Origin of the sequence: Noviluteimonas lactosilytica, assembly GCF_020866925.1 — a bacterium.
In the GTDB taxonomy this organism is placed as follows: Bacteria; Pseudomonadota; Gammaproteobacteria; order Xanthomonadales; family Xanthomonadaceae; genus Noviluteimonas; species Noviluteimonas lactosilytica.
Map to the genome: position 1 here is coordinate 166,535 of NZ_JAJGAK010000001.1, position 230,686 is coordinate 397,220.

Annotated in this window: 203 protein-coding genes, 4 tRNA genes, 3 pseudogenes and 1 riboswitch (2 of these 211 cut by a window edge); of the genes and pseudogenes, 103 read left to right on the forward strand and 107 right to left on the reverse strand. The window is 67.0% G+C overall.

What is annotated here, in order from left to right; translation table 11 throughout:
• The 6 genes from aceE to LK996_RS00885 form a co-directional block, all read left to right on the forward strand.
• Positions 1–1,219, forward strand: the 3' end of a protein-coding gene (gene aceE / locus LK996_RS00860) for a pyruvate dehydrogenase (acetyl-transferring), homodimeric type (RefSeq protein WP_230525288.1). It extends 1,478 nt beyond the left edge of the window; only the last 1,219 of its 2,697 coding nucleotides appear in the window; its start codon lies off the left edge, out of view; its stop codon occupies positions 1,217–1,219.
• An 11-nt stretch (positions 1,220–1,230) separates the two neighbouring features.
• A complete protein-coding gene (nuoF, locus tag LK996_RS00865) occupies positions 1,231–2,553 on the forward strand; it encodes an NADH-quinone oxidoreductase subunit NuoF (RefSeq protein WP_230525289.1) in 1,323 nt (440 codons plus the stop codon).
• Positions 2,554–2,584: 31 nt separating this feature from the next.
• A complete protein-coding gene (locus tag LK996_RS00870) occupies positions 2,585–4,033 on the forward strand; it encodes an aldehyde dehydrogenase family protein (RefSeq protein ID WP_230525290.1) in 1,449 nt (482 codons plus the stop codon).
• Positions 4,030–5,475 carry a dihydrolipoyl dehydrogenase gene (locus tag LK996_RS00875; RefSeq protein WP_230525291.1) on the forward strand — a complete coding sequence of 482 codons (1,446 nt, stop codon included), beginning with the start codon at positions 4,030–4,032 and terminating at the stop codon, positions 5,473–5,475. The genes LK996_RS00870 and LK996_RS00875 overlap by 4 nt, the downstream gene beginning before the upstream one ends.
• Before the next feature lie 109 nt (positions 5,476–5,584).
• A complete protein-coding gene (locus LK996_RS00880; protein ID WP_230525292.1) occupies positions 5,585–6,025 on the forward strand; it encodes a carboxymuconolactone decarboxylase family protein in 441 nt (146 codons plus the stop codon).
• Positions 6,026–6,030: 5 nt separating this feature from the next.
• Complete coding sequence (locus LK996_RS00885) at positions 6,031–6,465, forward strand: cupin domain-containing protein (RefSeq protein ID WP_230525293.1); 435 nt, start codon at positions 6,031–6,033, stop codon at positions 6,463–6,465.
• Positions 6,466–6,467: 2 nt separating this feature from the next.
• On the opposite strand, the gene pdxR is transcribed toward LK996_RS00885, so the two are convergent.
• Both pdxR and LK996_RS00895 read right to left on the reverse strand, forming a co-directional pair.
• The gene (pdxR, locus tag LK996_RS00890; RefSeq protein WP_230525294.1) at positions 6,468–7,901 is read right to left on the reverse strand and encodes a MocR-like pyridoxine biosynthesis transcription factor PdxR; all 1,434 of its coding nucleotides are present in this window, start codon (positions 7,899–7,901) and stop codon (positions 6,468–6,470) included.
• Positions 7,902–7,946: 45 nt separating this feature from the next.
• Entirely contained in the window at positions 7,947–8,546 is a 600-nt protein-coding gene (locus LK996_RS00895) for a hypothetical protein (RefSeq protein ID WP_230525295.1), read from the reverse strand.
• A 171-nt stretch (positions 8,547–8,717) separates the two neighbouring features.
• Between LK996_RS00895 and LK996_RS00900 the strand changes: the two genes are divergently transcribed.
• The gene (locus LK996_RS00900) at positions 8,718–9,632 is read left to right on the forward strand and encodes a M14 family metallopeptidase (RefSeq protein ID WP_230525296.1); all 915 of its coding nucleotides are present in this window, start codon (positions 8,718–8,720) and stop codon (positions 9,630–9,632) included.
• Positions 9,633–9,672: 40 nt separating this feature from the next.
• Here LK996_RS00900 and msrA read toward each other — a convergent pair whose 3' ends face one another.
• Entirely contained in the window at positions 9,673–10,185 is a 513-nt protein-coding gene (gene msrA / locus LK996_RS00905) for a peptide-methionine (S)-S-oxide reductase MsrA (RefSeq protein ID WP_230525297.1), read from the reverse strand.
• Between the two features lie 50 nt (positions 10,186–10,235).
• The gene (locus LK996_RS00910) at positions 10,236–11,180 is read right to left on the reverse strand and encodes a GlxA family transcriptional regulator (protein WP_230525298.1); all 945 of its coding nucleotides are present in this window, start codon (positions 11,178–11,180) and stop codon (positions 10,236–10,238) included.
• Between the two features lie 112 nt (positions 11,181–11,292).
• Between LK996_RS00910 and LK996_RS00915 the strand changes: the two genes are divergently transcribed.
• The 3 genes from LK996_RS00915 to LK996_RS00925 are packed head-to-tail and all read left to right on the forward strand — an operon-like array spanning position 11,293 to position 14,729.
• Positions 11,293–12,099 (forward strand): SDR family NAD(P)-dependent oxidoreductase, encoded by an 807-nt coding sequence (locus LK996_RS00915; RefSeq protein WP_230525299.1) that lies wholly within the window; start codon positions 11,293–11,295, stop codon positions 12,097–12,099.
• Between the two features lie 21 nt (positions 12,100–12,120).
• Complete coding sequence (locus LK996_RS00920; protein ID WP_230525300.1) at positions 12,121–13,704, forward strand: MFS transporter; 1,584 nt, start codon at positions 12,121–12,123, stop codon at positions 13,702–13,704.
• A complete protein-coding gene (locus tag LK996_RS00925) occupies positions 13,701–14,729 on the forward strand; it encodes an HlyD family secretion protein (RefSeq protein ID WP_230525301.1) in 1,029 nt (342 codons plus the stop codon). Before LK996_RS00920 ends, LK996_RS00925 begins: the two co-directional genes overlap by 4 nt.
• Positions 14,730–14,820: 91 nt before the next feature.
• Here the strand turns inward: LK996_RS00925 and LK996_RS00930 are convergent, their stop codons facing one another.
• Positions 14,821–17,358: a TonB-dependent receptor plug domain-containing protein gene (locus LK996_RS00930; protein WP_230525302.1), complete on the reverse strand. Its 2,538-nt coding sequence runs from the start codon at positions 17,356–17,358 to the stop codon at positions 14,821–14,823.
• A gap of 269 nt (positions 17,359–17,627) precedes the next feature.
• Here LK996_RS00930 and LK996_RS00935 point away from each other — a divergent pair, with 269 nt between their 5' ends.
• The 4 genes from LK996_RS00935 (at position 17,628) to LK996_RS00950 (ending at position 19,590) form a co-directional block, all read left to right on the forward strand.
• The gene (locus tag LK996_RS00935) at positions 17,628–17,942 is read left to right on the forward strand and encodes a hypothetical protein (protein WP_230525303.1); all 315 of its coding nucleotides are present in this window, start codon (positions 17,628–17,630) and stop codon (positions 17,940–17,942) included.
• A gap of 11 nt (positions 17,943–17,953) precedes the next feature.
• Entirely contained in the window at positions 17,954–18,787 is an 834-nt protein-coding gene (locus LK996_RS00940; protein ID WP_230525304.1) for a helix-turn-helix transcriptional regulator, read from the forward strand.
• Between the two features lie 51 nt (positions 18,788–18,838).
• The gene (locus tag LK996_RS00945) at positions 18,839–19,354 is read left to right on the forward strand and encodes a DUF4760 domain-containing protein (RefSeq protein WP_230525305.1); all 516 of its coding nucleotides are present in this window, start codon (positions 18,839–18,841) and stop codon (positions 19,352–19,354) included.
• Between the two features lie 86 nt (positions 19,355–19,440).
• Positions 19,441–19,590: a hypothetical protein gene (locus LK996_RS00950; RefSeq protein WP_230525306.1), complete on the forward strand. Its 150-nt coding sequence runs from the start codon at positions 19,441–19,443 to the stop codon at positions 19,588–19,590.
• A 51-nt stretch (positions 19,591–19,641) separates the two neighbouring features.
• On the opposite strand, the gene LK996_RS16650 is transcribed toward LK996_RS00950, so the two are convergent.
• From LK996_RS16650 to LK996_RS00975, 5 genes are all read right to left on the reverse strand, one after another.
• Positions 19,642–22,680 (reverse strand): NHL domain-containing protein, encoded by a 3,039-nt coding sequence (locus LK996_RS16650; RefSeq protein ID WP_343225840.1) that lies wholly within the window; start codon positions 22,678–22,680, stop codon positions 19,642–19,644.
• Positions 22,593–25,493, reverse strand: coding sequence for an FG-GAP-like repeat-containing protein (locus tag LK996_RS00960; RefSeq protein ID WP_230525308.1), 2,901 nt, complete (start codon positions 25,491–25,493; stop codon positions 22,593–22,595). The genes LK996_RS16650 and LK996_RS00960 overlap by 88 nt, the downstream gene beginning before the upstream one ends.
• Complete coding sequence (locus tag LK996_RS00965; RefSeq protein ID WP_230525309.1) at positions 25,490–25,672, reverse strand: hypothetical protein; 183 nt, start codon at positions 25,670–25,672, stop codon at positions 25,490–25,492. Before LK996_RS00965 ends, LK996_RS00960 begins: the two co-directional genes overlap by 4 nt.
• 137 nt (positions 25,673–25,809) lie before the next feature.
• Positions 25,810–26,145, reverse strand: a complete 336-nt coding sequence (locus LK996_RS00970) for a zinc ribbon domain-containing protein YjdM (protein WP_230525310.1) — start codon at positions 26,143–26,145, stop codon at positions 25,810–25,812.
• A gap of 63 nt (positions 26,146–26,208) precedes the next feature.
• Complete coding sequence (locus LK996_RS00975) at positions 26,209–26,802, reverse strand: hypothetical protein (protein ID WP_230525311.1); 594 nt, start codon at positions 26,800–26,802, stop codon at positions 26,209–26,211.
• A 149-nt stretch (positions 26,803–26,951) separates the two neighbouring features.
• Here LK996_RS00975 and arsC point away from each other — a divergent pair, with 149 nt between their 5' ends.
• Genes arsC through LK996_RS00990 form a run of 3 tightly spaced genes read left to right on the forward strand, consistent with a single transcriptional unit; the run spans position 26,952 to position 28,752 of the window.
• The gene (arsC, locus tag LK996_RS00980) at positions 26,952–27,296 is read left to right on the forward strand and encodes an arsenate reductase (glutaredoxin) (protein WP_230525312.1); all 345 of its coding nucleotides are present in this window, start codon (positions 26,952–26,954) and stop codon (positions 27,294–27,296) included.
• Between the two features lie 21 nt (positions 27,297–27,317).
• Positions 27,318–28,073: a bestrophin-like domain gene (locus LK996_RS00985; RefSeq protein ID WP_230525313.1), complete on the forward strand. Its 756-nt coding sequence runs from the start codon at positions 27,318–27,320 to the stop codon at positions 28,071–28,073.
• A gap of 4 nt (positions 28,074–28,077) precedes the next feature.
• On the forward strand, positions 28,078–28,752 hold the full coding sequence (locus LK996_RS00990; protein ID WP_230525314.1) for a GNAT family N-acetyltransferase: 675 nt from the start codon (positions 28,078–28,080) through the stop codon (positions 28,750–28,752).
• A gap of 479 nt (positions 28,753–29,231) precedes the next feature.
• Here LK996_RS00990 and LK996_RS00995 read toward each other — a convergent pair whose 3' ends face one another.
• The 4 genes from LK996_RS00995 to LK996_RS01010 are packed head-to-tail and all read right to left on the reverse strand — an operon-like array spanning position 29,232 to position 33,124.
• On the reverse strand, positions 29,232–30,854 hold the full coding sequence (locus LK996_RS00995; protein WP_230525315.1) for an FMN-binding glutamate synthase family protein: 1,623 nt from the start codon (positions 30,852–30,854) through the stop codon (positions 29,232–29,234).
• A 36-nt stretch (positions 30,855–30,890) separates the two neighbouring features.
• Positions 30,891–32,171 (reverse strand): nucleotide sugar dehydrogenase, encoded by a 1,281-nt coding sequence (locus LK996_RS01000; RefSeq protein WP_230525316.1) that lies wholly within the window; start codon positions 32,169–32,171, stop codon positions 30,891–30,893.
• 44 nt (positions 32,172–32,215) lie between these two features.
• Complete coding sequence (locus tag LK996_RS01005) at positions 32,216–32,908, reverse strand: SOS response-associated peptidase (protein ID WP_230525317.1); 693 nt, start codon at positions 32,906–32,908, stop codon at positions 32,216–32,218.
• A gap of 33 nt (positions 32,909–32,941) precedes the next feature.
• Positions 32,942–33,124 carry a hypothetical protein gene (locus LK996_RS01010; protein ID WP_230525318.1) on the reverse strand — a complete coding sequence of 61 codons (183 nt, stop codon included), beginning with the start codon at positions 33,122–33,124 and terminating at the stop codon, positions 32,942–32,944.
• A 71-nt stretch (positions 33,125–33,195) separates the two neighbouring features.
• On the opposite strand from LK996_RS01010, the gene ligD reads away from it, so the two are divergent.
• The 6 genes from ligD (at position 33,196) to LK996_RS01040 (ending at position 41,790) form a co-directional block, all read left to right on the forward strand.
• Positions 33,196–35,811 (forward strand): DNA ligase D, encoded by a 2,616-nt coding sequence (gene ligD / locus LK996_RS01015; RefSeq protein ID WP_230525319.1) that lies wholly within the window; start codon positions 33,196–33,198, stop codon positions 35,809–35,811.
• A gap of 117 nt (positions 35,812–35,928) precedes the next feature.
• Positions 35,929–37,368, forward strand: coding sequence for a Calx-beta domain-containing protein (locus LK996_RS01020; protein ID WP_230525320.1), 1,440 nt, complete (start codon positions 35,929–35,931; stop codon positions 37,366–37,368).
• 309 nt (positions 37,369–37,677) lie between these two features.
• Positions 37,678–38,196, forward strand: coding sequence for a Csu type fimbrial protein (locus LK996_RS01025; RefSeq protein WP_230525321.1), 519 nt, complete (start codon positions 37,678–37,680; stop codon positions 38,194–38,196).
• Positions 38,197–38,246: 50 nt separating this feature from the next.
• Positions 38,247–39,002 (forward strand): fimbrial biogenesis chaperone, encoded by a 756-nt coding sequence (locus LK996_RS01030; protein ID WP_230525322.1) that lies wholly within the window; start codon positions 38,247–38,249, stop codon positions 39,000–39,002.
• The gene (locus tag LK996_RS01035; RefSeq protein ID WP_230525323.1) at positions 38,990–41,293 is read left to right on the forward strand and encodes a fimbria/pilus outer membrane usher protein; all 2,304 of its coding nucleotides are present in this window, start codon (positions 38,990–38,992) and stop codon (positions 41,291–41,293) included. The genes LK996_RS01030 and LK996_RS01035 overlap by 13 nt, the downstream gene beginning before the upstream one ends.
• Entirely contained in the window at positions 41,290–41,790 is a 501-nt protein-coding gene (locus tag LK996_RS01040; RefSeq protein ID WP_230525324.1) for a Csu type fimbrial protein, read from the forward strand. Before LK996_RS01035 ends, LK996_RS01040 begins: the two co-directional genes overlap by 4 nt.
• Positions 41,791–41,826: 36 nt before the next feature.
• On the opposite strand, the gene LK996_RS01045 is transcribed toward LK996_RS01040, so the two are convergent.
• The 4 genes from LK996_RS01045 to LK996_RS01060 form a co-directional block, all read right to left on the reverse strand.
• The gene (locus LK996_RS01045) at positions 41,827–42,954 is read right to left on the reverse strand and encodes a TolB family protein (RefSeq protein ID WP_230525325.1); all 1,128 of its coding nucleotides are present in this window, start codon (positions 42,952–42,954) and stop codon (positions 41,827–41,829) included.
• 126 nt (positions 42,955–43,080) lie between these two features.
• Entirely contained in the window at positions 43,081–43,335 is a 255-nt protein-coding gene (locus LK996_RS01050; protein WP_230525326.1) for a hypothetical protein, read from the reverse strand.
• A 113-nt stretch (positions 43,336–43,448) separates the two neighbouring features.
• On the reverse strand, positions 43,449–43,652 hold the full coding sequence (locus LK996_RS01055; RefSeq protein WP_230525327.1) for a hypothetical protein: 204 nt from the start codon (positions 43,650–43,652) through the stop codon (positions 43,449–43,451).
• Positions 43,653–43,796: 144 nt separating this feature from the next.
• Positions 43,797–43,883, reverse strand: a tRNA-Leu gene (locus tag LK996_RS01060).
• Positions 43,884–44,039: 156 nt separating this feature from the next.
• Here LK996_RS01060 and LK996_RS01065 point away from each other — a divergent pair.
• The 13 genes from LK996_RS01065 to LK996_RS01125 all read left to right on the forward strand — a co-directional run bounded on the left by LK996_RS01065 (position 44,040) and on the right by LK996_RS01125 (position 59,866).
• Positions 44,040–44,243, forward strand: a complete 204-nt coding sequence (locus tag LK996_RS01065) for a hypothetical protein (RefSeq protein WP_230525328.1) — start codon at positions 44,040–44,042, stop codon at positions 44,241–44,243.
• Between the two features lies 1 nt (position 44,244).
• Positions 44,245–44,433: riboswitch (yybP-ykoY riboswitch) on the forward strand.
• A 13-nt stretch (positions 44,434–44,446) separates the two neighbouring features.
• Positions 44,447–45,028, forward strand: a complete 582-nt coding sequence (locus LK996_RS01070) for a TMEM165/GDT1 family protein (protein WP_230525329.1) — start codon at positions 44,447–44,449, stop codon at positions 45,026–45,028.
• Positions 45,029–45,164: 136 nt separating this feature from the next.
• Positions 45,165–46,931 (forward strand): DUF3300 domain-containing protein, encoded by a 1,767-nt coding sequence (locus LK996_RS01075; protein WP_230525330.1) that lies wholly within the window; start codon positions 45,165–45,167, stop codon positions 46,929–46,931.
• Entirely contained in the window at positions 46,928–47,839 is a 912-nt protein-coding gene (locus tag LK996_RS01080; protein WP_230525331.1) for a DUF2950 domain-containing protein, read from the forward strand. The genes LK996_RS01075 and LK996_RS01080 overlap by 4 nt, the downstream gene beginning before the upstream one ends.
• A gap of 94 nt (positions 47,840–47,933) precedes the next feature.
• A complete protein-coding gene (locus LK996_RS01085) occupies positions 47,934–48,812 on the forward strand; it encodes an outer membrane protein OmpK (protein WP_230525332.1) in 879 nt (292 codons plus the stop codon).
• A gap of 13 nt (positions 48,813–48,825) precedes the next feature.
• A complete protein-coding gene (guaD, locus tag LK996_RS01090) occupies positions 48,826–50,160 on the forward strand; it encodes a guanine deaminase (RefSeq protein WP_230525333.1) in 1,335 nt (444 codons plus the stop codon).
• 14 nt (positions 50,161–50,174) lie between these two features.
• Positions 50,175–51,467 carry an MFS transporter gene (locus LK996_RS01095; protein WP_230525334.1) on the forward strand — a complete coding sequence of 431 codons (1,293 nt, stop codon included), beginning with the start codon at positions 50,175–50,177 and terminating at the stop codon, positions 51,465–51,467.
• A complete protein-coding gene (locus LK996_RS01100) occupies positions 51,464–52,735 on the forward strand; it encodes an MFS transporter (RefSeq protein ID WP_230525335.1) in 1,272 nt (423 codons plus the stop codon). Before LK996_RS01095 ends, LK996_RS01100 begins: the two co-directional genes overlap by 4 nt.
• A 94-nt stretch (positions 52,736–52,829) precedes the next feature.
• Positions 52,830–53,714, forward strand: coding sequence for an ABC transporter ATP-binding protein (locus LK996_RS01105; RefSeq protein WP_230525336.1), 885 nt, complete (start codon positions 52,830–52,832; stop codon positions 53,712–53,714).
• Complete coding sequence (locus LK996_RS01110; RefSeq protein WP_230525337.1) at positions 53,711–55,264, forward strand: hypothetical protein; 1,554 nt, start codon at positions 53,711–53,713, stop codon at positions 55,262–55,264. Before LK996_RS01105 ends, LK996_RS01110 begins: the two co-directional genes overlap by 4 nt.
• A gap of 79 nt (positions 55,265–55,343) precedes the next feature.
• Positions 55,344–55,922 carry a hypothetical protein gene (locus LK996_RS01115; RefSeq protein WP_230525338.1) on the forward strand — a complete coding sequence of 193 codons (579 nt, stop codon included), beginning with the start codon at positions 55,344–55,346 and terminating at the stop codon, positions 55,920–55,922.
• 83 nt (positions 55,923–56,005) lie between these two features.
• The gene (locus LK996_RS01120; protein ID WP_230525339.1) at positions 56,006–58,516 is read left to right on the forward strand and encodes an excinuclease ABC subunit UvrA; all 2,511 of its coding nucleotides are present in this window, start codon (positions 56,006–56,008) and stop codon (positions 58,514–58,516) included.
• 162 nt (positions 58,517–58,678) lie between these two features.
• Complete coding sequence (locus LK996_RS01125) at positions 58,679–59,866, forward strand: c-type cytochrome (RefSeq protein WP_230525340.1); 1,188 nt, start codon at positions 58,679–58,681, stop codon at positions 59,864–59,866.
• Between the two features lie 35 nt (positions 59,867–59,901).
• Here the strand turns inward: LK996_RS01125 and LK996_RS01130 are convergent, their stop codons facing one another.
• The 3 genes from LK996_RS01130 to LK996_RS01140 are packed head-to-tail and all read right to left on the reverse strand — an operon-like array spanning position 59,902 to position 61,172.
• Positions 59,902–60,300, reverse strand: a complete 399-nt coding sequence (locus LK996_RS01130; protein WP_230525341.1) for a DUF1801 domain-containing protein — start codon at positions 60,298–60,300, stop codon at positions 59,902–59,904.
• A 46-nt stretch (positions 60,301–60,346) separates the two neighbouring features.
• The gene (locus LK996_RS01135) at positions 60,347–60,757 is read right to left on the reverse strand and encodes a DUF1801 domain-containing protein (protein WP_230525342.1); all 411 of its coding nucleotides are present in this window, start codon (positions 60,755–60,757) and stop codon (positions 60,347–60,349) included.
• Between the two features lie 19 nt (positions 60,758–60,776).
• Entirely contained in the window at positions 60,777–61,172 is a 396-nt protein-coding gene (locus LK996_RS01140; RefSeq protein WP_230525343.1) for a VOC family protein, read from the reverse strand.
• A 208-nt stretch (positions 61,173–61,380) separates the two neighbouring features.
• On the opposite strand from LK996_RS01140, the gene LK996_RS01145 reads away from it, so the two are divergent.
• Positions 61,381–61,827 (forward strand): hypothetical protein, encoded by a 447-nt coding sequence (locus LK996_RS01145; protein WP_230525344.1) that lies wholly within the window; start codon positions 61,381–61,383, stop codon positions 61,825–61,827.
• Positions 61,828–61,853: 26 nt separating this feature from the next.
• On the opposite strand, the gene LK996_RS01150 is transcribed toward LK996_RS01145, so the two are convergent.
• The gene (locus LK996_RS01150; RefSeq protein WP_230525345.1) at positions 61,854–62,384 is read right to left on the reverse strand and encodes a hypothetical protein; all 531 of its coding nucleotides are present in this window, start codon (positions 62,382–62,384) and stop codon (positions 61,854–61,856) included.
• 128 nt (positions 62,385–62,512) lie between these two features.
• On the opposite strand from LK996_RS01150, the gene LK996_RS01155 reads away from it, so the two are divergent.
• Entirely contained in the window at positions 62,513–63,592 is a 1,080-nt protein-coding gene (locus tag LK996_RS01155; RefSeq protein ID WP_230525346.1) for an acyltransferase family protein, read from the forward strand.
• A gap of 41 nt (positions 63,593–63,633) precedes the next feature.
• Here the strand turns inward: LK996_RS01155 and LK996_RS01160 are convergent, their stop codons facing one another.
• The gene (locus tag LK996_RS01160) at positions 63,634–64,761 is read right to left on the reverse strand and encodes a TolB family protein (protein ID WP_230525347.1); all 1,128 of its coding nucleotides are present in this window, start codon (positions 64,759–64,761) and stop codon (positions 63,634–63,636) included.
• Positions 64,762–64,886: 125 nt separating this feature from the next.
• A complete protein-coding gene (locus tag LK996_RS01165) occupies positions 64,887–65,219 on the reverse strand; it encodes a hypothetical protein (protein ID WP_230525348.1) in 333 nt (110 codons plus the stop codon).
• A gap of 305 nt (positions 65,220–65,524) precedes the next feature.
• On the opposite strand from LK996_RS01165, the gene LK996_RS01170 reads away from it, so the two are divergent.
• The 8 genes from LK996_RS01170 (at position 65,525) to LK996_RS01200 (ending at position 71,239) form a co-directional block, all read left to right on the forward strand.
• Positions 65,525–66,868: a tyrosine-type recombinase/integrase gene (locus LK996_RS01170; RefSeq protein WP_230525349.1), complete on the forward strand. Its 1,344-nt coding sequence runs from the start codon at positions 65,525–65,527 to the stop codon at positions 66,866–66,868.
• A gap of 8 nt (positions 66,869–66,876) precedes the next feature.
• Positions 66,877–67,536, forward strand: coding sequence for a hypothetical protein (locus LK996_RS01175; protein WP_230525350.1), 660 nt, complete (start codon positions 66,877–66,879; stop codon positions 67,534–67,536).
• A 91-nt stretch (positions 67,537–67,627) separates the two neighbouring features.
• Positions 67,628–67,825, forward strand: a complete 198-nt coding sequence (locus LK996_RS16725) for a helix-turn-helix transcriptional regulator (protein WP_425493690.1) — start codon at positions 67,628–67,630, stop codon at positions 67,823–67,825.
• Entirely contained in the window at positions 67,822–68,037 is a 216-nt protein-coding gene (locus LK996_RS01180) for a hypothetical protein (protein ID WP_230525351.1), read from the forward strand. Before LK996_RS16725 ends, LK996_RS01180 begins: the two co-directional genes overlap by 4 nt.
• The gene (locus LK996_RS01185; RefSeq protein ID WP_230525352.1) at positions 68,024–68,971 is read left to right on the forward strand and encodes a hypothetical protein; all 948 of its coding nucleotides are present in this window, start codon (positions 68,024–68,026) and stop codon (positions 68,969–68,971) included. The genes LK996_RS01180 and LK996_RS01185 overlap by 14 nt, the downstream gene beginning before the upstream one ends.
• A gap of 370 nt (positions 68,972–69,341) precedes the next feature.
• A complete protein-coding gene (gene merC, locus LK996_RS01190; protein ID WP_230525353.1) occupies positions 69,342–69,731 on the forward strand; it encodes an organomercurial transporter MerC in 390 nt (129 codons plus the stop codon).
• Complete coding sequence (locus LK996_RS01195; protein ID WP_230525354.1) at positions 69,719–69,931, forward strand: phage terminase large subunit family protein; 213 nt, start codon at positions 69,719–69,721, stop codon at positions 69,929–69,931. Before merC ends, LK996_RS01195 begins: the two co-directional genes overlap by 13 nt.
• 108 nt (positions 69,932–70,039) lie before the next feature.
• Entirely contained in the window at positions 70,040–71,239 is a 1,200-nt protein-coding gene (locus LK996_RS01200) for a hypothetical protein (protein WP_230525355.1), read from the forward strand.
• 23 nt (positions 71,240–71,262) lie between these two features.
• Here the strand turns inward: LK996_RS01200 and LK996_RS01205 are convergent, their stop codons facing one another.
• The 6 genes from LK996_RS01205 to uvrC form a co-directional block, all read right to left on the reverse strand.
• Complete coding sequence (locus LK996_RS01205; protein ID WP_230525356.1) at positions 71,263–72,249, reverse strand: HNH endonuclease; 987 nt, start codon at positions 72,247–72,249, stop codon at positions 71,263–71,265.
• Between the two features lie 37 nt (positions 72,250–72,286).
• Entirely contained in the window at positions 72,287–72,991 is a 705-nt protein-coding gene (locus LK996_RS01210) for a hypothetical protein (RefSeq protein WP_230525357.1), read from the reverse strand.
• Positions 72,992–73,164: 173 nt separating this feature from the next.
• Positions 73,165–73,238 (reverse strand) — tRNA-Cys (locus LK996_RS01215).
• A 71-nt stretch (positions 73,239–73,309) separates the two neighbouring features.
• Positions 73,310–73,385: transfer RNA gene (locus LK996_RS01220), tRNA-Gly, on the reverse strand.
• Between the two features lie 26 nt (positions 73,386–73,411).
• Positions 73,412–73,993, reverse strand: coding sequence for a CDP-diacylglycerol--glycerol-3-phosphate 3-phosphatidyltransferase (gene pgsA, locus LK996_RS01225; protein ID WP_230525358.1), 582 nt, complete (start codon positions 73,991–73,993; stop codon positions 73,412–73,414).
• Entirely contained in the window at positions 73,990–75,855 is a 1,866-nt protein-coding gene (uvrC, locus tag LK996_RS01230) for an excinuclease ABC subunit UvrC (protein WP_230525359.1), read from the reverse strand. The genes pgsA and uvrC overlap by 4 nt, the downstream gene beginning before the upstream one ends.
• Positions 75,856–75,929: 74 nt before the next feature.
• Between uvrC and LK996_RS01235 the strand changes: the two genes are divergently transcribed.
• Positions 75,930–76,817, forward strand: a complete 888-nt coding sequence (locus LK996_RS01235; protein WP_230525360.1) for a transporter — start codon at positions 75,930–75,932, stop codon at positions 76,815–76,817.
• A gap of 63 nt (positions 76,818–76,880) precedes the next feature.
• Here the strand turns inward: LK996_RS01235 and LK996_RS01240 are convergent, their stop codons facing one another.
• The 8 genes from LK996_RS01240 to LK996_RS01275 all read right to left on the reverse strand — a co-directional run bounded on the left by LK996_RS01240 (position 76,881) and on the right by LK996_RS01275 (position 85,884).
• Entirely contained in the window at positions 76,881–78,293 is a 1,413-nt protein-coding gene (locus LK996_RS01240) for a hypothetical protein (protein ID WP_230525361.1), read from the reverse strand.
• Positions 78,294–78,370: 77 nt separating this feature from the next.
• Entirely contained in the window at positions 78,371–79,165 is a 795-nt protein-coding gene (kdsB, locus tag LK996_RS01245) for a 3-deoxy-manno-octulosonate cytidylyltransferase (protein ID WP_230525362.1), read from the reverse strand.
• Entirely contained in the window at positions 79,162–80,160 is a 999-nt protein-coding gene (gene lpxK / locus LK996_RS01250) for a tetraacyldisaccharide 4'-kinase (RefSeq protein WP_230525363.1), read from the reverse strand. The genes kdsB and lpxK overlap by 4 nt, the downstream gene beginning before the upstream one ends.
• On the reverse strand, positions 80,157–81,911 hold the full coding sequence (msbA, locus tag LK996_RS01255; RefSeq protein ID WP_230525364.1) for a lipid A export permease/ATP-binding protein MsbA: 1,755 nt from the start codon (positions 81,909–81,911) through the stop codon (positions 80,157–80,159). Before msbA ends, lpxK begins: the two co-directional genes overlap by 4 nt.
• A complete protein-coding gene (locus LK996_RS01260) occupies positions 81,908–82,351 on the reverse strand; it encodes an ExbD/TolR family protein (protein ID WP_230525365.1) in 444 nt (147 codons plus the stop codon). Before LK996_RS01260 ends, msbA begins: the two co-directional genes overlap by 4 nt.
• A 4-nt stretch (positions 82,352–82,355) precedes the next feature.
• Positions 82,356–83,036 carry a MotA/TolQ/ExbB proton channel family protein gene (locus tag LK996_RS01265; protein WP_230525366.1) on the reverse strand — a complete coding sequence of 227 codons (681 nt, stop codon included), beginning with the start codon at positions 83,034–83,036 and terminating at the stop codon, positions 82,356–82,358.
• Positions 83,037–83,039: 3 nt separating this feature from the next.
• Complete coding sequence (locus LK996_RS01270; protein WP_230525367.1) at positions 83,040–85,283, reverse strand: DNA internalization-related competence protein ComEC/Rec2; 2,244 nt, start codon at positions 85,281–85,283, stop codon at positions 83,040–83,042.
• A gap of 187 nt (positions 85,284–85,470) precedes the next feature.
• Complete coding sequence (locus LK996_RS01275; protein WP_230525368.1) at positions 85,471–85,884, reverse strand: hypothetical protein; 414 nt, start codon at positions 85,882–85,884, stop codon at positions 85,471–85,473.
• A 224-nt stretch (positions 85,885–86,108) separates the two neighbouring features.
• Between LK996_RS01275 and LK996_RS01280 the strand changes: the two genes are divergently transcribed.
• From LK996_RS01280 to lolD, 3 genes are read left to right on the forward strand one after another with little or no spacing between them, the layout of a single operon-like run.
• A complete protein-coding gene (locus LK996_RS01280; protein ID WP_230525369.1) occupies positions 86,109–86,576 on the forward strand; it encodes a protein YgfX in 468 nt (155 codons plus the stop codon).
• Between the two features lie 7 nt (positions 86,577–86,583).
• Positions 86,584–87,825: a lipoprotein-releasing ABC transporter permease subunit gene (locus LK996_RS01285; RefSeq protein ID WP_230525370.1), complete on the forward strand. Its 1,242-nt coding sequence runs from the start codon at positions 86,584–86,586 to the stop codon at positions 87,823–87,825.
• The gene (gene lolD / locus LK996_RS01290; RefSeq protein WP_230525371.1) at positions 87,818–88,510 is read left to right on the forward strand and encodes a lipoprotein-releasing ABC transporter ATP-binding protein LolD; all 693 of its coding nucleotides are present in this window, start codon (positions 87,818–87,820) and stop codon (positions 88,508–88,510) included. The genes LK996_RS01285 and lolD overlap by 8 nt, the downstream gene beginning before the upstream one ends.
• Positions 88,511–88,570: 60 nt before the next feature.
• Here the strand turns inward: lolD and pbpC are convergent, their stop codons facing one another.
• The 10 genes from pbpC to LK996_RS01340 all read right to left on the reverse strand — a co-directional run bounded on the left by pbpC (position 88,571) and on the right by LK996_RS01340 (position 109,477).
• Positions 88,571–90,961, reverse strand: a complete 2,391-nt coding sequence (gene pbpC, locus LK996_RS01295; protein WP_255656191.1) for a penicillin-binding protein 1C — start codon at positions 90,959–90,961, stop codon at positions 88,571–88,573.
• Positions 90,958–95,913 (reverse strand): alpha-2-macroglobulin family protein, encoded by a 4,956-nt coding sequence (locus LK996_RS01300; RefSeq protein WP_425493691.1) that lies wholly within the window; start codon positions 95,911–95,913, stop codon positions 90,958–90,960. Before LK996_RS01300 ends, pbpC begins: the two co-directional genes overlap by 4 nt.
• 169 nt (positions 95,914–96,082) lie before the next feature.
• Positions 96,083–98,704, reverse strand: coding sequence for a DNA gyrase subunit A (gyrA, locus tag LK996_RS01305; RefSeq protein WP_230525373.1), 2,622 nt, complete (start codon positions 98,702–98,704; stop codon positions 96,083–96,085).
• A gap of 259 nt (positions 98,705–98,963) precedes the next feature.
• Positions 98,964–100,016: an S-methyl-5-thioribose-1-phosphate isomerase gene (gene mtnA, locus LK996_RS01310; RefSeq protein ID WP_230525374.1), complete on the reverse strand. Its 1,053-nt coding sequence runs from the start codon at positions 100,014–100,016 to the stop codon at positions 98,964–98,966.
• 22 nt (positions 100,017–100,038) lie between these two features.
• The gene (locus LK996_RS01315; RefSeq protein ID WP_230525375.1) at positions 100,039–100,752 is read right to left on the reverse strand and encodes a DUF3011 domain-containing protein; all 714 of its coding nucleotides are present in this window, start codon (positions 100,750–100,752) and stop codon (positions 100,039–100,041) included.
• A 78-nt stretch (positions 100,753–100,830) separates the two neighbouring features.
• Positions 100,831–101,790: an EF-P lysine aminoacylase EpmA gene (gene epmA / locus LK996_RS01320; RefSeq protein ID WP_230525376.1), complete on the reverse strand. Its 960-nt coding sequence runs from the start codon at positions 101,788–101,790 to the stop codon at positions 100,831–100,833.
• A gap of 25 nt (positions 101,791–101,815) precedes the next feature.
• Positions 101,816–103,900 (reverse strand): NAD-dependent DNA ligase LigA, encoded by a 2,085-nt coding sequence (gene ligA, locus LK996_RS01325; RefSeq protein WP_230525377.1) that lies wholly within the window; start codon positions 103,898–103,900, stop codon positions 101,816–101,818.
• Positions 103,901–103,930: 30 nt separating this feature from the next.
• Positions 103,931–104,650 (reverse strand): cell division protein ZipA, encoded by a 720-nt coding sequence (zipA, locus tag LK996_RS01330; RefSeq protein WP_230525378.1) that lies wholly within the window; start codon positions 104,648–104,650, stop codon positions 103,931–103,933.
• A 17-nt stretch (positions 104,651–104,667) separates the two neighbouring features.
• Positions 104,668–108,171: a chromosome segregation protein SMC gene (smc, locus tag LK996_RS01335; protein ID WP_230525379.1), complete on the reverse strand. Its 3,504-nt coding sequence runs from the start codon at positions 108,169–108,171 to the stop codon at positions 104,668–104,670.
• A gap of 217 nt (positions 108,172–108,388) precedes the next feature.
• A complete protein-coding gene (locus tag LK996_RS01340; protein ID WP_230525380.1) occupies positions 108,389–109,477 on the reverse strand; it encodes an ABC transporter ATP-binding protein in 1,089 nt (362 codons plus the stop codon).
• Between the two features lie 79 nt (positions 109,478–109,556).
• Here LK996_RS01340 and LK996_RS01345 point away from each other — a divergent pair, with 79 nt between their 5' ends.
• On the forward strand, positions 109,557–110,930 hold the full coding sequence (locus tag LK996_RS01345) for a GH1 family beta-glucosidase (protein WP_230525381.1): 1,374 nt from the start codon (positions 109,557–109,559) through the stop codon (positions 110,928–110,930).
• A gap of 90 nt (positions 110,931–111,020) precedes the next feature.
• Here LK996_RS01345 and LK996_RS01350 read toward each other — a convergent pair whose 3' ends face one another.
• From LK996_RS01350 to LK996_RS01390, 9 genes are all read right to left on the reverse strand, one after another.
• On the reverse strand, positions 111,021–114,005 hold the full coding sequence (locus LK996_RS01350; RefSeq protein WP_230525382.1) for a discoidin domain-containing protein: 2,985 nt from the start codon (positions 114,003–114,005) through the stop codon (positions 111,021–111,023).
• On the reverse strand, positions 114,002–114,835 hold the full coding sequence (locus LK996_RS01355) for a carbohydrate ABC transporter permease (protein ID WP_230525383.1): 834 nt from the start codon (positions 114,833–114,835) through the stop codon (positions 114,002–114,004). Before LK996_RS01355 ends, LK996_RS01350 begins: the two co-directional genes overlap by 4 nt.
• Complete coding sequence (locus LK996_RS01360) at positions 114,832–115,713, reverse strand: carbohydrate ABC transporter permease (RefSeq protein ID WP_230525384.1); 882 nt, start codon at positions 115,711–115,713, stop codon at positions 114,832–114,834. Before LK996_RS01360 ends, LK996_RS01355 begins: the two co-directional genes overlap by 4 nt.
• Entirely contained in the window at positions 115,710–116,972 is a 1,263-nt protein-coding gene (locus tag LK996_RS01365) for a sugar ABC transporter substrate-binding protein (RefSeq protein ID WP_255656567.1), read from the reverse strand. Before LK996_RS01365 ends, LK996_RS01360 begins: the two co-directional genes overlap by 4 nt.
• 38 nt (positions 116,973–117,010) lie before the next feature.
• Positions 117,011–118,495 carry a glucoamylase family protein gene (locus tag LK996_RS01370; RefSeq protein ID WP_230525386.1) on the reverse strand — a complete coding sequence of 495 codons (1,485 nt, stop codon included), beginning with the start codon at positions 118,493–118,495 and terminating at the stop codon, positions 117,011–117,013.
• 24 nt (positions 118,496–118,519) lie between these two features.
• The gene (locus LK996_RS01375; RefSeq protein ID WP_230525387.1) at positions 118,520–121,495 is read right to left on the reverse strand and encodes a TonB-dependent receptor; all 2,976 of its coding nucleotides are present in this window, start codon (positions 121,493–121,495) and stop codon (positions 118,520–118,522) included.
• Positions 121,496–121,580: 85 nt separating this feature from the next.
• The gene (locus LK996_RS01380; RefSeq protein WP_230525388.1) at positions 121,581–122,615 is read right to left on the reverse strand and encodes a LacI family DNA-binding transcriptional regulator; all 1,035 of its coding nucleotides are present in this window, start codon (positions 122,613–122,615) and stop codon (positions 121,581–121,583) included.
• A 133-nt stretch (positions 122,616–122,748) separates the two neighbouring features.
• On the reverse strand, positions 122,749–123,027 hold the full coding sequence (locus LK996_RS01385; RefSeq protein WP_230525389.1) for a BolA family protein: 279 nt from the start codon (positions 123,025–123,027) through the stop codon (positions 122,749–122,751).
• Entirely contained in the window at positions 123,024–123,323 is a 300-nt protein-coding gene (locus LK996_RS01390) for a YciI family protein (protein WP_230525390.1), read from the reverse strand. Before LK996_RS01390 ends, LK996_RS01385 begins: the two co-directional genes overlap by 4 nt.
• Positions 123,324–123,568: 245 nt before the next feature.
• Here LK996_RS01390 and LK996_RS01395 point away from each other — a divergent pair, with 245 nt between their 5' ends.
• The 5 genes and pseudogenes from LK996_RS01395 to LK996_RS01415 all read left to right on the forward strand — a co-directional run bounded on the left by LK996_RS01395 (position 123,569) and on the right by LK996_RS01415 (position 129,790).
• On the forward strand, positions 123,569–124,543 hold the full coding sequence (locus LK996_RS01395) for a segregation and condensation protein A (RefSeq protein WP_425493692.1): 975 nt from the start codon (positions 123,569–123,571) through the stop codon (positions 124,541–124,543).
• 5 nt (positions 124,544–124,548) lie between these two features.
• Positions 124,549–125,098 (forward strand): annotated as a pseudogene (gene scpB / locus LK996_RS01400) (SMC-Scp complex subunit ScpB); the annotation flags it as partial.
• A 247-nt stretch (positions 125,099–125,345) separates the two neighbouring features.
• The gene (locus tag LK996_RS01405; RefSeq protein ID WP_230525391.1) at positions 125,346–127,079 is read left to right on the forward strand and encodes a pseudouridine synthase; all 1,734 of its coding nucleotides are present in this window, start codon (positions 125,346–125,348) and stop codon (positions 127,077–127,079) included.
• Positions 127,080–127,324: 245 nt separating this feature from the next.
• Entirely contained in the window at positions 127,325–128,392 is a 1,068-nt protein-coding gene (locus LK996_RS01410) for an NAD(P)/FAD-dependent oxidoreductase (RefSeq protein ID WP_230525392.1), read from the forward strand.
• 33 nt (positions 128,393–128,425) lie between these two features.
• A complete protein-coding gene (locus LK996_RS01415; RefSeq protein WP_230525393.1) occupies positions 128,426–129,790 on the forward strand; it encodes a sigma-54-dependent Fis family transcriptional regulator in 1,365 nt (454 codons plus the stop codon).
• An 86-nt stretch (positions 129,791–129,876) separates the two neighbouring features.
• Here the strand turns inward: LK996_RS01415 and LK996_RS01420 are convergent, their stop codons facing one another.
• Both LK996_RS01420 and LK996_RS01425 read right to left on the reverse strand, forming a co-directional pair.
• Positions 129,877–130,689, reverse strand: coding sequence for an amidohydrolase (locus tag LK996_RS01420; protein ID WP_230526801.1), 813 nt, complete (start codon positions 130,687–130,689; stop codon positions 129,877–129,879).
• 35 nt (positions 130,690–130,724) lie between these two features.
• Positions 130,725–131,873, reverse strand: a complete 1,149-nt coding sequence (locus LK996_RS01425; protein WP_230525394.1) for a pyridoxal phosphate-dependent aminotransferase — start codon at positions 131,871–131,873, stop codon at positions 130,725–130,727.
• Positions 131,874–131,953: 80 nt separating this feature from the next.
• On the opposite strand from LK996_RS01425, the gene LK996_RS01430 reads away from it, so the two are divergent.
• Positions 131,954–132,484, forward strand: a complete 531-nt coding sequence (locus LK996_RS01430) for a DUF3293 domain-containing protein (protein ID WP_230525395.1) — start codon at positions 131,954–131,956, stop codon at positions 132,482–132,484.
• A gap of 9 nt (positions 132,485–132,493) precedes the next feature.
• Here LK996_RS01430 and LK996_RS01435 read toward each other — a convergent pair whose 3' ends face one another.
• Positions 132,494–133,759 (reverse strand): DUF6056 family protein, encoded by a 1,266-nt coding sequence (locus LK996_RS01435; protein WP_230525396.1) that lies wholly within the window; start codon positions 133,757–133,759, stop codon positions 132,494–132,496.
• Between the two features lie 225 nt (positions 133,760–133,984).
• Here LK996_RS01435 and ccmA point away from each other — a divergent pair, with 225 nt between their 5' ends.
• The 13 genes from ccmA to LK996_RS01500 all read left to right on the forward strand — a co-directional run bounded on the left by ccmA (position 133,985) and on the right by LK996_RS01500 (position 143,089).
• On the forward strand, positions 133,985–134,617 hold the full coding sequence (gene ccmA / locus LK996_RS01440) for a heme ABC exporter ATP-binding protein CcmA (RefSeq protein ID WP_230525397.1): 633 nt from the start codon (positions 133,985–133,987) through the stop codon (positions 134,615–134,617).
• The gene (gene ccmB / locus LK996_RS01445; protein WP_230525398.1) at positions 134,614–135,285 is read left to right on the forward strand and encodes a heme exporter protein CcmB; all 672 of its coding nucleotides are present in this window, start codon (positions 134,614–134,616) and stop codon (positions 135,283–135,285) included. The genes ccmA and ccmB overlap by 4 nt, the downstream gene beginning before the upstream one ends.
• Before the next feature lie 21 nt (positions 135,286–135,306).
• Positions 135,307–136,059, forward strand: coding sequence for a heme ABC transporter permease CcmC (ccmC, locus tag LK996_RS01450; protein ID WP_230525399.1), 753 nt, complete (start codon positions 135,307–135,309; stop codon positions 136,057–136,059).
• Positions 136,056–136,238 (forward strand): heme exporter protein CcmD, encoded by a 183-nt coding sequence (gene ccmD / locus LK996_RS01455; RefSeq protein WP_230525400.1) that lies wholly within the window; start codon positions 136,056–136,058, stop codon positions 136,236–136,238. The genes ccmC and ccmD overlap by 4 nt, the downstream gene beginning before the upstream one ends.
• Positions 136,235–136,732 carry a cytochrome c maturation protein CcmE gene (ccmE, locus tag LK996_RS01460; protein WP_230525401.1) on the forward strand — a complete coding sequence of 166 codons (498 nt, stop codon included), beginning with the start codon at positions 136,235–136,237 and terminating at the stop codon, positions 136,730–136,732. Before ccmD ends, ccmE begins: the two co-directional genes overlap by 4 nt.
• 1 nt (position 136,733) lies before the next feature.
• A complete protein-coding gene (locus LK996_RS01465; RefSeq protein ID WP_230525402.1) occupies positions 136,734–138,653 on the forward strand; it encodes a heme lyase CcmF/NrfE family subunit in 1,920 nt (639 codons plus the stop codon).
• The gene (locus LK996_RS01470; protein WP_230525403.1) at positions 138,650–139,213 is read left to right on the forward strand and encodes a DsbE family thiol:disulfide interchange protein; all 564 of its coding nucleotides are present in this window, start codon (positions 138,650–138,652) and stop codon (positions 139,211–139,213) included. Before LK996_RS01465 ends, LK996_RS01470 begins: the two co-directional genes overlap by 4 nt.
• Entirely contained in the window at positions 139,210–139,656 is a 447-nt protein-coding gene (locus tag LK996_RS01475; RefSeq protein ID WP_230525404.1) for a cytochrome c-type biogenesis protein, read from the forward strand. Before LK996_RS01470 ends, LK996_RS01475 begins: the two co-directional genes overlap by 4 nt.
• Positions 139,656–140,702: a tetratricopeptide repeat protein gene (locus tag LK996_RS01480; protein ID WP_230525405.1), complete on the forward strand. Its 1,047-nt coding sequence runs from the start codon at positions 139,656–139,658 to the stop codon at positions 140,700–140,702. The genes LK996_RS01475 and LK996_RS01480 overlap by 1 nt, the downstream gene beginning before the upstream one ends.
• Positions 140,703–140,706: 4 nt before the next feature.
• The gene (gene metX, locus LK996_RS01485) at positions 140,707–141,825 is read left to right on the forward strand and encodes a homoserine O-acetyltransferase MetX (RefSeq protein WP_230525406.1); all 1,119 of its coding nucleotides are present in this window, start codon (positions 140,707–140,709) and stop codon (positions 141,823–141,825) included.
• A 44-nt stretch (positions 141,826–141,869) separates the two neighbouring features.
• The gene (locus LK996_RS01490; protein WP_230525407.1) at positions 141,870–142,511 is read left to right on the forward strand and encodes a cysteine dioxygenase family protein; all 642 of its coding nucleotides are present in this window, start codon (positions 141,870–141,872) and stop codon (positions 142,509–142,511) included.
• A 4-nt stretch (positions 142,512–142,515) separates the two neighbouring features.
• Positions 142,516–142,968, forward strand: a complete 453-nt coding sequence (locus LK996_RS01495; RefSeq protein ID WP_230525408.1) for a DUF2214 family protein — start codon at positions 142,516–142,518, stop codon at positions 142,966–142,968.
• A 34-nt stretch (positions 142,969–143,002) separates the two neighbouring features.
• Positions 143,003–143,089: transfer RNA gene (locus LK996_RS01500), tRNA-Leu, on the forward strand.
• A 43-nt stretch (positions 143,090–143,132) separates the two neighbouring features.
• Here the strand turns inward: LK996_RS01500 and LK996_RS01505 are convergent.
• Together LK996_RS01505 and LK996_RS01510 are read right to left on the reverse strand one after the other, a co-directional pair.
• A complete protein-coding gene (locus LK996_RS01505) occupies positions 143,133–144,161 on the reverse strand; it encodes an AI-2E family transporter (RefSeq protein ID WP_343225861.1) in 1,029 nt (342 codons plus the stop codon).
• A gap of 130 nt (positions 144,162–144,291) precedes the next feature.
• Entirely contained in the window at positions 144,292–145,557 is a 1,266-nt protein-coding gene (locus tag LK996_RS01510; RefSeq protein ID WP_230525410.1) for a hypothetical protein, read from the reverse strand.
• Positions 145,558–145,584: 27 nt separating this feature from the next.
• Between LK996_RS01510 and LK996_RS01515 the strand changes: the two genes are divergently transcribed.
• Positions 145,585–145,932, forward strand: a complete 348-nt coding sequence (locus tag LK996_RS01515; protein WP_230525411.1) for a GFA family protein — start codon at positions 145,585–145,587, stop codon at positions 145,930–145,932.
• A gap of 42 nt (positions 145,933–145,974) precedes the next feature.
• Here LK996_RS01515 and LK996_RS01520 read toward each other — a convergent pair whose 3' ends face one another.
• From LK996_RS01520 to LK996_RS16655, 8 genes and pseudogenes are all read right to left on the reverse strand, one after another.
• The gene (locus tag LK996_RS01520) at positions 145,975–146,364 is read right to left on the reverse strand and encodes a DUF1801 domain-containing protein (RefSeq protein WP_230525412.1); all 390 of its coding nucleotides are present in this window, start codon (positions 146,362–146,364) and stop codon (positions 145,975–145,977) included.
• A 4-nt stretch (positions 146,365–146,368) separates the two neighbouring features.
• Positions 146,369–146,608 (reverse strand): FAD assembly factor SdhE, encoded by a 240-nt coding sequence (locus LK996_RS01525; protein WP_230525413.1) that lies wholly within the window; start codon positions 146,606–146,608, stop codon positions 146,369–146,371.
• Positions 146,605–147,024, reverse strand: coding sequence for an MAPEG family protein (locus LK996_RS01530; RefSeq protein WP_230525414.1), 420 nt, complete (start codon positions 147,022–147,024; stop codon positions 146,605–146,607). Before LK996_RS01530 ends, LK996_RS01525 begins: the two co-directional genes overlap by 4 nt.
• Before the next feature lie 5 nt (positions 147,025–147,029).
• Positions 147,030–147,812 (reverse strand): succinate dehydrogenase iron-sulfur subunit, encoded by a 783-nt coding sequence (locus LK996_RS01535; protein WP_230525415.1) that lies wholly within the window; start codon positions 147,810–147,812, stop codon positions 147,030–147,032.
• A gap of 18 nt (positions 147,813–147,830) precedes the next feature.
• Positions 147,831–149,621: a succinate dehydrogenase flavoprotein subunit gene (sdhA, locus tag LK996_RS01540; RefSeq protein ID WP_230525416.1), complete on the reverse strand. Its 1,791-nt coding sequence runs from the start codon at positions 149,619–149,621 to the stop codon at positions 147,831–147,833.
• An 18-nt stretch (positions 149,622–149,639) separates the two neighbouring features.
• The gene (gene sdhD, locus LK996_RS01545) at positions 149,640–150,023 is read right to left on the reverse strand and encodes a succinate dehydrogenase, hydrophobic membrane anchor protein (RefSeq protein ID WP_230525417.1); all 384 of its coding nucleotides are present in this window, start codon (positions 150,021–150,023) and stop codon (positions 149,640–149,642) included.
• A complete protein-coding gene (sdhC, locus tag LK996_RS01550; protein WP_230525418.1) occupies positions 150,023–150,409 on the reverse strand; it encodes a succinate dehydrogenase, cytochrome b556 subunit in 387 nt (128 codons plus the stop codon). Before sdhC ends, sdhD begins: the two co-directional genes overlap by 1 nt.
• A 22-nt stretch (positions 150,410–150,431) precedes the next feature.
• Positions 150,432–150,509, reverse strand: a pseudogene (locus tag LK996_RS16655) (DUF1674 domain-containing protein); the annotation flags it as partial.
• A gap of 157 nt (positions 150,510–150,666) precedes the next feature.
• Between LK996_RS16655 and ygfZ the strand changes: the two are divergent.
• Positions 150,667–151,536: a CAF17-like 4Fe-4S cluster assembly/insertion protein YgfZ gene (gene ygfZ / locus LK996_RS01560; RefSeq protein ID WP_230525420.1), complete on the forward strand. Its 870-nt coding sequence runs from the start codon at positions 150,667–150,669 to the stop codon at positions 151,534–151,536.
• 49 nt (positions 151,537–151,585) lie between these two features.
• Here ygfZ and LK996_RS01565 read toward each other — a convergent pair whose 3' ends face one another.
• The 5 genes from LK996_RS01565 to LK996_RS01585 form a co-directional block, all read right to left on the reverse strand.
• Positions 151,586–153,913: a thiamine pyrophosphate-dependent enzyme gene (locus LK996_RS01565; RefSeq protein ID WP_230525421.1), complete on the reverse strand. Its 2,328-nt coding sequence runs from the start codon at positions 153,911–153,913 to the stop codon at positions 151,586–151,588.
• A gap of 20 nt (positions 153,914–153,933) precedes the next feature.
• Positions 153,934–154,584, reverse strand: a complete 651-nt coding sequence (locus LK996_RS01570; RefSeq protein ID WP_425493727.1) for a glutathione S-transferase family protein — start codon at positions 154,582–154,584, stop codon at positions 153,934–153,936.
• A gap of 11 nt (positions 154,585–154,595) precedes the next feature.
• Positions 154,596–155,144, reverse strand: coding sequence for a GNAT family N-acetyltransferase (locus LK996_RS01575; RefSeq protein ID WP_230525423.1), 549 nt, complete (start codon positions 155,142–155,144; stop codon positions 154,596–154,598).
• A gap of 14 nt (positions 155,145–155,158) precedes the next feature.
• Positions 155,159–156,322 (reverse strand): acyl-CoA dehydrogenase family protein, encoded by a 1,164-nt coding sequence (locus tag LK996_RS01580; RefSeq protein ID WP_230525424.1) that lies wholly within the window; start codon positions 156,320–156,322, stop codon positions 155,159–155,161.
• Positions 156,323–156,452: 130 nt separating this feature from the next.
• Entirely contained in the window at positions 156,453–157,274 is an 822-nt protein-coding gene (locus LK996_RS01585; protein ID WP_230525425.1) for a glycine zipper 2TM domain-containing protein, read from the reverse strand.
• A 194-nt stretch (positions 157,275–157,468) separates the two neighbouring features.
• On the opposite strand from LK996_RS01585, the gene LK996_RS01590 reads away from it, so the two are divergent.
• Entirely contained in the window at positions 157,469–157,684 is a 216-nt protein-coding gene (locus LK996_RS01590) for a DUF6116 family protein (protein WP_230525426.1), read from the forward strand.
• Positions 157,684–158,472, forward strand: coding sequence for a TatD family hydrolase (locus LK996_RS01595; RefSeq protein WP_230525427.1), 789 nt, complete (start codon positions 157,684–157,686; stop codon positions 158,470–158,472). The genes LK996_RS01590 and LK996_RS01595 overlap by 1 nt, the downstream gene beginning before the upstream one ends.
• On the opposite strand, the gene LK996_RS01600 is transcribed toward LK996_RS01595, so the two are convergent.
• Entirely contained in the window at positions 158,446–159,243 is a 798-nt protein-coding gene (locus LK996_RS01600; protein WP_230525428.1) for a tRNA threonylcarbamoyladenosine dehydratase, read from the reverse strand. The genes LK996_RS01595 and LK996_RS01600 overlap by 27 nt on opposite strands.
• A 57-nt stretch (positions 159,244–159,300) precedes the next feature.
• On the opposite strand from LK996_RS01600, the gene LK996_RS01605 reads away from it, so the two are divergent.
• The 3 genes from LK996_RS01605 to LK996_RS01615 all read left to right on the forward strand — a co-directional run bounded on the left by LK996_RS01605 (position 159,301) and on the right by LK996_RS01615 (position 161,619).
• The gene (locus tag LK996_RS01605) at positions 159,301–159,717 is read left to right on the forward strand and encodes a cytochrome c (protein ID WP_230525429.1); all 417 of its coding nucleotides are present in this window, start codon (positions 159,301–159,303) and stop codon (positions 159,715–159,717) included.
• Positions 159,718–159,855: 138 nt separating this feature from the next.
• A complete protein-coding gene (locus LK996_RS01610) occupies positions 159,856–160,329 on the forward strand; it encodes a glycine zipper 2TM domain-containing protein (protein WP_230525430.1) in 474 nt (157 codons plus the stop codon).
• Positions 160,330–160,548: 219 nt separating this feature from the next.
• Entirely contained in the window at positions 160,549–161,619 is a 1,071-nt protein-coding gene (locus LK996_RS01615; RefSeq protein WP_230525431.1) for a M35 family metalloendopeptidase, read from the forward strand.
• A 66-nt stretch (positions 161,620–161,685) separates the two neighbouring features.
• Here LK996_RS01615 and LK996_RS01620 read toward each other — a convergent pair whose 3' ends face one another.
• Positions 161,686–161,895, reverse strand: a complete 210-nt coding sequence (locus LK996_RS01620; RefSeq protein ID WP_230525432.1) for a cold-shock protein — start codon at positions 161,893–161,895, stop codon at positions 161,686–161,688.
• Positions 161,896–162,052: 157 nt separating this feature from the next.
• On the opposite strand from LK996_RS01620, the gene LK996_RS01625 reads away from it, so the two are divergent.
• From LK996_RS01625 to LK996_RS01635, 3 genes are all read left to right on the forward strand, one after another.
• Entirely contained in the window at positions 162,053–162,538 is a 486-nt protein-coding gene (locus LK996_RS01625) for a DUF456 domain-containing protein (RefSeq protein WP_230525433.1), read from the forward strand.
• Between the two features lie 86 nt (positions 162,539–162,624).
• Entirely contained in the window at positions 162,625–163,890 is a 1,266-nt protein-coding gene (locus LK996_RS01630) for a phospholipase D-like domain-containing protein (RefSeq protein WP_230526802.1), read from the forward strand.
• A gap of 10 nt (positions 163,891–163,900) precedes the next feature.
• On the forward strand, positions 163,901–165,202 hold the full coding sequence (locus LK996_RS01635) for a mechanosensitive ion channel family protein (RefSeq protein WP_230525434.1): 1,302 nt from the start codon (positions 163,901–163,903) through the stop codon (positions 165,200–165,202).
• Positions 165,203–165,744: 542 nt separating this feature from the next.
• Here LK996_RS01635 and LK996_RS01640 read toward each other — a convergent pair.
• Complete coding sequence (locus LK996_RS01640; protein WP_230525435.1) at positions 165,745–167,298, reverse strand: fumarate hydratase; 1,554 nt, start codon at positions 167,296–167,298, stop codon at positions 165,745–165,747.
• A 141-nt stretch (positions 167,299–167,439) separates the two neighbouring features.
• Here LK996_RS01640 and LK996_RS01645 point away from each other — a divergent pair, with 141 nt between their 5' ends.
• From LK996_RS01645 to LK996_RS01670, 6 genes are all read left to right on the forward strand, one after another.
• Entirely contained in the window at positions 167,440–168,051 is a 612-nt protein-coding gene (locus tag LK996_RS01645) for an RNA polymerase sigma factor (RefSeq protein WP_230525436.1), read from the forward strand.
• Positions 168,041–168,568 (forward strand): hypothetical protein, encoded by a 528-nt coding sequence (locus tag LK996_RS01650; protein ID WP_230525437.1) that lies wholly within the window; start codon positions 168,041–168,043, stop codon positions 168,566–168,568. The genes LK996_RS01645 and LK996_RS01650 overlap by 11 nt, the downstream gene beginning before the upstream one ends.
• 52 nt (positions 168,569–168,620) lie before the next feature.
• Positions 168,621–169,532 carry a DUF4097 family beta strand repeat-containing protein gene (locus LK996_RS01655; protein ID WP_230525438.1) on the forward strand — a complete coding sequence of 304 codons (912 nt, stop codon included), beginning with the start codon at positions 168,621–168,623 and terminating at the stop codon, positions 169,530–169,532.
• 131 nt (positions 169,533–169,663) lie between these two features.
• Positions 169,664–171,535, forward strand: coding sequence for an ABC transporter ATP-binding protein (locus LK996_RS01660; protein WP_230525439.1), 1,872 nt, complete (start codon positions 169,664–169,666; stop codon positions 171,533–171,535).
• Between the two features lie 47 nt (positions 171,536–171,582).
• Complete coding sequence (locus tag LK996_RS01665; RefSeq protein ID WP_230525440.1) at positions 171,583–172,773, forward strand: PQQ-dependent sugar dehydrogenase; 1,191 nt, start codon at positions 171,583–171,585, stop codon at positions 172,771–172,773.
• Positions 172,770–173,198, forward strand: a complete 429-nt coding sequence (locus LK996_RS01670; RefSeq protein WP_230525441.1) for a GFA family protein — start codon at positions 172,770–172,772, stop codon at positions 173,196–173,198. The genes LK996_RS01665 and LK996_RS01670 overlap by 4 nt, the downstream gene beginning before the upstream one ends.
• A 125-nt stretch (positions 173,199–173,323) precedes the next feature.
• Here the strand turns inward: LK996_RS01670 and LK996_RS01675 are convergent, their stop codons facing one another.
• A complete protein-coding gene (locus LK996_RS01675) occupies positions 173,324–174,388 on the reverse strand; it encodes a LysR family transcriptional regulator (RefSeq protein WP_230525442.1) in 1,065 nt (354 codons plus the stop codon).
• Between the two features lie 142 nt (positions 174,389–174,530).
• Here LK996_RS01675 and LK996_RS01680 point away from each other — a divergent pair, with 142 nt between their 5' ends.
• The 6 genes from LK996_RS01680 to LK996_RS01705 all read left to right on the forward strand — a co-directional run bounded on the left by LK996_RS01680 (position 174,531) and on the right by LK996_RS01705 (position 182,436).
• Positions 174,531–174,800: a hypothetical protein gene (locus LK996_RS01680; protein WP_230525443.1), complete on the forward strand. Its 270-nt coding sequence runs from the start codon at positions 174,531–174,533 to the stop codon at positions 174,798–174,800.
• A gap of 29 nt (positions 174,801–174,829) precedes the next feature.
• Entirely contained in the window at positions 174,830–175,684 is an 855-nt protein-coding gene (locus LK996_RS01685) for an SDR family NAD(P)-dependent oxidoreductase (RefSeq protein WP_230525444.1), read from the forward strand.
• On the forward strand, positions 175,681–176,874 hold the full coding sequence (locus LK996_RS01690) for an efflux RND transporter periplasmic adaptor subunit (protein WP_230525445.1): 1,194 nt from the start codon (positions 175,681–175,683) through the stop codon (positions 176,872–176,874). The genes LK996_RS01685 and LK996_RS01690 overlap by 4 nt, the downstream gene beginning before the upstream one ends.
• 170 nt (positions 176,875–177,044) lie before the next feature.
• On the forward strand, positions 177,045–180,212 hold the full coding sequence (locus LK996_RS01695) for an efflux RND transporter permease subunit (RefSeq protein ID WP_230525446.1): 3,168 nt from the start codon (positions 177,045–177,047) through the stop codon (positions 180,210–180,212).
• 32 nt (positions 180,213–180,244) lie between these two features.
• Positions 180,245–180,982: an SDR family oxidoreductase gene (locus LK996_RS01700; protein WP_230525447.1), complete on the forward strand. Its 738-nt coding sequence runs from the start codon at positions 180,245–180,247 to the stop codon at positions 180,980–180,982.
• On the forward strand, positions 180,976–182,436 hold the full coding sequence (locus LK996_RS01705) for an efflux transporter outer membrane subunit (protein WP_230525448.1): 1,461 nt from the start codon (positions 180,976–180,978) through the stop codon (positions 182,434–182,436). The genes LK996_RS01700 and LK996_RS01705 overlap by 7 nt, the downstream gene beginning before the upstream one ends.
• Before the next feature lie 199 nt (positions 182,437–182,635).
• On the opposite strand, the gene LK996_RS01710 is transcribed toward LK996_RS01705, so the two are convergent.
• From LK996_RS01710 to LK996_RS01750, 10 genes are all read right to left on the reverse strand, one after another.
• Positions 182,636–182,938: a hypothetical protein gene (locus LK996_RS01710; protein WP_230525449.1), complete on the reverse strand. Its 303-nt coding sequence runs from the start codon at positions 182,936–182,938 to the stop codon at positions 182,636–182,638.
• A 51-nt stretch (positions 182,939–182,989) separates the two neighbouring features.
• Positions 182,990–183,685, reverse strand: a complete 696-nt coding sequence (locus tag LK996_RS01715; RefSeq protein ID WP_230525450.1) for a hypothetical protein — start codon at positions 183,683–183,685, stop codon at positions 182,990–182,992.
• A 61-nt stretch (positions 183,686–183,746) separates the two neighbouring features.
• On the reverse strand, positions 183,747–184,268 hold the full coding sequence (locus LK996_RS01720) for a DUF2247 family protein (RefSeq protein WP_230525451.1): 522 nt from the start codon (positions 184,266–184,268) through the stop codon (positions 183,747–183,749).
• 51 nt (positions 184,269–184,319) lie between these two features.
• The gene (locus LK996_RS16550; RefSeq protein WP_343225862.1) at positions 184,320–184,427 is read right to left on the reverse strand and encodes an immunity protein Imm33 domain-containing protein; all 108 of its coding nucleotides are present in this window, start codon (positions 184,425–184,427) and stop codon (positions 184,320–184,322) included.
• A gap of 485 nt (positions 184,428–184,912) precedes the next feature.
• Positions 184,913–185,785, reverse strand: coding sequence for a hypothetical protein (locus LK996_RS01725; RefSeq protein WP_230525452.1), 873 nt, complete (start codon positions 185,783–185,785; stop codon positions 184,913–184,915).
• 136 nt (positions 185,786–185,921) lie between these two features.
• On the reverse strand, positions 185,922–186,236 hold the full coding sequence (locus LK996_RS01730; RefSeq protein ID WP_230525453.1) for a hypothetical protein: 315 nt from the start codon (positions 186,234–186,236) through the stop codon (positions 185,922–185,924).
• A complete protein-coding gene (locus LK996_RS01735; RefSeq protein ID WP_230525454.1) occupies positions 186,223–189,345 on the reverse strand; it encodes an RHS repeat-associated core domain-containing protein in 3,123 nt (1,040 codons plus the stop codon). Before LK996_RS01735 ends, LK996_RS01730 begins: the two co-directional genes overlap by 14 nt.
• Before the next feature lie 20 nt (positions 189,346–189,365).
• Positions 189,366–190,382, reverse strand: coding sequence for a hypothetical protein (locus LK996_RS01740; RefSeq protein ID WP_230525455.1), 1,017 nt, complete (start codon positions 190,380–190,382; stop codon positions 189,366–189,368).
• A complete protein-coding gene (locus LK996_RS01745; RefSeq protein ID WP_230525456.1) occupies positions 190,328–191,254 on the reverse strand; it encodes a hypothetical protein in 927 nt (308 codons plus the stop codon). Before LK996_RS01745 ends, LK996_RS01740 begins: the two co-directional genes overlap by 55 nt.
• A gap of 150 nt (positions 191,255–191,404) precedes the next feature.
• Complete coding sequence (locus LK996_RS01750; protein ID WP_230525457.1) at positions 191,405–191,941, reverse strand: DUF488 domain-containing protein; 537 nt, start codon at positions 191,939–191,941, stop codon at positions 191,405–191,407.
• Positions 191,942–192,015: 74 nt separating this feature from the next.
• On the opposite strand from LK996_RS01750, the gene LK996_RS01755 reads away from it, so the two are divergent.
• Both LK996_RS01755 and LK996_RS01760 read left to right on the forward strand, forming a co-directional pair.
• On the forward strand, positions 192,016–193,701 hold the full coding sequence (locus LK996_RS01755) for an ABC1 kinase family protein (RefSeq protein ID WP_230525458.1): 1,686 nt from the start codon (positions 192,016–192,018) through the stop codon (positions 193,699–193,701).
• Positions 193,702–193,923: 222 nt separating this feature from the next.
• A complete protein-coding gene (locus LK996_RS01760) occupies positions 193,924–194,733 on the forward strand; it encodes a ferredoxin--NADP reductase (RefSeq protein WP_230525459.1) in 810 nt (269 codons plus the stop codon).
• A 16-nt stretch (positions 194,734–194,749) separates the two neighbouring features.
• On the opposite strand, the gene LK996_RS01765 is transcribed toward LK996_RS01760, so the two are convergent.
• Positions 194,750–195,175, reverse strand: coding sequence for a hypothetical protein (locus tag LK996_RS01765; protein WP_230525460.1), 426 nt, complete (start codon positions 195,173–195,175; stop codon positions 194,750–194,752).
• A 220-nt stretch (positions 195,176–195,395) separates the two neighbouring features.
• On the opposite strand from LK996_RS01765, the gene LK996_RS01770 reads away from it, so the two are divergent.
• Complete coding sequence (locus LK996_RS01770; protein ID WP_230525461.1) at positions 195,396–196,463, forward strand: GGDEF domain-containing protein; 1,068 nt, start codon at positions 195,396–195,398, stop codon at positions 196,461–196,463.
• A 10-nt stretch (positions 196,464–196,473) separates the two neighbouring features.
• On the opposite strand, the gene LK996_RS01775 is transcribed toward LK996_RS01770, so the two are convergent.
• Positions 196,474–197,349: a LytTR family DNA-binding domain-containing protein gene (locus tag LK996_RS01775; RefSeq protein ID WP_230525462.1), complete on the reverse strand. Its 876-nt coding sequence runs from the start codon at positions 197,347–197,349 to the stop codon at positions 196,474–196,476.
• 155 nt (positions 197,350–197,504) lie between these two features.
• On the opposite strand from LK996_RS01775, the gene LK996_RS01780 reads away from it, so the two are divergent.
• Positions 197,505–198,698, forward strand: coding sequence for an acyltransferase family protein (locus LK996_RS01780; RefSeq protein ID WP_230525463.1), 1,194 nt, complete (start codon positions 197,505–197,507; stop codon positions 198,696–198,698).
• On the opposite strand, the gene LK996_RS01785 is transcribed toward LK996_RS01780, so the two are convergent.
• Together LK996_RS01785 and LK996_RS01790 are read right to left on the reverse strand one after the other, a co-directional pair.
• Positions 198,638–199,117, reverse strand: coding sequence for a glutathione peroxidase (locus LK996_RS01785; protein WP_230525464.1), 480 nt, complete (start codon positions 199,115–199,117; stop codon positions 198,638–198,640). The genes LK996_RS01780 and LK996_RS01785 overlap by 61 nt on opposite strands.
• 107 nt (positions 199,118–199,224) lie before the next feature.
• Positions 199,225–199,665: a CBS domain-containing protein gene (locus LK996_RS01790; protein ID WP_230525465.1), complete on the reverse strand. Its 441-nt coding sequence runs from the start codon at positions 199,663–199,665 to the stop codon at positions 199,225–199,227.
• A 160-nt stretch (positions 199,666–199,825) separates the two neighbouring features.
• Here LK996_RS01790 and LK996_RS01795 point away from each other — a divergent pair, with 160 nt between their 5' ends.
• On the forward strand, positions 199,826–202,072 hold the full coding sequence (locus LK996_RS01795; RefSeq protein ID WP_230525466.1) for a M3 family metallopeptidase: 2,247 nt from the start codon (positions 199,826–199,828) through the stop codon (positions 202,070–202,072).
• 79 nt (positions 202,073–202,151) lie between these two features.
• Here the strand turns inward: LK996_RS01795 and LK996_RS01800 are convergent, their stop codons facing one another.
• Complete coding sequence (locus tag LK996_RS01800; RefSeq protein WP_230525467.1) at positions 202,152–202,430, reverse strand: hypothetical protein; 279 nt, start codon at positions 202,428–202,430, stop codon at positions 202,152–202,154.
• Between the two features lie 166 nt (positions 202,431–202,596).
• On the opposite strand from LK996_RS01800, the gene LK996_RS01805 reads away from it, so the two are divergent.
• Positions 202,597–204,900 (forward strand): FdhF/YdeP family oxidoreductase, encoded by a 2,304-nt coding sequence (locus tag LK996_RS01805; RefSeq protein ID WP_230525468.1) that lies wholly within the window; start codon positions 202,597–202,599, stop codon positions 204,898–204,900.
• A gap of 13 nt (positions 204,901–204,913) precedes the next feature.
• Here the strand turns inward: LK996_RS01805 and LK996_RS01810 are convergent.
• The 4 genes and pseudogenes from LK996_RS01810 to LK996_RS01825 form a co-directional block, all read right to left on the reverse strand.
• Positions 204,914–205,543 (reverse strand): annotated as a pseudogene (locus tag LK996_RS01810) (UdgX family uracil-DNA binding protein); the annotation flags it as partial.
• Between the two features lie 15 nt (positions 205,544–205,558).
• Positions 205,559–209,950 (reverse strand): DEAD/DEAH box helicase, encoded by a 4,392-nt coding sequence (locus LK996_RS01815; protein WP_230525469.1) that lies wholly within the window; start codon positions 209,948–209,950, stop codon positions 205,559–205,561.
• 168 nt (positions 209,951–210,118) lie between these two features.
• Positions 210,119–211,270: a cyclopropane fatty acyl phospholipid synthase gene (gene cfa, locus LK996_RS01820; RefSeq protein ID WP_230525470.1), complete on the reverse strand. Its 1,152-nt coding sequence runs from the start codon at positions 211,268–211,270 to the stop codon at positions 210,119–210,121.
• A 24-nt stretch (positions 211,271–211,294) separates the two neighbouring features.
• Positions 211,295–212,110 carry a DUF3298 and DUF4163 domain-containing protein gene (locus tag LK996_RS01825; protein WP_230525471.1) on the reverse strand — a complete coding sequence of 272 codons (816 nt, stop codon included), beginning with the start codon at positions 212,108–212,110 and terminating at the stop codon, positions 211,295–211,297.
• 184 nt (positions 212,111–212,294) lie between these two features.
• Here LK996_RS01825 and LK996_RS16660 point away from each other — a divergent pair, with 184 nt between their 5' ends.
• The gene (locus tag LK996_RS16660) at positions 212,295–214,388 is read left to right on the forward strand and encodes a tetratricopeptide repeat protein (protein ID WP_230525472.1); all 2,094 of its coding nucleotides are present in this window, start codon (positions 212,295–212,297) and stop codon (positions 214,386–214,388) included.
• A 150-nt stretch (positions 214,389–214,538) separates the two neighbouring features.
• Here LK996_RS16660 and LK996_RS01835 read toward each other — a convergent pair whose 3' ends face one another.
• The 6 genes from LK996_RS01835 to LK996_RS01860 all read right to left on the reverse strand — a co-directional run bounded on the left by LK996_RS01835 (position 214,539) and on the right by LK996_RS01860 (position 217,992).
• Positions 214,539–214,748: a cold-shock protein gene (locus LK996_RS01835; protein ID WP_230525473.1), complete on the reverse strand. Its 210-nt coding sequence runs from the start codon at positions 214,746–214,748 to the stop codon at positions 214,539–214,541.
• Positions 214,749–214,957: 209 nt separating this feature from the next.
• Positions 214,958–215,671: a pseudouridine synthase gene (locus tag LK996_RS01840; protein WP_230525474.1), complete on the reverse strand. Its 714-nt coding sequence runs from the start codon at positions 215,669–215,671 to the stop codon at positions 214,958–214,960.
• Positions 215,672–215,680: 9 nt separating this feature from the next.
• Positions 215,681–215,983 carry a GNAT family N-acetyltransferase gene (locus LK996_RS01845; protein ID WP_230525475.1) on the reverse strand — a complete coding sequence of 101 codons (303 nt, stop codon included), beginning with the start codon at positions 215,981–215,983 and terminating at the stop codon, positions 215,681–215,683.
• 16 nt (positions 215,984–215,999) lie between these two features.
• Positions 216,000–216,647 carry a histone H1-like repetitive region-containing protein gene (locus LK996_RS01850; RefSeq protein WP_230525476.1) on the reverse strand — a complete coding sequence of 216 codons (648 nt, stop codon included), beginning with the start codon at positions 216,645–216,647 and terminating at the stop codon, positions 216,000–216,002.
• A 64-nt stretch (positions 216,648–216,711) separates the two neighbouring features.
• Positions 216,712–217,323, reverse strand: a complete 612-nt coding sequence (locus LK996_RS01855) for a rhomboid family intramembrane serine protease (protein WP_230525477.1) — start codon at positions 217,321–217,323, stop codon at positions 216,712–216,714.
• A 3-nt stretch (positions 217,324–217,326) separates the two neighbouring features.
• Positions 217,327–217,992 carry a glutathione S-transferase family protein gene (locus tag LK996_RS01860; protein WP_343225841.1) on the reverse strand — a complete coding sequence of 222 codons (666 nt, stop codon included), beginning with the start codon at positions 217,990–217,992 and terminating at the stop codon, positions 217,327–217,329.
• A 97-nt stretch (positions 217,993–218,089) separates the two neighbouring features.
• On the opposite strand from LK996_RS01860, the gene LK996_RS01865 reads away from it, so the two are divergent.
• The gene (locus tag LK996_RS01865; protein ID WP_230525478.1) at positions 218,090–219,862 is read left to right on the forward strand and encodes a M14 family metallopeptidase; all 1,773 of its coding nucleotides are present in this window, start codon (positions 218,090–218,092) and stop codon (positions 219,860–219,862) included.
• Between the two features lie 59 nt (positions 219,863–219,921).
• On the forward strand, positions 219,922–221,028 hold the full coding sequence (locus LK996_RS01870) for an MliC family protein (RefSeq protein WP_230525479.1): 1,107 nt from the start codon (positions 219,922–219,924) through the stop codon (positions 221,026–221,028).
• A gap of 38 nt (positions 221,029–221,066) precedes the next feature.
• Here the strand turns inward: LK996_RS01870 and LK996_RS01875 are convergent, their stop codons facing one another.
• From LK996_RS01875 to thpR, 3 genes are all read right to left on the reverse strand, one after another.
• On the reverse strand, positions 221,067–221,663 hold the full coding sequence (locus tag LK996_RS01875; RefSeq protein ID WP_230525480.1) for a YdeI/OmpD-associated family protein: 597 nt from the start codon (positions 221,661–221,663) through the stop codon (positions 221,067–221,069).
• Between the two features lie 306 nt (positions 221,664–221,969).
• Positions 221,970–229,142: a SpvB/TcaC N-terminal domain-containing protein gene (locus LK996_RS01880; protein WP_230525481.1), complete on the reverse strand. Its 7,173-nt coding sequence runs from the start codon at positions 229,140–229,142 to the stop codon at positions 221,970–221,972.
• Between the two features lie 223 nt (positions 229,143–229,365).
• Positions 229,366–229,890 carry an RNA 2',3'-cyclic phosphodiesterase gene (gene thpR / locus LK996_RS01885; protein WP_230525482.1) on the reverse strand — a complete coding sequence of 175 codons (525 nt, stop codon included), beginning with the start codon at positions 229,888–229,890 and terminating at the stop codon, positions 229,366–229,368.
• A gap of 87 nt (positions 229,891–229,977) precedes the next feature.
• On the opposite strand from thpR, the gene LK996_RS01890 reads away from it, so the two are divergent.
• Together LK996_RS01890 and LK996_RS01895 are read left to right on the forward strand one after the other, a co-directional pair.
• Positions 229,978–230,445: a guanyl-specific ribonuclease gene (locus LK996_RS01890; protein WP_230526804.1), complete on the forward strand. Its 468-nt coding sequence runs from the start codon at positions 229,978–229,980 to the stop codon at positions 230,443–230,445.
• On the forward strand, positions 230,442–230,686 hold the 5' portion of the coding sequence (locus LK996_RS01895; RefSeq protein ID WP_230525483.1) for a barstar family protein. 205 nt of this gene lie beyond the right edge of the window; 245 of the gene's 450 nt are visible here — the first part of the coding sequence; its start codon is at positions 230,442–230,444; its stop codon lies off the right edge, out of view. Before LK996_RS01890 ends, LK996_RS01895 begins: the two co-directional genes overlap by 4 nt.

Genomic DNA, 230,686 nt, shown 5'->3' on the forward strand with positions numbered 1-230,686 from the left:
GGCCAGCGGCGATCGCGAATTCAGCACGACCGCGGCGCTCGTGCGCAGCATCAACCTGTTGTTGCGCGACAAGGAGGTAGGCTCGCGCGTCGTCCCGATCATCGCGGACGAAGCGCGCACGTTCGGCATGGAAGGCCTGTTCCGCCAGGTCGGCATCTATGCACCGTTCGGGCAGCAGTACACGCCCAACGATTCGTCGCAACTCGTGTACTACCGCGAGAAGGAAGACGGCCAGGTGCTGCAGGAAGGCATCAGCGAAGCCGGCGGCATCAGCTCGTGGATCGCGGCCGGCACCAGCTACAGCGTCAGCGACGTGCCGATGCTGCCGTTCTTCCTCTACTACGCGATGTTCGGCTTCCAGCGCGTCGGCGACCTCGCGTGGGCGGCGGCGGACATGCGCGCACGCGGCTTCCTCATCGGCGGCACCGCGGGGCGCACCACCATCAACGGCGAAGGCCTGCAGCATGAAGATGCGCACTCGCACCTGATGTCGGGCGCGATTCCGAATGTCATGTCGTACGACCCCACGTTCGCATTCGAAGTCGCGGTCATCGTGCAGGAAGGCGTGCGTCGCATGATGCAGGAACAGGAGGACGTGTATTACTACCTCACCGTCATGAACGAACCGTACGCGCATCCGGCGATGCCTGAAGGCGCGGAGACCGGCATCCTGCGCGGCATGTACCTGCTGCAGCCCTCGGCGCTCGCCGCCGATGCGCCGCGCGTGCAACTGCTCGGCGCCGGCACGATCCTGCGCGAAGCGATTGCCGCGTCCGAAATGCTGCGTGATGACTTCGGCGTCGCCGCGGACGTGTGGTCGGCGCCGAGCTTCGCCGAGTTGCGTCGCGACGGCTTCCAGGTCGAACGCTGGAACCGCATGCATCCGGGTGAGCCGCAGCGCGTGCCGTATGTCGCGTCCCTGCTCGCCGACCACACGGGTCCGGTGATCGCCGCGACCGACTACGTGCGTGGCGTCGCCGACCAGATTCGCGCCTTCATGCCCGAAGGCCGCCGCTACACGGTGCTCGGCACCGACGGCTTCGGTCGCAGCGACACCCGCGCCAACCTGCGCGCGTACTTCGAAGTCGACCGTCGCTGGATCGCGCACGCCGCCATCGTCTCGCTCGTGCGCGACGGCGTGCTGCCCGCCGACGCGGCCGATCGCGCGAAGGCCCTCTACGAAATCGACGACGACAAGACCGAGCCCGCGCTGGGCTGAGACACACCGCCATGAACACGCAATCCCACTCCCGCATCGTGCAGCCGCACCAGGTCTCCTACACGACGCATGCCTTCGACGAGCCCTGGACGATGGAGAACTACGAATCCATCGGCGGCTGGCAGGCGTGGCGCGACATCATCGCGCGACGCCCCGATCCCGCGGAGCTGGTCGAAACGCTCAAGAAGAGCGCCCTGCGCGGCCGCGGCGGCGCGGGGTTCGCCACCGGCCTGAAGTTGTCGTTCATGCCGCGCGATGCCGAAGGCCAGAAGTACATCGTCTGCAACTCCGACGAAGCCGAACCCGGCACCTGCAAGGATCGCGAGCTGCTGCTCAACAACCCGCACGCGGTGCTCGAAGGCATCGCCATCGCCGCGTACTGCGCGGGCGCGACCGTCGGCTATCACTACATCCGCGGCGAGTTCCATGCCCCGTTCGAACGCGTCGAACAGGCGCTGCGCGAAGCGATGGACGCCGGGCTGCTTGGCGAAGGCGTGCTCGGCAGCGACATCGACATGCACATCCACAACACGCTCGGCGCCGGCGCCTACATCGCAGGCGAGGAAACGGGGCTGCTCGAGTCGCTGGAAGGCAAGAAAGCGATGCCACGCTACAAGCCGCCCTTCCCCGCGGTGTTCGGCCTGTACGGCCGGCCGACGACGGTCTGCAACACCGAAACCTTCGCGTCGATCCCCGCGATCATGCGCAACGGCGCGCAGTGGTTCCTCGACATCGGCATTCCCAACAACGGCGGGCCGAAGATCTTCTCCGTCAGCGGCCACGTCGCGCGGCCCGGCAACTACGAAGTGCCGCTGGGCACGCCGTTCCGCGACCTGCTCGCGCTCGCCGGCGGCATGCGCGAAGGCCGCACGCTGAAGGCCGTGATCCCCGGCGGCACGACCATGAAGGTCATCCCCGCCGATCGCATGATGCAGATCGACATGGACTTCGATTCGCTGCGCGAAGCGGGCTCTGGCCTGGGCTCCGGCGCGGTGATCGTGATGGACGACACCACGTGCATGGTGCGCGCCACGCATCGCATCTCGCGCTTCTACATGAAGGAATCGTGCGGGCAATGCACGCCGTGCCGCGAAGGCACGGGCTGGATGCATCGCGTGCTCGATCGCATCGTCCGCGGCGAAGGTACGCGTGAAGACCTGCACCGCCTCGAAGAAGTCTCGCGCCAGATCGAAGGCCACACCATCTGCGCATTCGGCGAAGCCGCTGCGTGGCCGGTGCAAGGCATGCTCGCGGCGTTCTTCCACGAGTTCGAATACTTCGTCGGACACGGCCACTCGATGGTCGACGGCGTTGCGCTGCCGCTCGCGGCGTAAACGCGCCCACCCCGACCTTTCAATGACACGCATGAACACGACAACCGCAATGCACTGGATCGACGGCGAGTGGATCGACTCGCCCATCACGAATCGTTCGATCGACCCCGCCACCTCCGAAGCGATCGGCGAGTACGCCGATGGCGGCGCCGACGAAGCCACACGCGCCGTCGACGCCGCACGTCGCGCCTTTCGCGAAACCGCTTGGGCCACCGACCGCGCGTTGCGCGCGAAAGTCCTGCATCAGCTGGCCGATGCGTTCGAACGCAACGCCGACGCGCTGGCCGCGACGTTGTCGCTCGAAGTCGGCAAGGTCGCACGCGACGCGCGCTTCGAAGTGTCGATGGTGCCGCCCAAGCTCCGCTACTACGCCGCGCTCGCACTGACCGAATCCGGCCGCGCCTCGGAGCCCCGCCCCGGCGCGCTGTCCGTGATGCTGCGCCAGCCCATCGGCGTCGCCGGCATCGTCGTGCCCTGGAACGCACCGATCATCCTGATGGTGCGATCGCTTGCGCCCGCGCTCGCGGCCGGCACGACCACCGTCATCAAGATGCCAGGACAGACCGCGCAGACCAATGCGTTGGTGGCGCGCGTGATGAGCGAAGCACCGTCGTTGCCGCGTGGGGTGATCAACCTGTTCACCGAATCCGGCGCCGAAGGCGCGAAGCACCTCGTCGCCTCACCCGACGTGCCGGTCATCAGCTTCACCGGCAGCACCGCCACCGGGCGCGCGATTTCCGCCGCCGGCGCGCCGCTGCTGAAGCGCTTCGGCCTGGAACTCGGCGGCAAGACGCCGATGGTCGTCTTCGACGACGCGGACCTCGTCGCCGCAGTTCCGAAGCTCGCGCAAGCGTTGACCGTGTTCGCCGGCCAGTTCTGCATGACGGGCTCGCGCGTGCTCGTGCAGCGCGGCGTCGCCGATGCCCTGCGTGCGCAGCTCGCCGAGCGCATCGCCGCCATTCGCGTCGGCCCTGCGAGCGATCCCGCGAGCGAGATGGGTCCGATGATCGACCAGGCGAACGTCGACCGCGTCGATCGCGCCGTGCAGGCAGCCATCGCGGCCGGCGCACGTGTCCTCGTGCGCGGCGGTCCGGCCGTCGAAGGCGCATTGGCGCGCGGTGCATTCCATCGACCGACGTTGCTCGAAGTCACCGACCCGTCGCTCGCCATCGTGCAACAGGAAACCTTCGGCCCCGTGCTGACGCTGCAGGTGTTCGACACCGAAGACGAAGCCATCGCGCTCGCCAACGACAGCGAGTACGGCCTGGCGGCGAGCGTGTGGACGCGCGACGCGGCGCGCTCGATGCGAGTGGCGCGCGCGATCGACGCGGGCACCGTGTGGATCAACGACTGGGCCGTCGTCTACGACGACTTCGAGGAAGGCGGCTTCAAGCAATCCGGCCGCGGCCGCCTCAACGGCACGGCCGCCATCGACGACTTCGTCGAATACAAGCACATCGCAGTGAAGACACAAGCATGAAGACCCTCAGGACAGACGTCGCGATCATCGGTGCGGGCACCGCGGGCATGACCGCGTACCGCGCCGCCGCCGCGCACACCGACAACCTCGTCGTCATCGAAGGCGGGCCTTACGGCACGACCTGCGCGCGCGTGGGCTGCATGCCCAGCAAGCTGCTGATCGCCGCGGCGGAAGCCGCGCACACGGCGCGGCATGCGCAGGCCTTCGGCGTGCACGCCGGTGAAGTGCGCATCGACGGGCGAGAAGTCATGGACCGCGTGCGCCGCGAACGCGATCGCTTCGTCGGTTTCGTCGTCGACTCGGTGCAAGCCTGGCCGCAGGCGCATCGCCTGCGCGGCTTCGCGCGCTTCGTTTCCCCGCACGAATTGCAGGTCGACGACGGCACGCGCGTGATCGCGGACCGCATCGTCATCGCGACGGGATCGAGTCCCAACGTGCCGCGTGGTTGGCGCGCCGCGCTGGGCGACAAGCTGCTCATCAACGACGACGTCTTCGCATGGCAGACATTGCCGCGCTCCGTCGCGGTGGTCGGCACCGGCATCATCGGCCTGGAACTCGCGCTGGCGCTGCATCGCCTCGGTGTGCGCGTGCGCGTCTACGGGCGCAGCACACGCCTGGGTCCGCTCACCGATCCGGTCTTGCAGGATGTCGCGCGCGCCACGATCGGCGCGGAACTGTCGATGACGCTCGACGTCGAGGCCATCACTCCCAGCCTCGATGCATCGGAACAAGTCCGCATCGTGAGCCGCACGCGCGATGGCCACCAAGACACCGACACGTTCGACTTCCTGCTCGCCGCCATCGGGCGGCATCCGAACCTCGACGGCCTCGACCTGGAGAATGCCGGCATCCCGCTGGATGCATCCGGTCTGCCGAGCGTCGATCGCAACACCGGCCGCATCGGCGACTCGCACATCTTTCTCGCGGGCGACGTGCAGGACGACCTCCAACTCCTGCACGAAGCCGCGGACGACGGCCGCATCGCCGGCGACAACGCCGGCCGCTTCCCGCGCGTGCGCGTGCGGCCGCGCCGTGCGCGCCTGTCGATCGTGTTCAGCGATCCGCAGATCGCGCTAGCCGGACTCACGCACGCGGAGTTGCTGGCGGCGGGCATGCGTTTCGAGACCGGCGAGGTGTCGTTCGACGACCAGGGCCGCAGTCGCGTGATGCTGAAGAACCAGGGCGCGCTTCGCGTGTATGGCGAATCAGGGAGCGGCCGCTTCCTCGGCGCGGAGATGGTCGGGCCTGCGGCCGAACACATCGGTCATCTGCTCGCATGGAGCGCGCAGCGCGGCGATACGGTGCAGGACATGCTCGACAGTCCGTTCTACCACCCCGTCGTCGAAGAAGGCCTGCGCACCGCATTGCGCCAGCTCCAGCGCCAGCTCGCGCTCGCAGCCCCGCCGCCGGAGTTGTGCCTGGACTGCGCGCCCGCGGCCTGACCTCGAAGCGTCTTCGATTGGCTCCCGCAAGCACTCGGAATTGGCCTCTTCCACCGTTCGCGCACTCCCTAGCATGACGTCCACCCCCCACACGCAGGACCGTATTTCCATGCAACCCCGCCTCGATTTCTACAAAGCGTCCCCCGCCGCCGCCAAGGCGATGATCGCGCTCGAAAGCGCCGTCTCCCTGCTCGGCATCGAACACAGCCTGCTCGACCTCGTGAAGTTGCGCGCCTCCCAGATCAACGGCTGCGCGTACTGCGTCGACATGCACAGCAGCGATGCGCGCAAGCGCGGCGAAACCGAGCGCCGGTTGTACTCGCTGCCGGTCTGGCGCGAATCGCCGTTCTACACCGAGCGCGAGCGCGCCGCCCTGGCATGGACCGAATCGCTGACGCTGATCTCGCACACCGGTGCGCCGGATTCGGATTACGAATGGGTCAGCAACGAGTTCGACGAAGACGAGCGCGTGAAGCTGACTGTCGCCATCAACGCGATCAACAGCTGGAATCGCATGGCGATCGGCTTCCGTTCGGTGCCTGCCAAGTGACTGCCATGAACAAGACCATCAAGCAGTTCCTCGTCCTCACGGCATTGGCTGCCGGGGTCGTGCCCGCGGTCTCGGCGCACGGCCCCGGCGATGGCGAAGAGAAGATCACCGTCCACCACGATCAGGCGTTGCGCGACGCGCCGGGCAAGAACGCGTTGTTCTTCACCGTCGAGTACGCGCCGGGCCAGAAGTCCATTCCGCACGTGCATGGCGGCTCGGTCGTCGCCTACGTACTCGAAGGCGCGGTCGTGTCGCAGCTCGGCGGCGAAAGCGAGAAGACCTATCGCGCCGGCGAATCCTGGTACGAAACGCCGGGCATCGACCATCTCGTCTCGCGCAACGCCAGCGCGACCCAGCCCGCCAAGCTGCTCGTCTGGATCCTCAACGACGCGAAGGCGCCGGTGCTCACGCCGCTGCAGACGAAGGGAGACGCGCCGTGAAATCAGACCGCGATCTGCTCCAGCACCTCCCGCACTCGATCGAGGGCTGGATCGATGTCCTCCGCTTCGATGGCGCCGAAGCCCATCAACAGGCCCGGACGCCCCGGCGTCCGATGGAACTCGTCGAGGGAGTAGAGGCCGACTTCGACGCGACGGGCGAGGTGGCAGAGGTGTTGTACGTCGACTGATCGTTTGAACAGCGCGGCGATGTGGAAGCCCGCGTTCGCCGGCAATGGCTCCAGCCACGGCGCGAGGTCGCCTTCCAGCCGCGCCAGCAATCGCGTGCGGCGTTCGCTGTACACCGCATGGCAACGCCGCACGTGCTTCAGCAGGTGGCCCTCCGCGATGAAACGCGCGAGGGCCCATTGCATCAGCAGCGGGTTGTGCCGGTCGCTCAGGTGCTTCGCGTTCAACAGCGCGAGCCGCAACGCGGGCGGCGCCACGACATAGCCGAGGCGAAGATCGGGCGACAGGACTTTCGAAAACGAATTGACGTAGGCCACCAGGCCCGCGCGATCCAGGCTCTTCAAGGACGCGAGTGCGTGGGTGTCGTAACGGAACTCGCTGTCGTAATCGTCTTCCACGATGATCGCGCCCAGTTCCTCCGCACGCACAAGCAGCGCCATGCGGCGCGCCAGGCTCATCGGCATGCCGAGCGGGAATTGATGCGCGGGCGTCGTGTAGATCAAACGCGTGCCCTCCGGGATCAGGTCTACCATCAACCCCTCCGCATCCACCGGGACCGACACGACATTCGCACCCTGCGCTTCGAGCAACATGCTCGCCAGCAGGTAACCGGGCTCTTCCACCACGACCGCGCAGCCGGGTTCGATCAGCACGCGCGCGACGAGATCGAGCGCCTGCTGCGCGCCGTTGGTGACGACGACATCCTCGAGCGTGCAATCCACGCCGCGACTGAACCCCACGTGCCGGCTGATGGCGTCGCGCAACGCCGGCAGGCCTTCGGCCTCCGCGTAGTAGCCGCGCGCGTCCGTGATGCGCCGCAATGCATGCAGGATGCATTGCCGCCACTCGACCTGCGGAAACAGACGCGCGCTCGTCGCACCGCCGACGAACTCGTAACGCGCGCGCGACTCCACCGACGGGTGCAGCATCGGCGTTTCCATGCCCTGCCACTGTTGTGCGATGGCACGACCGCCGAGCGCTTCGATGCCGACGAACTTCGCCTGCCGCGGCACGCGCGAGGCGACGAAGCTCCCCGCCCCCACCTGCGTGACGATCAATCGATCCAGCGCGAGCTTCTCGTACGCCGCCGACACGGTCTTGCGCGACACGCCAAGCTGTTCGGCGAGCAAGCGCGACGGCGGCAATTGCGTTCCACCCGCGAGGCGACCGCTCTGGATCGCCTCGCGCAATTGCCGGTGGATCTGCGCCGCCAGGTCGCGGGTGCCCTCGATGACCAGGTGCAGTTCCATCGCAGCAGAATACGAGCATGGCCGCCCCTGCGCGCACTCGAAACATCAGGGTTCGAGCACATCCCCCCATCGCGAGCGTGCTTTGTCTGGGTCACCCGACTTGCACCCGAGCGCCACCAATCCCTGGCACGTGGTGATGCGCCAGCGATATTGCGCCGGATGACCGTTGACGATCTGCAACTGGTTGACCCTGTCGACGTGCAACGAATTTGGACCGCTCTTGAGGCAATTGGCTTCGACGATGAAGCCGTCCGGGTTGTTCGGGAAGCTCCCCGGCGCATCCTTGAACCAGCACTTCTTCTCGGTGGGATGACAATAGCCATGGCCACCCGCGACGGGCGGCGGGCAGTCCGCGTCCGCTTGGCACGACTTGACGTTGCGTTTGTCCTGGTACACCAGGCACGCGCCGCCAGTGACGACGGGCTGTCCATTTTCGATCGAACTCGGCAGATCGCCGTCGGCCGACTCGATCAACTTGAAGGTGCCGCTGACATCGCCGGGCCGATGACCCGGCGGTCGTTCCCACGCGACATCGACCGGCTCGACCTTGTACTTCTTCTCCGGTGGATTGGCCTGCGACGTGCAACCGGCCTGGAACACACACGCCACGCTTATCGTCACGACGACCAACGCGAAGCTTTTCATGGTGCGCACTCCCATTCAGGGTCCACGAAAGTGGAACGCCCCACGGCTGCTTCCATCGGCCACGCCCCCGACGAATGGCGGGGAGACTTTCGCTCGCGGGTGCCCTTCCGGTATCCCCGTGCAGCGCCTTCTTCCAGTACCTTGGCGTTCCCCCGACACGAAGCGATGCGCATGGACCCCACGCCCTACCCGATCGGCAAGCCGCTCCAGCCCTGGGGCGACGTCGAGAAGCAGTCCTGGCTGTCGCGCCAGGTCCGCCACCGCAGTTACGCCGACGATGTCGTCGCGAAGATCGATCGACTGCGCGCGCGTTTCGACGTCGAGGAATACGGGCGCCTGGATTACGCCGACGGTGCGCTGCCGCTGCTCGCCATCCGCTCGCGCGACTGGAACGACGCGCTGCCGACGATCCTCGTCACCGGCGGCGTGCACGGTTACGAAACCAGCGGCGTGCACGGCGCGCTGCAGTTCGTCGAACAACATGGCGAAGACTACGCGGGCAAGGTCAACCTGCTCGTCGCGCCCTGCGTCAGCCCGTGGGCGTACGAACGCATCCATCGCTGGAACCCGAACGCGATCGACCCCAACCGTTCGTTCCGCGAAAACAGCCCGGCCGAAGAGTCCGCCGCGTTGTTGCGCCTGGTCGCACCGATCCGCGACAAGGCCCTCGTGCACATCGACCTGCACGAAACCACCGACACCGACGAAACCGAATTCCGCCCCGCCCTCGCCGCGCGCGACGGCAAGCCGTTCGAACCCGAAGGCGTCCCCGACGGCTTCTACCTCGTCGGCGATGCAGACGATCCGCAGCCCGGGTTCCAGCAGGCGATCATCGCCGCAGTCGAGAAGGTCACCCACATCGCGCCGCCGGATGCGAACAACGAGATCATCGCCACGCCCGTCGTCGCGCACGGCGTCATCAACTACCCGGTGCGCGGTCTCGGCCTGTGCGCGGGCATCACCAACGCGCGCTATCGCACGACCACCGAGGTGTATCCGGACAGCCCGCGCGCGACGCCGCAGCAATGCAACGACGCGCAGGTGGCGGCGGTGCGTGCGGCGATCGATTACGCGTTGGCACACTGAGGCACCAACAAGAAGGCCACCTCGCGGTGGCCTTCTGCTTTCAAGCGGTCTTGCGTCGCGGCAGCACCCAATCCTCGCGGATGAAGTGGCACGTGTAGCCGGTCGGATAATGCACGAGGTAATCCTGGTGCTCGGGCTCGGCTTCCCAGAACGGACCGACCGGCGTGACCTCGGTGACGACCTTGCCGGGCCACAGGCCCGAGGCGTCGACGTCGGCAATCGTGTCTTCCGCTTCGCGCTTCTGCGCTTCGTCGGCGTAGAAGATCGCGGAGCGATAGCTCGTGCCGCGGTCGTTGCCCTGGCGATTGACCGTGGTCGGGTCGTGGATCTGGAAGAAGAACTCCAGCATCTTGCGATAGCTCGTCACGTTCGGATCGAACACGATCTCGATCGCTTCGGCATGCGTGCCGTGGTTGCGGTACGTCGCGTTGGGCACGTCGCCGCCGCTGTAGCCCACGCGCGTCTTCAGCACGCCGGGCTGGCGGCGGATCAGGTCCTGCATGCCCCAGAAGCAGCCGCCGGCAAGGGTCGCGGTTTCGGTTTTTGTCGTCATCACGTGGCTCCGTTGTTGCTCGTTTCGAGATGGAGGCGCTCGACCGGGAATCAACCTGCCATCGCCACGCGCGCGTTGCGGCGCAGCGCCTGCGGCGGCTGTCCGTAGGCACGCAGGAACGCGCGGCGCATGCGCTCGGGATCGGCGAAGCCCGTCTGCGACGCGACTTCGTCGATCGTGTGGCGGCTCTGTTCGACCATCACGCGCGCCGCTTCCACGCGCAGGTGTTCCAGCGCCTTGGCCGGCGATTGCCCGGTCTCCGCACGGAACGCGCGGCTGAATTGGCGCGGGCTCAGGTGCGCGGCTTCCGCGAGCGATTCCACGGTCAACGGCGCATGCAGGTTCTGGCGCGCGAACGCCAGCGCGCCCTGGATGCGGTCGGTCTTCGCATCCATCTCCAGCAGCTTCGAATGCTGCGATTGCCCACCGGCGCGGCGATGGTGCACGACCAGATGCTGCGCGACGTCGCGCGCGAGGTCGGCGCCGAAGTCCTTTTCGATCATGCCGAGCGCGAGATCGACGCCGGCGCTCATGCCCGCCGACGTCCACACCGGGCCATCGATGATGTAGATGCGATCTTCTTCGACGCGCGCGAGCGGGAACTGCTTCTGCAAGTCGCGCGCGTGATGCCAGTGCGTGGTGACGCGGCGTTCGTCGAGCAGGCCGGCCTCGGCGAGGATGAAGGCGCCGGTGCAGACAGACGCGATGCGCCGCGTCGATGCCGCAGCCTTGCGGATCTGTCGCAGGAACGCCGGGCTCGACGGCACCGGATGCACGAGGCCGCCGACGATCAGCGTGTCCATCTTGTGCCGCGACAGCACGCGCGTGTCGATCGACACGCCGAACGAGTTGCGCAACGGCCCGCCGTGTTCGGACAACAGGCGGATCTCGTACAGCCGCTCCTTCGCCACGACGTTGGCCAACTCGAACGCCGACACGGGCGCCAGCGTCATGATCTGGAAGCCTTCCGGCAGTGCAAAACCAATGGTGGTCACGGGGATCCTCCGATGGCCGAAAAGGTGGGACCTTCGACATTTAGGCCTTCCGGTTGCGAGTCTACATTGCATCCCGCACCCGGCGACCCGCCGGCCATCGGAACCCTCACAGATGAATACCCACGTCCACCGCGGCACGGCGCTGATCACCGGCGCGTCCTCGGGCATCGGCGCCGTGTATGCGGATCGCCTCGCCCGTTCGGGTTTCGACCTGATCCTCGTCGCGCGTCGCGAAGACCGACTGCGCGCCCTCGCTACGCAGCTGACCGACCGCACCGGCCGTTCCGTCGAAATCCTCGCCGCCGACCTCACCGACGCGCAGGGCATCGCGCGCGTCGAACGAGTGCTGAAGACCGACGCGAGCATCACGATGTTCGTCAACAACGCGGGCATCGCGGCGACCGCGCCGCTGCTCGGGTCGGACATCGACCAGATGGACCGCATGATCGCGCTCAACGTCAACGTCCCCACGCGCCTTGCGTACGCGGTGGCGCCGGCGTTCGTCGCGCGCGGCACGGGCACGATCGTCAACATCGCTTCGATCGTCGCGCTCGCGCCGGAGCTGCTCAACGGCGTGTACGGCGGCAGCAAGGCCTACGTGCTCGCCTTCTCGCAGTCGCTGCAGCACGAACTCGCCGACAAGGGCGTGCGCGTGCAGGCGGTGCTGCCGGGCGCGACCGCGACCGACCTGTGGGAAAACGCGGGCACGTCGCTGTCGACGCTGCCGCAGGAAATCGTGATGTCGGCGGACGACATGGTCGACGCCGCGCTCGCCGGCCTCGAACAGGGCGAGCTGGTGACGATCCCGTCGCTGCCCGACATCTCCGACTGGAATGCGTTCGAACGTGCGCGCAAGGCGCTGGGTCCGAGCCTTTCCCGTTCGGTTCCCGCGCTGCGTTACGCGATCGCGCAAGACTGATCCAACACCAAGCCGCTTGCCATGAACATCGTCGGCACGACCGCTGCGCCCTCCACGTCCTCCCTCGCGTGGATGCCACCGGCCGTGCTGACGGCCCTGGCCGGTTCGTTCCTGTCGAATCTCACCGGCCAGTTCGTCGGCACCAATCTCGCGGACATCCAGGGCGGCATCGGTGCTTCCGCGGATGAGGCGTCGTGGATCTCGACGGTGTTCCAGGTCGCGAGCGCGGCCGGCATCGTGGTGTCGCCGCCGCTGATTCGGGCGCTCGGGTTGCGGCGCTATCTCACCTGGGCGACGGTCGTCTTCGCCGCCTGTGCGTGGGTGTGCGCGATTGCCGGTGCGTTGCCGACGATCCTGTTCGCGCGCGCGCTGCAAGGCTTCGCGGGCGGCGGGTTCGGGCCGATCGCGTTCACCGCGATCTTCATGCTCTGCAAGGGACCGCGGCTGCCGTTCGGGCTGGCGATGCTGGCGTTCGTGTTGATCGCATCGGTCAATGCCGGACCGGTGCTGTCGGCGCCGATCGAAGCGGTGTTCGGCTGGCGCGGGTTGTTCGTCGCGCAGTTCATGGCCTCCGTGCTGCTGCTCATGGCCGCGCTGCGCTGGATGCCGCCGTCTGCGCCGATCGATCGCGTGCCGTTGAAGACCGACTGGCTCCAGTTCGCGCTGCTGTCGATCGCGAGCGGGGCCGTGTTCCTCGCACTCGGCCAGGGCACGCGGCGCTTCTGGCTCGACAGCAGCGTGGTCGCGTGGGGTTTCAGCATCGCGATCGGTGCGTCGGTCGGGTTCGCCTTCGCGTGGCGGCACGCAAAGGCGCCGATCCTCAACATCCGCACGTTGACGAGCCGGCGGTTCGGCATTCCGATCGCGCTCAACCTCGTGTTCCGCGCGTCGTTCGCGACGTCTGCCTACCTGGTCCCGCTGCTGCTCGCGATGAACCTCGGGTACCGGCCGCTCGAAATCGCGCACGCATTGTGGTGGCTGCTCGTGCCGCAGGTGATCGGATTGCCGCTCGTGTGGCGCGCGATGCAGGTGCATGACAACCGCGTGCCGGCGATCTTCGGCCTGCTGCTGGTGGCGCTGGGGACGTCGATCGCGGCGTATTCGACCAGCGTGGTCGGCGCCGAACAACTGCGGTGGAGCCTCGCGCTGATCGGCATCGGGCAGGTGTTCTTCCTGGTGCCTGTGTTGCTGATCGGCGCCGGTTCGCTCACGCCGGAAGAAGGACCGACCGCTTCCATCGCGTTCAACCTCACCACCGTCATGGGCACGGTGGTCGGCACGGGCCTGGTGTCGCACTTTGTCACCGAGCGCGAGAAATACCACTCCAGCGTGCTCGTCGAACACATCACGTCGGGCGCCGCGCAGCAGAGCGACCGCCTGGCGTCGCTGATCAACGCATGGTCGATGCGCGTCGGCGACGACGCGCTCGCGACCGCACGCGCCGTCGCGCAGATCGGCGCCACCGTGCGACGCGAAGCCTGGCTGCTCGCGATCAACGAAGGATTCGCGCTCATCGCGCTCGTGCTGATCGTCGCCGCAGTCGGCGTCGCGATGATCGGCCGCTCCCCGCCCCTCCCCCGCGCAAGCGAAGGAACCCCGCCATGATACTCCGCAACGCTTCCCTCGTCGGCATCCTGATCGCCGGCACCGTCACCGCCGCGTTCGCCGCGGGCCTGCTGCCGGGCAGCATCGTGCAAGGCTGGGATCGGCATTACACCGACGATGCGTACGTGCGCGGCGACATCACGCAGATCAGTCCTAAGGTCTCGGGCCACATCGTCGCCGTCGCCGTGCGCGACAACCAGCCGGTGAAGGCCGGCGATGTGCTGTTCCGCATCGACGACCGCGATTATCGCGCGCGCCTGCAGCAAGCCGAGGCCGCGCTCGCGGCGCGTCGCGCGGCGATCGGCAACCTCGACGCGCAGGTGCGCCTGCAGGGCGCTGCGATTCGCCAGGCACGCGCCTCCGTCAACGAGGCACTCGCAGAATCCGGACGAACGCAGCGCGACGCCGCTCGCGGTCGCGAACTCGTCGGCGACCAACTCATCGCCGCTTCGCAGTTCGACCAACTCGAGTCCGCCGCGCAGGCCGCGTCGTCGCGCGCCGCGGAAATGGACGCCGCCCTCGCCTTCGCGCGCCAGCGCACCGGCGTGCTCGAAAGCCAGCGCCCGCAACTCGAAGCCGACATCCAGGCAGCGCAAGCGGCGGTGTCGCTTGCCGCGCTCGACGTCGAAAGCACCGTCGTGCGCGCGCCGGTCGATGGACGCGTGAGCGAGCGCCAGGCGCGCGTCGGCCAGTTCGTGCGCGCGGGGACGCAGCTCATCGCGCTCGTGCCGACGCACCTGTGGGTCGTTGCGAACTTCAAGGAAACGCAGCTCGAAGGGATGCGCGCGGGCGACAAGGTCGACATCGCGATCGACGCCGTGCCCGGCACGACGTTCCGCGGCGAGCTCGAAAGTCTTTCGCCGGCAAGCGGCGCGCAGTTCGCGTTGTTGCCGCCGGACAATGCGACCGGCAACTTCACGCGCATCGTGCAGCGCGTGCCGGTGCGGATTGCGTTGAAGGACGGCGCACCCGCGTTGGGAGCGCTGCGACCCGGCATGTCGGCGACGGTGCGCGTGCGCGATTGATGTGCGCGAAACAAGGAGGCCACCCTTGCGGTGGCCTCCTTGTCGAACGTTGCGTGCTCGCAATCAGCACATGTTGATCAGACCATGCCAATCAAAACCGGAAATCGAGCTTCGCGTAGTAATACCCGCCGTTGATGCCGAACGGCAGCGTTTCCCAGCCGTAGATGAAGCCCAGCGCCGGGAACGGGTTGTTGAGGCCCGGGTTGTTCGGATCGATGATGCCCGCGTCCCACTTGTCCGGGTACACGTCGAACACGTTGTTCGCACCAAGCGTGACGCGCCACTTTTCGTTGATGTTGTAGCCGACCGCGATGTCCGTCAGCCACTTGCCGCCCCAGGTTTCCTTGATGCCCGGGGTGAAGCCTTCGCCCGACACTTCGCCGAAGTAGTTCTCGCGCAGCGTGAACTCCCACTGGTTGAGCGTGTAGAACGCCTGCAGGATGTGCTTCTCGCCCGGCTGGCCTTCTTCCACCAGCGTGACCTGCGTGTCGTCGAACAGCACGCCCGGTGCGAGCACCGACGAATCGGAATGGCGCTTGTTGACCGTCGTCGTGTTCCAGTGCAGCAGCGCGGTCAGGTCGAGGTTGCCGCCCCAGGCTTCGGTGTTGTAGTCGGCGACGATGTCGACGCCTTCGGTCTTCGTGTCGATCGCGTTGGTGAAGAACAGCACCTGGCCGACGCCGATGGGATCGAGGATCGCGCGGATCGGGCAGCCGGCGTTCAACGGACCGCACGTCGCGGGATCTTCGGGCTGGATGTTGCTCGAGAAGATGATGCGGTCGTTGATGTCGATGTGGAAGATGTCGACCGTCAGCGCGAACTTCTCGTTCGGACGCCACGCCACGCCGAGGGTGAAGTTCACCGACTCTTCTTCCTTCAGCGGCTCGATGCCGAATGCGCGGGTGACGTCGCTGTCCTGGCGCGCGGTGAGCGTGTCGGTGAGGATGCCTTCGGCGTTGAGGTTGGTCGAACGCTGGCCGTAGAACAACTGCTGCACGCCCGGCGCGCGGAAGCCGGTGGAGATCGTGCTGCGGATCGCGAAGGTCGGGCTCATGTCCAGGCGCGCCGACAGCTTGCCGGTGACGGTTTCGCCGAAGTCCGAGTAGTCCTCGTAACGCACCGCGGCGCCGAGCAGGAAGTCGCTCGTCAGGTTCGCTTCGGTGTCGATGTAGGCCGCCCAGTTGTGGCGGCTTTCGTCGACCGCTTCGCGCGGCGAGAAACCGGGGAAGCCCTGGATGCCCGGCTGCGCGATGTCGCCGGCCTGGCCGAAGATCGGGATGTTGCGATCGTCGGTGCGGCCGTACATGTACGACACCGGGTCGCCCGCTTCGATCTTGTAGCCGTCTTCGCGCCACTCCAGGCCCGTGCCGAGCGACAGCGGACTGTTGCCGATGCCCCAGTCGATCGTGCCGCGCAAGTCTGCGTTCAACGTGGTCTGCGTGAACTCCAGCGTGCCGGTGTCGGCCGACGTCGGCGATTCGTTGAACTGCGCGCCGGTCGGATCCAGCGGATCGATCGGTTCGTACCACCAGCTGACGTTGACCGAATTCTTTTCCTCGAATCCGAACTGGCTGCGGCCGTGGTTGACCGACAGGTCGATGTCCCAGCTCTCGTTGAGGTTCATGCGCCAGCCGAGCGCGAGCGAGCCGTCTTCCACCGTCGTGATGATGTTGGGCAGGAAGCCGTCGGGATACAGCTCGGGCACGGTGCGGTTGTCGTCGCCGGTGCGGAAGAAGCCCGACGAATCGCCTTCGCGCTTCGACAGGCCGCCGAACCAGTACAACTCGCCGCCGCCGAGCGGCAACTCGCCGTTCATCCACAGGTACGCGTCTTTCGCATCGGCATCGCCGAGGCGCTGCGTCACGCGCGGCGGCGAGACGCGAAGCAGGTCGGGACCCGCGCGGTTGGTTTCGCCGCGATCGCGGTATTCGCCGGTGAGGTTGAGGAAGCCGCCGTCGCCGAGCTTGAAGCCGGTGTTGAGTCCGAGATGCGCGACTTCGCCGTCGCCTTCGTACGTCTGCCCGAGTTCCATGCTGCCGAGCGTTTCGTCGGTCTGCTGGCGCAGGATGATGTTGATGACGCCGGAGATCGCATCGGAGCCGTACTGCGCCGACGCACCGTCGCGCAGCACTTCGACGCGGTCGATCGCGGACACGGGAATCGCATTGATGTCGGTACCGGCCGAGCCGCGACCGATGGTCTGCTGCACGTTGACCAGCGCCTGCTGGTGTCGGCGCTTGCCGTTGACGAGCACGAGCACCTGGTCGGGACCGAGCGAGCGCAGCGTCGCCGGACGCAGGATGTCGGTACCGTCGCTCACGAACGTGCGCGAGAAGTTGAAGCTGGGTTCGAGCATCTGCAGGATCTGGCCGGTTTCGCGCACGCCGGCCTGGCGCAGTTGCTCGGCGGTGATCACATCGACGGGGGCCGCGGTTTCGGCCGCCGTACGGCCGCGTGCACGCGAGCCGACGACTTGCACACGATCGAGTTCGGTCGGCGTTTGCGCTGCCGGGGTCGAGGGTTGCTGTTGGTCGGCGGTTGCATCCTGCGCCTGCGAGGCCAAGGCGAACGACAGCCCGAATGCCAGCGCCGACAGCTTCAAGACGCTCTTGCGTGCTTCCTTCGTCATACGTGATCTCCTTCCCACGTCGTGACGGCGCCCCCCATTCGTGCGCCGGTGGCGCTCGATGCGCCACGCCGCCTATGTAACACTGCTGTAACGCTTTGCTAACAATTAATTCGACTTTGCGACGAGTGGCACGAAAAGAAGCGGAACTTCCGCAGTGCAGCAAGAAGATGTGCGCATTGCGGCGCGTTCGACGCTGATTGCGCATTGCAACAAAAGCCGCATGCGCAGCGTCGCGAGGCGCGCGACCCGAATGCCTACGATGCGCTCGCATGTCGTTCGCCTACGAACCTCCGACGCGCCCACTTCCCCCCGCATGCCGATGGCTCGTGCAGGCCGACACCGCGCACCTGTTGTGGAACGCCGGCTGCATCGCGATCGTCTATCGCGAACGCGACGGCGCGTGGGCGACGCAGATCAACTGGCAGAAGTCGACGCTGCGCGCGCGGTGCGGATCGATGGCGCAGGGGCGGCGGTGGATTGAGCGGTGGATGGAGAAGCAGCGCGGGTTGCCGGGAAGCGGCGCGCGTCACGTCGTGCGAAAGCCCGGATGGATGCAGGCCTTCGAAAACTTCGCAACCCGCTAAGCTTCGACCCGATGTCCCAATTCCATTCCCGCCTGCTCCTGCAAACGCCGACCGTCGCCGTGCGCGACGTCGTGTGCCCGGGCGAGCATCGCCACCTGGGCGACGAGGAACAGTCGACCGTCACCGAACTCGTGTTCCCGTATCGCGGCACGTACGTCGTGCATGTCGGCGAAGAAGAAGCGGTGGCCGACGCGAGCCAGGTGTTGTTCTTCAACCGGGGCGAGCGTTACCGCGTGCGTCATCCCAATGCGGGCGGCGATGCGAGTCTTGTCGTTTCGGTCGACGAACGTTTGCTGCAGGAGATCGCGCCCGCCAACCTGTTGCGCGAAGGCGAGTCCTTCGCCTTCCGCCAGCATCGACTGCGCATCGATGCGCGCGCGCAGGTGCTGGTCGCGCTGCTCCGCCACAGTCTGCGCGAAGGGATCGCGGAGCCGCTGGAAGGCGAGTCGCTCGCGCTGACGCTCGTGCAACGTGCGCTGGGCCCGCGCACGACGCACGCGGCGGGTGCGAGTGTCGCGCGGCAGCGCCTGGTCGATCGCGCGAAGATCGTGTTGGTGCGCGACCTCGCGCGGCGCTGGACGCTGGCCGATGTCGCGACGGAAGTCGGCGTGTCCGCGGTCTACCTGACGCAGAGCTTCCAGCAGGTCGAAGGGCTGCCGCTGTATCAATATCAACTGCGCCTGCGGCTCGCGCGCTCGCTCGACCTGATCGCCGAGTGCGAAGACCTCACGACGCTCGGGCTCGACCTCGGGTTCTCCAGCCACAGCCATTTCAGCGCGGCGTTCCAGCAGGCTTACGGACGCTCGCCCTCCGAATTCCGGCAGTCGGCGTTGCGGCGACGCTGACGGCTGAGCTTGCGTTTGCCGGTGGCGCGGGTCGCTGCCGTTGCTTTCGGAATGGACCTGCAGGACCTCGGCAATCTCGCACAGGCGATCGGCGCTGCGACCGTCGTGGCCGGGTCGATCTTCGCGCTCATCCAGTTCATCGAATACAAGCGGCAGCGCCAGGATGCGGTGGCCGCGGAAGTCATGCGCACCTTCATCGGCGCGGAGTTCTGTCGCGCGATGACACTGTTGCTGGCCCTGCCCGACAGCGTGTCGGGGCAACGGTTGCGCGAAGAAGGGGCCGAAGCGCAATACGCCGCGGTGCTGGTGTGCTGCACGGTCGAGACGCTCGGCATCCTCGTCTACAAACGCATCGCGCCGTTCCCGCTGGTGGTCGAACTCGCGGGCGGCATCATCGTGGTGATGTGGCGCAAGCTCGGCGCGTGGTGCATCCACATCCGCAACGAGCAGCGCCAGCCGTCGTGGGCCGAGTGGTTCGAGTGGCTCGCCAAGCAGTGCGCGAAACACAAGGACGAGACGTACCCGGCATACGTCAAGCACATCGATTGGACGCCAAGCCGGCGGTGACTCGCTAAAGATTTCGACAGCGCCGCCCCACCCCGCCGCGCTCCAATACACACACCCGATCACGGGTCGCTCATTGGAGATGCATCATGGCCCAGAAAACCTGTGCTGCCTGCGATTACCCGCTCGACGAGAACGCCATCCAGGTCACCATCGGCGGCCAGACCGTCGAGGTGTGTTGCGAAGAATGTGCGCAGAAGTTGAACGAAGCGCACCTGTCGGCGCAGCAGGAAGGCTGATCGCGCGCCGGCTGAACCCCTCTCCCGCGTGGGAGAGGGGCGCAACGCCGGTCAGGGCTGCGCTTCGACCGGCTGGATCTTCCAGGAAAGTCCCCACACCGCCATGGCGCGCTGGTTGCTCGCGACGGCGTTCTTCCACAGCGTGTTCGCACCGGTCGCCGAATTGCGCCACACGAGGTCGTCGATGCCGTCGTTGTCGTAGTCGCCCGCGGCCGCGATGAACGATGACGGGTTCGGCACGGTGGTCAGGTACATCTGCGTGTAGGCGTTGGCGGATTTCCAGATCTGGTTGGCGCCGGTGGCCGAGTCGCGCCACACGATGTCCGCAACGCCGTCGCCGTTGAAGTCGCCGACCGCCGCGACTTTCCATGTGAGCTTGGACAGGCTCGGGAGATACGTCGAGGCGCCCGAACTCGCGGCGGACCACATCAGGTTCCCGCCCGTCTGCGTGTGGCGCCACAGCACGTCCGACTTGCCGTCGCCATCGAAATCGCCGATGCCGGCCAGCACCCACTTCAGGTCGGTGATCGACGACGCGGCCTTCTTCGTCGCGCTGTTACCAGTCAGCCAGATTTCGTTGGCGCCGGTGAGCTTGTTGCGCCACAGCAGGTCCGACTTGCCGTCGCCGTTGAAGTCGCCGGCGCCGACGATGGTCCAGTTCTGATCCGCTTGCGTGGCGAGCACCATGATCGTGTTCGCGTTGCCTGCACGCCACACGATGTTGTTGCCGTTGATCGTGTTGCGCCACACCAGGTCGGCCTTGCCGTCGCCGTCGAAGTCGCCTTGCGCGACGAGCTTGTTCTCCGTCGCGATCGTGGCCGCGGCCATGACCGTCGTGGACTCGGCGCTCAGCCAGATCCTGTTGACGCCGGTGTTGCCGCGCCAGAAGAGGTCGGAGCGGTGGTCGCCATTGAAATCCGTCGGCACGACGCGCGGCAACTTCGCGCGGTAGATGCGACCGTTGCTGGTGGCGACGTACAGGACGCTCGTCTTGATCGCGACGCCTTTCGCGTAATACGGCAGGCTCGTGAGCGTTTCGATCTTCCCGTCCGGACGGATGCGGCGCACCTTGCCTTCCGAGGTGAAGTACACGCCGAGCGCGTGTGCGGCGAGGCTGGTGACGTTGCCCAGCTTTGCGCTGAGTGCAGGACCGCCCTCGCCCGAATAGAACGTTGGCGCGTTCGTGTCGGCGTTCGCCACGCCCCCGATCTTCGTGATCACGCCCCCGCGCGAGATCCTGCGGATCGTGCTCGGCAGTTCGTAGACGTAGACGTTGTCGGCGCCGTCGGTGGCAACCAGGCGCGGCGAGAACAGGGCCGCGTTCTTCGCAAGGCCACCGTCGCCGGTCTGTGCGCGCGTGCCGTTGCCGGCGTACGTCGTGATCTTGCCGGCGGTATCGACGCGATAGACCTTGTCGACCCCGGTGCTCGCGGCGGCGAGGTACATGTTGCCGACGCTGTCGAGGGCCATGCCGCGCACGGAGAGACTCGTATTGTTCGCCAGGCCGTTTTCGACCATGGGGCTGCCGCCGAGGCCGCCTGCGAATTGGGTGATCTTTCCATCGAGCGCCGCGCGTTGCACGCCGCTGGCGAGCACGTTGGACACGTACACGAGGCCGCCGCTCGCCGCCGCGGTCGCATACGGAATCATGTCCCAGGCGAAGGCGGACGAGCAGTCGTAATAGAAATCGTCGCAGCCATCCCAGGGCTCGAGGCCACTGCCGGCGACGGCCGAAATCTTGCCGCCCGCGATCCGGCGAATGCGATACGTCGGTGCACGCTCGTGGAAGGCGATCGAACCATCGTCGCCGACCGAGAGGTGTTCGATGTCCGCCAGGTTCGCACCCAGCGCCGTGGCGCCCTGGCCGGCGATCTGCACCGCGCCCGCGTGCGTGTACGCCTTGCCGTCGGCCGCAGCGATCTTCACCACGCGCGCGAAGGTCCAGTCGCCGAAGTAGACGTTGCCGGCGCTGTCGGTGGTGATGCCCTCGATGTAACCGAAGCGCGCGGTTCCGATCCCATTGGCGCCCTCGGCCGAACGCGTCCTGCAGTTGTCGTCGACGCCGCCGTAGACGACCTGCGTCGACCCGGACTGCTTGATCAGCGCGCAGTCGTAGTTGAAGTACACGCTGCCCGCCGCGTCCACGTGGATCTCGTACGTGGTAACGCCCGGCATGAACGTCGAGATGATGCCGTCGGTCGTGACCTTGCGGATCGCGCGGTTGCCCGCGTCGGTGATGTACAGGACGCCGGTTGCGTCGACATCGATGCCGTAGGGCCCCCAGAACTGCGCAGCGGTTGCAGGGCCGCCCTCGCCCGCGTTCGTGCCGCGCACGCCCGAGCCTGCGTACGTACTGATCACACCTTGCGGCGTGATCTTGCGCACGCGTTGCGCGTCGGTGTCGGAGACGAAGAGATTGCCGTTCTTGTCGATCGCCACGTCGTAAGGCGACATGAAACTCGCGCTCGTGGCCTGCCCGCCGTCGCCCGCGTGTGCGGCGATGCCGTTGCCCGCGACGGTGGTGATCGTGCCGTCGACCGCGATGCGCCGCACGCGGCGGTTGCCGCTGTCGACGAAGTACAGGTTGCCCGCGGCGTCGAACTTCAACCCGGCCGGCTTGTTGATGAAGGCCTTCGACACGGGACCGCCGTCGCCGCCGAAACCGCTGCTGCCGCCGACCAACGTGCTGATCACGCCTTGCGGCGTGATCTTGCGGATGCGATTGGCCGAGCTTTGCGATACGTACATGTTGCCGGCCTTGTCGATCGCGACATCGCCGACGCCGACGAGGTTCGCCGATTTCGCCGCGCCGCCGTCGCCGGTCCAGGTGCCGCCGGCGATCTGCGTCCATGTCAGTTGCTGCGCGTGCGTCGTCCCCACGACGCCGGCCGCCACGACCAGGAGCGCAGTCGCGGCCACTCGCCCGAGCACGCCCGGGCGATTCGTTTCGTTCCCCATCGTTCCTTCCCCCGAAGTCCGATCAGTGGTTCGTGTTTTACGTTTTACGGCTGCGCTTCGACCGGCTGGATCTTCCACGAAAGACCCCACACTGCCATGGCGCGCTGGTTGCTCCCGACCGCATTCCGCCACAACGTGTTCGCACCCGTGGCCGAGTTGCGCCACACCAGGTCGTCGATGCCGTCGTTGTCGTAATCGCCCGCGGCTGCGATGAACCACTGCGTGTTCGGCACGGTCGTCAGGTACATCTGCGTGTAGGCGTTGGCGGATTTCCAGATCTGGTTCGCGCCGGTGGCCGTGTCGCGCCACACGATGTCCGACACGCCGTCGCCGTTGAAGTCGCCGATCGCGGCGACCTTCCAAGTGAGCTTCGCAAGGCTCGGGAGATACTTCGAAGCACCCGCGTTGGCGCCGGACCACAGCAGGTTGCCGCCGGTCTGCGTGTGGCGCCAGAGCACGTCGGACTTGCCGTCGGCGTCGAAGTCGCCGATGCCCGCGAGCACCCACTTCAGGTCGGGGATCGTGGACGCGGCTTTCTTCGTCGCGCTGTTGGCGGTCAGCCAGATGTCGTTGGCGCCGGTGACCTTGTTGCGCCAGAACAGGTCCGACTTGCCGTCGCCGTTGAAGTCGCCCGCGCCGACGATCGTCCAGTTCTGGTCGGCTTGCGTCGCGAGCACCATGATCGTGTTCGCATTGCCCGCGCGCCACACGACGTTGTTGCCGTTGAGCGTGTTGCGCCACACGATGTCGGTCTTGCCGTCGCCGTCGAAGTCGCCCTGCGCGACGAGCTTGTTTTCCGTCGCGATCGTTGCCGGCGCCATGCCCGTCGTGGATTCGGCGCTGAACCACACGCGGTTGACGCCGGTGCTGCCACGCCAGAACACATCGCTGCGATGGTCGCCGTTGAAGTCGTTCACCGGGATGCGCGGCAGCTGCGCGCGCACCACGCGACCGTTCTGCGTCGTCACGTACAGGTAGCCGAACTTCGCCGCGAGGCCCATCGCGTAGTTCGGCGTGCCCTGCACGGTTTCGATCCTGCCGTCGGGGCGGATGCGGCGCACCTTGCCTTCGGACGCGAAGTACAGGCCGCTCGGATGCGCGGCCATGCCCGTCACCGAACCGGGCTGCGCATTGAGCGCGAGCCCGCCTTCGCCGCGGTAGAACCCGTCGATGGTCGGATCCTCGTTGAACGTCTTGCCCGCGACGCGGCGGATGATGCCGTCGAGGCCGATCTTGCGGATCAGCCCTTGTGCGAAGACGAAGACGTTCCCGGCGCCGTCGGCGGCGACATGCGTCGCATTGGCCAGCGACGCGCTGGTGGCCGGGCCGTTGTCGCCGATCGGTGCGCTCGGGTCGTCGCTGCCGGCGAACGTCGTCGCGATACCCGCGGGGTTCACCTTGACGATCCTGCCGCGATTGTCGGGAATGAAGAGGTTGCCCGCACCGTCGAGCGCGATGTTGCCCATCAGGGTGAAGTTCGTCTGCGTCGCCGGCACGTTGTCCAGCGGTTCGGAACCACCGCCGGCGAACAGCGTCGTCGTGCCGTTGCCGTTGACGCGCGTGACGGTATTCGTCGCGCGGTCGGCGATGTACGTCACGTTGCCGGGGCCGCTGGCCAGGCCGGTGACGCGCGCGAAGCTGCACGAGGTCGCCAGGGTGCCCGTGCATCCGACCGAGGCCAGGCCGGTGCCCGCGTACTCCCACACCTTCCCGGCGGAGATCTCGCGCACGCGATACGAGTACAGCCACTCGTTGAACATCACGCCGCCATCGTCGGCCACCGTCACCGCGTTGGTGTACGACGTCATCGCGGTCGCGCCGGCCTGGCCGTACGGCATGACGACCGGCGTGCCGGCGTACGTGTAGACCTTGCTGTCGGCGGCGGCGATCTTCACGATCCGCGCGTTGTTGGTGTCGGCGAAAAAGATGTTGCCGGCCGCGTCGACGGCGATGCCGTCGGGATAGCCGAATTGCGCGCTGGTCGCGAGCGTGCCATCGGGGCTCTTGCCGTCGCAGTACGACGCAAGCGAGCCGTAGATCGTCGTCACGTTGGCCGGCGTGCGCTTCGCGATCTGGCAGTCCGACTCCATGTAGACGTTGCCGGCCGCGTCCACTTCGACGTTCAGCGGAATGCTCAGGCCGCTCGCGTACGTGGTGATCGTGCCGTTGGTGGCGACGCGACGGACGCGGTTGTTCTTCGTGTCGGCGATGTAGAGATTGCCGGCGTCGTCGACGTCGATGCCTTCGGGGTCGTACAGGTAGGCCGAAGTCGCGGGGCCGTTGTCGCCGTAGTAACCGGCGAAGTCGAGCGTGCCCGCGTAAGTGCTGATGACGCCGGCCGACGTGACCTTGCGGACGATGTGGTGCCTGCGGTCGCCGATGAAGAGGTTGCCGTTCTTGTCGAAGGCAAGTCCGGTGGGATCGCCGATGCCGGCCGACTTCGCCTGGCCGCCGTTACCGCTCGCATGCCAGTCGCCGTTGCCCGCGACCGTCGTGATCGTGCCGTCCGGCGCGATGCGGCGCACGCGGCGATTGCCCGAGTCGGAGAAATACAGGTTGCCTGCTGCATCGAACACCATGCCGCTCGGGCGATCGATCAGCGCCTTCGACGCTTGCCCACCATCACCGCCGAAGCCGTTGGCGCCGCCGACGAGCGTGGTGATCACGCCGCCCGGGGTGATCTTGCGGATGCGGTTGGCCCACACCGAGGAGACGTAGAGGTTGCCCGCGCCGTCGATCACGACTTCGCTTGGGCCCTGCAGGTACGCCGCTTTCGCCTGGCCGCCGTCGCCGGTCCAGCCGCCCGCCAGGTTGGCGAAGTTCAGTTGCGTCTGCGCATGCGTCGCGCCGATGCCCCCCATCGCGAGGCACGCGGCCATCAACGACAGTGCGATGTTGCGCTTGCGTCCGGTGTTCGCCACGGTGCCCTCTCGATGCAGGTTCAAGGTTGGGATGGGGTATCGCGCACGGCTTCGCCAGCGATCACGCGGATCGCTTCGTCCAGATCGGGTTCGGCCTGGTCGGCGCCCACTGCACCGGCCACGCCTGCTGCGACAACCCACAACCCACCCACGACGAGGCGCCCGAACCATTTGCCCAGGCGCGCGACTTCCGTGCTTTGCACTGCCCCCCCAACGGGGCACCCCGGCCCCGCGAGCGACTATAGCCATTCCATGTTGCGTGGATAGACGTGACCGCGCGGCGCACCGCCACCGCCGGTCAACGATCGCCGCTGGCGCGCATCGCGGGTGAACAGGACGCTCAGGCCTTGCGCAGGAAGCACGTCTTGAGGACGAGACCCTTGATCTTGTCGGAGTTGCCTTCGATGTGTTCCGCGTCGTCGGACACCAGGCGGATGTGCTTGATCACGGTGCCCTGCTTCAACGGGATCGACGAGCCCTTGACCTTGAGGTCCTTGATCACGACGACGGTGTCGCCGTCGGCGAGCACGTTGCCGTTGCTGTCGCGCACGACGAGCGCGTCTTCGCTCGCTTCACCGGCTGCGAGCGGCCACTCGAAACCGCAATCGGCGCACACATGGTGGGCGCCGTCGACGTACGTGTTCTCGAGGGTGCACTGCGGGCAGGGGGTGGTCATCGCGGCGATCCGGCGGGGAAGCCGCCCATTATCGCGCGGCGCCCTGCCCGCCGCGCACTCGGGTCACTGTCGCTTCGCCTCGCTGAAGGCCTGCATGTCGCCGGCGAGGCTGCCCAGCGTCGTGCCGAAGGTCGCGTCGGCGTCGATGTCGCGCGCGCCGGCCAGGTATTCGCCGACGACCTTGTCGCAGGTCGCCGCGTCGCGCACTTCGTTCGGGAACCAGCCGCGCAGCGTGGCGACGGCGCCGGTCTTCGCATCGGCCATGACCGTGTCGCGGTACTTCGCCCCCGCGGCTTCGCCCTGCTTCACCTGCAGGATCGCGCGCTGCATGTGCACGTAGCCGTTGGCCGCGCGGACCATCGCGCCGTTGTGGCGCATCCAGCGGTTGCGGGCCTCGTTGGCCTTCACCGCCTCGAGCGGGCCGAGCGCGCTGCAGTGGTCGGCCATCGCGTTGACCCGGATCGCACCGGCGATGGCGAACACCGCCGCGGCGTCGCGCCGTTCGTTGACCGCGGGAATGAACCCACCCTCGGACGTGTATCGACTCTCGACGACGGCGACTCCGGTACCCGCGACATCGTTACCCGTGACATCGGCACCCATGGCGGCGCCGTGCGCTGCGAGCAGCGCGATCGCCAGAAGAATTCCCCGTTGCATCTTTCGTATCCCCATCGGCTTCCCCAAGCCACGGACCGAAAGTAGCGGCGCAGGTTCCGCTGCGCAATGCGGTATTTGTGCGTTGTGCGCATTCAGTGTGCAAGCGGCCGCGCCGCGGACGACGGGCGGTTGGGCCTACAATCCTTCGCATGGACACCTACTTCCACAATCCGCGTTGCACCAAGTCGCGCGGCGCGCTCGCACTGCTGGCCGAACATGGCGTCGAACCCGACGTCGTCGCCTATCTCGATACCCCGCCTTCCACCGACGATCTCCGCGGCCTGCTGCGCAAGCTCGGCCTTCCCGCGCGCGAGCTGATGCGTTCGGGCGAAGACGTGTACAAGCAGCTGGGCCTGGCCGATCCGTCGCTGTCGGAGGACGCGCTGATCGAGGCCATGCACCGGCATCCGATCCTCATCGAACGCCCGATCTTCGTGCGCGGCGACCGCGCGGTGATCGGCCGCCCCATCGAGAACGTCCTCCAGCTGCTCTGACCCCGGGTGTAACCTGCACGCATGTGGACCAGCCTCGCCATCGCCGTGGGCTTCGTGCTGGTCGCCTTCCTCGTGGCCACCGCGCCCGCGGGATGGATACGGCGGCGCCATGGCGCCGAACATGTCGGCGAGACGCGCGACCTCGCCCGCGACATCGCCACGCGGCTCGGCGTGCTGCACGGGCTCATCCTCGGCCTGGTCTTCGGCCACGTCGTCGCGCAGTCCGGCGACCTGCGCACGGGCCTGCGCGCAGAAGCCGCGGCCGTCGAACACATCTATTACCTCGCGCACGATTACCGCGCGCCGGCCGTGCAGGCCGCGGCGGCGCGTTACGTCGACGCGGTGATCGACCGCGACTGGCCGTCGCAGCGCGACGCCGGAGAAGTCAGCGACGCGGGCTGGATCGCGCTGCGCGCCGTGCAGGCCTCGCTGCTCGCACTGGAGCCCGGCAATCGCCGCGAACACGTGCTCGCCGATGCGATGCAGCAGGACATGTGGACGCTCGAACGCCAGCGCCAGCTGCGCGGCTATCAATCGGCGGAGCACGTTCCGTTCGAATTCTGGTTCGCGGCGGTCGTGGGCCTCGCGCTGATCGGCGCGCTGACGTTCGTGTATGCACCCACGCCCAAGCACCTGGCGATCGTCGGCGCCTACGCGGTGTACGCAGGCCTCGTGCTGTACATGATCTTCGACCTCTCGCGTCCGTTCGCCGGGCTCATCACCGTGGGCCCCGAGGCGTTCGAGAACGCGCGCGGGTCGTTCCGTTCCGGGTTGTAGGCACATGGAAGAACTCGACAATCCCATCCACGCGGCGCTGCGCACGATCCACCATTCGCTCGCGATGCAGTCGGGCGTGGCGCTGCGTTATCCGGCGGCGGTCGCGCCGTTCTACGCCGTGCCGGACGCGGAAAGCGACGTCGACGATTCGATCGATGCGCTGATCGCGCCGGTCGAAACGGTGTACCTGCTCGGCGTCGCGCCCGCGCGCGTGCTGGACGCGAAGCTGCATCCCTTCGGCCAACTCGCGCAACTGGTGTGCGACGCGCCGCTCGAAGGCATCGACGGCCCGCCGATCGTGCCGCTCGGCACGGAACATCGCGACGACGTGCTGGCGCTCACCGCGCTCGTGTATCCGCATTACTTCCGCCCGCACACGATGGACATGGGCCGCTACTTCGGCATCTACGAAGGAGGCCAGCTCGCGGCGATGATCGGCGAGCGGCTCGGGTCGACCACGACGCGCGAGATCAGCGCGGTGTGCACGGCCCCCGATTGCAACGGCCGCGGTTACGCGCGCCGCCTGATGGCGTTCCTGACCAACGACCTGCTCGCCTCGGGCCTGCAACCGTTCCTGCACGTCAGCCACGAGAACACGCGCGCGAAGGCGATGTACGAACGGATCGGCTTCCGCCTGCGCACCAACATCGGCTTCTGGTCCCTGCGGCACGAACGCTGAAGCGAAGAGCGCGGCTTCGGATGGGCGGGGCGACCCGTGCAGGTGTATGTACCCCGCCGGTCGAGGGTAGCGCCATCCATGGCGACCCACGCCCGTGCGCAAAACCCTCCATGGTTTTGCTCGGGGTACATACACCTGCACGTGCCGCCCCGCACCTCGGATTCACTCTCTCCACATCTTTCGGCGGAAGAGCGGAAAGCGAAGAGCAGAGCGCAGAAGACGCGCATGGGGTTGTAGGGGGCGTTTGCCCCCTACGACTTTGAACTCGAAGATGTGGATACAACGAATTGTTTGTGCGGAGGGGTGCGCATATGGATGTTCCCCTCAGAGCACGGCCAGGATGGCCGTGCGCCCGGTCTTTGGCTGGCCATGGATGGCGCTTGCCAGGACCGGCAGAGGGGAACATGCATATGCGCGGCCCTCCGCCCGACCGAAGCGACGCATCTGCGTCTACGCCCGTCCGAAGCGACGCATCTGCGTCAGATCGACTTGCCGATGCGCATCGCGCTGACCTTCTCCGGCGCATCGAACGAATCGCTGCGCGCGTCGGCCCAGAACTGCTTGAAGACGGCGTGCTCGGGGACTTTCGTCAGCAATTCGCCGCGCTCGAGGAAGCGGTAGATCGCGGCGAGCGAACGCACTTCGACGGGTGAGACGCGACGCAGGATGTGTTCCGGGCCGAGCTGGCTCGGATGCGTGAGGCCCGCCGCACACAGCAGGTCGCGCAGCGCGTGCACGGTGTTCTGGTGGAAGTTGTGGACGCGCGTGGCCTTGTCTTCGACGTCGAGCGACTTGAAGCGCTTCGGATCCTGCGTCGCCACGCCCGTCGGGCAGCGATCGGTGTGGCACGACAGCGACTGGATGCAGCCCAGCGCGAACATGAAACCGCGCCCGGCGTTGCACCAGTCCGCGCCCATCGCCATCGTCTTCGCCATGTCGAACGCGCCGACGATGCGGCCCGCGGCGCCGATGCGGATCTTGTCGCGCAGGTCCAGGCCCACCAGCGTGTTGTGCACCAGCATCAGCGCTTCGTGCATCGGCACGCCGACGTGGTCGATGAACTCCGCCGGCGCCGCGCCCGTGCCGCCTTCGGCGCCGTCGACGACGATGAAGTCCGGCAGCAATCCGGTTTCCTGCATCGCCTTGGCGATGCCGAACCATTCCCACGGATGGCCGATCGCGAGCTTGAACCCGGTGGGCTTGCCGCCGGAGAGCTCGCGCAGGCGCGCGACGAATTCGAGCAGGCCCACGGGCGTCGAGAATGCCGAGTGCTGCGCGGGCGAGATGCAGTCGACGCCCGGCGTCACGCCACGCACGCGCGCGACTTCTTCGGTGACTTTCGCGCCGGGCAGCACGCCGCCGTGGCCGGGCTTGGCACCCTGCGAGAGTTTCACTTCGATCATGCGCACCTGTTCGTGCGCGGCCGCGACGCGGAATTTCTCCGGATCGAACTTGCCCTCGGCGTCGCGACAACCGAAGTAGCCCGAGCCGATCTCCCACACGATGTCGCCGCCACGCTCCAGGTGATACGGCGACAGCGAGCCTTCGCCGGTGTCGTGGTAGAAGTTCCCCCGCTTCGCCCCTTCGTTGAGTGCGCGGATCGCGGCCGACGACAGCGAGCCCCAGCTCATCGCGGAGATGTTGAACACGCTCGCCGAATATGGCTTCGCGCAGCCGGCGCCGATGTCGATGCGGAAATCGTCGTTCTCGATGAACGCCGGCAACAGCGAATGGTTGATCCACTCGTAGTCGACGTCGTACACGTCCTGCAACGTGCCGAAGGGCCGCGTGTCGCGCACCGACTTCGAACGCTGGTACACGAGCGCGCGCTGCTGTCGCGAGAACGGCGTTTCCGCGGTGTCCGATTCGATGAAGTACTGCCGCATCTCCGGGCCGATCGACTCCAGGCCGTAGCGGAAATGCGCGAGCACCGGGTAATTGCGGCGCAGCGTGCTCTTGGTCTGCAGCAGGTCGGCGGTGCCGATGGCGGCGACGCCGGCGGCGATGGCCAGCGCCCAGCCCCAGGTCGGATCGCGCAGCGTGAGCCACGCGAACAACGCGGTGAGCACCACGCTTGCGATGTAGACGAAATAACGACTCACGCTCGCCTCTTCGGTTCCCGGCGCCGGGTTCCCGTTTTACAGCCTCGCGTCGACCGCATCCTTCGGGAACACGCCCTTGATGTCGTAATACACCGTGCGCGCATGCCCCAGTCGATGCAGGCCTTCGACGCCCAGCGCCTTGAACTCATCATGCGCAACGGCGATCACGACCGCGTCATAAGCGCCCGCCTGGGGTGTTTCGACGAGCGTGATCCCGTATTCCTGCAGCGCTTCGGCGCGGTCGGCCCACGGGTCGTGGATCTCGACGGTGGCCTTGTAGTCCTGCAGTTCCTGCGCGAGCTCGACCACGCGCGTGTTGCGCAGGTCGGGGCAGTTTTCCTTGAACGTCAGCCCCAGCAGCAGGATGCGCGCGCCGGCGACGGTGTTGCCGCGCTGGACCATCAGCTTCACCAGTTCGGCGGCGATGTGCTGGCCCATCGCATCGTTGATGCGGCGGCAGGCGAGCAGGATGTCGGGGTAGTAACCGTGCGCCTGCGCCTTCTGGATCAGGTAGTACGGGTCCACGCCGATGCAGTGGCCACCGACCAGGCCGGGGCGGAACGGCAGGAAGTTCCACTTCGTGCGCGCCGCTTCGAGCACTTCCGTCGTGTCGATGCCGAGGCGGTGGAAGATGAGCGCGAATTCGTTGACGAGCGCGATGTTGACGTCGCGCTGCGTGTTCTCGATCACCTTGGAGGCTTCGGCGACCTTGATGCTGGAGGCCTTGTGCGTGCCCGCGACGATGATGCGGCGATATAGCGCGTCGACGAAGTCCGCGGTTTCGGGTGTCGAACCGGACGTCACCTTCGGGATGTTCGGCAGGCGGCGTTGCGTGTCGCCCGGGTTGATGCGCTCGGGGCTGTAGCCGACGCTGAAGTCGTGGTTGAAGCGCAGGCCCGAGGCGCGTTCGAGTTCGGGGACGCAGATTTCCTCGGTCGCGCCGGGGTACACGGTCGATTCGTACACGACGACATCGCCGCGCTTGAGCACCGCGCCGATCGCGCGGCTCGCGGAAACCAGCGGGCTCAGGTCGGGCCGCTTGTGTTCGTCGATCGGCGTGGGAACGGTGACGATGAAGACGTCGCGGTCGCGCAATGCGTCCTTGTCGTCGGTCAGGCGCAGGCGCACCGATGCGGCGAGTTCGTCGGGCGTGACTTCTCGGTTGTGGTCGCCCTGCCCCGAATTGAGCGCGGCGACGCGCACGGCGTCGATGTCGAATCCGACCGTGTCGTGTTCGCGCCCGAAGGCCACGGCGAGCGGAAGTCCAACGTAACCCAGCCCGATGACGGCGATGCGCGCCGTGTTCGTATCCCGCATGTGCACCAACCCCTTGTGATCCCCACGCACGAATACGCGAAAGTCTACGGGAAAAGGCCATCCGCGGCGCACGGGATCGGCGCGATCAACTGGCGCCCCTGGTTGCGCACGTTGCCGACCGCGGTGTCGACCTCGTGGTACGCGAGCGCGGGTTCGGGCGCGGCATGCGCGATGGCCATCGCGTCGTCGGCATCGCCGTGCAACCAGTCGTGCAGCACGTCGGGCGGCAGGATCAGCGGCATGCGGTCATGCACCGGGGCGATCACGGGATCGGCCGCGCGCGTCACGATGCTGTAGGTCAGGAGCGCACCGCCCATGCCGTCGGGGCGCGACTCCCACACGCCGCCGAACATCAACACCGGGGAATCGGCCAGGTGGATCCAGTGCGGGCGCTTGCGGCCGTCGATGACCGGCCACTCGTAGTAACCCGATGCGGGGATGAGCGCGCGGCGCTGTTTCCACGCGTCGCGGAACGCGGGCTTCTCCGCCACCGATTCCAGTCGCGCGTTGATCGTGCTGTAAACGAGCTTCGTGTCCTTCGCGAAGGGCGGCAGCAGGCCCCATCGCATCTCGCGCACGAGGCCGCCGCCATCGTGCGCGACGATCACCGGGCCCGGGTCGGTGGGCGCGATGTTCCAGGCCGGCGCCGGGTCTTCGGCCGGCACGACCAGGTCCAGCATGTGCGAGAACTCGCGCACCTGCTGCCACGTGAAATCCCGGGTGAAGCGTCCGCACATGCGGCCGATGCTAGCGCACGTGCGCGGCGAGGTTCAGTGCTTGCGATCGCCGCGATCGCCCTGCCCCGGCTTGGCTTCGTTTTCGGCCTCGCGCTTCTGGTCCTGCGCGAGCGACCTTCCAAGGTCGTCCGATTCGGCGAAGCGTCCCTTCGAATCCCTGCGCTGCAACCGTTTGTCGCCTGCGTGCGGTTCGTTGAGTTCGCGTTTCTGCGCCATCACGGTCTCCTGCCGCTCCCTTGGATACGTTCAGTTGATACCCCCGCCCACCGTGCAGGGTTCGTGACGGAATGAGCCTCACAGAGTATCGGCGCAAGCGGCGGTTCGACACGACGCGGGAGCCTTCGCCGGACGTGCGTCCCGCGAAGCCGCGCAAGCGCACGCGCGCATCGGCCGCGCCCGAAGTGCATCGCCCGATCTTCGTCGTGCAACTGCACCACGCCTCGCGCCGTCATTACGACTTCCGCCTGCAGATCGGCGACGCGCTCAAGAGTTGGGCGGTGCCGAAGGGCCCGAGCTACGACCCGAAGATCAAGCGCATGGCGGTGGAAGTCGAAGACCACCCGCTGTCGTACGCGACGTTCGAAGGCAACATCCCGGAAGGCGAATACGGCGGCGGGCACGTCGCGTTGTTCGATGAAGGCGTGTGGACCACGCCGTGGGATCCGGAAGCGCAACTCGCGAAGGGCCACCTGCGCTTCGAGTTGTTCGGCGAGCGGCTGAAAGGCGAATGGCATTTGGTTCGCTCCGGCAAGCCGGCGCGGCAACCGCAGTGGCTGTTGTTCAAGGAAGCAGACGCGTATGCGGGGTCGATCGAAGCGGACGATTTGCTGGATGGGGTGACGCAGCCGCCGGCGGCGAAGAAGTCGGCGGCGAAGACGGCGACGAAGTCCGCGACGAAAGCGGCGAAGACAGCCACGAAGACCGCGACGAAGAAGGCCGCCGCAAAAACCGTCGTCCCGAAGCGCCGCAAGGTCGACTGGTCCGCGAAGGCCGCGAAACTCACGAACGCGAAGAAGGCCACGCTGCGCAACGAAGCCTTCGCCCCGCAACTCGCGAAACTCGGCGACGCCGCGCCAAGCGGCGACCAGTGGATCCACGAAGTGAAGTGGGACGGCTACCGCCTGGTGTCGACGATCGTCGACGGCAAGGTCCGCATCTGGTCGCGCAATGCGATCGAATGGACCGGCAAGGTGCCCGAGTTGCGCGCGGCACTCGAACAACTCGGCCTGCGCAGCGGCGCGTTCGACGGCGAACTCATCGCCGGCCGCGGCACGCAGGCCGACTTCAACCTGCTGCAGGCCACGCTGTCGGGCGAACAACAGGGCGCGCTCGCGTATGTGTTGTTCGACGTGCTGCACGTCGACGGCATCGACGTGCGCAAGGCGCCGCTGATCGAACGCAAGGCGCTGCTGGAAGCGATGCTCGAAACGCCGATCCCGCACATGGCCTACAGCACGCACGTGCCGGGCGGGGAAGGCGCGGCAGCATTCGCGCTCGCGTCGGAGCAACAGTTCGAGGGGATCATCTCCAAGCGCGCGGACCGGCCGTATGTCGCGGGGCGCGGCGACGATTGGCGCAAGACCAAGCGCCTGGATTCGGACGAATTCGCGGTCGTGGGGGTGACCAAGGGGCAAGGTTCGCGCACGGGGTTCGGTTCGCTGCTGCTCGCGCGGCCCGATGCGAAACACGGATGGGTGTACGCGGGTCGCGTGGGGACCGGATTTTCGACGACGCAACTGCGCGATCTGGCGAAACATATCGGCGAGATCGGATCGTCGACGCCGAGCGTGCACGTACCGATCCCGCTCGACGCCGAGCTCAAGCGCGCGAAGTGGTTCGATCCGTTGTTCGTCGTGGAGGTGTTCATTCGCGGGCTCGGCTCGTCGGGCATCCTGCGCCAGCCGTCGCTGAAGACGGTGCGCATGGACAAGGACGTCGCGGACCTGCGCGATTCGGATCGCGGCGCGACGTCGAAGCAGTCGGCGAAGAAGGCCACGAAGAAAACCGCGTCGAAATCCACCGCGCGCGAACGCGCCCCCGCGCCCGAAGTCCGCCTGAGCAGCCCGACCAAGATCATCTTCCCCGACCGCAACATCACCAAGCAGCAGGTCGCCGATTACTACAAGGGCGTCGCCCCGCACCTGCTGCGCGAGATCGCAGGTCGCCCGTTGTCGGTGATCCGCTGCCCGGACGGCGTCGGCAAGGCGTGCTTCTTCCAGAAACACCACACGGCGGGGCTGGAGATCGTGCGCTTCGTGCGCCTGAAGGAAGAAGCCGGCATCAACGCCAACTACCTCGTGGTCGACGACGTCGCGGGCCTGATGGAACTCGTGCAGTTCAACGCGCTCGAGTTCCATCCCTGGGGCGCGCATGCCGACGATCCCGATTGCGCGGACCGCGTGATCTTCGACCTCGACCCCGGCCCGGGCGTCGCCTTCGCCGAAGTGAAACGTTCGGCGGCGCACGTGCGCGACCTGCTGCAGCAACTCGGCCTGCAATCGTTCCTGCGCGCGACCGGCGGCAAGGGCCTGCACGTCGTCGTTCCGCTGAAGCCGGCCAACGACTGGAAGCTGGTGAAGAAGTTCGCGAAGGGCTTCGCCGAAGCGCTCGCGGCGTCCGACCCCGATCGCTGGCTCGCGACGGCGACGCTCAAGTTGCGCCCCGGCAAGATCTTCGTCGACTACCTGCGCAACGGTCGCGGCGCGACCGCCGTCGCGTCGTACTCGTTGCGCGCGCGAGCCGGTGCGCCGTGCGCGGTGCCGCTCGCATGGCGCGAACTCGCCGCCCTCAAGCGCGGCGATGCGTTCGACGTGGACGCCACGCTTGCGCGCATCAAGGGACGCCGCAAGGACCCGTGGGCCGACATCGACACGCTGCGCCAGGACCTCTCGGCCTGGGGCTGATTCCCGAACGAAAGCCAAACGATGGACTGTGACGCAACGTCCGGAGTTAATTTCCGGGCGTTGACGTCGTGCAGGATGGCGTCGACGCTCCGCGCGTTCACAAGGAAGCGAATCGCCATGGCCCGTGTCGTCCCACGTCTGTCCTTCGTCCTCGTTGCGCTGTGCCTTGCCGGCGCCGCGCACGCGCAGTCCTGCCCCGCCACGCTGCCCGCGCAGGGCGCGCCGATCGCGGCGCCGCTGCCCGTGTTCCCCGCCGACAACTGGTGGAACACCGACATCTCCACCGCGCCGGTGGACGCGCTGTCGCCGGCCTACATCGCGTGGATCGACCCGGCGCGCCAGGTGCATCCGGATTTCGGTGCAGGCCAGGGCGCGAACGCGGTGTACGGATTCCCGTACGCCGTGGTCAACGGCGCACAGCCGAAGTGGCCGGTGACGTTCGAATACTGGGACGAGAGCGACGGCGTGAACCTGTCGACCGGCCAAGGCGTTCCGTTCTATCCGCTTCCGCAAAACGTGCTGACCTCCGTCGGCTGGGTCGAAGGCGGCCCTCCGGCGACGGTGGACCTGCGCGGGAGCAACGATCGCCACATCCTGATCGTCGACTGCACCAACCGCACGCTGTACGAGTTGTACAACGTCTGGTTCTCCAGCCAGCAGAACCGCTGGTACGCAGGTTCCGGCGCGTTCTTCGACATGAAGACCAACAACCGTCGCCCGGAGGGCTGGACATCGGCCGACGCATCGGGTCTTGCGATCTTCCCGGGCCTGGTGCGTTTCGACGAAGCTGCGAATGCCGGCGTCGCGGAAATCCAGCACGCGTTCCGCGTCACCATGCGCAACACCAACGGCCACGTGTATCCCGCCTCGCACACCGCGGGCTCCACGAGCGGCGCGTTGCCGATGGGCGCGCGGTTGCGCCTGAAGAAGAACGTCAACGGCGTCGACCCGGTGACGCGCACCAACGATCCGGCCGCGCGCAAGATCTTCCGCGCGATGCAGAAGTACGGATTGATCGTCGCCGACAACGGCTCGGACATGTACATCTCCGGCACCTACGACGTGCGCTGGAACAACGACGTGCTCAACCCCGCGTTCCATTCGCTCCGCGCGAGCGACTTCGAAGTCGTGCAACTCGGGTGGAAGCCCAGCGCCGTTCCCACGATGACCATCGCCGATGTCGCGGTGGCCGAAGGCCAGTCGGGCACGAAGGCGATGACGTTCACCGTGCGACTGTCGGCGGCGTCCGCGCAAACCGTCACCGCGTCGTACGCGACGTCGAATGTCACCGCGGTCGCGGGCTCCGACTACGTGTCGGCGATCGGGTCGGTGAGCTTCGCGCCTGGCCAGACGTCGCGCACTATATCGGTGACGGTGAAAGGCGATCGCACGCGGGAGTCCGCCGAGACCTTCCGCGTCACGCTGACCAATCCCGTGAACACGACCCTCGCCGACGGCGTGGCGGCGGGCACGATCACCAACGACGACCTGATCCGCACCGGCGGCACGGGACAGAAAACCGTCCGGGCGCCAGCGGCGGTGCGGTTCGAAAAGTAGGCCAAGCAGCGTTGCTCGACCCGTGACCTTCGGTAGCGTCGCTACCGATGGTCTCGTCACGAGGTGACCCGCGGTAGCTGTGACACCGCACGTCAGCACCGGTGACGCGCGTTGACACCTTTTTCACGCGCCTGAATGCGGCCTGATCCTGAATATTTCACGCGACTTTTTGTGACTTAGATCACATTTTTGCGTGCCAAGTGCGAACGGGCACACGTTTCCGTTGCGACCGAATTCGTCCTTCCCTAGGTTTTCCCCGGCGGCGCCGCCTTGGCCCCGCACGATAAGAAAACACTCCTGGGGAAACCAATGCGTATCGCTCTGCTCGCCCTTGCCGTCACCGGCAGCATGTTCGCGGCTGCCTCCGCCAACGCCGCCAATGCCAACGGCAACCTGAACGTCACCGCCAACGTCGCTTCGTCGTGCATGGTCTCGAGCCCCGGCTCGCTGGCCTTCGGCGCCTACGATCCCGTCGACGTCAACAACACCGCCCCCCTCAACGGCGCCGGCACCATCAACGTGCGCTGCACGCGCGGCACGACGACGACCATCGCACTCGAGGAAGGCGCCAACCCGGCCACGGGTTCGAACTGCACCACCCCGCTGCGCCAGATGAGCAACGGCACCGAGCGCCTGCGCTACGCCCTCTTCAGCGACAGCACGCGCACGATCACCTGGGGCTGCACGCAGGGCACGAACACCACGTCGCACACCTCGACCAACTCGGCGACCGCCGCGGTGCTCGACGTGTGGGGTCGCATCCCCGCCGGCCAGGACGTCGCGCCGGGCAACTACAGCGACACCGTGCGCATCCTGCTCACGTTCTGATCCGATCCACCCGCCCCGCCGCAAGGCGGGGCTTTCGGTTGCACCCGCAAATGAACACGTTCCGCATGCGCGCCCGCGTGGCCGCGCTGGCGGCGCTGAGCACCCTCGCGTGCCTGGCGCCCGCCGTCGCCGCGCAATTCAGCGTCAGCATCACGCGCCTGCACCTGGGCGCGGGACATCCCATCGAAACCGTCGTCCTGTCGAACCAGGAAGCGCGCGACGTCGCGTTCGAAGTGCGTGCACTTCGCTGGACGCAGAAGGCCGACGGCACCTGGGACCTCGCGCCGACGCAGGACCTCGTGATCACGCCGCTGATCGTGAAGCTGCCCGCCGACGCCGACGCGCGCGTGCGCATCGCCACGCTCTCGCCGAACGTCGCGACCGAACAAGCCTATCGCCTGGAACTGCAGGAACTCCCCGACAGTCCCAACGCGCCCGCCGGCGCGCTGCGCATGCTGACGACCGTGAGCCTGCCCGTCTTCGTGCAACCGGCAAAGGCCGAAGCGCGCATGGAAATCGCCGTCGACACGATCGATGCGAAGAACGCGACGCTGATCCTGCACAACACCGGCACCGCGTATGCCCCGCCGGACAACGCGACCGTGCGCGTGCTCGACGCCGCCGGCCGCACGCTGCACGAAGGCAAGCTCGATACCAACTACGTGCTGGCCGGCGCGCGCCTGCCGCTGCAGGCGACGTTGCCCGCCCCCGCCTGCTCGCGCGCGGCCACCGTCGAACTCGCGATCGGCAAGGCCGCGCCGATCGCCGCGACGGTATCGCCCGCCCAGCGTCGATGCGCCCCCTGAATCACGCCCGCCGCGCCGTCCTCGCCATCGCGCTCGCGTGCGCGATCGCGCCCCCGGCGCTCGCGTTGCCGGGCGACGAGACGCTGCTGCTCGACATCTGCATCAACAACCGCTGCATCGGCATCGCGCCGGTGATCGCGCGCGGCGACGACGTGCTCGTCGATCTCGCCGCGTTGCGGGCCGCTGCGCTCGACACGCAGGGCGTGGTGCCGGAACAACTCGGCGAACGCCAGTTCGTCTCGCTGCGCCAGCTCAACCACGGCAGCACGTTCAAGATCGATCGCACGCTGCTGCGCCTGGACCTCAAGCTGCGCGCCGATCGTCTCCCGCGCCAGCGCGTGGCGATGACCACGCGCGAGCAGTCCGAAGCGGGCCTGCAAGCGTGGAGCGCGTTCGTGAACTACGGCGCGTCGATGAACGACGACGGCGACGGCACGTTGTTCCTCGATGGCGCGGTCGGTCGCGGCTACGGGGCGCTGCGCAGCACGGGCCAGTGGGATTCGGAATTCGGATGGCGGCGCGGCCTGACGCGCTTGGAGTACGACCAACCCGACGCCGTGCGTCGATGGACCATCGGCGACCAGTACGCCACGCCGCGCGATCCGCTCGGTGGCGGTCGCCTGCTCGGCGGCGTCGGCGTCGAGCGCGCGTTCGACACCGATCCGTATCTCGTCACGTTCCCGCGCCCCTATTTTTCCGGCGTGCTCGAAAGCCCCGGCACGGTCGAGGTGTATTCGAACGGCGCGCTGATCGGCCGCCGCGATCTCGCCGCGGGCCCGTTCACGCTCGAACAACTCGGGATCCAGCCGGGCCGCAACGACGTGCGCGTGATCGTGCGCGATCCGTTCGGCAATCGCAGCGAACTCGCGACGCAGTCCTACTACGGCGGCAGCGCGCGCCTGCTCGCGCGCGGGCTCGACGAATACGCCGTCCGCATCGGTGCACCGCGCGAAGGCGCCGGACTCGGCGGCGATTACGACGGCGACGTCGCGTACCAGGCGTGGTATCGCCGCGGCCTGTCCGACTGGCTGACGCTCGGCGGGCGCGTGGAAGGCGACGAACGCGTGCGCAATGCAGGCGTCGATACCGCGTTCAGCACGCCGATCGGCGAGTTCGCGCTCGCGCTCGCCGGCAGCGACGCCGACCGCATCGGTAACGGCCAGGCGCACGCGATCAACTACACGCTCGCGATGCGCACGTGGTCGGCCGGTCTCGGCACGCGTCGCGCGAACGCAGGCTATCGCAACATGTCGGATCCCGCGGCGCTGCTGCTCGGCCCGCTGCGCGTGGAAGACTACGCGTCGTTCGCGTTCACGCCCGACACCGGGTGGTCGCTGATGTTCAATGCCGGCCGCCAGCAACGCGACGGACAACCGCTCGTGCGCAGCTGGTCGGCGACGGGTTCCATGCGCCTGGGTTCGCGCACGCAGATGCTGGTGTCCGCGCAACGGCTGGACTCGGACCTGTTCCGCGACACGACGCTGCAGTTCAGCGTCAACATCGCGCTGGACCGCGACAACGTGAACATCGGTCTGCGCCAGCACGATGACGGCACCACGAAGCGCCACGGGTACGGTTTCGACGCGAACCGTTCGCGACCGGCCGACACCGGGTTCGGCTACACGATCAACGCGCAGCGCGACGAGGAACGCGATTCAGCGTTCGCGATGGTCGAATACCAAGGGACGCACGCGCGCTTCGCGCTCGATGCCAGCGACCACGACGGCGACACCAGCGGCAGCGTGTTCGCGAGCGGCGCCCTCGTCGGCATCGGCGGGCGCGTGTTCGCGACGCCGCCGGTGGAAAGCGGCTTCGCGCTCGTGCGCGTACCCGGCCTTGCGAACGTCCCGATCCTGCGCGAGAACCAGGTCGTCGGCCGCACCGATGCGAACGGCGACCTCCTCGTGCGCGACCTGCTGCCCTACCACGCGAACCGCGTCGGCCTCGACCAGGTGGCGGTGCCCGTCGGCCATGCGCTCGAAACGCCCGAGCGCAGCGTGCGCGTCGCGCGCAACACCGGCTCGCTGATCACGCTCGAAGCGCCGTCGGTGCAGGCGACGACGGGCCGCTTCCGCTACGCGAACGCGCACGCGGGCGACGAAGCGCGCATCGGCGACACCACCATGCCGCTGGGGACCGACGGCCTCTTCTACTTCGAACATCTCGGCGCCGGCCCGCACGTGGCGACCATCGCGCACGCGAACGGTCAGTCGCAATGCCGCTTCGACGTGCCCGCCGGCGGCGGCGACGTCACGAATGTCGGCGACATCGTTTGCGAGGAAACCCCATGACGCCGCGCGCCACGCCGCTGCTCTTCGCCCTGCTCGTCCTCGCGGCGCTGTTCGGATTCGCACCGCGCGCGCATGCGGCCAGCTGCTCGGTCGCCGCGACGGCGATGGCCTTCGGCACCTACGATCCGATTTCCGCCACGCCGCGCGACAGCTCGGCCGACGTGTCGGTCGACTGCAACGGCAACGGCAACCAGACGTCCGTGGGCATCACGTTCGACGCGGGGACCTACGGCTCGTTCGCGACGAGCCGCGCCATGGGCCAGGGCGCCAATCGCCTCTATTACAACCTGTACGTCGATGCGAGCCGGACGACCGTGTTCGGCAGCGGCGTCAGTGTTTCGTGCACCACCGGCGTCGACAGCCCGGGCTGCACCGGCAGCAATCCTTCGGGTGGCGCGCTGCGCGCGACGCGCACGATCTTCGGGCGCATGCCCACCGGGCAGGACGTCGCGAGCGGTCCCTACAGCGACGTCGTGCGGATCACGATCACCTTCTGATCGTGATCCGCGCGATCGTGATCCGCATGCGTCGGATCAGCGACCTTCGTACCAACCGCCGGCTTCCGCGAAGCCGGAAGGCAATGCCTTCAGCGCACGCGTATCGGCATTGATCAGGCGCATCGCGAACAGCGGACGCTCCAGCCCTTCGTCGGCCGCGGCATACGTGCGGCGATTCACGAGCAGATGGATGCCATCCTTCGACCACTGCGCCGCGGTGTACGCGTGGTTGGCGATGCGCGAATCGGTGATGCGGCGGATGCCGGTGCCCGACGGATTCATGACGTACATCGGTTCGTAGTAACGCACGTTGCCGGTCGTCACCTCGTACACCTCGCCGGTGAACGCGATGCGCTTGCCATCCGGCGACCACAGCGGCGAATGCCCCAGGCGCGCGACCACCGTCGTCGCGCCGTTGCGGAAATCGACGATCGTCATGTCGCTCGCGGCGATGTCGCTGTAGACGCCGCGCGTGCCGTCGGGCGAGAACGTGAGCGCGAGCGGATAGTCCATCACCAGGTCGCTGAGCAGCGTCGCCGAACCGGTGGCGACGTTGATGCGATACGCACGCGCGTGCCACGACTCACCGAGGCGCCCTTCCGGCACGCTGGCGGCGACGAACAGGCGCGAGCCGTCGCTCGACCACTTCGGCTGCTGGAATTCGGCGGACGCCGCGCAGAACAGATCGCGACGATTGCGACCCGTCGAATCGACGATCGACACGCACTGCCCCGTCGAGTTCGACGACACGAACGCGATGCGATTGCCGGGCCCCCACGCGGGCTGCGCGAACTGGCCCAGGCCATGCAGCAGCGCGTGCGGACGCTGCGCACCGCCGGTGGGCATCACCTGGAGACTCAGGCGCGTGCCCTGCTGCGCGCTCGTCGCGTTGCGACCGAACACGAGCTGCGTGCCATCGGGCGACCAGGTCGCGGTGGCGTCGAACACGCGATCGGTCGCCGTCGTGAGCGCGCGCACCTGCCCGCTCGGCACATCCAGCAACCACAAGCTTCGGTTTCGCGGCGCGTTGTCGGCGGTCATCTGCGATCGGGTGAAAACGATCTTGCCGGTCGGCGTGGCGGCCTGGGCGGACATCGCGGAAGCGGCGGAAGCGGAAGCGACCACTGCGGCGATCGCCGCGTGGCGGAGCGGATGCGACTTCATCTGGAACCCCCTACGTCAGACTTGCTGCGGAATGCAGCGCCAATCTCGGCAATGGGTTCTCTAGGGCGCGTGAAGATGCACGCGTTCAGCGAAAGCCACACGAACGCCGCACCAACGGCCGCGCATTCAGTGCGTGTGTTCGCGAATGGCTTGCATCTCGGACTGCATCAACTCGTGCCGTTCGGACAGGTTGAGCAACTCGAGCAGCACCTCGGCGCCGTTGGATTTCGCCTTGCGCAACTCGTCGCGCGCGAAGGCGACCTGCGCCTGCACTTCATCCATGTCGACGTGATCGAGCGAGACGAGCAACGTATCGAGCGTATCGATCGCGTCCGCGATGTGTTCCATCACGTCGAGAGCGGCGGGTGACGGTCGGGCCATGTCGGGCTTCCCTGTGCGACAAGGCACGACGCTGCGCCAACGACGATCAACATGAGGTCAAGCGGCGACGGCCGCTCGTTCGCGGTTCAAGCTTGCGACGAACGCGCGAACGCTCAGTGGTGCCAGGTGTCGCGCAGATGGTCGCGTACGCGGCGCCAGTTCGCCGAGTCGATGTCGTGCGCGAGGACTTCGAAGGCACGCGCGGCATCCGGCTCGACCTGCTCCCAGGGCTCGCCGTGGAAGACCTCGCGCACGACGGTTTCGAACGTCGTTTCGAAGGCTTCGTCGGAGCCTGGTTGAATTGCTTTCGCGATCATTGTCGGGTCCCCACGACACGTCGGACATCCGACGTTACTCCTTCGGCCGAGTTACGCAATGGGCCAAAGGTTCACCCGAACGGTGCACGCTGAATCGGTCAGTCTGGTGACGCGAAACGTGAGGTCGGAGCAGCGGCAGGAAGGTGGTGCCCGGAGTCGGACTCGAACCGACAGGACCTTGCGGTCGGCGGATTTTAAGTCCGCTGCGTTTACCGATTTCGCCATCCGGGCCGGCGCGCCGCACTGTACACCGCTACCGCCGCTTCGCGTGCGGGTCAGCAAGGTAAACGAACGGGCCAAGCAACCGCAGCGACAGCGGGGTATGGTCGCCTCGTGAAGCTCAACGCTTTCGCCTGCGCAGACGGGTACGTCCTGTCGAACGAATGCATGCTCGCGCCCAAGGCCGCGGAGGATGCGCACGGCGCGATGTCGGGCCTGCTCGGCATCGTCGACTGCACCGAACTGCCGCCGCCACTCTGCGAAGCCGTCGTCGAGTCGGTCTACAGCGACCATTACGCGTTCCTGTCCATCGCACAGGCGCTCGACGTGAACCTGAAGATCCACCCGGCCTCGCTCCCGCGCACCGGCTGAGCCTGTAGAATGCGCCCCGTCTCTGGGGAGTAGCCGCTCTTCGCCCCGAAGAGGTTCGCGTCAACACACTTGGCCCCACTCGGCCATGGCGCGATCGTCGCCCGCGAGGGCTCCTGGCAAGACCATGGACCACGACGCCTCCGAATGGCCGGGGATGCGGCGTGGTCTCGTGCGTCCAGTCCGGCCGGGAATACTGCAAAGCAATGGAATCCTTCCTCGTCTCCACCGGCGTCGTCGCGCTGGCGGAAATCGGCGACAAGACGCAGCTCCTCGCCTTCATGCTCGCCGCGCGCTTCCGCAAGCCGTGGCCGATCATCGCGGGCATCCTCGTCGCGACCCTGTTCAATCACGCCGCCGCGGGCGCCGCCGGTGCGTGGCTGATGCATGTCATCGGGCCGGACTGGCTGCGCTGGATCCTCGGCGTGTCGTTCCTCGCGATGGCCGCGTGGACGCTGATCCCCGATTCGATCGACGACGACGACCTCAAGAGTGCGAAGCGCAGCTGGGGTGTGTTTGGCACCACGCTGGTCGCGTTCTTCCTCGCCGAAATGGGCGACAAGACGCAGCTGGCGACGATCGCACTCGCCGCGAAGTACGCCGCGCCGGTCGAGGTCGTGCTCGGCACCACGCTCGGCATGATGATCGCGAACGTGCCCGCGGTGTTCCTCGGCGAACACCTGCTCAAGCGCGTGCCGATGAAGCTCGTGCACGGGGTGGCGGCGCTGATGTTCGCCGCGATCGGCGTGCTGACGCTGTTCGGCGCGGGGGCGAAGTTCGGGTTCTGACCGTTCGTCTGCCGCCTTCCCCGCGAAGGCGGTGACGGCTCAGTAGTTTTACTTGGCGCCCCGCGTTGTTTTTGCGGAGGCGCACCGCCGCCGGCGCGCGGAGACTGCGAACACGCCCGCTTCCGGGAGGTTCGCCATGCCCACGCGCCGGTTGCTCCTGCCTCACCTGGTGGTGCCGATCGTCCTCGCCTGCGCCGCATGCTCGAAGGAAGCGCCGCAGGCCCCCGCCGCGACGCCGCCCGCCGCAGCCACCGCGGCTGCGCCCGCGACCCCGCCCGCCGCCGCGTCGACGGCGGCGGCAGCGCCTGCCGCGGCGGCCGATCGCGTGTTCTCGCACGAAGAGCTCGCGCAGATGGTCGCGCCGATCGCGCTGTATCCCGATCCGTTGCTCGCGCAGGTCCTGATGGCGGCGACGTATCCCGGCGATGTCGCCGATGCGGCCACCTGGTCGAAGGCGAATCCGAAAGCGACCGGCGACGCGGCGGTGAAACAGGTCGCCGACCAGCCGTGGGATCCGAGCGTGCAGGCGCTCGCCGCGTTCCCGCAGGTGCTCGCCACGCTCGGCCAGGATCCTGGCTGGGTGCAACGCCTCGGCGATGCGTTCCTCTCGCAACCCGACGACGTGATGGATGCGGTGCAGGTGCTGCGCCACAAGGCGCAGGACGCGGGCAACCTCGCGAACAACGACTACCAGAAGATCAGCACGCAACCCGCGCCGGCGCGCGTCGCCGAAGCGCCTGCAGCGGAAGCGGCGCAGTACGACGACAGCGGTGCGGGCGCGTATTCGACGCCGACGCAGCAGGCCTACACCGACACCATCGTCATCGAATCCGCCGATCCGCAGGTCGTGTACGTGCCCTCGTACAACCCGACCACCGCGTACGGCGCGTGGTCGTATCCCTCGTATCCCCCGCCCTACTACCCGCCGCCGTCGGCGTACTACCCCGTCGGCACGGCACTCGCGCGCGGCCTCGCATGGGGCACCGGCGTTGCGATCGCCGATTCGCTGTGGGGCGACATGGACTGGAACAACAACGACGTCAACATCAACGTCAGCAACTACAACAGCATCAATTCCAACCGGCAGATCAGCAGCAACGCCAATCGCTGGGAACACAACAGCCTCAATCGCGACGGCGTGCCGTACCGCGACCAGCGCAGCCGCGATCAGTATTCCAACCGGCTCGCGGACAGTGGTTCGCGCGATCACTTGCGCGGCGACGATCCGGCACGCGCGCGGCAACGCGAACAGGCGCGCCAGTCGATGCAGGGCCGCGGCATGGAGGCGCCGGCGCGCACGAATCGCGAAGCGCAGGACCGCGCGAATCGCGCCCGGCAGGACATCGCGCAGGGCGGCGGGCGCGACGCACAGCGCGACCGCGCGCAAGCTGCGCAACGTGATCGCGCACAGACCGCGCAACGCGATCGCGCCGATGCGGCACGCGCTGGCGGCGGCCGCGACGCGCAACGCGAGCGTGCGCAGGCGGCATCGCAGGATCGCCAGCGCCAGGCCGGACAGCAACGCGACCACCAGCGTGCGCAGCAGCAGCAACGCGATCGCGCGAACCAGCAACGCTCCGCGCAGCAACGCCAGCAGGCCTCGCAACACCGCCAGCAAGGCGCGAACAACCATGCATCGCGTGACCATGCACGCCAGCAGCAACAACGCCAGCAACGGCCGCACAACGACGCGTTCGCCGGCGCGCAGCGACCGCAACAGTCGCGGCAACAGGCGCAACGCGGACACGCGAGCCAAGGCCACAGCCGTTCGCGCGCGCAATCCGGCGGCGGCCGCCAGCAGGCGAGCCACCAGGTGAATCGCCAGCCGCAGCGCAGCGGCGGCGGGCAACAACACGCACGCTCGGGCGGTGCACAGCGATCCGGAGGAGGGCATCGTCGATGAACACGTTGATCGGACATCGCATCCGCATCGCATGCCTGGCCACGGCGCTGTTCTCCGCAGCGTTGAGCGCCGCGCCTGCCTTCGCGCAACAGGCGTTCGCAACACCCGACGCCGCGGGCGACGCGCTCGTGCAGGCGCTCTCCGCGAACAAGCCCGACGAAGCCACGCTCGCCGCGGTGCTCGGGAAGAACTGGCGCGACTTCATCCCGGTCGGCAGCGTCGATCGCAGCGACGTCGACGCCTTCCTCGCGAAGTACCGCGAGCGCCATGCATGGAACGACATCGACGGCGGCCGCAAGCAACTCGCCGTCGGCTCGGACGCATTCACCCTGCCCGTCCCGTTGTCGAAGGACGACAAGGGCTGGCACTTCGACATGCTCGCAGGCGCCGACGAGATCCGCGCACGCCGCATCGGCCGCAACGAGATCGACGTGATCGAAGCGTTGCGCGCCTACCACGATGCGCAGAACGATTACGCCGAACTCGATCGCGACGGCGACGGCGTCCTCGAGTACGCGCGCAGGCTGGTCAGCACCGACGGTCGCCACGACGGCCTGTATTGGGCCGACGACGACAGCGGCGAGATCAGTCCGCTCGGCCCGTTGTTCGGCGACGCAACGCCGAAGTCGGACTGGCTCGGCTATCGCTATCGCATCCTCGAAGCGCAAGGCCCGTCCGCACCCGGCGGCAAGTACGCCTATACGCTCGGCGACAACATGAGCCGCGGATTCGCGCTCGTCGCGTGGCCGGCGAAATACGGCGACACCGGGATCATGACGTTCATGATCTCGCACGACGGTGGCGTGTTCGAACGCGACCTGGGCAAGGACGGCGAGCGGGCCGCGCGCAACATGAAGACGTTCGATCCCGACAGCGGTTGGACGGAGGTCGACAAGGCCACGCGCTGAGGCGGCGTGACCCCGGTCATTGGCCCGATGGCCAATGGATTCCGGGGCGGCGCGGTGGTGCGATAGGGACGATCCGGCCGCGGGAGGGTCCGCCATGGCGTCGCGTTCCGCGTTCCACGCGCTGTTCGCAAGCCTGCTGATGATCGCGGGAACGGCCACCGCACACGCCCAGGAAGTCGTCGGCGACGACACGCCGCCCGCCGAAGAACCGACGTTCTTCTTCTTCACCGACACGAGCGTCTCGCTCCTGCCCTACGGCATGGGCTTCGAAGTCGATCCCGACGAGCAGTCGACGATCACCTTCGAACATGCGCATGCGTCGAAGATCGGCGATCTCTTCATGTTCGTCGACTTCACGAAGTTGCACGGCACCCCGCCGGGCGCCGACGACACCACGTGGTACGGCGAGTTCGGCCCGCGCGTCAGCCTCGGCAAGATGCTCGGCAAGGACCTGAGCCACACGTTCTTCAAGCGCAGCCTGTTCGAGATCAAGGACGTGCTGATCGCCGCGCAGTACGAGCGCGGAGAAGATCCGGACGTCGCCGAAGCGGCATTGATCGGCGTGGGCTTCGACCTCGACGTGCGCGAAGCGGGCCTGCTCGGACGCCTGGGCAAGTTCAACTACGTGCAGCTGAATTTCTACGGCCGCAACGAACTGACCGAAGGCACGCGCAGCGGCTTCCACGACATGCAGGTCACGATGGTGGCGTCGTATCCGTTCGAGATCGGCGAGCAGCAATTCCTCGTCGACGGTTACTTCGATTGGGTGCTCGGCCTCGGCAGCGAAGAGGACTGGAGCTACCACCTCAATCCGCAGATCACCTGGGACATGGGCGCCGCGCGCGGAAAACCGGGCAAGGCGTACCTCGGCATCGAGGTCGACCTGTGGTGGAACAAGTACCAGATCCCGAACTCGCCCGGCTTCGACACGAACCAGGCGGCGGTGAGCCTGTTGTTCAAGTACCACTTCTGAGGAGAGCACGGCCATGACGGTGCAAGGCACGCCCACGCAGGCCATCCGCGGCCCGGTCGTCACGTTCAGGGGCGATCCGTTCAAGGACGGGCTCGACGCGACGATGGTGTACGAATCCGATGCGATCGTCGCGTTCGGCGATGGCAAGGTCACCCACTTCGGGCCCGCCGACAAGGTGAAGGCGCAATTGCCCGACAGCGTGCAGGTCCGCGACTACGGCAAGGATTCGCTGATCACCGCGGGGTTCCTCGACAGCCACGTGCATTTCCCGCAGACGCCGATGATTGCCGCGTTCGGCGAGCAACTGCTCGACTGGCTGAACAAGTACACGTTCCCCACCGAACGCAAGTACGCCGACAAGGCCTTCGCGTCGTCGGTCGCGAAGACCTTCCTCGCCGAGCAGCTGAAGAACGGCACGACGACCAGTTGCATCTACTGCACGGTGTTCCCGCAATCGGTCGATGCGTTGTTCGAGGAAGCCGAGCGCCTGAACATGCGCATCAGCGCCGGCAAGGTGCTGATGAACCGCAACGCGCCCGACTACCTGCTCGACACGACCAACAGCGGCTACGACGACAGCAAGGCGCTGATCCGCAAGTGGCACAACCGCGGGCGCCTGATGTACTGCATCACGCCGCGCTTCGCACCGACCAGCACGCCGGACCAGCTGCAGTCCGCAGGCGAGTTGTGGGACGAGTTCCCGGACTGCTTCATGCAGACGCACGTGTCGGAGAACGTCGACGAGGTCGAATGGGTCAAGAGCCTGTTCCCCGATCGCAAGGGCTATCTCGACGTCTACGACCACCACAAGCTGTGCCGCCCGCGCGCGGTGTTCGGCCACGGCATCCACCTCACCGAAGAAGAACTCGGCACGATGCACACGACGGGCTCGGCGATCTCGCACTGCCCGACGTCGAACTTCTTCCTCGGCAGCGGCTACCTGGACATCTATCGCGCGATGCGCGCGGATCGTCCGGTGCGCGTGGGACTCGGCACCGACCTCGGCGCCGGCACGTCGTTCTCGATCCTGCTCACACTCAACGAGGCGTACAAGGCCGCGCAGCTCAATCGGCAGAAACTCACCGGCGCGCAAGGCCTGTACCTGGCCACGCGCGGCACTGCGCACGCGATGTACATCGAGGACAAGGTCGGCAGCATCGCGCCGGGCATGGAAGCCGACATCGTCGTGCTCGACATGAAGTCGACCCCGATCATCGATTACCGCATGCAGTTCGTCGAAGACATCCACGAAGCGCTGTTCGTGCAGATGACGCTCGGCGACGACCGCGCGGTGCAGGCGACCTACGTCGCCGGCAAGTTGCAACACGAGCGTCCCTCCATCCACTGACAGGAGACACCACCATGTCCGCGAACCCTGCCGCGACCGGCGGCGTCGCTCCTTCCCGCACCCACGTCCTCGGCGGTCCGATGGCATGGTGGGTGTGGACGCTGTCCGTCATCTTCGTCGTCTATCTCTTCAGCTTCCAGACCGGCTATTCGATCGTGAATCCAAACGTGCAGAAGGACGTGGGGCTGAGCATCGGACAAGTCAGCACCATTGCCGCGGTGTACACGTGGGCGTTCGCGATCTGCCAGTTCTTCGGCGGCGCATTGCTCGACAAGCTCGGCGCACGCGCGGTGCTGCCGATTTCCATCGCGCTGGTGACGCTGGGCATCTTCGTGTTCGCCAACGCGAACAGCTACGGCATGTTGCTGTTGTCGCAGGTGATCATCGCGCTGGGCTCGTGCACGGGCTTCGTCGGCGCCGGCTACATCGGCGGGCAATGGTTCGGGATGGCGAAGTTCAGCTTCATGTTCGGCCTGGTGCAGGTGTTCGCCGCGCTGACTTCGGCGTTCTCGGTGGGCCTGATCTTCAAGGCGCTGGGCATGACCGACTGGCGCACGCTGTTCAACGGAACGGCGATCTTCGGCATCGTGTTGTTCGTGCTCGGGCTGATGTACATCAAGAACCCGACGCCCGTGCCGCGCATGCAGGAAAGCCTCGGTACGTTCTTCGGCAACGTGCTCAAGGGCATGGCCGAAGTCGCGAAGATCGGCCACGTGTGGGTGTCCGCGCTGCAGGGCGCGTTCTCCTTCGGTGCGATGCTCGCGCTCGGCGTCGTGTGGATGCCGAAGTTGCTGCAGGTGCACGGGATCGCCGAAGGCACGTCGAACCTCGGCGCCGCGTTGCTGTGGCTCGGCCTCGCGGCCGGCAGCGCCGTCATACCGTGGTGGTCGGATCACATCAAGCGTCGCAAGACGCCGATCATCCTCGGTGCGATCGTGCAACTGGCCGCGCTGCTGGCGCTCGTGTACATGACCAACCTCTCCGCGGGCGTCGCGCTGACGCTGTGCTTCCTCTTCGGGTACGCGAACGCCGCGCACATGCTGGCCTTCAGCACCGCGGCCGACGTCGTGCAGCCGCACCAGATCGGCACGTCCGCGGCGATCGTCAACGGCATCATGTTCATCCTCGGCGGCGTGCTGATCAGCCGTCCGGGCATGCGCATCGGCATGGGCCTGGAAGCCGGCCTCGAACCGAGGTCGCTCGAACTCGCGCAATACGCGAGCCTGCCGCTGCTCATCGCGTGCGGCCTGGCGCTGCTGATCGCGCTCTTCATGAAGGAGACCTACCCGCGCGGCAACGCGCCATGAGTGCGAACGCCGCGCCTGCGCAGCACGACGCCGCCCGGCCTGCGCTGGGTGGCGTGCGTGCGTGGCTCGCGTGGCTCGTCGCGGTCGCGTTCGTCGTCTACTACTTCAGCTTCCAGACCGGCTACGCGATCGTCAACGCGAGCGTGCAGAAGGAGTTGTCGCTGAGCGTCGCGCAGGTCGGGATGATCGCCGCGGCATACACGTGGGTGTTCGCCGTATTCCAGCTGCTGAGCGGACCGACGCTCGACCGGCTCGGCGCGCGTCGCGTGTTGTTGCCGGCGATCGTGCTGGTGACGGCGGGCATCGTCTTGTTCGCGAATGCGCGCAGCTTCGAGGCGTTGCTGCTGTCGCAGGCGCTGGTGGCGATCGGCGCGAGCACGGGGTTCGTCGGCGCGGGGTATGTCGGCGGGCAATGGTTCGGGATGGCGAAGTTCAGTTTCATGTTCGGCCTGGTGCAGTTCGCCGCGTCGATCTTTTCGGTCATCAACCAGAACCTGCTCGGCTGGGTGTTGTCGACGGCGAGCTGGCGCAGCGTGTTCTGGACCGACGGACTGCTGGGGTTGGTGTTGTTGTTCGCGGCGTACGCGATGTTGCGCGATCCGGTGCCGGTCGCGGGCGGTGGCGGATTCGGGCGCTTCTTCGCGGATGTCGGCGCTGCGTTGGGCGCGGTCGCGCGCGTGCCGCACGTGTGGATGGCCGCGGTGTTCGGTGCGTTGTGTTTCGGACCGATGCTCGCGCTCGGCGTGGTGTGGGGACCGAAGCTGCTCGCGGCGCACGGACTCGATACGCATGCGGCGAACGTGGGAACGTCGTTGTTGTGGCTCGGGCTGGCGGCGGGTTGCTTCGTGGCGCCGTGGATGTCGGATCGGTTGCGTCGGCGCAAGTGGCCGGTGCTCGTGGGCATCGTGCTGCAGTTGTTGGCGTTGGCTGCGCTGATTTACGTGGAATTGCCGGCCGCGGCGCTGCTCGCGTGCTGCTTCCTGTTCGGATTCGGCAACGCCGCGCACATGCTGGCCTTCAGCACCGCGGGCGACGTGGTCGAACCGCGCCACATCGGTACGTCGGCCGCGATCGTCAACGGGTTGATGTTCGTCGTCGGCGGCATCCTGATTTCGCGACCGGGCCTGCGCATCGGGCTCGGCATCGAGGAAGGCCTCGCGCCTGCCTCGCTCGAGATCGCGCAATACGCGGCGCGGCCGTTGATGATCAGCGTGATCGTCGCGCTGATCGTTGCGGCATCGATGCGCGAAACGTATCCGCAACGCTGACCCCTGCCGGGAGTCACGCTCCCGAACGTCACATGGTCGCAGGTGTGCCGGTTCCCTAGCATGGTGGCACGCAGGGATAACCGGGACGATCGGCATGGCGTGCGAACTCGCATTGGAAGGCGTGGGCTTTCGTTATCGCAACGGACACGACGCGGTGTCGGATGTCGGGTTGTCGCTCGGCCCCGGCATCGTCGGATTGCTCGGCCCCAACGGCGCGGGCAAGTCGACGCTCATGCGCGTGCTCGCGACGCTCGCGAAGGCGACGACCGGCCGCGTGACGTGGCGCGGCGAAGACATCGCGCGCAAGCCCGATGCGTTGCGCAACGAACTCGGTTACCTGCCGCAGGACTTCGGCGTGTACGAAGCCTTGTCGGCGCGCGAGTTCCTGCAGTTCCTCGCCGCGGTGAAGGGCCTGCCCGCGCGCGGCGTGGCCGATCGCGTGGATGCGTGCCTCGACATGGTCGGCCTGCACGATGCCGCGGACCGTCGCCTCGGCACGTTCTCCGGCGGCATGCGCCAGCGCGTCGGCATCGCGCAGGCGTTGCTCAACGATCCCGCGCTGCTGATCGTCGACGAACCCACCGTGGGCCTCGACCCCGAGGAGCGCGTGCGATTCCGTCATCTGCTCGCGGAACTGAGCGCGCAGCGCCTGGTGATCCTGTCGACGCACATCGTGTCGGACATCGAAGCGAGCGCGGGCGAACTCGCGGTGCTCACTGGAGGGCGCCTGCGTTTCCACGGCGCACCCGAAGCCCTGATCGCGCAGGCGGAAGGTCACGCGTGGAGTTGGAGAATCGCACCGTCGCAGCTCGCCGACGTGCGCGCGAAGCATCGCATCAGCCGCGCACAGCGACGCCCCGATGGCATGGAGGTCCGCGTGGTCGCCGACTCCTCGCCGTCGGCCGATGCCGTTCCCGTGTCGCCGGATCTCGAAGACGCCTACTTGTGGCTGCTGCAACGCAACGAGGCCGCGGCATGAGCGGACTGCCGCGCGCCATCGGCGCGATCCTGCAAGCCGACCTGCGCCAGCGCCTGCGTTCGCCGCGATTCTGGATCGTGCTCGTCGCACTCGGCGCGGCGATGTGGTGGTGTTTCCCCGCGGCGAATGCGGACTTCCTCACGATGTCGGTCGGCGACGGCATGCGCGGCCGCTATTCGAGCGCGTGGATCGGCATGGTCGTCGCGCTGATGTACAGCTCGTTGCTGTCGCTCGCGGGCTTCTATCTCGTGCGCGGCACCGTCGTGCGCGACCTGGAGACGCGCGCGTGGCAACTGCTGGTCGCCACGACGATGCGCCGAAGCGCGTATCTGCTGGCGAAGTGGCTGAGTCATCTCGCGGTGTTCGTCGCCCTCCTGGCGGTCGGGCTCGGCGTCGGACTCGTCGCGCAGCTGGTGCGCGCCGAGGACCTGCGCATCGACGTCATCGAACTCGCAAAGCCCGTCGTGTTCCTCACCCTGCCCTCGCTCGCCCTGACCGCGGCGCTCGCGGTGTGGTTCGACCTCGTGCCGTGGTTGCGGCGCAGCCTCGGCAACATCGCGTTCTTCGTGCTGTGGCTCGCGCTGCTCGGCGTCGGCGTGTCGCAGGCGGAACAGGCGCCGGGCGCAGCACTGCCCTGGCCCGGCGATCCGCACGGCCTGCTCGTCGCGGAGTACGACCTGTCGCGCGCATGGCCCTCGATCGATGCCGGCAAGGAACTCGGTCTGAGCGTCGGCAAGCAGATGCTCGAAGGCAAGGCGCCGGTCCTGCTCACGTGGAACGCCTGGCCGCTGACATGCGCCATGCTGCAAGCGCGCGCGACGTGGCTCCTGCTCGGCTTCGTCCTGGTGCTGTCGGCGACGCCGTTGCTCGATCGCTTCGCCGCGAACGCCGCGGTGCGCGCGGTCGCGGACAATGGCGGCGCGCGCCTGCGTTGGCTCGACGCGTTGCTAGCGCCGTTGCAACGCTCGGCGTTCGGCGCGTTGATCGCTGCCGAAGTCCGCCTCGTGCTGCGACCGCGACGCTGGTGGTGGTGGCTGGCGATGTTCGCCGCGTTCGCGACCCAGGTCTTCGCACCGGAGAAAGGGCTGGTCTTCGCGATGGTCGCCGCGTGGGTGCTGTCGATGGATGTCTACTCGCGACTCGCGTTCCGCGAACGCGACACCAACACCGCTGCGCTCGTGTTCACCGCAGCAGGCATGCGCGGTCGCCTGCTCGCGGCGCGCACAACCATCTGCGTGGGCCTCGCGTGGTGCGTGGTCGCCCCCGCGATCGTGCGGCTCCTCGCGACGCACCCCGCTGCGGGCATCGCGGCGATCGTGGCCGGCGCATCGGTCGCGCTGTGGGGACTGGGGTTCGGCGCGCTGTTCCGCAACGCGCGCCCTTACGAAATCGTGCTGCTCATGGCCGGCTACGTCAGCGTGCAGGGTGCGCTGGTGCTCGACGTGGTGTCCGCGCCGATGACGACGCTGGCGTGGCATGCGGCCCTGTTGCCAGCCGCGCTCGCGTTGCTCGTCGGGGCGTGGTGGCACACGGTCACCGCGCGCGCGTAGCGTGCGAGGATGACTAACGACCTTTGACCCCGGGGCCGCCGCCCCGCAGCCTTGCCCGACTTCACCGACAGGACCTGCCATGCGCCTCAAGCTCGCCGCGCTGTTCGTAGCCGCGCCCCTGCTCGCCCTCGCCGCCCCGACGTTCGCGCAATCGCATGACACGCCCGCACCGCCGTCGCACCCGGTCGTCACCACCGTGCCGCCGGCGAAGGACGCCGACGTGCAGTCGATCGACGGCATCATCGCCGCGATCTACGACGTGATCTCCGGCCCGCCCGGCCAGGCGCGCGACTTCAACCGCATGCGTTCGCTGTTCGTGCCCGGCGCGCGGATGATGCCGGTCGGCGGCAAGTCGAAGGACGCGATCGGCATCCGCCTGATGACGGTGAACGACTACGTCGCGTCGTCGGGTCCGCTGCTGCTCGAGAAGGGTTTCCACGAAAAGGAACTCGCGCGCAAGGTCGAGCAGTTCGGCAACATCGCGCACGTCTTCAGCACGTACGAGGCGACGATCGAGAAGGACAACGTCACCTTGCGTGGCATCAACACGCTGCAGTTGATGAACGATGGAAAGCGCTGGTGGATCGTGTCGCTGATGTGGCAGGCCGAGACGCCGGAGTTGCCGTTGCCTGCGCAATACCTGCCGGCCGCGAAGTAAACGCGCGGCGCTCCGCGGGGCTCTGAAGGGGGCAACGTCCCCCTTCACCCCAACGCAATCGCGCTCCCTGCCATCCTCCGCGAATGCCCGCCGCCGCCCGCACCCCCGATGACTTCGTCCGCGTCCGTGGCGCGCGCGAACACAACCTCAAGGACATCGACGTCGATATCCCGCGCGACGCGCTCGTCGTGTTCTCGGGCGTCTCGGGGTCGGGCAAGTCGTCGCTCGCGTTCGGCACGTTGTATGCGGAAGCGCAGCGGCGCTATTTCGAGTCGGTCAATCCGTATGCGCGGCGGCTGATCGACCAGGTCGGCATCCCGGATGTCGATGCGATCGAAGGGTTGCCGCCCGCGGTCGCGCTGCAGCAGCAGCGGGGAACGCCGAGCGTGCGCTCATCGGTCGGCAGCGTCACGACGCTGTCGAGCCTTGTGCGCATGCTGTATTCGCGTGCCGGCGAGTACCCGGCGAAACAGCCGATGCTCTACGCCGAGGACTTCTCGCCGAACACCGCGCAAGGTGCGTGTCCGCGTTGCCACGGCCTCGGCAACGTGTACGAATTGACGGAAGCATCGATGGTGTCCGATCCCTCGCTCACGATCCGCGAGAAGGCGATCGCCGCGTGGCCGCCCGCGTGGCATGGACAGAACCTGCGCGACATCCTCGTGACGCTCGGTTACGACGTCGACATTCCCTGGCGCGACCTGCCGAAGAAGGACCGCGACTGGATCCTCTTCACCGAGGAACAACCGGTCGCGCCGGTGTATCCCGGGTACACGCCGAAGGAAACGCGCGCCGCGGTGCGCCGCAAGGAAGAGCCCGCGTACATGGGCACCTTCATGGGCGCGCGCAAGTATGTGCTGCACACGTTCGCGACCACGCAGAGCGCGACGATGAAAAAGCGCGTGTCGCGCTACATGGTCGGCAGCATTTGTCCGGTGTGCGAGGGCAAGCGCCTGAAGCGCGAGGCGCTGTCGGTGAAGTTCGCGGGGTTCGACATCGCCGAACTCACCGCGTTGTCGCTCGATCGCATGGCGGAGGTCTTGCGGCCCGCCGCGAAGGCGAAGGCGCCCGGCCTTTCCGAGGAGAAGCGCGTCGCCGCGCAGCGCCTCGCGGAAGACCTCCTCGATCGCATCGCGACATTACAGGCACTCGGCCTCGGGTATCTCGCGATGGACCGCACGACGCCGACGCTGTCGCCCGGCGAACTGCAGCGGCTTCGCCTCGCCACGCAGATCCGTTCGCACTTGTTCGGCGTCGTGTACGTGCTCGACGAACCGTCGGCCGGCCTGCATCCAGCGGACAGCGAAGCGCTGCACAAGGCGCTCGACCAGTTGCGTGCGGCGGGCAACACGATCTTCGTCGTCGAGCACGATCTCGACATGATGCGGCGCGCCGATTGGATCGTGGATGTCGGCCCCGAGGCGGGCCAGCATGGCGGGCGGATCCTTTACAGCGGTCCGCCCGATGGATTGGCGAACGTCGATGCATCGCGCACGCGCCGTTACCTGTTCGACGAAGCCGCGCCCGTCCATCGCGAACGTCGCACGCCCGCGGGTTGGCTGGCGCTCGAACACGTGTCGCGCAACAACCTGCACCGCGTGGACGCGCGCTTCCCGCTCGGCGCATTCACCGCCGTCACCGGCGTGTCAGGCTCGGGCAAGTCGAGCCTCGTGAGCCAGGCGCTCGTCGACTTGATCTGCGCGCATCTCGGCACCGCGCCGGAAGCGGAGGAAGAAGAGCGCGATGCACCGACCGTCGTGCAACTGACGACAGGTCGCATCGCGTCCGGCGCCGAAGGCATCCGCCGCCTGGTCAACGTCGACCAGAAGCCCATCGGCCGCACGCCGCGCTCCAATCTCGCGACGTACACGGGCCTGTTCGATCACGTGCGCAAGCTGTTCGCCGCGACCAAGGCCGCAAAGGCGCGTCGATACGACGCGGGCCGCTTCTCCTTCAACGTCGCCAAGGGCCGATGCCCGACGTGCGAAGGCGAAGGCTTCGTCAGCGTCGAACTGTTGTTCATGCCCAGCGTGTTCACGCCCTGCCCCACCTGTCACGGCGCGCGCTACGACGCGAAGACGCTCGAGATCGAATGGAACGGGAAGAACATCGCCGACGTGCTGGCGATGACCGTCGACGAAGCGCTCGCATTCTTCGCGGACGAAGCGCCGTTGCAACGTCCGCTCGCGTTGCTGCACGACATCGGCCTGGGCTACCTGCGCCTGGGCCAGCCCGCGACAGAGCTCTCCGGCGGCGAAGCGCAACGCATCAAGCTCGCGACCGAACTGCAGCGCAGCCAGCGCGGCGACACGCTGTACGTCCTCGATGAGCCGACGACGGGCCTGCATCCGCACGATGTCGACAAACTGATGCGCCAGTTGCACGGCCTCGTCGACGCGGGCAACACCGTCATCGTCGTCGAGCACGAGATGCGCGTCGTCGCCGATGCGGATTGGGTGATCGACGTCGGCCCGGGCGCGGGCGAGAAAGGCGGACACATCGTCGTCGAAGGCACGCCCGAGACCGTGGCGAAGTCGAAACGCAGCCGCACGGCCGAGTATCTGCGCGACGTTTTGAACCAACGCGCCCGTTGATAGTAGTGGCACGCAAGCGTGCACGCACGTCACCACGCCACGCGCACGAACGGATCACCGCGCTGAACACTGCACTGCCGCGGGAACCTCGCGGTGCCATGCTCCATCCCTTGTTCAGAGGCCGCGTCACGCGGACGCGGTCGTGCCCCGGAGGGAGCCGCCATGCGTCAACTCGACAACATCGTGCTCGTCAGCCTGTCCGCCGCGCTGGTCGCGGCGCTTGCAGGATGCTCGGGCAGCGAAGGACAGGCGCAGGCCGCGACGCCTCCGCCCTCCACGCACGCACTGAACCCGCAACTCATCGCACAGGGCAAGGAGATCTTCCGCTTCGATACGTTCGGCGACGAACGCCAGTGGACCGATCAGTTGCGCATGCACGAAGTCGTGCAGAACCTGACGCCGGTCCAGGCGTTGGGCGTCGGCTTGAAGGTCGACGTCGATGCGGTGCCGCCCGAGGTGCTCGCGAGCGCGGACCTCAACAGCGCCGCGACCACGGTCGCGCTGCTGAAGCTCAACGCCGTCGTCGGCGTCAAGGCGACGGTGAACGATGAGAACGTCATCACCAGCCTCGGCGTCACCTGCGCACTCTGCCATTCCACCGTCGATGACTCCGCGCGCGACGGCATCGGTCACCGCCTCGATGGATGGCCGAACCGCGACCTCGACCCGGGCGCGATCATCGCCCTGTCGCCCGCGGTGCCGGACGCGGCGAAAGAGGTCTACAACAGTTGGGGCCCGGGCATGTACGACCCGCGCTTCAACATCGACGGCAAGAGCACGCCTCTGGTGTTGCCGCCCGCGTATGGCCTGCAGCACATCAAGAACGAAACCTACACCGGCGAAGCGCCGATCTCGTACTGGAACGCGTACGTCGCTATCACGCAGATGGGCGGCGTCGGCGTGTTCGTCGATCCGCGCCTGGGCATCAATATCCAGCGCACGCCGGACATCGTCACACCGAAGTTGCCTGCGTTGCGCGCGTACCAGTTGAGCCTGAACACGCCGCCGCCTCCGCCGAACAGCTACGACGTCGCCGCGGCGCAACGCGGCAAACCCTTGTTCGCGCAGAATTGCCAGGGCTGCCACGTCGGCGCCACCGGCACCGACAACAACGGCGGCAAGCTGCACGCGCCGGCCGAAACCGGCATGGATGGCGCGTACGCCGCGCGCACGACGACGAAGGCATATCGCACCACGCCGCTGCGCGGCCTGCAGCACCATCCGCCGTACTTCCACGACGGCAGCGCCGAATCGCTCGAGGACGTCGTGGCGCACTACAACGACGTGCGCCAGCTGGGCCTCACGCCAGCGCAGCGCGCGGACATCGTCGAGTACCTCAAGACGTTGTAATCCGCTCGTTGCAGCGTCGAGCCAGTCGCCGTTTCCTACGGCGACTGGTTGTGCGCCACCGCCTCGCGGATCAATGCCTTCAGTGCGTTCTCGTCGATCGTCTCGCCTTCGCGGATGTCGATCGCGCGGCGCACGTTGCCGTCCAGGCTCGAGTTGAACAGGTGCGCAGGATCCTTCAACGCCGCGCCGTGCGCGAACGTCAGCTTGATGTGGGCCTTGTACGCCTCGCCCGTGCACACGATGCCGTCATGCGACCACACCGGCACGCGCCACTTCCATTCCTCGACGATGTCGGGATCGGCCGCGTGGATGAGCTTGCGCATGCGCGCGAGCGCTTCGCCGCGCCAGTCGCCGAGCTCGGCGATGCGCTCGTCGATCAGCCGCGCGGGGCCGTCGCCCGTGTTGTCCTTCGTGCCGTTCGTCGACTTCTTCATAGGGTTCCCTGGTTGAGAGGACGCGAGGTCGATCCGCAATGATTCGTCACAGACGTTCGCCGGGCAATGCACTGGCCTGCCGCACCCAGTCGACGAACTGCGCTTCGTCGATCGCATCGCCTTCGTGGAGGTGCAGATAGCGCACGTGCGCCTGCTTCGATTCGACCGGCGGCACCGGCCGCAGCGATCCGCCGCGGAAGAACGCGACCTTGATATACCGGTCGAAGCAATGGAAGCTCAGGAACCAGTCGTCGCGTTCCACCGCGCCATACATCGGTGAGTTGTACTTCACGGCCTTGCGGACATCGGGCAGCGTGCGCGAGACGAGCGCATCGAGGCGACGGCCGACATCGGATTTCCAACCGGGCATCGCGGCGACGTACGCGTGCACGGGTGCGTCGCCGTATCCCTTGGGGATCTGCGGATTGCCGCCGGAGAGGAGCCGGGGTTTCTCCATCGGCGCCGAGTCTACCAACTCACCCGGTCGCGTCGTCATCCCAGGCGTTGGCGTTGTCCGGAAAGTCGGGCCGCTGCACGCGCACCACGCAGAAGCGCTGCCCCGTCGGCGCACGCATGACGACCCAGCGTTCGAGCCGCCGATCGATCACGGCGCCGAGTTTCTCCAGCCGCGCGACTTCCGCCTCGATGTCGTCGGACTCGATGTCGATGTGCACGCGGCTCTCGTGTTCGACGCGCTGCAGCTGCACGATCACTTCACCCGGCGGCGTTTCGAGCATCACGTAGTTGCCGCGCGTGCCGGCATGGTCGCGATCGATGTCGCGGCCGAGCGCAGCCGACCAGAAGCGCGCGGCGGCTTCGATGTCGTCGACGTTGCAATCGATCAGCAGGGCGCAGAGGCGGGATCGGTGCATGGTGGGGCGCTCTGAGTGTCAGGTGATCGGTGGGCTCGTCAGCTTCAACGCCGCCCGACGCGTTCATCGAACTGCATCCAGTTCACGGCGGCAGGCGACGGATTCTTGCACCACGCAGACTATAGCGCCTGGTGACCTGCGGTCACGTTGGCCTGTCGCACGCAGCGATGCCGTTTGTCGAACAACGGGAACATCCAGGGGACCACGCATGAAGATCGCCGCGCGCCTGAACGCAGCGCTGTTCGCGAGCCTGTTCGCCTTCGCGGGATGCACCGTCGCATCGCCCCCGGGGTGCGGCATGGAATCGGTGTACAGCACGACCGGACCGGACGGCAAAACGACCGAACTGCGCCTGGATTTCGATGCGCTTGCGCGCATGCCGGCCTGGACGCCGGGCAACAGCGATCCGCCTCTTTCGGTGGCGAAGGCGAGCCAGCTTGCGCTCGCTTGGGGCAAGCACCGCTATCGTCGCTACGACGATGTCAGGATCGCGGAGATCCTGCTGACGAGTGCCGGGTGCCGGCAAACGTCGCCGCGGTGGTACTACCGCGTGCAGTTCCGCCCGATGATGGAAGGCAATGGCGTGCTGGGTTACGACCAGTTCGTCGCCGTGTTGATGGACGGGACCATCGTAGAGCCGACGAGAAAACCGTAAGGCAACACGTGCATGTGCGACGTCGCCTACAACGTCGACGTCACCTCGCCCCCGCGCGAGCGCAGGAACTCCGCCGCCTGCGCGCGCTGCTCGGCCGAGAACGCATGCACGACGACCGTCGTCATGCCCTCTTCCATCGCATCGCGCGTGGCTTCCACATAGCGATCGTGATCCGGCCGCAGCGACACGAGGCCGCCGAGCATCAAGCCCGCGACACCACCGAAGAACACGAGCACGAGCAACGCCGCGATCGCGGAGTTGACGATGAACGGAATGCCCATCGCATACAGCACGCCGAACACGACGGCGCCCGCGATCATGCCTGCGATCCCGAGCTTCACGTGCGCCACCACGATCGTGTGCCAGATGCCGCGCGATTCGGGTTCCAGTTTGCGACCGGGGTGCGGCTCGCCGGGGCGGATCAGTTGCACCTGCGATCCGCCGAGCGACAGCGTCGATGCGACGGCCGCGGCGGCCTGCCGCGCGACGTTCGCATTCGGAAACACTGCGGCGACTTTGTGGTTCGAGACTTCAGCGGTGACGGAGACATCCGGCATGGCAGCGACTCCACGCGAAGAGCCAGAGCCTTGCAAATGCGTCGTCGCAAGCTCGTGATCGGCCCCGGGGCCGCCGATTGCCCCGGGATACGGTGGTTCGTTTGCCGCCCGGTCACTAGACTGCAGCGATGCGTTCCACCAGCGGCCAGCATTACATCGGACTGGATCACCTCCGGGCGCTCGCAGCGTTCCTCGTGGTCTGCTGGCACTTCATCCCGGTGTCCCAGCACGCGTCCGACGAGGCGCCCATCGGGCCCTTCGCGGTCCTGCACGAGGGGCATACCGGCGTCGCGCTGTTCATGGTGCTCTCCGGTTACCTGTTCGCGAAGCTGCTGGACGGCAAGCGCATGTTGTTCGCGCCGTTCCTGCTCAACCGCGCGTTGCGACTGCTGCCGCTGCTGTCGCTGGTCCTGTTGTGGAATGCCATGTCCTGGACCAGCCACGGCGGGAGCCTGGGCGACTACCTCACGCTGCTCGCACGAGGCCTGGTGCTGCCGACGTGGCCCAACGGGGGCTGGTCGATCGTGGTGGAGGCGCAGTTCTATCTCCTGCTTCCGCTGATCCTGTGGGCCGCCGCGAAATCGCCCAAGCACCTTGTCCGCATCATCGTCGTCGCGATGCTCGTGCGCGTGGGCGTCCATCTGCTGCGCGGCAACGTGCAGGATTTCGCGTACTGGACGCTCGGCGGGCGCATCGATCAATTCGTCGGCGGCATCCTCGCGTGGCATTGCCGCGATGTCGTCAGGGGGCGCGGGCGTTACGTCATCGCGTGGCTCGCCGCCTTCGCCGTCGGCTGGTGGGCGTTCGACGCGGTGGGCGGCTTCTACACGACGCGCGACAGCGTCGCATGGGTCTTCATCCCGACCGTGGAAGCGATGACGTGGGGCGGGCTGGTGGCGTGGTACGACAGCCTGCGCCTGGAGGACTCGCGCCTCTCGCGCGCGATCGCCTTCTATGGCGATGTCTCGTACTCGATCTACCTGTTGCACTTCTTCTGGGTGTTCAAGGTCGCGAGCGCGCTGGAACGCGCGGGCTATCCGATGACCAACACGTACGCGGCGCTCGCCGCCGCGTTCGTGTTCTTCCTCGCGATGGGCCTCCCCGGATGGCTCACGGGGAAGCTCATCGAGCGACCTGCGATGCGCTGGCGTCGACCGTATGCGGTAGCGGAAACCCGGATCGATCTGAACGCGAAGCCGGCGGTGTAACGCGGCTCGGCGGCGTCACACGCGCAAACGGTTCTGCCGTTTCAATGCCTGCGATGCCACGCCCCCCAGTCCGCCCGGCCAAAGCCGAGATTCGTGATTGCGCGGGTCTCGACTTCGATGACGCGCATCTCCAGCGTCGGCACGAAGACGCCAGGCGACCGCTGTTCGTAGCGCTGGCGATTGCACAGCACGCGCTTGCCGTCGGCGGACCAGTCGACCGGCGCGTAATACAGGCCGGTTAGGATCGTGGTGAGCAGCGGGCGCACATTCGTGCCGTCGACGTTCATGGTGAACGGTAGATGCGTATCGCGCTCGGTGCCCAGTCCCGACACCACGGGGCGCGCGAACGCGATGGACTTGCCGTCCGGCGACCAGACTGCCGAGTACCCATCGATGAAGGCGCCGGTGGTGTTGCTCGGGAAGTCCCAGATCAGCGCGCCGCCCCCGACACCGCCGAGGTTCTGCACGATCCCCTTCTTCCTGTCCGGAGAAAAGATCAGCGAGTACTGGTTGCCGTCCACCTGCATGGCCGGCGCGAGTGGGGTGCGTGCACCGCTGGCGACATCGATTCGCACCGGCTGCAGGAATCGGAATCCTTCGGGCAACGGATTGCTGCCGATGGCCGTGTACAAACGCTTGCTGTCCGACGACCACTCGGCCGCGCGGGCCTGCATCTCCCGGACGCCGCTCACGCAGGTCACGTTGCGGCGGTCGCTGCCGTTCGGCCGCACGATGGTGATGCACGACCCGGCGAGCGTCAGCGATCGATACGCGATCCACTTGCCGTCGGGACTCCACGAAGGCCAGTCGAACAAGCCGGTGCCGGTCGTGAGCTGGCGCGCATTCTGTCCGAACAGATCGACGATGCGGATCACCGCGGTATCGAAGTTCGAATCCCGGACTTGCGAGAAGACGACATACGTGCCGCTGGGCGACCATTGCGGTTGCCAGCGATAGAAGCCGACGATGCTGGGCATCAGCAGCCGGCGGTTCCTCGCATCGCTGTCGATGCGGTAGAGGTCGAAGTTGCTGATGCCGCCTTCGGGCGCTTCCACCCAGCGCGTGTAGGTGATGCGCTTGTGTGCGGTGTCGGCGAGTTGCGCGTTGGCGCTGCCTGCGACGAGCGCGAGGCAACAGGCGAGCGAAGCGAGAAAACGGGTGCGATGCATGGCAAGACTCCCCGATGCGGCCCGTGAGTCGACGAGTATCGAACCGGCGTCGTCAACGGCATCGTCATCAAGCTGAGTGCGCCTGAGTGCCAATGCACTGCCATGCACCGAGCGCGCCCCAACTGCTAAGCGCGCACCGCGCGGACGAACAGCTGCATGATCTTGTTCTGGAGCAAGAGCACCGCGCCAACGACGATCAATGTCCACCACGAGGGGATGAAGAACGTCGATGCAACCGACGCGAAGAAGGCACCCAAGGCGATCCAGGCTGCGCGCTGCTCACCGATCACGATGTAGTCATGCCGGCAGCGAGGACAGACCGTGTACATCCACTGCACCTGCCGGTTCGGGGTGCTCTTCTCGGGAATCGGGACGTAAGTGCGCGAGTCCTCGATGGCGATGCGATCGCCACAGTGTGGACATGACACCAATCTCTGGAAGAACGTCGACTTGGACATGACGCAATCAGAGCGCGCCGTCCTCCGAAACTCAACAAAAAAGGGCCACGCCTTCGCGTGACCCTTTGTCGTATCTGGAGGCCGAGGTCGGAATTGAACCGGCGTACGCGGATTTGCAGTCCGCGATGGGCCAGACCACAAGCCGCATACCCGCAGCGCATTCAGTTATGAGCGCCGCTAATATCCTGATTTGACTATGTTTTTACCCTTGCACAACCCCGCATAGCTGGTGCAAATTGCGCCGGACATGAGCCGGACACGGCCATGCGCCGGACACGCGCCGGACACGAATCAGGGGAAGGGACATGACCAAGCTGGTATTGACCGACAAGAGCGTGCGCGCGCTGGAGCCGCCCGCGTCTGGTAATCGCATCGACTACGACGTGCCGCGCAGCGCCAGCGACACCGCATTCGTGCGCGGGTTCGCGGTGCGGACGACAGCGGCCGGCTGGAAAGCCTTCTTGCTCGTGTACGTCACCGCGGAGGGACGCGAGCGTCGGCACGTAATCGGCGACTTCGGCCCGCATACCGTCACCAGCGCCCGCGAACAGGCGCGGAGGCTCCGACTGCTGGTGAACCAAGGGCGCGACCCGTTTGCGGAACGGCAAGAACAGCGCGCCGCTGAAGACGCTCGCCGCGTGCGGGCCAGCGCCACGTTCGGCGCCTTGCTGTCGGCCTACGTGGAAGCGTTGCGATTCGGCAAGAAGGCCAGCGCCGATGGCGTCGCTCGCGAGATCGCCGCCACCATCGAAAAGCCGCATCCGAAGACTTGGAGGAAGGCGGTCGACGAGGTGACGCTGGATGACCTCGTCGTGATCTTGAACGCGCTCACGAAGGCCGGCAAATGGCGCCAGGCGGAGAAGACCCGCAGCTACATCCGCGCCGCCTACACGATGGCGGCTGCTTCGCGGGGAAATGCCAAGACTGCCCATTTGTTTGCGCCCTTCGCGGCCTTGCCCAACATCGGGCGCGACCTCGCGACGATTGAGCGGCCGACGCGGCTTGCCGACGACGTCCATGAAGACGGTAAGCGCGCATTGACCCTCCCCGAGCTGGCCGCCTATTGGGGCCGCATCCGGAACATGCCGGGCGCCGCCGGTGCCCTTCTTCGCTTTCACCTTCTCACCGGCGCGCAACGGTGCGCGCAGCTCGCCCGGATCACCGCCCGCAATGTCGACGCAGAGGCGCACACGGTCACCATTCTCGATGGCAAGGGCCGCCGACGTAATGCACGCGAGCACGTCGTGCCCCTCCTGCCCCATGCGCTCGCAGCAATCGAATTGATGCGCGGCGGTGAGGGGCCGCACGTGTTTACGCTGGATGGCGGCGCGACCGGCGCCGGCTTCCACGCTGTGCGCCGCCACGTCGCTGCCGTCTCCGCTGCCATGGTCGATGCTGGCGAAGTCGGCGAACCCTTCACGCCGGGTGAGCTGCGCATTACCGTCGAAACGCGGTTGGCCGCAGCGGGCGTTTCCATGGAGACGCGTGCGCAACTTCAGTCGCACGGCCTTGGCGGCGTGCAAAACCGGCACTACGACAAGCATGACTATGCGCGCGAGAAGCGACGCGCGCTGGAAACGTTGCTGGACCTCATGGAATCCGGCCGTTCCAACGTTGTGGCCTTCGCTGCGCGCGTTGCGCTGGCCTGACCGACCGCATGCCCACCAAGAAGCCGCCACAGTTCAAGCGCGGGCTGCCCAAGCTGACCCGTCGCGAGCGACAGGCCGTTCCCTCCGGCAGCCTTGTCGAGCCTGTCGTGCTGCCGGAACCACAGTTGCAGGACATTTTGCGAGCGGGCGGCGCGGCCGTTGCTGACCCGGCGCCGATCTATGCCGCACTTGGCGAAATGGTGTCCTTGTGGCGCGACATGGAAGACGACGGAACGACCGTCCGACTCACCCATCAGGAAGAGGTCACGCAGGCGCATGTTCTCGCTGAATACTGCCGCGAGGGTGCAGAGCGCCTTCGGCACGTCGCGCCCAACGTATGGGCCGCTGCCGAAGCGGCGCAATGGGACGAACGACGGCGCCTGCTTGAACCCGCAGCCGAGCGCGCGATGCTCGCCCTGGAGGAGTTGGCGGCTGCGTTTGAGGGTGCCGCCGCGCGTGTAGAGGCTCAACCTTCACGAAGCGGCCCCACTGCGAACCCTGCGCGCGCCATGGCACTTCGCGTGGTGATCGACACACTGACGACGCACTCCAACCCGCCGATGACAGCCGCTCGTGCGCGGGCAGTCGCCGCGGAACTGCTCTCCGCCTGCGGCGTGCCCATGCCCAGCGCGCCGAACGAACTGCGGAACCTTGAGGACAGTAGGTAGTTGCCGCCGCTAATCGCCCGAACTACCTAGCGCCGCGCCGCGCGTGCGCTGAAATGATGCCCGCTCGTCCCCCAAACGCAGGGCATTTGCAGTGAACGAATTGAACACCCTCACGGCGCGCGAGCTTGCAAGTCGGCTCAACCGAAGCGCAGCGACCCTCGAACGTTGGCGGCGCCTCCGCGTCGGCCCGCCTTTCTATCGAATCCGCGGTCGCGTGGCGTACGACCCGGCTGACGTCGCGCGCTGGATCGAGCAGCAAAAGACGTCGACGGCGGAGGGCCGTCGATGAACGCGACGGAAGGCCACGAAAGGGACGAGTCGGCGGGTGATCTTCGCGATGTCATTCGCTTGGTCCACGGTGCTCGCGCCCATCTGGAGCAGTTGGCGTTGATCACGGATCGGCCTGAAGACGGTGTGGTTGAGGCTGCCGACCTCCTCGATGGCGCCATCGCGTGTCTGGCGCCGGCGATCAAGCGCGGTGCGTCCCGTGGCGCAGGGTGACTTCTTCGCCATCGGAAGGCCGCAGTGGGAAGCCGCCTGCAAGCAAGGCGTCCGGCACGCCGCCGTCATCTTGGTAATGGCGTGCGGAACGCAGCGCGACAACGTCACGACCAGTTGGAGCGCGGACGCGGCGTTTCGGTATGCGGGCGTCAATTGGCACAAGGCAAGAGACGCAATCGGTGACTTGATAAAGTTGGGCGTCGTTGAACGACTCAAGGACGGCAAGCGCCCGAGGTATGCAATCGGTCGGCCAGACGATGACGACGATCTCATCTGGTTGCCGAACACGCTGGTGACGGCCGCCGGCAAGGAAAAGGCGCCGATCAGACGGCTTCGCGAAGCGCAGGACGTCGACTTCATGCAGGCATTCGTGGAGTTGTACGGCCTGCACGACTTGCCCGGCGACGGCGGGCTGCCGCGCAGCTTGATTCGTTCGCCGTTCCTCAAGGCCGAGCATATCTGCGACCGAGGGTTGTACCGAATCTATGGGTTCATGGAAGCCGAGGAGCGCGTGTGCTCATACAGCGGTCCACTTGCGCGCTTTCGCGGGCAGCGCGGCGCGGAGCGCAACCGGGTCTGGGATTTCATATACGCGGTCGAGGAGATGGGATTGCTTGAACGGGTCGATTACCTCACCGAAAGCGACGCGGCGGACGCGGAGCTGATACACGCAGTTTCAGGAGACGATCACGGCAAGGCCGTCGCGATGGCGGCATCGTTCGCATTGGAGGCGCTGCCGGACGGACACCGACATGCCGCAGAGAAGTTCACGTACGCCCTCCCCGTTGAAAGGCATATGTGCAACGTTGCCGTCGTCGGTGTGTATCGACTCGTGTACCGGCCCCACACCGCGCGGACGACTGCCTGGTATTCGAACCATGCCGCGGCTTGCGAAGCCAAGGCAAACGAGTATTTGCGATTCGGCGGCGCCTGATGCCGCTACAGATATCAAGGTTAATCAAGGGTCATCAAAGGGGTTCAATGCATCGTAATTCTCAAGGCTCACGCTACACGCCATCGCGTCGATGAGCCTGCGCAGCTACAGATATCAAGGGGGATCAAGGCGCCGTAATCACTAGTCGCGTTTTGCAACGCGACCGATGGTCGAGCGGCCCAAGGGCGAGTGCGGCGGCCCGGGGGTGGGGGGAGGTCCAAAGTTGGCCGGCACGATGGCTGAGACCGCGCGTCCCGCCGTTTCCATACGGTCGCGAATTGATGTTTGGGGGGTAGGCGGTGAGCCGCCCAGCACGATGTGTTGTTGGGTATCGATTGACGGCTCAGGTGATCCTCGCGACCATTTGCCAATGCAAATTACAAAAGCCATCGACAAGGCCAGCAGCGCCGGCGCGCTGCTAAGCGCCCTTTCCTGCGCCGGCTGCTTCCCGGCCCTCGGCTCCCTCGGCGTCGCCCTCGGCCTTGGTTTCCTCGCGCCCTACGAAGGGTTGATGTTCCGCAAGCTCCTGCCCGCCTTCGCGGCGCTGGCGCTGGTGGCGAACGTCGTCGCCTGGTATCGCCACAAGAATGCCCTTCGGGGCAGCCTTTCACTCGTCGGTCCGGCGGCCGTCCTGCTGGCGCTGCTCGTGTTCTGGCATCGCGACTGGGGCATCTACGTGTTTTACGTCGGATTGGCGCTGATGGTTTGTGTTTCCCTGTTCGACCTGTTCAAGCCGGTGGCGCGCAAATGTCCGACGTGATCCTCGAATCGAAAATCACCTGCCCCCATTGCGGCCACGCGCAAGTGGACACAATGCCGACCGACGCATGCCAGTGGTTCTATGACTGCGCCGGCTGCGGCAAAGTCTTGGAGCCGCATGCCGGTGACTGCTGCGTCTACTGCTCCTACGGCACGGTGAAGTGCCCGCCCATGCAACAGGATCGCGCCTGCTGCTGTTAGGTTGCTTTTCATGCGGTCCACGGTTCACGTGTTTACGTCGGCCCATCGCGCGACCTCGCGCAGTAGCCCCTAAACCTGAAGCCGTGTACCGCCTGCGAAAGGAGATCGATGCGCACGCGCCGCCCGGTAACCGTCTATCTGGACAGCAGCGACTTCTCGCACCTGTCCGACCCTCGTGCGACTGCATCGCTACGGACAACGCGCGACCGCCTTCTCGCCTTGGCGAGGAACGAAAACGTGCGCTTCGTTTTTTCCGCTGCGCACATGAGCGAGATGGCGCCGGTCGAGGCACGTCACGCGCACTACGCTACCGAACGCACCGACCTTCTTGTCGCCCTTTGCCGGCGAAATTGCCTTGTAAGTTTTGACCGCCTCATGAAGGCAGAGGTGAGCCGCCTCACGACTCGGTCGACGGCCCCCGTTGAGGCCATCGTGGATGACGGGACATGGTTTCCGGACATTGCACAAATCGTCACCCCCGTTCAGGCTCTCGGCGCCGCCAACGCGGTTAAACGCGCCGGACAAGATCGCGGATTGAACCGCAAGCAGCGTCGAACCCTTCAAGGGTCCGCCCTGAAGGGCGGTCGGTTTCGGCCGCGCGCGATAGACGATGTCGCGGAATCGACGTTGGACGACATCCTTCGCGTGTACCCCATGCGACGGCAAGACGCCGACGTCCTGCTTCAGTTCATGGCGGGCCGCGCGAGTGCGGCGCAGGCGGAAGAGGCGTTTCTAGAAAGCCTTCGCGACCCAAGCTGGATGATGCGATGGTTCGCCGACCACCACGACCGGCTAGGCCAAATCGGCGAATGGGTTCGCGGCCCGGCCCGGAACCGTGCAGCACAAATGGCGAAGGCGGCCGAAGCCGTCACGCGCGCGATGGAAGCGGAAGAACGCAACGGAGGCCGCAGCTCGCTTGCAGTGCATTTCACGGCCGCCGGATGGGGACGAGAACAGGACACGTTGTTGTTGAGCGCCGTTAAACGGTTGATCGATCAAGAGGACGCCTTGCCGCTCAACTGGGCCGATGCCACTGACGTCGACACGTATTGCCCTGGAATCTCCACGGGTTTTCGCGTCATGCATTCTTCCCTTCGCAGCGCGTTCGGTGCGCGCGCACGAACGCCGGGGCCGAGCGACTTCGTCGATGCTGTCCATGCGATGTACGCGCCCTATGTCGACCTTTTCCGAAGTGATCGATATATGTCACCGATCACTGCAAGGCACGCGACGAAATACAACACCGAAGTGGTCGCGAAGATTGAAGACGTACCATCCCGTGTTGAGGCATTGCTGGCGCGAACATAGTGACGCGCCCCGCTCGACGTCCACTAGTCGAAGGCGTCGATTGGAATGTCACGAAACTGGCCATCATCGGTGACTAAGAAAGTGATCCGCTTGCCAGGCTCCGGGATCACCACCTCTCGCGGGAGGCGCGCGAAACGACAAAGAAACTCGCCCACCGCTTCCGGCAACATCTCGCCAAACATTGGCCGGGATGGTGATGTTGCAAACGGCAACACGTAGAAATCGATTCCTTGCGGCGTTTCAACGAACATGGTCTTCGGGTTGACCAGCAGCGTACGCGCCTTCGCAAACATGCTCGCCGCCAGTTCATCGAACTGGATGGGGTGAAGCGCGCGCCCATAGTATTCTGAGAAATAGTCCGCACCAACAAACGCCTGCGCACCGCTGTCAAAAGCAACGAGAATTCCAACCCGGCCAAGACGAAGACATAAGCAACCGTGTATGACATCGTCTTTGTAGTCGAATCTGAATGGCTCATGCTCCTTCAGTTCGAACACGAAGATGCTTGCCGGAATGTCATTGATAAACGCGTCGAACTTCGTCGGCACGCGCACCGACTGAAGCATGTAATGAAGCAACTGAAACTGCTCCATATCCTCGGCCGTAACGATTGTTCCAACGTGAGGCTTCGCGCGATCGGCAGGCAAGAACACTTCGCGATAGAGAAAGCCGAAGAAAATCTTCAGCAACCACTGCATCAACACGACGCGGTCCATTGCCCGCACTGCCTCCGCCCCGGCAAGCACGTTCGCCTGAACCACTTGTTCGACCTTCGCCAGGTGTTCGTTGTTGCACGGCTGACAGCACGGGATGACCAGATTGCGGTATTTGATCAGAGTGCCGTTGAGCAAATGGATTCGCACGTTCCAAAGATCGAACTCGTTTTGCACCCACTTCGGGATGACGTGCTCGACCGTGTCCTTGCCGGGCTGAATGTGCGCGCCACATAGAAAGCACGTGCTTTCCGAGAATTTGTGCTCAAGCACGCCGTCGAAAAACTTGCCGGTCACTTCCCCTCCCCTCTCGGGCGACGACCCCACGCCTTCACTACTTCTTCTTGAGCAAAAGGATCACGAGCAACACGATGATCACCGCTGCCCACGCCGGTATCGAATGCAGCCAGCCGGCGACGTAGAAAAGCAGCCATGCGGCGATGGCGATTCCGACAAGCAGAAAGGGTGTACCGACCGCCCATGCAAGGGCGGTTTCGAACGTTCTATTCGACTTGCTCAAGCTCCAATTGCGAACCGACGCGACCAGCGCGAGCGCACCAGCGCAGAAGAAGCCGATTCCGCCGAGTAGAAACAGCCAATACTTCCAGGTGCCGGCAGGCACTTCGCCGTTCATCAGCACCCATGCGTCAAGCGCGGCGAAAGCGATGAACATGACGCCGCTGGTCATGTTCTCCCGGCGCACCAGCGATTGCATGACGTAATAGGGTTGCCCGTCACCTAAACCCTTCTTCGTGATGGGATCGAAGCCGCCGTTCGATTTGCGCAACGTAAGGGCGTAGGGCAACGCACACTGCAACTGCTCATGCCAATCGCGTTCGGCAGACTGCCACGCTGCGTCGGCGCCGTACGCCGTTTTGAGCGCGCGCTCGTCAACTTCAAACACAAGGTCGAGCGAACCGTCGACGCGCAGCGGTCCACCGAACGAAACCACACGCCTGATCGCAGGCTGATCCGATGCCCATTTCGCGAGAACGGCTTGCACCTCGCCGTAACTTGGCCAGTACGGTTGATCGTCCACGACCGCCTCCCCCTTCGATGTCGCGAGTGTAGCGACCGCTCGCGCCCCGCCATCGCGAACTTTTCCTAGGCGCTGCCTTGAACGCCGGACATAGGCCGGACACGACTTTTTTTTGGCGCGCAAACAAAACGCCCCGCATGAAGAATTCTTCAAGCGGGGCGCGTATTTACATCTGGAGGCCGAGGTCGGAATTGAACCGGCGTACGCGGATTTGCAGTCCGCTGCATAACCACTCTGCCACCCGGCCGGATGACGTATCGGATTCAAACATATCCGACTTAAACAACGAAGCCCCGCGAACGGGGCTTCGTCTAAAACTGGAGCGGGAAACGAGACTCGAACTCGCGACCCCGACCTTGGCAAGGTCGTGCTCTACCAACTGAGCTATTCCCGCGTTGAGCCCGCCATTTTACGGGCGAATCATTGGGTGTCAACACCTGCGTGCGCCTGTTCTCGCAACGAGGGCCAGGCCGCACGCAGATATTCGAAACCGCTCCACAACGTGAGGAGTGCGGCGACGGCCAGCATCCACTCGCCGATCGTGAACACGGGGATGCCGATGATCGGCGCCTGGTACAGCAGCAGGGTCACCGCGACCATCTGCACGATCGTCTTGATCTTGCCGATCGAGGCGACCGCGACCTTCGCGCGCTGGCCGAGTTCGGCCATCCATTCGCGCAGCGCGGACACCGCGATCTCGCGGCCCACGATCACCGCGGCCCACAGCGCCATCCACTTGGTCGGGTGGCTCTGCACGATGAGGAACAGGGCGGTGGCGACCATCAGCTTGTCGGCGACCGGGTCGAGGAACGCGCCGAAGGCCGAGTACTGGTTCCAGCGGCGCGCGATCCAGCCGTCGAGCCAGTCGGTGGCCGAAGCGAAGGCGAACACGAACGCCGCGGCGAAGTTCGTCCACTTGTAAGGGAGATAGAAGACCAGCACCAGCACCGGGATCATCACGATCCGGGCGAGGGTCAGCATGGTCGGTACCGTCATCTTCATCCGTCGCGTCCTGCTTCAGTTCCCGCTGCCGGCACGGGCAGCCCGTGCAGCGTCGCATAGATTCGCTCCGCCAGCGCGGCGTTGATGCCTTCCACGCGCGCGATCTCCTCCGCGCCCGCCTGTTTCAGGCCGCCCAGGCCGCCGAAATGCTTGAGCAGGCTCGCGCGCCGGCGCGGGCCGATGCCGGGGATGTCCTCGAGCCGGCTGGTCGAACGCGCCTTCTGCCGCTTGCCGCGGTGGCCGGTGATCGCGAAGCGATGGGCTTCGTCGCGGACCTGCTGCACCAATTGCAGCGCGGGGGATTCGGCGCCGGGGCGCAGTTCGCGGCCGTCGGGGAGGATCAGCGTTTCGTGGCCGGCGCGGCGTTCCTCGCCCTTCGCCACGCCGACGACATACACGTTCGGCACGCCGAGATCCTTCAGCACGGCATTGGCCTGCGCGAGCTGGCCCTTGCCGCCGTCGATCAGCAACACGTCGGGCATCACGCCGCCCTCTTCGATCGCGCGGCGGAAGCGGCGCTCGAGCGCCTGGTGCATCGCCGCGTAATCGTCGCCGGGTTCGATGCCGGTGATGTTGTAGCGGCGGTATTGCGCGCGCACCGGACCGTTGGCGTCGAACACCACCTGCGAGGCCACCGTCGCTTCGCCCATCGTGTGGCTGATGTCGAAGCATTCGATGCGTTTTGGAACTTCGGCCAGGCCCAGCATTTCGCGCAGCGCTTCGGCGCGCGCGCTCTGCGCGGCGTGGCTCGCCAGTTCGGTCGCGAGCGTGAGCTCGGCATTGCGGCGCACCAGGTCGACGTACCCTGCCCGCTCGCCACGCACGTTGCACTTGAGCTGGATCTTGCGGCCCGCGGTTTCCCACAGCGCGACTTCGATGAGTTCGCGATCGGGCACGTCGCGGTCGAGCACGATCTCGCGCGGCGGCGGTTGTTCGCCGTAGTACTGCGAAATGAACGCGGACAGCACTTCTTCCGGCGGCGCGCCGTTGGTCTTCGGGAAAAACGCGCGCGTGCCGAGGTTGCGTCCGTCGCGGAACGCGAGCAACAGCACGCATGCGGACGCGCCCTGCATCGCGACACTCAACACGTCGAGGTCGGCGGCCTGGCCATCGACGTACTGGCGCGCCTGCAACTTGCGGATCGTCTGCACGAGGTCGCGCATGCGTGCGGCTTCCTCGAAGTCGAGGCGCTCGCTCGCCGCTTCCATCGCAGACGTGAGTTCGTTGCCGAGTTCTTCGCTGCGGCCGTCGAGGAACAACGATGCGCGACGCACCGCATCGGCGTAATCGCGCGCAGGCACGAGCCCGACGCACGGCGCGCTGCAGCGCCCGATCTGGTACTGCAGGCACGGCCGCGAACGATTGCGGAACACGCTGTCTTCGCAGCTGCGCAACTTGAACAGCTTGTGCATCGAGTTGAGCGTCTCGCGCACCGCGGCCGCGCTCGGATACGGACCGAAGTAACGACCGGGAATCCCGCGCGGGCCACGATGGAACGCCAGGCGCGGCCACGCTTCCTGCGTCAGCAACACGTACGGATAACTCTTGTCGTCGCGCAGCAGCACGTTGTAGCGCGGCGCGAGCGACTTGATCAGCTGGTTCTCGAGCAGCAGCGCTTCGGCGTCGGTGCGCACGACCGTGACTTCCATGCGCACGACCTGGGCGAGCATGGCCATCGTGCGCGCGGTCTTCGGCGTCGCGTTGAAGTAGCTGCCGACGCGGTTCTTCAGCACGCGCGCCTTGCCGACGTACAGGACGGCGTCGTCCTTGCCGTACATGCGGTACACGCCGGGCTGCGTGCCGAGGGCGCGGGCGAAGGCCTTGCCGTCGAAGGGAGGTTGCTGCGAAGCTTGGGTGGTCACAGGGGCATTATTGCGCAAGGGAGAGGGGCACCGACGTGCGATCCCCCGGACGTTCCGCCTTCCTTCACCGGGCCGTGATCGCCGCGCTGCTGTTCGCATCGCTGCCATTCGCATCCATGGGGGCGCGCGCGCAGGAAATCGAGCCCCGCGCCTATTCGAATGCGCCGGTCGGCGTGAACTTCTTCATCGCAGGTGCGGTGCGCACCGAGGGCGGCCTCTCGTTCGACGCCGTGCCCATCACCGATGCCCGCATCGAGACGACCAGTGCGGTCTTCGCCTACGCGCGCACGCTCGACCTGTGGGGGAAGTCGGGCAAGTTCGATGTCATCGTGCCCTACACCCATTTGCAGGGCACGGCGCTCTACCAGGGCGATCCGATCGAACGCGACGTGACCGGTTTCGGCCGCGGCGCCTTCCGCATGTCGATCAACCTGCATGGCGCGCCCGCGTTGTCGCTCGAGGAGTTCCGCGACTGGAAGCAGGACGTCATCGTCGGCGTGAGCCTGCAGGTTTCGCCGCCGTGGGCGCAGTACGACGAGGGCCGCGCGGTGAACATCGGCAGCAACCGGTGGTCGTTCAAGCCGGAGATCGGCGTGTCGAAGGCGATGGGCCCGTGGACGTTCGAAGCGCAGGCGGCGGTCGTGTTCTTCACCGACAACGACGAATTCTTCAACGGCAACACGCGCTCGCAGGATCCGCTGTACTCGCTGCAGGGACACGCGATCTACGGGTTTTCCAACGGCACGTGGCTCTCGGTCGACGGCACGTGGTTCGCCGGCGGGCGCTCGCAGGTGAACGGCGTGCTCAACAACGACCTGCAGCAGAACTGGCGCGTCGGGGCGACGATCGCGCTCCCCATCGATCGCGCGAACTCGATCAAGTTCAGCGCGAGCAGCGGCGTGTCGGCGCGCACCGGCAACAACTTCGATGCGATCGGCGTGGCCTGGCAGCATCGCTGGTAAGAGCAAAACAGGGGTCAGAGCACCATTTCGAGGCGAAATGGTGCTCTGACCCCTGTTTTTGTTTCACTCGCCGACGGGGACGTGCTGCACCGCGCCCGTCTTCGGATCGACGCGCAGGATCGCGTGCGCATCGGTGTCGGCGATCCACACCGAGCCTGCGCCCACGGCCAGGCCCGCGGGGCCGTGCAACGGTTGCGGCAACATGTGCGTCGCGAGATCGCCGCCGCCCAGGCGCAGGCTGCGCAGGCGATCGTTGCCGGCGTCGGCGATCCACAGCAGCGGCGCGTCGGGATCCAGCGCGATCGCCTGCGGTTCCTGCAGTTGCGCGATGTTGCGCGGCCCGTCGACGTGGCCGAACGTCCACGCGCCCTGCCCCAACAGCGTCTGCACCGCCTGGTCGCGCAGTTGCAGCGAACGGATCGCCGAACCCGCGGCATCGCACACGTAGAGCGTCTGCTGCACGGCCGCGAGCGCGACCGGCTGCGCGAACGCGGCCGTCTTCCCGACGCCGTCCTTCACGTTCAATGCACCCGACCCCGCGCGGAACGTCAGCTGCGCGTTGCCGAGTTCGTAAGTCCACACCGTGTTGTCGCCGGCGAGCGCGACGTGCAACTGGTCGTTCGCGACCGCGACCGCACGCGGCGTATCCAGCGACACCGCGAGCGTATCGCGCACCGGGCCTTCGGTCGGCGTGCCGCGGCGCCCGTTGCCGATCAGCGTGATGGTGTCGCCCGTGCGCAGGTTGATGCGGCGCACCGCGTGATTGCCGCTGTCGGCGACGTAGAGCATGTCGCGCTGCAACGTGAGCCCGCACGGCGAATGGAACGACGCATGCGCGGCGTCGCCGTCGTTGAGCGTCGCGGCGCCCGTCCCGAACGTGCGCAGGATGCGGCCCGCGTGGTTGCACTCCAGCACGCGGTGGTGGCCGGTGTCGGCGATGTAGAGATATTGCGACGTCACCGCCAGCCCGGTCGGGAACTGCAGCGGCATCTCCGGTTCGCGCCCGCGATGCACAACGATGCCGTCGTCTTCCATTTCCGGTTGATCGGCGAGCGCCTGCAGTCGCTTTTCGAACACGGCGATCGCATCGCCGCCTTCCAGGCGCGTCACGATTTCACCGGCGCCGTCGATCAGCACCATCGACGGCCAATGCCGCACACCCCACTGCTGCCACGCGACCCAATCGGAATCGAGCGCGATCGGGAAACGCACGCCGTGGCGATGCGCGCGCTTCATCACGCGGCGCGGATCGCGCTCGTGGTCGAAGCGCGGCACGTGGATGGCGAACACGCGGAACTTGCCGGGATAGCGCGCGCGCAGCGCCTGCAGGTCGTGCAACGCCTGCGTCGACCACGACGAACCGATGTTGACGAACGCGACGACCGTCAGCCAGCCGCGCAACGCGACCCCGCTCGGCGGCGTGGCGTTGAGCCAATCCAGTGACGAAGGAAATCCCGGTACCAGCGCGCGTCCCATCGAACCTGCTCCCCTGCAACCCCGTTCGCCAGTCTAGGCAAGGGTGCAATGCAGCATGCGTGACGACGTCCGAGGCTTCAATGCCCCGCGGTGGTCGCGGCCCAATGTCGTTGCGCGCGTTCGAGGTCTTCGGGCGTGTCGACGCCGGGTGGAAACGGTTCCGGCGACAACGCGACCGCGATGCGGAAGCCTGCTTCGAGGGCGCGCAGTTGTTCGAGGGACTCGATGCGCTCCAGGCGACCGGGCGCCAACGACGCGAAGCGTTTCAGGAATCCCGTGCGATAGGCGTACAAGCCGATGTGCCGCAACCAGTGTGCGCCCTGCGGCAACACGCTGCGGTCGTCGGCGAACGCGTCGCGCGGCCACGGGATCGGCGCGCGGCTGAAGTACAGCGCCGTGCCGTCGTCGGCGCGAACGAGCTTCACGGTGTTCGGGTCGAACAGCGCGGCGGCATCCTCGATCGGTGTCGCGAGCGTCGCCATCTCCGCGCCCGATTCGGCCAGCGCGCGCGCCGCGGCCTGCAAACCCGACGCAGGCGCGAACGGTTCGTCGCCCTGCAGGTTCACGACGATCGTGTCGTCGGACCAGCCGGCGATGCGCGCGCATTCGGCGAGGCGGTCCGTGCCCGATGCGTGATCGGGCGACGTCATCGCCACGCGCACGCCGCAACCTTCGAGCACGTTCGCGATGCGTTCGTCGTCGGCGGCGACCCACACATCGCGCGCACCGGCGGCGAGCGCGCGCAGCGCGACGTGCAGGACGAGCGGCCGGTTGCCGATCAGTTGCAGCGGCTTGTCCGGCAAACGCGAAGCGGCGTAGCGCGCGGGAATGGCGACGACGAAATCCGGCGTGGACATCAGGGGCGTGGTCATGCGGCGACTCCCCGCGGCGGCAGGCGATCGAGCAACGCGATCCAGAACGCTTCCGGCAATTCGGCGCGCACCGGTATGGAGAAGAACGCGGAATCCGAGAAACCCCGGCACTTCACCGCGTCCTTTTCCGTCATCAGCACCGGCAAGCGGCTGCCGAATTCGAAATCCGAAGCGACGTAAGCGTGATGATCGGCGAAGGCATGCGGCACGACCGCGATGCCCTGCGCGCGCAGCATCGAGAAGAAACGTTCCGGGTTGCCGATGCCGGCGACCGCATGCACGCGTTGGCCGGCGAACATCGACAGCGGCTTCGGGCGGCCGCCTTCCAGCGGATGCGCTTCGCCCGGCACCAGCCGCATCGCCCATTCGCCGAAGCCGGCGGCGATATCGTCGCCGCCGACGTTGACGATGCGGAAGTCGCATTCGGCCGCGCGTTCCACCGGTTCGCGCAACGGGCCGGCGGGCACCAGGCGCTGGTTGCCGTGACGTCGCGTGTCGACGACGTCGATCTCGATGTCGCGTGCGAGGCGGTAATGCTGCAGGCCGTCGTCGCAGACGACGATGTCGCAACCGGCTTCGGCGAGCGTGCGCGCGGCGGCGACGCGGTCGCGGTCGACGCGGACCTTCGCGCCGGTGCGCATCGCGATCAACACCGGCTCGTCGCCACCGTCGGCGGGCGCGGTGTCCTTGTCGACCCAGCGCGCGGTCGTGATGTCGTTGCGGCCGTAGCCGCGGCTGGCGACGCCGGGGTTCCAGCCCGCTTCGCGCAGGCGTTCGATCAGCGCGATGACCAGCGGCGTCTTGCCGGTGCCGCCGATCGCGATGTTGCCGACGATGACGACCGGCACCGGTACGCGTTGCGGTTCGAGGAACTTGCGGCGATACAGCGCGTGCCGCAGCGCGACGAGCCGTCCGTACACCGCGGCGAGCATGCGCGCGCCCAGCGGCACGGGCGCATCGGAATACCACCAGTCCGGCGGGCCGCCCTGCTTCATGCCTCGGCCGGCTCGCGGAACTGCATGCGATGCAGGTGCGCGTACACGCCGCCCTTCGCGATGAGTTCCGCGTGCGTGCCCTGCTCCACCAGGCGGCCTTCGTCGAGCACGAGCACCTGGTCGGCGTGCTCGATGGTCGAGAGGCGATGCGCGATGACGAGCGTGGTGCGGTCGGGCATCAGGTGTTCGAGGGCGTCCTGCACGAGGCGTTCGGATTCGTTGTCGAGCGCGGCGGTGGCCTCGTCGAGGATCAGCAGCGGCGCGTCCTTCAGCATCGCGCGCGCGATGGCCAGGCGCTGGCGCTGGCCGCCGGACAAGCGACCGCCGTGTTCGCCGATGCGCGTGTCCATGCCGCCGGGCAGGCGTTCGACGAACTCCATCGCATTCGCGCCGCGCACGGCGTCGGCGAGGCGTCCGGATTCGGCGCCCTGCATTTCGCCGTAGGCGACGTTGTCGGCGATCGACGCGTCGAACAGGATCACGCGCTGCGAGACCATCGCGACTTGGCGGCGCAGATCCTTCAGCGGGTATTCGTCGATCGGGTGGCCGTCGAGCAACACCTGGCCCGACTCGGGTTCGTAGAAGCGCGGAATCAGCTTGATCAGCGTGGTCTTGCCGCTGCCCGAACGCCCGACGATCGCGGTGACCGTGCCCGGCTTCGCGGTGAAACTGATGTCGTCGATCGCCGGTCGCGTCTGTCCGGGATAGCGCGCGCTGACGTTGCGGAATTCGAGCAGGCCCTTCGCGCGCGGCAACGGTTGCGTGCCGACGTCGCGCTCGTCCGGCGCATCGATCACCGAGAACACGCGCTCGGCGGAATTCACGCCGCGCTGGAGCATCGCCTGCACGTTGGTCAGCTGGCGCAGCGGCGGGATGATCGCGACCATCGAGGTCATCAGCACGGTGAAGCCGCCCGCCGTGAGCCGGCCCGCGGCGGCTTCGCGCGCGGCGAGGATCAGCAGCACGGCCATGCCGATCGCGCCGAGCACCTGCACGAACAGCGACAGCGACCCCCGCGTGACTTCCACCTTCAGCGCGAGCTGCATGTTCTGCTTCGTCTGGTCGGCGTAGCGGCCGATCTCCGCGTCCTGCGCGCCGTAGATCTTCACTTCCTGGTGGCCGTGCAGCGCCTGGTCGGCGGACTGCAGCATGTCGGCCGCGTTCTCCAGGATGCTGTGGTTGATGCGTCGATAGCGCCCGCCCACCTTGTTCATCGCCCACACCAGCACCGGCGCGAGCAGCAGCAGCGCGATCGTCACGCGCCAGCTCGTGTAGAGCATCGTGGCCATCATCGCGATGGTCATGAAGCTCGCGCTGATCATCACCTTCAGTGCGTCGACCGCGGCCTGCGCGACTTGCTCGGTGTCGCCGGCCAGGCGCGTCAGCATCGAGGCGACGGGTTCCGCGTCGAAGCGTTCGCCCGGCAAGCGGAAGTATTTGCGCATCAGCAGCAGGCGCAGGTCGCGCGCGACGCCGCGGCCCGCGCGCGCCATCGTGTAATCGCCGGCCAGGCCCAGGAAGCCGCGCGCGACGAACAGCAGCACGATCAGCACCGGCAGCCAGATCTTGAAGTCCGCCGGATCGGCGAGGCCGTCGATGATCGGCTTGAGCAGCAGCGAGATGCCGGAGCTGGCCGCCGCTTCGAGCAGCATCGCCAGCGCCGCGACCGCGAGCCACGCGCGATACGGCTTGGCGAACCCGAGCAGTCGGCGGTACGTCTGCGCCGGGGTCGGGGCTTTGCCCTCGGTCATGGGGCGGCCTTGGCCTGCGCGGACTGCACCGGCGGCGCGGTGGCGATCGACACCTTCGAGAAGCCGAGCTGGCCGAGCGCGTCGAGCGCGGTCACGACCGACTGGTGCGGCGTGCGGCCGTCGGCGCGCAGCAGCACCGGGCGTTCGCGATCGGTGCCGGCGATTTCGACGAGGGTCTGCTTCAGCGACTCGACGTCGGTGCGCAATGCTTCGCGATCGTCGATGAAGTAACGCCCTTCCGCGTTCACCAGCAGGCTGATGGCCTTGGTCTGCGATTCGGCCGGCTGGCCGTTGGCCTGCGGCAGTTGCAGCTTCAGCACCGAGCGCGCGTCGAACGTGGTGGTGACGACGAAGAAGATGATCAGGCAGAGGACGACGTCGATCAGCGGGATCAGGTTGATCTCCGGCGTGTCGTCTTCGCGATGGTCGCGGATGCGCATGCGGTCAGTCGACGCTCGCGGTCGCGCGCGCCGGCGCGGCATTCGGTGCGTTCGACGCGGCGGCGGCGCGCTGCGCGGCGGCGGCGCGCGGGTCGAGCGCATCCATCAGCTGGATCGCCTCGTGTTCCATGTCCACGATGTACGCGGCGATCTTGCCGCGGAAATAGCGGTGGAACGCGAGCGCGGGGATCGCGACGATCATGCCGGCCGCGGTGCACACGAGCGCCTTGCCGATGCCCCCCGCGAGCTGGTTCACGTCGCCGATGCCGTGGTCGAGGATGCCGAGGAACATCTGGATCATGCCGACCACGGTGCCGAACAGGCCGAGCAGCGGGCCGGCGGCGGCGATCGTGCCGAGCGTGTTGAGGAAGCGCTCCATGCGATGCACGAGGTGGCGGCCGACATCTTCGGTGCGTTCGCGGATTTCCTCGCGGGTGCGGTGGCGCACGTCGAGGACGGCGGCGAGCAGCGCACCGAGCGGCGAGTTGCGACGGAGCGAATCGATGTGGCCGGCTTCCATCCGGCCGCGGGCGGCCCAGGCCCGCACTTCCTCGCCGAGGCCCGGCGGGAGGACGGCCTTGCGCCGCAGGCTCCAGAAGCGTTCGACGATGATGGCCAGGGCGATCACCGACAACAGCAGCAGCGGGATCATCGGCCAACCGCCAGCGCGCACGAGTTCCAGCACGTCTCACTCCTCCGGGCCCGGCCCGTCATTCGGCCGATAGCATAGCCCAGCATTCCGGGCCGACCGGGGCACCGCGTCCCAAAGCCGCGCGTGGGTTGCGCGGCGCGAGGCCACGTTCACGCCCCGCGGGCCGGCGTCGATGCGCAGGGCGCCGCCGTCGGCGGTGCCCAGGACCCGGGCGCCGGACCGGCACCAGCGCGCGACGACTTCCTCGCGCGGATGGCCGAAACGGTTGCCCGCGCCGGTGGCGACCAACGCGAAGCGGGCGCCGGTCGCGGCGATGAACGCGGGATCGGACGAGCCCTCGCTGCCGTGGTGCGGGATCAGCACCACGTCGGCGCGCAGGTCTGCGCGTGCGTTCGTGCGCACCAGCGTGCGTTCGACCACCTCGCCGATGTCGCCGGTGAGCAACGCGGCGCCATGCGCGCCTTCGATGCGCAGCACGCAGCCTGCGTCGTTGCCGAGGTACGGGAAATGCGGGGTCGGGTGCAGGTAACGGAAGCGGACGCCGTCGCGCGTCCATTCGCGGCCGGCGAGGCAATGCGACGTCGATCCTGTCGGGCTGCCTTCGGGCGCATGGACCTCGCGGACCGGCACCGCGTCGCGCACCGATGGCCACCCTCCCGCGTGGTCGCTGTCGCCGTGGCTCACGATCGCGACATCGAGCGCGCGCACGCCGAGCGCACGCAACGCGGGAACGACGGCGCGCTCGCCCGCGTCGTATCCGTCGTGCGAGGCCGGGCCCATGTCGAACAACACCGCGTGCGACGTCGTGCGCACCAGGACCGACAGCCCCTGCCCGACGTCGAGCATGTCCATGCGGAACGCGCCGTGCGGCGGGAGGTCGCGCGACGGCCACAACAACGGCAGCCACAACAGGGCCGCGATCGGTTTGCCGGGCACGCCGCGCGGAAGCAACCACCAGAACGCAGCGAATGCCGCCATCGGCAAGGCGAACCAGCGGGCTTCGGGCAACCATGCGAATGCGAAGCGACTTTCGCCCAGCGCGACGAACGCGGGCCACGTGGCGTCGAATGCCGCGGCCGCGATGCGCCACGCCCAATCGCCCGCGCCCGCATGGAGCGCGTCGAGCCCCGTCCCGAGCAGCGCGAGCGGAACCACGACGAGACTCCACCACGGGATCGCGACGAGATTCGCGAGCGGGCCGGCGAGCGATGCCTGGCCGAACAACGCGACGGTCAACGGCAGCAAGCCGATCGTCGCGACCGCCTGCGCCGCCGCGAAGGTGCGCACGATGCCGCCGTCGACGCGCGGCAGGCACCACAACAGCCAAGCCACGCCGCACACGCTGAGCCAGAAGCCCGCGCCGAGGAGCGACAACGGATCGACGACCACCATCGCGATCACCGCGACGGCGAGCGCATCGAACGACGCATGCGCGCGGCGCGCACAACGGACCGCGGCGACGGCGGCGATCATCAGCGTCGTGCGCACCGTCGGGAGCGCGAAGCCGGCGACTGCGGTGTAGAGCGCGGCGCCGAGGACGGCAACGATGGCCATGGCGATCGGACGCGGCAGATGGCGGGGGATCGCGGGGACGACGCGCCATGCGAACGATGCGAGCAGCGCGAAGAAGCCCGCGACGAGCCCGACGTGGAAGCCCGAGATCGCGATGAGATGCGTCAGTCCGGTCGCGCGGAGCGTTGCCCAGTCCGCATCGTCGAGGCCGCGTGTGTCGCCGAGTGCGAGGGCGCGGACGAAGCGCGCGGCGGGGTCGGCGACGGCCACGTCGATTCGCTCCGCCATGTTCGCGCGCCATGCCTGCAGGCCGTGCGGCGGTGTGAGCGCATGCGCGGCCGACGGATTGCGCACGTAGCCCGTCGCGGCGAGCCGGTGCGCGAATGCGTGTCGCTCGGCGTCGAACCAGCCCGGATTGCGGAGGCCACGCGGCGCGCGCAGGCGGACGTCGAACTCCCATCGCGTCCCGGCATGCACGCGCGGAAGCGCGGGCGCGTCGTCGACCCGTCCGCCATACCAGGACAGGCGCAGCAGCCGGCCGCGCAGGTCGGCGTGTTGCGTCGCGTCGTCGTCGACGCGCAGGTGGAAGCGCGTGCGGCGCCCCTCTTCCACCGGCAAGTCGACGATGCGGCCACGGACGCGCATGTCCTCGCGTTCGAGCGTCGGCGGCAAGCGGAGCCCCATCGACGAGGATGCGTGCGCGGCGGCGAGCGCGAAGCCCAGCAACGCGATCGCGAGTGCCGTCGCGAGGCGGGCACGATGCTGCACCAGCGCCACCGCGCCACACCGATCCAGAGCGTCATGCCCGCCGCCGCGATGGCGACGGAGAGAGCGGACGGCAACGACCACGGGGCCAGCAACGCGACAACGGTGCCCAAAACGAGCGCCCTCGCACCGGGCACCAGGCCGATCCTCGCTGATCCTGCCTCGTCGCGGCGTCCCTGCCGCACCGGCATTACTCGTTGTGCTCGCCACGTTGGCCGACCGGCGCTGCAGCGGCTTGTCGCTCGTGCACGGGCGAGATCGCATGCGGGATGACATGGATGCTGGGTTGCATCGACTTGCCCGTGTCGAACGCGGCGAGCAGGTTGTCGACGGAGCTTGCCATGCTCTGGTGCAATGCCACGGCCGTCGTGATCCCGGTAGAAACGATCGCGACGAGAATCGTGACGAACATGACCATCGCGAGGCGCATGCTCTCGCGAAGCTCCTTGCGAAACTCCAGCACGCTCGAGCGGATTTCGTTGCGAAACTCACGGAAGTCCTGCCGCATCGACTGCAATCCCGACTCGATTTCCTTCATTCGCCCATCGATCCGCGCTTCCAGCGCTCCGATCTTCGCGTCGTGCTCTTCGCGTGGAATGCTCATCGCGCGTCTCCTTCGTTCGATGGAGACAGCATGGAACGGGCAAGAAGTTCTCGACAGACTGCAGCGTCGCGAGCTTCCGGGGGTCGCATCGCACGTCACGAACGAAGCTTGCCTAGCCGGAAACGAGAGCCTTCCCCTCGTCAGCAATCCCCTACACAAGCACGCGGCGAAATCCGACAGATGCGATCGGCGCGTTGCTGCATGCTTTTGCCGCACACTCCTTCATGGACGCAATCGTGATGTCGAACGCATCGCCCACGTTGCAGCTGACCTGGCGCCCTTCGCGATACGTCGTCGCCGCGTTGGCGCTCCTGGGATGCGCGGGTGCGTTCGCGTCGTTCGCTTCCGACCTGCCGCCGACCATCGGCCTGCCCCTGGCGATCGCCAGCGTCGGCTGGGGTCTCGCCTCCTCCTTCCGGGAACATCGACGCCCGCCGAGGGTCTTCGAGCGCTCGGCCGACGGAACCATGACCCTGGACACCATGCAGATCCAAAGCGCCCACCTGCTCTGGCGCGGTTCGCTGGCGTACCTGTCGGTGCGCGACGCAGGTGGCCGCACGCATTGGCTGTCCTTCTGGCCCGACACCCTCGGTCCGCGCGCCCGCCGGGCCCTGCGCCTCGCGCTCGATGTCCCGGAGCCAACTCGCCGGCGCGCCGCCTCTCGCCGTTCACGGCACGAGATGCGACGATAGGCCGCTTATGTTCAAACCCATCCCCGTCGCCATCGGCCTGCGCTACCTGCGCGCCAAGCGCCGCAACGGCTTCATCTCCTTCATTTCGCTCGCGTCGATCCTCGGGATCGCGCTCGGCGTGACGGCCCTCATCACGACCCTCGCGGTCATGAGCGGGTTCCAGCGCGAGATCCGCGACCGCATGTTGCAGATGGCCGCGCACGCCACCGTGAGCGGCTACGGCGAGCCGCTCGTGGACTGGCAGCACGCGGTGGACCTGGCCAATCGCGACCCGCGCATCGCCGGCGCCGCCCCCTTCATCGAGACGCAGGGCCTGCTGCGCAGCGCGCGCAACCAACCGGCGATCGTGCGCGGCATCGTGCCGGAACAGGAAGGCAAGGTGTCGGTGCTGGGCGAGAAGATGGTGTCCGGCCGCCTCGATGCGCTCACGCCGGGCAGCTTCAACATCGTGCTCGGCCGCGAGCTGGCGATGTGGCTCGGCGTCAACGTCGGCGACAGCGTCGTGCTCACGACCGACCTGCAGGCGACGCCGATGGGCGCGATGCCGCAGTTCAAGCGCTTCCGCGTCAGCGGCCTGTTCGAGGCCGGCTACAACGAATTCGACAAGGGCCTGGCCGTCGTCAACATGCAGGACGCGCAGCGCCTGATGCGCATGGGGAACGGCGTCACCGGCGTGCGCCTGCGCCTGCACGACATGGACCAGGCCTTCGACGTCGCGCGCGACCTCGCCCTCAAGCTGCCCGGCCCGTACAGCGTGAGCGACTGGACGCGCGAGAACGCGAACATGTTCCGCGCGCTGAAGATGGAAAAGACGGTGATGGCGATCCTGCTCTCGCTGCTGATCGCGATGGGCGCGTTCAACCTCGTGTCCTCGCAGGTGATGCTGGTGACCGACAAGCAGGCCGACATCGCGATCCTGCGCACGCTCGGCCTCACGCCGCGCGGCGTGATGCAGGTGTTCATGGTGCAGGGCAGCCTGATCGGCATCATCGGCACCGTGCTCGGCGTGGTTGGCGGCATCGCGTTGACGCTCAACCTCGACCACATCCTGCACGGCATCGAGCGCGTGCTCGGCGTGCAGCTTTTGCCGGAGGACGTCTACTACATCACCGGCCTGCCGACCGAATTGAACGCCGACGACGTCACGATCATCGCGCTCGTCGCCCTCGGCATGGCGTTCCTGGCGACCCTGTATCCCGCGTGGCGCGCCGCGCGCACGGCCCCGGCGGAGGCGCTGCGTTATGAATGAAGTCCTGCGCGCCGATGGCCTCGCCAAGACCTACGCGGAAGGATCGCTGCGCACGCACGTCTTCCACGACCTGCACCTGTCGGTGGCCGAAGGCGAGACCGTCGCGATCCTCGGCGCCTCGGGCGCCGGCAAGAGCACCCTGCTCCACCTGCTCGGCGGCCTCGACGTGCCGACCGCGGGCGAAGTGTGGGTCGCGGGCAAGCAGATGAGCACGCTGTCCGACGCCGAGCGCGGTCGCCTGCGCAATGGTGCACTCGGCTTCGTCTACCAGTTCCACCACCTGCTGCCCGAGTTCACCGCACTCGAGAACGTCATGCTGCCGGTGCTGCTCAACGGCACGCACATCCCCGATGCCCGGAAGCGCGCGAAGGACCTGCTCGAATCCGTCGGCCTCGGCCATCGCCTCGAACACAAGCCCGGCGAACTCTCCGGCGGCGAACGCCAGCGCGCGGCCGTCGCGCGCGCGCTCGTGAACAAGCCCGCCTGCGTCCTCGGCGACGAGCCCACCGGCAACCTGGACGAGAAGACCGCCGCGCACGTCTTCGCGCAGATGCTCGACCTCAACCACGCCCAGCGCACGAGCCTGGTGCTGGTGACGCACGACCGCAAACTCGCACGCAAGTTGGATCGCGTGCTCGAACTGCATGAAGGCAAGTTGCGGGAAGTGGCGCCGAGCGAGGTCTGACGCAGGACACGCCACCCAGTTCGAAGCACTTGTTCATCGTGCCAGGGCCGCTTGCATCCTTCAGGGCATCACGCGGAACGCCACCGCGGACCACGCGCCGGTTTCCGCCAGCGCCGTGAGGGTATGCGCGCCCTCTTCCGAGAAGTCGAACGCGAACGACGCCCCGCCGTTCGATTCGCCGATCATGCGCCCGTCGATCAGCCAGCGGATGCGCGCCTCGCTCCCAAGCGCACGCACGGAGAGTTTCAGTGGCGTCGTGCGGTTGGACGGACGCGCGAGCGTCGCGCGATCGACGAGGCCATCGATGCGCAACGCCTCGGTGGCATCGCGATTGTCCGGTGCACAATCGGCCGCGCGCGGCGGCAACGTCGCGGCGGTGCGCGCATCAGTCGACAGCCACGGCGATGCGAGCGCCGGCCACCGCGCCAACGAAGTCGCACGGCGCGCATGCGTCGCGCTGCAATCGGCCGTGAGGCGCCTCCCCGTGCGTGCATCGACGTCGTAGGACTCGACACCCGCATTCCACAACCGCGCATCGCGCTCTGCGAACGTCGGCGGCAGGTTCCCATCGAGCGTCCACGCCTCGCGCCGCTTGTGGCACAACTGCGGTTGCGCGGGATCCGGCGGCAAGCCCAGCGGCCAGCACACTTCGATCTGTTCGACGTTCGCCGGCGGCGGGCGCGGCGCGGCATCCGCAGGCGACGTCGGCAAGCTGTCGATCGTCTCGAACAGCAACGGCAGCGCGGTCATCGCGCCGTACTGCCCGGGCAGCGGCGTGCCGTCGGGCCGGCCGACCCACACGCCGACGGTGTAGCGTCGCGTGCTGCCCAGCGCCCACGCATCGCGATAGCCGTAGCTCGTGCCCGTCTTCCAGGCCACACGCATGCGCGAGCGCAGGTCGAAGGTGTCGGCGACGGTGCCGGGGCGCGGTGCGGATTCGAGGATGTCGCGCACGATCCACGCGGCGCCGGGCGACAGCAGGCGGCGTTCGATGCGCGGTGCGTCGGCGCGATAGCGCACGCGTCCGGCGATGCCGTCGCGATTGAGCGCCGAGTACGCGCCGACGAGATCTTCCAGCCGCGCCCCCGTGCCACCGAGGATCATCGCAAGGTTGGGCGCGCCGCCGCTCGGCCACTTCAGGTCGATGCCCGCGTTCGCGAGTTTCGCGGCGAAGCGCGTCGGCCCCACGCGATCGAGCAGGTCGACGGCGGGGACGTTCAACGACAGGCGCAACGCTTCCGACGCCGCGACGGGCCCGTTGAACGCCATGTCGAAGTTGCCCGGCCGGTAGTCGCCGAACGATTGCGGCGCGTCGACGAGCAGGCTTTCCGAATGAATCAGCCCATCGTCGAGCGCGAGGCCGTAAAGGAACGGCTTGAGCGTCGAGCCGGGCGAACGCCAGGCTTTCACCATGTCGACGTGGCCGAGGCGTTTGGCGTCGGCGAACGCGACGGAGCCGACGTACGCGCGCGCTTCGAGCGTCGCGTTGTCGATCACCAGCAGCGCGGCGGACGTGCGCGGCGGCAAGTCGGAGAAGTAGGCCGAGACGCGATCTTCGAGCGTGCGTTGCAGGTCGGCGTCGATCGTCGAGCGGATCGTCGACTGCCGCGGCGACGCGCTGCGCAACCGCTGTGCCAGCAACGCCGCATGACGCGGCGGCTCGAGCGCACGCGCGACGACAGGCTCGACCCGCGCCTCGTCCACATCCTCCGCCGACCACACGCCCACCGATCCCATCCGCGCGAGCACCTTGTCGCGCGCCTTGCGCGCACGCTCGGGTTCGCGATCCGGCCGCAGGCGACTCGGCGATTGCGGCAGCACGACGAGCAACGCCGCTTCGGCGTGCGACAAGCGCGCGGCAGGCTTGCCGAGATACGCCCAGCTCGCCGCTTCCACGCCCTGGATCGTCCCGCCGAACGGCGCGCGGTCGAGATACAGCGCGAGGATCTCGCGCTTCGACAGATGCACTTCGAGTTGCAGCGCGCGGAACATCTGCCGCAGCTTGTCGAACATCCCGCGCTTGCCGCGCGACGAGGGTTCGAGGATGCGCGCGACCTGCATCGTCAGCGTAGAACCGCCCGACACGACGCGTCCGTGCCGCACCCACTGCCCCGCCGCGCGGGCGAGCGCGACGGGATTGATGCCGGGATGGCGCCAGAACCAGCGATCTTCGTAGGCGATCAACGCTTCGAGATACAGCGGCGACACCGCTTCCGGCGCGACCGGCGAACGCCACACGCCTTCGCGATCGGCGAACGCGCGCAGCGGCGTTCCGTCGCGCGCGAGCACCACGCCGCCCTCCCCGCGCGTCGCGGGCAAGGGCAGCGGGAATGCGAGATCCAGCAGCATCGCGCCGACGGAAAGCACGAGCGCCGACAACAGCGCGAGTGCCTTCCATCGACGACGCACGACCGGGACCACGACCGCGAACACGCCCGCAAACACGTTCAACCTCCCGGTTGCTTCACCGTGATCGTCGCCGGCGCCGCGCGACCCGTGCCGCGCAGTTCCGGCCGATACATGTCTTCCACCAGCGACGGCGGCACCGCGTACGTCCCCGGCGTCACCGCGCGCACGAGGTAGAACAGGCGCGCGGTGTCGCCCGTCTCGAGCTTGAGCGCGGCGACGTAGCGATCGTCGCGGAACTCTTCGTGGCGCACTTCCGAGGCGCGGTCGCGGTTGGCGATCTCGATGCCGTCGATCACCACGCCCGCCCACTGCTTCGCATCGCCAAGGTTGAAGTTCTCGATCTCCAGGCCCGCGGGCAACAGGTCGGTGACCAGCGCATCGGGCATCGACTGCGAAGCCTTCACCGACAGTGCGACGATCAGCGTGTCGCCCTCTTCCAGCGTGCCGCCGGTCCATGGCTTGCCGTCCGGCAGGTACCAGGCGCGGCGGATGTCGGCGACGCTGGCGTCGGGTTCGGGCGCGTTGCGCGGGATGCCGGCGACTTCGAAGCTCACGTAGAGTGCTTGCTTGGAGCCGGGAGGCTTCGATGTCGGTTCAAAGCGCAGCGACCCCAACGCGTCGCTCTCGACCACGCGCGCAGTCAGCGGCACCTTCGCGACATCGGTCGCTTCACCGCCCGACACCCAGCGCCCGTCGACGACCTTGTCCTTGTCGGCCAGCAACGCCTTGCCCAACCGCGCGAGCGCGATCTGTTCCTGCGTGCTCAGCCAGAACCAGCGTTCCTTGCGGCGTTCGTCGAGCTCGCGACCGAGGCGGATGCTGCGCGCATCGTGCTCGGGCTTCGCGAGTTTGCGCTCGTGCACCAGTGCGATCATCAGCGCGTCGTCACGGATGCGCGTGCCGTAGTCGCCGAGCCAGGCCGGGCGATTCTGTTCCTCGTGCGCGAAGCCTTCGGCGATCGCCTTCGCGCCGCGGCGGCGATCGCCTTGCAGCGTCAGCGCGAGGCCGAGTCGCACCAGCGGCAAGCCGGTGAGGCTGACGCCGCGTTCGTTGTCGTACAACGCGCGCAGCGTGCCGAGCGGCGCGCGATTGACGCGCGCGAGCACGTAGCCCGCGTGGGCCTGGTAGGCCAGGCGCAGGTGCATGCGCTCGTTGCGACCGTAGAACTGCTGGCCACCCGAGAGCAGGTCTTCGTTGAGCGCCTTCAACGCATTCTGCAGCATCGCATCGGGGACGGCGAAACCAGCGTCGCGCGCATCGAGCAGGAACTCGACGACATACGGCGTGAGCGTCGGATCGACGTAGTCGTCACTGCCCCACATCGAGAAGTGCCCCGACGGCAACTGCATCGACGCCAGGCGCGCGAGCGAGGTGTCGATGCGCGTGCGCCGCTCCTTGTCGCCGAGCGGCTGGACGCCGAGCAACCGCGCGGTGTCGTCGTCTAGCACGAGCGTGGCGTACGCCTTGCTCGTCGTCTGTTCGACGCAGCCGTACGGATACTTCAGCACGTCTTCCAGCGCGGCCGCGAACGGGATCGGCGGCAGCGCGCCGACGACCATGCGCGCGCGCACCGACGACGGCACGAGGCCTTCGGCGAGCGCGGCGTCCAGTGCGATCGGCGATGCATCGTTGCGCACGACGCTCTTCGTGCGCATCACCTGCGGCCAGGCCGGACGCACCGGCAGGTCGTACCTGCGGTCGACGTCGTACGCGTTGCCCTTCACGCGCACGCGCACCTGCGCGACGCCGAAGCCCGTCTTCGCCTGCACCGGGAAGGTGAAGGTCTGCTTCGCGTCGGGTGCGAGCGTCGCGCGTTTCGCGCCGCCGGCGATGGACACCGGTCCGATGCCGTCGACCTTGATGTCGAACGTGCCCGCCTTGCCGGTGAAGTTCTGCACGTCGAGCGTCACGCTGCTGCGGTCGCCGGGCGCGAGCACGCGCGGCAGGCTCGCTTCGGCGAGCACGGGCGCGCGCACGAGCGTTTCGGTCGCCTTGCTGCCATAACTTCCGGCGGACCACACGAGCGCGGACACGCGCAGCGTGCCGTTGAAGTCGGGCACCGCGAGCGGCACGCGCGCGACGCCCTTCGCATCGAGCTTCACCGGTCCGCTGAACAGATCGACCGTCTGCACGCGCGACGTCGGACGCCGCGCCTGCGGCAGCGCGAGCGGCGCTATGTCGCCGCCGAAGCGGATGCGCGCGGTGCCGCCGTCGAAGCTTTCGATCACGCGGCCATACACGTCGTACGCATCCACGCCGAGCCGTCGCTGCGCGAAGAAATGCGCCGACGCATCGGGCACGGGGAAGCGCGTGATGTTGAGGATGCCGATGTCGACCGCGGAGATCGCGACGTGCGCGGTCTTCCCGGCGAGCGCCGGCGCACTGACGACCACGGCCATCGACTGCTGCGGCCGCATCGACTTCGGCGCGGCGATGCCGACCGCGACCGTGCGATCGCGACGATCCATCGCGACATGCGCGATGCCGACCGCGCGCGCCGGCGTCACCTTGCTCTGCGCACTGCCGCCGCGGAAGACGAGCGCGGTGACGTACACGTCGTGCCGTTCCCACTCCTTCGTCACCGGGATCTCGAACGTCGCGCCGGGTTTCGCCTCGATGTCCTGCACGTAGAGCATCTTGTCGCTCTCGACCATCAGCAGGCCTTCGCCTTCGTGCGGCGGAGTGACCGTCACCTTCAACGTGTCGCCGGCGCGGTAGTGCGTCTTGTCGAGCGCGAGCTTGACCTTGTCGGGGCGCGCGTCGAGGCCGCGGTTCTCGTCGCCCCAACTCCAGCCGGCCTTGAACGGATAGCGCGTGGTGAGTTTCGTCGTCGGGTCGAAGACTTCCAGGCGATATTCGCCCCACTCCACCGGGAACGACACCCGCACGGCGTCCGTCGCGAGGTCGACATTGCGCGTCTCGACCTGCTTCCAGCGACTGGTGTGCTGGTAATCCCAACCGCCGTCGTCGCCCCACGACCAGTGATAGTCGCGCTCTTCGCGCATGAGCGTGACGCGCGCGCCCTGCACCGCGCGCATCGCGCCGTCGGCGGAGAAGCGCGCCAGTTCGAAGCCCGCGTTCGATTCGCTGTCGGGACCCTCCTTGTCGTCGAACATCGGGCGCACGCCGACCAGCGTTTCCGCCGGCCACACCACGCGCTTGAGCGTGCGGTTGACGCTGCGGCCGCCGCTCTCGAACACGCTGCCGGTGACGATCGCCGCGATCGGCGACACGGGTTTGGCTTCGGCGGGTAGCGCGATCGACTGCGTCAACGTGCCATCCGCGCCGAGCGTCGCATCGACGACGTCCTTCGCTTCCTTCGGCAACTCGAGCGTGGGATCGCCGAAGAACCAGCCTTTGAGCGATTCGATGGGATGTTGCTCGACCGCGACGGCGAGCTTCGCGGTGAAGCGATTGCCCGCGGCCGGCGCGCCATAGAGGTAGGCACCGGTCGCCTTGAGTTGCAGCGGTTGGCGCGGCACGAGGCGCGCGGGCGCGTCGAGGTCGAGCTTCATGCGCTCGGGCAGGAATTCCTCGATGCGCAGCGCCATGCCCTGCACTGCGTCCTTGCTGGCAGGATCGGTGCGGAATTCGACGCGCCAGCGGCCCGTCGGCGCATCGAACGGGATTGCCTGCGCGTGCCGCACGTAACCCTGCGCATCGGGTTGCAGGCGGGTTTCCAGCAGCGGTTTGCCGTCGGGTTGCACGTAGCGCAGGAACACCGGCTGCAGCTTCTTGCCCTTCGTCGCGATCGGCTGGCCGTCCTGGTCGCGCAGCAGCGCGGACACGCGCACCGTTTCGCCGGGGCGATACAGGTCGCGGCCGGACCATGCGAAGACATCGAACCACGCCTGTTCGCGACCGGCGACGGCGAACTCGGAGAGATCGAGCGCCGGCTGGTTGAACGGCAGCAGCGACACGTCGTCGCCGTGCGTGGCGACCAGCACCTGCGTCGCGTCGAGCTTGTACGGCAGCAACGCGTTGCCATAGCGATCGGTGCTCGCCTTGAGGATCGCGTTGCCCTGCGCGTCGAGCACCTTCAGTTCGACCGACGACACCGCCTTGCCGGTCTGCAAGGATGCCGCGTGCACGAACAGGCGCTCCTTGTAGGCGCGCGCATGCAGGCCGAGGTCGCTGACGGTGAAGAACGCCGTGTCGTACGTGTCGGTGAGCGTGCCGCTGCGCTTCATCACCGCGAAGTAGAGGCCGGGCTTCTGCAGCTCGGTGATTTCCTGCAGCGGCAGGTAGGTGAGCACGCGTTCGTTGGTGCGGCCGCCGAGGACGAAGCGGTTCATGTAGACGGGTTCGGCGAGCTTGGTCAGCGGCGTGCGCGAGCGTTCGGCGCCGCTGTCGTCGTCCCACGAGTACTCGCGTTCCATGTCCCACGTGCCGCGGCGTCCGCCGCGCTGGAACTGGCTGAAGAAGCGCGGCAGTGCGTCGTCGCGCACGCGCATGAATTCGACGTCGACTTCGGCGACGTTGATCGACACCACCGGCAAGCCGCGACTTTCGCGCGCCGGCAGCACGCTGCCCTGCGAGGCGAAGCCGACCACCGGTTCGAGCGGCCCGGTGTGGATGGTGCGGCGGATGTCGTCGGGCAACGTGCGGCCGTCGGCGGCGGTGAGTTTCGCGGGGATCACGACCGTGTAGTCGCGGTCCGCTTCGACGTGCGGGAAGCGCAGCACGCGGCCTTCGTCTTCGCCGCGATCGTCGAGCACCCAGCTGCCCTTCACGACCGCGCCGTTCTTGTCGGTCACCGACAACAGCTGGTCGAAGTCCTGGGTGCCGACCAGCGGCCGGGTGAATTCGAGGGCGATGGCGAGCGTGTCGCCCGCCTGGTCGGGATAGGCCGCAGCCAGTGCGAAGCCCGCGGGCTTCGCCTTGTCGGCGGCGATCTTCTCGCCGCTGACTTCGGGCAACTGCCCGCCGGCGTTCGGCTTGCAGCCCGACAGCCCAATCAATGACAGGGCGACCACCGTCGTCGCCACCCACATCCGCCACGCACCCCCGACTCCATTCGGACGCGCACACCGTTGCATTGTCGTACCCCTGGTTGTTGGTCCCGCACGAACAGCTTCCGTCACATCCTCGCCGATCCGTGCGCCGGATACGACAACGCCGCCCGGAGGCGGCGTCGTCGGGTGCTCGGGCGCACTCGCGCGATCACTCCGGAGAACGGGTCTCCGTGGTGTCGACGGACACGTCGTTTACGTCCGTTGCCGCGCCTTCAGATTCGCCGCCGCCCGCTTCCTCGTCGAACGACGCGTCGACGCGTTCGACCGCCTGCAGCGTCTCGTCTTCGGCCAGGCGCATCAGCGTCACGCCCTGGGTGTTGCGGCCGACCTGCGAGATCTCCGCCGCGCGCGTACGCACGAGCGTGCCGCCGTCGGAAATCAGCAGGACTTCGTGGTGGTCGCTGAGCTGGATCGCGCCGACGAGCTTGCCGTTGCGCGCGGTCGTCTGGATCGCGATGACGCCCTGCGTGCCGCGACCCTTGCGCGGGTATTCCTCGACCGGGGTGCGCTTGCCGTAGCCGCGTTCGCTGGCGGTGAGGATGTCGCCGTCGCCTTCGACCACGATCAGGCTGCGGACTTCCTCGCCTTCGGCCAGGCGCATGCCGCGCACGCCGGTGGCGGTGCGGCCCATCGCACGGACTTCGTTCTCGGCGAAGCGCACGGCCTTGCCGTTGGACGCGAACAGCATGACATCGCTGTCGCCGCAGGTGAGCGCGACGCCGATCAGGGCATCGCCGTCGTCGAGGTTGATCGCGATCTTGCCGCGCTGCAGGCGGAAGGCGAACTCGGTCAGCGCGGTCTTCTTCACCGTGCCGTGCTTCGTCGCGAACAGCACGTAGCGGTCATCGCGGTACTCGCGCACCGGCAGGACGGCCTGCACCTGCTCGCCCGGTTCCAGCGGGATCCAGTTGACGATCGGACGGCCGCGCGCATTCGGGCCGGCGTCGGGCAACTGGTGGACCGGCAGCCAGAACACGCGACCGGCGCTGGTGAAGGTCAGCAGCGTGTCGTGCGTGTTGACCAGCCACAGCTGATCGATGAAATCCTCGTCCTTGGTCGCCGCCGCGTTGCGGCCGCGTCCACCGCGGCGCTGCGCACGGTACGCGCTGGCCGGCTGGCGCTTGGCGTAGCCGGAATGCGACAGCGTGACCACGACGTCTTCCGGCGCGATGAGGTCGAGGATGTCGAGGTCTTCTTCGCTCGCGCGGATTTCCGAACGACGCGCGTCGCCGAATTCCGCCTTGAGGTTGTGCAGCTCGGTGCGGATGACGTCGAGCAGCACTTCCGGGTTTTCCAGGATGCGGATGAGGCCCTGGATGGTTTCGAGCAGCTGCTTGTATTCCTCGGTGAGCTTTTCCTGCTCCAGGCCGGTGAGGCGGTGCAGGCGCATTTCGAGGATCTGCTGGGCCTGGACTTCCGTCAGCTGGTAGCCGTCGTCGAGCAGGCCGACGCCGGCCGGCAGGTCGTCCGGACGCGAGGCATCGGCGCCCGCGGCGGCGAGCAGCGAACCGACCAGGCCCGGCTGCCAGCGACGCTCGAGCATGCGCTCGCGCGCTTCGTTCGGGTTCGCCGACGTCTTGATCAGCTCGATCATCTCGTCGATGTTGGCGAGCGCGACCGTCAAACCTTCCAGCACGTGCGCACGCGAGCGGGCCTTGCGCAGTTCGAAGATCGTGCGGCGCGTGACCACTTCGCGGCGGTGGCGCACGAACGCTTCGAGGATCTGCTTGAGGTTCAGCAGCTGCGGGCGACCGTCGACGAGCGCGACCATGTTGATCGCGAACACCGACTCCATCTGCGTCTGCGCGTACAGGTTGTTGAGCACGACTTCCGCCGACTCGCCGCGCTTGATCTCGATGTAGATCCGCATGCCGTCCTTGTCGGACTCATCGCGCAGCTCGCTGATGCCTTCGAGCTTCTTTTCCTTCACCAGCTCGGCGATCTTCTCGATCAGCCGCGCCTTGTTGACCTGGTACGGGATCTCCGAGACCGCGATGGCTTCGCGGCCGTTGTCCTCGTTGACTTCGATCTCGGCGCGCGCGCGCATGCGCACGCGGCCGCGACCGGTGCGGTAGGCGAGCTGGATGCCGGCGGTGCCGTTGATGATGCCCGCGGTCGGGAAGTCGGGGCCCGGGATGTATTGCATCAGGCCGTCGACGTCGATCAGCGGGTCGTCGATCAGCGCGATGGTCGCGTCGACGACTTCATTGAGGTTGTGCGGCGGGATGTTCGTCGCCATGCCGACCGCGATGCCCGCCGAACCGTTGACCAGCAGGTTCGGTACCCGCGTCGGCATGACGGTGGGTTCGAGTTCCTTCTCGTCGTAGTTGGGCTGGAAGTCGACGGTTTCCTTGTCGATGTCCGCCATCAGTTCGTGCGACAGGCGCGACATGCGCGCCTCGGTGTATCGCATCGCCGCCGGCGAGTCGCCGTCGATCGAACCGAAGTTGCCCTGCCCGTCGACCAGCATGTAACGCAGCGAGAACGGCTGCGCCATGCGCACCAGCGTGTCGTACACCGCCGTGTCGCCGTGCGGGTGGTACTTACCGATGACGTCGCCGACGATACGCGCCGACTTGTAGTACGGCTTGTTGGCGTGCGCGCCGAGCTCGTTCATCGCGAACAGCACGCGGCGGTGCACCGGCTTGAGGCCATCCCGGACGTCGGGGAGCGCGCGCCCCACGATCACGCTCATGGCGTAATCGAGGTAGCTGCGGCGCATCTCGTCTTCGAGGTTGACCGGGATGATTTCCTTGGCGAGTTCTGCCATTCGGTGGGCTTTTTCTAAGGAATGCGCAAGGCCGGAATTCTAGCACGGCGCGGCCTTGTGAACGCGCTGGATTCCCGGCGAGATTCAGGGACTTAGGTGTGAAGCAGGCGCGGGAAACGGGAAACGGGAAACGGGAGGGGGAAGTCCGCCGCGAGCGCAGTTTCGACAAGCCGAAGGCCGGTCTTCGGCGCATCGAAAGCCACCGCCCCGACGTGCGCTTCCCTCCCGTTTCCCGTTTCCCGTTTCCCGCTTTTCGGCGTTAGCCGAACGCGGCCCGCATCGTCGCCTCGTCAGGCCGGCGAATGACGCCCCGCTCGGTAACGATCGCATCGATCAACGCGTGCGGGGTCACGTCGAACACCGGGTTCCAGGCGCCGATGCCTTCGGCCACCGTGCGGCTGCCGCCGACGGCGTGGAGTTCGGCCGGATCGCGTTCCTCGATTTCGATCATCTCGCCGCTCGGCGTGGCCATGTCGACCGTCGAGGACGGCGCGACGACCATGAAGCCGACGCCGTGGTGGCGTGCGGCGATCGCGAGCTGGTAGGTGCCGATCTTGTTGGCGGTATCGCCGTTGGCGCAGATGCGGTCGGCGCCGACCACCACCCATTGCACCTTCCCCGACTTCATCAGGTGCGAGGCGGCGGAGTCGGCGATCAGGGTGGCGTCGATGCCGTCCTGTTGCAGTTCCCACACCGTGAGGCGCGCGCCTTGCAGCCACGGGCGGGTCTCGCCGGCGAACACCTGGTCGATGCGGCCCTGCGCGACGCCCGCGCGGATCACGCCGAGCGCGGTGCCGAAGCCCGCCGTCGCGAGCGACCCGGTGTTGCAATGGGTCAGCACGCCGCTGCCCGGTTCGATCAGCGATGCGCCGAGCGAGCCCATGCGGCGATTGGCCGCGAGGTCTTCGGTGTCGATCGCCTGCGCTTCGCGTTCGAGCGCGGCGCGCCAGTCGTGGCCGGCGCGCGCGAGCGCGGCGCGCATGCGCGCCAGTGCCCACGCAAGGTTGACCGCGGTCGGACGCGCGGCGTTGAGGCGTTGCAGCGCGGGTTCGAGTTTCGTCGCGGCGTCGATGGCGTCGTTCGCCTCGATCGCGCGTTCGGCGAGCACCACGCCCCACGCCGCGGCGATGCCGATCGCGGGCGCGCCGCGCACCGCGAGTGCGTGGATCGCGGCGGCGACTTCGTCGCTCGTGGTGCAGGTCAGGTAGTCGGTCTCGAACGGCAGCTTGCGCTGGTCGAGCAGTTCGAGCGCTTCGCCGGTCCAGCGGATCGGGCGAACGTGGTCGTAACGCGCGTAGTCGAAGTCATCCATTGAGGGAGTTTAATCCCCTGCCTCACCACACCGTGAACTCGGCGCGGCAGCCGCGGCTGACCCACACACCGCGCTGGTCCCAGCCCCAGCTGTGGCCTTGCACGCACGGCGACTTCGAAAGTTGCCTGGTCAGCTCCGCGCCCTTCCACACGCCGATTTCGCAACGACGTTCGCGGCCGCGGTCGGACTCGCATCGCACCTGTTGCGGGCCGAGCTCCGCCGAGACGCTCGGTGCGTGGCCCGCGCCGATCTGGAATTCCGCGCGACACCCCTGCGACACCCACACGCTCTTGCGGTCGTAACCCCACGTGCTGTGCTGGATGCACTGGCTCTTGGACAACTGGCGGATCAACTGCACGCCGCCCAGTGTTTCCGTCGCGCAATGGCGGCGACCGCCGCTGCCGGATTCGCACTTGATGTAACGCGGACCGGGCGGGCCGCCTTCGCCGAGCGCGAAGTCCGCGCGACATCCGGCCTTGACCCAGATCTCGCCTTCGCGCACGCCCCAGGTTTCGCCTTCGACGCACGGACTGCGCGACAACTGGCGCGTCAGTCGCGCACCGCCGCGTACGTCGGCCGGGCAAGAGCGCTGGCGACCCTTGTCGGATTCGCAACGCAGGTGCGTCTTGTCGTTGGCCGGTGCAGGTTCCGCGGCGCGCTGCTGCTCATCGGCCGCCGTGGCAGGCGCCACGGCGACGAAGCCGGCGAGCAGGACGCTGGTGGCGCTGGAACGCATCGACGACTTCCTCTGATTCCTGTGCGCACTGTCCCGGTCGCTGAATGCGGGGTCAAGCCTACGTTGGACCCGGCGATGTCACGCCCGCGCGAAATCGAAGGCGAGCACGTCGCCGATCCGTTGCGTACCGACCATCGCCATCATGAGCCGATCCACGCCGAGCGCAACTCCCGCGCAGTCGGGAAGTCCGCGTTCCAGCGCCGCCAGCAGCGCGTCGTCGATCGGCGGCGCTGCGTGGCCGCGCGCAATGCGCACGGCACGGTCGCGTTCGAAGCGCGCACGCTGTTCGTGTGCATCGCGCAACTCGTGGTAGCCATTGGCGAGTTCGAGCGGACCGAGGAACACCTCGAAGCGTTCCGCGACCGGCGGGTCGCCCGGGCGGATGCGCGCGAGCGCGCATTGCGACGCCGGGTAGTCGTGGACGATGTGCACCGTGCCGGCGTCGAACGCCGGTTGCAGGCGATGCGTGATCACGAGATCCAGCCAGTCGTCGCGCACCAGGCCTTCCGGATCGATGACCACGTCGCCGAGCGCGTTGCGCAGGGTCTCCTCGCTCGCCTCGAACGGGTCGATGCCGAGCCGCGTGCGGAACAGATCGCGATACGACAGGTCGACGACGTCGACGTCGCGATTGACCAACGCGAGCGCCGCGCGAATCACTTCGACCGTTTCGCGCGCGAGCCAGTGGTGATCGCGACCGACGCGATACCACTCGAGCATCGTGAACTCGGGGTTGTGGCGACCGCCCGCCTCGCCGTCGCGGAACACGCGCCCGAGTTCGTAGCAATCGCCCAGGCCTTCGGCGAGCAGGCGCTTGAGCGGATATTCGGGCGAAGTGCGCAGCCAGCGCGTGCGCGGTGCGCCGTCGGTGCGACCGGAGAATTCGAGCGAGAACGAGGCGATGTTGGGGTCGGTGTTGCCCGCGCGCGAAAGCACGGGTGTTTCGACTTCCAGCACGTTGCGCTCAGCGAAGAACAACCGCAGGGTCGCGTACAGGCTCGCGCGCAGGCGCATGGCTTCAAAGCGCGGGTTGCTCATTGCGCGAGGTTCATTGGGCAACGTGTCATTGCGGGTCGGCGAGATACGACAGCAGGCGCGCTTCGTCCCAGATCTCGACGCCGAGTTCCTGCGCCTTCGCGAGCTTGCTGCCCGCGGCCTCGCCGGCGACGACGAAACTGGTCTTCTTCGACACGCTGCCGGAGACCTTCGCGCCCAGGGCTTCGAGCTTCGCGCCGGCTTCGTCGCGCGACATCGCGGCAAGGCCGCCGGTCAGAACGACCGTCCTGCCTGCGAGCGGACCCTCGGCCGCGCGTTGCGGCGCGCCTTCCGGCCAGTGCACGCCGTTGTTTCGCAGCGCCGCGATCACGTCGCGGTTGTGCGCTTCGGCGAAGAAATGCGCGATGCGCGCGGCGACGACGGGACCGATGTCGGGCACCTGGCGCAGCGTCTCTTCGTCCGCGGCGATCAGCGGATCGAGCGCGCCGAAGTGGCGCGCGAGCGTGCGCGCGGTGCTCTCGCCGACATCGCGGATGCCGAGCGCATACAGCACGCGCTCCAGCGTGGTGCTGCGGCTGGCGTCGATTGCGGCGACCAGGTTCTCCGCCCACTTCGTCGCGACCTTGCCGGCCTTGACCGTCTCGGGCACGGCGCCCGCGAGTTCGTCGGCGCGCTGCTTCATCGAAACGAAGTCGTCGACCGTCAACGCGTACAAGTCGGCGACGCTGCGCACCATGTCGAACTCGACCAGCGCGGTGATGAAGCGTTCGCCGAGGCCTTCGATGTCCATCGCGCGGCGCGAGGCGAAATGGAACAACGCCTGCACGCGCTGCGCCGGGCAGAACAGGCCGCCGGTGCAACGCGCGACGACCTCGCCCTCCTCGCGTTCGACCGCCGAGCCGCAGACCGGACATTCGGTCGGCAACACGTACGGCGGGAATGCCGGCTGGCCCTTCGCATCGAGCGGGCGCTTGTCTTCGACCACGCGCACGACTTCCGGGATCACGTCGCCGGCGCGGCGCACGATCACCGTGTCGCCGTTGCGCACGTCGAGCCGCGCGACCTGGTCGGCGTTGTGCAAGGTGGCGCGCGTGACCGTCACCCCGCCGACCTGCACGGGCTGCATCAGCACCCACGGCGTCACCGCACCGGTGCGGCCGACGTTCACCTCGATCGACTCGACGACCGTCGGCATCTCCTGCGCCGGATATTTGTGCGCGATGGCCCAGCGCGGCGCGCGCGAGACGAAGCCCATCGCGCGCTGCTGGTCGTAGCGATCGAGCTTGTAGACGACGCCATCGATGTCGTACGGCAACGCATCGCGCTTCTCGCCGATGCGACGGTAGTACGCGAGCACGCCCTCGGCGCCGGTGGCGACGTCGACCTCCTGGCTGACCGGCAGGCCGAGTTCGCGCAACCACGCGAGGGTCTGCGAATGCGTGGCAGGCAGCTTCGCGCCGTCGACCTCGCCGAGCGCGTACGCGTAGAACGCGAGCGGGCGCTGCGAGGTCACGCGCGGATCGAGCTGGCGCAGCGAACCCGCCGCACCGTTGCGCGGATTGGCCAGCGTCTTCTCGCCGTGCTCGCGCGCCCAGGCGTTGTACTGCTCGAACGCGGCCTTCGGCATGAACACTTCGCCGCGCACTTCGAGCACCGCCGGCGCCTTGCCGCGCAACTTCAGCGGCACGCTGCGCACGGTCCGCAGGTTCGCGGTGACGTCCTCGCCGGTCGCGCCGTCGCCGCGCGTCGCGCCGCGCACGAACACACCGTCCTCGTAGCGCAGGCTGATCGCGAGGCCGTCGAGTTTCGGTTCGACCGAGAAGTCGGGCGTCGCATCGCCCGTTTCCTTCGCGATGCGCGCGGCGAACTCGACGACTTCCTCGTCCTCGAACGCGTTGGCCAGCGACAGCATCGGCACCGCGTGCTTCACCTCGGCGAACTTGCCCGACGGCGCGGTGCCGACGCGCATGGTCGGCGAATTGGGATCGGCGAGGTCGGGATGCTCGCGCTCGAGCGCTTCGAGCTCGCGCAGGAGCTTGTCGTACTCGGCATCCGCGAGATCCGGATCGTCGAGGACGTAATAGCGATAGTTGGCGTCGTCCAGGAGACGACGCAGTTCTTCGACTCGGGCTGTCAGGGCGGCGGCTTTCATCACCGCGCAAGGATAACCGGAGGTCGGCTCTTACCAGCGTGCAGGCTTGGTAAGCGGCGGCGCTTCGTGCTGGCGATCGTACGCACGCAACTCGTCGCGGATATGCGCGATGCGCTGGCGACCCAATGCGTTACGCGACTCGTCGAGCACCATGCCGTCGAGCAGCTCGGCCATGCGCTGCGCGGTCGGCAGCATCTTTTCCCACGCCTCGAGCGCGGTCATCGGCGCGGGCAGCGTCAGGAAGAAGGCGATCGCGGGCGTTTCGAGTTCCTGGATCGTCGCCATGTCGAAGCTGCCGGGCTTCATGATGTTGGCCACGGAGAACACCGGGCCGCGCTCGGGGTGGCCTTCGACGAGGCGGTGGAAGATCTGCATGTGGCCGTACGCGAGGCCGGCCTTCTCGGCGGCGACGACGATGTCGGGGCCGAGCAGCTTTTCGCCCGATCGCGCGGCGACGTACAGCGTCACGATCTTCTCGAACGAAGCGTCGCCGCGGCGGCCGACGTCGTTGAGTTCGTTGCGTGCGCCGAGGTCGAGTTCGGACTGCTCCGTCGCTTCGCCGGCGAGCTCGCTCTCGAGCTGTGCGCCGAGCGTGGGTTCGATGCGTTCGCCTTCCGGCCGGCCGTGATCGGTACCGCCCGCGACCCGACGGCCCTGCCCCGGCTTGCGCGGGCGACCGAAGAAATAGATCGCGGCGATCAGCAGGACGCCCGCGATGCCGATTCCGATGCGAAGCAAAGTCGAATCCATCGCTCAGGCTCCCTTGGTCAGGCTGCGCCGGCCAGGCGCGCGGCTTCGGCGAGATCGACGGACACCAGGCGGCTCACGCCCGGCTCGCGCATGGTGACGCCGGACAACTGCTGCGCGGCTTCCATCGTCGCCTTGTTGTGGGTGACGAACAGGAACTGTACCGCTTCGCTCATCTCGCTGACCATCGCGGTGAAACGACCCACGTTGGCTTCGTCGAGCGGCGCGTCCACTTCGTCGAGCAAGCAGAACGGTGCCGGGTTGAGGCGGAAGATCGCGAACACCAGGGCCACCGCGGTCATCGCCTTCTCGCCGCCGGAGAGCAGCGAGATGTTCGACACGCGCTTGCCCGGCGGGCGCGCCATGATCGCAACGCCGGTGTCGAGCAGGTCTTCGCCGGTGAGTTCCAGGTACGCGTGGCCGCCGCCGAACAGGCGCGGATACAGTTCCTGCACGCCGGAGTTCACGCGGTCGAAGGTGTCCTTGAAACGGCCGCGGGTTTCGCGGTCGATCTTGCGGATCGCTTCTTCCAGCGTTTCGAGCGCGGTGGACAGGTCGGTGTTCTGCGCGTCGAGGTATTCCTTGCGGGTCGAGGCTTCGGCGTGTTCCTGGATCGCGGCGAGGTTGACCGGTTCGAGGCGGCGCAGCTTGCCGTCGAAATCGGTGACCGCCTTTTCCCACTGCGACACATCGGCATCGCTTGCCAGCGTGTCGATCACTTCCTGCAATACGAAACCGGCTTCGACCACCGCCGCCGACAACTGGTCGGCCTTGATGACGAGCGCCTGCTGGTCGAGCTTGCGCTGGCCGATCTTCTCGCGCTGCGCGATGGCTTGTTCGTCGCGCTGGTGGCGGGTCTGCTCGTAGCCGCGCAGGTCGGCGTCGATGCCTTCCAGGGCCGAGCGCGCTTCGCCCAGCGCCCTTTCGGCGCGCACGCGTTCTTCGAGCGCCGACTGGCGTTCGGCTTCGAGCGCGGTGACCGGCGCGTCGCCTTCCGACAACTGCGCGGCGAGTTCACCCAGGCGCGAATCGAGCTGGCCGCGCTGGCTGCCCATGCGTTCCAGCGATTGCGCGAGCGCGACGATCTGCGCGCGCTGCGACTCCACCGTCAACGCGAGTGCGTGCGCGGTGTCGCGCGATTCGCGCGCCTTCAGGCGCGCCTCGTCGCGCGCTTCGGAGAAGCGGCGGCGTTCGGCGTCGAGCTGCTGGCGCGTCTGTTCGAGTTCGGCCATGCGACCGACTGCGTCTTCCTGCTTCGATCGCGCTTCGCGGGCCTGGTCGCGGTTCGCATCCAGCGTCTGGATGAGTTGCGCGAGGTCGGCGTCGATGCGTTCGATGCGATTGCGCGCCGAATCGAGCTTGCCCTGCTGGCTCTGCAACTGGCCGGCGAGTTCGGACACGCCGCGGTGCGCGAGGTACAGCGCGCGCTGTGCGTCTTCGCGATGCTGCTCGGCGACGAGCGACTGGTCGCGCAGGCGGGTCAGCGTTTCGTTGAGCGTCTGTTCGCGCTTCTGGAGTTCTTCGATCTCCGCGCGCAGCGACTGGATTTCCTTCTCGCGCAGCAGCGCGCCCTGCTTCGCCGCGCCGGAGCGCACCACGCGCACCCAGCCGGCGCCGAGGCGTTCGCCCGCGCGCGTGATCACCGATTCGCCGTCGCCCAGGCCCGGCAAAAGCGCGCGCGCTTCGGCCAGCGTTTCGGCGCCGTGCAACTTCGACAGGATGCGGCGGATCGCGGCCGGACCCTGCACCTTCGCGGCAAGCGAAGTCGGCGCGACGGTGAAGTCTTCGGCTTGCGGATCGACGAGCGTCAGTCGGCCTTCGCCGAGTTCGCCCAGCGCATCGACGAGCGCTTCGGGCGCATCGACGAGCACGCCTTCGATCAACTGGCCGAGCGCGCCTTCGATGGCGTTTTCCCAGCCCGATTCGACGCGCAGCGTTTCGCCCACGCGCGCCGCGCTGTCGAGGCCACGCGCCTTGAGCCACGCGGTCGCCGCGCCCTGCTCCTGGCCGAGTGCTGCGTGCTGGAGCGTTTCGAGCGACGCGAGGCGACCGCGCGCGGCCTGCGCGTTCTTGCGCACGTCGGCGAGTTCGTTCTGCGCCGCGCGCTGCTGGTCCTGCATCGACGTGACGGCCGCCTTGCGCTCTTCGACCTGCGTCGTGAGCCCTTCGAGCGAAGCCTTCTGCGTGTCGTGCTGTTCGGTCAGCGCGGCGAACGCATCCGACAACGCGTCGAGGTCGAGGCCCTGGCGTTCGCTGGTGAGCTGTTCGCGGCGGCGGTCGGCATCGAGCGTCTGGCGATCGAGGTGTTCGATGCGCGTGCGTTCGACGTCGCCGGCGCGCGCGGCTTCGGACTGCGCGCGGGTGTGCGCATCCCAGCGCTGCTGCCAGTCGGCGAGCGCCAGTTCGGCGTCGCGCAACGCGTCCTGCCGCGCGGTGTCGTCGACGCGCAGGAATTCGAGTTGCGGTTCGGCCTCGGCGATCGCGTCGCGCAGGCTGGCCAGGCGCGACTCGTCGCCGCTGATGTGCGAGCCGAGTTCGTTGAGCTGCGTGGCCGCTTCGTCGCGGGCGCGCTGCAGGCGCTGCGCCATTTCGCGCTGGTGCGCGATCTGTTGTTCGATGCGGGCGAGCGTGCCGCCGACCTGGTAGACGTGGGCCTGCGCCTTGTTGAGCGATTCGCTCGCTTCCTCGCGGCGCACGCGGTCGGTTTCGATCTTGCTTTCGGCCTGGCGCTGTTCGGCGATCAACTGCTGCAGGCGCGTTTCTTCGTTGTCGAGCTTTTCCTTCAGCGCCTGCACGCGCGCGTCGAGGCCGCGATATTCGAGCGCCTTCCACTCGGCGTCCTTGATGCGGCGCTCCGCCTGGATCGCCTGGTACTGCTCGGCCTGGCGGGCCTGGCGACGCAGGTGTTCGAGCTGCTTGCCGACTTCTTCGCGCAGGTCGTTGAGGCGGTCGAGGTTTTCGCGCGTGTGGCGGATGCGCGTTTCGGTTTCCTTGCGGCGTTCCTTGTACTTGGAAATGCCGGCGGCTTCTTCCAGGTACACGCGCAGTTCTTCCGGGCGCGCCTCGATGATCTGGCTGATCATCCCCTGCTCGATGATCGAGTAGCTGCGCGGGCCGAGGCCCGTGCCGAGGAACAGGTCGGTGATGTCGCGGCGGCGGCACTTGGTGCCGTTGAGCGCGTACGTGCTCTGGCCGTCGCGGCTCACCGTGCGCTTGACCGAGATCTCGTTGAACGCGGCGTACTCGCCGGTGATCGTGTGGTCGCTGTTGTCGAAGATCAGCTCCACCGTCGCCTGCGACACCGGCTTGCGCGCGGTGCTGCCGGAGAAGATGACGTCGGTGAGCGAGTCGCCACGCAGGCGGCTGGCCGAGCTTTCGCCCATCACCCAGCGCACGGCGTCGATGATGTTCGACTTGCCGCAGCCGTTCGGCCCCACCACGCCGGTCATGTTGGTCGGCAGGTGCAGCGTGGTCGGATCGACGAAGGATTTGAAACCGGAGAGCTTGATCGTGGACAGGCGCATGCGGCGGTCGTTCGGCCCCTGCAGCACCGCGCATCGATGTGCGGGCGCCGCCGTATATGAGAATTTCGGCTCAGAAAAGCCGCCAAGTCATTGATTCGACCGGCGGATCACGGTGAAACCACCGCGATTACGCGCGAGTATAGCGAGGCCTTGCCGCCGTGGGCGGTCCTCGAGGTGCGAATCTTGGCGCGGGCGCGATGGCGCGCCGCCTCGTGCGCTATGCGGTCAGGCGTTCGCCGGTTCCGGCGTCGAAGGCGTGCCAGCGGCCGGGCACGATTTCGAGCGGCAGGGGCTCGCCGGGAGGCGGCAGTTCGCGCGGGGCCATGCGCGAGACCAGCGCCTGCGGGCCGATGCGCAGGTTCACCAGGGTTTCGTTGCCGAGGGCTTCGATCATTTCGATGGTGCCGTCGAAGGCGCCTGCCCCGCCGCCGGCCGGCTGCACGGACTCCGGGCGCACGCCGATCGCGATGTCGCGCTGCAACCAGGCTTCTGGCACCGCGCGCCCGTCGCCGAGCGGGACGCGATGCCCTTCGCCGAGATCCAGCGCGAGGCCGTCGGCGCGCACGAGGCGACCTTGCAGCACGTTCATCGCGGGGCTGCCGAGGAAGGTCGCGACGAACAGGTTCGCCGGCCGTTCGTACAACGCCATCGGGGTGTCGATCTGCTGCACGTGGCCATCCTTCAGCACGACGATGCGCTGGCCGAGCGTCATCGCTTCCACTTGATCATGCGTGACGTACACCATCGTCGCGCCGACCTGGCGGTGCAGGCGCGCGATTTCCACGCGCATGCCGGCGCGCAGCTTGGCGTCGAGGTTCGACAGCGGTTCGTCGAGCAGGAACACCTGCGGATGCCGCACGAGTGCGCGACCGAGCGCGACGCGCTGCCGCTGTCCGCCCGACAACGCGGCGGGCTTGCGATCGAGCAGCTTGCCGAGTTCGAGCACGCGCGCGGCCTCGTCGACGCGCTGCGCGATCTCGGTCTTCGACTTGCCGCGCAACTTCAGGCCGAACCCGAGGTTCTCCGCCACGCTCATGTGCGGATACAGCGCGTAGCTCTGGAACACCATCGCGATGTCGCGATCCTTCGGCGCGACGTCGTTGACGATGCGATCGCCGATGCGCAGCGTGCCGGAGCTGATGTCCTCCAGCCCGGCGATCATGCGCAACAGCGTCGACTTGCCGCAGCCCGAAGGCCCGACCAGCACAAGCAACTCGCCATCGGCGACATCGAATGTCGCGCCCTCCACGCCGACGAAACCGTTGGGGTAGACCTTGCGAACCTGATCGAGGCGAACCTGGGCCATCCGTGATTCCGTTGATTGAGGTGCATTGAAGGGTGCGTGGCGTTATCCTGCCATGTAACCGTTTACATAGGCACGAAGGATGGCCGTGACCACGACGCCCCGCCGCTTTCCCGAAGGATTCCTGTGGGGCGCCGCCACGGCCGCGCACCAGATCGAAGGCTCGCCGATGGCCGATGGCGCCGGCCCCAGCATCTGGACCCGCTTCGCGCACACCCCCGGCATGACCGTCAACGGCGACACCGGCGATGTGGCCTGCGACCACTACAACCGTTGGAAGGAAGACGTGGCGCTGATGGCCTCGCTCGGCCTGAAGGCGTATCGCTTCAGCGTCTCCTGGTCGCGCATCCTGCCCGAGGGCACGGGCCGCGTGAACCAGAAGGGCCTGGACTTCTATTCGCGCCTCGTCGACGAACTGCTGTCGAAGGGCATCGAACCCCTGCTCACCCTGTACCACTGGGACCTGCCGGCGGCGCTCGACGATCGCGGCGGCTGGCTCAATCGCGACATCGCCGATTGGTTCGCCGAATACGGCAGCGTGATGTACCGCGCGCTCGATGGCCGCGTGAAGAAGTGGGTGACGCTCAACGAACCGTGGGTCGTCACCGACGGCGGCTACCTGCATGGCGCGCTCGCGCCCGGCCACCGCAGCAAGTACGAAACCCCGATCGCCTCGCACAACCTGATGCGCGCCCACGGCGCCGCGGTGAAGGCGTACCGCGAGATCGGCAAGCACGAGATCGGCCTGGTGGTGAACATCGAGCCGAAGTACGCGGCGACAGAATCGGCCGCGGACCTCGCCGCGACCAAGCGCGCGCACGCGTACATGAACGAGCAGTACCTCGATCCCGCGATCCTCGGCCACTACCCGCCCGAGTTGAAGAACGAAATCTTCGGCGACGCGTGGCCCGAATGGGCCGACGAGGACTACGCGCTGATCAAGCAGAAGCTCGACTTCATCGGCATCAACTACTACACGCGCAGCGTCACCCAGGCGACCGACAGCTACCCGCTGAAGGCCGGCGCGGTGCGCCAGAAGCTCGGCACGTATACCGAGACCGGCTGGGAAGTGTTCCCGCAGGGGCTGACCGACCTGCTGGTGTGGGCCAAGGACCGCTACGGCAACATCCCGACCTACATCACCGAGAACGGCGCGGCGTTCTTCGATCCGGCGGTCGCCGAAGAAGGCCGCGTGCGCGATCCGCTGCGCATGGGGTACCTGAAGAAGCACCTCACCGCGATCCGCGACGCGATCGACCAGGGCTGCGACATCCGCGGCTACATGGTGTGGTCGCTGCTCGACAACCTCGAGTGGTCGCTCGGCTACTCCAAGCGCTTCGGCATCGTGCACGTGAACTACGGCACGCAGGAGCGCACGCCGAAGGACAGCGCGCGGTGGTATTCGAAGGCGATCGCGTCGCACGGGGCTTCGATCGACGAGCCGTTGCCTTACTGAGGCACGGGACTCGCGCTCGCGGCACGCGGCACGAATCACGAATCGCGAATCGCGAATCAAACAAGGGGGCTTCGGCCCCCTTCTTCTTTTTCAGCGTTCGATCTCGATCTTCGCGGGCACGCGCGTCACGCGCGTTTCCTTCCCCTTCCACGGGAACACCAAGCCGCCCCTCGGCAACGTGATACCGCCACGCACTTCGAGCACGAGGTGCTCGCCGTCATCGCGCAACGAATACGACAGCGGTCCACCCGGCGTGCGCAGACCTTCGATCGCGATGCCCTCGCCCGCCAGCCACGCTTCCGGGATGCCCGCGGCGAGCACGATCGATTCGTCTTCGGGCCGCTCGTACGCGAACAGGTCCAGCGCCGAGCGCACGTAATCGCTCGCGACCCAGGCGTGCGGCAGGTCGCCGACGAAGAACGGTTTGCGCGGCGTGCGCGAAACGACTTCGGCCCACTGGTTCCATTCGCGCGGCTGCTGGTCGTCGAAGAAGAACGCGAGCGCGGACTGCGCGCGGTCGCGCCAGCCCAGGCGCGCGAACGTGCCGACGGTGCGCAACTCGTACGGCGTGTAGTCCTTCCATTTCTTCGTGCCGGTGCGGCGTTGCTCGAACTCGCGCCAGTAACGCTCGAACGTGTATTCGAGCGCGCCTTCCGGAAGGATCGATTGCGCGGCGCCGGGTGCCAGCGCGATGGTGGTCGACGTCGCGTCGAAGTCGCCGAGTTCCGCGGAGCCCGGGATGAACGCGATCCCGCGTTGCGCCATCGCCGTCTCGATCGATGCCTGCAGGTCCGCGGAGAACTGATCTCGCGACGCGGCGAAGCGCTTCGCTTCCTCGTCGTGCCCCAACCACTTCGCGATCTCGACCGCGTCCTTGTACCCGCGCAGCGCCCAGAAGTCGTCCCAGTAAGAGTGCATCGGCTTGGCCGAATAGCCTTCGTGCGAGATCGATGCCGGCATCAGACCAAAGAACGCGGGGTTCTTCGCGCGGTTCTCTTCGGTGCGCTCGCTCGCACGCAACGCGTCCATGTACTTCACCGCGCCCTGCACGTGCGGCCACATCGTCTCCAGCAGTTCGCGATCGCGCGTATAGCGATACAACTCCGCGGCGGCGTAGATCAGTTCGCCGTGGCTGTCGTTCTCCGGCACCGGATCGCTGCCGCGATCGTCGACGCAGCACGGCACCTTGCCGCTGTCGAACTGGTACGGCGCGTACCAGCGCAGGAAGTCTTCCGCGATGTCTTCGCGACCGAGGCGCAGCAGGCCTTCGTTGATCATCGCGCCATCGCGGATCCACGCGCGCGAGTACGAACGCGTGCCGGGTTGCAGACGTGGGCCGACGCGGCTGATGGCCATGTGCGCGAGCGCGGTGCGCAACGTGTCGGCGATGTGCTGGCCTTCCTTCGGCAGCTTGAACTTCACGCGGTCGAGCTTGTCGCGCCACTGCGCGGCGACGCGCTCCTGCGCGGCCGCAGCCTCCGCGTTGGTGATGGGTGTCGGCGTTCCACCGTCGAGGGGCGCCGACAGGGCAAGCTCGAACGTTTCGCCGGCAGCGAGCTTCACCGGCCAGCGCAGTTCGCCGCTGGCGAGTCCGACCGGATCTTCGACGCGTGCATCCGGCGCATCCACGCTGTCGAACGCGCGCACATGGCGCGACGCGGCCGGCAGCGATAGCGCGACGCGCGGCGTACCGTCGACGACGATCGCCTGCGCATCCAGCTGCAACACTTTGATGTGGCTCACGCCGCCCACTGTGTTGAGGAACTGGCTCGGCGGATTGACCTGGAACGGCACGACGCGCAACTCGAAGACGTCGTTCGTCGCACCCTCGCGCGGTTGCACGCGATACCGCGCGATCAGGCGTGGATGTCCGGCGTTGTCGTCGGCGAACGCCGTCACTTCGACGGTGTGGTCGACGAACTGCAAGCGCACCGTCGGAATGGGCAAGTAGTCGTCCTGCAGCGACTGCGACGCCTCGGGCGGCGCGCGCAGGGGCATCAGGTCCACCGTCGGCCCGCGGTCGAATTCGATCACCGGCGCGATGCTGAAACCGCCCTTCGCGACTTCGATCCGGCCGTCCTCGGAAATCAGGCCCTGTTCCCGGCCACCGTCGATGCCGAGGATCGTCCAGTACTGCTGGACGTCGCGGAACCCCTCGGGCACGAAGAACTCGGCAGGGACATCCTTCGCGATCGCACGCATGAAGTCGTTCTGCGTCACGCCGAACGCCAGCGGCTGCGCCTCAATGCCCTGCAATTCCGCGCGTTCGCCGTCGCGCGAACGCGTCGCGGTGACGCGCAGGAAACGCGCCTCCGCTTCCGGCAACGCGATGTAATCGCGCGCGCCGTCGCTGTTGTCGTGCGCGAAGACGTCGCGCCAGGCCTGGCCGTCGTCGGAGAGCGCAAGCGCGTAATGGCGCGGCGCCACGGTCCATTGCAGGATCGCGCCGCCGATCTCGCGCGACTTGCCGAGATCGAGCGTCCACTCGCCGTTGCGCCCGCTGAACTTGCCCCTCAGCGGCGAGTCGTCCTGCGGCGGCAGCTGCGAGAACGTCAGCGCGTCGAAACACACCGAGCCCTTCCCGCCCTCGCCGCTCGCGAGCGTGAACTCGAGCTTCGCGCTGTTCGTCAGCGCCTTCTCTTCCGACGGGCCCCATGCCTTCGAGATGTGGCGCTGTTTGAAGCGCATCTGCGTCCACGCGTTCGGCAGCGCGAACTTCGGCTTCGTCGCCCACCAGACGTTGTCGCCGCTCGCATCGACGAGCTTGAACTGCAGGTCGTTCTTCGGACCCGTCCCGCGCATCCGGAACGAAAACGCGTAGTTCGCCGGATAGTCGATCGCGACGTCGCGCTGCAATCCGACGTAGCCGCTCACCCCATGGAAGTCGTAATCCAGGCACAACGCCTTGCCGTCGGGACCTTCGACGTTGCGCAACGAGCCCGTGACCTGGTCGGACTGGATGACCTTCCACGGCGATGCATCGTCGAAGTCGTCGATGCGTCGCGGCCCTTCGCCTTCAGCGGAATGACACGCGAACGACACCAGCAACACCGACAACGCGACCGCCTGCTTCATCCCTTCACACTCCCGACCAGCAATCCCTGCAGGTAGTACCGCTGCAGCACCAGGAACAACACCAGCACCGGGATCACGGTGACCACCGCGCCGGCCATCATCAGTTCGTTGTCCTGCACGTGTTCGCGCGAGAGCGTCGCGAGCGCGACCGGCAGGGTCTGCATCGATTGGTCGCCCAGCACGATCAGCGGCCACATGAAGTCGTTCCATGCGCCGAGGAAGGCGAAGATCGCCAGCGTCACGAGGATCGGCTTCAACGTCGGCAGCACGATCTGGAAGAAGATGCGCAGCTCGCCCGCGCCGTCGATGCGTGCGGCCTCGAGCAGTTCGTCGGGCAGCGAACGTGCGTACTGGCGCACGAGGAAGATGCCGAAAATGCTCGCCAGCCCCGTCGTCATCGCGCCGAAGTAGGTGTTCACCAGGCCCATCTGCTTGAGCAGCAGGAACAGCGGCATCATCGCGACCTGCGCGGGGATCACGAGTGCGGCGAGCAATGCGCGGAACGTGCGCTCGCGTCCCTTGAACTTCAACTTCGCGAACGCATAGCCCGCGAGCGTGTTGAGCAACACCGAAACCAGCGTCACGCCGGTGGCGATGATCAGGCTGTTGGCGAAGTAGCGGCCCATGCCCGCGCGCAGGAACAGTTCGCGGTAGTTGTGCAGCGTCGGTTGGTCGGGCCACCACGGCGGCGGGAAGTGGCTCGCCTCGCCCGGCTGCATGAACGACACGAGCACCATCCACACGATCGGCGCGAGCGCGATCGCCGCGATGACGATCAGCGCGCCGTTGACGAACACGGCCGACATGCGGCGCTGGCGCACGGCGCTCATTCGGCCCCCTTGCGGCGCGCGATCCACAGCAGGCCCGAGGTCGCGGCCGTCATCAGCAGGAACAACAGGAAGGCCACCGCCGACGCGTTGCCCAGGTTCCACCAGCGGAAACCTTCTTCGTACATCAGGTACAGCACGCTCACGGTGCTCTGCAGCGGGCCGCCGAGCGTCATCACGTAAGGCTCGGCGAACAACTGGAAGTAGCCCGCCATCGTCAGGATCGACACGAGCAGCATCACCGGCCCGAGCATCGGCAACGTGACGTGCACGAACTGCCGCCACCACGACGCACCGTCGATGCGGGCGGCTTCGTACAGGTCTTCCGGGATCGCCTGCAGGCCGGCGAGGAAGATGATCATGTTGTAGCCGAAGTTCTTCCACACGGCGAACAGGATGATGGTCGGCATCGCCCAGTCGGGATCGCCGAGCCAGTCGATCGGGTCGATGCCGACGTGCGAGAGCAACCAGTTCGCAACGCCATAGCGCGTGTGGAACAGGTAGCGCCAGATAACAGCGACCGCGACGACCGTCGTGACGACCGGCGCGAACAACGCGGTGCGGAAGAACGGCTTGACGCGCGCGAGCTTCGAATGCAGCAGGAGCGCAGCAGCCAGCGAGGCCACGATCGACAGCGGCACGCCCGCGACCACGAAATAGAGGGTATTGCCCAAAGCCTTCCAGAACAGCGGATTGGTCAGCAGGCCGATGTAGTTGTCGAGCCCGACGAAGCGCAGGTTGCGCAGGTCGGACAACGCGTAGATGTCGAAGTCGGTGACCGACAGCGCGAACGCGGCCAGCACCGGCAGCGCGAAGAACAGCAGGATCACCGACAACGCCGGCGCGGCGAACGCCCAGCCTGCGAGCGACGGCTTCATCATTGCGCACCGCCCGGCAGCGTGTGGCGGTCGAGCATCCAGCGGCGTTTTTCCAGGATGCGATCGGCGCGGCGATCCATTTCGGCGGCGGCCTCGTCGACGGTCAGGCGATCGTTGGCGACGAGTTCACCCACGAAGCGCATCTCCTGCGCGATGCGCTCCCACTCCGGCACCTTCGGTGTCGACACGGCGCGTTCGAGCTGGTCGCGGAAGGCCTGGATGTAGGGATCGTTCGCGAGCGCGGGCGCCGACCAAGGCGCACGTCGCGGCGGCGGGTTGCCGGTGATCGCGTGCAGGCGGATCTGCTGCTCGGGCATCGACAACCACGTGATGAGTTGCCACGCGGCTTCCTTGTGCTTCGACTGCTTGAACAACACGAAGCTCGTGCCGCCCGCGACCGACGCGCCCGGTCCGTCCGGCCCGGGCAACGGCATCGTGCCCCACTTGCCTTCCATCTCCGGCGGCAGGCGCTTGCGGAACTCGGCGATGTTCCAGGGACCGTTGACGTAGTAGCTGAAATAGCCGCGTCCGAGTTCCTGCCACACGTTGGAGATGCGCGTGTTGTCCACGCGCGGCGCGAGGTCTTCGTCGAACGTTTCCTTGTAGAACGCCAGCGTTCGCTTGAAGCCGTCGCTGCGGAAGTTGCCGTAGCGCCCGCCGTCGCGCAGCAGCGGATCGGGCTGCTGCACGGCGAGATTGAGCATCGGCTCGTACTCGTTGAGCGGAAGCAGGATCGCATAGCGATCCGGGCCGACGTGCTGTTTCACCGCGCGCATGGCGGCGCGCCATTCCGCCCAGCTGCGCGGCGTCTGCTGCACGCCCGCGGCCGCGACGATGTCCTTGCGATAGAACGGCACGCGCGTTTCGACATACCACGGCACCGCGAGCGTGGTGCCGTCGATCACGCCGGTGTCCCACGCGCCGGGGAAGTAATCGTCGACCACGATCGACGGCGTGCGCGCGAGCCACGGATCCAGCGGCTCCAGTGCGCCCAGCGCGGAGAACTCCGCGATCCACGTGTTGCCCAACGGCGAGACGTCCGGCATCGCATCGCCGGCGAATGCGGTGAGCAGCTTCTCGTGCGCCGCCGTCACCGGCAACTGCTGCAACTGCACCTTGATGCCCGGATGCGTGCGTTCGAAGTCGGGCAGCATCTGCGCGACCATGTCGCCTTCGTATCCCATGACCCAGAAGCGGATCGTGGTGACGCGCCGGTCTGTTTCCGGCGCACGCGCACAACCGCCGACGAGCGTCGCGATCATCGCGACGCCCGCCAGCAGGAACGCGCGCAACGAGCGGCTCACTTGCCCTCTTCAAGCCACCCGCCGGTGAAGCCGGCGCGTTCCAACCCCTTGCGGATGTACGGATTGCGGCGCATCACCGACCAGATGAAGTCGCTGCGGTGGTTTTCGATCATCAGCACGATCGGGCCCTGGTCGATGCCGATGTAATCGCCGTCGACCCAACCCACGCCGGGCACGACCTTGCCGTGCTGCAGCTTCACGTCGTAGTTGAAGCTCGGGTTGAACGCATCGATGAAGCCGTACTGCTGGTAGATCGCCTTGCCGTAGCGGTCGTGCATCGCCTGGATCGCGGCGATCGATTCCTCGGGCGTGAACGCGATCGACGCCGCGGCCGCCGTCGGCACGATGGTGCCGTCGTCGATCTGGTACTCCAGGCCGGCGCCGCGCGCGGTGTACGTGCGATACAGGCGCGGCTTGCCCTTGAAGTCGAACGTCGCGTCGATCGGGCCGTCCGACGCCGTCAGGCCCCACACGTCCTTGTCGTAGCCGGTCCAGCCTTCGGGATTGGCGATCGCGTACGCGCGTTGCGAGAGCGCGGCGCGACGGCTGTTCTCGAAGTAATCGATGCCGCGACGCTGCATGTAATCGTCGGCGATGCCGCGGAAGTCGACCCACACGTGCGAATACTGGTGGCCGAACAACGGCGGGAACGTGAGGTGTTCCTGGCCGTGGTAGGTGCCCCACGTCTTGTCGTACGTCGACGTCCACGCGTCGTAAGCATCCTTGCCGACCGGATGCGTCGGCGAACCGAGCGCGAGGAGGTAGACGAGGATGGCTTCGTTGTAGCCCTTCCAGTCGTAGGCGATGAAGCCGTTTTCCGGCGTCCAGCCCATCGAGATCCACGGCTTGCGCGTTTGCGCGAACGGCCATTCGACCGCGCGGTACAGGTCGTCGGCGAGCTGGCGGATCTCCGCCTCGCGCGGATCGTCCTTGTCGAAATACGACTGCGCGAACAACACGCCGCCCATCAGCAGCGTCGTGTCCACCGTCGACAACTCGTTCGTCTTGAAGCGCGCGCCCGAGTCCATGTCGAGGAAGTGGTAGTAGAAGCCCTTGTAGCCGGACGTGCCGGCGGCCTCGGGCCCCTGCTTCGCGTTCTTGAAGAAACGCAGCGTCGTGAGCGTGCGCTCGACGGCCTGGTCGCGCGTGATCCACCCGCGTTCGACGCCGACACCGTACGCAGTGAGGCCGAACCCGACCGCGGCGATGCTCGAGAACGACGGCGTCGGCCATCGATCCGGCACCAGGCCGGTCTTCGGGTTCGTGCGTTCCCAGAAGTAATCGAACGTCCGCCGCTGCAGATCCTCGACGATCGGCGGGACCGGCCGGTCGATCGATCCGACGCGCGCGACCGTCGACGGCGTTGCGGGGGTTGCGGGAGTTGCCGGTTCATTCGTCGCCGTCGTTGCGTGGCGCTGGCACGAAGCCAGCGCCACGACGGCGAACGAAGCCAGGACGAAACTCGAAATCGCTCGCTGCATTTCCACCTCTACTCGAATGCAAAATCAGAAATCGAAGCCCAGCGACAGCTTGAACGTACGCGGAATCTGCTGCGCAAAGCCCAGGCCGTTGACTTCGCCGAACGTCGGATTCGGCACGCCGACGAAACCGCGCCAGGTGTCGTAATCCGTCCAGCTGTGCCAGTCGAACGCATTGAGCAGGTCGCCGCGAACCCACAGCTGCAGGCCGGAACCGGTGTCCCACGACTTGCGCACGGCCATGTCGAACTGCTTGTAGCCGAACGTGACGTCGGGTTCGAACACGGCGAAGCGGCAGTTGTTCCCCGACGGCGCGTTGAAGCAGTCGACCGTGTCGTTCTTCGGATAGCTGCTGGCGAGGGTCAGCTTGCCGGAGACCTGGAAGCCCCACGGAACGTCGGCGAAGCCGCTGACGACCAGGCGATGCTCCGGCACGCCGGCCGACATCAGGAAGGGCTGGCCTTCGAGGTTCGGATAATCGAACAGGTAGTGCTCGTCCGAGTTCGCGGCGTTGGAGCGGTTTTCTTCGGCGTCGCTGTAGGTGTAGGCGATCGACAGCGACCACGGCGAATCGGAGGAGTAGTTCTTGTCGAGGCCGAGCAGGAACTGGTTGAGGTTCGTCTCGATCGCGTTGTCGGCCTTGATCAGCGTGCCGAATCCCGGGATACCGAAGCCCCAGGGCTGGTTGCCCCATGTCGCGCCCGGCACGGCCGGATCGCGGAAGCTGCCATCCGGCCAGCGATTGCCGAGCGAGAACAGGATGCCCTCGCGGCTTTCGATGCGAACGACGGTCGTGGTGAGGTTCCATTCCTGGCCCCACACGTCGAACGCATTGCGCATGCCGAGGCTGAACTGGTCGGAGTACGGCGTCTCCAGATCGTTGTTGATCAGGTTCACTTCCGAACCGAGGTTCGGGTTGTTCGCAACGAGCGCGGCGAGATTCGCCGGATCGTAGAACGAGGGATCCCACACGAGGCAGCGAGGATCGGCGACTTCATCGCAATCGAAGCCCGGCACGCCCGGCTGGTCGAACAGGAACGAGTAGCGCGGGAACGTGTGCTTGGACTGTTCGAGCTGCAGGTAGTCCCACAGATTGCGGTCGTACGTGCGACCCGCGCCGCCGAAGATCACGTGGCGTTCGTCGTTGTTGAGGTCGTACGAGAAGCCCAGGCGCGGCGCCCAGTTGTTCTTGTCGGCGTCGCGGTTGTTGCCGTTGCTGATGTAGTTCTCGATGTTGTAGTCGACGTTGGGCCCGTGGATGTTGGGCCACGCGCGCAGCGCATCGACGATGTTCTGCGGGGTGACGTAGTCCTCCCAGCCCGGGTTCTCTTCGTAATCCCAGCGCAGGCCGAGGTTGAGCATCAGCTTCTCGGTGACCTGCCAGTCGTCCTGCAGGTAGATGCCGAACTGCTTGGCGTCGGTGGTGATGTTGCGCGAGACCGCGCCGGGCACGAGCTGGCCGAACTGCACTTCGTACGGCACGTACTCGTTGATGTTGTCGTTGCCGACGAGCAGGTTGAACGGCAGGTTGATGAAGTACTGCGGGTTGTAGGGCTGCTGTTCGAAGGCGTTGATCTCCACCGCCTTGTACTTGAAGCCGGCCTTCATCGTGTGGTCTTCGAGACCGAACCAGCTGAAGTCATTCTGCAGCGCCCAGCCCTTCTGGCCCTTCTCCTGGAAGTCCTGGCCGGCGCCGACGTTGAGCACTTCGGCGCGCGCATCGCTCGGCGTGCCGACGAAGCGCAGGCCGAAGCCAGTGTTGATGGCGTGCGGGCTCCATTCTTCGTCTTCGTACGTCAGGTGCGCATCATTCAGCCAGTTCTCGGCGTTGTACTGCCAGCGCAGGTCGCCGCGCAGCGAGTCGTTCGACTTCTCGGTGCCGTAGGAATACGTGTTGCGATCGCCGACGCCGGTGATTTCATCTTCCTTGCGCGACTTGAGCGAAAGCTCGACGAGGTTGTTGCCGTCGGGCTGGAAGGTCAGTTTGCCGAACCACAGGTCTTCCTTGAACGGAGACGTGGTGGGCCCGGTCAGCAACGCCAGATCGCTCGGCAGGGGGATGCCGAAGGCCATCGGCTGCGCGCTGATGTCTTTCGGGCTGTTGATGTCCTTGCCTTCGTACGTCACGAAGTAGAACAGGCGGTCCTGCAGGATCGGGCCGCCGAGCGACATGCCGTACTGCGTCGTCGAGCTGTTGGCCTTCTCGCCGGAGCGTTCTTCGGACGGTCTGGGCGAGCGCCAGGTTTCGTTCGTCAGGTCGACGAACACCGAGCCCTGCAGGTCGTTGGTGCCCGACTTGGTCACCGCGGTGATCGCGGCGCTGCTGATCTGGTCGTACTCGGCCTTGTAGTTCGAGGTGATGACCTTGTACTCGCCGATCGCCAGCTGCGGGAACGGATTGCCGCGCGAGGAATCCTGGCCACTGACGCCGCCCTTGAGCACGTAGTTCTTCTGGCCGACACCGTCGATGAAGACGTTCACGCCGTTGGAGTTCTGCGCGCCCGAGCGCACCTTCGTCGACTCATCGCCGGCGGTCTCGAAGATCACGCCCGGCACGGTGTCGGCGAACGACAGGAAGTTGCGGCTGTTCTGCGGCAGCGCTTCGATCTTCTGCGTCGACACGTTGGTTGCCACTTCGGACGTACGCACTTCCTGCGCCGCGCCGACGACTTCGACGGCCTGCATTTCGGCGGGCGCGATGTTGAGGTACGCGGTCTGCGCGACGGCGACCGTGATCGTGCGCGATGCGCCGCCCTGCGACTGCACGCGATACGTGCCCGGCGGCAGGCCCGCGAGCACGTACTTGCCTTCGGCATCGGCGGTGACGGTGCGCGTCAGGCCCGTCGCGGTGTTGGTCGCGGTCACGACCTGCGAGGGCGTGGCGACGCCGCGGACGGTCGCACCGGTGCTCTGGGCATACACGGCCGGCGCGCCGACCGCGAGGGCGGTGAGCAGCGCACAGGTGAGCAGCCGCTTGGTGGGGCGGTGGTGGTTGCGTTTCATGTTTTTGTCTCTCTCCCGAGCGGGCGGCGTTCGTTTGGTTTTATGGAAATGGAAACAGGGGCGACGCGTGGGGGGAGCGCAGGTGTCATGAACTGTCGCGGCGTTGCGCGGGGCCGCGGCGTTTGGAGGATTCGCGCGCGACGAGGTGCGGCGCGATGAGCGAAGTGGTGGCCTGGGTTTCGGTCGCGGGTTGTTCGCGACCTGCGAGCAGCATGCGCAGCGCGCGGCCGCCGAGTTCGGCGATGTCGACCGCGATCGTCGTCAGCGAGGGATGCACGTAGCGCGCGAGCGGAATGTCGTCGAAGCCCGCGACCGCGATGTCGTCGGGCACGCGCAGGCCCGCCTGGTGCAATGCGAACAGCACGCCGAGCGCGGTCATGTCGTTGGCGGCGAACACCGCATCGGGGCGCGGGTCCATCGCGAGCAGTTCGTGGCCCGCCGCGTGGCCGGAGCATTCGTCGAATGCGCCTTGCAGGACGATGGGCTTCGCATCGGGCAAGCGTTCGGCGAGCGCTTCGGTGTAACCGCGCAGGCGCTCGTCGGCTTCGAAGTTGTCGCGCGGGCCGGAAACGAACGCGATGCGCTGGAATCCCTGCGCGACGAGATGGTCGACCATCGCGCGCGCACCGCCGTAGTTGTCGATGCGCAACGTGCCGAGGCCGACGCCGCTCAGGCCGGAGTTGATCAATACCGCGGGCTGCGCCTCGCCGATTTCGTTGGCGAGCGCGTCGCTGTCCAGGAACGGCGACATCACCAGCAGGCCGTCGACGCGGCCGCGCATCGCGCGCAACGCGACGCCCTGTTCGTCGGGCGCGCCGTGGTAGCTGGAGACGAGCAGGTGCAGGTCGTGCTCGCGGGCGACGACGTCGATGCCGCGCATCAACTCGGAGAAGAACTCGCCGTGCAGGTCGGGCAGCACGACCCCGATGGTCCGGGTCTTGCGGCTGCTCAGGCTGCGGGCGGCGTGGTGCGGGACGTACTTGAGTTCACGTGCGGCGTCGAGGACGCGCTCGCGCACGCCGCGCGCCACGTTCTGCTGGCCGTTCAATGCGCGCGAGACGGTGGCCACCGACACCTGGGCCAGCCGTGCTACGTCGCGGATCGTGACAACGTCTCCCATCGCCGCCCCGCTTGTTCGTCCGTGGGTGGAATGTAAACGTTTTCACAATGGACTGTAAACGTCCTGTAAAGGTCGAGTTTTCTGCTGCGGCGCAGCATGAAACGCGCTTCCCGCGTGCGCGGGAACGACGGCCTCAGCCGCGGGCTTCCTCCGGCGTCCTCGCCTTGATCGAGAGCGCGTGGATGTCGGTCTGCATCATCTCGCCCAGCGCCGCGTAGACCTTGCGGTGGCGCGCCAGCGGCATCAGTCCCGCGAACGCGTCGCTGACGATGTCGACGTCGAAGTGCCCTCGCCCGTCGCGCGCGCCTACATGGCCCGCGTGGCGCGCGCTGTCGTCGACGACCTGGAGCGATTGCGGCGCGAACGCGGCCTGCAGCGCGTCGCGGATACGATCGACGCGACTCGCGGTCACGGGAGCACCGGCTTGAACGGGCGAACGTCGACCCGCTGGTACACGCCGGCTTCGATGTAGGGGTCGGCGTCGGCCCAGGCGCGTGCGGCCTCGAGCGATTCGAATTCGGCGATCACGATGCTGCCGCTGAAGCCCGCCGGGCCGGGATCTTCGGCGTCGATCGCCGGGCACGGACCCGCGAGCAACAGGCGGCCTTCGTCGCGCAGGGCGGTGAGCCGGGCCAGGTGCGCGGTGCGCGCACCGAGGCGGCGTTCGAGAACTCCCGGACCGTCGTGTCCTTCGATGGCGTACCACATGCGCGTTTCCTCCCGGTTCGAACGTGCGATTGGCTAAACGGACGATTGTAAGTGGTGGACAGCCCGGGCCCGCCCCCGTACCCTTGCCTTCAATGATTCGGAGTCGCGCGCGTCGCGGCCCGTCGCGACCCGGCAGGGTCCCCCCGCAAGCGACTTTCCCGATCCGCGGCCGCGCCCGGCTCCGCCGTTCGCCCGCATTTGCTCTACCCAGCTAGACCCAGTGGCCCGGAGGGGGCCGCGAACGCATGTCCGACGAACCGAGCGTGCCCGCGCCTGACGCGACCCAATCGCAAAACGGCGCACACCCGCAATCGCACAATCCGACCCAACCGCAGCAGCAGGAAATGCCGCTGGCGGTCGTGCTCGGCCAGCCGGTGCTGCAGATCCCGCAGGACCTGTACATCCCGCCGGATGCGCTCGAGGTCATCCTCGACGCGTTCGAAGGACCGCTGGACCTGTTGCTGTACCTGATCCGCCGCCAGAACCTGGACATCCTCGACATCCCGGTCGCCGAGATCACGCGCCAGTACGTCGATTACATCCAGGCGATGCACGAGATGCGCTTCGAGCTCGCCGCCGAGTACCTGGTGATGGCCGCGATCCTGGCCGAGATCAAGTCGCGCATGCTCCTGCCGCGACCGCCCAGCGAGGAAGGCCTGGAGGACGACCCGCGCGCCGACCTCGTGCGCCGCCTGCAGGAATACGAACGCTTCAAGCAGGCCGCCGAAGACCTCGACGCCCTGCCCCGACAGGACCGCGACACCAGCCCGGTCACGGCCTTCGTGCCCGACCGCGCCGAGGTCCGGTTGCCGCCGCCGGTGGATCTCAAGGAGATGCTGCTGGCGCTGGCCGACGTGCTCAAGCGCGCCGAGTTGTTCACCCAGCATGCGATCAAGCGCGACGCGCTCAGTGTCCGCCAGCGCATGGGCGAGCTGCTCGAACGCCTCGGCGATGGCACGTTCCAGCGCTTCGAGTCGTTGTTCACCGTGCAGGAAGGCAAGCTCGGCGTGGTGGTGACGTTCCTGGCGCTGCTCACGCTGGCGAAGGAACAACTCATCGAGATCGTGCAGGAACCGCCGAGCGATGCGCACGGCGAAGCCCGCACCCTCGCCCCGATCTACGTGAAATCCCTCGCCGTCGGCGAGGGCGCCCCCGAAGCCCTGCAACTGTCGAGCGAGTTCGACGACGAACCCGCCGCCGCGAACGATTCCAACGCATGAGCCCCATGGACCAAAGCCTGATCATCCGCATCGTCGAAGCCGCACTGATGGCGGCGAACCAGCCGCTGACGCTCGCGCAGCTGCATGGTTTGTTCTCGCTGGACGAACCCGCGCCCGACGGCTCGGTCGAACAGGCGCTCGAGACCCTGCGCGAACAATGCGAAGACCGCGGCGTCGAACTGGTCGAACTCGCCTCCGGCTTCCGTTACCAGGTCAAGGCCGACGTGCATCCGTGGGTCGCGCGCCTGTGGACCGAACGCCAGACCAAGTACACGCGCGCCACGCTCGAGACGCTCGCGCTGATCGCCTATCGCCAGCCGATCACCCGCGGCGAGATCGAACAGGTCCGCGGCGTCGCCGTGAGCAGCAACATCATCAAGGCGCTCGAAGAGCGCGAGTGGATCCGCGTCGTCGGTCACCGCGACGTGCCCGGCAAGCCGGCGCTGTTCGGCACGACGAAGGGCTTCCTCGATTACTTCGGCCTCAAGCGCCTCGACGAACTCCCGCCGCTGTCCGAACTCAAGGACATCGGCGAACTCGAACCGCAGTTGCAGTTCGAACCCGAAGCCCCGGCCTCGCTGCCGGTCGGCAACCTGCCGGTCGACGACGCCGGCGACGAAGAACAAGAGACCGCGAACGAAGCGGCCCATGAAACCGTCGACATCGAAGAGACGTTCGACGAAGCGCCTCATGACGAGGTCCCCCACGATTTCGCGGCTTCCGACAGCATTGCTGAAGAAGAAGACACCGCGGACATCACCGAAGATGACGACGCCGAGACGGCCTCGTCGGAGCATATGCAATGAGCGAACAAGAACGCCGCAAGCTGTCCCTGAAGCGCGGCGCCCCCACCGAACAACCCGCCGACGCGCCGCGCATCGAGGAACGCCTGCACAAGGTCCTCGCGCAGGCCGGCCTCGGCTCCCGTCGCGCACTCGAACAGCGCATCGCCGATGGCCTCGTCAAGGTCAACGGCAACGTCGCGCAGGTCGGCATGAGCATCACCGGCGGCGACAAGATCGAGATCGACGGTCGCACGTTCGTCGCGACCGCACTCACTGAACCGGCGCGCGTGCTGATCTACAACAAGCCGGAAAGCGAAGTCACCACGCGCGAAGACCCCGAAGGCCGCCCGACCATCTTCGAATCCCTGCCGTCGCTGAAGGGCGCGCGCTGGATCGCGATCGGCCGCCTCGACATCAACACCACCGGCCTGCTGCTGCTCACCACCGACGGCGAGCTGGCCAACGCGATGATGCATCCCTCCTACGAGATCGAACGCGAGTACGTGTGCCGCGTGCGTCCGCCGGAAGGGGAAGAAGAAGTCTCCGAGAAGCTCGTCGATCGACTGCGTCGCGGCGTCGCGCTCGAAGACGGCCCAGCGAAGTTCGACGAAATCGAAAAGCTCGCCGGCGGCGAAGACCAGTCGCACGACTGGTATCGCGTGCTGCTCAAGGAAGGCCGCAATCGCGAAGTGCGTCGCCTGTGGGAATCGCAGGGCTGCCAGGTTTCGCGCCTGAAGCGCATCCGTTACGGCGACGTGTCGCTGCCGCAGCCGTTGCTGCGCGGCCAATCGCAGGAACTCGCGGCCGACAAGGTCGCGACGTTGCGCGGCAAGCTCGGCCTCGAAGACGGCGCACCCTCCTCGCTCACGCTGATGCCGGTGATCGGCCAGCGCAAGGCGGCGAAGTCGACGCTGCATTTCGGCGGCGCGCGCACGCAGGGGTACGTCGGCGGCCACAACACGGCGGACGAAGGGCGCGAACTGCGCCGCTTCGATCACGTGCGCGAAGATCGTCGCGGCGGTCGCGGCGGCAAGAAACCGCACGGCGGCCTGACGGTCAGCGGCGAAGCCGCGGCGAAGGCCGGCAACAAGGCGTTCAAGCCGAAGGGTCCGCGCCAGCAGGGCCAGCGCATGCGTCCGGGCGAACAGCGCGACGGCGGCGGCAACCCCGCTGCGTTCAAGACCTGGTACGTGCCGGAAGGCGTCGACACCGGCCCGACCGGCCATCGCAATCCGGATGCGAACCGCGGGCGCAAGCCGTTCGGCGGCAAGCCCGGTGGCGGCGGCGGTCCGCGTCCCGGCGGCGGTGGTCCGCGCCCGGGTGGCGGCGGTCCGCGTCCGTTCGGCGATCGTGACGGCAACCGTCCGAATCGCGGCGGCGGCCAGGGCCAACCGCGCCCGTTCGGCGATCGCGACGGCAACCGCGACGGCAATCGCCCGAATCGCGGCGGTGGTGGCGGCCCGCGTCCTTACGGACATCCGGGCAACGCCCCGTCGTTCCCGAGCGACCACGCGAATCCGGGCGGCTTCAACCCGTACGGCGACAAGCCGCGCGCGCCGCGTCCGGGCGGTCCTCGCCCCGGCGGCCCGCGTCCGGGCGGTCCGCGCCCCGGCGGCGCACGCCCCGGCGGCGCGCCCGGCGGCCCGCGTCCGGGTGGCCGCGGTCCCGGCGGCCCGCGCCCCGGTGGCCCGCGTCCGGGTGGCCCGCGTGGTGGAGGTCGTCCCGGTGGCGGTCGGCACAGCGGCGGCTGAGTTGTAACAGCGGGAAACGGGAAACAAAAAAGCGGGAAACGGGAGGTTGGGCGTCACTTCGGCCGATAGGCATTCGGCCGAAGCGAAGGCCGATTTCCCGTTTCCCGTTTCCCGTTTCCCGTTTCCCGTTTCCCGTTTCCCGTTTCCCGTTTCCCGCTTCCCGTTTCCCGTTTCCCGTTTCCCGCTTCTTCTTCGCTTCACACCCCCACCATCACCGCTTCTCCGCGCGCACCCACATTGCGCGCATGGACTACGACCTCATCGTCGTCGGCGCGAGTTTCGCCGGCGCATCGTGCGCGCTCGCTGCGGCGCAATCGGGGCTGCGCGTGTGCGTGCTCGAACGCAAGCGCGATCCCGGCGACAAGCTGCACACCACCGGCATCATCGTGAAGGAAGCCGCCGAGCGCACGTTGCTCGGCGAGTTGCCATCGCACTTCACCCGGCGCGTCGAACGCGTGCAGCTCTATGCGCCGAACCTCAAACAGGTCGCGCTCGCCGCGCCCGGCAGCTACTTCCTGACCACCGACACGCCCGGCGTGATGCGCTGGCTCGCCGACCAATTGCGCGCGCATGGCGTCGACCTGCGACTGGGCACGGCCTTCGTCTCCGCGGAACGGCGCGACAAACATTGGCACGTCGAAGGCGTCGGTCGTGCGCGGTATCTCGTCGGCGCCGACGGCGCGCGTTCGCGCGTCGCCGCGCAATGCGGGCTCGGTCGCGTGCGCGGTTTCCTCTATGGCATCGAGTACGAGTTCCCGCACGCGCAACTCGCCGATCCCGACGCACTGCATTGCTTCATCAGCAAGCGCTACGCGCCGGGTTACATCGGCTGGATCGCGCAGAATCCTTCCGGCGTGCAGGCGGGACTCGCGCTGCGCCACGATCCTGCGAACGTGCGCGTGCCGGATGTCGATGCGTTCCTGTTACGCGTGGGCCGCGCCGGGGGATTGCCGTTGCGATTGACGCCGGGGCCGACGCGCGCGGGGCTCATTCCCTGCAGCGGACCGGTGTCTCCACTCGCCGGCGAAGGCGTGATCCTCACCGGCGACGCGGCCGGCATCGTGTCGCCGGTGACCGCGGGCGGCATTCGCTCGGCATGGGAACACGCATGGATCGTCGGCCGCGCGATCGCGGCGCATCTTCGCCACGACGGCCCCGCGCCGGAATCCGTTGCGCTCGACGCCGCGCCGCGTTTCCGCACCAAGCGCGCATTGCGCTGGGCCTACGACCGCCTGCCCTTCGACTGGCCGTTCGACCTGTTGCTGTCCGCGCCGCCCGTCCGATGGGCGGCCGAACGCGTGTATTTCGGCTGAAAGGCGCGCGGACCCCGGGCGTATGATCGCGCCATGTCCGATCAGGCGCCCGCGTTGCAGGCCGCGCTCGCCGGCATCGCGCGCGCGATCGCCGACTCGCTCGAAGTGCGCGCAGTGTGGGATCGCGTCGCCGACGCGTGCCGCACGCTGGTGCCGTTCGATGCGATGGGCATCGTGAAGCTGGAGCGCGACGGCACCGTGCGCGCCGTCGCCGCCGCGGGCGAAGACAGTCTCAAGGCGCTCGAAGGCGCGGTGTTCGCGCGCAACGATTACTCGCCCGCGTACTGGCCCGACGCCGATCGTTTCCTGGTCGTGATCCGCGATGCCGGCGTCGAACTCGACCCCGCGTATCCGCTCGATCGACTGACGCTCGAGAAAGGCTACCGCGCGTTGTTGCGCGTGCCGTTGCAACATCGCGATCGTCGCCTGGGCTCGGTGCTGCTCGTCTCGCGCACGCCGGGTCGTTTCACCCGCGAACACGGTGAAGCGTTGCTCGTCATCGCCGAACTCGCAACGCTCGCGCTCGCGCATGAGGGCTTGGCGCACACGCTCGCCGACGAAACCCGCCGCAGCGCCGCCGCGCGCGAGCATGCCGGCGAACTCGAACGCCGCGTGCAGGCGCTGTCGGACGAACTGGAAGCGCGCAGCGCGCACCGCACGCTCGGCCGCTCGCGACGCTGGCGCGAAGTGCTGGAGCTCGCGACGAAGATCGCGCCCACCGACACGACGGTCCTGCTCTCCGGCGAATCGGGCACCGGCAAGGAAGTCGTCGCACGTTTCATCCATCGCGCGTCGCCGCGTCGCGACGGACCGTTCGTCGCGCTCAATTGCGCGGCACTGCCGGAACGCGTGCTGGAAGCCGAACTGTTCGGCCTCGAGCGCGGCGCCTCCAGCGGCGCGCAATCGGCGCATCCGGGCAGGATCGAACTCGCATCGGGCGGCGTGTTGTTCCTCGACGAGGTCGCTGAGATGAGCCCGGAGGTGCAGGTCAAACTCCTGCGCGTGTTGCAGGAAGGCGACTACCAGCGCGTCGGCGGCACGCGCACGCTGCGCGCGGACGTGCGCGTGCTGGCCGCCACGCATCGCGAACTCGCCACGGCGACGCGCGACGGCAGCTTCCGCGAGGACCTGTTCAACCGGCTCGCGGTCTTCGACATCGCCCTGCCGCCACTGCGCGAACGCCGCGACGACATTCCCCTGCTCGTCGAAGCCTTCCTGCACGAAGTCGGCCAGAGCATCGGCCGTCCCGCGGCGGGCGTGTCGGACGATGCGATCGCCGCGCTCACCGCGCACGCCTGGCCCGGCAACGTGCGCGAACTGCGCAACGCGATCGAACGCGCGGTGATCCTCAGCGAGGGCGGCATGGTGACGGCCGCGCACCTGCCGATCGGGCGTTGAAGGCGGAAAGCAAAAACAAAAACGGGGGTCAGAGCACAATTATCCGCTTGTGATAATTGTGCTCTGACCCCTGTTTTTGCTTTTCTTCACGTCAGCGAGAACGCGTCGGCGTCCAGCATCGCCGGGAAGTGCGCGCGATGCGCCAGCAATTCCTTCGCGTCCAGGTAGGTCGTCGTGACCAACTCTTCGCCGGCCGCCTCGCTCAACGGCCGCCCCATGAAATCGATCACCGCGCTTTCGCCGTCGTACTTCAGGCCGTTGCCGTCGGTGCCCACGCGATTGAGGCCGGCGACGAAGCACAGGTTCTCGATCGCGCGCGCGCGCAGCAGCGTGTTCCAGGCCATGCGTCGCGCGGCCGGCCAGTTGGCGACGTAGACCAGCAGGTCGTAGTCCAGGCCTTGCGGGCGTTCGACGTCGAAGCGATTGCGCGAGAACACCGGGAAGCGCAGGTCGTAGCAGACCAGCGGGCAGATGCGCCAGCCGCGCCATTCGATGGTGATGCGATCGCGACCGGCGGCGTAGCGTTCGTGTTCCTTCGCGTAGCGGAACAGGTGGCGCTTGTCGTAGGTCGACAGCGCGCCGTCGGGCGTGACGAAGCACAGGCGGTTGTAGACGCCGTCGCCATCACCGCCCGCGTCGACGCGGATCTGCACGCTCCCGCAGATCGCCGCGTCGAGTTTCGCCGACTGTTCGCGCAACCACGCGATCGTCGGGCCGTCCATCGTTTCGGCCTGGTCGATGGCGTCGTTGCTGAAGCCGCTGGTGAACGTTTCGGGCAGCAGCACGAGGTCGGTCATGCCGTGCAGCGGCGCGATCAGGTGCGCGTAGTACGCGCGGTTCGCCGCGGGGTCGTGCCAGCGGGTGTCGCCCTGCACCAGCGAAACGCGGAGGTCCTTCATGTCGGTCACTCTATCGCTCCTGCGCGAAGGCGGCGTTACAGGGTGCGCAGGCGCGCGAGCGCCGCGTCGAGCGTCGCGTCGTTCTTCGCGAAGCACAGGCGCGCGAGGCGCTGGCCGGCCGGCGGGCTTTCGTAGAACGGCGACAGCGGGATCGCGGCGACGCCATGTTCGGTGGTGAGCCAGCGACAGAACGCGAGGTCGTCGAGGTCGCTCACCGCGCTGTAGTCGACGAGCTGGAAGTAACCGCCCGGCACCGGCAACGGCGCCAGGCGCGTTTCGCGCAGCTGCGCGGCGAAGCGATCGCGCTTGGCCTGGTAGAACGCGCCGAGTTCCTCGTAGTGCTCGGGCGCACGTTCGATCATCGCGGCGAACGCGTGCTGCGCGGGCGCGAACGTGCAGAACACGTTGTACTGGTGGACCTTGCGGAACTCCGCCGACAACGCCGGCGGCGCGATGCAGTAGCCGACCTTCCAGCCGGTGCAGTGGTAGGTCTTGCCGAAGCTCGAAATGATGAAGGCGCGCTCGCGCAGTTCCGGGTAACGCAGCGCCGATTCGTGGCGCGCGCCGTCGAACACGATGTGCTCGTAGACCTCGTCGGAGAGCAGGAAGATGTTCGTGCCGTGCAGGATCGCCGCGACTTCCTGCATGTCGGCGGCCGAGAGCATCGCGCCCGAGGGGTTGTGCGGACTGTTGATCATCAACATGCGCGTGCGCGGGGTGATCGCGTCGCGCACGCGCTGCCAGTCGGGTGCGAAGGTGACGGGGTCGAGCGGCACGTGCACGGCGCGTGCGCCGGCGAGTTCGATCGCCGGTTCGTAGCAGTCGTAGCACGGGTCGAGCACGATCACTTCTTCGCCCGCGTGCACGACGGCGTGGATCGCGTCGAAGATCGCCTCGGTCGCGCCCGAAGTGACGGTGACTTCGGTATCGGCGTTCGGGCGCCAGCCGTAGACGCGCTCGGTCTTGTGCGCGATCGCGTTACGCAGCGCGGGGATGCCCGTCATCGGCGCGTACTGGTTGTGGCCGTCGCGCATCGCGCGGTCGAGCGCTTCCACCAGCAGGTCGGGCACGGGGAAATCGGGGAAGCCCTGGCCGAGGTTGACGGCCTTGTGCTCCATCGCGAGCTGCGACATCACGGTGAAGATGGTCGTGCCGACCTTCGGCAACTTGGTCTCGACGTGCATGGGCCTTCCGTGCGGGAAATGTGGGGGTCCGGGCCCCGGAGTTTACGAAAGGTGCATGGGTGGCGTTAAATCACGCCCTCATGTCCCTCCAAAACGACCTCCGCATCGCCACCCTGCTCGACGCCTACTACGCGGCCGAATACCGCTGGGAGCTCGATGGGGAATGGCGCACGCTGCGCATCGGCCACCCTGCGCCGGAGCTGGAGGCGTTCTTCCCGCTGAGCCAGCGTTTCGGCCTGCTGTCGGCGTGGGATCCGCAGTCGATCCCGCGCGAGGAAGCCGTCAACCGGCGCGCCGACGAAGCGCTGCACACCGCCCTGCTTTCGAGCGGCCTGGCGTTCCGTCCGGGGTTCAGCTCGGCTCCGAACCGCAGCTGGCGCGAGCCGAGCTGGGTCGTGATGGACATGCCCGATGCCGAGTTCGATCGCCTCGCCCTGCGCCATGGGCAACTCGGCACCCTGGTGTGGTCGCGCGGCGAGCCGGTGCGGCTGCGCATGTACGCCAACCAGCCGTTGATGGCCAAGCACCGCGACCACGTCGAGTGGGCGCCGCTGAACCTCAAGACCCGCGGCGCCCGCCTGGGCACGCCGCGCGACGTGCCGCACGACTGACCGGCGGCTTCAGGCCGCCTTCGCGACCTCTTCGAACACGCGCAACAGCGCGACCACGCACGCGGCGCCCATCGTCCACGCGAACGCGCGCTGGCCGAATCGCGCACGCACCTCCACCAGCAGCCGGCACGTCGCGATGAGCAGCGCGATGCACGCAACGAACGACGTGCGCGACCCCGAGCCATGCACGGTCGGCGACATCGCCATCGCGGCGAGCGTGCCGAAGCCGACGGCCAACGTCCACGCGCGCCACACCGCTTCGCGTCGATCGTCCTCCTGCACCACCAGCCCGATACCGGCGACCAGGCCGACGAGCGCGCACGCCACGAGCACGGGCGGCAACAGCTTCGGCGCGATCACCGCGACGACCAGCAACGCGCAGGCCGCCAGCACGCCGATCCGCGCGCCGCGCGGCATCGTGGCGCGCAGCGACAGCGCGACCAACGCCCCGCACGACAACACCAGCAGCACGTTGCTCGAACGTGCGAGCTTCGCCAGCACCTCGAGTCCCAGCACGCCCTTGTCCCACAACGTCAGCTGGTCGAACGTCGGATAGAAGTTCCCGATTTCCACGACATAACGATGCTGGATGCCGGGCGCGCCGAAGTTGATCGCGGCGTTGACCAGGATCGACACCATCAGGACGACTTCGCCGCGCCCCAGGCGTTTCGTGCGCCACAACCACGCCACGCGCGGAAGGCCGATGCCCAGCATCGCGAGCGCCACCTGCTCGTGGTACGCCGCGAAGCCGCCCGCGAGGACGATGCCGGCCCAGGCCCACGGTCCGCGCGTGCGCCGATCGAACAACGGCACCATCGCCGCGAGCCCGGCCGCGGTCGGCCACAGGTAGTTGAACGAACCCGACACCCACCACGCGGCGTCGCGCAACACGGGCGACGGCATGCACCACAGCAGCGCGAACGCGCATCCCGTGCCCGCGAACGGCCCGAGCCGGCGGCCGAACCCGAGCCGCGCCGCACTCGCGCACAACCACACGACCATCGCGACATTGACGATGCGCCAGATCCACAGGTGGTCGAGCAACAGCGCCGCGAAGGCGTCGATCGGCAGTCGACCGGACCAGCGCATGTAGCGTTCGAGCAGGAAAGCGCCGAGCGTCTGATGATCGAGCGCCGCGGCGAAATACGCATCGTCGTAATCGGGCTTGCGGTCGAACACCGCGACATGCAGCACGCACAAGGTGACGAGCATGGCCGCGCAGGCGGCGAGCGCGGTGGGGCGTTCGCCGCCGCGCTGGGGAGTGGGGAATCGCATGGAAATGGGGCCGGTGTTGCGGAGGCCCCATCGAACGGCGCACGCCCCTCCCCGGGCATCGGCACTTCGGGCAAACGCGCGTGCGGAAAAACCGCACGAGCACGTCCATCGTCCAGCCGCGCGCGCAGGAGGCCAGGGCGGCCGATCGGAGGGCAAATTGGCACCGTCGCGGTCCCGGCCCTCCGGGGGCTAAAATGCCGCAACTCGCACGGCCCTGATCCCGACGTGTCCAACGCCCCGCCGCTGCTCGCTGCACGCGGCCTGCGCTTCGCGCGCAACGAACAACCCGTGTTCGGCCCCCTTGCGTTCTCGGTCGACGCGGGGGAGGCGTTGCTGGTGCAGGGCGACAATGGCTCGGGCAAGACGACGTTGTTGCGCGTCCTGGCCGGGTTGCTGCGCGCCGACGAGGGCGAGATCGACATCGACGGCCGCCCCGCCGCCGTCGCGCTGCGTGCCCGCGCGATCGCCTACCTCGGTCACCTGCCCGCACTGAAGGCCGACCTCACCGCGCTCGAGAACCTGCGCTTCCTGTGCGGCCTGCATGGTCGTCGCCGCGGCCAGTTGCCCGAAAACGCGATGTCGATCGTCGGCCTCTCCGGCTACGAAGACACCCTCGCCCGCCAACTCTCGGCCGGGCAGAAGAAGCGCCTGTCGCTCGCGCGCCTGTGGCTCTCGCCCGCGCCGCTGTGGTTGCTCGACGAGCCGTACGCGAACCTCGACCTGGAAGGCATCAACCTGGTCAATCGCATGGTGCAGGCGCACCTGCGCGAAGGCGGCGCCGCGTTGCTCACCACGCACGGCGCGTATGCCGCGCCCCCGGTGCGCACGCGCATGCTCGAACTGGTGCGCGCCGCATGATGCTATCCGCCGCCCGCGCGCTCCTCGCCCGCGATGCGCGCCTGTTGTGGCGTCGTCGCGGCGATGCGTTGCAGCCGGCGTTGTTCGCGCTGCTCGTCGTCGTGTTGTTCGCGCTTGCGCTCGGCGGGCAAGCGCGGGAGCTCGAACGCGTCGCGGCTCCGGTGTTGTGGCTCGCGGTGCTGCTCGCCGGCCTGCTCGCGCTCGACACGCTGTTCCGCAGCGATGCCGAGGACGGATCGCTCGAACAGTGGATGCTCGCGCCCGTGCCGCTGGCGTGGCTGGTGCTGGTCCGCACGTTCATGCACTGGGCCTCGACCGCGCTGCCGCTGCTCATCGCGACCCCGCTGCTCGGCGAACTCCTCCACCTGCCGCGCGGCCAGCTTCCGGTGCTGATGGCCTCGCTCGCGCTGGGCACGCCGCTGCTCAGCCTGCTGGGCGCCGTGGTGGCGGCATTAACCGTCGGGATGCGCCGCTCCGGTATCCTTGTCGCGTTGCTCGCGCTGCCGCTGTACGTGCCGGTGCTCGTCTTCGGCGCGGGCGCCGTCGCGGTCGCGGCGCAAGGCCTGGACGCCACCGCGCCCCTGTTGCTGCTCGGCGCCGGCCTCGTGATGGCGCTGGTGCTCGCCCCAATCGCCGCCGCCGCCGCGATCCGGATCGCGCTCAGTTGAATCGCCCTTGAGTTGACCCGCATGCATCCGCTCGTCCGCTGGTTCCACCAACTCGGTTCCCCGCCCTACTTCGATCGCTTCGCCGCGCGCTGGGCGCCCTGGGCGTACGCGCTCGGGCTCGCAGTGATGGCGTACGGCCTGTGGGCCGCGCTGTTCCAGGTGCCCGCCGATTACCAGCAGGGCGACAGCTTCCGCATCCTCTACATCCACGTGCCGTCGGCGTGGATGAGCATGTTCGTGTTCGGGCTGATGGCCTTCTATTCGGCGATCGCGCTGGTGTGGCGCATCAAGCTTTGCGAAATCCTCGCGATGGCCTGCGCGCCGATCGGCGCGGCATTCACCGTGATCACGCTCGCCACCGGTTCGATCTGGGGCAAGCCGATGTGGGGCACGTGGTGGGACTGGGATCCGCGGCTGACCACCGAGTTGATCCTGCTGTTCCTGTACCTCGGCATCATCGGGCTGTACCACGCGATCGACGACCGCCGCCAGGGCGCACGCGCCGCGGGCCTGCTCGCGCTCGTGGGCGTCGCGTTGCTGCCGGTGATCCGCTACTCCGTGGTGTGGTGGAACTCGCTGCACCAGGGCCAGACCATCAGCGTGTTCGGCCAGTCGCAGATGGACGCCAGCATGTTGCCGCCGTTGTTCGCGATGATCGTCGCGACCAAGTTGTGGTTCGTCGGTTCGCTGCTCGCCCGCGCGCGCGCCGACAACCTGCGCCGCGAAGCGGGCAAGGACTGGGTCGTGCGCATGGCGCAGGAGCGTGCGCGATGAGTTACTTCGGTTACGTCGTCGCCGCCTACGCCGTGTTCTTCGTCGTGCTGCTGTGGGATTTCGTCGCCCCGCGCATCGACATCGCGCGCCAGCTGCGCGCCGCGAAGCTGCGCGCCGCGCGCACCACCACCAGGCGCCCGGCCCCCGACGCCACCTTGAGCAGGACCGAATCCGAATGAACCCCACCCGCAAGCGTCGCCTGTGGTACGTCCTTGCGCTCGTCGTCGCCGCGGGCATCGCGGTGGCGCTCGTCGCGATGGCGCTGCAGCGCAACGTCGCCTATCTCTACACGCCCGCCGAAATCCTCGACGGTCGCGCCGGCGAAGCGGTGACCTCGGGCCAGGCGCGCTTCCGCCTCGGCGGCATGGTCGCGGGCGGTTCGTTCGCGCGCGCGCCGGGTTCGATGGAAGCGCACTTCAAGGTCGACGACGGCGACGCGATGTTGCCGGTCGTCTACACCGGGATCCTGCCGGACCTGTTCCGCGAGAAGCAGGCCGTCGTCGCGACCGGCCGCATGCGCGGCAACGTGTTCGTCGCCGAGGAAGTGCTGGCCAAGCACGACGAGGCGTACATGCCGAAGGAAGTCGCCGACAAGATGGGCAAGGCGCACAAGAAGCACGACGTCGACACAGTGCCGAACGACGCCTCCATGCCGACCGAGGGTGCGCAGTAACGTGCTTCCCGAACTCGGACAACTCGCCCTCATCCTCGCGCTGCTCGTCTCCGCCGTGCAGGCGGTGTTGCCGCTCGCCGGCGCGCATCGCGGACGCATTTCGTGGATGGCGGTCGCGCGCCCGGCGGCGTACCTGCAACTCGGGCTCGTCGCGCTCGCCTTCGGCCTGCTGACGCACGCGTTCGTGATGCAGGACTTCTCGCTGCGCTACGTCGCGCAGAACAGCAACTCGCTGCTGCCGACCGTGTATCGCTTCACCGCGGTGTGGGGCGCGCACGAAGGCTCGTTGCTGCTGTGGGCGCTGATCCTCGCGTTGTGGACCGGTGCGGTGGCGATGTTCTCCAGGCGCCTGCCCGCCGAGGTCATCGCGCGCGTGCTCGGCGTGATGGGCCTGGTGTCGGTGGGCTTCCTCGCGTTCCTGATCTTCACCAGCAATCCATTCGAACGCCTGCTGCCCGCGGCGATGGAAGGCCGCGACCTCAATCCGCTGCTGCAGGATCCGGGGATGATCATCCATCCGCCGATGCTGTACCTCGGCTACGTGGGCTTCTCGGTGCCGTTCGCGTTCGCGATCGCCGCGTTGCTCGGCGGCAAGGTCGACACGCGCTGGCTGCGCTGGACGCGCCCGTGGACCAACATCGCGTGGGGCTTCCTCACCGCCGGCATCGCGCTCGGTTCGTGGTGGGCGTACTACGAACTCGGCTGGGGCGGCTGGTGGTTCTGGGATCCGGTGGAGAACGCGAGCTTCATGCCGTGGCTCGCCGGCGCGGCGCTGCTGCATTCGCAGGCGGTGACCGAAAAGCGCGGCAGCTTCCGCGGCTGGACGCTGCTGCTCGCGATCGCCACGTTCTCCCTCTCGCTGCTCGGCACTTTCCTTGTGCGCTCCGGCGTGCTGACGAGCGTGCACGCGTTCGCCGCGGATCCGACGCGCGGCTTGTTCATCCTGATGTTCCTCGGCACGGTCGTCGGCGGTTCGCTGCTCCTGTATGCACTGCGTGCACCGAGCGAGAACGACGGCGCGCCGTTCGCCGCAAGCTCGCGCGAGACGTTGCTGCTCGCCAACAACCTGCTGCTGTCGACCGCGTGCGCGATGGTGCTGATCGGCACGCTGTATCCGCTGCTCGCCGATGCGTTGTCGCTCGGCAAGATCTCGGTCGGGCCGCCGTACTTCGCGTTGCTGTTCACGCTGTTGATGACGCCGCTGGTGATGCTGCTGCCGTTCGGTCCGCTGACGCGCTGGCAGCGCGAACAGCCCTCGCGCCCGATCGCGATGCTGGTGCCGTGGGCGGGCCTGGCGGTCGGCGTCGGCATCGGCGCGTACTTCCTCGCGCCGCAGGGTGCGTGGAAAGTCGCCGCGGGCATCGCGGGCGCGACGTGGGTCGCCGCCGGCACCGTACGCTTCCTGTGGACGCGCTTCACGTCGAAGGGCTCGCGCTTCACCGCCGAGATGCTCGGCATGACGTTCGCGCACGCGGGCATCGCGATCTTCCTCGTCGGCGCGTTGCTCGTCGAAGGCCTCGCGCAGCAGCGCGAACTCGCGCTCGCGCCGGGCCAGTCGGTCGCGGTCGAAGGGCGCACGTTCGTCTTCGACGGCGTCGAACACAAGGAAGGCCCCAACTACATCGCCGACAAGGGCACCGTGCGCGTGTTCGACGGCGACACCGAGATGGCGACGCTCCATCCGGAAAAGCGCCGTTACGCCAGCGGCGGCCAGGTGATGACCGAAGCCGCGATCGCGCCGGGCGTCCGCGGCGACCTGTACGTCGCGCTCGGCGAACCGCTCGGCGACGACGCCTGGGCCGTGCGCGTGCACGCCAAGCCGTTCGTGCGCTGGATCTGGTTCGGCGCCGCGTTGATGGCGTTGGGTGGCTTCGTCACGGCGACCGATCGCCGCTTCCGCCGCAGCGAGGTGTCCGCATGACGAGCCGCGCATCGCGCTTCATTCCGCTCGCGATCTTCTTCGCGCTCGCGGTGCTGCTCGCCGCCGGCGTGTGGCTGAGCCGCAACCCGGATCGCGAAGCGCTGCCTTCGCCGCTGATCGACAAGCCCGCGCCGCAGTTCTCGCTGCCGGTGCTGCACGAACCCGATCGCACGATCACGCTCGCCGATCTCAAGGGCGCGCCGTTCCTGCTCAACGTCTGGGGCAGCTGGTGCCCGTCGTGTCGCGATGAACATCCGGTGCTCACGCGCTTCGCCGAAACCAAGCGCGTGCGCCTGGTCGGCTTCAACTGGAAGGACGAGCGCGAAGACGCGCTGCGCTGGCTCGACCAGTTCGGCAATCCGTACTGGCTCGTCATCGCCGACCTCGAAGGCAAGGCCGCGATCGACTGGGGCATCTACGGTGCGCCGGAAACCTTCCTCGTCGACGCCAACGGCACGATTCGCTGGAAGCATGTCGGTCCGCTCACCGATGCGCTCATCGAAGGCGAACTGATTCCCGCGCTCGACGCGATCGATCCGCAAGGCAAGGCGACGCCATGAGGCTGTTGTTCGCGCTGTTGTTCGCCGTGTCGTCGCTGTTCGCGACGTTGCCCGCGCAGGCGCAGGTCGGCACCGACGTCGCGCCGCTGCAGTTCCAGGACAAGGCCGAGGAAGCGCGCTTCCACGCGCTCGTCGCCGAACTGCGCTGCGTGATGTGCCAGAACCAGTCGCTCGCCGATTCCAACGCACAGATCGCCTACGACCTGCGCCGCGAAGTGCTCGACCTCATGCGCGAAGGCCGCAGCGACGCGGAGATCAAGGAGTTCCTCGTCGCGCGCTACGGCGAGTTCGTGCTGTATCGCCCGCGCATGGAAGCCACGACCTGGCTGCTGTGGCTCGGCCCCGCATTGTTGCTGCTCGCCGGCGGCTTCGTCATCGCACGCATCGTGCGCAAGCGCGCGACGACCACGCCGGTCGCCGAAGAACCCGACCAGGAGTGGTGATGTCGCCCGCCTTGAGTTTCGCCATCGCAGGCGCCTTGCTCGTCCTCGTCGTGGCCGTCGTGTTGCTGCGACCCTTGCTGCGCGAATCGCCGAAGGTCGTCATCGGCATCGCGGTGTGCTTCAGCCTCGCCGCGGTCGCGTTGTATCGCGTCGTCGGCACGCCGGCCGCGCTCGAAGTGCAGGCGAACGCGGCGATGCCGCAGACGCTCGACGATGCGATCAAGCAACTGCAGGCCGAACTCGCGAAGAACCCCGACCAGCCCGAAGGCTGGCGCCTGCTCGGCCAGGCGCTCGGCAACAGCCAGCGCTTCGCCGAATCGCGCGATGCGTACGCGCACGCCGCGAAGCTCACGCCGAAGGAGCCCGACGTGCTGGTCGAGGCCGCGCAGGCGCGCGCGCTCGCGGCACCCGAACGCCGCTTCGACGCGCAGGCGGTGACGATGCTGCAGCAGGCGCTCGAAGTGCAGCCGCAACACCAGCGCGCGCGTTGGTTCCTCGGCATCGCGCAGCGCCAGGCCGGCGACGACGCGGAAGCCGTGCGTACGTGGGAACCGTTGCTCGCGATGGTCGACGGCGCGACCGCCAACTCGTTGCGCGGCCAGATCAACGACGCGCGCAAGGCGGCGGGCATGGCGCCGCTCGCCGCACCCGTGCAGCCGGCGACGCCGACCGCGAGCGCTGCGACCGCCACCGCCAACGCCCTGCACGTACGCGTGCAACTCGACCCCGACCTCGCCGCGCGCGCACGCCTGCGCGGCGACGCGACGGTGTTCGTCATCGCGCGCGCAGCCGGCGGCCCGCCGATGCCGGTCGCGGTCGAACGCCACGCGTTGTCGGACCTGCCGCTCGACGTGACGCTCGACGACGGCGACAGCCCGATGCCGACCGCGAAGCTCTCCGCGTTGAAGGACGTCGAAGTGCTCGCCCGCATTTCCGCCAGCGGCGACGCGATCCCGCAGGCCGGCGACCTCGAATCCGCGCCCGCGCGCGTGACGCTGCCCGCGACGACCCCGGTCGATCTGACCATCGGTTCGATGCGACAGTAGCGGCATGACCGAATTCATCCCACCCGCCACGCGCTGGCACACCCTCCCCTCGCCCTTCGCGATGAAGCGCGGCGGCGAACTGCGCGATGCGCGCATGGCCTACGAAACCTGGGGCACGCTCAACGCCGCGCGCGACAACGCGGTGCTGATCGTCACCGGCCTCTCGCCCGACGCGCACGCCGCGTCGAACGAAGGCAACCCGGAACCGGGTTGGTGGGACGCGATGGTCGGTCCCGGCAAACCGATCGACACCGATCGCTGGTTCGTGATTTGCGTGAACTCGCTCGGCAGCTGCAAGGGCTCGACCGGTCCTGCATCGGTGAACCCCGCGACGGGCACGCGGTATGGACTCGCATTCCCCGAGTTGTCCGTCGAGGACGGCGCGAACGCCGCATTCGAAGTGGTGAAGTCGCTTGGCGTCGACACGCTCGCGTGCCTGGTCGGCAATTCGATGGGCGGCATGGTCGCGCTCGCTTACCTGTTGTTGCACCCGGACTCGGCGCGCGCGCACATCAACATTTCCGGCAGCGCGCGTGCGTTGCCGTTCTCCATCGCGATCCGTTCGTTGCAGCGCGAAGCGATCCGCCTGGATCCGAACTGGAACCACGGCGACTACGACGACGACACGCAGTACCCCGAAGCGGGGATGCGCATGGCGCGCAAGCTCGGCGTGATCACGTATCGCTCGGCGCTGGAGTGGGATGGGCGCTTCGGACGCGTGCGCCTGGACTCTGACCGGCGCGAGGACGAGGAGCCGTTCGGACTGGAGTTCGAGGTGGAAAGTTACCTCGAAGGCCACGCACGTCGTTTCGTGCGTCACTTCGATCCCAATTGCTACCTGTACCTCAGCCGTTCCATGGATTGGTTCGATCTCGCCGAATACGGAGACGGGGATGTCGAGGCCGGCCTGCGCCGGATCCGCGTCGACCGCGCGCTCGCGATCGGCGTGAAGACGGACATCCTGTTCCCGCTGCAGCAACAGGAAGAAGTGGCCGACGGCCTGCGCGCCGCGGGCGCCGACACCGAGTTCCTGCCCCTGCCCTCGCCGCAGGGCCATGACGCGTTCCTCGTCGACATCGCGCGATTTGGCCCTGCAGTTCGCAATTTCCTGTCATCCCTCTGAGTACAATCCGGGACGACGTCACCCAACGCCCCGTGGACATCGCCATGAACGCGTCGCCCGCCGCCCCTGGTTCCGACAACGCCTCCGACTGTTGCCCCGACGTCGATTTCCCGGGTCGCGACAAGCTCGTCGCCGCGATCGACGCCGCCGTCGCGCACGATGACGAACACCAGGTCACCGCCGCATTGCGCGATGCGCTGTGCCGCATGATCCGCGACCGCGACGTGCAGTTGCCCGCGTGCGTGCACGAGCCGATCGTCGACCACTACGCGCGTCGCGAGTTGTATCGCAGCCCGACGCACGGCTACAGCGTCGTGTGCATGACGTGGGGCCCGGGCCAGGGCACGCCGCTGCACGATCACTCGGGCCTGTGGTGCGTGGAAGGCGTATGGGACGGCCAGCTCGAGATCGTGCAGTACGAATTGCTCGGCCGCGACGGCGAACGTTTCCGCTTCCGCGCCGCGGGCGGCATGCACGCAGGCCCCGGCAGCGCCGGCAGCCTGATCCCGCCCCACGAGTACCACACGATCCACAACGCCAGCACCGACGACATCGCGATCTCGCTGCACATCTACAAGGCGCCGATGGAGTGCTGCTCCAAGTTCGTGAAGGCGCCGAGGCAGAACGAGAACGGCGAGTGGTTCGTGCGCGAAAGCGCGGTGATGGCTACGGACGAGGCGGCCTGATCGCATGGCGACCGACCTCGGACTCGCCGCGCTCCATCACCTGCTCGTATTCGGCCTCGCGGCGATGCTCGTCGCCGAAGCCGTGCTGCTCCGCGGCCCGCTCACCAGCGACGCGATCCCGCGCCTGGCGAAACTCGACGGCGGCTACGGCATGTGCGCCGGCCTGCTGCTCGTCGTCGGCCTGGCGCGCGTCTTCCTCGGCGTGAAGGGCGAAGACTTCTACCTGCACAACCCGTACTTCCACGCCAAGGTCGGCGCGTTCGTGCTGGTCGGCCTGCTCTCGATCCTGCCGACCATGCGCTTCCTGCGCTGGCGCAAGGCGCAGCGCGCGCAGCCTTCCTTCGTGCCCGAGGCTGCCGAACTCGCCAAGCTGCGCACGATCCTGCGCATCGAACTGGTCCTGCTCGCCGCGATCTTCGTCCTCGCCGCGGCGATGGCCCGCTACGGCGGCTTCTGAGCGACCACGCACCCGGGCTATACTGCGCGTCCGCGCCGGAATGGCGGAATCGGTAGACGCAGCGGACTCAAAATCCGCCGCCCTTAAAAGCGTGTGGGTTCGAGTCCCACTTCCGGCACCAAAACAAAAGCCCTCGCGAAAGCGGGGTTTTTTTGTTTGTCGCGTTACTCCGCTTGCGTCTTCTCCACCGCCTCGTCCCCCGCCAGCAACACCGCCCACGAACGCATCGCCGGGTGATGCTCGGCGAACGTGATCAACGCGATCAACACCGGCACGCCGATGAACGCGCCGGCGATGCCCCAGAGCATGCTCCCGAGGAACACCGCGAACAGCACCAGGAACGGCGACACCGACAGTCGATGGCCCGCGATGCGCGGTTCCAGGTAGCTGCCGATCAGGAACTGCACGACGTTCAACCCGGCGAAGATCACCAAGGGCACCATTCCGAATCCGAACTGCGCGATCGCGAACAGCGTGGGCAACACCGTCGCGAACAACGGACCGAGGAAGGGAATGAAGTTCAACGCGAAGGCGATCACGCCCCACTCCACCGCCAGGTCCACGCCGAGTGCATACGACAGCGCCCACACGCCGAGACCGGTCGCAGCGCTCATCGCACTGCGGATGACCATGTAGCGCTGGAACTTCGATGCGGTCGCGCGGCACGCGTCGACGATGTCCGCCCTGCCCGCCTGCACCAGCTTCACGCGCATCGCATCCACTTCCAGCAGCCCCAGCACGACGAACACCAGCGCGATGACCACGAAGCTCGCGATCTGCTGGAGCCCCACGCCCACCATCTGCATCACGCCGATCAGCCAGCGCGGATCGAAGTTGTGGATGAACTCGCTCGCCAGGTACAGGCCGTGCCCTTCGAGCCATGCGTCCATGCGCTGGTAGTAGGCCTGGAAGCTGGCGGCGTTCGCGATCGCCCACTGTGTCGCGCGACTGAGTCCCCACAGCACCACGCTCGCCATCGCCGCCACGACGGCGGCGGTCGCGATGAGCGTGGCGACCATGGCGAGCACGCGGGGCATTCGTCGCTGCAACGTGCGTTGCAGCGGCCATGCGACGGCCACGATGAAGAGGGCGATGGCCACCGGCGCGAACAGCGATCGCCCGAGGTAGAGCGCCGCCAGCACCAGGAGGGCCGCGATGATTTCCAGCGGCGCGATCGGCCTCAGGGTGTTCAGAAGAGCGACCGCTTCATGACGGCATCGTCCACGCGCGAGTTCGCGAAATCTCGGCCACGCAACGTTGGCGTCACGTGAACTGCGCGCGCCCGGCGCCCGTCAGCGCAAGCTCAGCAGTCCGACGCTTCGCTCATCGCCCTCGCTGCGTGCGCAACATCAACGCGCACCACAACGGCAGCAACAGGAACATCCCCAGGAAATACCGCCCCTGGATTTCGAACACCAGGTGCACGCCCCAGAACGCGAGCATCCACAGCACACCGAACAACGCGACGAGCGGTTCGCCGCGGCGCCACAGATGCACCGCGACGATGATCGTCGCGAGCAGGATCGCCCACGCGATCAGTGCGTAGACCCTGTACTCCACGAAGGCCACGCGCCGGTATTGAAGTTCGATGTTCGCGCGCGCGGGATGCGCTTCGCGTTCGGCGCGCACGTTGGGGCTTTCCATCAGCCAATACAGCGCGTACGAGGGCGGGCTCACGATCTGCGGCAGTTTGCATTCCATGATCGAGAGCCAGTGGGTCGCCGGCTTGTCGCGCAAACGGTCGACGACGGCTTCGTGCAGCGGCCGGCCGAGGTCGGAGATCGCGGCCTCCGTCGCTTCCGGCTTCCAGTAGCCGCACCCCTTGCCATCGGACGAAACGAGCAGACCGCCATACAACGTGACGGCCGAACTCGTGCGGATGCTCTCGGTGCGTCCGCTGAAGCTGCGCATGCCGAGGTCGACGGCGAACCCCGCGACCGAACCGGCGAACAGCACGGCCATGAGCAACAGGGCGGACGGGTTGCTGCGTCTGCGCAACAGCAGCCACGCGATCGCGAACAGCCCTGTCATACCCCACGCGATCAGCGCGTACTGCGGTTTCGTCGAAACGCCCATGGCGAACAACGCGATCGCGACGCCGAGGCTCGCCGCGCGCGGCCACGATTTCGGCGGCGACACGACCATCCATGCGCCCAACGCCAGTTGCGCGGCCGCGATCATGTCGAGTTGCACGATGCCGATGAAGGGCGCGATCAGGAACAGGTAGGCCGCGACGAGCCACGTGAGCAGATGCCCCTTCGTCGTGTCGCTGGCGTGCATGACCAGCAGCAGCACCGCAACCGCCACCGCGTTGAGCACCGACGCCGCGACCCAGGGCGACATCCCCGTGGCCTTGAGCGCGGCGAGCAGCCAGAGGCTGAGCCCGCCGCGCTGGTACCACTCCGGTTTGCCCGCGGCGTCCCAGTAGTAGCCCCAATCGCTGTGCGGTTGCGGCTGCAACCACAGCGCCAGCGCGGCGCCGAGCGCGACGATCGCCACGCCGGCCGCGGCCAGCAGCCACCGGCTCTCGAGCAAGGCCGCGATCCTTGCGGAAGCGGTCCTGTTGCCCTCGCCGAAAAGGTGGATCATGTCGCTCTCGTCCCCGGAGTCACAGCCATGCACTACAAAGGGAGTTGCCACTGCGGTCAAGTCGCCTTCGAGGCCGAAGGCGAGATCCAGGGCGGCCTGACCTGCAATTGTTCGATGTGTTCGCGGCGCGCCTCGATGCTGTGGTTCGTCCCGCGCGACAAGTTCGTGCTGACCACGCCTGAATCGGCCGCGTCGTCGTACACCTTCAACAAGCACGCGATCGAACACCACTTCTGCGCGAACTGCGGCATCCACGTGTGGGGCGAAGCCAACGACCCGCAGGGCAACCGCATCGCCGCGGTGAACCTGCGCACGATCGAGGGCATCGATCTGTCGAAGATCCCGGTGCAGGAGTTCGACGGACGCGCGCTGTAGCGCGTCGCGTCGCGCGCGTCGTCTCGCGTCGCGCCGCGCGCGTTACGACAGGCGCGTCGGATCGCCGAGTTCGACGTTCAGTGCGATCGCGGCCTTCGCGAGTTTCTTCGCCTGCGCGGCGGTGATCTCGTCGCCTTCGCGCAGGTCGATCGTCGCCATCTCGTACTTGCCGCCCGCCTTCATGCGTTCGTCGAGGTCGCGCAGGCGCTTGCCGCGCCAGAAACCGAACAACACGCGCGCGTCTTCCGCGCGGATCAGCAACACCGGGCCTTCGTGGAAGTACACGAGGTGGCCCCACTTGATGCGCTCCTCCACCTTGCCCGCGGCGAGCACCGACTTGCGCAGCGTGTCGACGAGCGTCCTGCGCCAACCGGCGATCGCCTGCACGTAGGCGTCGGGGGATTCGGCGGGGACGGTCTTCTTCATCGCCATGTCGCTAGCTCCGGATGCGTTCGACCAGGGCCTGCAGTTCGGGATCGGGCGCGGGCTCATGGCCGAGGAACCACTTCCACAAGCGGTCGTCCTCGCTGTCGAGCAGGCGCAGGAAGGTGGCGCGGTCGGTTGCATTCGACTGACGCCATTGCGTGTCGAGCCAGCGTTCGAGCAACTGGTCGAGTTCGCGCATGCCGCGGCGGCAGCGCCATTTGAGTTTGCGGATTTCGATGTCGTCGTTCATCGCAGGACCTGCCACGCGAGCCAGCCCCACAGCGCGAACAAGACGAATGCGCCCGCGACGTACAACAGGAAGCGATGGATCACTCGGTTGTACGTGCAGTGCACCAGGCTGTGCAGCACGCGCAGCACGACGAAGGTCCACGCGAGACCGAGCGACACCGGCGTGACCAGGCCCGTGATCGCCGCCACGCACAGCGCGGCGTAGAACAACACCGGCAGCTCGAACAGGTTGCGGAAGTTGTCTGACGCACGCGTATCCGTCAGCAGGCGCGCGGATTCCTGCGATGTCGCAACCGCCTGCGCAGCGATGCCCCCGCGATGCAGCTCCGCGAGGCGCAACCAGTACATGCGGACGAAGACGATGAACGTCAGTCCGGCCATGGCGAACGCGGGCTTGAAGATCTCCGCGTCGATCATGTCGATCAGCCGCGCCGCGCCAGCATCAGTTTCTTGATCTCGCCGATCGCACGCGCCGGGTTCAACCCCTTCGGACACGTGCGCGCGCAGTTCATGATCGTGTGGCAGCGATAGAGCTTGAACGGATCTTCGAGGTCGTCCAGGCGCGCGCCGGTGTCTTCGTCGCGCGAGTCGATGATCCAGCGGTACGCCTGCAGCAGGATCGCCGGGCCGAGGTAGCGGTCGCCGTTCCACCAGTAGCTCGGGCAGCTCGTCGAGCAGCAGGCGCACAGGATGCATTCGTACAGGCCGTCGAGCAGCGCGCGATCTTCCTTCGACTGCAGGCGTTCGCGCGTCGGCGCGGCGGTCTGCGTGCGCAGCCACGGACGGATCGACGCGTACTGCGCGTAGAAGTGCGTCAGGTCCGGCACGAGGTCCTTCACCACCGCCATGTGCGGCAGCGGATAGATCGGAACTTCGTTCTTGGTGCAGTCGCTGATCGCGCGCGTGCAGGCGAGCGTGTTGGTGCCGTCGATGTTCATCGCGCACGAACCGCAGATGCCTTCTCGGCACGAACGACGGAACGTCAGCGTCGGGTCGATCTCGTTCTTGATCTTGATCAGCGCGTCCAGGACCATCGGGCCGCAGGTCGCGAGATCGACGTCGTAGGTGTCGACGCGCGGGTTCTGCCCGTCGTCCGGGTTCCAGCGGTACACCTTGAAGGTGCGCACGTTCTTGGAACCGGCGGGCGCCGGGAAGTGCTTGCCCTTGCCGATCTTCGAGTTCTTCGGGAGCGTGAATTCAGCCATGGTCTCTCGTTCCCCCGATCAGTAGACGCGCGGCTTCGGCGGCACGACTTCGACGTCGTCGCTGAGCGTGTACATGTGCACCGGGCGATAGTCGATGCGGGTTTCGCCCGCGTCGTCGACCCAGCACACGGTGTGCTTGTGCCAGTTCTCGTCGTCGCGTTCCGGGAAGTCTTCCCGCGCATGCGCGCCGCGCGATTCCTTGCGGTTCTCCGCCGACACGATCGTGGTCAGCGCCTGGCCGAGCAGGTTCTGCAGCTCGAGCGTTTCGACTAGGTCGGAGTTCCACACCAGCGAACGGTCGCTGACGCGCACGTCGGCGAACGACGCATTGATCTCGCGGACCTTCGCCACGCCTTCGGCCAGCGTCTCGCCGGTGCGGAACACCGCGGCGTCGGCCTGCATCGCGCGCTGCATGTTGTTGCGGATCTCCGCCGTCGGCAGCGAGCCGTTGGCATGGCGCAGGCGGTCGAAGTTGGCGAGCGACTTGTCGCAGGCGTCCTTCGGCAGGTCCTTGTGCGGGCCGTTCGGGGTGATCGTTTCGGCGCAACGATTGGCGACCGCGCGACCGAACACGACGAGGTCGAGCAGCGAGTTCGAGCCGAGGCGATTCGCACCGTGCACCGACACGCACGCCGCTTCGCCGATCGCGTACAGGCCCGGCACCACGGCGTCGGGGTTGCCGTTCTTCAACTGCACGACTTCGCCGTGGTAGTTGGTCGGCACGCCGCCCATGTTGTAGTGCACTGTCGGGATGACCGGGATCGGTTCCTTCTCGACGTCCACGCCCGCGAAGATCTTCGCGCTCTCGGCGATGCCGGGGAGCTTTTCGTGGATGTCCTTCGGATCCAGGTGCGTCAGGTCGAGGAAGATGTGGTCCTTCTGCGGGCCCACGCCGCGGCCTTCGCGGATCTCGATGGTCATCGAACGCGACACGACGTCGCGCGAGGCGAGGTCCTTCGCGTTCGGCGCGTAACGCTCCATGAAGCGCTCGCCATTGCTGTTGCGCAGGATGCCGCCTTCGCCGCGCACGCCTTCGGTGATCAGGCAGCCCGCGCCGTAGATGCCGGTCGGGTGGAACTGCACGAACTCCATGTCCTGCATCGCGAGGCCGGCGCGCAGCGCCATGCCGCCGCCGTCGCCCGTGCAGGTGTGCGCCGAGGTCGCGGAGAAGTACGCGCGGCCGTAGCCGCCAGTCGCCAGCACCACGCCCTGCGCGCGGAACAGGTGCAACGTGCCTTCGGCCATGTCGAGCGCCAGCACGCCGCGGCAGGCGCCCTCCTCGTCCATGATCAGGTCGAGGGCGAAGTATTCGATGAAGAACTGCGCCTTGTGCGCGAGCGACTGCTGGTAGAGCGTGTGCAGGATCGCGTGGCCGGTGCGGTCGGCCGCGGCGCACGTGCGCTGCGCGATGCCCTTGCCGTAGTGCGTGGTCATGCCGCCGAACGGACGCTGGTAGATGCGGCCGTCTTCGGTACGCGAGAACGGCACGCCCTGGTGTTCGAGTTCGATGATCGCGGGGATCGCCTCGCGGCACATGTACTCGATCGCGTCCTGGTCGCCCAGCCAGTCCGACCCCTTGATGGTGTCGTAGAAGTGGAAGCGCCAGTCGTCTTCGCCCATGTTGCCGAGCGCGGCGGAGATGCCGCCCTGCGCCGCGACGGTGTGCGAACGCGTCGGGAACACCTTGGTGAGGCAAGCCGTCGACAGGCCCTTCTGCGCGAGCCCGAAGGTCGCGCGGAGGCCGGCGCCGCCGGCGCCGACGACGATCATGTCGTACTTGTGTTCCTGGATCTTGTAGGCAGTGGTCATGTCAGGCGCGTCTTTTCGTCAGGCCGTCAGCGCGATGCGGACGAGCGCGTACACCGACGCGATCGCGCCGAGCGAACAGAGGAAGGTGTTGAGCAGGTGCAGCGTCACTTCGACCGCGCGCGTGTGCACGTAGTCTTCGATCACGACCTGGATGCCGAGCTTGGCGTGCCAGAACATCGCGAGCACGAACCCGGCGAGCAGGATGCCGTTGGCCGGTTCGCGGAGCATCGCGATCGCGTGCGCCGCATCGTGGCCCACCATCGACAGCAGCAACCACAGCAGCCACGGCACCAGCAGCGCGAGCGCGACCGCGGTGACGCGCTGGACCCAGAAGTGTTCGGTGCCGGTCTTGCCGGACCCCAGGCCGCGTGCGCGGGCGAGCGGCGTGCGCAGGTCGTTCATCACACGCCTCCCATGGCGAGGAACCAGAGCGCTGCGGTCAGCACGAAGGTCAGCACGAACACGGTCCAGCCGGTCTTGTAGACCGAGGGGATGTCGTAGCCGCGGCCCGTATCCCACAGCAAATGGCGGATGCCGTTGAGCAGGTGGTACATCAGGCTCAGCGAGAACCCTGCGGTGAGCAGCAAGCCGAGCGGCGAGCCGACGCAGCGCATCGCGGTGTCGGCGGATTCGCCGCCGCGCGAGAGCATCACCAGCCACCATGCGAAGCCGAAGGCGCCGGCGACGAGCGCGATGCCCGTGGCGCGGTGCAGGATCGACATGGTCATCGTGATCTGCCAGCGATACACCTGCAGGTGCGGTGACAGGGGGCGTTCGCGGGTCGCCATGGGGGGCTCGTCCTTCAATTCGTCAGAAATCGATGCAGCGACCGTTCTTTTCCCAATCGCCGTAGCGCGTGGGGTCGGGGCCCTTGCGCCCGCCGATCTCGATCGGCGGCTGCGCGGGTACGTCGTCCGGTGGGACGTCCGAGGTGCCTTCGCGCGGCGAGGCTGCACCATCGGGCAGCGCTCCGGCGTCGGAGGAACGTTCGGATTGACCTATGATTCGCGGCGTCACAACCCGTGAAGTTTAAGTCCCGCCACGGATGTCTCACAACCCGCAGCCCGAAAGCCCCTGGTTCGCCCTGCCCGGCCATCGCGTGATCGCGCTGGAAGGCCGCGACGCCATCGCCTTCCTCCAATCGCAGTGCATGAACGACGTGGAGGCCGCGCCCCCGGGTCGCTGGCAATGGAACGGGTGGCTCACCCCGAAGGGGCGCGTGATCGCGCTGTTCGCGCTGGCGCGCATCTCGGCCGAAGCCGCATGGCTCATCGTCCCCGACGCCGACGCCGATGCGCTTGCCGCACAGTTGCAGCGCTTCGTGCTGCGCCGCCAGCTCGTGATGAAGGTGCTCGACGAGATTCACGTCGCGGGCCGCTTCGAAGCGCCGGAGAAGGCCGCGGGCGCGAGTTTCGCCGGCACGCCGGAGGACGGGATCGAGTTCGACCTCACCGGTTTCGGCCTGCGTCGCACGTTGCGCATCGCGGCGGGCCATTCGGCGCCCGTGGATGAAGAAGCGGAAATGCGCTGGCGCGCGTCCGACCTGCGCCTCGGCTTCCCGCGCCTGCCCGCTTCGCAGCAGGAACAGTGGACGCCGCAGATGTTGTCGCTCGATCGCCTGCACGCCTTCAGCGTGAAGAAGGGCTGCTATCCGGGCCAGGAGATCGTCGCGCGCACGCATTTCCTCGGGCAGGTGAAGCGCGGGCTGACGATGTTCGAATGCCCGAACGAACCGGAAGTCGGCGCGAACGTCGACGTCGGCGCCGCACCGCTCGGCCAGGTGGTCAGCAGCGCGCGCAACGGTGAAGGCTGGATCGCGCTCGCGGTGTTGCCCGTCGAGCGCCCCGAAGCGGTGGTCGCCACGAAGGGCATGGCGTTGCGAGAGCGCGCGCTGCTCGCGGGCCTCGCGCGCTGAGCTCGCGGTCCTCGCGCGCTGACACGCATCGCGCGTGGCGCCGTAGCGCTTATTTCTTTTTCTTCGACGCAGGCTTCGACGGCGCCGGCGGTGCACCACCGGCGAGTTCACCGGCCGCCGCGACGATGTCCTCGTCCTTCGGAATCACCAGGAACGCAGCGCCCGCGAGCGGCGTGAACGTATCGGCGCCCACGACGCGCTTGAACGGCCGCGCCGCATAACCGCCTTCGACGATCGCGGTGATGATCCCCTCGCCCACGCCCGCGCTGCGGCGGCCTTCGTCGACGATGAGGATGCGCTTCGCGTTCGCGGCCTGCGCGCGGATGAAGGCGTCGTTGAGCGGCACCAGCCAGCGCAGGTCGACCACGCGCGTCTTCCAGCCGTGTTTGGCTTCGATCTGCTTCGCTGCGCGCAACGACATCGGCACGCCGTTGCCGAAGGTGAAGATCACCAGGTCGTCGCCGTCGCCGTAGACGCGGCCTTCGCCGAGTTCCATCGCCTCGTCGGGCTTCGGATACTCGGTGAGCCAGCCGCCGTCGCCGGCTTCGTGCAAATCCTTCGTCATGTACAGCGCGATCGGTTCGAGGAGCGCGCACACGCGTCCGTCGACCTTCGCCAGCGCCGCGAGCGTGCGCAGCATCGTCGCCGCGTCGTCGCCGCGCGACGGGCAACCCACCACCAGGCCCGGGATGTCGCGCAGCGCGGTGATCGAGTTGTCGTTGTGGAAGTGCCCGCCGAACCCGCGCTGGTAACCGAGCGAGGCGATGCGCATCACCATCGGGTTGCGGTACTGGCCGTTGCTGAAGAATTGCAGGCTCGCCGCTTCGCCGCGGATCTGGTCACACGCGTTGTGGAAGTACGCGAGGTACTGGATCTCGGGGAACGGCAGCATCCCCATGTTCGCGTAGCCCTGCGCGAGGCCGAGGATGATCGTCTCGTCGAGCAGCGTGTTGAACACGCGCTTGCCGGAGAACGCCTTCTGCAGCCCCTTGGTCACCGTGTACACGCCGCCCTTCAGCGCGACGTCCTCGCCGAACAGCAGCGCCTCGGGATACTTGGCGAACAGATCGTGCAGCGCGTTGTTGATCTGGATCGCGAGGTGGCGCGCGGGTTGTTTCTCCGGCAGCTTCGCTTCGCCGCCGAACACCTGCTCGCGACGCGCGTCGTCCGCGCAACGCGCGGCTTCCTTGCGCACCGCATCCGGCGTGTACGGCGCGAGCGGCGCCATCACGTCTTCGAGCTTCGTCAGGCGCGGGCGGCTGTCCGCGTCTTCCGCCGCGGCGAAACACTTCCTGCGCGTGTCTTCGTACAGCGCGTTGAGTTCGTCCTTCGACATCAAACCCGACTGCAACGCGATCGCCGCCGAACGCAACAGCGGATCGGTCGCTTCCACCGCGCACAACTCTTCGATCGAACGCCATTCGATTTCGAAGTCGGTGCCCGCATGGCCCATGATGCGCGTCGTGCGCAGATGCAGGAACGTCGGGCGACGCGTGCGGCGGCAATGTTCGACCGCGGCCTGCACCTGGCCGTAGCCTTCGGCGAGATCGAGGCCGTCGGCGTAGAAGTAATCGAGGTCCTTGCGGTCGCGGAAGTTCTGCGCGACCCAGCCGGTCGGCGTCTTCACCGAGATGCCGATGCCGTTGTCTTCGCACACGAACAGCACGGGCGCCGGCAGCTTCTGGTACGAGGTCCACGCGGCGGCGTTGAACGCGGTCTGCGCGGTCGCATGGTTGCTCGACGCATCGCCGAACGAGCACACGACGATGCTGTCGTCGGGAATCGGAAGTTCGTGGCCGATGCGCGGCCCCTGCTCGATCGCGAGCGCGGTGCCCAGCGCCTTCGGCAGGTGCGAGGCGATCGTCGAGGTCTGCGGCAACACCCACAATGGCTTGCTGCCCCACACCTTGTGGCGGCCGCCGCTCGCCGGATCCTCGGCGCTCGCCGCGAACGAGAGCGCCGAATCCATGATCGGATCAAGCTTTTTGCCATCAGTGCCCGGCAACTTGCGGAAACGCTCGGCCATGAAGCCGCCCGAACGGTAATGCAGGAACGCAGGATCGGTGTGGCGCGTCAGGCGCGCGACCATCGCGTTACCTTCGTGGCCGCTGGAACCGATCGTGTAGAAGACCTTGTTCTGCACGCGCAACACGCGCGCCATCAGATCGAGATGGCGCGAGATCAGCTGCGACTCGAACAACTCGCGGAAGCCCTGCGCATCGAGCGCGCTGCCGTCGAGGATCGCATCGCCCGGCGCGGGCTTCGCATCGACGGCGCCGTCCCAGTCGCGCACGAACTCCTGGAAGTTGACGTCGCAGATCTCGGCGCGGTTGAGGCCCTTCATGCGGGCGGGGATGGGCTTGGCGGACACGTTCATGGGGGGAAGCTCCGGGTGGCTCAAACGCTCGCGGCGATGCGCGCGCGCACTTCGTTGTCGTTGTCGGGCAGCGCGACGAACTTCGGCGTCGCACGCACGCGTTCGATCCACGCGTTGATCGCGGGATACGAAGCGAGCGACACACCGCCCTCGTCGGCGACCGCGGTGTAGGCGAACAGCGCGATGTCGGCGACGCCGTAATGCGCGCCGGTGAACCAGTCGTGCGATGCGAGATGACGTTCCATCACCGCGAGCGCGGCGTGCGCGCGTTCGCGCAGGCGCGGCAGTTCGGCGCGACGCGGCGAATCGATCGGCGTCCAGCCGCTGATGAAGCGCGCGACCGCGACGTAGGGTTCGTGGCTGTATTGCTCGAAGAACATCCACGACAGCGCCTGCGCGCGTTGCCAAGCATCGCTCGGCACGAACGATGTGCCGTCGGCGAGCCAGCACAGCATCGCGTTGGATTCGGTCAGCACCGCGCCGTCCTCGCGCACGAGCGCGGGGACCTTGGCGTTCGGGTTGATCGCGAGGAATTCGGGCGAATGCGTCGCGCCGATGTCGCTGCGCACTTCCACCCAGGTGTACGGGCGACCGAGCTGCTCGAGCAGCAGGCGCACCTTGTGGCAATTGCCCGACGGCGAGAAGCCGTGGACGGTCACGTTGTCCTTCATCCCGGGCGCGCTCATTTCGGTTGCTTCCTTGCGAACCATTCCTCGCGCGACTGGCCCCAGATGTCGATCGGCACTTCCTCGAACGGCGCGGGCAACTTGCCCGGCCCGAGGTTGCGCGAACCGAGGCGGCGCGCGAGTTCCTGCGAGGCGAGGTTCTCCGGATCGATCGAATGGATCACGTTGCTCCAGCCGAGGGTGTCGAAAGCCCAGTCCATCGCCGCGCTCGCCGCTTCGACGCCGTACCCCTTGCCCCACGCGGCGCGACGCAATGCCCAGCCGATTTCGGTGCCCGGCCAGCCTTCGGGCTGCCACGGGCCGATGTTGCCGATCCATTCGCCGCTCGATTTTTCGATCACGGCGAACATGCCGAAGCCCTGCAGCACCCACGCGCCGGGCATCTGCAGGAACTTGCGCCACGCGGCCGCGCGCGGCGACGTGCCGCCGATGTAGCGGCACGCCTCTTCGTCCGCCTGCAACTCGGCGAAGTACGGGAAGTCTTCCTCGCGCTGCACGCGCAGCAGCAGGCGCGGGGTTTCGATGCGGGTGTCGAGCCTGGACACGCGACCCCCGGTCGTCAGAACGCGTTGATGCCCGTGAGCTCGCGGCCGATCACCAGCTGGTGCACGGTTTCCGTGCCTTCGTAGGTGATGACCGATTCGAGGTTGAGCGCGTGACGGATGGCGCCATGCTCGGTGGTGATGCCGGCGCCGCCGAGCAGGTCGCGGCATTCGCGCGCGATGTCGATGGCCATGCGGCAGTTGTTCCACTTGGCGAGCGACACCTGCGCGGGCTGCATCGTGCCGGCGTCCTTCAAGCGACCGAGCTGCACGACGAGCAACTGCGCGAGCGTGATGCGGCGCGCCATCTCGGCCATCTTGATCTGCGCGCTCTGCGTCGCCGCCACCGGGCGGTCGAACAGGATGCGTTCCTTGGTGTAGTGCAGCACTTCGTCGAGGCACGCGATGGCCGCGCCGATCGGGCCCCACGTGATGCCGTAGCGCGCCTGCGTCAGGCAGCCGAGCGGACCCTTGAGGCCCTTCACGTTCGGCAGGCGGTTGGCTTCCGGCACGCGCACGTTGTCGAAGAACAGCGCGCTGGTCACCGACGCGCGCAGCGACATCTTGTGCTTGATCTCCTGCGCGGCGAAACCGGCCATGCCCTTTTCGACCACGAAGCCCTGGATGCCGTCCTCGGTCTGCGCCCACACGATCGCGATGTCGGCGAGGTTGCCGTTGGTGATCCACATCTTCGAGCCGTTGAGGACCCAGTCGTCCCCGTCGCGCCTGGCGTTGGTCTTCATGTTGGCCGGATCGGAACCGCCGTGCGCTTCGGTCAGGCCGAAGCAGCCGATCACCTTGCCCGCGGCCATGTCGGGCAGCCAGCGCATGCGCTGCTCTTCGGTGCCGTAGGCGTAGATCGGATACATGCACAGCGACGACTGCACGCTGACGAAGCTGCGGATGCCGCTGTCGCCGCGTTCGAGTTCCTGGCAGATCAGGCCGTAGCTGACGGCGTTGAGGCCGGCGCAACCGTATTTCTCGGGCAGCGACGAACCGAGCAAGCCGAGTTCGGCGATCTCGCCCACGAGTTCGCGCGGGAAGCGGCCCTGGTCGAAGGCGTCGCCGATGATCGGGATCACGCGCTCGTCGGTGAAACGGGCCACCGTGTCCTGCACGGCGCGCTCCTCGTCGGTGAGCAAGGAACGGACGTCGTACAGATCGTAGGGATGCAGGGCCATGCGGGCTTCGTCGACGAGGGGGCGGAGCCGCGCATTGTAGGTAAAAAAACGGGGCCGGATCGCTCCGGCCCCGCTGGGAATGTTGATGCTTTGGCTTCTGGAACAGTGGCTCGGGGGTTTCCCCTCGCGGTTAACCGTTTTCGTTGCTGCCCGACGCCGAGGCGACCTGGGTGACGACCTGGCCGTCGATGACCGGCAGGCGCGCGCCCGGCTTGTCGTCCATGCGCACGGTGCGCTGCTGGCCGTCATAGCTGTAGGTCACGTCGTAACCGACCGTACGGTCCTCGGTGCCCAGCGAGATGCGGCTGCCCGGCTTGTCGCCCGTGCGCATCGTGCCGGTGGTGCCGTCCGGATTGCGGTAGGTGACGTTCCAGGCGACCGTCTTCGACGACGACGAGGTCGAGGTCTCGGTGTGGCACTGGCGATCGGTGCGCTGCGTCACCTTGCCGCCGACGTGGCGCTTGTCGATCTCGCGACCGGCGAAGCCACCCGCCACCGCACCGGCCACGGTCGCGGCCTTCTTGCCGTCGCCGCTGCCGACCTGGTTGCCGAGCAGGCCGCCGACGATCGCACCGGCGACCGTGCCGCCGACGTTGCCGTCGCGCTCCGGTGCGCGCTCCTCCACCACGACGTCCTGGCAGACCTCGCGCGGCGTGGACGTGGTGCTGGTTTCCTTGATCGGCTCGGTGCCGATGACCTGCGCGTACAGCTTTTCCTGCTTGGTGATCGGCTTGACGTCGACCACGTCCGCGTACTCGACGCGGCCGCTGGCCGGCACGCCGGTCTCGTCGAGCGCGGCGTCGTCCGCCGCGGTCGCGGTCGTGAGCGAGGCCGGCGGCGCGACGTCGGTGGCGACGTCCGACTTGTCGCGATTGTTCATGAAAGCCGCGGTGGCGACGCCGCCCACGAGAAGCGCGGCGAGGGCAACGGCGAGGGTGTTGTTCTTCAACATGAGCGGGCCTCCTTGGGCCTTTGTTGCGGCTTGCCGGCGCATCCACCGCCGGCTTCGGGATGAATTCCAGCACGGCTTCCCTGAACGAAGCCATGCGAAATTGACGGGTTTTTAACCGAATCGTGAAGCGCGGCACGCTAGCTGCATGCTCGTGCTAGCGTTTGCGTGAAGACGTGGCGCCAGGAGCGCACACCATGCCCAACCCATTGGTCGCACCGGTTATCGGATTCCTCTCGAAGTTGAGTTTCCCGCGTCTGTTCGCCGTGACCGCGGCGTTGTTCGCGTTCACCACCCTCTTCCCCGATCCGATTCCCTTCGTCGACGAAATCCTCCTCGGCCTCGGCACGTTGTTGTTCGCGAGCCTGCGCAAGCGCAAGGAACCGGACGTCATCGACGCGCCGAAGCGCTGATGCAGACCGACGTGCACGCGCTCGTCGACACGCACTGCCACCTCGACGTCCCCGAGTTCGACGCCGACCGCGACGATGTCGTCGCGCGCGCACGGGCCGCCGGCGTGACGCGGCAGATCGTGCCGGCGATCGAAGCCGCAACGTGGCCAGGCCTGCGCGATGCGTGTGCGCGGGACGACGGCCTGTTCCCCGCCTACGGCCTGCATCCGCTGCTGATCGCCTCGCATCGCGACGAACACCTGCGCGCATTGCGCGACTGGATCGAACGCGAACGTCCGGTCGCCATCGGCGAATGCGGCCTCGACTACTGGGTCGAAGACCTCGATCGCGACGTGCAGGCGAAATACTTCGACGGCCAGCTGCAACTCGCGCGCGAATACGACCTGCCGGTCGTCGTGCATGCGCGGCGCGCGGTCGATGCGGTGATGGCCGCGATCAAGCGCGTCGGCCAGCTGCGCGGCGTCATCCACAGTTACGCCGGCAGCGAAGAACAGGCGCGGCAACTGGCCGACCTCGGCTTCCTCGTCGGCATCGGCGGGCCGGTGACCTACGATCGCGCCAACCGCGTGCGTCGTGTCGCCGCCAGCATTCCGCTCGACACGCTGCTGCTGGAAACCGACGCGCCCGACCAGCCGAACAGCGACCGTCGCGGGCAGCGCAACGAACCGGCGTGCATCACGCGCGTGCTCGAAGTGATCGCGGAGCTGCGCAACGAAGACCCGGCGGTGATCGCACACGCGACCACGCAGAACGCAGAGCGCCTATTCGGTCTTCCGCGGCTTCAGTAACAGTTCCATCGCACGCCCCACCGCGGCGAACGCGAACGCGCCGGTGACGTGCGTCGCCGCACCGAGCCCCGCGCCGCAATCGAGTTTCAACGCCGCGTCGGCATCGAGTTGCGGGCGCACGCCGCACACGCTGCCGTCGGCCTGCGGATAGCGCACGTTCTCCAGCGAGTACACCGCCGACACGCCGAAGTAGCGGTCCTTGCTGCGCGGGAAGTTGAACTCGCCGCGCAGCTTCTTGCGGATCAGCGAGAGCATCGCGTCGTGTTCGGTGCGCGACAGATCGCGCACGCGCACCTGCGTCGGATCGGTGCGACCGCCCGCGGAGCCGACGGTCACCATCGGCAACTTGCGGCGCCGGCACCACGCGATCGAGGTGACCTTCGTGCGGAAGCTGTCGCACGCATCGAGCACGAGGTCGAAGTTGCGGTCGAGCATCGTGTCGAGGTTCGACTGGGTCAGGAAGTGCGCGACCGGATCCACGTCGATCCGTGGATGGATCGCGCGCACGCGTTCGGCCATCACCTCGGCCTTGTTGCGGCCGTAGTTGCCGTCGAGCGCGGGCAACTGGCGATTGGTGTTGGACACGCACAGGTCGTCGGCATCGACGAGGGTGAGATGCCCCACGCCGCTGCGCGCGAGCGCTTCGGCCGCCCACGCGCCGACGCCACCGAGGCCGATGACGGCCACGCGGCGGGAGTCGAGGCGTTCGACCGCCCCCTTGCCATAGAGCCGGTCGATGCCGGCGAATCGTTCGCGGAGATCGTGTCGCATGGGGACGCATTCTACGTTCTGCTACCCTCGCGCCCACATCCACGCAGGAGCACGGACATGGCAGGCACCGGGGCGCGTTACTTCTTCCTCTTCCTGGTCGGGCTGGTGATCGGCGCGGTCGCCTCCGTGATGGGCATGCGCGCGCTGCAGGCGCGGCAGGATCCGTTCCCCGATGCGCTCATGCACGTGCAGCAGTGGCACCTCGGCCAGTTGAAGACGAACCTCGAAGCCAATCGCTGCAACGCGACCGACACGCTCCCGCACTTCGCCGCGCTGCGCTCCACCGCCGACGACATCGAAGCCGCGTTCCCCGAGAACCGCGACGACGCGCGCTTCACCAAGGCCGCGGGCGGCCTGCGCGCCGCGCTCGACGATGCGCGCGCCAATCCGCCGCTCAACTGCCCGTCGCTCGGCAAGACGATGGAAACCATCGGCGGCGCGTGCAAGGCATGTCATCAAGACTTCCGTGGATGACATCAGCGGTCGAGTCGACGCTGCTGAATCGCGATTAAGCCGAACCTGCATCGACGCGCGAAAACCCCGCGCGTTTGATGCGGTGTTCATCGTGCGGCCCACAGCATCGGTGGCGGACAACACCGACAGGAGAGTCGCATGAACAAGCACGTTCTCTTCGCAGCCGCGATCGCCACGCTCACGCTGGCAGGTTGCGCATCGACGTCGCCCTCGTACGGCACGTCGGATCCGTACAACAACAACTATCCGCCGCCGGCCAACGCGACGTGCTACGACTGCGGCACGGTCACGCGCATCGACGCGGTCGGCGGACAGCCGCGCAGCGGCGCCACGGGCGCGGTGCTGGGCGGCGTGGTCGGCGGTGTCGCGGGTCGCGAACTCGCCGACGACTCGAGCAAGGGCCGCCAGAACACCGCTACCGTCGCGGGCGCCGTCGCCGGCGCGGTCGCCGGTGCAGCGATCGAGAAGAACATGGCGGACAAGGGGGCGAGCTACAACGTCTACGTCCGCATGGACAACGGCAACACCGTGACCTTGAACCAGGTCGATGTCGGCGGCATTCGCGAAGGCTCGTACGTGCGCGTCTACAACGGTCGCGCCTGGTCGCGCTGAGCCCAGGGCCTCGCGCCTTCACAAACCTTCATCCTTCATCGGGCCGCCCCGCGCGGCCCGTTTTTTTGCGCGGTCGTCACGCCCGCCCGATGCATATGGCCGAGGCAGCCATGCTGCGGCGCAGGATGCGGGGAGCCCCGCGCAGGCCTAAGGTCGGCCGTCCGCGCCCCCGCGCGGACTTGCGTTTCTCCCTTTCCACTTTCCGGGGGTTCCACTCGCATGAAACTGTCCCTGAGCACCACCGTGGCCGCGACCGCGGTCCTCGCAGGCGCCGTCGCCGCAGTCACCGCCGCACCGAAGTCGGCCGGCGTGAATCCATTGCAGGTCAGCATGGTTGCCGTGGGTGTCGACAGCGTCGATATCCGGATCACCAACACCAGTCGCCACGCGGTGCGCCTGCCGAAGTGGCAGCTGCCCTCGGACGTGACCGAAGCGAAGCTGTTCCAGGTCAGCCGCGACGGCAAGCCGGTCGCGTACGAAGGACCGATGATCAAGCGGGGTTTGCCGACCTCGGCGGACTTCAAGGTGCTGCGTCCCGGCGAAACGTATCGGGCCGTCGTGAACCTCGCGGGTGCCTATGACCTGGCGCAGACCGGGCAGTACACCGTGGCGTTCGCATCGCCGCTGCAACATGCCTCGCTGTCGAGCGGCGAAATGCTGCGCGAACGCACCGGCATCCCGATGATCGCCAAGTCCGCGCCGCTGCGCTTGTGGGTCGAAGGCAAGGGCCCGGTCAAGAACGGGAAGAAGCCCGGCACCGGCGGCACCGTCGTGAACGGCGTGAGCTATGTCGGTTGTTCGTCGACGCAGATCAACACCGCGGGCAACGCGGTCGTCAGCGCGCGCAACTACACCGAGAACGCGAAGGGCTACCTCAACGCCGGCACCGTCGGCGCGCGTTACACGACGTGGTTCGGCGGGTACACCTCGAGCCGCTACAACACGGTGCAGCAGCACTTCGTTTCGATCGACGCGGCGATGGACCAGAACGCCGGCCAGGTGAAGATCAACTGCGGCTGCAACCAGAACTACTACGCGTACGTGTATCCGGCGCGCCCGTACGAGATCTTCGTGTGCCGCGCGTTCTGGAGCGCGCCGCTCACCGGCACCGACTCGAAGGCCGGCACGCTCGTGCACGAGATGAGCCACTTCAACAACGTCGCGGGCACCGACGACCACGTGTACGGCCAGACGGGCGCCAAGCAACTGGCGATCTCCGATCCCGCCGCGGCGGTCGACAACGCCGACAGCCACGAGTACTTCGCGGAAAACACGCCGTCGCAGAACTGACGGACGGCGCAAACAAAAAACCCGGCCGCGAGGCCGGGTTTTTTCATGCACGCATCGCTGCGTCGGTTACATCGGCTGGACCTGGTCCGCCTGCAGGCCCTTCTGGCCCTGCACGACGACGAAGGAAACCTGCTGGCCTTCCTTCAGGCTCTTGAACCCCTGGCTCTGGATCGCGCGGAAATGCACGAACACATCGTCACCATTTTCGCGGCTGATGAAACCGAAGCCCTTGGCATCGTTGAACCATTTCACGGTCCCGTTTTCGCGGTTCGACATCGGTGGTGCTCCCTCGGCGGTTGGTGGCTCGCCGGGGTCCGGCGAAACTCAGCGGCCGCAACGTACGCCCGGCCCCGTGAAAATGCAACGGGCGTGAATAGGCCGTAGAACGGCCAGAATCTACCGTCCGGCGGATACCGCCCCAACGAGGATCACGATGACCACGCACGCCCTGCTTTACGCCCTCGCCGCCCTGCTCGTCCTCGTCGGCCTGGCCGGTGTGGTGCTGCCTGCGCTGCCCGGTTTGCCCCTCGTGTTCGCGGGCATGTTCCTCGCGGCGTGGGCCGGCGGGTTCCAGGAGATCGGGCCGATCCCTCTGGTGGTGCTCGGCTTGCTGACGCTGGTGTCGTTCGTGGTGGATTTCTGGGCGACGGCGCATGGGGCCAGGCGCGTCGGCGCGAGTCGCAAGGCCTTGGTCGGCGCGGTGCTCGGCACGTTCGCGGGGTTGTTCTTCGCGCCCATCGGCTTGTTCGTCGGACCGTTCGTTGGCGCGTTGATCGGGGAGTTGTGGCACGGCCGCGAATTCCGCCGCGCGGCGAAAGTCGGCTTCGGCACGTGGCTCGGCATCGTGATCGCGATCGTGCTCAAGCTCGGCCTCGCCTTCACGATGATCGGGGTGTTCGCGCTCGCCTGGTTCTTCTAGCGCATTCACGCTTCGCGCGCAGCCGCTTGATTACGGTCGTCGCTCCCTCGTCCACGGTGCGCGCGATGCGCTGGAGCTGGAAACGCATGCTGACCGTCATCGTCGTCACCGCCGTGGTGACTGGCCTGCTCGTCATCATCGGGCTCAACTTCGCCACGCCGGAAAAACAGCTCGAACGCAAGGTCGACCACCATTACGCGGTGTCCGACCCGCAGTTCCGTCGCGAGATGGGCGTGCTGTTGGGGCCCGCGATCCTGCCGGGCAACACGATCAAGGATCTGCAGAACGGCGACGAGATCTTCCCCGCGATGCTGGAAGCGATCCGCGGCGCTCGGAAGACGATCAGCTTCGAGACCTACATCTATTGGGAAGGCGACGTCGGCAAGCAGTTCGCCGATGCATTGTCCGAGCGCGCGAAGGCCGGCGTGCAGGTGCACGTCACCATCGACTGGGCCGGCAGCTTCAGCATGGAAGAAGACCAGCTGAAGGAAATGGAAGACGCGGGCGTGCAGGTGCAACGCTATCGCCCGCTGCACTGGTACAACCTCGCGCGCCTCAACAACCGCACCCATCGCAAGCTGCTGATCGTCGACGGGCGCACCGCGTTCACCGGCGGCGTTGGCATCGGCGATCCGTGGCGCGGCAACGCCGAGGATCCGGATCACTGGCGCGACATGCATTTCCGCGTCGAAGGGCCGGTCGTCGCGCAGTTCCAGGCGGCGTTCAACGACAACTGGATCAAGACCACCGGCCGCGTGCTCAACGGCACCGACAACTTCCCCGCGCTGACGCCGGTGAACGGCATGGACGCGCACATGTTCATCAGCTCGCCCAACGGCGGCAGCGAGAGCATGCACCTGATGTACCTGATGGCCATCGCCGCGGCCGAGCAAAGCATCGACCTCGAAGCGGCGTACTTCATCCCCGACCAGCTGATCACGACCGCGCTGCTCGAAGCGCGCAAGCGCAACGTGCGCATCCGCGTGATCGTGCCCGGCGAGAACACCGACTCCGACGCGGCGCGCCATGCCTCCAGGCGCGACTGGGGCCCGATGCTGAAGGCCGGCATCGAGATCAGCGAATACGCGCCGACCATGTTCCATAACAAGATGCTGATCGTGGACAAGGAAGTCGTGTCGGTCGGCTCGACCAACTTCGACCTGCGCAGCTTCCGGCTCAACGACGAAGCGAGCCTCAACGTCTACGACAAGGCCTTCGCCGAGCGCATGACCGAGATCTTCGAACAGGACCTGGGCAAGTCGAAGCGCTACACCTACGAAACGTGGGAGAAGCGCCCCCTGAAGGAGAAGTTCATGGAGACCTTCGTCCTGCCGATCAAATCGCAGTTGTAGACTGTCGGGCATGACCCGATCGCTCTTCGCGCGACTCGCGCTCGCTTTCACCCTCGCCTTAGCCTTCCAGGCGGCTTCCGCCGCCGTCACGGCGCCCGCCCCGTCCGCTTCGCTGCGACCGGCCATCGATGCGCAGGACCAGCTGCTGGGCAGGCGCCTGGAAGCACGCCTCGCGTCGCAACCGACGCTGCACGACGTCGAAGCGAGCGTGGTGAACCGCACCGCATTGCTGCACGGCGCGGTGGTGACGAAGGAAGACATCGAACTCGCCGGCGCGATCGCGGCGCAGACGCAGGGCATCGAGAAGGTCGAGAACCGCGTGGAGCTCAGCACGCGGCTGTCGGACCGCTTCGAAGTCGCGATGCAGGCGGTCACCGAGAAACTCGTGCGCCTGGTCGCGGCGACGCCGTTGCTGCTGATCGCGCTCGCACTCGTGCTGCTGTTCTCGTGGATCGGCAGCATGCTGTCGCGGCGCATGCGCTGGATGGCGCGCGTGCACAGCAACAACCCGTACATGGAAGGCCTGCTGCGGCGGATCGTGCAGTGGGCGATCACGCTGATCGGCATCCTGATCGCGCTCGACCTGCTCGGCGCCTCGTCGCTGGTCGGCGCGGTGCTCGGCTCGGCGGGCGTGATCGGCCTCGTGCTCGGCTTCGCGTTCAAGGACATCGCCGAGAACTACATCGCCGGCATCCTGCTCAGCCTGCGCAGGCCGTTCTCGCCGGGCGACCACGTGGTGGTCGATCGCGTGCACGAAGGCCGCGTGGTCGCGCTCACCTCGCGCACGACGCTGCTCATGACGATGGACGGCAACCAGGTTGCGCTGCCCAACGCGCTGGTGTTCCGTTCTGTGGTGCTCAATTACACCGAGAACCCGAAGCGCCGCTTCGATTTCGTCGTGCCGCTGGATCCCAACGCATCGGTCGGCGACGCGCAGCGCCTGGGCCTGGAAGCACTGCGCGGCATCGAAGGCGTGCTCCCCGATCCGAAAGCCTCGACGCTGATCTCCGAATACCTGCACGACCAGATGAAAGTGCAGTACATGGGCTGGGTCGACCAGCACAAGAACAGCGTGCAGCGCGTGCGCAGCGAAGCGATGCGCGCGGTGAAGGCCGCACTCGACCGCAACGGCGTGCGCCGCGCAGGCACCGCGCCGCCGCCCGCAATCCTGCCGACGCCCGCACCGCAGGAACACCCGATGCACGTCGACACCTCCGCCGACAAGGAAATCGACAAGCAGCTCGCCGAAGCGCAGCGCAAGTCCGAAGACCAGAACCTGCTCGACGACAAGAATCCTTCGACGCCGAGCTGAGTACGTCGAGGGGAATGGGGGCGCGGAGTGATTGAACGACGGCACGACGCGTGCACGCCTATGTACCCCCGCCGGTCCTGGCAAGCGCCATCCATGGCCAGCCAAAGACCGTGCGCAAAACCCTCCTGGTTTTGCTCGGGGGTCCATAGGCATGCACGCGTCGTGCCTCACCTCCCCTCCCGCGCCCCCATTCCTCCCACCGTTCGAAGCGAACAGCAACGGCGAAGAGCGAAAAGCGAAAAGCGAAAAGCAAAACAGGGGTCAGAGCACTATTCCTGTGGAAATAGTGCTCTGACCCCTGTTTTGCCCTTCGGCTGGTGTTGCGCTTTTGACTTGGGAAGGTTGGAGAAGCGCAGGCATTGATGCGGGAGTGCGGAGGGGTGTGCATGCGCATATCCCCCGCAGAGCACGGCCATGGATGGCCGTGCGCCCGGGCTTTGGCTGGCCATGGATGGCGCGGCCAGGCCCGGCGGCGGGGGATATGCGCATGCACACCCCTCCGCCCTTCTACCCCGCGCGATGCCCGCGCTTTACCGACGTACTCAAGCGACGACGACGGGAATCTTGCCGATGCGCGCCTGCCATTCGCGCGGCCCGGTCTGGTGCACCGACGTACCGGAAGAATCGACGGCGACGGTGACAGGCATGTCCTGCACGGTGAACTCGTAGATCGCTTCCATGCCGAGGTCGGCGAAAGCGACGACCTTCGAAGCCTTGATCGCCTTCGACACGAGATACGCCGCGCCGCCGACCGCCATCAGGTACGCGGAGCCGTGTTTGCGGATCGCCTCGATCGCCGCCGGGCCGCGTTCGGCCTTGCCGACCATGCCGAGCAGGCCGGTCTGCGCGAGGACCTGTTCGGTGAACTTGTCCATGCGCGTGGCGGTGGTCGGGCCCGCGGGGCCGACGACTTCGTCGCGCACCGGATCGACCGGGCCGACGTAGTAGATGAAGCGACCCTTCAGGTCGACCGGAAGCTGTTCGCCCTTGTTCAACATCTCGACCATGCGCTTGTGCGCGGCATCGCGACCGGTCAGCAGGTTGCCGCTGAGCAGCAGCACTTCGCCCGGCTGCCACGACGCGACGTCTTCCTTCGTCAGCGTGTCGAGGTCGACGCGACGGCCCTTCGACGCGTCGTAGGTGAGCTTCGGCCAGTCCTCGAGCGACGGTGGGTCGAGCATCACCGGGCCGCTGCCGTCGAGCACGAAGTGCGCGTGGCGGGTGGCGGCGCAGTTGGGGATCATCGCGACCGGCAGGTTCGCCGCGTGCGTCGGGTAATCCTTCACCTTGATGTCGAGCACGGTGGTCAGGCCACCGAGGCCCTGCGCGCCGATGCCGAGCGCGTTGACCTTCTCGTACAACTCCAGGCGCAGTTCCTCGGCGCGATTGGACGCGCCGCGCTGCTGCAGTTCGACGATGTCGATCGGCTCCATCAGCGATTCCTTCGCCAGCAGCATCGCCTTTTCGGCGGTGCCGCCGATGCCGATGCCGAGCATGCCCGGCGGGCACCAGCCGGCGCCCATCGTCGGCACGGTCTTGAGGACCCAGTCGACGATCGAATCGGACGGGTTGAGCATCGCGAACTTCGACTTGGCCTCCGACCCGCCGCCCTTCGCGGCGACGATCACTTCGACCGTGTTGCCCGGCACGACCTTCACGTTGACCACGCCGGGCGTGTTGTCCTTCGTGTTGGTGCGCTTGCCTGCGGGGTCGGCGAGGACCGAGGCGCGCAGCTTGTTGTCGGGATGGTTGTACGCGCGGCGCACGCCTTCGTGGACCATGTCCTCCACGCCCATGGTCGCATCACTCCAGCGCACGTCCATGCCGATGGTGAGGAACACCGTGACGATGCCGGTGTCCTGGCAGATTGGCCGGTGGCCTTCGGCGCACATGCGCGAATTGATCAGGATCTGCGCGATCGCGTCCTTCGCGGCCGGGCTTTCCTCGCGCTCGTACGCGGCGGCGAGGTTCCGGATGTAATCGACGGGGTGGTAGTACGAGATGTACTGGAGGCCGTCGGCGATCGACGTAATGAGGTCTTCCTGGCGGATGGAGACCGGGCCGGCAGGACGGGAAGCATTGGAAGCGTGGGTCACGGGCGTGGGGCGGCAGTACGAAAGACCGCCGATTCTACAAGGCACGGCTCTGCGGGCGCCGTTCCGATGGGCCATGTCTCCCGCACGAGTCCCTTCCGGGGCGCATTAAACCTTGCGGCCGGTCGTTGCATCGGAGTGAGTATGCTGACCTCCGCCGTGACCGAATGGACACCACACGCCACCCCAGCGCCCGTCCAGGCCGCCCCCGCGGAGGATGTCGATGGCGCGTTGGTGCGCGCGGCGGGACGCGGCGACGCGACCGCCTTCGAGGCGCTCTATCGCCGCCATAGCAGTCGGGTCCACGGCGTGATCCTGCGCCTGGTGGGCGGGCACGCCGGTCGCGCCGAAGACCTCACGCAGGAAGCCTTCGTCCGCGCCTGGCAGGCCCTGCCCGGTTACCGCTTCGAAAGTGCGTTCACCACGTGGCTGCATCGCCTCGCCGTGAACACCGCGCTGATGGAACTGCGCGCGCGCCGCAGCCGGCCCCAGGCCAGCGACGACGAGGACGCGCTCGACCAGCTCGGCACCACCGACTCGGCCGGCCACATGACGGCCCTGACGATGGACCTGGAACGCGCGGTGGCCACCCTGCCCCCGCGGGCCCGCGCGGTGCTGGTGTTGCACGACGTGGAAGGTTGGAAACACGAAGAGATCGCCGCCGAACTCGGCATGGCGGTCGGCAGTTCGAAAGCCCAGTTGCATCGCGCGCGCGGCCTGTTGCGCACGCGTCTTGGAGGTCACCATGAACACTGATCCGCGCAACGACGAACAGCTCGACGACGCGCTGCGCTTCCAGTTGCGCGCGCTGCGGCAGGACGTCGCACCCGCGACCGACCTGTGGCCGTCGATCGCCTCGCGCATCGCCGCGACCCCGCAGGTCGCGCCGGCGCCGATGCGTCGATCGTGGCGCCCGCTCGCGCCGCTCGCCGCGGCCGCGTCGCTCGCGCTCGCGGTCGGCATCGCGTGGCAGGTGCGTCCGCCGACGTCGCCGATCGCCCAGTCCGTGCCCGTGCAGACGCGCATCATCGCCCGCGAAGCCGAAGCGATGACGCTCGAATACCAGGCCGCGCTGAAGGAACTCGACTTGCTCGCGCCGCCCGCGGCGAAGGCCGCGCCGGAACTGCAGGTGCTCGACCAGAGCGCCGCGCAGATCCGCACCGCGCTGGCCCGCGATCCGAACGCGCGCTTCCTGCTCGACCGATTGCAAAGCACCTACACGCGACGCCTGGAACTCACCCAGCGCATCGCACGCACTTCGTTCGCCACCTGACATGAACAAGACGATGGCGACCGTTCGCAACGCTTTTACCGGAGACACCCCGATGACCCGCAAGCTGCTCACCCTCTCCCTCCTGGCCGCGTGCATGGCCGCATCCACGGCGTGGGCCGCCACGCCGATCAACGAAACTCGTCCCCTCGGTTCGCGCGGCACCGTGCAGATCGAAAACCTCAAGGGAAGCATCCAGGTGCGGACCTGGGACAAGAAGGAAGTCCATGTCGGCGGCACGCTCGGCAAGGGCGTGGAAAAGCTCATCGTCGAAGGCGACGAGAGCGACCTGCTGATCAAGGTCGAATATCCGCGTGGCCGCAGCGGCTGGCACGGCAACAACGACAACACCGAGCCGACCGACCTGATCATCAACGTGCCCGTGCTCGCCGAACTGGAGATCGAATCGGTCTCCGCGACGGTCGACGTGGTCGGCACCGCCGGCGTGTCGTTGTCGATCGACAGCGTCAGCGGCGACGTGGTCGTCGCCGGTGCGCCGCGCGAAGCCGACATCGAAAGCGTCAGCGGCGATCTCACGCTCACGCTGAACTCGCGCGACGTCAGCGCTTCGTCTGTCAGCGGCGACGTGCGCCTGCGCGGCAAGCTCGACGGCGAACTCGACGTCGAAACCGTCTCGGGCAACATCGACGCCGACAGCAACGGCCTGAAGCTGCGCCGCATCGACGCCTCCACCGTGTCGGGCGACGTGCGCGTCCGCGCGGGCCTGCAGGACGGCGGTGAAGTGAAGGCCGAATCGGTCAGCGGCGACCTGCACCTGGTCATGCCGAAGAACCTCTCGGCCAACGTCTCCGCCGAAACCTTCAGCGGCGACCTCGACGCCCCCGGCGCGAAGGTCGAGCGGCCGAAATACGGCCCGGGCGCCAGCTTCGAGCACCGTTATGGAAGCGGCAGTGGCCTGATCCGCATCGAAACCTTCTCGGGCGACGGGGAACTTGTCCTCGAATGAGGGGTCACACCCCTCGCACCTGATCAGGGTGTACGCATGAGCCGGGGCACCCCCCACCCGGCATCGGGGCGCGGAGAGCAACCGCGCCCCTTTTTTTTGCCTTCATCACCTGCCGGCCGTGACACTGGGGAATGGCCGAGCTTCCGCCGTCCCCGAACCCGCGTACCGGCAACCCGAGCCTGCGCGAACGCGTCGGCGCGTTGCGCAACCTGCCACCGTTCCTGCGCGAGATCTGGGCGACCAGCAAGGCGCTGACGATCACCAGCCTCGGCCTGCGCCTGGTTCGCGCGCTGCTGCCGATCGCGATGCTCTGGATCGGCAAGCTGATCATCGACGAAGCGGTGCGCCTGGTCGGGCAAGGCCTCGGTTTCGAATCGTTCATCGACGCGTGGCATTCCGGCGCACTCGATCACCTCGTGTTCCTGCTGCTGGTGGAGTTCGCGTTCGCGATCGCCTCCGACCTGCTCGGCCGCATGGTCAGCTACGCCGACGCGGTGCTGACCGAGATGTTCACCAACGCGACGAGCGTGCGCTTGATGGAGCACGCGGCGACGCTCGACCTCGAGGACTTCGAGGATCCGGAACTGCAGGACCGCCTCGATCGCGCGCGCCGGCAGACGATGGGTCGCATGAACCTGCTCAGCCAGTTGTTCGGGCAGGCGCAGGACATGGTGACGGTGATCAGTTTCGCCGCGGGCCTGCTGATCTACGCACCTTGGCTCATCGCGCTACTCGCGATCGCGCTCATCCCCGCGTTCGTCGGCGAGTCGCACTTCAATGCGTTGAACTACTCGTTGAACTTCCAGTGGACGCCGGAACGCCGGCAACTCGAATACCTGCGCCAGATGGGCGCGAGCGTCGAGACCGCGAAGGAAGTGAAGATCTTCAACCTGCACCGCTACTTCATCGCGCGTTATCGCACGCTGGCGGCGCAGTTCCTCAAGGCCAACCGCAGCCTCGCGCGACGTCGCGCGATGTGGGGCACGGTGCTCGCCGCCTTCGGCACGCTCGGCTATTACCTGGCGTACGCGTACATCGCATGGCGCACGGTGAAGGGCGACTTCAGCATCGGCGATCTCACCTTCCTCGCGGGCAGCTTCCGACGCTTGCGACAGTTGCTCGAAGGGTTGCTCGTCGGGTTTTCGCAGGTCGCGGGCCAGGCGTTGTATCTCGACGATCTGTACTCGTTCTTCGAGATCCAGCCGGAAATCCGTTCGAAGGCCGACGCAGTATCGATCCCGCGACCGATCGCGCGCGGCTTCGTGTTCGAAGGCGTCGGCTTCCGTTATCCGGAAGCCGAACGCTGGGCGCTGCGCGGCCTCGACTTCGAACTGCGCGCGGATGAAGTCCTCGCGCTCGTCGGCGAAAACGGCGCGGGCAAGACCACGCTCGTCAAGTTGCTCGCGCGCCTGTACGACCCGGACGAAGGCCGCATCCTGCTCGACGGCCGCGACCTGCGCGACTACGACCTCGACGACCTGCGCGCCAACATCGGCGTGATCTTCCAGGACTTCGTGCGCTATCACCTCACCGCGGCGGAGAACATCGGCGTCGGGCAGATCGAAGCGATGGAAGATCGCGTGCGCATCGAAGACGCCGCGCGTCGCGCCTACGCCGATGAAGTCGTCGCGACGTTGCCGCACGGCTACGACCAGGTGATCGGCCGCCGCTTCCGCACCGGCGTGGATCTGTCCGGCGGACAGTGGCAGAAGATCGCGATCGCGCGTGCCTACATGCGCGATGCGCAGGTGATGATCCTCGACGAACCCACCGCTGCGCTCGATGCGCGCAGCGAGTTCGAAGTCTTCCAGCGCTTCAAGGAACTCTCGCACGGACGCACGGCGGTGCTGATCTCGCATCGCTTCTCCAGCGTGCGCATGGCCGATCGCATCCTCGTGCTGGCCGAAGGCCGGCTCGAAGCGAGCGGCACGCACGAGCAACTGCTCGCCCAGGGCGGGCGGTACGCGGAACTGTTCGAACTGCAGGCGGCGGGGTACCGTTAGGGGCCGGGATTCGGGATTCGGGATTCGGAAAAGCACGGGAGACGGCGATGTCACGCAAGATTTCGGTTCTGATGATGGCCTTGGCGGTGTCGGCGTGCAGTTCCCAACAGTCGTCGGCGACTGCAACGGCGAGCGCGAGTGGTGGCGATGCCTCCGCGACGGCGACCGCGAGCACGACGGCGGGCGTCTCCGCGGCGATGCGCGTGGAGACGCTTGCGCAAGGGCTCGAGCATCCGTGGTCGGTTGCGTTGCTGCCCGATGGGAGCTTCCTCGTGACCGAAAGGCCGGGGCGACTGCGCCACGTGTCCGCCGACGGCAAGTTGTCGCCGGCGATCACCGGCGTGCCTGCCGTCTTCGCGCAAGGCCAGGGCGGGTTGCTCGACGTCGTACTCGCGCCCGACTACGCCACGTCCAAGCGCATCTGGCTGAGCTACGCCGAACCCGGCGACGACGACACGGCCGGCACCGCGGTCGCGACCGCGACGTTGAACGACAACGCGTTGAGCGACGTGCGCGTCGTGTATCGCCAGGCACCCAAGCTCACCGGCGGCAACCATTTCGGTTCGCGCATCGTGTTCGACGGCAACGGCCACGTCTTCATCAGCCAGGGCGAACGCAATGACCGCCCGACCGCGCAGAAGCTCGACATGCTGCAGGGCAAGCTCGTGCGCCTGAACCTCGACGGCAGCGTGCCGAAGGACAATCCCTTCGTCGGCCGCAAGGACGCGCGCCCGGAGATCTACAGTTACGGGCATCGCAACATGCAGGGCATGGCGCTGGATCCGCGCACCGGCACGCTGTGGGAAAACGAACACGGTCCCCGCGGCGGCGACGAAATCAACCTGCCGCAAGCGGGCAAGAACTACGGTTGGCCGATCATCACCAACGGTATCGACTACTCGGGGCTGAAGATCAGCGAATCGGTCGGCACGTCGGCGCCGGGCATGGAACAACCGCACCACTTCTGGGCGAAGTCGCCGGGCCTGTCGGGCATGGCGTTCTACACCGGTCGCCCGGGCTCGGCCTGGAACGACAGCCTCTTCATCGGTTCGCTCGCCGAATCCAACCTGATCCGCCTGTCGCTGAAAGGCAACGCCATCGCCGGCGAGGAACGCCTGCTCACCGATCTCGGCGCGCGCATCCGCGATGTGCGCGTGGGCAACGACGGCAACGTCTACGTGCTCACCGACGAAGACGACGGCAAGTTGCTGCGCCTGAAGCCACCGGGTGCGAAGTGATCGGCGGCGGCTGCCACTGCGGCAACGTGCGCTTCGCGCTCGCGTGGCCGGAAGACGCGGAGCGCATTCCCGCGCGCACCTGCGGTTGCACGTTCTGTTCGAAGCATGGCGCGACGTGGACGTCGCATCCCGACGCATCGCTCGTCGTGCAGGTCGCCGATCCGGCGCTCGTGGAGCGCTACCGCTTCGGCACCGAAACCGCGGACTTCCACGTGTGTCGCGGCTGCGGCGTGCCGGTGGTGGCAACCAGCCGCATCGACGATCGCGAATACGCAGTGGTGAACGTCAACACGTTCGACGGCGTGGACGCGGCGCGCTTCGATCGCAGCAACGCCGACTTCGACGGCGAGTCGTTCGCCGATCGCCTGTCACGCCGGCAATCGCGCTGGATCGCCGACGTGCGGTTCGTCGTGCTGCCGGTTTAAGGGGAAACGGGAAACCCGGGAAACGGGAGGTCAGGGGCACTTCGGCCGACGGGACTGCAAGCCGAAGCGAGCGTCGAACTCCCGTTTCCCGAGTTTCCCGTTTCCCGCTTCCCGTTTCCCGACAGTCACGCCGACACCGCGTCCTCTTCATCCTTCGACAACGGCGCCGACGCAGGCGCCCCTTCATCCGACACCTTGCGCAGCGCGAGGCGATACGCGTTGGCCACTTTCTCCGGCAACTTGCCGACTTCGCTGCAGCTCGATCCGGGGCACACGCCCTGCATCGCGCCTGCGTCGAAGTCGAGGCGTTCGACCAGGAAATCGACGAACGCGCGCACCTTCGGCGATTGCACGCGACCGCGCGGGAACACCGCGTTCATTTCGTATTCCGGGCCATTCCATGCGGGCAACACGCGACGCAGGTAACCGGCTTCGGCGTACGGCTTGACCATGATGTCGTTGGCGAGCATCAGGCCTTCGCCGCATAGCAACGCACCGCGCAACCCGGCGGGATCGTTGGCGACGAACACCGGATCGATGCGGAACTCCGTGCTGCGCGTGCCGTCGTGCAACGGCCATGAGAAGCCGAAGCCGTTCTTGCGCTGCTTCACCATCGCGAGCGTGCGGTGGTGCTGCAGGTCGTCGGGATGCAGCGGTTCGCCGTGGCGTTCGATGTAACGCTGGCTCGCGTACACCTGCGTGCGCAACACCGCCAGGCGGCGTGCGACGAGATTGGAATCCGGCAAATTACCGATGCGCAGCGCGACGTCGATTTCCTTGTCGATGATGTCGAGCGGCTCGTTGTTGAGGACCATCTCCACGCGCACTTCCGGATGGCGCTGGTGGAACTCGCTCAACAGCGGCGCGATCCATTCGATGCCCATCGAATAAGGCGCGGTGACGCGCAACCAACCGCGCGGTCCGCCCTGCAATTGGCCGACGGCGCTTTCGGCTTCGTCGAGCTCGCGTGCAATGCGCTGGCAATGTTCGTAGTACACGTTGCCCGCTTCGGTCAGTCCGAGCTTGCGTGTCGTGCGATGCAACAGCTGCGCGCCGAGGCGCGTTTCCAGGTCCTGCACCTTGCGGCTGACGGTGGTCTTCGGCAGCCGCAATGCGCGCGCCGCGGAAATGAAACTGCCGTGCTCGACCACCTTGACGAAGATCAGGGTGTCGTTGAGATCGCGGGCCATTGGGGCCTCCTGTGGTGCGCCCGGATACCTTGGGGGAAGGCATTGGACCGGGCCCGGGACAATTATTCCCCGATTTCCCGGCTAATCAAGTGCCGGCCCGGGGCGTACGGTGTGCGCCATTCCCGCCGATCCCCCCACGGCCATGTCTACCGAACAACGCACCCGCCTCGCTTTGCTGCCGCTTCTGCCGATCGCGCTGATCGTGCTGGCGACGCTGGGTTTCTTTGCGATCTACGAATCCGTGGCGCACGGCGCCGGTCCTGCCTGGCTGATGGTCGCGGTGGTGGCCTTCCTCGTCGGCATGCCCCTGCTGGTCCTCGGCCTGGCCGTGGCCGGCGCCGTGCAGCGCCACGACCTCGTCCGTAGCTTCATCCCGTATTCGGGAGAAAAAATCCCGAGGGCGGGACAATGAAGTCCCAGATTCGATCGAATGGCGGGCCGATGCCCGCCCTCCTGGTTCTCGGCGCGACCGGCGCCATCGGGCGCGGCGTGGTCCGCGCCGCGCTCGACGCCGGCCGGCCCGTCATCGCCGTTTCCCCCGACGCGGACGGGTTGCGCGACCTGCAAGGATCGCGAGCGCACGCCGACTTTGTTTCCATCGCGTTGCCGCTCGACGCGCGCAACGCACCCGCACTCGTGGATGAGCTGCGCAAGCTCGACCGTCCGGTCGACGGCGTCATCGCCGCGCTGTGCAACGAACGCGAACGCGGCCGCTTGCTCGACGCGCCCGCCACCGAGATGCGCGATGCGCTCGACGCGAGCGTGATCGCCCATCTCGCCTTCGCGCGCGAACTGCTGCCGCTGCTCGCCGAAGGCGGCCGCGCGGGCGGTTATGTCCTCATCGATGGCCCCGGCGGCGAAAACCCCTGGGCCGGCTACGGCCATCGTTCGGTCGGCGGCGCCGCGTTGCGCATGCTCGCGCGCGTGCTGCACGACGAAGCGCGTCCGATGGGCGTGCGCGTGCAGCTGCTCGCCCTCGAATTCCCCGTGCGTACCGACGCCAACGCGAAACACGCGTGCGACCTGTGGCCGCATGCCGACGGCATCGGCCGCCGCGTCGTCGCGATGCTCGAACGCAAGGATCGCGTCGCACCCGAACCGATCGTGCATTGCCGCGGCCCGTGTTCCGACGAGAAGCGCGCATCCGGATCGCAAACATCGGATGGCGAAGACCCCTCGTTGTCCGCACGCTGTTTCGACGACGCACGCAAATTGCTGGGCGCACTGACGAAGAAGCAGACGCCCGCCCCTTCCCCGAATCCCTCCCCCATTCAATCCAAGGAAGACGCCCCATGAACCGCCCCGCCGATAACCGCCTTCCGTTCCTCAATCGCGTCTTGCTGGGCACGCTCGGCCTCGCCGCGCTGCTGCCGTTCGCGTTCTCCGGCTGCACCAGCGAAGCCGCGCCGACCGGCGCACCGCCGCCGCCGGAAGTGAGCGTCGCGACCGTGGTCAGCAAGGACGTCGCGCGCTGGGACGAGTTCACCGGTCGCGTCGCCGCCGTCGAAACCGTCGAGCTGCGTCCGCGCGTCAGCGGTTACGTGCAGCAGGTCGCCTACAAGGAAGGCGACGACGTCAGAAAGGGCGACCTGCTCTTCGTCGTCGACCCGCGCCCGTACAAGGCCGCGCTCGACCAGGCGCTCGCCAACCTCGAACGCGCGAAGGCCGAACAGTCGCTCGCGCAGACGCAGGACCGCCGTGCACAAACGCTGATCGACGCCAAGGCGATCTCGCGCGAAGAATTCGAGATCCGCAAGGCCGCCTCGTCGCAGGGCAACGCCGGCGTGCGCGCCGCCGAAGCCGCGGTCGCCGCCGCACGCCTCGACCTGCAGTTCACCGAAGTTCGCTCGCCGATCGACGGCAAGGCCGGCCGCGCGCTCGTCACCGAAGGCAACCTCGCCCAGGCCGACGCCACGCTGCTGACCACCGTCGTCTCGCAGGATCCGATGTACATCTACTTCGAATCCGATGAGCAGGCGTTCCTGCGTTACGCGGCGCTCGCGCGCAAGGGCGAACGCGAAAACGGCGACAACCCGGTGCGCATCGGCCTCGCCAATGAAGACGGCTACCCGCACGCGGGCACGGTCGACTTCATCGACAACCAGGTCGACGCCGCGACCGGCACGATCCGCGCGCGCGCCGTCGTGCGCAATCCCGAGCGCGTGTTCACGCCGGGCCTGTTCGCCCGCGTGCAGTTGCAGGGCAGCGGCAAGTTCAAGGCGATGCTGATCGACGACAAGGCCGTGCTCACCGACCAGGACCGCAAGTTCGTCTACGTGCTCGGCGCGCAGGACACCGCGGTGCGCAAGGACATCGTGCCGGGCCCGATGATCGACGGCCTGCGCGTTGTCTCCCAGGGTCTCGCACCCACCGACAAGGTGATCGTGCACGGCGTGCAGAAGGTCTTCATGCCCGGCATGCCGGTCGCGCCGAAGGTGATCGCGATGGGTGCGCCGCCGGCGGGTGAGAAGGTTGCGATGAAGTAACTACATAAGGCGGGAAACGGGAAACGAAGAGCGGGAAACGGGAGTCAACCCGCACCGCCACCGATTTTCCGATTAGCCGAAGGACGTTCTTCGACTCGTCGTCGCGCTCCGCCGCGACGACGCCGCCCTCCCTTTTCCCGCTTCTTGTTTCCCGTTTCCCCGGAGCCCCCATGGACTTCTCCAAATTCTTCATCGACCGGCCGATCTTCGCCGCCGTGCTGTCGATCGTGATCTTCGCGGCGGGGCTGATCGCCATCCCGCAGTTGCCGATCAGCGAGTATCCCGAAGTCGTGCCGCCGTCGGTCGTCGTGCGCACGGTGTACCCGGGTGCGAACCCGAAGGTGATCGCCGAAACCGTGGCCACGCCACTGGAAGAAGCGATCAACGGCGTCGAGGACATGATGTATTTCAAGTCCGTCGCCGGTTCCGACGGCGTGCTGCAGATGACGGTCACCTTCAAGCCCGGCACGGATCCCGACGACGCCGCGGTCAAGGTGCAGAACCGCGTCGCGCAGGCGCTCGCGCGCTTGCCGGAAGACGTGCGCCGCCAGGGCGTGTCGACGCAGAAGCAGTCGCCGACGTTCCTGATGGTCGTGCACCTGGTCTCGAAGGACGGCAAGTACGACACGCTCTACCTGCGCAACTACATGCGCCTGCACGTCAAGGATGAAATCGCGAAGATCCCCGGCGTCGGCGAAGCGCACCAGTTCGGCGGCGGCGACTACGCGATGCGCCTCTGGCTCGACCCGGACCGCATCGCCGCACGCGGTATGACCGCGGGCGACGTGTTGCGCGCCGTGCGCGAGCAGAACATCCAGGTCTCCGCCGGCCAGCTCGGCGCCGAACCGATGCCCAACGGCAGCGACTTCCTCACGCCGATCAACGCGCAGGGTCGCCTGCGTTCGGTCGACGAGTTCAAGGCGGTCGTGCTGAAGTCGGGCGAAGACGGCGAGGTCGTGCGCCTCGGCGACGTGGCGCGCGTCGAACTCGCTTCCGGCGACTACACGCTGCGCGCGCGACTGGACGGCCAGAACGCCGCGGCGATGGGCGTCTTCCAGGCGCCGGGCGCGAACGCTCTGGCGATCCGCGACCAGGTGGTCGCGAAGATGGACGAGCTGCAGAAGCGCTTCCCGCCGGGCGTCGAATACCACACGGTGTACGACACCACGATCTTCGTCCGCGATTCGATCAAGGCCGTCGTGAGCACGCTGCTCGAAGCGACGCTGCTGGTCGTGCTCGTCGTGATCCTGTTCCTGCAGACCTGGCGCGCATCGATCATCCCGCTGATCGCGGTGCCGGTGTCGGTCGTCGGTACGTTCGCCGCGCTGCACCTGCTCGGCTTCTCGATCAATACGCTGACGTTGTTCGGCCTGGTGCTCGCGATCGGCATCGTGGTCGACGACGCGATCGTGGTCGTGGAAAACGTCGAACGCCACATCGAGGAAGGCGCGACGCCGCTGAAGGCCGCGCATCTTGCGATGAAGGAAGTCTCTGGTCCGATCATCGCGATCGCGCTCGTGCTGTGTGCGGTGTTCGTGCCGATGGCGTTCCTCACGGGCGTCACGGGCCAGTTCTACAAGCAGTTCGCGGTGACCATCGCCATCTCGACGGTGATCTCGGCGATCAACTCGCTCACGCTGTCGCCGGCGCTGGCCGCCCGCCTGCTGCGTCCGCACGACGCGCCGAAGGACGCGTTGTCGCGTGGCATGGATCGCGCGTTCGGCTGGATCTTCCGTCCGTTCAACCGCTTCTTCCACCGCAGCTCCGAGGGCTACCAGCGCAACGTCGGTCGCCTGCTCGGTCGACGCGGTCGCGTGTTCGGCGTGTACGCGGTGCTGCTGGTCGCAACGGCGTTCGTGTTCCAGTGGGTGCCGGCCGGCTTCATTCCGACGCAGGACAAGCTGTACCTGATCGCGGGCGTGAAGATGCCGGAAGGCTCGTCGATCGAACGCACCGACGCTGCGCTGAAGAAGGTCGCCGAAGCCGCGCGCAGCATCGAGGGCGTGGGCCACGAGGTCGCGTTCCCGGGCCTGAACCCGCTGCAGTTCACCAACACCCCGAACAGCGGCGTCGTGTTCTTCCCGCTCAAGCCGTTCGACGAGCGCAAGCTGTCGGCGAAGGAAATCAACGACCAGCTCAACGCCAAGCTCGCCGGGATCCAGGAAGGCTTCGCGTTCGCGCTGATGCCGCCGCCGATCCTCGGCCTCGGCAACGGCCAGGGCTACTCGCTGTTCGTCGAAGACCGCGCCAACCTCGGTTACGGCGCGCTGCAGAACGCCGTGCAGGCCGTGCAGGGCACCGCCGCGCAGACGCCGGGCCTCGGCTATCCGATCACGAGCTACCAGGCCAACGTGCCGCAGCTCGACGCGGAAGTCGATCGCGTGAAGGCCAAGGCGCAGGGCGTGCCGCTCACCGAACTGTTCGACACGCTGCAGACGTACCTCGGTTCGTCTTACGTCAACGACTTCAACATGTTCGGTCGGACGTGGCAGGTGATCGCGCAGGCCGACGGCCCGTACCGCGACAACGTCGAAGACATCGCCAAGCTGCGCACGCGCAACATCCACGGCGAGATGGTGCCGATCGGTTCGATGGTCACGATCAAGCAGACCTACGGCCCCGACCCGGTGCTGCGCTTCAACGGGTATCCGGCGGCCGACCTTCTCGGCGGCTACGACCCGCGCACGATGTCCTCGGGCGAAGCCATGGAGAAGGTCACCGAAATCGCCGGCCAGGTGTTGCCGAACGGCATGGGCTTCGACTGGAGCGACCTGAGCTACCAGCAGGCGACGCAGGGCAAGGCCGCGCTGATCGTGTTCCCGCTCGCCGTGTTGCTCGCCTTCCTCGTGCTCGCCGCGCTGTATGAAAGCTGGACGCTGCCGCTGGCCGTGATCCTGATCGTGCCGATGACGCTGCTGTCCGCGCTGGTCGGCGTGAAGCTCACCGGCGGCGACAACAACGTGTTCGTGCAGGTCGGCCTGGTCGTGCTGATGGGCCTGGCGTGCAAGAACGCGATCCTGATCGTCGAGTTCGCCCGCGAGTTGGAGTTGCAGGGCAAGAGCATCGTCGAAGCCGCGCTCGAAGCGTGCCGCCTGCGACTGCGCCCGATCGTCATGACCTCGATCGCCTTCATCGCCGGCACGATCCCGCTGGTCCTCTCGCACGGCGCGGGCGCGGAAGTGCGCTCGGTCACCGGCATCACGGTGTTCGCGGGGATGCTCGGCGTCACGCTGTTCGGCCTGTTCCTCACGCCGGTGTTCTACGTCGCGCTGCGCAAGCTCGTGACGCGCAAGCACCCCGGCGCCGCTCCCGCGCATTTCGTCGAAGCGGAAGCCTGATCCCTCATTCGTGACTCATTAGGAGAACGCACATGTCTGCCAACACCCGCGACAAGGTCGCCCTCGTCACCGGCGCGACCCGCGGCATCGGCCTGGAAACCGCGCGCCAGCTTGCGAATGCAGGCGTGCACGTCCTGCTCGGCGGTCGCGACCGCGACAAGGCGGTCGCCGCCGCGCTGCAACTGCAGGCCGAAGGCCTGTCGGTCGAAGCGATCGCGATCGACGTCGCCAACGACGACAGCATCGCCAACGCGGCGAAGGAAGTCGCGAGCAAGCACGGGCGCCTCGACATCCTCGTCAACAACGCCGGCGTGTTCCTCGACGACGCGCAGCGCAAGCCGTCGGAGCAGTCGCTCGCGATGTGGCGCCAGACGTTCGACACCAACGTGTTCGGCGTCGTCGCGACCACGCAGGCGTTCCTGCCGCTGCTGAAGCGGGCGCCGGCCGCGCGCATCGTCAACGTTTCGAGCCTGCTCGGTTCGATCGCGGCGAACAACGACCCGGCCTCGGGCGTATACGACATCAAGCTGCCCGCCTACAACGTATCGAAGAGCGCGGTGAACGCGTGGACCGTGCAGCTCGCGCACGAACTGCGCGACACCAACGTCAAGGTCAACGCCGTGCATCCGGGTTCGGTGAAGACCGACATGAACGCCGGCGGCGAACTCGCCGTGCAGGACGGCGCGCGCACCAGCGTGCGCATGGCGCTGATCGACGAGACCGGCCCGAACGGCGGCTTCGTTTACTTCGAGGAGAAGCTCCCGTGGTGATCCCTGCCCGTCTTGCACTCACCGCATTGAGCGTGGCGCTGCTCGCAGCGTGCACCGTCGGCCCGGATTACGTGCGGCCGACGCCGCAGGAACCGGCGGCGTTTGCGCGCGCTCCCACCGCGGCCGAACTGGCATCGCTGCCCGAAGCCGCCCCCGCGGGCGATGCGTTCTGGGAACGCTTCGGCGACGCGCAACTCACCGCGCTCGTCGAAGAAGCCCTCAATGCGAACCACGACCTGCGCATCGCGCTCTCGCGCTACGACCGCGCGAACGCGTTGCTGCGCGGCGCACGCTTCGACCAGATCCCGACGATCACCGCGCAGGCGAACGCCAGCGAAGCGAACCTCAGCGCCGACCAGGCGCCGGGCCTGTCGAGCGACGCACGCGACGGCATCAAGTCGTACGACGCCGGCGTCGTCGCCGCGTGGGAACTCGACCTGTGGGGCCGCGTGCGCCGCAACGTCGAATCCAACCGCGCCAACGTCGAAGCCAACGCGCACGAACTCGCCGCGTTGCAGGTCGCGATCGTGGGCGACGTCGCACGCAGCTACTTCGAACTGCGCGGCCTGCAGGAACGCCTGCGCGTGGCCCGCAACAACGCCGAGAACCAACGCGAAACCCTGCGCCTGGTGAAGGTGCGTTACGACGCCGGCCGCGGCACCGAGTTCGACACCTCGCGCGCCAACGCGCAACTCGAAGCGACGCTCGCCAACGTGCCCGCACTCGAAGCGCAAGTCGCGTTCGCACAACATCGCATCGCGGTACTCACCGGACAGACGCCGGATGCGCTGATCGCCGAACTCGACCCGCCCGTTCCCCTCCCCGCCCTGCCCGAACGCATCGACGCCGGCACACCGGGCGACCTGCTGCGCCGCCGCCCCGACGTCGCCGCTGCCGAACAGCGCCTGCACTCGGCGACCGCGCGCATCGGCGTCGTCACCGCCGACCTGTTCCCGCGCTTCACCCTCGGCGGCCTGCTCGGCACGCAGGCGGGCGATGCGGGCGCATTGTTCGAAGGCGGCAGCGCCACCGGCCTCGTCGCGCTCGGCATCGACTGGTCGTTCCTCGACGCCGGCCGCGTGCGCGCACGCATCGCCGCCGCCGACGCGGACGCCGAAGGCGAACTGGCCCGCTACCGCCAAATCGTCCTCCTCGCCCTGGAAGACACCGAGAACGCGCTGATCCGCCAGGCCCGCGCGCGCACCGAAGACCAGCATCGCGAACAGGCGGCGATCGACAGCACCAACGCCGCGCGCATCGCACGCGTGCGCTATGAAGCCGGCGCGGTGGATCTGTTCGAAGTGCTCGATGCGGAGCGGCAGCAACTGGAAGCGCAGGATGCGTTCGCGGCTGCGCGGACGCGGAGTGCGGTCAGTGTGGTGGCGCTCTATCGCGCGCTGGCCGGTGGATGGCCGGGGAAGATGCCGTTGCGTGAGAAGATTGCGAATAACTGATGGATCGGGAGGCCTGCAGCGATGCGGGCCTTCTGCTTGAGGGCGGCGCTTCTGTCGTTAGTCCACCGCGTGTTTGCGCGTGGCATCGGTGCCGTCGCGTTAGACCCCACCTTTTAGCCGCTCCATGAACTCTCTGTTTCCGTAAACAACCGTTCGAAGTTCAGTGTTCTGGGTGGCGAGGAGTTCGCGCGTTGTTCCATTAGACCGAATCAGACTCGAACAGCCCTGAGATCGCATCTACGAGGTTATCGAAGTCAGCGACAATATTCATCGCGCAGACCCGAAGGTTTATGAGTTCCGCAATCAGGCTTTCGTCATCCTCCGAGTCCATTGCTTGTTGCGCGCGATGCAATGCTGCTTCGAACGCAACGTGAGCCGCTTCGAAGCCTGCACGTCTACCTGCCTCTTCAGCCAATTCGGCCAACTGACTAGCCGAGTACTTCCCTCCGCGCTGCGCGAGCGTTAGCACAAACTGATACGCCTTTGGGATATCGGCAGTCATTGGTTCTCGAGCCTCCTTCCTTCCCTGATCGCCGCTTGGGTTTCCAATTCATTAATCCGCGAGGAAGGCTGTGATCAGTGAATTGAACTTGGACCTTTCAAAAATCAGGTCGACTGACATCTCTTGATCGTCAAAGGCTCCGCTGCAGCGCACCAAGATACGGTCACCACGGCATATGCAATTTGCAGCGCGAGACCAATCAATTGACGCACCGTCAGGAGCAAACGATGAAGAATACGTGCTTCGAACGAACTCGCTGTCGGTCGTTGGAGCCTCTTCGGACAGAAACAGAAATCCAGATTGTGTCTTGCGGACCCACTCGGAGGCTGCTCGAACATGCGCGCGATCCAGTCTCGCAACAACTGCATATCGAATGCCGCGCTCCGAGACTACCTCTATCTCTTCTGACTGCACGCCAATCGATCCCAGGTCCAGTGACTCGTTCTTCCAGAAGCGCTTGTGCCTCACCGCCGCACTGTTTTGTCGCCACCCGCTAGTTGCTCCAAAGAACGTCCATTGAAGCCTGCCAAGCACCGGGCTTACGAACTGCCTCCTGATCAAGTAGTCCACGACATTCGCCGTGAGCTCACTCCATTGCTGGGCATCGCTTCGCGCAACAACAAGAGATACGCCAGCAAGCTCGCGGTCATTCGGACGTTCGCGCTGCAGTGCAACGATGTCGTTCGCCACCCGGAGATCAGGCGCGAAATGGACTGCAATGCCGCTGCTAATTCTTTGGATAGTCATGATGTCGGCCGGCTTCGTCGCTGAAGTGCGGGACCTCGACGCCCCCCGAAGCCATTACTCTTTAATCGCTTGCATCGACACCGGTATCGAATCCGTGTGCTTGCAGGTACTGGACCCAAAGCCGGTGCGAGCGCTGCAAATTTTCCTGATGGGAGTGCGTCAATGGTTCGTATCCATCAGAAGGGGGCATGAAGCGCACGAATCCTTCAATCTCTTCCGGATAGCCGAAGTCCGCGTAAATGACCTCGATATCAGCGAACGCATCTTCGACTTCGTTCCGTCGCAAGTACAAATCGGCCAACACCAAGAAAAGCCAAACCTGCTGATCCCGGCCCACCTCGGTGGGCATTTCCTGATCCGCCAGCTGTTTAGCCAATCCTTCCGACTCATGAGCTTCAACGGCCGACAGCCCTGCCAACTCGATCTCGTAGGCCTTCTCGGATCCCTGCACCAACTTGTCGCCAGCGAGGTCCTTTAACGCCTCCCAGCGAATCAAGCCGTGTTGATATCCCCAATAGGCCTCTCGCCACGTCAGGGAAACGAGTGAGCGCACAAACTCATAATCTAATGCCCTGTTAGTCATTGGAAACGGTCTCGCTCCTCTGGAGCGGGAGGACGGCCAAGCTGAGGCCGTCTACGACCCTGCAAAAAAGCGCCATCCACTGTCCACCGAATCCTCAGGATCTTCTCGATAGCAGTATCCAACCTTTGCATCGTCGACGGTAATCCTGTCCGACGCGATGCAACTCCCCTAGCCAACAGCCACAGGTCGAATTTGGTCGCCCACAAGTCGAAACTCTTTCATGGTTGTCGCAGCCTACTTGTCCAGCATTCTCTTCGTTGCGCCAGATCGCGTTGCGTAAATTGCGACGCGCGGCCGTTGGCGCCAAAACACTGGCCGACTAGTCAATTGGAGCCAAATTTAGAACATGCCCACGTCAGGGTCGTCGACTTGTTCATAACCCAAGGGGAACCAAACTCCCCTGGTAGTGACCAGCCCCATATTCGGAATCACGTGCCCCGCATCCAACTGTAAAACATCGACATCCTCGATTACCTCATCGACGACCAATGGAGCGGGACGTCCAGCAAAAACGAGTCTGTGCAGAATTTCGATGGCATCCGTACGGTCGAATGCAGTTACACCGCACCCCAATGCCAACGGTGAATACTGGGGACGTGGCGAAAAAGTGAACCAAAAGCGCCGAAGGGTTTTCATTCGATTCCTCACCTCTTGGGCTCAAACCGAATCACCGGACCGATGTTCGGATTTCCGACCCCGGGGACGATGCCGGTTGCGGGATCTATGCCGGGCAGCCTCTGCTGCAGATCATCGAAATAGTTTGCGCTAGAAGGCGGGGCCAAGTAGTCGATGTCGCTGCGTGTTTCGTTTCCTTTCCCAATCGGCAAATCTGTGCCCACACCGCGGCGGGTCCCGCCACCGGCGTGCCCAGCGCATCGGTGTGCTGATACTCGACCGTCGGGACGCTGCCTCCCGACGGCGTCCTCGCGATCGCGACCAGGCTCCCGTTCAAATAGATCGGCCGACCCATTGGCATCGGACGTATGGGCCAACTGCCCCGCCTGCGTGTACAGGCTGTACTTGCTGGAAGTCACGTAGTCGCGCGCACGGCGCCCGAGTGCGTCGTACACGTAGCTTGATGCCACGCCCCCATTCGTGCCGCGCAGCCGATTGCCCAGATCGAACACGTAATTGACGTTGTTCTTGTACGCCGGGTTGCCCTGCACGTCGTAACCGAACGCCACCATCGCCGCGCCGGTCGGGCACGCGACCGTGGCGCCGGCACGCAGGAACTCCAATCGGTTGTTCGCGTCGTAGCAATACCGCTGGCTGCAGTTCGGCGAACTCACCGCCGTGATGTTGTCCAGCCCGTCGTACGTGTAGAAGATCTTGCCCGTGCCGCCGAGCATCCCCAGCGACGTCATCTGGGTCAGGCGATCGAGGTTGTCGTAGACCATTGCGCGGTTGCGGGTGGCGTCGGTGCCATCGAGGATCGCCGTGACGTTGCCGTTCTCGTCATAGCTGTAGGTGTGATCGAGCGGCACGGCGCTGGTGCCGTACGCATCGCGGCTGTTCAACGGCAGCTACGAACGTGACCACGTCGGTGCCCTGGAACGACTGCGACGCGCGGAAGCCGTTGGCGTCGTAGCCGTGGCCGACGCGCCAACTCAGCGAGTTCCAGCCATTTATCAGTCAACGCAGTTCTCGCAAACCCTAATCGCAAAAGCACTGAAATGAACCAAACTCGACTGGATTCTCGGCGCTAAGCGTTGCCGCTCGCTCTCGCAAGGTTTTGTCTACGCCCACCCACATTTCTACAGATGACATAAAACTTACGTCACTAAGTTCGAGAAGGTCAAAGGCCATTGCCTTGAACGCGAACTTCACCTTCTCATTGAACTGCGCCTCTGCATCGGCCAGCCCAAAGACGCTCACGTAAGCGCCACTTGCTCCTTCGAGCAGATCATTTCCTGGATGAGGGACCACTTCCGCGACGCCGATCCAGAAGCCACGCTTATTCGTATTCATGATGTATGCGGCTCTTTTCCCCCGACTTGGAAACACCGTGATAGTGGTCTTTGCCAACTGCCGGGGTCGTGTGATTTGCGGTGGTCCCGCCCTTACCATTTTCTCGGCGAGCGGCCTCTTTAGCTTCACCTCGTTTTCCACCGTGTTCAACTGTGTGGATCTTCGGCTTTCCGGAAGGGCCCAATTGGCTGGCGGGAATTCCTTTCGCGAGATTGTCGGCCCGATTGGCGTCAGCAACGGCCTTGCCAACGTCAGCAATGGTGTCCGCATTCTTGATCGCCTTACTTGCCATGTCGCCAACAAGGGGAACGAACCCGACGCCTGCCGCGGAAATATTGGTCCAGGTCGGCTGTTGCATCGCTTCATAGACGCCCTTTGCGTCCCCGACGACCGGCGTGAAATCTGCAATCAGCCCCACCGCAGACGCGGTCGTTGCCGCGTCAGGCTGCGCCATTCGGAACTCCGGCCTTTGGAACATCCCCGTTTCACGGCCATCGGGGTCAGTGAATCTGTACGGGTTGTTGTTGGCATACCAATAGCGGTTGAAGTTGTCCCCGATCGGACGCGCAGTTACAGGATCAACGCTCAAGAACCGCCCCACCAACGAGTCGTAATACCGCTGCTGCATCTGCACCAGCCCCGTCGCCGCATCCTCGACGTGCCCCGTGAACCCGGGCCCATCCTTCACCGCCCGGTTCAACACGCGCCCGTAAGGCTCGTAATCACTCTTCGTGATCTGACGGCTCGCGGTGCTGGTCGCCACGGGCGTGCCCAACGCATCAGTATGTTGGTACTCAACCGTCGGGACGCTTCCTCCCGACGGCGTCCGCGCGATCGCGACCAGGCTTCCGTTCAAATAGATGTACTCCGCCGACCCATTGGCATCGGACGTATGGGCAAGCTGCCCCGCCTGCGTATACAGGCTGTACTTGCTGGAGGTGACGTAGTCGCGTGCGCGCCTTCCAAGCGCGTCGTACACGTAGCCCGACGACACGCCGCCGTTGGTGGCGCGCAAGCGATTGCCCAGGTCGAACACGAAGTTGACGTTGTTCTTGTACGCCAGGTTGCCTTGCACGTCGTAACCGAACGCCACCGTTGCCGCGCCATTCGGACACACCACCGTGGCGCCAGCGCGCAGGAACTCCAATCGGTTGTTCGCGTCGTAGCAATACCGCTGGCTGCGGTTCGGCGAACTCACCGCCGTGATGTTGTCCAGCCCGTCGTAGGTGTAGAAGATCTTGCCCGTGCCCCCGAGCATGCCCAGCGACGTCATCTGGGTCAGGCGATCGAGGTTGTCGTAGACCATTGCGCGGTTGCGGGTGGCATCCGTGCCATCGAGGATCGAGGTGACGTTGCCGTTCTCGTCGTAGCTGTACGTGTGGTCGAGGGGCACGGCGCTGGTGCCGTACGCGTCGCGGCTCTTCAACGGCAATTGGCGCGCGTTCTGCGTCAGCGAGTGCACGATGCCGTTGCCATAGGTGAAGCCGGCCATCGCGCCATTGGGGTAATAAGTCACGCCCGTTGCGTACGTGCCCGCCTTTGTCGGCTGGCCCAGCGCATTCGGCGCGAACGTCACCACGTCGGTGCCCTGGAACGACTGCGACGCGCGGAAACCATTGGCGTCGTAGCCATGGCCGACGCGCCAGCTCAGCGAGTTCCAGTCCATTTTTTCCAGCGTCAGCTGTCGGCGTTGGTCGTATGCATAGGTCGTCTTGACGACGTTGGTGTCGCCGTTGTCGACCGTGAGGACGTTGTGCAGGCTGTCGGGCGTGTAGGTGTAGGTCGTGTCGCCGCGGCCGTCGGCGAACGCCAGTTGCTTGATGCGGTTGCGTTGGTCGTATTCGCGCACGACCTTGCGCGCAAGGATCGCCGCCGTGTCGCCTTCAAAATCGCACGCCGTGTTGTCCGCAAGCCCCGCCGCCGACCACGCCAGGTTGCCTGCCGCGTCATAGCCATACAACGTCGCAGCCGTCTCCGGCTCGACCATGCGGCACAGTTCCTGCGCCGCGTTGTAGGCGTACGACCGGATCGCCATCACGCCCGGGCCGGAACGCGCCAGCACCGTCGGCTTGCCGAACGTGTCGCGCGCGATGTCGGTGTAGACGCTGTCGGGATGCGCAATCTCAAGCGGCCAGTCGGTGTTCGGCTGGTCGTAGGTCAGGTAGGTCGTGTCGGTCGACTTATCGCGCGGATTGGTGGTGCGCGTGACGAAGTTCGCGAGGTACTGGGTCGTGGACACGATCTCGCCACCGTCCGTGTCCTGCGCGACACGCGTCGGCCGGCCCAGTCCGTCGTACGTTGTCCGCGTGCCGGGCAACGGCGACGCGAAGTTGCTGATCACGTCGCGCGTCGGATACGACTGCAGCACCGGCTTGCCGTCGTGGTCGTACTGCGTGACGGTCTGGCTCAGCGTGTTGTTGATGTCGTCCTTGTCGTAGGTGCGCGTCAGCACCGGCCGCCACATCGCGTCGTAATAGACGGCCTTTATACCCTGCCCGGTCTGCACGAACTCGCGCCAGTGGCCCGCCGACAGGCCGTACTCGACGTCGGTGGTCGACTGGAACGTGCGCACCAGCTTGTTCCAGGAGGCATCGCACGCGCCCGCGGTCGTCTTCGACGGGTACGTGATGCCGGACAGGCGGCCCATCGCGTCGAACGCGTAGCAGGTCTTGAACCCGTTCTCGTCGATGACGTGGCGGATCAGGCCGTAGTCGTCGATCGAGAGGGTCTTGTACTCGCTGGTCGGGAAGTCGATGCGTTGCGGGAGGCCGCGCTTCCAGCTGGAGAAGGTGACGGTCGTGTTGAACGTCGGCGAGTCGTTGCCGTTGGACGCCGTGGCCAGCGTGCCGTCACCGTTGTAGGTCAGCGTCTGCTGCAGCTTGCCGAACTTGTAGGTTCGCAGAGGCAACGCGGTCGCCGCGTCGTAGATGGTTTCGCTTTCCGCCAGGCCCGTGTTGTCGTTGGTGCTTTTCTTCGGCTGACCGAGGACCCAGCTGGCGAGGTTGTCCTCGTAGGTCTGGGTGTCGGTGCGCGTGTAGGTCTGCGCGGCGGCCGGGAGCACGCTGGCGGCCAGCGATGCGGCCAGGACGGTCGTGGCGATGCGCTTCATGTGGTCGTGTCGGGTCATGGTCACGGCGCCGGCTGCGACAACTTGGTGGTCTTGGTGGCGCGGCCGAAGGCGTCGAAGCACAGCTGGTTCGCCGAGGCTCCGCAGGTTTGCGGGACGTACCACCGGAAGCTGCGGCCCTGTTGCGTGATGACGCTCCCGGTCGACGGGTAACGGTTTTCCATCTTCGTCACGTTCGAACGGTCGCGGCCGAGGGCTTCGCCCAACTTTGCCTGGAACGGCAGGCTCGCGAGCGCGGGATATTGGTGGGTCTGCGTGCGCAGCAGCGCGCCGCCGGCGTCGAAGCCCTCCGACTTGATCAACTTTCCTTCCATCTCGCCATCGCGCGTGGAGTGCGTGACGCGCGTGCGGGCGCCGTCCGGTTCGGTCACGTCCACCCACGAGGTGTCGACGCAGGTTTGCGTGGCCTTGCAGGGATCGTTGATGGTGCTCGCGGATGCTGGGCCGTAGGCATACGTCCACGCCTGCGTCGGCACGCCCGGGCCCGAGAGCGTGCGCTGGACCAGCGACAGGTTCTCGAACAGCGGCGGGTTGGCTTCATAAGTGCCGCCATTGGCCGGCATCGACACGCAACTGCTGTTCGCGTAGCTGCGCGCGTGCCAGCGATGGCGCATGGTGAACGTGCCGACCAGGCCGCTCGGCGCGGTGATCGTCGAGACTTCGGCATCGCTCGCCGGCGCGTTGGCGTTGTAACGCTTGAGGCAGGAGCTGGCGAACATGTCGGGCAAGGTGCCCGCGCCGGTGCGGGCCAACGCGAAGGTCCAGCGGCTGGCATCCGGCAGCACGACGCTCGCGAGCTTGCCGTTCGCATATTCGTAGCGCCAGGTGCGCGCATCGGCAGGCGTATCGGGTTGTGCGATCGCGCTGGTGAGCAGAAGGCCATTCCAGGTGAAGCTCACCTTGCGGCCATCGGAGGCGACGATCGACAGCAGTTGGCGCGGGCTGGCAGCGTTGTAGTGGTAGGTCACGAAGTTGCCGAAGCGATCCTCGATGCGCGTGACGTACATCGCGGCCTGCATTCGTCCTGCGTGAGGTAGGGATCGCCGCCCGGCGGGATCATCGGCATGGGCTCTGGTTCTGACTCGGTGGCCGGATCGGAGGTCGCGTCTCCTGCGAGCGCCGACAGGTCGGACGCTTGCTTCTGCACGCCATACGCCTTGACGCCGACCAGCCAATCGAACCAGTACTTCGTGCCATCGGGTCCGATCGCCAGGAAGCCCTCGCCCGCCTCGCCGTTTTTCGTCGATGCCAGGCAGGACAACTGGATGTCGCCGAGCGTCACGATCGGATAGGCCGTGGCGCCGGAAGGCTTCGTTGTGTACGCCGCATCGCGCTTGAGCAGCGGCTGCGAGGCGCCGTCGTCCATGACCAGTTCGTAGCCATGCCACCAGTCGTCCATCGCGATGCCGCCCGACCCGCCCCACACGTAGTTGAAGTTCGTGCACCGCTTCTTATCGGGGTCGGTGAAGGCCATGCGCCAGTTGCTGCCGGGGATGCCGCCGTCTTCGACGCCCCTCGGCGCCGCCACGAGCGTGCTGATGCGCGGGATGTCGAGCGTCCAGTCGCCGAGGACCTGCGCAGGTCCCGGACCAGAGGCGTCGTAGATCTCCGGGCTGCGCGAGCGCGAGACGCGGATCGTCGGCCCGGCGCCTTCGAGCACGATGTCGGTCTGCGAAAAACTCACTTGGCCGGTGACCAGGTCGATGCTCTCGCCGAACGGTGTTTCGCCATAGGGCTGGATCGACTGGTAGGACTTCAGGCGCTTGAGGTACTCGCTCTCGAACGTCGAAGCGGGATACTCGCCACTGACCTGGGCATGCGCGCTCGGCGTGAGCAACACCAGGCTGCCCAGCAGGCAGCGGGCCCAATCAGGGCCGTTGAAACGAAGCATCGAATCCTCGGAAGACAGTGCGGCTCCCCGCCGCGGTGCGCAGAGTGCCGCACCATCGCTTCGCAAAGGAAGAAACACTTGGTGCATGCGTCTGCTTTCAGTGACTGATGATTTGTCATCGGCCACCGAAAGTTCGCAGCGCTTCGAAGTTCAGAACAACGCGCCGGTCGCAGGCTCCGCGTAACTCAGCTTCCCTTCGACGATCGTCGCCGCCCCCGTGTACGGATGTTCCTCGCGCCGCCCCGGTGCGAGCAGATGCACCACCTCCCACCCGCTCGCCTTGAAGTCGTCGGCGATCAACCCGCGGTGGCATTGCCACCACATCGCTTCGGCGCACATCACGGCGGTCGGTGTTTGCGTCGCAAGCGACGCCAGTGCGTCGCGCGCGCGGCGATACTCGTTCGTCGCCATGTAATCGGCGTACGCGCGGAAGCTCGCGTTGCGCCAGCGCGTGTTCGGCGAATCCTTCGATGGCGTGCGCCGGCCGCCGAGGTCGGGCATCGGCACGTAGTCGATGCCGGTCATCGGCAGCACGGTCGCCATCGTCGCGCCGGAGAATTGCGGATGCCGGCGCGAACCGGCGAAGCGCCGCACGTCGACCAGCGCGCGGATGCCGGCGTCGGCGAGCATCCCGGCGAACACCTCCCACTCGCGGGTCGAATGGCCGATGGTCCACAGCGTGCGCATGCGGCCATGCTAGCCGCCGCACGCCACCACGAAAGGTGAAATCGCATTGACGCGTGCGCGACTAGGCTTCCCGCATGAATGGCCAATCGCCCGCAAGCCTCGCGCGCAGCGCACAGATCATCACGTTCCTGTTGAAGTACCGGGGCGCGGGCGTGTTCTCGGGCATCGACCTCGACAAGGCCGCGATGGGCATGGACGAGGTCGAACCCGGCGACGACAGCCCGGAGCAGTTCGTCGACGATCTCGAAGCGCTCGGCCCCACGTTCATCAAGGTCGGCCAGGCGTTGTCGACGCGGCCGGACATGGTGCCGCCGGCCTACCTGCACGCGTTGCAGCGCATGCAGGACGACGTGCAGCCGATTCCGTTCGAAGTGGTGCGCGCGGTGTTCGAGGACGAGATCGGCGTGCGCATGAACAAGGTGTTCCAGCACGTCGACGAAGTGCCGCTGGGCAGCGCGTCGCTCGCGCAGGTACATCGCGCGGTGTTGCGCGACGGGCGCGAGGTGGCGGTGAAGGTGCAGCGTCCCTTCGTCGCCGAGGTCATTCGCAACGATCTCGATGCCCTCGCCGGGTTCGCCGACAAGGCCGATCGCATCACCGACCTCGGCCGCCGCCTGCGCTTCGCCGACTGGGTGCACGAGTTCCGCAAGACGCTGCTCGCCGAACTCGACTATCGCGTGGAAGCGGAAAATCTCTCGCGCTTCTCCGAGCACTTCGTCGATTACCCCGAATTGTTCGTGCCGCAACCGATCAATGGCCTGTGTTCCGCGCGCGTGCTGACGATGGACCTGGTGCGCGGCACGAAGGTCACGCAGCTGTCCGGCCTGCGCCGCACCGAACAGGACATGGGGTGCCTCGGCAAGGCGCTGCTGCGCGGTTACCTCGACCAGATGTTCGTGCACGGCGAGATCCACGCCGATCCGCACGCGGGCAACATGCTGGTCACCGACGACGGACGGCTCGGCCTGTTCGACCTCGGCATGATCGCGCACGTGCCGCCGAAGCAGCGCGAGCGCCTGCTCAAGCTGTTGTTCGGCGCGGTCGACGGGCGCGGCGAGGAAGTCGCGAACGAAGCCATCGCGATGGGCACGCGGCTGGAGGACTTCGACCACGATCGTTTCCAGCGCGAGATCGGCCAGCTCGTCGCGCGCTACGCGGCGCATGCCGGTTCGCAGGCGATGTCGGAAGGCAAGCTCGTCGTCGAACTCGTGCGCATCTCCACCGCCTGCAACCTGCGCACGCCGCCGGAACTGAGCCTGCTGGGCAAGACGCTGCTCAACCTGGAACAGGTCGCCTTCGCGCTCGACCCCCACCTGGACGTCAAGCGCATCACCGAGCAGCACATCCAGCACGTGATGCGCGAGCGGATGCGGCAGTCGTTCTCGCCCGCCAACATCGCCGGCGAAGTGCTCGAAGTGCAATCGCTGCTGCGCGAATCGCCGCGCAAGATCTCCGACATCCTCTCGCTGCTGTCCGAGAACCGCCTCAACGTGCAGCTGGGCGGCCTCGACGACTCGCAGCTGATGGAGAACCTGCAGAAGATCGCCAACCGCATCACCGCGGGCCTGATCACCGCCGCGCTGATCCTGGCCTCGGCGATGCTGATGCGCGTGGATACCGCGGGCGCCCGCCTGTTCGGGTACCCGGCGCTGGCGCTGGTGTGCTTCCTGATCGGCACCGTGCTGGGGCTGGCGCTGATCTGGAGCGCGTTGCGGCGGGATCACAAGGCGAGGCCGAGGGAGGAGCGGGGGACGAGGTGAGTGGGGCGAGAGCGGGAAACGGGAAACCGGGAAACGGGAGAGAGAGGTCGACCTCGCGGTGAGTGGCGCGAGCCGAAGATCGGCTTTCGATGCGTCGCAAACCGATCTCCGGGTCGCGCAAGCCTCGGTGCGTCGGACGCGACCTCCCGTTTCCCGAGTTTCCCGTTTCCCGCGCTCCACCTTTAAAATCCCCCAATTCCCCCAGCTCCACCCCTCCCCCCAATGTCCTCCCCCTTCGGCACCGAGACCGTGCTGGACGTCCGTCACTGGACGGACGCGTACTTCAGCTTCACCACAACGCGCGACGACGGGTTCCGTTTCGACAACGGGCAGTTCGTGATGATCGGCTTGCCTGTCGCACAGCCCGACGGCTCGACGCGGCCGTTGATGCGCGCGTATTCGATCGCCAGCGCGAACTGGGAAGAGCAGCTCGAGTTCTTCAGCATCAAGGTGCAGGACGGGCCGCTGACTTCGCGCCTGCAACACATCCAGCCGGGCGATTCGATCCTGGTCGGGCGCAAGCCGACGGGCACGCTGCTGATCCACGACCTGCATCCGGGGCGCAACCTGTACCTGCTGGGCACGGGCACCGGGTTCGCGCCGTGGCTGGCGGTGATCAAGGACCCGGCGACCTACGAGCGCTTCGAGCGCGTGATCCTGTGCCACGGCGTGCGCAACGCAGGGGACCTCGCGTATCGCGATTACATCGTCAACGAACTGCCGCACCACGAATTCCTCGGCGAGCAGATCCGCAAGCAGTTGCTCTACTACCCCGCGGTGTCGCGCGAAGCGTTCGCGGTCGACGGCCGCGACCAGCGCGGTCGCCTGACCGACCTGATGGACAGCGGGCGGATGATGGAACACCTCGGATTGGCGCCGCTCGATCCGGAACACGATCGCGCGATGGTCTGCGGCAGCACGCAGATGCTCGCCGACTTCCGCGTGCTGCTCGACCGACGCGGCTTCACCTCGGCGCCGCGCATCGGCGTGCCAGGGCAGTACGTGTTCGAGCGCGCATTCGTCGAGAAGTAACGCGTCGAGAAGTCGGTCAACGCTCTTCGCGGAACGCGATCGGCGGGCCCTTGGCCACGAACGGTGGACCGAACTCGGTCGGCAACCCCGTGCGCGTGCGGTACGGCATGACCAGGTCGATGCGCGAGCCGTCGACGTGGGCGATGTGCAGTCGGATCGCCGCGGTCATGCCGTCGCGCGGCGGATACAGGTGCACGTCGATGGCCAGCGCGTGCGCGATCGCGTCGTCGTCGAGTTCCCCGAGCGCGGCCGCGAGCGCGTCGAGGCGGCCCGCGTCTTCCGCTTCCTCGCGCATCGCGCGGTCGAAGCCGACCTGCACCACCTGGCCCGGATCCACGACGTAGCCGCCGAACGGATGGAAGGCGCCGAAGCGATCCAGCATCGCCCGCGCGAAGCCGAACAGCGCGTCGTGCAGCAGGTCGAAGTGGCGCGGCGAATGCATGGCTTATCGTCGGTCCGCAGGCGGCGTCGCGGCAAGGCGAAACGACGATGCAACGCCGGGATCGCGCAACCTTTTGCGTTCACGATGTCTTGACCCGCAAGCGACGGGCTTGCGTTACGTTGCGCGGATGGCGACGTCCGACAAAGCGTCCGCGCCCCACGCCCTCCCGGCCGCGCACGACGCGGCCGCCGATGCGCCGCACGGGATCTCCCGGATTTTCATGCGCCGCTCGCTGCACGCGCTCACCGACACCGAGCGCGCCAAGCTGATCGAGGCCCAGGTCGCCGCGACGCGCCCGATCGTCAGCGGCGTCGTCGCCAGCGGCGCGATGATCCTCGCGCTCACCGGCATGTTCGAAGTGGCCGGCGTCGCGCCCGACATCGGCTGGCCGTGGTGGGTGGTGGCCCTGGTGGCGCTGACCGTGGCCGGTTGCGCGGCCGCGATCTGGTCGCTCGACGATTGGCGGCCGCGCCTGATGCTGACGGTGCTGAGCGTGCTGCTGGTCGGCATTTTCCTGTCGGTGCCGATGCCGGGCGTCGACACGGTGGTCACCGGCCGCGCCGGGTTGTTCCACCTCATGCCGATCGCGCTGCTCGCGTTGATGGCGCGGCGCGTGTCGATGCTCGCGATCGCGGCGAGCATGCTGCTGATCGCAGCGATGCGCATCGGATTGCACGGCAATCCGCCGACGGGCGCGGCGCTGTACTGGCTGACGGTCGTCGTGTCGATCGGGTTCGGGCTGTTGCTCGGCGGCTATCGCACCGACTTCGCGGTCAGCACGTATCGCATCCGCCAGCGCCTGCGCGAACAGGCGACCACCGACGAACTCACCGGCCTGCGCAATCGCGCGGGCTGGAACCGCGAGGCGAGCGAGGCGCACGAGGATGCGATCCGGCGCGGGCGTTCGGCGAGCGTCGTGTTCTTCGACATCGACCACTTCAAGCGCGTCAACGACACCTTCGGCCACGCGGCGGGCGATCGCGTGATCCAGCAGCTCGGCCAGATCCTGCGCGAACGCGCGGGCCAGCGCTGCCTGTGCGCGCGCCTGGGCGGCGAGGAGTTCGTGGTGATGCTGATCGACGAAGCGCCCGAGGCGGTCGAAGGGTTCGTGCAGCGCGTGCGCAAGGAATTCGAGGACGCCGTGCGCGATGCGAACGTCACCGTCAGCGCGGGTGTCGCGCACCGCATCGCGGCCGAGAGCATGGGCCAGCACATGCGACGGGCGGACATCGCGTTGTACGAGGCGAAGGCGATGGGACGCGACCGGATGGTGGTCGCGCAAGCCTGAGCGCCCCGCTTCAACTCCCCACGCGAAGCGCGTCGCGATAGCGGCGGCTGCACGGCACGATGGTGCCGTCGCGCAACACCACGCGTGCATCGCCGGTGTCGAGCGGTTCGATCTGCGCGATGCAATCGAGGTTGACCATGTGGCTGCGGTGCACGCGCACGAAGCGCGCGGGATCGAGTTGTTGTTCGATCGCCGCCATCGTGCTGCGCAACGGATACTCGTGGCCGCGCACGCGCAGGTTCACGTAGTTGCCGGAGGCCTGCAGCGCTTCGACATCGTTGGCGGCGATCAGGAATTCCTTGCCGAGCTTGCGCACGAGGAAGCGTTCGGGGCGTTCGGCGAGCGCGGGGATCGGGGCGTCGTCGGGTTGCGCGAGCACGCTCGCTTCGCCCTGCCAGCGCCGCAGGAACCAGCGCCACGCTTCGATCGTCGCGACCAGGCCCGCGTAACTGCGCACGTCCTTGAGGTATTCGTAGCCCCATTCGCGCAGCCACGGCCCGAAGTCGTAACTGTCGCCCTGCACCGCGTAGGCGACCTTGCGAAGCGCGACCATCCCGCCGACATGCAAGGCCGACCACGCGACGCTGCCCAGCAGGTGCAGCGGCAATGCGCGCTTCCACGTGTCGAAGCGGACCGGGTTGAAACGCGTGAACCACGCGACCGCCGGGACCAGCGCGAGGCACACGATCGCGCTCGACCATTCCCACACCGCCGGCTCCCACGCAGCGAAGTCGAGGCCGGCGCGCTGGATGTCGAGCCAGGTCACGGCCGAGTTCGCGATCGCATTGAGCAGGTACGTCGCGACCCAGAAGCCGACTTCGAACGTGCGGCGCCACGGGCGGAAGCGGTCCCAGGCGGTGGGCGGCGGCAATGGGGGCGTCGACATGCCGCGCATTGTGGCCGAGCAACGCACGGGGACGGCAAGTGTTCGTCCCTCGGGTCCGCGATTCGTCCCTCTCTCCCGCGAATCAATCACTTCGCGCTGTTTTCCGCGCGCGCCGGGGCCGAAGGTCGATGCACCGCCACCCCCGGACCCGTGCCATGCAACCGCAACGCCGCCACGACATCGACGCCCTGCGCGCCTTCGCCTTCGGCCTGCTCATCCTCTACCACTGGGGCATGCTCTACGTGGGCGGCGAGGACTGGGACTGGCACCTGAAGTCCACGCATCTCGCGCCGTGGCTGCAACTGCCGATGCTCGCGGTGAATCGCTGGCGCATGGACCTGATCTTCCTGGTCTCGGGGCTGTCGGTGCATTTCCTGTTGCGCGACACGCGGATCGGTCGCTTCCTCGCGTTGCGCAGCTGGCGGCTGTTGCTGCCGCTGGTGTTCGGCATGTGGGTGGTCGTGCCGATCCAGCCGTATGCCGAGGGCGTGACGAACGGACTGGTGCAGCCGGGCTTCTTCGACTTCCTCGTGCGCTATTACGGGCGCACGGTGTGGCCGGAAGGCGCGTTCGCCGGTTGGGAACACGGGTTCACCTGGAACCACCTGTGGTACCTGGCGTACCTGTGGACCTATACGTGCGTGTTCGCGTTGCTGCTGCCGTTGCTGCGGCGCTTGCCGAATCCGCTGGCGCGCCTGCGCGGTGCGTGGCTGCTGGTGCTGCCCGCGCTGCCGCTCGCGGTGTTCACCGTGCTGCTGCAACCGCATTTCGAGGACACCGGCGATCTCGTCAACGATTGGTATCGCCACTCGATCTACTTCACCGTGTTCCTGTACGGGTGGTGGCTCGGCACGCATGAAGGCGTGTGGGCGGAACTGGTGCGGTTGCGTCGCCGGGCGCTGCTCGGTGCGATCGCGTTGTTCGCGGTGTACGTCACGTTGGCGCTCGCGCTGCCGGACGATGTCGGCGACGCGATGCAATCGACGATCTGGGTCCTGCGCAATCTCTACATCTGGTGGATGCTGTGCGCGATCCTCGGTTACGGCCGCGCGTATCTCGATCGCCCGTTCCGCTGGCTGCCGTGGGCGAACGAAGCGGTGTATCCATGGTACGTGCTGCACCAGAGCCTGATCGTAGCCTTCGCGTACTGGCTGCTGCCGATGCAACTCGGGCCGATCGCGGAGCCGGCGTTGGTGTTGATTGGCACGATCGCGGGGTGCGCGCTGCTGCACGCGGTGATTCGTCGCAGCGCGGTGTTGCGTCCGTTGTTCGGGTTGAAGCGCCGGCGTCAGGCCAGGGCGGCCTCGATGTCCTTCGACAAGGACTCGGGCGTGTCGGTCGGTGCGTAGCGCTTGCGCACCTTGCCGTCGCGACCGACGAGGAACTTGGTGAAGTTCCACTTGATCGCCGAGCCGAGCAATCCGCCCTTCTCTTCCTTCAACCACTTGTACAGCGGATGCGTGTTCGCGCCATTGACGTCGATCTTCGAGAACAGCGGGAAGTCGACGTCGTAGGTCAGCGAACAGAAGTTCTTGATCTCGGCCTCGTCGCCGGGCTCCTGGTGGCCGAACTGGTCGCAGGGAAACCCGAGCACGACGAGGCCGCGCTCGCGATAATCCGCCCAGAGCTTTTCCAGGCCGGTGTATTGCGGCGTGAACCCGCATTTGGACGCGACGTTGACGATCAGCAACGCCTTGCCCGCGTACTCGGACAGATCGCGCGGCTGGCCGTCGATGTCGGTGGCGGTGAAGTCGTAGGCGGTGGTCATTGTCGAATCGCCCTGAGAGTTGGGAGAAGAACAGGGGTCAGAGTACATTTTTCGCGAGCGAAAAATGTACTCTGACCCCCGTTTCACCCGACGGGTCTGCGAGACTTTTAGTGGCGCGCGGCGCCCTTGCCGGGCTCCGACACTTCCTTGACCACGTCGACGGTCATCTTGTCTTTCGCCGCCAGCGCGATGTCGGCGAGCGAGACGATGCCGGTGAGCTTGCCGCCGTTGCCGACGACGGGGACGCGGCGGATCTTCGCGGTTTCCATCAGCGCGGTCGCGTCCTTGATGGTGCTGTCTTCGCGCACGGTCTTGACCGGCGCGCTCATCGCATCGGACGCGGTGGCGTTCATCGTGTCGCGGCCTTCGGCGACAATGCGGATGGTGATGTCGCGATCGGTCACCACGCCCACCGGCATGCCGCGGTCATCGACCACCGGGATCTCGCCGCAGTCGTTGTCGATCATCATCCGGGCGACATCGCGCAAAGGCGTTTCTGCGGTGCAGCAGGCGGGGTTGGCGGTCATCACCGAAGTCACGTTGGCCATGGGAGCCTCCATCGATGGGGGAAGCGCCTATTTTTCCGATGCGGCGGTTCGCCTCGCGTGAACCGGCTTCGGAGCCCCATTCACCCTGCATGGCTTTCGTCATGGGTAGCCTGACACGCGCTCGGGTACATTCGCCGATTCCGTCCGACGAGACCCACCCATGAAGCACCCGCTCGCCTGCGCCCTGGCGCTCGCCCTCGCCGCAGGCCCGACGTTCGCCGCCGACCAGGCCGCGCAAGGAACTGCCGTGTCGACTCCCGCTTCTCCCCAGAATGCCCCTGCTTCCAATCCTTTCTTCGCCGACAGCACGCTGCCGCTGAAGTACCCCGCGTTCGACAAGATCCAGGACTCCGACTTCGCGCCCGCGTTCGACGCCGGCATGAAGGAAGAACTCGCCGAAGTCGACGCGATCGCCAACAACCCCGAACCGCCGACGTTCGACAACACCATCCTCGCGCTGGAGAAGAGCGGCCGCACGCTGTATCGCTCGCGCTCGGTGTTCTACAACCTCGTCGGCGCCGACAAGAACGACGCGCGCGAAGCGCTCGAAGAGAAGTACTCGCCGATCTTCGCCGCGCACCGCGACACCATCGTGCTGAACCCGAAGCTGTTCGCACGCATCCAGGCGCTCTACGACAAGCGCACCACGCTCGGCCTCGACGCCGAAGGCGTGCGCCTGGTCGAGCGCTACCACACCGACTTCACCCGCGCGGGCGCGAACCTCGACGACGCGCAGAAGGCGCGCCTGAAGGACATCAACGGCCAGCTCGCCAAGCTGAGCACGCAGTTCGACCAGAAGGTGCTGGCCGAGCGCAACGAGTCGGCGGTCGTCGTCGACACGCGCGCCGAGCTCGACGGCCTGAGCGCCGAACAGATCGACGCCGCGGCGCAGGTCGCCAAGTCGCGCGGCCTCGACGGCAAGTTCGTGCTGACGATCCTCAACACCACCGGCCAGCCGCCGGCGACGTCGCTGACCAACCGCGCGATCCGCGAAAAGCTGTACAAGGCCTCGATGTCGCGCAACAGCCGCGGCAACGCGAACGACACCACCGCGATCGTGTCGGAAGTCGTCAAGCTGCGCGCCGAACGCGCCAACCTGCTCGGCCATCCGAACTACGCTTCGTGGGTGCTCGAGGACGAAACCGCCAAGACGCCGCAGGCCGTCAACGAGATGCTCGGCAAGCTCGCGCCGCCCGCGGTCGCCAACGCGCGCCGCGAAGCCGCCGAACTGCAGGCGATGATCGACAAGGAACAGAAGGCCAAGGGCGAGCCGTCGTTCAAGCTCGAGCCGTGGGACTGGTCCTTCTATTCGGAGAAGGTGCGCAAGGAGAAGTACGCGTTCGACGAAACGCAGCTCATGCCGTACCTCGAGCTCGACCGCGTGCTGCAGGACGGCGTCTTCTTCGCCGCCACGCAGCTGTACGGCATCACCTTCAAGGAACGCACGGATCTGCCGAAGTACCATAAGGACACGCGCACGTTCGACGTGTTCGACAAGGACGGCACGCAACTGGCGATCTTCATCTTCGATCCGTTCGCGCGCGATTCCAAGCGCGGCGGCGCGTGGATGAACACCTACGTCGACCAGTCCGACCTGTTCGGCACCAAGCCCGTCGTGGCCAACCACCTCAACATCACCAAGGCGCCGGAAGGAAAGCCGACCCTGCTGACGTGGGATGAAGTGACCACGACCTTCCACGAGTTCGGCCACGCGCTGCACGGCATGTTCTCCGCGGTGAAGTACCCCTACTTCACCGGCACGAGCGTGCCGCGCGACTTCGTCGAGTTCCCCTCGCAGGTCAACGAGATGTGGGCCGACTGGCCGTCGGTGCTCGCCAACTACGCCAGGCACTACCAGACCGGCGCCGCGATGCCGAAGGAACTGCTCGACAAGGTCGTCGCCGCGTCGAAGTTCAACCAGGGCTTCACCACCACCGAATATCTCGGCGCGTCGCTGATCGACCAGGAACTGCACCAGATCGGCGTGAACCAGGTGCCCGCGCCGTCGCAGGTGATGGCGTTCGAAGCCGCGTCGCTGAAGAAGCACGGCGTCGACTTCGCGCCCGTGCCGCCGCGTTACCGCACGCCATACTTCAGCCACATCATGGGCGGCTACGCGGCGGGCTACTACGCGTACATCTGGTCGGAAGTGCTCGACGCCGACACCGTCGCGTGGATCGAAGCGCACGGCGGCCTGACCCGCGAGAACGGCGATCGCTTCCGCGCCACCCTGCTCTCGCGCGGCGGCACGAAGGATGCGCTGCAGTTGTTCCGCGACTTCTCGGGTCGCGACCCGGAGATCGGTCCGCTGCTCAAGCGCCGTGGCCTGGATGCGGCGCCGGAAGCCGACGACTCGCAGGCGCCGGCCGACGCCGAGCCGAAGGCCGCCGAACCGGCGGGCGGCTGATCGCGCCGCTTCACTGCACCTGAAAAAGCGAAAGGGCCGCGCGAAGCGGCCCTTTCCTTTTGCGTCCCTGCGCTGCGCCTTACGCGGCCGACTGCATCTGCACCGGCTTGTCGTCGCAGCAGCACGCGTCCTTGCTGAGCTTGGCCACCTGCCAGGCCGAATGCGCTTCTTCGCGCACTTCGTTCCAGCCGAGGTTCGAGTTGCCGCGCACGCGGCTCCAGTCGCTCGCCATCTGCGGCTCGACGTTCTGCCAGCTCATGTCGGGATAGAAACCGGTGGCGAGTTCGCCGAGTGCACGGGCGCGAGCGGAGGTGACTTCGTCGATGTCGCCGGCGGCGGCATGGAGGTGGATGACCATAGGGGGCTGGCTCGTAACGCGGGGGATGGGCGCGAATGTGCGCAAGGAGCTGTAACGGCTGAGTGAAAGGCGAACGGCCACCGCGCATTCAGACGTTGGGTTTCCGCAATACCGCCGCTTAGGGTTCGCGCTTGCGAACGGCCGCTGCGCGCGCTACACCTCGCCCATGGCACGCAAACGCACGCAAGGCACGTCTCCCGCCGGTGGCCGCGGCGCATTGCGCGCAACCGTGCGGGCGTGGTCGCGCCAGGGGATCGCCCTCAAGCTCGTGGGCTCCTTCCTCCACGCGAACAAGGTCGGCGGCTTCGATTGCCCCGGCTGCGCGTTCCCGGACAAGGCCGGCCACCCGCTGGTCGACAGCTGCGAACAGGGGCAGAAGGCGATCGCCTGGGAGATGACCCGCAAGGCGGTGGGCGCGGACTTCTTCGATGGCAGGACGCCGGCGCAGCTGCAGGCGATGGGCGACTTCGACCTGGAGTTCCAGGGACGATTGACGACGCCGGTGTTGTACGAGGCGAGCGTCGGCGCCTATCGCGCGATCGGCTGGGACGAGGCGTATGCGATCGCGGCGCGCGAGTTGCGCGCGCTGCCGCCAACGTCCGTCGCGTTCTACGCCTCGGGGCGCAGCAGCAACGAAGCCGCGTTCCTGTGGCAGCTCGCCGCGCGCGGTTACGGCAGCCCCAACCTGCCCGATTCGTCGAACTTCTGCCACGAGCCGTCGCACTACGCGCTCAAGCAGAGCATCGGCGTCGGCAAGGGCACCTGCACGCTCGACGACTTCGAACGCGCGGAATTGTTCCTCGTCGTCGGCCAGAATCCGGCGAGCAACCATCCCCGCATGATGGCCGCGTTGTACGAAGCGAAGCAGCGCGGCGCGACGATCCTCGCGATCAATCCGTTGCGCGAGCGCGGCTTCACCCACTTCTCCGATCCGAAGAACCTGGGCGAACTTGCGTCCGGACGCGGCATCGCGGTTGCCGACGCGATCTACCAGGTCGCGATCGGCGGCGACTTCGCCGCGCTCAAGGGCGTGATGAAGGCGCTGCTGGAGATGGAACGCGCGGCGCCTCGCAGCGTGTTCGACCACGACTTCATCGCGCAACACACGGAAGGATTCGACGCGTTGATCGCCGACCTCGATGCGTGCGACTGGGAAGTGCTCGTCGACCGCTCGGGGTTGCAGGAAGCGCAGATGCGCGAAATCGCCGCCCACTACGCGCGCGCCAAGGCGACGATGATCACCTGGTGCATGGGCCTCACCCATCACCCCGACGCGGTCGCGACCATCCAGCAGGTCGTGAACCTGCTGCTCCTGCGCGGCAACATCGGCCGCCCCGGCACGGGCGCGATGCCGGTGCGCGGGCATTCCAACGTGCAGGGCGATCGCACGATGGGCGCGACGTCGCAGGTGTCCGACAAGTACCTCGACAACATCGAAGCGACGTTCCCTGGCCTTGCGTTGTGCCGCGATGCGGGGCGCGATGCCGCCGCCGTGGTCGATGGCCTGTTCGACGGCAGCGTGCGCGCATTGCTGTCGCTGGGCGGCAACTTCGGTGTCGCCGCGCCGGATTCGCCGCGCGTGCTGGCGGCGCTCGAACGCTGCCGCTTCACCCTGCACGTCGCGACCAAGCTCAATCGCACGCACTGCCACCCGGGCGAGATCGGCTTGCTGCTGCCGACGCTCGGCCGCACCGACCGCGACCTGCGCCCCGGCGGCGAGCAGTGCATCTCCACGGAGGATTCGTCGAGCACCGTGCGCGCCTCGCGCGGCGTGCAGGCGCCGATCAGCGAGCTGCAACGCAGTGAACCGGCGATCGTCGCGGAGCTCGCGCAGGCGATCGGCGCAGCGCCGAGCGTGCCGTGGGGCGAGTTCGCCGACGATTACGCGTCGATCCGCGATCGCATCGAGCGGTGCCAGCGCGGCGTGAACGTGGGCTTCGACGGCTTCAACGAACGGCTCATGCGCGACGGGCGCTTCATGCTGCCCAACGCCGCCGCGCACCGGCAATGGAACACGGCGAACGGCAAGGCGCGCTTCATGGCGCACGCGTTGCGCGAGGACACGCCGGTGCGGCTTGCACGGCGCACGCACGGCGACGCGGCGCTCACGCTGATGACGATGCGTGCGCACGATCAGTTCAACACGACGGTGTACAGCAGCGACGATCGCTATCGCGGCGTCGAGGGCGACCGGCGCGTGGTGTTCCTCAACGCCGACGACCTTGCGCGGCGTGGCCTGCGCGACGGCGATCGCGTCGACATCGAATGCCTGGTGGACGATGGGCACGTGCGTCGCGTCGAAGCCTTCACGGCGCGTGCCTGGGACATCCCGCCGGGATGCTGCGCGGCGTATTACCCGGAAGCGAGCAGCCTGATCGCATCGTCGGTGTACGCCGCGGGCGCGCACACACCGCTGTACAAGGAGATGCCGGTGAAGGTGACGCGCGCGGTCGCTCGCACGCCAGGCTGAGCGGCGCTTCCGATCAGTCGAGCAGTGCCGACAGGTCCGCGACGAACCCCCGCCACTCGCGCTCGCGCGACGCCGAATCGCGCTGTCGCAACACGAACGAGGGATGCACCGTCGCAATCGCGCGCGCCCCGCTCGGCAATTCGATCCACTGCCCGCGCTGCTGCATCAACTTGAACTTCGTCCCGAGCACGTTGCGTGCGGCGATCGCGCCCAGGCACACGACGACCTCCGGCTTGATGCGCGCCAGCTCACCCTCGAGCCAGAGGCGGCACGCGCGTTGTTCGCCCGGGTTCGGACTCTTGTGCAAACGCACCTTGCCGCGTTGCTCGAACTTGAAGTGCTTCACCGCGTTGGTGACATAGACCTGCCTGCGATCGATGCCGAGTTCGTCGAGCGCCTTGTCGAACAGTTGGCCGGCGGGACCGACGAACGGATGCCCCGCAAGATCTTCCTTGTCGCCGGGTTGTTCGCCGACGACCACGATGCGGGCGCGCGCGGGGCCTTCGCCGAAGACCGTTTGCGTCGCATGCTTCCAGAGGTCGCAGCGTTTGCAGTCTTCGGCCGCTTCGCGCAGTGCGGAAAGGCTGCGGCCTTTCGGCTCGGGTGCGGTGCCTTCGGGGACGTTGCGCTTGGGCATGGGCGCAAGCGTCTCGCAGGGTCAGTGAAGGTTGAGCGGATCGGAGAGGCGCGGATCGCGTGAGCGCGTCTCGCCGTGCAGCGTCGGCTCGGGTTCACGCAACAACGCGCGCTTCCACGCGTTCTGGTCGGCCAGCGTCGTCTCGACGTGCCAATGCACGTTGCCGGCGACGAACGTCGCGACCGCGATGCCGTCGCGATACAGCACGCGCGCACCGAGTTGGCGCGGCACCTTGTCGCCTGCGAGCACGGTGCCGACGAGGTTGAGCGGATCGAGCGCGGAAAGACTGACCAGCGCGCCGTCGTGCGCGCGCTTGCGCACCGCGCGCATCGCGGCCACCGCTTCCGGCAACGCGAATTGTTCGCCCGAAAGGCCCGCGATGAAACGCCCGCCGCGGATTTCGCCGCGCGCTTCGAGGCGGTGGTAGACGCGCAGCAACTCGCGCCACGGCGGCAACCACGCGGCTTCGCGTTCGAGCAGGCGCCAACCGACCACGCCGTAACGACGCAGCAAGGTGCGCGCGATGTGTTCGATCGATTCCGGATCCACCGTGTCCGGTGCTTCGGCCTTGCGCGTCAGCGTCCAGCGGCCCGCGTCTTCGATGCCGAACAGCGAGGCGCGACGATTGCGGCGTCCGCCGAACGCATGCGGCCGCTTCGACTGCGGCACGAGCAGCGCGCGCAGGCCCGCGAAGCTGTCGCAATGCACGCGGCCACGCGCGACGAGCTCGGCGAGCGCGTCTTCGAGTTCGGTGCGCAACAGGTGCGCGCCGGTGACCAGTTCGTCGAAGAACGACGCGCCGTTGTCGCGCAGGTACTCGACCACCTTCTCCGCGCGCGACGACAAAGCCGGCTCTTCATCCTTGCGTTGCGCGGCGACTTGCGACCAGGTCGCGAGTTGTCGGCGCGGCAACAACACGATCGGCGTCGCGCGCACCGGCGCGGTGCGGCCGGCGCCCTGCCCGTCCGCGGATGGCGTCGCGTTGCGCAGGCGCGCCCACGTCGTGCGGCCGGCGGTGCACAGATCGTCGAGCCACGCGATCGAGTAATCGTTGACGCGCGAAGGCAGCAGGTCCGATTCCCACGACGCGGCGGGCGCTTCGAACCCTTCCAGTTGCGCGACCACGCCGGCGAGCGCTTCGGGCCCACTCACGCGCGTCGACGGCGAAACGCGCTGCCAGTCGAACAGGAACCGCATGAAATCGCGCGGTTCGACCGGCTGGATCTCGCGGCGCAGTCGGCCGATGGTGTAACGGTGGATGCGCGCGAGCAGGTGGCGTTCGCACCACTCTTCTTCGTTCGGCGCGTCGGGCCCCGAAGAGAAGCGGCCGCGCATGACGAAGCCCTCGTTCTCCAGCGCGAGCAACGCGAGATCGATGTCGCTGCGCGGCAACGCGAGCGATTCGGCCATCGTCGCGGCGGTCACCGGACCGAGACCCGTGAGGCGTGCACGCACGAGGGCAATGGCGGCTTCTTCGCGCGCCCATTCGCGCGCATAGGAATCGGGGACGCCGATCTTCGGCGACCACGCCGCTTCGGGATGCAGGACCTTCGCCTGGGGCAAGCGTTCGGCGGCCCACCAGAGGCCCGCACCTGCATCGACGCGCGTCGCGCGCTTCGACTTCGCGAGCGACTGCAGCATCGGCAGCCACCCATGCAGGTCCGCTTCGGCGACGGTGACCGCGCCGAGCCCCATCAACGCTTCGTGCATTTCGTCGGCGTTGCGCGCATCGGGCCAGGCCTGCGCGCGCACTTCGGCGATCGCTTCCGGATCGAGGCGACCGAGATCGGTGGCGTCGTCGGCTTCCGCGTAGCGTCGCGCCATCACCGCCTGCGTGCGGCGTTCTTCCAGCGGCGCGTCGTCGAGGAACGCATACGGCCGCGCGTTGAGCGCTTCGGCGGCGAACGGCGACGGCGCGGTGAGGTCGCGCGCGACGACTTCGATCGCGCCCGACTGCATGCCGCGCAACACCTCGAGCCAGCCTTCGGCGTCCATCGCTTCGTGCAGGCAGTCGTCGAGCGTCTGTGCGACCAGCGGATGTTCGGGGACTTCGCGTTCGCCGACGAGGTTCTCCGCGCACGCGACCTGGTCGGGGAACACCGTGGCGAGCAGATCCTCCGACTTCATGCGCTGCAACTGCGGCGCGACCTTCTTGCTGCCGGAGAAGCGTGGCAATGCGAGCGCGGTCGTCGCATTCCAGCGCCAGCGCACGCCGAACAGCGGCGCGTCGAGCAGCGCCTGCACGAGGATGTCCTGCGCCGAGTTCGGATGCAGATACGAGGCGACATCGATCAGCGGGAAGCTGTGGCTGGTCGACAGCGACAGCACGATCGCATCCTCGGTCGCCGCCGCCTGCAGTTCGAAGTTGAACTTGCGGCAGAAGCGCTTGCGCAGCGCCAGGCCCCACGCGCGGTTGATGCGGCTTCCGAACGGCGAATGCACGATCAGCTGGGTGCCGCCGGATTCGTCGAAGAAGCGCTCGAGCACGACGCGCTGCTGCGTCGGCATGACGCCGAGCGCGGTCACCTGTCGCGCGAAATAATCGGCGAGCTGGCGCGCGGTGTGTTCGTCGAGGCCGACGTCTTCGATCAGGAACTTCGCGGGATCGTCGCCGCGCTCCACGCACTGCGTCAGTGCCGCACGCAGGCGCGACACGCCGCCGGACAACTCGTCGGTGCGCCCCGGCGCTTCGCCGAGCCAGAACGGGATCGACGGCGGCGCGCCCTGCGCATCCTCGACGCGCAGGCGGCCCGGTTCGACGCGAAGGATGCGGTAGCTCGCGTTGCCGAGCTGGAAGATGTCGCCGGCGAGGCTTTCGATCGCGAAGTCTTCGTTGACGTTGCCGATCGTGCTGGCTTGCGGTTCGAGGATCACCGCGTAGTCGCCCGTATCGGGGATCGTGCCGCCGGACATCACCGCGGTCTGGCGGCCGCCGGCGCGACCGCGCAGGCGCTTGTGCACGGCGTCTCGATGCAGGTAGCTCGCGCGATGACCGCGTCGCGTGGTGAAGCCTTCGACCAGCATCATGATCGTGTCGTCGAAGTCCTTGCGCGACAGGTCGCGATACGGCCACGCGCGACGGGCCAGGTCGTACAGCTCGTCTTCGTTGCACTCGCGCGCCGAGACCTCGGCGACGAGTTGCTGCGCGAGCACGTCGAGCGGCGCGTGCGGGATGATCAGCGCATCGAGTTCGCCGCGACGCACGCAGTCGAGGAGCGCGGCGCATTCGGCGAGATCGTCGCGCGACTGCGGGAACAGGCGCCCCTTCGGCGTGCCGCCGACGTAGTGGCCGGAACGACCGACGCGTTGCAGGAACGCGGCAATCGCACGGGGTGAACCGAGTTGCACCACGAGATCGACGTCGCCGATGTCGATGCCGAGTTCGAGCGACGCCGTGGCGACGAGCACCTTCAGATCGCCGCGCTTCAGGCGTTGCTCCGCATCCAGCCGCAACTCCTTCGCCAGCGAACCGTGGTGCGCGGCGACGTGCTCCTTGCCTAGGCGTTCGCCGAGATGGCGCGCGGCACGTTCGGCCATGCGTCGCGTGTTGACGAATACGAGCGTCGTCTTGTGCTGCTCGACGAGTTGCGCGATGCGCGTGTACACCTGTTCCCATTGCTCGTTCGACATCACCGCCTGCAGCGGCGTCGGCGGCGTTTCGATGGCGAGGTCGCGTTCACGGGTGTAACCGATGTCGACGATGTCGCATGCCGGCTCGCCCTGCGCATCGACATGGCCTGCGCCGACGAGGAAGCGCGCGACTTCGTCGATGGGCTTCTGCGTCGCGGAAAGACCGACGCGCGTGAGGCGGCGGCCGCAAAGATCGTCGAGGCGTTCGAGCGACAGCGACAGGTGGCTGCCACGCTTGCTCGCCGCGACGGCGTGGATTTCATCGACGATCACCGTGCGCGCAGTCGACAGCATCGCGCGCCCCGAATCGGAACCGAGCAGCACGTACAGCGACTCGGGCGTGGTGACGAGGATGTGCGGCGGCGTCTTGCGCATCTTCGCGCGCTCGCCCTGCGTCGTGTCGCCGGTGCGCACGGCGGTGCGGATCGCGACATCAGGCAGGCCGAGGCGTTCGAGTTCCGCGCGGATGCCTTCGAGCGGCGCTTCCATATTGACGTGGATGTCGTTCGACAGCGCCTTCAGCGGCGAGACGTAAACCACCTGCGTCGCTTCGGGCAGCCCTTCCGGCGAGAGCCCTTCACGCACCAGCGCATCGATCGCCGCCATGAATGCGGTGAGCGTCTTGCCCGAACCGGTCGGCGCGGCGACGAGCGTGTTCCGCCCGCCTTCGATCGACGGCCAGGCTTGCACCTGTGCCTGCGTGGGCGCGGGGAACGTGCGGGAGAACCACCCGGCGACCGCGGGGTGGAAGAGCTCGAGGACGGAGGATGCGGGGGACGACATCGCCGGGGAATTATGCGACCTGGGATGTGAATCCACGACTGCGGGGAAACGGGAAACATGAAGCGGGAAACGGGAAAATGAACGGCGCTTCGACCGACGGACCCACGAGCCGAATCGAGCGCCAATCTCCCGTTTCCCGCTTCATGTTTCCCGTTTCCCCGCGCGGGTTCAGCGCGGCGCCACATACCCCCCCGGCACCCCCATCGGCGACAACACCACCTGCCACAGATGGATATGCCTCGACCGGAAACTCGCCATCGACCCCGCGAGATAGAACCGCCACATCCGCCGGAAGCGCTCGTCGTACCGCGACGGCAATCGATCCCACGCCGTTTCGACGTTCTCGCGCCAGGCCTGCAGCGTGCGGTCGTAGTCGGCGCCGAAGTTGTGCCAGTCCTCGATCACGAAGCGGCCTTCCGCTGCGGCCGCGATCTGCTTCGCCGACGGCAGCATCGAGTTCGGGAAGATGTAGCGCGCGATCCACGGATCGGTGTGGTCGACCGACGTGCTGCCGCCGATCGTGTGCAGCAGGAACAGGCCGCCGCCGGGTGCATCGGGTGCGAGGCAACGGCGCGCGACGTCGAAATACTCCGGGTAGTTGCGCACGCCCACGTGTTCGAACATGCCGAGCGAGAACACGCGTTCGAAGCCGCCGTCCGAGGCATCGAGTTCGCGGTAATCCTGCAGGCGGATCTCGATCGGCAGGCCCGCGCACAGCGCGCGCGCGTATTCGGCCTGCTCGCGCGACACCGTCACGCCGACGCCGCGCACGCCGTAACGCTCCGCGGCGAACTTCAACGCTTCGCCCCAGCCGCAACCGATGTCGAGCACGCGCATGCCCGCGCGCAGGCCGAGCTTGCGGCAGACGAGATCGAGCTTGGCTTCCTGCGCGGCGTCGAGATCGATTGCGTCGCGCCAGTAACCGCAGCTGTACACCAGTCGCTTGCCGAGCATCGCGCGATACAGGTCGTTGCCGAGATCGTAGTGGCGTTCGCCGACTTCGAAACTGCGCGCGCCCGACTGCATGTTCAGCAAGCGCGCGCGCAACGCATCCCAGACTTCGCCGACGCCGCGTACCTTCTGGTCGATGTCGGCCGTCAGCAGGCGGAACAACATGCCGTCGAGATCGCCGACGTCCCACCAACCGTCCATGTACGACTCGCCGAGCCCCAGCGAACCCTGCGCGAGCACGCGACGAAAGAAACGCGCGTCGCGGATGCGCGGATCCCAGGCTTCCGCCCCGCCCGCGCGCGTGTCGTCGACCCACAGGTCGGCGTCGTGGAACAGCTGCTCGATGCGATGGCGGAAAGGATGCGGCATGGCGTTCCTCGCGCCCGCGTTTCCTCAGCCGCCGCGGAACAATGACCGATACGCGGGCGCGACGTGCGGCAGCAGCACCTCGGCGGGCACGTCGACGGTCTGCGTGCCGTCGGCGTAAGGCCCGACCTGGTACGGCGGGAACACGAAGCGCAACGCGTCGATGCGGCCATCGCGGCCCACGCGCGGCTCGAATTCGGAGAACGCGTCGGCCTTCGGCTCGGTGCCGTCGTCGATCATGCGCGTCGCATCCTTGAGCATGTCGGCGCGGTTTTCGGCGGGCACGTCGTCGGCGTCGATGCGTTGCGACAACGCGGTGTGCAACTGCTCGCGCACGAAATCGGAGATCGCCTGCCAGCCCTGCGGATCCGGCACCAGCTGGGCGGAGGTGAGCATCGCGTTGCGTTGCGGCAGCCACACCCAGCGCGCGATCAGCGGCGAACCGTGCGCGCCGCCGGTGTAGAGGCTGCCGTCGGCGCCGATCGCGACGAGGTTCGGCGAATCGACGAGCGTCGTGTACGCCAGGCTCAACTCGTACGGCGCCGTCGGCGTGTCGTTGCCGAGGCCTTCGACCGAATCCATCAGGTCGCGGCGCGCTTCGCCCGCGTAACGCGTGAGCGCGGCGACGAGGCCCGGATAGGGCGCGGCTTCCTTCGGATAGCTGATGCCGATGACGTAACGCGGCGTGGTTTCGACGACGTCGGCCAGCGACGCTGCGGCGGACGTCGAGGCAGCGGCCGGCGCGGTGGCCGTGCTCGAAGCGCCGGGTGTGGCGGGCGCCGAGGGCGCGGGCGCCTGGCGGTTGCAGGCGGCAAGACCCGCCGCAAGGAGAACAGCGGTCATGCAGGAACCGGCGAAAGCACGGCGAATCATTGCGGCAGTCCATTGGCGCGGGGGTCGCGGCGCAAATTATCGCCAGTGGCGTGATGCCTGAATACACCTGCCGACGATCGGCATGCAGTCCGCACGCTGACCCCTGCCGGCTGCCCTCCACGTTGTCCGGCTTGCTACCGCCCGGGAGTCGAGAGTGTCCTTCTTCGAGGAACTCAAGCAGCGCCGCGTGTTCCGCGTCGGCACGGTGTACCTGGTGGTGGCCTGGGTGGGCATCCAGGCCGCTTCCATCGCCCTGCCCGCGTTCGACGCGCCGGCGTGGGCCCTGCGCGTGCTCATCCTCCTGTTCGCGCTCGGTTTTCCACTGGCGCTGCTGTTGTCCTGGGCGCTCGACGTCACCCCGGAAGGCCTGCGCTTCACTGCCGGCAAGGTCGGCAACAAGCGCATGGGCGGGGTGTGCGCGGGATTGGCGGTGCTGGCGGTGCTCTGGTACTTCCAGGGCCAGCCGGCGTTCCGCCGCGCGCAGGCGCCGGAGCGTTCGATCGCCGTCATGCCGTTCGACAACATGAGCGGCAATCCCGCCAACGACTACTTCAGCGACGGCCTGGCCGAGACCACGCTCGACATGCTCTCGCAGGTGCCCGACCTGAAGGTCATCGCGCGCACCTCGTCGTTCGCGTTCAAGGGCAAGCCGACGGACATGCGCGAAATCGGCCGCAAGCTCGGCGCCGCGCACTTGCTGGAAGGCAGCGTGCAGCAGGCCGGCGACACGGTGCGCATCACCGTGCAGTTGATCCGCGCGAAGGATGGCGCGCACCTGTGGTCGCAGCGCTACGACCGCAAGGTCACCGATGTCTTCCGCATCCAGGACGAGATCGCGACCTCCGTCGTCGATGCGCTCGCGTTGAAGCTGCCGGAGTCGACGCAGCGGCGACTGGTGCAGAAACGCACCGACAACGTCGCCGCGTACGACGCCTACCTCAAGGGCATCGCGTTGATGCCGCGACGCGGCACGGCCGAACTGCGCGAAGCGCTCGGCCACTTCGAACGCGCGATCGCGCTGGACCCGGAATACGTGCGCGCTTACGTCGGTGCACACGACTGCATCCACCTGCTCAACATCTACGGCGGCGGCGTGGAAGACGAACTCAAACAGAAAGGCGCGCGCTACCTCGAACGTGCGATGGCGCTCGGCCCGAACCTCGGGGAGGCGCACGTGTCGAAGGGCGTGGCGCTGGAAAACACCGGTAACCCGGAGGCCGCCATCGCCGAATACCGTCGAGGCCTCGCACTGTCGCCCGGTTACGCGAGCGGCTGGCAATGGCTCGGGGAAATCACGGCGTTCACCTACGGCGACTACAACCAGGCGTTGCCGTTGCTTGCGAAGGCGCGCGAACTGGATCCTTTGTCGCCGGTGATCAACGGCACCTACCTGTTCCATCTCGCGCAGAGTGGCCGCGTCGAGGAAGCCTTGACCGGCATGGACGCATCGATCGCCGAAAATCCGCGCGTCGCGCGCAGCTACGACGATCGCGCGTTCGTCCACCAGATGCGCGGCGACCTGGTCGCCAGCCTCCGGGATTCCAAGCGCGAAGGCGAACTCGATCCGAAGGCTTACGGCATGCGTTCGAATCGCTGCATGACGCTCATGGACTTCGGCGCGCTCGACGACGCCGAAACCTGCTTGCGACCGCTGGTGGCGGCGTCGCCGAATGCGGCTTTCGCGCAACTCACGCAGGCGCGGCTTGCGTACTTCCGTGGCGACCTGGGCACTGCCGAGCGTTTCGTGCTGGCGACCAAGGAGGCGCAGGGCGTGCCGTTCTACGTCGCCGCGATCCGGATGCGCCGCAACGATCCGCAGGGCGCACTCGCGATCTACAAGTCGATGCTGCCCGAGGTGCTCGCCGAGTCGCGCGCGCCCCGCCCCGGCGAGGCGACCGATGCCATCTACGCGGGCATCGCGTTGATGCGGACGGGCGAGGACGCGCGGGGTCGGCGACTGGTCCACGCTGCGCTGGCCGCCATTCGCGACCGCCCCCACATGGCGGCGGCTGCAGGCCGCGGATGGATGGAAGTGATCGCGCACGAAGCGATGGGCGATCGCCCGGCGGCATTGGCCGCGTTGCAACGCGGCGTCGACGCCGGCTTCGCGCAGTTGATCGCCGGCATGGACGCCGACCCGATGCTCGCCGACCTGCGCCGCGACCCGCGGTACGAACGCATCCTCGCGCCGTCGCGTGCGATGGCGCGGGCGCAGGTGGATGCCGCGCGCGAGGCGGGGCTGCTTTAAGAGCAGGAGCAGAAACAGGGGTCAGAGCACTATTTCGCAGAAATAGTGCTCTGACCCCTGTTTCTGACCCCAAAAAAAAACCCCGCCGAGGCGGGGTTTTTTTCGGTCGACCTGCGCATCTCTGCGCCGGTCGCTCGTGAGTTCAGTGCCTTAGACGGCCTGGACTTCGTCGGCCTGCAGGCCCTTCTGGCCCTGCACAACCTTGAAGGTCACGCGCTGGCCTTCCTGCAGCGACTTGAAGCCGGTGCCCTGGATGGAACGGAAGTGCACGAAGAGGTCCGGGCCGGATTCCGGGGTGATGAAGCCGAAGCCCTTGGCGTCGTTGAACCACTTGACGGTGCCGGTCTGACGATCGGACATGGAATTACTCCTTGAAAAACAGATTGAATGAGGCACGGCCACCAAGGCGACCGAGACTGTCTAGCAAGGGGTAATGACGCGAACGATGTAGCGGACCGCGGGCTAACGCCTTGATCTACCGCATCGGGCCACGATGTACCGTGATCCCGCTTGGAACAGTGCGCGCACCTTACCCTACTTTCACGCGAAAGTGTGAATGCGAGTTCACGTCACCACTCGGTCCGCTGCGGCAACAGGGCCCGCAACTCCGGATCCGTGAGGTTCCGCCACTGCCCGGGCTTGAGGTGGCCGAGCTTCACGCTGCCGATCCGCACGCGCACCAGCTGCTTCACGCGGTGCCCGAAATGCGCCGCCATCAGGCGGATTTGCCTGTTCAGGCCCTGGGTGAGCACGATGCGGAAACCGAAACGGCCGAGCTTGCCGGTCTTGCACGGCAGGGTCATCTGCCCGTGCACCGGCACGCCGCGGGCCATGCCGCGCAGGAACTCGTCGGTGACCTGGTGGTTGATCGCGACCAGGTACTCCTTCTCCAGCTTGTTCTCGGCGCGCAGGATCTCGTTGACGATGTCGCCGTTGGAGGTGAGCAGGATCAGCCCCTCCGAATCCTTGTCCAGGCGCCCGATCGGGAAGATGCGCTCCTGGTGGCCGATGAACTCGACGATGTTGTCCTTCACGTCCAACTCGGTCGTGGAGGTGATGCCGACCGGCTTGTTGAGCGCGATGTAGACGTGCCGGCGCTTGCCCGGCGCGGCCGAACGCGCACGCAGCGCTTCGCCGTCGACCAGGACCTTGTCGTCTTCGCCCACTTCGGCGCCGACGCGGGCGCGCACGCCGTTGACCTGGACGCGGCCTTCGGCGATCAGGCGGTCGGCTTCGCGGCGCGAACAGGCGCCGGTGTCGCTGATGAATTTGTTGAGGCGCATCCGCGCATTCTACGCGCGGAGGTCCTCGTACTCGGGGTGCTTGAGCAGCCAGGCCGCGGAGTAGGAGCAGGCCGGGCGGATCGTCAGGCCGTCGGCGCGCGCCCACTCGAACACCGCATGTATCAGTTCGCCTGCGATGCCGCGGCCGGCGATGGCGTCGGGCACGCCGGTGTGCAGGATCGTGACGCGGTTGCCTTCGCGCTGGTAGACGGTTTCCGCCTGCACGCCGTCGACGGTCACGGTGAAGCGGTCCGCATCCGCCTCGTGGCGGATGCGGGACGCGATGGACTGCGGGGTGTCGTTGTTGTTCATGGCCTCGATGGTGCCATCACTCGCGGGCGTCGCGCTTGCCCTGCACCGCCCGTTCGACGCCGGCATTGCCGGCCGCGATGTTCTGCGAACCCGTTTCTTCCTGCGCACGGCCGACCGCGCGGTCTCGCGCTTCGTCGGACTGGAAGCCCGAATGCGGCACGTCGTGCCCGCCCTCGTGGCCGATGTGCTGCCACGGCGGCGATTGGCGATCGCGCTCGTGCTTTTCGGCCAGCAACTGGCGGGTGTTCTCGAGGGCCTGCTCGGGCGTGATGCCCTTCGAACGCGGCGCCTTGCGGGGTGCGGGCTTCCTGGCGATGGTCTTCTTCGAAGCGGTCTCCTTCGATGCGGTCTTCTTCGAAGCTGCCTTCTTCGATGCAGCCTTCTTCGATGCAGCCTTCTTCGAAGCGGCCTTCTTCGACACGACCTTCTTCGCAGCGGTCTTCTTCGAAGCGGTCTTCTTCGACGCGGCCTTCTTCGCCGGCGCGCGGCGCGCGGCGGTCTTCTTCGAAGCGGCCTTGCGGGTCGCGGCCTTCTTCGCGACGACGCGCTTCTTCGCGGCCTTCTTCGCGACCTTCTTCGCGGCGGCTTTCTTCGTGGCCTTCTTCGCCGACTTCTTCGCGGCCTTCTTGCCCGTGGCCTTCCTCGCGGACTTCTTCATCGCCATTGGCGCTACCTCGTCAGGACCCGACGTCCGGATACCACGCCGGACGTTGAGCGCGGGTGAGCGTTCAGAGGAACGACGGCGACATCAGCCTCGCGAGGAATGTCGAGAACACCGATGGGTCGACCACCAGCGCGCAGGCGGTGCCGAACGCCGCGCCCCAGAAATGCGCGCTGTGGTTGACGTTGCCGTGCGCGCCGTGCTGGTCGGCCCACCACGAGTAGCCGAGGTACAGCACGCCGAACACGATCGCCGGCACCGGGATGAACATCACCCCGATCATCCCCCACGGATTGAGCAGCACGTAGGTGAACAACACCGCCGACACCGCGCCCGACGCGCCGAGGCTGCGATAGCGCGCGTCGTGCCGGTGCCTGGCGTAGGTCGGCAGGATCGCGACCAGGATCGCCGCGATGTAGAACAGCGGATACGCCAGCGGCCCGGCGGCGTCGGCGTAGAACGTTTCCGCACGCGGGCCGAAGAAGAACAGCGTGATCATGTTGAACAGCAGGTGCATCCAGTCGGCATGCACGAACGCGTGCGTGACGAGCCGGTCGTACTGGCGGTACTTGTCGATCGCCGGCGGCCACAGCGTCAGGCGATCGAGCAATCGCGGCCGCTCGAACGCGAGCCACGACACGACCACGGTGATGCCGATCAGGATCCAGGTCTGGAACATGCGTCAGGCCGTCGCGGTCGCCGGGGCGTTGGTCCACTCGGTGAGGCCTTCGGCCTCGTAGAGGCGTGCGAACGCCGGCCGCGCGCGCATGCGCTGCGCGAACGCGTTCAAGTGCGGCCAGTCGGTCGCCGGGCGCGGCATGCTGCGCGTCCAGCGCATCAGCATCGCCAGGTACAGGTCGGCGGCGCTGACGGTGTCGCCCAGCAGGTACGGCCCGTGCTCGGCGATGCGCGTGTCGAGGCGCTCCCACGCCGCGGCCAGGCGCGGTGCGACGGAAGCGCGCACGTTGTCGGCGTTCGCCTCGCCCGCGGGTTCGTGCGGATACCACCACTGGCGTAGCAACGGCTGCACCGCATTGGCGAGGTGGAACATCCACTGGTGGTAGTCGGCGCGCAGCGGATCGTCGTGCGCGGGAGCGAAGCGATGCTGCGGGTCGCGGTCGGCGAGCGTCATCGCCAACGCGGCGGCCTCGAAACGCGGCACGCCATCGAGCACCAGCGTGGGCACCACGCCGTTCGGATTGAGCTTGAGGTATTCGGGCGAACGCTGCGCACCCGCGGCGGTGTCGACCAGGCGCAGTTCGTGCGGCATGTCGAGCTCGAGCATCAACCAATGCACCACCATGCTGGCGGCACCGGGGGCGTAATACAGGACGGCGTGCTGCGTCACGGTCGCTCTTTCCTTTGGCAGGGGCGCCCATCATATCGGTCGCTTACGTCATCGTCGTCTAACATCAGCGGCTGTTTCCCCTCGCCTCCCGATGCCCATGACGCCGATCCGCACGCTGCTCGCCACCGCCGTCGCCCTCGCCTGCCTCAACGCGACGCCGGCTTCCGCCGCAAAGCCTCCGAAGGAACTGACCACCGTCGCCGAGCGCTCCGGCTTCGTGCGCACGGGGCGATACGAGGAAACCATCGCGCTGTGCCACGCCTTCGCGAAGGCTTACCCGGACGCCGTGCGCTGCGAACAATTCGGCACGACGCCCGAAGGCCGCCCCATGCTGAAGCTCGTCGTCTCGCGCAGCGGCGCGCTGACGCCTGAAGCGGCACGCGCGAAGGGCCTGCCCGTCCTGCTCGTGCAAGGCGGCATCCACGCCGGCGAGATCGACGGCAAGGACGCGGGCTTCCTCGCGCTGCGCCAGATGCTCGACGGCGAGCAGGCGAAGGGCGCGCTCGAGAAGCAGGTGATCGTCTTCGTCCCCGTCTTCAACATCGACGGCCACGAGCGTTTCGCGAAGAACAACCGCCCCAACCAGCGCGGTCCCGAGGAAATGGGCTGGCGCGTGACCGCGCAGAACTACAACCTCAACCGCGACTACGCGAAGGCCGACGCGCCGGAAATGCAGGCGATGCTGCGCCTGGTCGACGCGTGGGACCCGATCGCCTACATCGACCTGCACGTCACCGACGGCGCGAAGTTCGAACACGACGTCGCGATCCAGGTCGAGCCCGTGCACGCGGGCGACGAAGCGCTCAAGGCCGCGGGCACCGCGTTCCGCGACGCGGTCATCGCCGACGTCGCGCGCGAGGGCGGTTTGCCGCTCGCGTTCTATCCCTCGTTCGTCGAGAACGACGACCCGCAGTCCGGCTTCGTCGACGGCGTGTCGCCGCCGCGCTTCTCCACCGGCTACTTCCTCCTGCGCAACCGCTTCGGCATGCTCGTCGAAACGCATTCGTGGCGCCCGTACAAGCATCGCGTGAAGACGACGCACGACATCGTGTTGTCGGTGGCGAACCAGATCGCCGAACACGGCGCGCAGTGGATGCGCATCGCATCCGACGCCGATGCAAAGTCGCTGGCCGCCACGCCCGTGCCGCTCGACTACAAGGCGAGCGACAAGGTGCGCACGATCGATTTCCGCGGCTACGAATACACGCGCACGCCGTCGGATGTCTCCGGCGCGCTGATGACCCACTACGACGAAACGAAGCCGCAGGTGTGGAAGCTCCCGCTGCGCGACGACGTGATCCCCGGCCGCGTCGTCGATGCACCGCGTGCTGGCTACATCGTGCCGGCCGCGCACGCGGCGTGGGTCGGCGAGAAGCTGAAGCTGCACGGCATCGAATTCCGCACGCTCGACAGCGCACACGACAAGCTCGCGACGCAGACCTTCCGCGCGACGAGCGCGAAGTTCGGCGGCAATTCGGTCGAAGGCCACCAGCGTCTGAGCGTCGAAGGCGAGTGGAAACCGGAAGCGCGCGACATCGGCAAGGGCGCGTTGTTCGTTCCGATCGCGCAGCCGAAAGCGCGCCTGGTGATGGCGCTGCTCGAACCGCAGGCGCCCGACGCGCTCGCCGCGTGGGGCGAGTTCAACAACTTCTTCGAGCAGAAGGAGTACATGGAGGGGTACGTCGCCGAGGAAGTGGCGCGCGAGATGTTGAAGGACCCGAAGGTCAAGGCCGAGTTCGATGCCGCGTTGCAGGACGAAGCGTTCGCCAAGGATCCGTTCGCGCGGCTGCAGTTCTTCGCGAAGCGCCACCCGTCGTGGGACGAGCGCCTGAACCTGTATCCGGTGCTGCGCGTCGACGCCGCGCCGTGAAGGGCGCGCGGTCGCGCGGGACGGCGTACGATGCGCCGTCCCCCGGCTGGAGCGCTGCGATGACGATCTTGCGATACACCGTGACGACCACGTTCGCGATCGCGGCGGTGGTCGCGCTGACAGGTTGTCCGGAGAAAGCAGCGACGCAGGAAACACCGCCGGCGACCTCCGCGACCGCGGCGGCCACGCCGACCCCTGCGACCACCGCGGACGCACCGATTCCCACCGAGTCGAACTTCATCCACGGCAGCGCGTTCTTCCTCGAACGCCTCAAGCTGCCGCCGGGCGCCGACTTCACCGTGCAGCTCATCGACAACCAGCTCGCCGACACGCCGAAGGCGGTGATCGCCGAGACGACGCTCGAAGACGTCGCCGGTCCTCCGTACGACTTCTCGCTGCAGTTCGATCCCGCGAATATCCGTCCGGGCGGCATGTATGGCCTGCACGCGAGCCTGCGCGGCGTCGACGGCGATCTGTTGTTCAACACGCCCGAGCGCGTCGCGGTGACGCCGGGCGATCCGAAGGTCGTCGAGTTCCGGCTGTTCCGCGTGAGCGCGGGCGATCAGCCTGCCCCTGCCGGCGACGTGCGCCGCAGCGTGTGGACGTGCGGCGACATGACGTTCGAGGCGGCGTTCGACGTTCCCGGCGAGCGCGTCGACCTGGCATTGCCGAGCGGCAAGTTGTCGCTGCCGCTCGCGCAATCCGCGTCGGGTGCGCGCTACGCCGACCACCTCGGCAACGAGTTCTGGACCAAGGGCGGCGAAGCCACGCTCACGCGCCAGGGCGGCGGCGAGAAGCTGCAATGCGTGCAACAGGACGCGGCGCCCGAAGCCGGCTCGCCTTGGGATCGCGCGAAGCAACGTGGCGTCGCGTTCCGCGCCATCGGCCAGGAACCGGGTTGGGTCGTCGACGTCGGCCAGGGTGAATCGCCGACGCTGCACGCGCAACTCGACTACGGCAAGCGCACGGTCGATGTCGCGCAGGCGACGGCGTTGTCGGGGTTGCTCGGCTTCGCGGGCAAGGACGCGGGCGGCGCGAAGGTGCGGCTGGTGCTGGAACGCAAGGAGTGCGTCGACATCATGAGCGGGGAGAAATTCCCGGTCGATGCGAAGCTCGAAGTCGCTGGGAATACGTATCGCGGGTGCGGGCGATTCCTGCGGGAGTGATGCGCCGGCGTTCGTGATGCGTCGGCGTTCGTGAGGCGTCAGCAGTTCTCGTACTTCCAGTTGCGACGCTTGCCTTCGGCCATCCACTCGACCGCCTGCGCGAGGCGGCTCGCGCGCGTCGCTTCGCGCTTGGCCTCGGTGATCCATTCGACATAGTCGCGTTGCGCGCTCGGCGGGAACGACTCGAAGGTCTTGCGCGCCTTCGCGCTCTTCTTCAACGCGGCAACGAGATCCTCTGGCACTTCCGGCGGCGGCTTTGGCGTTGCGGCCTTGCGCGCAGTGGGCGTCTTCTCCAGGTTCAACGCCATCGCCTTGCGGATGTGCGCGAGCAGCGTCTTTTTCGGCGGCAAGTCCTTGACCGACGTCAGCTTGCCGTAGCTGCCCATGCCGTCGCGCGGCTCACCCTCGCCCACCACCAGCGCGTGCTTCCAGTAACCGAACGACGCGTGCTGCTTGAACGCCGCCATCCCTGCGAGGATCGCGCCGCCGTACATGAAGGTGGGCATGCTCCACTTCATGGTTTCTTCGACGTCGGGGCAGGCCTCGTGGACGAGTGCGCGGACGTGCTCGAGGATGGGGCGTGCGAAGTCGGCTTGCTTCGCGATGTAGGCGTCGATGCGGGGGTCGGTCTTCATATCCACACTAGTCTGTGCAAACTATGAAGCTGTTGGTGTACGTATTGTCCTTCTGCAATGTGTAGGTCTCATAGTTCCCACCGCACGTAAAGTCCGGAGCGTCATTCAGGCAAATGAGGTAATTGCCCGAACTGTCGACGTACCACTTCGCACCAGGATCGCCGAAAAGGTACTCCTTAAATGGCTTGCTTCGGTCTGGAGAAACGAGTTCCCACCGATGCTTGTCAATATCGAAGCCGCAACCATCTCTATCCGCGCTGGCGCACGACGAGCATAACGTCAGGACAACTGCTGCAACGAGCGATCTCATGGCGTCCATCCTTCACCGAGTGCGCCGCAGCCTTCCCAGTTCACTCCGCACATGTGGTCACGTTGACTTCTAAAGCCGGGAATCTTATCCGGGCCATACCAGTGGTTGCCCTTGCCATCAAACATGTATACCCCGATGAAGGTCTTCGGAAACCGTTTGCGGAGGTTGTCGTAGGTGGTCTTGTCTTGAGTCGAAAACCCTCCCGTATCCGGATGCGAGTGATTGATCGCCACGAGCCCATCGACCGCGCCGAAGTCCCAGTTAATTCGTGAGCGATTCCTGCTGGTTACAACCATGCTGTTATACCAAGTGGATTCACCATCAGCGGTCGGCTTGCCCTGTATGGTCGCAACACCGTACTCGTAAACTGTTCCGGATTGTTCTTTCGCCAGAGTTGCTGCCTGCTCCCCTGCCGCGAGAGCTGCTTCCAAAGATGTGAACTCGTTAAGGGGTTTGCCGTTCTCGTCGTAGAAGATTGGCTTGTTGATGTCCCCTACGATCTTCCTACCTCGGACTCCGGCGCCAGTAACAACAATGTCGCTATCTTGGTTTGCACCACTGCTCATGGCTCCCTGGATCGCGCCACTAATCGCGCCGTTGACAAACTTGCCGCCTGTCGCTTCGGAGATAGCTCCGCCAATAAGCGCTCCCAACGTAGCGTTCGCTACCCTGGTTCCACCGCCGACGTGAGGCATGAACGCGGCAGTCAACCCAGCTGCAGCGAAGGCATGGCCGAAGTTGCCACCCTGCAGACTTTCGACAACGCCACCACTCAATGCCTGCAATGCGATGCGAGCTGCGCCTCCCAGATCTGCCGCCGCAACGCCGACGCCGAATGAGGCCATCGCCGTAAACGCGCCGAGAATGCCGCCTTTCATCGTCCCGGAACTGATGGCGCCGGCCGCGAAGCCGCCCGCTACTGCAATCGCGGCTGCGGATGCCCCACTGAGGCCACCGATGGTCCACCAACCTGCAGCCGCTCCACCGGTCCAGACGCTGATGACAAGCGCCGCCACCTGCCGCAACGCATTCTGCTCCTTCACCCCCCACATCCCCGTCGGATCCGTATAGGTCAACGGGTTGTTGAACACATACGTGTACGCGTTCCAGCTTTGCATGTTGCCTGGCGACTGGATCACCGGGTCTGCCTGCATGAAGCGCCCCACGAGCGAGTCGTAAAGGCGCCCGCCCATGTGGACCGCGAACGTCCTGTACGCGCCGTCGATGCTTTCGTGCCCGGTGAAGCCGCGCGTGGTGTACTCCGGCGAATACACGTCGCCCTGCAGGAGCGCGTCGTCCGGATTGCGCTTCTCACCGAAGGCGTCGAAGTCGCGCTTCTGCACCACGACGCCGTTGCCATCGACGATCCTGACGATCGAGCCGAGTTGGTCCTTGAACGCGTAGCGCGTGCTCGCAACACCGCCGACGACATCCTGGACGACATCGCCGACGTAACGGCGATACGTGGTGATGCCCCCGTTGATGATCACCTCGACGTTGCCGAAGTACAGCGTGCGCTTGCTGCCGTCTTCGCGCTTGTAGCGGTTGCCGTCCGGGCCGTACCAGAAGCGCGTCCGCTGGGAAGGCGAACCGTTGATGTCCCCGAGCGTGATCTCGTAGCCCTTGTCGTCGAGGGTGTACTTCACACCTCGGTTCAGCCAAGACGTCGGCACATCGCTGCGGATCTTCGTGAGCTGGTTGCCGTGATCGTCGTACGTGATGTACGTCGTGGTGTTGTATCCGACCAGTTGATGCGGACCGAACACCGACGTCGAGCCGCCACCCGGGAGACCATCCGCGCCGCAGCCGGCACGTCCTCCGTACGTGTAGAAGATGGTCTGGTTCCACTCCTTCTTCTGGCAGATGTTGCCGAGCTTGTCGTACACGAACGACTGCGACACGACGCCGGTGGCGGCGAACTTGGCTTCGAGCAACCGATCCAGTTCGTCGTAGGTGAAGGTCTCCATCGTTCGACCTTCTTTCACCAGCGTGTGCAGATTGCCGTTCCCGTCCCAGCCGTAGGCCTCGTTCATCAGGTCGCAGACAGCGGTGCCCTTGTTCGCGCACAACTGTTCGAGTCGACCGGTCAATGAATCGTAGGTCCGAGTGATGGTCATCGGACCGCCGGGCGCACGCGTTTCGCGGAGCGAGTGACCGAACGCATCTGTCTCCTGCGTGCGCTGCCAACTGGTCGAGCACGCGGCGAGATTGTCGCCGGCGCTGCTCTCGCAGATCGCCGCCGCGAAGCCGCGCGAGTTGAACTCGGTTTTGGTCCAGCGTCCGCTGACGTCCTGCGCGCGGAACGGGCGGCTCTTCGCGTCGTAGGCGACGGCGGTGGAATAAGCGACGCCATCGATGGTCGTCGTGCTCGACAGCGGCCGCCCCATCACGTCGTAGCCGAACGTGCGCTGGAAATCGACCTCCGTCCCCGCCTGTCCCACCAGGTCCATGTACTGGCCGATGATTTCCTCGGATGCCACCTTGCCCACGCCGCCCGCCGCGGTATCGAACACCGTCGTCGACTGCGATTCGACGACGCCATCGGCACGCTTCACCGTCTTGCGCCAGGCGCGACCGCGCGCATCGATGTCGTAGTCGATGCGATTGCCGGCCGCATCCCACTGCGCAACCAATTCGCCCGCCGGGTTGTAGGCAAAGTTGGTGACGCCGGAGTCGGGATCGCTCTGCCAGATCTTGCGTCCGAGCGCGTCGTAGGCCCAGCTGTTGATCACCGCGCCGCGCGCCGCCGAAGCCGTGCGGCTGATCGACCGCAACGTGCCGTCGGCGTTGTAGAAGTAGTCGAGCTGCGTATCGAATGCATCCTTGATGTAGCGCAGTTCGCCCTTACCGTTGCGCAACTCCAGACGTGGGTTGCCGCGCGCGTCGGTGATCGTGGTGAACATCTGGTTGTAGTACGTGGCGACTTCGCTGCCGTCGGGCCCGGTCGTCAGCACGACGCGGCCCAATGTGTCGTACACCGACTGCGTCGACGGCTTGCCGAGGCAGACGGCCGCCAGGCCCAGCGAGTCGATGTTGGCGAGCGCTCCTGCGATGAAGAAGGGATTGGTGACGCGCGAGGGCTTGCCGGACTCCTCGTACGCGGTACACACCGCGCTGAGTTCCTTGTTCACCAAGGCAGTATTGAAGGTCTCCTTGACCGTCATCACCTCGCGGCCCAGTGCATCGAAGTAAGACCAGGACATCGGCCCCGCATCCGACCAGCTGCGCACGCGGTACTTCGCACCGTCGGGGCATGTCACGCGATTGGTGCCCGTGCCGCACCAGCGATAGGTCACCGTCGTCGAGATGCCGCCCGTGCCCGGCGTGCCGCTGTCGCCGGTTTCGGTCCACGTCGCATAGGGGCGACCCAACGCACCGAATTGCGCGGCGCTGATGTTGCCGTTGACGTCGGTCGCTTGCGTCACGTTGCCGAAGATGTCGCGCGAAGCGACGACCGACGTTTGCTTCTCGACGGTTGCCGTGCCGTTCCAGAACGGCTCGTACGTCGCGACAGGGTAACGGCTCTCCGCGTCGTACACCGTGCGCGCGTAACGCTCGATGGTGTTCGCACTCGCCGGATGGAAGCTGATCGACGTATCGCAACCGGTCGACGGGTTCGCGCAGGTCATCGACGCGGTGACGTTGCCGTAGACATCGAACGTCTTCTGCTTGCGCAGGTCCTGGTCCACCACACCCGGCTGGATGCGCTCGGAAATCAGCATCCCGCCCGTGTTCGCGTCGTAGGTGAAGGCGGTGTTGCGAACGACGTCGGGCACGCCCGAGCGTCGATGGGTCACCACCGATCCGGTCAGGCGGCCGAGCCACCAGTACGTGTTGTTGTCGCTGTACGTATTGCTCGTCAGGATCGTCGACGTCAGCGTTTCGGTGCTGTACCACGTCGTGTACGTCTCGGCCTGCGTCGTCGCGACGTTGCCGTTGGCGCCGTACGTGAAGTCCGTTTCGACGCGGCTGCTCGCCGCGCCCGTCGTCGGGTCGTATAGCCGTTCACTCGTGCTGTTGGTGCGCACGTGCACTGGTTTCTGCGTCCCCGGCACGAATGCCGTGATCGTCGTGGCCGCCGACTCGGTATCCGATTCGTAGACCTGTGTGTTCAGGCTGAACGTGGTGGCGGTGAAAGCAGGCAATGCCGCGCCCGGCTCGGCGAAACATGCGTCCTGCTTCGGGTCGTTGAGACAGGCCTCGACCGCGAACGTCGAGAAGCGCGACTTCCTGGTCGACACCGGCATTCCGGTGTACGGGAAGCGTTGCTCGTAGTTCGTCTGGGTGGCGACGCCGCCGCTCATGTGGTTCGGATCGAACGAGTACACCTGCTCGAAGCCCAGGAACCCGCGCCCGCCGGCCTGGATGCGCGCACCGGCGTAGCGGTAGTACACCGATGCCATCGCGTTCGGATCGCCATCGACCGGCGCGCTGCTCGATGCCTTCGCCACCACGTAGCTCGGCGCGATGAAGTCCAGCGTCGGCGCGCCGCGGCCCGAGTTGAACGCATCGCGCGACGTGGCACGACGCACATGCACCTTGCCGTTGGTCAACGCCGCGTATTGGAGATCGGTGCGCGAACCGAGGCCGTTGACGACCGAGGTGATCACGTCGCGCGGCTTGCCGACCGCCGTCGCCGCCGACTGCGAGCGCACGAAGTTCGGACTCGATGTGCCGAACGAGATCGTGAAGTAGTCGAGCGCACCGTCGCCGTCGAGGTCGTTGAACATCGTGGCGTATTGCTTCGGATCGCAGGGGTCGCCGAGGCACGCGATCGCCTGGTTGCCCGGGATCTGCGCGGATGGGCCGAAGCCACCCGCGCGCAACGCCGGGCGCTGGCGCCAGCGCCACGGGTTCGTCATCGCTTGCCACTCGACGTAGACCAGATCGCTGCGACCGTCGCCGTTCACGTCGACCAGGCGCGCTATGTCGGACTTCGGCAACGTGCCGATGTCCACGTAGGGCAGGAAGCCGCGCCCCGTGTTCAACGCGTAAACGAACATGCCATCGGGGCTTTCATTGGCTCGGACGTAGACGAGGTCCGTCAGGCCGTCGCCGTTGATGTCGCCGAAGAGGAGATTCCGGCTGTTGGTGCCGCCGCCTTGCAGGATCGTGTTCTTGTAGAGGAGCGGATCGTCGCCGATGTTGGTGAACTGGATGTTGGTCGCCGTGATCGACTTGACGCGGCCCGGCAACGTGTAAACGACGCCCGTGCGGCGCGAGCAGGATTCCTGATCCGGATCACGCGGATTTGGCGGCGGACAATAGACCGTGCCGTCGTCGTAGGTGACGCTCTTCTCGAAGATGATGTCCGACGCGGCATCGCCATCGAAATCAACCAGGCGCGTCTTGTCGGGCATGACGGGCACGCCCGCGCTGTAGGCGCAGGTGCCAGCGACGGCTTCCGCAGGACAGACGAGTGGCTGCTCGGTGGTGAAGGAAATCGTGCGCTCCGCTCCCCAGACCCACGTCGCCCCGCTGCGCGTCATCAGTCGCACGCGGTAGGTGTTGTCCGCGAGTTTGTACATCACGTCGAGCAGGCCGTCGCCGTTGAAATCGGTCAGCAGCGGATGCGTCGGATTGGTGTATGCCCCCGCCACGTACGTCACCGGGATCGGCACGCTCGCCAGCAGGTTCGTGTTGCCGAACGGATCCGCGACGTCGCCTTGCGATGCGTAGAGGAAGTAGTTCTGGCCAAGCGCGCCCGCGGCGAAGAAATCGTCCCGGCCGTCGCCGTTGTAGTCGAACAACTGCCAGCTGTCGCCGCCGAGGCTCGACATCAGTTCCGTCGGCGTGCAGCCCGCGAGGACTGGCGTTCGGAACGTCTGCTGCGTGCCGTCGAACGTGCCGAACGACACCATGATGTGTTCGGTCGGGCAGGTTTCGCCGGTCGACCCGTCCTTCAGCCACACCAGGTCGGGACGGCCATCGCCGTCGACGTCGCCGAGCTTGAAGCCTTCGAATTTCAACAGGCTGCCGAACAGAGAAGGCACCCAGCCATCGCTCGTGGCGAGTTCGTTCTTGGCTGTGCTCCATGTAAACGTCGTCGGCGCAAGGCATGACGTATTGGCATCTCGACACTCCCTCACGCTGGTCAGCAGAAGTGAGCCCGTGTCCTCCAGACCCACCTTTACGCCGTTCACGGTTCGTCCGTAAGTCAGCTCGTAGTAGCGAGCAGGCATTGCGCAAGCAAAGTCCGCGCAGGACTTCACGCTGGTCAATGTCCGCGTCTGCCGCATCATGGTTCCCGACGCGAACCCGAGGGTCCAGTCAACGGCAAGTCGTGCGCTGTAAGTGAAGACGACCTTCGCGAAGGGAGCCTGTGTAGTGCCGGTAGTGCCCACGCGCGGCACCTTCCCGGTGAACTGCACCTCGCTGATCAGCAACTCTCCATTCTCCGCGCCGCTGGGGTTTTTGTTCCACTTGTAGTCGATCGTGTTGCCCGCCGAATCCTGCATGCGCGTTTGCGCCCATATGAGCGCTCCAGGGGCGGTATTGGCAAAGAAACCATTTGTTGAAACTGGGCCTGCACTGGCCGCGACGTCGCGATCGCCGTACCACGTCGTCGAGCCATCGCGGCGCGCAACGGTGAAGAACTTCGGGTCCTGCGCCGTCGGGCCCCACGCACACACGCGCGAGAACGAATCGACTTCGGTCCGGTAGGAGATGCCGGTGTAACCGCCTGCGGCGCCGCACGCATCCGCCGCGGGCACGAGCCGCTGCCCATCGAGGCAGAACCGGTCGCTCGCACTGAAGTCGACCGGCTCTGCGACCCCATCCGTCGCCACGCCGCCGACGATGAAGTCGCCGGCCTCGCGCGTCGATCGGCATCGCGTGATCGACGACAACCCACCGATCGACCACCCCTTGCCCATCGGCCCTTCGCCGCCCTGGCTGGAGTACGACAACGTCAGCGATGGCGCGACGCCTGCCCTGCCCGGCACCGTGTAGATCGGAATCGAATAGGTCGCTGCGCCCGATTCGTCGACGCGGAATTGCGCGGCGGTGGCGCCGACCGTGTCCGAGACGGTGTCGGCCGTCTTGATCGTCGGCCCTCCGAAGGTCAGCGCGTAGACCAGCCCCAGGGCGGGAAGCCCGAGGAACGTGGCGGCGAGCACGAGAAAACCGGCGGCACCGAGCGGCGCCCGAGACGACGAAGCATTCGACATTGCGGAAAGTCCCCGTTCCGCGTCGCGCACGCACAAGGCATGCGCCCCGCGTCCTTGCGTCAGCCGTGGGCAATCCACGGCCCCCGTGGCGTTTCTAGAGAGTCGCCGATGACCCGGTCAAGTGAGGGAATCAAAGGCGTCTACTTGCAGTCACGCTTGATCACGAAGGTGACTGCAAGTGGCGCGGGCGGCCGCGTTCGTTGTGCGGTGCGGCAATTCGGGGTCAGGCGCGGAGGGGCCAACTTCCCAGGACTTCGTACGCGTCCTGTGCGCTCGCCATCAGCTCGAAATGTGCGACGTGCCATCGCAGCGGTTCGATCGCATGCGGTTCGGCGCGTCGAGGATCGCGCATCGTGGTGACATGGGGAACGTAACGATCTTCGCGACGCACCGGGACATCGCGCGCGCGTGCTGCTTCCGCCAACGCGTCGTGCAACGACTGCAACGTCGCCGGCACCTGTGAACAGCCGAGCCAGCCGACACGACGACCGAATCGATCGGCGCGGTCGACGAAGACATCGAACGGCGCTTGCGCGATCGTGTCGGCGGCGTCGCGCGCCGCGACGACGATGTCGGCCGGCAACGGATCGGGCAATGCGTCGAGGAACAGCAGCGTCATGTGCAGTTTTGCGGGTGCGACGGCACGGCCGCCCCATTCGGCGTGAAGACGCGCGGCGTGTTCCGCGAGCGCGCGACGCAGCGCGGGATCCGGAGCGAGCGCGAAGAAAAGATTCCGAGTCGCCGACACGGCCTCACTCCGTCAACAACCGATAGGAGTATGGTGCGACACACACCGCGACGGAGCGATTCACCGGAGGCCGCCATGCGACGACACCTGCGCAATCCATGGATCTGGGTGGTGGCGGCGCTGTTGCTCGCGGCGTGGCTGTTCTGGCCGCGCGCCGTGCAATCGCCTGCGCCGGGCGAAGCTCCGCCGTCGGGCGGTGCGTCCGCAGGCGTGGCTGCTGTCGAGGTTCGCGACACGCGCGCATCGCCCGCCCTGCCCGACTTCCTGCCAGCCGAAGCCCGCGACACCATCGCGCTGATCGAACGCGGCGGACCGTTCCCGCATCGCCAGGACGGCAGCGTGTTCGGCAATCGCGAAGGGCGCCTGCCTTCGCAGCCTCGCGGCTACTATCGCGAATACACGGTCGATACGCCCGGCCTCGATCATCGCGGCGCGCGCCGCATCGTCACCGGTGGACAGCCGCCGGTCACGTGGTACTACACCGACGACCACTACGGCTCCTTCCGCGCGTTCACCGTCGACGCGGGCGCCATCGATGCAGGGGCTGCGCAATGAGCAGCGACTCCGGCTGGGAACTCGGCCTGGCCGATGCCGACAACGCGGGCGTCTACTTCGTCACCATGGAAGACCTCGACACGCTCGGCGTCGCCGCGCGCGACGCGGGCCTGCAGGTGCGGCGCATCGACCTCGGCGGCGCGGACAAGCACCAGCTGCTGCTGCGCATCTCGACTGCGCTCGATTTCCCCAACACCTTCGGCCGCAACTGGGATGCCCTCTCCGACAGCCTGCGCGATCT

Bases quoted from the DNA above. Each gene is read 5' to 3' on its own strand.
- LK996_RS01805 (WP_230525468.1), top strand. From the start codon at position 202,597: ATGGCACGCAAACGCACGCAAGGCACGTCTCCCGCCGGTGGCCGCGGC.
- LK996_RS01020 (WP_230525320.1), top strand. From the start codon at position 35,929: ATGGCCCGTGTCGTCCCACGTCTGTCCTTCGTCCTCGTTGCGCTGTGC.
- LK996_RS00880 (WP_230525292.1), top strand. From the start codon at position 5,585: ATGCAACCCCGCCTCGATTTCTACAAAGCGTCCCCCGCCGCCGCCAAG.
- LK996_RS01775 (WP_230525462.1), bottom strand. From the start codon at position 197,349: ATGTCGACGCCCCCATTGCCGCCGCCCACCGCCTGGGACCGCTTCCGC.
- LK996_RS01000 (WP_230525316.1), bottom strand. From the start codon at position 32,171: ATGCGGGATACGAACACGGCGCGCATCGCCGTCATCGGGCTGGGTTAC.
- pgsA (WP_230525358.1), bottom strand. From the start codon at position 73,993: ATGAAGATGACGGTACCGACCATGCTGACCCTCGCCCGGATCGTGATG.
- epmA (WP_230525376.1), bottom strand. From the start codon at position 101,790: ATGAGCAACCCGCGCTTTGAAGCCATGCGCCTGCGCGCGAGCCTGTAC.
- LK996_RS00935 (WP_230525303.1), top strand. From the start codon at position 17,628: ATGTCGTTCGCCTACGAACCTCCGACGCGCCCACTTCCCCCCGCATGC.
- LK996_RS01700 (WP_230525447.1), top strand. From the start codon at position 180,245: ATGTCTGCCAACACCCGCGACAAGGTCGCCCTCGTCACCGGCGCGACC.
- LK996_RS00885 (WP_230525293.1), top strand. From the start codon at position 6,031: ATGAACAAGACCATCAAGCAGTTCCTCGTCCTCACGGCATTGGCTGCC.
- LK996_RS01260 (WP_230525365.1), bottom strand. From the start codon at position 82,351: ATGCGCATCCGCGACCATCGCGAAGACGACACGCCGGAGATCAACCTG.
- LK996_RS01615 (WP_230525431.1), top strand. From the start codon at position 160,549: ATGAAACTGTCCCTGAGCACCACCGTGGCCGCGACCGCGGTCCTCGCA.
- LK996_RS01750 (WP_230525457.1), bottom strand. From the start codon at position 191,941: ATGCGCACGCTGTGGACCATCGGCCATTCGACCCGCGAGTGGGAGGTG.
- LK996_RS01665 (WP_230525440.1), top strand. From the start codon at position 171,583: ATGTCACGCAAGATTTCGGTTCTGATGATGGCCTTGGCGGTGTCGGCG.
- LK996_RS01240 (WP_230525361.1), bottom strand. From the start codon at position 78,293: ATGGGACGCGCGCTGGTACCGGGATTTCCTTCGTCACTGGATTGGCTC.
- LK996_RS01115 (WP_230525338.1), top strand. From the start codon at position 55,344: ATGCGCCTCAAGCTCGCCGCGCTGTTCGTAGCCGCGCCCCTGCTCGCC.
- LK996_RS01150 (WP_230525345.1), bottom strand. From the start codon at position 62,384: ATGCCGGATGTCTCCGTCACCGCTGAAGTCTCGAACCACAAAGTCGCC.
- LK996_RS01630 (WP_230526802.1), top strand. From the start codon at position 162,625: ATGCTGACCGTCATCGTCGTCACCGCCGTGGTGACTGGCCTGCTCGTC.
- sdhC (WP_230525418.1), bottom strand. From the start codon at position 150,409: ATGGCGACCCGCGAACGCCCCCTGTCACCGCACCTGCAGGTGTATCGC.
- LK996_RS01135 (WP_230525342.1), bottom strand. From the start codon at position 60,757: ATGGAGAAACCCCGGCTCCTCTCCGGCGGCAATCCGCAGATCCCCAAG.
- LK996_RS00925 (WP_230525301.1), top strand. From the start codon at position 13,701: ATGATACTCCGCAACGCTTCCCTCGTCGGCATCCTGATCGCCGGCACC.
- ccmB (WP_230525398.1), top strand. From the start codon at position 134,614: ATGATGCTATCCGCCGCCCGCGCGCTCCTCGCCCGCGATGCGCGCCTG.
- LK996_RS00990 (WP_230525314.1), top strand. From the start codon at position 28,078: ATGGAAGAACTCGACAATCCCATCCACGCGGCGCTGCGCACGATCCAC.
- LK996_RS00940 (WP_230525304.1), top strand. From the start codon at position 17,954: ATGTCCCAATTCCATTCCCGCCTGCTCCTGCAAACGCCGACCGTCGCC.
- LK996_RS00900 (WP_230525296.1), top strand. From the start codon at position 8,718: ATGGACCCCACGCCCTACCCGATCGGCAAGCCGCTCCAGCCCTGGGGC.
- sdhD (WP_230525417.1), bottom strand. From the start codon at position 150,023: ATGAACGACCTGCGCACGCCGCTCGCCCGCGCACGCGGCCTGGGGTCC.
- LK996_RS01285 (WP_230525370.1), top strand. From the start codon at position 86,584: ATGTTCAAACCCATCCCCGTCGCCATCGGCCTGCGCTACCTGCGCGCC.
- LK996_RS01145 (WP_230525344.1), top strand. From the start codon at position 61,381: ATGAAGATCGCCGCGCGCCTGAACGCAGCGCTGTTCGCGAGCCTGTTC.
- LK996_RS01495 (WP_230525408.1), top strand. From the start codon at position 142,516: ATGGCGACCGACCTCGGACTCGCCGCGCTCCATCACCTGCTCGTATTC.
- LK996_RS01390 (WP_230525390.1), bottom strand. From the start codon at position 123,323: ATGTGGTACGCCATCGAAGGACACGACGGTCCGGGAGTTCTCGAACGC.
- mtnA (WP_230525374.1), bottom strand. From the start codon at position 100,016: ATGGATGACTTCGACTACGCGCGTTACGACCACGTTCGCCCGATCCGC.
- LK996_RS01100 (WP_230525335.1), top strand. From the start codon at position 51,464: ATGAGTGCGAACGCCGCGCCTGCGCAGCACGACGCCGCCCGGCCTGCG.
- LK996_RS01085 (WP_230525332.1), top strand. From the start codon at position 47,934: ATGGCGTCGCGTTCCGCGTTCCACGCGCTGTTCGCAAGCCTGCTGATG.
- LK996_RS01510 (WP_230525410.1), bottom strand. From the start codon at position 145,557: ATGATCCACCTTTTCGGCGAGGGCAACAGGACCGCTTCCGCAAGGATC.
- LK996_RS01660 (WP_230525439.1), top strand. From the start codon at position 169,664: ATGGCCGAGCTTCCGCCGTCCCCGAACCCGCGTACCGGCAACCCGAGC.
- merC (WP_230525353.1), top strand. From the start codon at position 69,342: ATGCAAATTACAAAAGCCATCGACAAGGCCAGCAGCGCCGGCGCGCTG.
- LK996_RS01410 (WP_230525392.1), top strand. From the start codon at position 127,325: ATGGACTACGACCTCATCGTCGTCGGCGCGAGTTTCGCCGGCGCATCG.
- LK996_RS01380 (WP_230525388.1), bottom strand. From the start codon at position 122,615: ATGGGAGACGTTGTCACGATCCGCGACGTAGCACGGCTGGCCCAGGTG.
- LK996_RS01585 (WP_230525425.1), bottom strand. From the start codon at position 157,274: ATGTTGAAGAACAACACCCTCGCCGTTGCCCTCGCCGCGCTTCTCGTG.
- LK996_RS01525 (WP_230525413.1), bottom strand. From the start codon at position 146,608: ATGAACGACGACATCGAAATCCGCAAACTCAAATGGCGCTGCCGCCGC.
- LK996_RS01120 (WP_230525339.1), top strand. From the start codon at position 56,006: ATGCCCGCCGCCGCCCGCACCCCCGATGACTTCGTCCGCGTCCGTGGC.
- LK996_RS01275 (WP_230525368.1), bottom strand. From the start codon at position 85,884: ATGAGCATTCCACGCGAAGAGCACGACGCGAAGATCGGAGCGCTGGAA.
- LK996_RS01370 (WP_230525386.1), bottom strand. From the start codon at position 118,495: ATGCAGCGAGCGATTTCGAGTTTCGTCCTGGCTTCGTTCGCCGTCGTG.
- LK996_RS01125 (WP_230525340.1), top strand. From the start codon at position 58,679: ATGCGTCAACTCGACAACATCGTGCTCGTCAGCCTGTCCGCCGCGCTG.
- LK996_RS01010 (WP_230525318.1), bottom strand. From the start codon at position 33,124: ATGGCGCAGAAACGCGAACTCAACGAACCGCACGCAGGCGACAAACGG.
- LK996_RS00950 (WP_230525306.1), top strand. From the start codon at position 19,441: ATGGCCCAGAAAACCTGTGCTGCCTGCGATTACCCGCTCGACGAGAAC.
- LK996_RS01105 (WP_230525336.1), top strand. From the start codon at position 52,830: ATGGCGTGCGAACTCGCATTGGAAGGCGTGGGCTTTCGTTATCGCAAC.
- LK996_RS01360 (WP_230525384.1), bottom strand. From the start codon at position 115,713: ATGATGAAGCCGTCGCTCGCAGGCTGGGCGTTCGCCGCGCCGGCGTTG.
- LK996_RS01745 (WP_230525456.1), bottom strand. From the start codon at position 191,254: ATGCTTCGTTTCAACGGCCCTGATTGGGCCCGCTGCCTGCTGGGCAGC.
- nuoF (WP_230525289.1), top strand. From the start codon at position 1,231: ATGAACACGCAATCCCACTCCCGCATCGTGCAGCCGCACCAGGTCTCC.
- ygfZ (WP_230525420.1), top strand. From the start codon at position 150,667: ATGTCTCACAACCCGCAGCCCGAAAGCCCCTGGTTCGCCCTGCCCGGC.
- LK996_RS01160 (WP_230525347.1), bottom strand. From the start codon at position 64,761: ATGCATCGCACCCGTTTTCTCGCTTCGCTCGCCTGTTGCCTCGCGCTC.
- LK996_RS01600 (WP_230525428.1), bottom strand. From the start codon at position 159,243: ATGCGACACGATCTCCGCGAACGATTCGCCGGCATCGACCGGCTCTAT.
- LK996_RS01680 (WP_230525443.1), top strand. From the start codon at position 174,531: ATGTCTACCGAACAACGCACCCGCCTCGCTTTGCTGCCGCTTCTGCCG.
- LK996_RS01415 (WP_230525393.1), top strand. From the start codon at position 128,426: ATGTCCGATCAGGCGCCCGCGTTGCAGGCCGCGCTCGCCGGCATCGCG.
- LK996_RS01790 (WP_230525465.1), bottom strand. From the start codon at position 199,665: ATGGCCAACGTGACTTCGGTGATGACCGCCAACCCCGCCTGCTGCACC.
- metX (WP_230525406.1), top strand. From the start codon at position 140,707: ATGACCGAATTCATCCCACCCGCCACGCGCTGGCACACCCTCCCCTCG.
- guaD (WP_230525333.1), top strand. From the start codon at position 48,826: ATGACGGTGCAAGGCACGCCCACGCAGGCCATCCGCGGCCCGGTCGTC.
- LK996_RS01035 (WP_230525323.1), top strand. From the start codon at position 38,990: ATGCGCCCCCTGAATCACGCCCGCCGCGCCGTCCTCGCCATCGCGCTC.
- ccmC (WP_230525399.1), top strand. From the start codon at position 135,307: ATGCATCCGCTCGTCCGCTGGTTCCACCAACTCGGTTCCCCGCCCTAC.
- LK996_RS01300 (WP_425493691.1), bottom strand. From the start codon at position 95,913: ATGTGGGTGGCGACGACGGTGGTCGCCCTGTCATTGATTGGGCTGTCG.
- LK996_RS01170 (WP_230525349.1), top strand. From the start codon at position 65,525: ATGACCAAGCTGGTATTGACCGACAAGAGCGTGCGCGCGCTGGAGCCG.
- LK996_RS01760 (WP_230525459.1), top strand. From the start codon at position 193,924: ATGTCCTCCCCCTTCGGCACCGAGACCGTGCTGGACGTCCGTCACTGG.
- LK996_RS01815 (WP_230525469.1), bottom strand. From the start codon at position 209,950: ATGTCGTCCCCCGCATCCTCCGTCCTCGAGCTCTTCCACCCCGCGGTC.
- LK996_RS01535 (WP_230525415.1), bottom strand. From the start codon at position 147,812: ATGGCTGAATTCACGCTCCCGAAGAACTCGAAGATCGGCAAGGGCAAG.
- LK996_RS01065 (WP_230525328.1), top strand. From the start codon at position 44,040: ATGCTCGCGCCCAAGGCCGCGGAGGATGCGCACGGCGCGATGTCGGGC.
- kdsB (WP_230525362.1), bottom strand. From the start codon at position 79,165: ATGACCACGCCCCTGATGTCCACGCCGGATTTCGTCGTCGCCATTCCC.
- LK996_RS01050 (WP_230525326.1), bottom strand. From the start codon at position 43,335: ATGGCCCGACCGTCACCCGCCGCTCTCGACGTGATGGAACACATCGCG.
- LK996_RS01835 (WP_230525473.1), bottom strand. From the start codon at position 214,748: ATGTCCGATCGTCAGACCGGCACCGTCAAGTGGTTCAACGACGCCAAG.
- LK996_RS01195 (WP_230525354.1), top strand. From the start codon at position 69,719: ATGTCCGACGTGATCCTCGAATCGAAAATCACCTGCCCCCATTGCGGC.
- LK996_RS01795 (WP_230525466.1), top strand. From the start codon at position 199,826: ATGAAGCACCCGCTCGCCTGCGCCCTGGCGCTCGCCCTCGCCGCAGGC.
- LK996_RS01005 (WP_230525317.1), bottom strand. From the start codon at position 32,908: ATGTGCGGACGCTTCACCCGGGATTTCACGTGGCAGCAGGTGCGCGAG.
- LK996_RS01520 (WP_230525412.1), bottom strand. From the start codon at position 146,364: ATGGCGATGAAGAAGACCGTCCCCGCCGAATCCCCCGACGCCTACGTG.
- LK996_RS01345 (WP_230525381.1), top strand. From the start codon at position 109,557: ATGGCCGTGACCACGACGCCCCGCCGCTTTCCCGAAGGATTCCTGTGG.
- LK996_RS00875 (WP_230525291.1), top strand. From the start codon at position 4,030: ATGAAGACCCTCAGGACAGACGTCGCGATCATCGGTGCGGGCACCGCG.
- LK996_RS01430 (WP_230525395.1), top strand. From the start codon at position 131,954: ATGTCCCTCCAAAACGACCTCCGCATCGCCACCCTGCTCGACGCCTAC.
- LK996_RS01425 (WP_230525394.1), bottom strand. From the start codon at position 131,873: ATGCACGTCGAGACCAAGTTGCCGAAGGTCGGCACGACCATCTTCACC.
- LK996_RS01710 (WP_230525449.1), bottom strand. From the start codon at position 182,938: ATGACTGCCGATATCCCAAAGGCGTATCAGTTTGTGCTAACGCTCGCG.
- sdhA (WP_230525416.1), bottom strand. From the start codon at position 149,621: ATGACCACTGCCTACAAGATCCAGGAACACAAGTACGACATGATCGTC.
- LK996_RS01565 (WP_230525421.1), bottom strand. From the start codon at position 153,913: ATGAACGTGTCCGCCAAGCCCATCCCCGCCCGCATGAAGGGCCTCAAC.
- LK996_RS01765 (WP_230525460.1), bottom strand. From the start codon at position 195,175: ATGCATTCGCCGCGCCACTTCGACCTGCTGCACGACGCGCTGTTCGGC.
- LK996_RS01865 (WP_230525478.1), top strand. From the start codon at position 218,090: ATGACGCCGATCCGCACGCTGCTCGCCACCGCCGTCGCCCTCGCCTGC.
- LK996_RS01340 (WP_230525380.1), bottom strand. From the start codon at position 109,477: ATGGCCCAGGTTCGCCTCGATCAGGTTCGCAAGGTCTACCCCAACGGT.
- LK996_RS01800 (WP_230525467.1), bottom strand. From the start codon at position 202,430: ATGGTCATCCACCTCCATGCCGCCGCCGGCGACATCGACGAAGTCACC.
- LK996_RS01580 (WP_230525424.1), bottom strand. From the start codon at position 156,322: ATGGCCCTGCATCCCTACGATCTGTACGACGTCCGTTCCTTGCTCACC.
- LK996_RS01870 (WP_230525479.1), top strand. From the start codon at position 219,922: ATGACGATCTTGCGATACACCGTGACGACCACGTTCGCGATCGCGGCG.
- ligD (WP_230525319.1), top strand. From the start codon at position 33,196: ATGAGCCTCACAGAGTATCGGCGCAAGCGGCGGTTCGACACGACGCGG.
- LK996_RS01735 (WP_230525454.1), bottom strand. From the start codon at position 189,345: ATGAAGCGCATCGCCACGACCGTCCTGGCCGCATCGCTGGCCGCCAGC.
- LK996_RS01675 (WP_230525442.1), bottom strand. From the start codon at position 174,388: ATGGCCCGCGATCTCAACGACACCCTGATCTTCGTCAAGGTGGTCGAG.
- LK996_RS01140 (WP_230525343.1), bottom strand. From the start codon at position 61,172: ATGCACCGATCCCGCCTCTGCGCCCTGCTGATCGATTGCAACGTCGAC.
- LK996_RS01620 (WP_230525432.1), bottom strand. From the start codon at position 161,895: ATGTCGAACCGCGAAAACGGGACCGTGAAATGGTTCAACGATGCCAAG.
- LK996_RS01375 (WP_230525387.1), bottom strand. From the start codon at position 121,495: ATGAAACGCAACCACCACCGCCCCACCAAGCGGCTGCTCACCTGTGCG.
- LK996_RS01685 (WP_230525444.1), top strand. From the start codon at position 174,830: ATGCCCGCCCTCCTGGTTCTCGGCGCGACCGGCGCCATCGGGCGCGGC.
- pdxR (WP_230525294.1), bottom strand. From the start codon at position 7,901: ATGGAACTGCACCTGGTCATCGAGGGCACCCGCGACCTGGCGGCGCAG.
- cfa (WP_230525470.1), bottom strand. From the start codon at position 211,270: ATGCCGCATCCTTTCCGCCATCGCATCGAGCAGCTGTTCCACGACGCC.
- LK996_RS01570 (WP_425493727.1), bottom strand. From the start codon at position 154,584: ATGAAGGACAACGTGACCGTCCACGGCTTCTCGCCGTCGGGCAATTGC.
- LK996_RS00970 (WP_230525310.1), bottom strand. From the start codon at position 26,145: ATGACCACCCCCTGCCCGCAGTGCACCCTCGAGAACACGTACGTCGAC.
- LK996_RS01025 (WP_230525321.1), top strand. From the start codon at position 37,678: ATGCGTATCGCTCTGCTCGCCCTTGCCGTCACCGGCAGCATGTTCGCG.
- LK996_RS01165 (WP_230525348.1), bottom strand. From the start codon at position 65,219: ATGTCCAAGTCGACGTTCTTCCAGAGATTGGTGTCATGTCCACACTGT.
- LK996_RS00985 (WP_230525313.1), top strand. From the start codon at position 27,318: ATGTGGACCAGCCTCGCCATCGCCGTGGGCTTCGTGCTGGTCGCCTTC.
- LK996_RS01075 (WP_230525330.1), top strand. From the start codon at position 45,165: ATGCCCACGCGCCGGTTGCTCCTGCCTCACCTGGTGGTGCCGATCGTC.
- zipA (WP_230525378.1), bottom strand. From the start codon at position 104,650: ATGGATTCGACTTTGCTTCGCATCGGAATCGGCATCGCGGGCGTCCTG.
- LK996_RS01095 (WP_230525334.1), top strand. From the start codon at position 50,175: ATGTCCGCGAACCCTGCCGCGACCGGCGGCGTCGCTCCTTCCCGCACC.
- LK996_RS00975 (WP_230525311.1), bottom strand. From the start codon at position 26,802: ATGCAACGGGGAATTCTTCTGGCGATCGCGCTGCTCGCAGCGCACGGC.
- LK996_RS01635 (WP_230525434.1), top strand. From the start codon at position 163,901: ATGACCCGATCGCTCTTCGCGCGACTCGCGCTCGCTTTCACCCTCGCC.
- LK996_RS01625 (WP_230525433.1), top strand. From the start codon at position 162,053: ATGACCACGCACGCCCTGCTTTACGCCCTCGCCGCCCTGCTCGTCCTC.
- LK996_RS01155 (WP_230525346.1), top strand. From the start codon at position 62,513: ATGCGTTCCACCAGCGGCCAGCATTACATCGGACTGGATCACCTCCGG.
- LK996_RS01395 (WP_425493692.1), top strand. From the start codon at position 123,569: ATGTCCGACGAACCGAGCGTGCCCGCGCCTGACGCGACCCAATCGCAA.
- LK996_RS01405 (WP_230525391.1), top strand. From the start codon at position 125,346: ATGAGCGAACAAGAACGCCGCAAGCTGTCCCTGAAGCGCGGCGCCCCC.
- LK996_RS01610 (WP_230525430.1), top strand. From the start codon at position 159,856: ATGAACAAGCACGTTCTCTTCGCAGCCGCGATCGCCACGCTCACGCTG.
- smc (WP_230525379.1), bottom strand. From the start codon at position 108,171: ATGCGCCTGTCCACGATCAAGCTCTCCGGTTTCAAATCCTTCGTCGAT.
- LK996_RS01740 (WP_230525455.1), bottom strand. From the start codon at position 190,382: ATGCAGGCCGCGATGTACGTCACGCGCATCGAGGATCGCTTCGGCAAC.
- LK996_RS01850 (WP_230525476.1), bottom strand. From the start codon at position 216,647: ATGGCGATGAAGAAGTCCGCGAGGAAGGCCACGGGCAAGAAGGCCGCG.
- LK996_RS00895 (WP_230525295.1), bottom strand. From the start codon at position 8,546: ATGAAAAGCTTCGCGTTGGTCGTCGTGACGATAAGCGTGGCGTGTGTG.
- ccmE (WP_230525401.1), top strand. From the start codon at position 136,235: ATGAACCCCACCCGCAAGCGTCGCCTGTGGTACGTCCTTGCGCTCGTC.
- LK996_RS01880 (WP_230525481.1), bottom strand. From the start codon at position 229,142: ATGTCGAATGCTTCGTCGTCTCGGGCGCCGCTCGGTGCCGCCGGTTTT.
- LK996_RS01780 (WP_230525463.1), top strand. From the start codon at position 197,505: ATGCAACCGCAACGCCGCCACGACATCGACGCCCTGCGCGCCTTCGCC.
- LK996_RS00915 (WP_230525299.1), top strand. From the start codon at position 11,293: ATGAATACCCACGTCCACCGCGGCACGGCGCTGATCACCGGCGCGTCC.
- LK996_RS01130 (WP_230525341.1), bottom strand. From the start codon at position 60,300: ATGAAGAAGTCGACGAACGGCACGAAGGACAACACGGGCGACGGCCCC.
- LK996_RS01045 (WP_230525325.1), bottom strand. From the start codon at position 42,954: ATGAAGTCGCATCCGCTCCGCCACGCGGCGATCGCCGCAGTGGTCGCT.
- LK996_RS01280 (WP_230525369.1), top strand. From the start codon at position 86,109: ATGGACGCAATCGTGATGTCGAACGCATCGCCCACGTTGCAGCTGACC.
- LK996_RS01040 (WP_230525324.1), top strand. From the start codon at position 41,290: ATGACGCCGCGCGCCACGCCGCTGCTCTTCGCCCTGCTCGTCCTCGCG.
- LK996_RS01030 (WP_230525322.1), top strand. From the start codon at position 38,247: ATGAACACGTTCCGCATGCGCGCCCGCGTGGCCGCGCTGGCGGCGCTG.
- LK996_RS01110 (WP_230525337.1), top strand. From the start codon at position 53,711: ATGAGCGGACTGCCGCGCGCCATCGGCGCGATCCTGCAAGCCGACCTG.
- LK996_RS00870 (WP_230525290.1), top strand. From the start codon at position 2,585: ATGAACACGACAACCGCAATGCACTGGATCGACGGCGAGTGGATCGAC.
- LK996_RS01770 (WP_230525461.1), top strand. From the start codon at position 195,396: ATGCGCCGCTCGCTGCACGCGCTCACCGACACCGAGCGCGCCAAGCTG.
- LK996_RS00920 (WP_230525300.1), top strand. From the start codon at position 12,121: ATGAACATCGTCGGCACGACCGCTGCGCCCTCCACGTCCTCCCTCGCG.
- LK996_RS01355 (WP_230525383.1), bottom strand. From the start codon at position 114,835: ATGAGCGCCGTGCGCCAGCGCCGCATGTCGGCCGTGTTCGTCAACGGC.
- LK996_RS01515 (WP_230525411.1), top strand. From the start codon at position 145,585: ATGCACTACAAAGGGAGTTGCCACTGCGGTCAAGTCGCCTTCGAGGCC.
- msrA (WP_230525297.1), bottom strand. From the start codon at position 10,185: ATGACGACAAAAACCGAAACCGCGACCCTTGCCGGCGGCTGCTTCTGG.
- LK996_RS01655 (WP_230525438.1), top strand. From the start codon at position 168,621: ATGACCCGCAAGCTGCTCACCCTCTCCCTCCTGGCCGCGTGCATGGCC.
- LK996_RS01070 (WP_230525329.1), top strand. From the start codon at position 44,447: ATGGAATCCTTCCTCGTCTCCACCGGCGTCGTCGCGCTGGCGGAAATC.
- LK996_RS01365 (WP_255656567.1), bottom strand. From the start codon at position 116,972: ATGATCGCGACGCTCGTCGGCGGTTGTGCGCGTGCGCCGGAAACAGAC.
- LK996_RS01785 (WP_230525464.1), bottom strand. From the start codon at position 199,117: ATGACCACCGCCTACGACTTCACCGCCACCGACATCGACGGCCAGCCG.
- lolD (WP_230525371.1), top strand. From the start codon at position 87,818: ATGAATGAAGTCCTGCGCGCCGATGGCCTCGCCAAGACCTACGCGGAA.
- arsC (WP_230525312.1), top strand. From the start codon at position 26,952: ATGGACACCTACTTCCACAATCCGCGTTGCACCAAGTCGCGCGGCGCG.
- LK996_RS01755 (WP_230525458.1), top strand. From the start codon at position 192,016: ATGAATGGCCAATCGCCCGCAAGCCTCGCGCGCAGCGCACAGATCATC.
- LK996_RS01875 (WP_230525480.1), bottom strand. From the start codon at position 221,663: ATGAAGACCGACCCCCGCATCGACGCCTACATCGCGAAGCAAGCCGAC.
- msbA (WP_230525364.1), bottom strand. From the start codon at position 81,911: ATGACCGAGGGCAAAGCCCCGACCCCGGCGCAGACGTACCGCCGACTG.
- LK996_RS01200 (WP_230525355.1), top strand. From the start codon at position 70,040: ATGCGCACGCGCCGCCCGGTAACCGTCTATCTGGACAGCAGCGACTTC.
- ccmD (WP_230525400.1), top strand. From the start codon at position 136,056: ATGAGTTACTTCGGTTACGTCGTCGCCGCCTACGCCGTGTTCTTCGTC.
- LK996_RS01690 (WP_230525445.1), top strand. From the start codon at position 175,681: ATGAACCGCCCCGCCGATAACCGCCTTCCGTTCCTCAATCGCGTCTTG.
- LK996_RS01490 (WP_230525407.1), top strand. From the start codon at position 141,870: ATGAACGCGTCGCCCGCCGCCCCTGGTTCCGACAACGCCTCCGACTGT.
- LK996_RS01350 (WP_230525382.1), bottom strand. From the start codon at position 114,005: ATGAAGCAGGCGGTCGCGTTGTCGGTGTTGCTGGTGTCGTTCGCGTGT.
- LK996_RS01175 (WP_230525350.1), top strand. From the start codon at position 66,877: ATGCCCACCAAGAAGCCGCCACAGTTCAAGCGCGGGCTGCCCAAGCTG.
- LK996_RS01845 (WP_230525475.1), bottom strand. From the start codon at position 215,983: ATGAACAACAACGACACCCCGCAGTCCATCGCGTCCCGCATCCGCCAC.
- LK996_RS01590 (WP_230525426.1), top strand. From the start codon at position 157,469: ATGCCCAACCCATTGGTCGCACCGGTTATCGGATTCCTCTCGAAGTTG.
- LK996_RS00945 (WP_230525305.1), top strand. From the start codon at position 18,839: ATGGACCTGCAGGACCTCGGCAATCTCGCACAGGCGATCGGCGCTGCG.
- ligA (WP_230525377.1), bottom strand. From the start codon at position 103,900: ATGAAAGCCGCCGCCCTGACAGCCCGAGTCGAAGAACTGCGTCGTCTC.
- LK996_RS00930 (WP_230525302.1), bottom strand. From the start codon at position 17,358: ATGACGAAGGAAGCACGCAAGAGCGTCTTGAAGCTGTCGGCGCTGGCA.
- LK996_RS01715 (WP_230525450.1), bottom strand. From the start codon at position 183,685: ATGACTATCCAAAGAATTAGCAGCGGCATTGCAGTCCATTTCGCGCCT.
- LK996_RS01315 (WP_230525375.1), bottom strand. From the start codon at position 100,752: ATGCGTTCCAGCGCCACCAGCGTCCTGCTCGCCGGCTTCGTCGCCGTG.
- LK996_RS01605 (WP_230525429.1), top strand. From the start codon at position 159,301: ATGGCAGGCACCGGGGCGCGTTACTTCTTCCTCTTCCTGGTCGGGCTG.
- LK996_RS01825 (WP_230525471.1), bottom strand. From the start codon at position 212,110: ATGACCGCTGTTCTCCTTGCGGCGGGTCTTGCCGCCTGCAACCGCCAG.
- LK996_RS01475 (WP_230525404.1), top strand. From the start codon at position 139,210: ATGAGGCTGTTGTTCGCGCTGTTGTTCGCCGTGTCGTCGCTGTTCGCG.
- lpxK (WP_230525363.1), bottom strand. From the start codon at position 80,160: ATGAAGCAGGGCGGCCCGCCGGACTGGTGGTATTCCGATGCGCCCGTG.
- LK996_RS01055 (WP_230525327.1), bottom strand. From the start codon at position 43,652: ATGATCGCGAAAGCAATTCAACCAGGCTCCGACGAAGCCTTCGAAACG.
- LK996_RS01470 (WP_230525403.1), top strand. From the start codon at position 138,650: ATGACGAGCCGCGCATCGCGCTTCATTCCGCTCGCGATCTTCTTCGCG.
- LK996_RS01420 (WP_230526801.1), bottom strand. From the start codon at position 130,689: ATGAAGGACCTCCGCGTTTCGCTGGTGCAGGGCGACACCCGCTGGCAC.
- LK996_RS01730 (WP_230525453.1), bottom strand. From the start codon at position 186,236: ATGAATACGAATAAGCGTGGCTTCTGGATCGGCGTCGCGGAAGTGGTC.
- LK996_RS01180 (WP_230525351.1), top strand. From the start codon at position 67,822: ATGAACGCGACGGAAGGCCACGAAAGGGACGAGTCGGCGGGTGATCTT.
- LK996_RS01530 (WP_230525414.1), bottom strand. From the start codon at position 147,024: ATGATCGACGCGGAGATCTTCAAGCCCGCGTTCGCCATGGCCGGACTG.
- LK996_RS01840 (WP_230525474.1), bottom strand. From the start codon at position 215,671: ATGCGCCTCAACAAATTCATCAGCGACACCGGCGCCTGTTCGCGCCGC.
- LK996_RS01695 (WP_230525446.1), top strand. From the start codon at position 177,045: ATGGACTTCTCCAAATTCTTCATCGACCGGCCGATCTTCGCCGCCGTG.
- LK996_RS01480 (WP_230525405.1), top strand. From the start codon at position 139,656: ATGTCGCCCGCCTTGAGTTTCGCCATCGCAGGCGCCTTGCTCGTCCTC.
- LK996_RS01080 (WP_230525331.1), top strand. From the start codon at position 46,928: ATGAACACGTTGATCGGACATCGCATCCGCATCGCATGCCTGGCCACG.
- LK996_RS01650 (WP_230525437.1), top strand. From the start codon at position 168,041: ATGAACACTGATCCGCGCAACGACGAACAGCTCGACGACGCGCTGCGC.
- gyrA (WP_230525373.1), bottom strand. From the start codon at position 98,704: ATGGCAGAACTCGCCAAGGAAATCATCCCGGTCAACCTCGAAGACGAG.
- LK996_RS01435 (WP_230525396.1), bottom strand. From the start codon at position 133,759: ATGCGATTCCCCACTCCCCAGCGCGGCGGCGAACGCCCCACCGCGCTC.
- LK996_RS01855 (WP_230525477.1), bottom strand. From the start codon at position 217,323: ATGTTCCAGACCTGGATCCTGATCGGCATCACCGTGGTCGTGTCGTGG.
- LK996_RS01645 (WP_230525436.1), top strand. From the start codon at position 167,440: ATGCTGACCTCCGCCGTGACCGAATGGACACCACACGCCACCCCAGCG.
- LK996_RS01720 (WP_230525451.1), bottom strand. From the start codon at position 184,268: ATGACTAACAGGGCATTAGATTATGAGTTTGTGCGCTCACTCGTTTCC.
- LK996_RS01595 (WP_230525427.1), top strand. From the start codon at position 157,684: ATGCAGACCGACGTGCACGCGCTCGTCGACACGCACTGCCACCTCGAC.